Consider the following 230,686-nt stretch of genomic DNA (forward strand, 5'->3'; position numbering starts at 1 on the left):
TCAAAGTTGTTTCCTGCGGCGGTGAAGGAAAGCGTCGCCGATTGTGCATAGTTCGCACCCAGGCGCTTTCCCATCCAAAAGCTGATGAGGAACATGATGAGGAAGTAGACGACAAGCGGCACGGCGATTTTCACGACGTCGAGCGGCAAACGAACGATAAGGTCGCCCTTCAGTGAGAACATCACCATGATCGTGAAGAGCAAAGCAATCAGAGTGATGGGGCTGATGCGGGGGATGAAGCGCGTTCGATACCACTCCTCACCCTTGAGTCGGATGAGGGCAAACCTCGTCAGGAATCCAGCGACGAAAGGAACGCCGAGATAGAGTCCGACGCTCTTCGCGATCTGACCGATACCGATGTGTACGACGCTGCTTTCGAGACCGAACCACTTCGGTAGAACCGTCAGGAATGCCCACGCATAGAGACTGTAAAAGAGCACCTGAAAGACGCTGTTGATCGCGACCAGACCGGCCACGTAATCCGTGTCGCCTTCGGCGAGTTCATTCCACACCAGCACCATCGCGATGCACCGCGCAATGCCGATAAGGATCAGGCCCCGCATGTAGGCAGGCTCGCCGCGCAGGAAAATGATCGCGAGCAGAAACATCAGCACCGGCCCAATGATCCAGTTCTGAGCCAGAGAGAGACCCAGTACGCGCTTGTTGCGGAAGACCTCTCCCAACTTCTCATAGCGCACCTTCGCCAGAGGCGGGAACATCATGAGGATCAGCCCGATTGCGATGGGGATATTCGTAGTACCGCTCTGAAAGCGATTCACGAGGGTCGCAGTTGAAGGCACGAAGTGCCCGACTGCAACACCGATTGCCATTGCGAGGAAAATCCAGAGCGTAAGAAAGCGGTCAAGGAACGAAAGCTTCTTGCGGGCTGCCGGGGCGCAGACCTGACCTTGGGTGAAGGGAGCGGTAGACATCAGCAGGCCTCGCAGGAGTTTTCTTGAATCGTGGTGGGGACAGGAGCGCCGTCGAGGGACGCGTACTTCGACGGCGAGCAGCAAACTTTAGTGAGGTGCGCGCGATCCTTCTGCATCGCTTTCTCCTCTTTAAGCCAGTCCAGTGTCTGCTTCAGAATGTGCGCGGCCCCGATGTGTGGCGGCATGACGACCCGGTAGTGCATCCACTTTCCTTCCCGCCGAGCCGACACAATGCCGGCACTACGCAGATAGGCGAGATGCCTTGAGACTTTCGGCTGAGGCCCGCCAAGAATCTCCACGAAGTAACACACGCAGACCTCTTGGTCCCCCATGAGGTTCAAGAGGCGTAACCGCGTATTGTCCCCTAGAGCTTGAAAGAACCGCTCCATATTGAACGCTTGCTTTGCCATAAATTTATGTATACGCCTTGACGTATGCGAACGCAAGTCATATATTCACGAAAGCAGATATGAGGAGGAACTATGTCGGAGCAGATTCTGGATTCGGTCCGGTCGAAGTATGGCGCTGTTGCGGAAAGCAATCTTTCGAACGAACATGCGGGAGTGCAGGCGGTTGCCGAAGCCTTCGGCTATTCAGCGGAGGAACTCACTTCCATCCCTGCTGATGCAAACATGGGACTTTCCTGCGGAAACCCCACCGCCACAGCTCATTTGCGGTCGGGCGAAGTGGTGGTCGATCTCGGCTCTGGCGGCGGTCTGGACGTGTTCCTCGCGTCGAAGAAGGTAGGGCCGACCGGACGCGCCATAGGCATCGACATGACGCCTTCGATGATTGAACGCGCCCGTGCCAATGCTCTGAGCGGTGGCTACACCAACGTCGAATTCTATTTGGCTGAGATCGACAAAATTCCACTACCTGATGCTTCTGTTGACTGTGTCATCTCGAACTGTGTTCTCAACCTGGCACCCGATAAGCCTGCTGTGTTCCGAGAGATTGCCCGCATTCTGAAGCCTGGTGGGCGGCTCGCCGTCAGTGACATCGCTTTGAAGCACGAACTGCCTGAGGACATTGCCAAAAGCATGGCCGCTTATGTTGGTTGCATCGGCGGCGCCATCAAGATGGACGACTACCGGGACGGTCTTCTCGCGGCTGGATTTGAGCACGTCGGGATCGTGGACAGTGGCTCGGACCTGAACGCCTACGCAAAGGTCGAGAACCAGGCTGGGTGCTGCTCTCCTTCGATGGGAGAAAGCTCGTGCTGCACACCGACGGCGACCACGGAGCTAACGGTCCACGAGGAACTAACAGAACTCCTCTCGAAGTACGACGTGAACGCCGCCGCTGCAAGCGTCAAGGTCTACGCCCTCAAGCCCAGTGCCTCCGCAACTCAGGTCTGCTGCGGGCCTAATTGCTGCTCCTAATCCAACCGAATCGCTGCTTCCGTACGAGGTCGACCATGCCGCACTACAACGTTCTCTTCTTATGCACTGGCAACTCCGCGCGTTCCATCATGGCGGAAGCGATCATGAATCATAAGGGTGCACCAAACTTCACCGCGTACAGTGCCGGAAGCCATCCGTCCGGCACTGTTCGATCAGAGGCTCTGGACCAGATTGCCTCGGCCGGGCTCAGCACGGAGGGACTGCGGAGCAAGTCCTGGGAGGAGTTCGCGGTTGCTGGTGCTCCCCAACTGGACTTTGTGTTCACGGTCTGTGACAACGCAGCGCAGGAAACCTGCCCGCATTGGCCCGGACAACCAATCACGGCACATTGGGGCGTTCCAGATCCCGTCGCTGTGACAGGTTCACGAGCTGATTCCGAAAGGGCCTACAAGCAGGCTTTTTCCATGCTGCAACAGAGGATCTCGTTGATGCTTTACCTGCCTCTCGCAAGCCTTGATTCGATGGCGATAAAAAAAGAACTCGACAACATCGGGCAGCAGTGAGGAAGCAGATGAAGCTCCTAATTATCGGCGGCAGCGATGCGGGAATCAGTGCGGCCTTGCGCGCTCGCGAGCTTGCTCCTGAAACCGACATCACGGTGTTGCTCGACGATGATTTTCCCAACTACAGCATCTGCGGTCTACCGTTCTATATAAGCGGAGAAACACCCCATTGGCGGAGTCTTGCGCATAGGACGGAGTTTGACGGCATCGCGGTGCGGCGGGGCCATCGTGCGCATCAGATCGACCCCGAAGGCAAGACCGTAAGAGTGGTTGTGCAGGGTGAAGGCGAAGCGTCATTCCCATACGACAAGCTTGTGATTGGCACTGGAGCAGGCCCCGTCCAGCCGAAGATTCAAGGTGGCACTCTTCCCGGCGTCTTCCCATTACACACCATGAAGGACAGCTTCGCGGTTCATCAGTATCTGGATAGCGCGAAGCCGCAACGAGCGGTCATCGTCGGCGCTGGATACATAGGGCTGGAGATGGCCGATGCTCTCACGCATCGCGGTATAGAAGTGACGGTCTTGAGCCGCACACCGACCGTTCTCGCAACCGTCGATGCTGAGTTTGGAGAGATCGTCGCGGAAGAACTACGGAAGCACGGTGTTCGAGTCAATACGAGCATCGACGCGCACGCCATCTCTGAGACGGGTGCTGGCTTACATCTCTCAGGTAGCAGCGGCTTCGAGCAGGACTGTGACCTGGTGTTGGTCGCCGTTGGTGTCAAACCGCACAGCGAACTCGGTCTGGAAGCAGGCCTGAAGGTGGGCACTAAGGGAGCGTTCGTGACCAACCGACGCATGGAAAGCAGCGTCCCGGATATTTATGTTGCGGGAGACTGCGGCGAGACCTGGCACCGTCTTCTCAACCGCTACACCTATATGCCGCTTGGTACGACGGCACACAAGCAAGGCAGGGTCGCTGGCGAGAACGCCCTCGGCGGAAATCGAGAGTTTGCCGGTTCCCTCGGCACACAGGTCGTCAAGATATTCGATCTCGTGATCGCACGGACGGGCTTGCGCCAGGACGAAGCCGAACGTGAGGGCTTGCCAGCGGCAACCGTCATGAGTGCGGCGAATGACCACAAGGCCTACTATCCCGGCGCGTCACCGCTTCACTTGCGCGTTACGGGGGACAGCGACACCGGACGGCTTCTTGGAGCGCAAATTCTGGGCCGTTGGGGCGCGGAGATTTCTAAGCGAGTCGATATCTTTGCTGCCGCACTGTTTCAAGGAATGACGGTCGATCAGGTGTCCGACCTTGATCTCAGCTATACGCCCCCTCTCAGCAGCCCTTGGGACCCGGTCCAGATGGCTTCTCAAGCATGGAGCGCAAATCTTTCGAATGTTTCTAGGAGAGCCAATGTTTAAGGTGATATTCGCTTGCGTCCACAATGCAGGTCGTTCTCAGATGGCCGCTGCCTTTTTCAACCATCTAGCCGATCCATTAAAGGCTGAGGCCATTTCGGCAGGTACGGAGCCCGGTTTGCGTGTCCATCCAGAGGTTCTCGTCATGATGCAGGAAATTGGCATCGACCTGAGCGATGCCAAGCCGCAGAAGCTAACGGAAGAACTGGCGCGTGACGCACAACTCCTCATAACGATGGGATGCGGTGACAAATGCCCGTATGTCCCTGGCCTTCGCCGTGACGACTGGCCGCTTCGCGATCCGAAAGGGCTTCCCGTAGAGGAAGTGCGGGCGATCCGGGATGAGGTGAAGCAGAGGGTACAAGGCTTAATTGAGGCAGAGAATCTGGGCATATAGCGCTGAGCTAATCATCGGCCAACAGGTGAATGATGGGACAAGGCGCATTCTCCACAGAGGCATCGCAGGATCGTACGAGACGAGCTAACGATTTTTTCATCCTCGACAGGTCGGCAATCTTCTGCGCAATCAACTCCATCTTGTGGGCGGCAACTTCGCGTGTCTCCAGACAGGCTTTCCGTTGATCGAGAGCGAGTAGCCCCTGGATCTCTTCTAGGGTGAAACCCAGCGCCTGTGCTCTCTTGATGAAGAGAACGCGCTTCACCGATTCTTCTGAATAGTGTCGAAAACCTCCGTTGGGTTTCTGTGGCTCGTCTAAGAGAGTGCGTCGCTGATAGTAGCGAATGGTCTCGACGCTCACCCCACCGTGCTTTGCTAATGTTCCGATCGTCAGGCTATCGCTCATACGTCCTCTCTTGACCCCGTACCATGGTACGGGGTTTAGAGTGAAATGAGGAAGGATGGATTGGATGCAGTCCTCATCGAATGCGAACACGAAGCTGGCTCTTGCGGGCGGACTGCTCGCCGGAATCGGGGCGTCGGCGTGTTGCGTAGGGCCGCTTCTTCTTCTCAGTCTGGGAATCGGTGGCGCTTGGATCGGCCATCTGACGGCTCTGGAACCCTACCGCCCAATCTTTATCGCGCTTACCGTTATCTTTCTTGGCCTGGCCTTTCGCAAGCTTTATCTGGTTCCGCAGACCTGCAGCGTGGAAGATAATTGCGTTGCTGATCGCACAAGGCGTGTGCAGAGGATCTTGTTTTGGGTCTTCGTGCCACTATCGCTTGCCTCAGTGGCGAGTCCTTGGATTTTGCCTCTCTTCTATCGTTGAAAGGAATAAACCAATGCGTAAGCTCTTAGCTGCTCTGCTAATCTCCCTCCCGGCATCCGCGTTCGCTGGAACACCACAGACCGCCGTCCTCGACGTAAAGAACATGACCTGCTCCATGTGCTCGATCACCATCCACAAGGCGCTCGAAAAGGTGCCGGGAGTGATCGACACGAAAGTGGATTACGACCACAAGACTGCGACCGTAAAGTACGATTCGGGCACGACAAATCCGGCTGCACTCATGAAGGCAACGACGAACGCAGGCTTTCCTTCAACTCTGCACAGCGGGGAAAAAAGGTAGTGGGGACGACCACGACGGCCATCCTGGAATCGATGCTGAGCTGTCCCACGTGCGGCCACACGACGCTGGAGAAGATGCCTCTCGATTGTTGCCAGTTCTTTCATGAGTGCGATGAATGCCATACCCTGATTCGGCCGTTGGTTGGAGATTGCTGCGTCTTCTGCTCATATGGTTCTGTCAAATGCCCGCCGGTCCAACTCCAGGGCCGGTGCTGCCACTAGTTCGGTCCGCCTACCCCTTGAGCCAGTAACAGCGCTAAAGCGAAAGAGCCGATCTCGCGGCGTGTAGCGCTCTTACCGAACGGGTTGTGGGGACAGCTTCAGCAGCTGCAGAAATTACCTCGCCACGCTTCTCGTGCTTCCTTCAACAAGAGAGGCACGGCGATCAGAGCGGCTGTCGAATCAAACCATGGCACGTGGAAGACGGCGTTTACCCCGAGTCCCAGCAAAGTTAGCGCGGCGAGGTAGGCGCATGTGGCAGACTGAACCGCATCTGCAGCGAGAGCGCTGTTGCCAATAGACCTCGCTTCCCGGCGCTTCAGGTGGGCAAGCAGCGGCATCACAAGGAGTGCCGCTGCGGAAGCACCCATACCTAGAAAGCTAGTCTCAGGTCTTAAGTGTCCTGAGAGAGAAACGCCCGCGATGATGACGACGACTACAGCAAGTAGATAGAGCAGCACTGCTGCTACGCGTGTTGCAACCGCTTCGGAAATAGCGAAGGCTCCAATGAATTGGGCGAGGACGACGGTCGCTGATAACCATTCGATGAGGCTGTCCGATCCGAAGGTCAGCATCATTGGGCTATGAGCTTGTTTGGCGGCGTAGAGCGCGAGCCCGCATTCTGTGGTCATCCAAACAAGGGTTGCGACTTGCAACCAGACTGCTCGTCTCGACGGCGGAACATCCTGACCCTTGGAGCGGCACTCTGGTGATGACATTGGAAACTCTATCCTCAGAAAATAAGACGTGCGCCGCCGTTCACGACGCGTCCGTCCAAGGGTGCCCAGGCATCCACGGTCCAGCGTCCGTCTGACTCACGAACCGGCAAAAGCAGCGGATCATGCTTCGTCTGACGAACGTCGCCAAGGTTCTCGGCGTTGACGAACAGCTTCACATGGGAGGCGATCTTTTGTTCGAACAACGCGCCGAAGAGGACGTACGGTACCGAGGTATCCCGATACGGGTTGTACTCCAGACGTTGTGTCCCGGTGTAGTAGCACTCTAACCCGATCTTGGTCTTACCTTCCTTCTCCCACATCCCCACCACTCCAAGGTTGTGGCGAGGTGTTAGCGGAACTTCCACGCGACCGACTCCTGGCTCCGGTTCGCTGGTGCGGACGTACGTATAGGTAGTCGTGACTGTGAACGGGGCTTTGCGCCATGTCCCGAGCAACTCCGTCCCGTAGTTACGCGTTGGACCGGCGAGGTTGAAGATGGAATACGTGTCGCCTCGATCTACGTAGACCGGACGGTCGATTTCAGAGGCGAACAGCGTGCCGCTCAGACTGATCGATCCGAATGTTCTCGATAGATCAGTCGATGCGGTCCGGCCTCGCTCCGACTTGAGAGCAGTCGGCTGATGCAATTTCGCCAGCCCCGCCGCTTCTGTGTCTTCCGTCAGAGCGGTAGACGCGAAGAAGCCCTGTCCTATGGACAAGCGGCTCGTCCATCCTGCCTTACGGATCAAAGCCGAAATGCGTGGACTGAAGAAGGTTCCGTACACATTGTGGAAGTCCACACGTGCGCTCCCTGACAAGCTCAGCCAGGAAGTCAGCGTCAGGTCATCCTCTCCAAACAGCCCAGGAGCGCTAAAGGTATAAGCGAAGCGAGGAACGTCATGCGGACGGTACGCGTCGCGGACCTCGGCAAAGCCGGCGACCCATGTGTTCTTGCTAGAGCCTCCGCGGATGGAAACTTCTCCGAACAACAGGTCATGGCGATCATGTTCTACGTCATCCTGGCCGAACTCATGTCGATGCTCTTGATCCGAAGTGGTGAAGCGAGCCATCAGGATGTACTTGCCTGCGAGCAAACGCTGCATCTCGCCACCGAGGTCATAACGGCGAGAGAGGAGCGATTCAATGTAGCGTTGGCCAGTGGCGGCGAGAACGGAACCCGGCAATGTACCGCCAGCCCGGTTCTCATAGACGAAGCCGCCTGTCAGCATCGCAGAGTTGCCCTGCTTGTCGTCCCAGAACAATCGTGGACGCACGACTCCCCGCTGGTAAGAAGCGACGTCAGCCCATCCGTCAGCGTTCTGATCTCTCGCGTCCTGAGTGAAACCGCCTCCCAGCAGGGTCCCGCCGAGATGAGGAGTGAGCTTTTGTCCAAGAAACATCGATCCATCGGTGGCGCCCAGAGAAGATCGATTGATGAGGAACTCGCGTATCGGCTTTTCGGTAGGCCGACGGGAGATGAGATTGACTACCCCGGCCATTGCCGAGCTTCCGTACAACGCAGATGCGTTGCCCTTGATGATTTCCAACTGACCGAGGTCCATTGGTGGGATCTGCAAGAGTCCCAACCCGGCACCACTTTGTCCAAACAGCGGCAGTCCATCTGAGAGGAAGGCAGTGTACCGGCCTCGCATTCCTTGAACTCGCAGGCTGGAGGCTCCCAAGCCTGGCGAGGTGGTTTGCACGCGCATGCCGCCCATTTCATTGAGCATCATGCTGATATCGCCTGGCCGCATCGCCAACTCTTCGTTGATCTCGTCTTCAGACAGCACTTCAACGTGCAGGGGAGAATCCTGAAGGCGGACATTGGTACGGGTAGCGTAGACCGTGACCTCTTCCTGAGCTTCCAGTTTTGCCGCCAGCTCAACTTCGATCTCTGTCTGCTCGTTCTGCTCGATCCTGATGTGAGACTGGAAGGTTTGGTGGTCTTCCTTGTTGACGATGAGATCGGCGGCACTGCCAGGAACGAGTAGGGTTACGGTGCCATCCGCGCTCGTTGTGCCGGATACGCCCCCAAGCGAAATCGCTGCGCCCGCTACAGGACCTGCGGTATCCCCGACCGCGACATGAACGCTGTGCGCTTCAGTTTGTCCGAAAAGTGCGACATTCAGACAAAAGACCGCCGCCAGAGCAAGCTGTTTCATAGCGACAGGCTAAAGTCTATAGTTGCTATAGGGTCAACTATGCGAACAGCTTTGAGCATCGGAGAGTTATCAAAACAGTCTGGAGTGAAGGTCGTCACGATCCGCTACTACGAGCAAATCGGGCTTCTTCCGGCCTGCGACCGGACCGCCGGGAACTATCGGGTTTACTCGCCAGAGCACGTCCAACGCTTATGCTTTGTGCGGAGGTGCCGCGATCTGGGCTTCTCTCTCGAACAGGTGCGCGATCTACTTCACCTATCGTCCGTCGAGCATTCTTCCTGCAAGGACGTCTGCAATTTGGCAGAGGACCATCTGCGAGACGTTGAGGCGAAGATCGCCGATCTGAGCCGGCTTGCATCCGAACTCCGCCAGATCAGAATCTCGTGCGATGGCAAGCGGCCTATCGGAGACTGCAGGATCATTGCAGCCCTCTCGGCCCATTCAAATAAGAACAAAGAGTCAGAAGGATAAAGTTGATCTGGGCTACTCCGCTTAGCCTAACGATTAGGCGGAATCTACAAGAATCGGTCTGTCCGGGCACATAGGACAGACCGATTTGCATTGATATTCCACAGTCACGAGTTCGTCACAGTCTGTAACAGCCCTCAGAGGTGGGGAGGAGAGATGTGAAGAGATCCGTAAACAGGGAGGGAGCTCCTTCCTTCCACATCCTCACGTATTGGGCTGGAGAACAGTTCAGTGCCGAGTCCTACAGAAGATCGCAGTTCCGTGGCCAGGTTCAACGGCATGAGCAGGACGAGCTGTCAGCAACGCGCATTAGTCACGAGCAGCACTCGCAGACGAGACCGCGATCTCATTCATGACGCAGCCGGAGCGAATTCGCGATTACAGATACCGAGCTGAAACTCATTGCCGCCGCTGCGATCATCGGACTGAGAAGCACACCGAAGTAGGGATAGAGGATGCCTGCCGCCAGAGGAACACCAAGTCCGTTGTAGATAAAGGCAAAGAAAAGATTTTGTCGAATGTTTCGCATCGTCTCCTGACTGAGCTTGCGCGCACGGGCGAGCCCTCGCAAATCGCCTCGCACGAGAGTGATCCCACCAGCTTCAATAGCAACATCAGTACCTGTTCCCATGGCGATGCCGACCTGAGCCTGTGCAAGGGCGGGAGCGTCGTTCACACCGTCGCCAGCCATTGCGACGATCTGCCCTAGCTGTTGATGTCTCTTGACAACCTCAGCCTTCTGTTCAGGAAGGACATCTGCTTCGAAAGCAATGCCGAGCTTGTCCGCAACCGCCTTTGCCGTTCTGCTGTTGTCTCCCGTGACCATAATGATGGTCAGCCCGTCCGCTTTCAACTTGCGGATCGCCTCTGGAGTTGATTGCTTAATCGGATCAGAGACAGCCACGAGCCCCGCGGCTTTCCGGTCGATGGCAGCGAGCATCACTGTCATTCCCTGACTTCGCAGCGTGTCCGTTTCCACGCTGAACACCGTGGGATCGACCCCGATCTCGCGCAACAGTTCCGAATTTCCCACCGCCACATCTTTTCCTTCGATCACACCACGCACGCCCTTTCCGGTGATGGACGCAAACTCGCGAACGTCGCGTAAGGAAAGCTGGCGGGCCTCAGCCCCATGCACGATCGCAGCTGCCAGCGGATGTTCGCTGGAGCGTTCAAGACTGGCGACCAACATCAAGAGTTCACTTTCATCGAAGTCCGGCAGCGGTCTGACGGCTGTGAGTGTAGGCTTGCCTTCTGTCAGAGTTCCGGTCTTGTCGACGAGCAATGTGTTCACCTTGCCGAAGAGTTCCAGGGCCTCGGCATTCCGAACAAGGATGCCTGCGCCTGCGCCACGGCCTGTGCCAACCATGATCGCCATCGGTGTCGCGAGGCCCAGAGCGCAGGGACATGCCACGATCAGCACCGCGACGGCGCTTACCACGGCATGAGCGAGCTTCGGCTGAGGGCCCAGCACGTACCACAGTGCGAACGTCAGCACGGCCGAGGCGATGACTGCGGGAACGAAGTACGCAGAGATCCTATCCGCGACGCGTTGAATTGGGGCGCGAGTCCGTTGCGCGGCACTGACCATTTTCACGATCTGGGAGAGGAGGGTGTCCGCACCGACACGTTCAGCGCGCATGGTGAATCCGCCGGTTCCGTTGATGGTTCCACCGACGACTTTGGCTCCAGGTGCCTTCTCAACCGGGATAGACTCGCCTGAAACCATCGACTCATCGACCGAGCTATTACCGTCGATGACCTCACCGTCAACCGGTACCTTTTCGCCCGGACGGACTCGCAGTATGTTGCCGATAAAAACTTGATCGAGCGGGACGTCGGATTCCAGGCCGTCGGCTTCGATCCTGCGAGCAGTCTTCGGCGCCAAGCCGAGAAGCGACCGCAGGGCGCTGCTGGTTCGGCTGCGAGCACGCAGTTCCATGACTTGGCCGAGGAGTACCAGCGCGACGATCACTGCGGCCGGTTCATAGTAGAGGCCGATCTGTCCATCGGCATTCCGGGCTGTCACTGGAAAGACCTGCGGGGCTACCGTAGCGACAAGGCTGTAGAGGTAGGCAGCTCCGGTCCCGAGCCCAATCAGGGTGAACATATTGAGGCTGCGATGAACGACAGACTGCCATGCCCGCTCGAAAAACGGCCATCCGCACCACCACACCACAGGAGTAGCGATTGCAAGCTCAAGCCATCCCCAAGTGGTGCCGGAGAGGATGTGCTGCAATGGCTTGGATGGCAGCATGTCGGAAGCCATGAGCATGAGCAGTGGAATGGTGAGCACAATGCTGGTCCAAAAGCGCCGTATCATGTCGCGGAGTTCGGGGTTTACCTCCTCACTCGTAATTTCCTTTGGCTCCAAAGCCATTCCACAGATGGGGCAGGCTCCTGGTTTGAAACGAACAATCTGCGGATGCATCGGGCACGTGTACTCAGTCCGTAGGGACGGAGGGAGTACGGTGGCCGGTTCGAGCGCCATGCCGCACTTCGGGCAGGCTCCGGGCCCCGTCTGGCGAACCTCAGGGTCCATCGGGCACACATACTCACTCGCTCGATCGTCACGCGAAGCAGGTTTTCCTTTGGCACGGTTCGGCTTCAGGTATTTCTCGGGATCGGTGCGAAACTTGGTCGCGCAGTTCTGGCTGCAGAACCAGTACGTCGTACCCCCTTGCGCCACCGATGCGGCTGCTTTTGTCGGATCAACCCTCATTTCACAGACAGGGTCGATTGCCTGCTTCGTCGGTTCGGCCTCTGCGTTGTGCGCTTCTGATGAAGTTTCCTGCTCATAGGTGTGGACGTACTTGGTGGGGTCGGCGTCAAATTTCCGCTTGCATCCCGACGAGCAGAAGTAATATGTCACGCCCTGCAATTCGCTTTGCCCCCCGGCATTCGTCGGATCGACCGTCATGCCACATACCGGATCGGCCGTGTTAATTTCATCATTACCGCAGCAGCTCATAGGTGTCTCCATATTTGGCTGACGCTTGAGGCCGTAATACCTTACAGGTGCGAGCGCCATTTCGCCTTCTACGCCATCGCTTCTTTGAGGCCGGTTTTCACAAGGATGTAATTCATCGGATAGGAGGTTAGAAAGCCGACGATCATGGAGATCTGCATCATGAACCAGTACTGTGGCTTGTTTGGGTGCAGGTGGGGCCCCGGAAAGGAGACGAAGTACGTCAGAGCCATCCACGCGTACATCCCAATCTGCCATGCGGTAATGGAGAGGGTGTCGGCCTTAATAGCCGCCCAGACTCCTGGGAAGAACGAGAGCCCGCGCATCGGCGCGATGGTGAAGTACTGAAAGACGATTCCGAGCGTCCAGGCAAAGATGTAGTCGATTACGAAACTCGCCCAGAGATCTGACCCCCAGAACTTCAGGGCTAGAGCAAAGACGAGAAACTCCGCGCCGATGTCGCCCAGAGTGCATCCCGCCCCACAGTGGCTTGCAGCAACCGATATCTGTGGCGGTTTTGGATGGTCCTTCGCTTCCTTCATCATTCGTTTGTGTTGCTCTTCAGTCATGGGCTTCTGGAAGTCCTTCGCTTTAGGGCGCCCGAAGCGAAAATATGCCCACAGCGCGACCACGCTGCCATACAGAGCGGTCACAGGCCAAACGAAGTTCATGATGTTCATCTTCTGCGGATGGCGGCTCACGTCAACAATGATCGTGACGGAACAAAGGAATGAAATTCCGAGTGATATCCAGGCAATCGTTTCCAGCATGTTGCACCTCAATGGTCGTGATCCATATGGGAGTGGTCAGCCGCTTCGTGGCTCTGTTGCAGCACGATAATTTGCTCCGGGCTGAGCTTCGGCAACTGTCGAAGGAAGGCGACGATCTTCCATGCGTGCTGGTCGTTCTCACCCGGTTCACCGAACGCAGGCATGCCCGACCATCGCACGCCGTTCTTGATCGTCCAGTAGAGCTCGCCGTCTGACATCTCCTGTGTATCCGTAGATGTGAGGTCGGGTGGGCGCGGGTACATGGTGCCTTTGAATGCAGTTTCACCCTTGCCATTCATCCCATGACAGACGGCGCAATGTTCGGCATAGTGTGAGGCGGATTCGTTAAGGTCAAATGCTGCAGCGGAGATGGGATTCTTCATCTCTTCGTACCGCGTGGGGATGGAGCTCTCCCATGCATGCATAGAGACGTTTGCCTCCAGAGCAGAGGGTTCGGGACGAGCACCCAACCCTTTGCTCCAGAGGATCAAACCGGCGGCCACAGTGAGAACGAATCCTACAAGGCTCAATGTCGCCCAGACATTCACGATTGTCCTGACAACCGGTGTTCGTTTCGGTTCAGTGTCAGGCCCGCTCATTTCCACTCCTTGACCCAAGCATTCATCTTGTTCAGATCCTTCTCCTGCTCGGATTTCATTTTCTGGCAAAGCGCTTTCAACTCAGGATGAACGGCTTGGGTTACACACTTCTGGGTATCGGCGATACCCATTTGATGGTGTTGTCCCATATCGACGAGAAAGTCATGATCGAAGCTGTTCCCGCTGGCTGCGTGCAACTGGGTCATCATCTTTTCCTGCTGCACCTTGAGCTTGGCCTCCAGACTGACTGGAGCCTCGCCTTTGTCGCTATACCAAGACTGAAGCCACGAATCCATCTGCTGCTTCTCCTGCTGCTGGCTCGCGATCATCTGCTGACACCTTTGTTTCAAATCAGGATGGATCGCCTTTTCTGTGCAGAGCTGCGCCATGTTGATGGCACTCTGGTGATGTTGCGAAAAGCTCTGCAAAAACCTCTGTTCGAACTTCTCACCACTTGCACTGGTCTGAGCGGAGACCGTGACGACGCAGGTGAGAACAGCGAGACAGAAGATGGGAATGGGACGGGTGGGTTTCATGTGAATCCTCCTTGGCTAGTTGCTTCCACTTGAATCGGGAAGGTTGCGGGTTGTGTCATCAGAACCCATGCTCATCGGCAATTCGAGCGCACCATTGAGCGTGTAATTCTGCAGTTCGGTTGCGGAAATCCACTCCTCGTGCAGAGCACGTATGTACCCAAGCTGGAGTGTGAACAACATCTGTTGGGCAACCAACACGCGCGGGTAGGGTTGTGCCATCTGCTGATACTTGAGAACCTCAAGCTGATACGCCCGGCGGGCACGGGGCAGCATCTCTGTTCGATAGCGTTCTGCTTTGAAACGTGCCCGCTGGTAGTCCTGCGCAAATGGCTCCGCTCTGTTCTTCGTCCAGAGTTGGGTCCGAAGCACATCGTGATGTGCTCGCTCTACGAGAACTTTGGAAGCATCCACGTTGCCCTGATTGCGATTCCACAGCGGAATGACCAGACCTGCCTCAGCGAAACTCATCCATCCGGTCTTCTTGCCGCCTGTGCCTTCGAGCTCTTCACCCGAATACCACTCACCGCCACGAAGCTGGAGATTTGGCACCTTCTCGCGCTTGGCCGATTTCACCCGCGCCTCTTCCGTCGCAAGATTGGCTTGCGCCTGTTGAACAGCGGGGCTCTGCTCCATGTCTCTGCGGACGATGGCCTCGGCATCAAGTTGTGGCGGTTCAACAAGCGATCCCATCAACGGGTGGGGAGCCAGTGACGCCTGCCCGGCATATGTGGCCAATTTGTGGAAGGCTGCCAGGAATATTCGTTGCGCATCCACGAAGTCGATCTTTGCCTGCTCCGCAGCTACCTCAGCCTTGAGAACGTCCGCTGCGTCTGCTTGACCGACGCGTTCGAGTTCGTGTGAGTTGGTCTCCGTATCGAGCGCAGCCTTCAAGAGTCGATCATGGACAACCACTGAGGCCTGAGCCGCGAGAGTGTCGAAAAAGGCCTTGGTGACATCGTTGTGTACACGGGCGCGTTGAATTTCCACGCCCAACTCGTTGGAATGTCCTTCCGCTTTGTAGATATCCCGACGCAGGGCGAGTTTGCGACCAAGGATTACTTCCTGAGAAAAGAAAGCCCCTTCCTCTCCGCCGTGATAACTGCCGCCACGGATGTGGTCGCCGGAGTACCCGATGACCGGATCGGGCGGTAACCCCAACTGTCGGCCTTGTTGTCGCGAACGCTCGACGTTGCTTTGTGCCTGGCGGAGAGTGGGGTTCGTTTTTTCCGCGAGTTCGATAAAGGCGGCTAAGGTCATTGGCTCTCGCGGCACCACGTCGCGAAGCAACTCGGGCGCAGGTAGATCACCACCCGTCCGTAGCTCGATGGCTTCTGGCTCTTGCATATCCTGCACGGGAACGGTGATCGAGCTAAAATCGCTCTCTGGTCCGGGCTTGAAAGCGCTCTGGTTGGCTTGCTGGTTGATCGAGTTCTGTTCACTTGCGCCGGCGGCCTTGGCTCGTGGATATCCTTGATCGTGTTGCATCCCTCCCATGTCACCGGGCATCTGGTGCGGCTGCTGTTTCGTCCTGTTCGGGGCAGAAGGGGCGGACTGCTTTTGGGGTGAACCCATGTTCATGCCCGGCATATCCGGCATGGGTTGCTGGGCCATCAAGACCCACGGCGCCGCCGCCAAAGGCAGCAACATAAACGCATATCGAATCTTCATCATGTCTCTCCCGGCTTATTCGAGCCTGGTGGCGAGTTCTCGCCGTTTGCGCCATCTGTTCTGGCGGCTATCCGCGCGTCTGCTTCGTGGGTGTCGAGTAGAGCGAGATATAGGGATCGTTCGAGCGATTCGCACTCTTCATCGCCGAAACAACTTGCTCATACTGTTCCGGAGGAAGCACACGAACAAATGTCATCATGCCTTGCATGAACCGGCTCCAGTTGGGCCTGAGTCCCAGGTTCTCTGGCTTTTGGACCAACTTTTCCATGTTCATCATGGTTCCTTCCATATAGGCGTCCTGCGGAAAGTTAGGGACGTCATTCGCGTTCGGAGAGATTTCGGCCTTCTGCGCTTTCATGCTGTCAGCGTCCATGTCGAACGCATTCTGATTCCGATATTGCAAATCGCTCATGCGGGGTTGGCGCTTGCTCTGCTCCTGCATCATTCCCCTCATTCCGGCATCCATCTCCGTGTTCGCGAGCGGCCCTTCTCCGTTCGCCTGTGTACCGGCTGCGAGAGCGGCCGCTGGTACAGCAGAGTCGCTGGCTGTATTTGGGTTCGATTCGTGCTTCATCTGCATACCGGGCATATCATGCATCTCCATGCCCTGCATCTCGTCCTGCTGCTGACCGGGGTGGAGGAGCTGACCGTGGCTATCGTCTCCCCGCATGCCACGGCCACCGGGATAGCCAGCCGCTCGGGTCATCGGCCCCACATGAGAGGACATCTGGTTCATCATGTGGTGGGGCAGATGGCAGTGAAGCATCCAGTCTCCCGGGTTGTCGGCGACGAATTCAACGTCCCGTGCTTGTGCCACACCGACCAGCACGGTGTTCCCGGGCCACCACGCCGTCTCAGGAATGCGTCCGCCTTCAGTGCCTGTGGTGTAGAAAGTATGTCCATGAACGTGCATCGGATGGTGGTCCATGCCGAGATTGATGAACCGGATGCGTATGCGTTCTCCCTGACGCACGATCAGCGGCGTTGTCGCTGGACCAGCCTTGCCGTTCAGAAGGAGCCAGTTGAACTCCATGTTCATCGTGTTCGGTGTGGTCTGGTTTGCGAGAACCGCATACTCCTGAAGATGGATGACGTAGTCCTTGTCGCAGTGAGGCCGATACGGCACCCTGGGGTGCATGATGACCGCGCCTAACATGCCTGCCATCTCCTGCATGGCCATGTGAGAGTGATAGAAGAATGTGCCTTCCTGATGGATCGTGAAGTGATATTCGAACGTTTCGCCTGGCTTGACGGGTTCCTGACTTATCCCCGGCATACCGTCGAACCCGATGTGGTCTTCAAATCCGTGCCAGTGGATCGAACTCGGTTCGGGGAGCTCGTTCTTGAAGATCACCTTTACGCGATCACCTTGCGTGACCTGAATCGTGGGACCTGGCGACGAACCGTTGAAACCCCAGACATCGATCGTCTTGTCCGGCGCAATCTGCTGTTTAAGGACATGAGCTGTAAGGCGAAAAACCTTCACGTCTCCCTCCCACTCAAAGGGCAGGTCTCCGACATCGGTCGTGACCACCGGTACAGTGGGGAACGGTCCTGAATGGGTATTGACTTTGGATAACGACCCACTGGCTGTACCTAAGTAGCCGCCCTTTGGAGCAACCTGCGGTCCAGCGGCATGTGGATCGTGAGTGGAGGCACTGGCGGGTCGGTCAGCCGCGAAGAGGGCTGCGCCCAACGCCGCCGTACGCTGCAGAAAGGTTCTGCGGGTAGACATGAATCAATCTCCGTGTGAATTGTCGGTCTATGAAATGTGCCAACGACACGGAGACGAGCACGCTGATGTAGCGTGAATGAGTATTCCGTGCAGCGGCAGATTGTCCTGGTCAAGGACGGCCGACTACACGCGGAGAACGCTACCGCTTTCTAGAGGGGAGATACTTCGCAGCGGTGGAGTTTCGGAACGCGCCAGCAGCATCGGCTCCGCTACACGGCCATGGTCAAGTGAGAACACCGCTACGATCGCGACTGCCTGGAGCGAAGCAAGAGACACTTTGAATTGCTTTTCACTCTGGATGAGGGCTACGTCTTCTTTGCAGACCTGATGCGCGCATTGTGTGTGTATGGCATGCGCCTGATCGGGTACGGCAGCGGATCGCCGGCCCATTCCGCAGTCCTTCATGCTTGGCATTGACGACTGCGGCTCAGCCTTCGCCGCCGCCTGCTGTCCATGGCACGCCATTCCCATCGCTCTGAAGTCGCACACGACTTCGCACTTTGCGGAGATGCAGGAAATCACCAGCATCAGTGCCGCGAGAAAAGTGCTCGAAATGAGTTTGGCAGGTTTCATGGCGCAATCGGTGTACTACCCGAGGTAGGTAGTTTGATGGTCCTGGGCCTCAGAGTGTTGCTGCTGTCTGTTGATCTTGTGCACGGTATTACGACGCAGCTTTGATTTCTTTCACTGTGATCGTGGTGCCATTCACGTCTCCCCTGACGCGCACGTTGGAACCGGCGACCTTGTCGATCTGCGCCTTGTCACCCTTGAGCGTGTAGAGCTTGTCCCCAACCACCAGCGCAAATTCAGACCCAGATTTGACGCAGGCCCGGGTGCATTCGGCGGCCGAGGCGTTCTTCATCATGTGGTGCTTTCCACACATGGAGTCGGTGACGGTGCCCCGAATTTCCTGCGTCTGGGCGATAGCGGCGGAGGTGAGCACGAATGCGGCGGCGATTGCGATTTTCTTGAGCATGGTTCTCCTAAGTGCCCGAAGGCGGTTGAGGCGGCACGAGCGTGCCACGGTGGAACGAGCGGGTCTTCATCATGAGGAAGAAGACAGGAACAAGCAGAAGGACGTGGATGGTGGACGTAATCATGCCGCCTACGATCGGTGCAGCAATCGGCTTCATCACGTCGGAACCGATTCCCGACTCCCACAGAATCGGCACGAGGCTCGCTAGAACGGCGCAGACGGTCATGAGCTTCGGTCTTAGGCGCTGGACGGCGCCCTCGATCACAGCAGCTTCTATGTCCTCTTCGGAATGGATCTCACCGGACGCGATGTGCCGCGCGAGCGCTTCATGTAGGTAAACGACCATCACAACGCCGGTTTCAACGGCGATGCCGAAGAGAGCGATGTACCCCACCCAGACCGCCACGTTGAAGTTGTAGTGCAGAAGCCATTGCAGCAGCAGCCCTCCGGTGAGCGCATAGATTGTCGGAACGATTAGGACAACCGCCTCCGCTGCCGAATGGAAGACCATGTACAACAGCAGGAAAATCACAAAGAAGACAATCGGGAGGATGAGCTTGAGACGCTGACGAGCGCGCGTTTCAAATTCATATTCTCCAGACCATTTGTAGCTGTATCCACGCGACAACGAGACGCTGTTCTGCAGCCGTCGGGATGCATCGCGAACAAAGCCGCCATAGTCGGCGTTCTTCAAGTTGATATACACGTAGCCGGTGAGTTGGCCGTCTTCGTCGCGGATCATGGCCGGTCCTTGAGTGAAAGAGACCTTCGCGACTTGGGCCAGCGGAATCTGGGCACCGGACGGTGTAGCGATGAGCACATTGCGCATTTTCTGCACGCTGTCTCGGAAGTCCTGCGCGTAGCGCACACTGATCGGGTAGCGCTCGCGGCCTTCGATGTTCTCGGCGATGTTCCGGCCACCGATTCCGGAAGCCACCGCGGTCTGAACATCCGAAACACTCAGGCCGTAGCGCGCGGCCTCCGGTCGATTCACCTCGACATTCACGTAAAAGCCCTGGGATATTCGTTCCGCGAAGACGGACCTAGATTGGGGCATGGATGAGAGCACTCCCTGAATCCGGGACGCGAGCTGTTCGATGCCGTCAACGTTCGGCCCCTGCACCTTGAGCCCGAGTGGAGTCTTGATGCCGGTGAGTTCCATGTCGAGCCGGTTCTCCACCGGGCTGGTCCACGTATTCGATAAACCGGGAAACTGCAGCTTCGCGTCCATCTCCTGAATGAGCTTTTCGTAAGTGATTCCGGCCGGCCATTGGTCGCGCGGCTTCAGCATGACCGTGGTGTCGTACATGTCGAGCGGAGCGTTATCTGTCGCGCTGTCCGACCGTCCGACCGTCCCAAAGACGCTTGCGACTTCAGGAAAGGAACGAAGTATCGCGTCCTGCTTCCGCAGTAGCGTCCTGGCCTGCTCGATGTTGATTCCGGGCAAGGCCGTAGGCATGTAGAGCGCAGACCCTTCGAACAGAGGAGGCATGAACTGGCTGCCCAGATGCAAAGCGACAGGCAAGGTTGCAAGCAGAAAGAGCAGATTCAACGCGATGGTGAGTTTGCGATGTCGAAGACAGAAGCGCAATACCGGGAGGTAGAGCCTCTGCGACATCCGAGACAACGGGTTTGCCCTCTCCGGGCGAAGGCGGCCGCGGATCAGCATCACCATCAGGACAGGGACCAGCGTGATGGCGAGCACGGACGAGGATGCGACAGCCAGCGTCTTCGTCCACGCGAGCGGACGGAACATCCGGCCCTCCTGCGCCTCTAGCAGGAACACAGGAAGAAATGAAACGACGATGATTAGGAGCGAGAAGAAGAGGGCGGGGCCAACCTGTTTCGCAGAGCCGATCAAGATCTCCCTTCTTTCCACGCCGGAGATGGGAGCTTCTGAAGCAGCCTGTCGGTCTGCAAGATGCCTATAGCCGTTCTCCACCATGACAATAGAAGCGTCGACCAGCACTCCGATGGCGAGAGCAAGGCCGCCGAGCGACATGATGTTCGCGCTGACTCCAAGCAGGTAAATGGGAATGAAGGAGATGAGGACCGCAATTGGCAAGGTGAGGATCGGGATGAGCGCCGAGCGGAAGTGGAAGAGGAACACGATGATGACGAGGCTGACGATGATGGCTTCTTCGATCAAGTCGCGTTGCAGCGTGGAGATGGAGTCCTGGATCAGGCCGGATCGGTCATAGGCCGACACGATCTTCACCCCCGGCGGCAGAGATGGTGCGATCTCTCTGAGCCTCTGCTTCACTCCCTGGATAACCTTCAGAGCGTTCTCGCCTTGGCGCATGACGATGATGCCTCCGACCGTCTCGCCGTGGCCGTTCCAGTCCGCCGCTCCCTCTCGAATGTCGGGCCCAAACGCGACCGTTCCCACGTCACGCAAGAGCACGGGAGTGCCGTCCTTACTCGAAACCGCCACGTTTGCAAGGTCATCAAGTGAGCGTAGGTAGCCGAGACCGCGAATCATGTACTGCGCGCCGCTGAGGTCGAGCACGCGTCCACCGACCTCATTGGTGCTCGCCTTGACACGATCGATCACCGTGGACAGCGGGATGTTGTATGCCAGCAGCTTCGCCGGATCAAGCCGCACCTGATACTGGCGGACGAACCCGCCGATACTCGCGACGTCGGCTACGCCGGGAACGGTCTCGAGTGCATAGCGAAGATGCCAGTCCTGCAAACCTCGCAGATCGGCGAGACTGTTCCTCCCACTGGTGTCGACGATGGCGTACTCGAAGACCCAGCCTGCACCCGTCGCGTCCGGGCCGATGGCCGGATGAACCTCGGCTGGCAAGCGACCGCTGATCTGCTGCAGGTATTCCAGCACTCGCGAGCGCGCCCAGTAGAGATCGGTGCCGTCCTGAAAGACGACGTAGACGTAGGAGTCCCCAAACATGGTCTGCGCCCGTACTGCCTTGACGTGAGGCGCAGCGAGCAGACTTGTGACGATGGGATACGTCACCTGGTCTTCGATCACGTCGGGCGGTTGGCCCGTCCACGGCGTGTGCACAATCACCTGCACGTCCGAGATGTCCGGAAGTGCATCGAGGGGAACGTGTTTGAGCGACCACACTCCTGCGAGCGTCAGCAAGAGAACAGTCGTGAACACCAGGAAGCGGTTGCGTGCGCAGAGGTCGATCACTTGGGCGAGCATGGCTACATGCCTCCCTGAGCGTCGATCCGCATCTGCTTCACTGCGATGGTCCTACCATTCTGTTGTGCCGTAACGGTGACCTGCCAGCTTCCACCGGCACCGAGCTCACCGCTGCCTTCGTAGAGACCACCGCCCTTGGGAGTCAGGCTGCTCGTTGTCTTCATGGCTGCCATTCCCATGGCCGGCATCGACGGCATGAAGAACGTGACGGAGACCTGGGCTCCGTCGAGCGCCTTCCCATCGGCCCCGGTCAGCTTCACCCGAAAGACGTTCGCTCCTTTGTGGGGAGGATCGGGGTCTGTTGAGAACGCAACCGTTGCGCTGGTCTGCGGTGAATTGGTTGGAGAGGCTTGCGTCGATGGTGTGGCCACTGGCGGCCCGCCAGCTGCCTGGAGCTGGCTTTCAGAGTCGAGCAGGAAGTTTGCGGATGTCACCACACGCTGATGAGGCGCAAGCCCGCTGACGATTGCCACGTCAGTGCCATTTGTGCGCCCGAGCACCACCTCCCTAGGCGTATACGCGCCATTACCGTCGTCCACAAACACGAGTTGCCGCGTGCCAGTCTGGAAGACTGCGGATGCCGGAACCGTGAGCTGCTCTCCGGCAGCGGACTTCAAGACGACATTCACAAACATCCCCGGTTTCAGCCGGGTTCCCGGGTTCGGGACAGTGAGTCGAACCTGAACAGTTCGCGTCGCGATATCCACCTGCGGCAAAATCTGTTCGATGCGGGCATTCAGGGTTCGCCCTGGATAGGCGTCCACCGCGATGGCGGCAGAATCGCCGGGCTTCAACGATCCAACATCTTCCTGAAAGACCTGCGCGTTCACCCATACACGCGAAAGATCGGCAACGGTGTACAGACGGGTGGAGGGCTCCACGTAAAGACTCGGCAGCGCATTTCGTTCGGTAATGAATCCAATCACCTCCGAGTCGATGGTGATATCCGTCGCTGACTTGCCGCTCGCCTGAAGCCTCGACAATTCCGCCGCTGGAACATTCCATTGGCGAAGGCGCTGCTCCGCGGCCGTGGCAAGGCTGGCTGCTCCTTGCGCTACGCCCTCCACAGAGCTATGGGTCAAAGCGCGTTCGTTCTCACGCGCAAGCAGATACTCGCGCTCGGTCGCTGCCACATCGGGGCTGTAGATGGTGAATAGCGGCTGTCCCTTGCGCACGTACTGGTAGGTAGCGTCCGCAAGGACTTTGCGTATATATCCGGGAAAGCGTACCTGCACATACGACAGCAGCCTCTCGTCAACGGCCACAGTACCGGTGGCACGAATGTCCTCACTTATGCGCTTGTATTCGGCCGTCCCCGTTTGCACGCCTATAGCGCGCGCTTGGTCCGACGACAGTTGAACTGGAGCTAGTGGAGCTTCCGACGTTCGCATAGCCCGGGTCGTTTGCGTAGTTGCCAAAGAGGGCTCGGGGCCAGAGGCCAGGACATCTGTTTCCTTGGGAGTTCTGGGTGGTGGCCTTCGCGGATAGCGGAAGCTCATCACACCAACAACGAGGATCAGAATGGCCGCCCAAACGAGAGAAGTGCGCAAGACAGTTTTGTTCATCGCAGGGTCGCTCCTGTCAGCGTTTCCAGCCGGGCGACTGCCAGTTCATGATCTGCGAGCGTCTGCAACATTTCCATTCGAAGGTTGAGGAGTGCAAGGAAAGACGAAATCACATGGGCGAACTGCTCGCGGTTCGCGGCGTATGCATTCAGCGTGGCACGGTACGCCGCATCCGATTGCGGCAGCAAGCCGTCGCGGTAGTCGGTGAGAATCTCAGCATCACTAGCCGCCTTGGCATGTTGCTGCGTAGCGTCGGCCATCTGCTGCTGTAACTGAGCGTCTAGCAGGTCGCGAGATTGGGCCAAGGCCTCCGCGGCTCGGGTCACCTCAGCGTTGATGCGTTGTTTGCGAGGTAAACGCATCTGCACAGTGAGCATGTAATAGTCGCGATACTTGCGATCCGTGTTCTGGTACATGTAGCTCACTTCGAAGTCAGGCTTTCCTTCTCGCTTGGCGGATGCGAGCTTCGCCTGTTGCTCTGCAGAGGCTCGGGCGTCGGCCTGCACCTGCGGGTTCTGCGTTCGGATCTGGGCAAGGATGTCCGCATCGGAAACGGTCAGCGGAGTTTCCCGCAGTCCCTCGGTGACGACATCGGCTGACGCCTGGTCGCGATGCAGAACGCTTTTGAGATGTGCCTGCAACTCGGCAACGCGTTCGTGGTGCCTCGCGACTTCGCGCACAAGCTTGGTGCGCTCGATCTGGGCCTGTAGGACGTCCTGTTGCATGCCTTCGCCGACCTGATAGTGCAGTGTGGCGTCCTGAATGAGCTGGTCTAACTCCGCCTTGCTCGCCTCGAGAATCGGGAGTGTCTGCTGGAGATAGGCGAGCTGAATGTAGTCGGCCTTGATGGCGTCCGCGATCGAAGACGCCTTCAAAAACACCTCCGTGTGCACCGACTCTGCTTCGGCTGCTGCTACGTCACCGCGCAGGCGGAGCTTACCCGGAAACGGCAATTCCTGCGAAGCGCCGATGCCGATGTAGGCGAAGTCGCTATTCGTGTAACCCGCAAAAGGCTCTGGACTTCCGACGCTGAACTGCTGCACGGTCAGTTTCGGGTCAGGCAAGGTTCTCGCCCGCGCAACCCCTTGCTGCGAGGCCTTCCAGGCGTGATTGACGGCCGAAATTTCTGGATTGTTCGCCTTCGCCTCGCTTAGCAACTCTGCGAGCGGGGTTGGAGGGGCAGGTAAATGCTGTCCACATGCTGCAGAGTGAATGCTCAGCAACAGGGTGAGGGTGCCGTATAAAGCGGCTTTCATGGAGGAAACTCCTGTCTCGATGGCTATTCGGAGACGAGCGGGCGCGAACGCGGCTCGAACAAAGCGCGAGAAGGAGTGTGTCTATAAGCGAAGAATGGAGATGGTCGCCGGGGGCGATTCTGGCGGAGGTGATGCGTCTGGTCGCGAAACACCAAACGGCTGCAGCGCATCCGAGAGCGATAGGTGCCACGTTGCGAGGTATACTGCAGCGACGATCACCGGATGGAACGAGGGCACTTTCCACTGGACAGCATTGATCTGCGTGGTCTGTGGGACCTTCTGGCAGCAGTCATGCCCCGAAGACATCTGCATGTGCCCGCAATCGCCTTGCATCATCCGGCAACAGGCGCGCTCCTGCTCGCTCATCTGAGCATCGGGGAGCATGCATGCCATTGCGGGAGCTCCCGAAATGAACAGGAGCAACAACAATGTGGCGAATTGGCGAAAACTGCGCACTGTCAACAGTATAACTCCGCAGTGGAAGCCGAATTGCGAGTTGTACTCCTAGAAGTACAGAGCGAGGAACAACGATGGGCCCTGAGTTTCGGGTTTTATTTAAATGTGCGCAACCGATGAGCGGGACACGGTAACGCCTCGGCGGCTGTGCAGCGCGGAAGCGTTGGACGGCCGGAACAGCCCCGATCGCGCAAGCGGCCACGTTCTATTCCCTGAAGTGTGAAGCGAGAGCGCGTAGACCGAGCGGCCCGATCCGTTGCGTAATCGACCGCCCACTCAGGTGAGTGCGCCTTGCCCAATGTAGGGCATTTCAATCACAATGGAGGATGGGACGGGTACGCACCGTCCTGGGGTGTCGAAACCCCATAGAACGCAACACGCTCCCAAGCGTGTTTAAAGATTCCCTACGCCTTTTGCGTCGGGGAGCCTGTGACGTATGTCCAGGCCCCTAAAGCTAAAGGTCACAGGAGCCGCGTTCTATCGGCTTTCGAACTCCCCGACTAAGGGTTTATAGGGCATGTTTGCGGGGGCGTACCGCAAGCTCTTTATGCTCTGGACCTTTGTCGAGGAGCCGAGCGTGTCCCCTCAGAGAACAAACCGCCTGTCACCCCATGACGCCCATTGGATCAAACAGGCGCACGCGCATGATCCTGTTCTTCACCTCCACAGCCTTCTTGTGGCGCAACTGTGTGCCAGCTTCTCGGCGTTCCTGAACTACTCTGTCGAAGAACAACGCCTCTTAGTGCGGGCAGCCCTGCTACATGACATCGGCAAAATCAGAATCCCGATCGAGCTTCTACAGAAGCCGTCACCCCTCACCGCCGAAGAGTTTATAACCGTGCAGTCCCATGCTCAAATCGGCTATGAAATGCTGGTCGAAGCGGGTGAGACTGACAAAACACTGCTAACCGTGACGCGGGACCATCACGAGCGACTCGATGGGAGCGGATACCCCCGGAAGCTTACCGCAGGAGAGATTTCGGTGTCCGTAAGACTGGTGACACTCTGCGATGTGTTCGCCGCGATGACGGAACCGCGTCCCTATGCCGCACCGATGTTATGGGATGAAGCGCTTGAACGAATGGCTGCCAAGAGTACCCGCCTTGACCAAGAGCTTTTATCTGCTTTCGCGACAATGGTTGCGGCGATGAATGTTCCCAAGCAAGGTTTTAGCCTGTTCCACAATCTCGCAAGGAGGAAAAAGTCATGACAACAATTTCTCAACCTGTTCTTAGGCAAGAACAACCGATGCAGCGGCTCCTTCATGAGATTGTTCGGCATCTGGTTGATGACGAAACCGCTATCAGAGTAGATTGTTTGGACGGTAATGATGGTGTCACGACACTGAATGTCCACGTCGCGCCGACCGACACCGGTAAGCTCATTGGCAAGCAAGGCCGCACGGCGCGCTCGCTGCGCACGATTCTTTCGGCCGCCAGCATGAAACTGCACCACCGCTACGCGCTCAATATCGAAGAGGGCAGACGAGCCGTAGTTTCACACCCGGATCTAGGGAATGATCTTCAGCGCATCCGGAACTGACACGGAGCTTGATTGCGATGGAACCATGTTCTCGCCTTTCAACAACACCCGTTCAATTGAAGTTTTACGGCGACTTTGAGATTGCCACTAATCTCAAGTCAGTTGCGGGATTCTCACCGGAGCAACTTACTCTGCTTGAATCTATTCTTGGCTCTCCAGATGTCAAGCTGCACTTAGCAAGAATGGCTCTTGAAACCGATTTGAATTCTTTGACGGATTCACACTTTCGAGAAAGATACAGCGGCCCCAGCGACCGAGATTTGTTGGATACTGTGCTGCCATGCTTGCCACTAGCGGAGCAACCCTATTGGGAAGCGTTGCGGCATGGGCCGGGCGATTGCCTGCACAATGAAATCATGCCGGTCTTCTTTACATTCGAAGTGCGGCTCAAGCAGACAGGAATCGAAGAGATAGCAACGTGACTAGAGCGAAATGCCATATCCGTTATCGCTAGGTGTTTCCTTATTCCATCCTGCACTTTGTTCGTTGCCGCGTGAGACTGCTGCTGAAAGTCCAAATGGTTCGAGTGCGGCTTGTGCCGCGATGGGCTGCGCGTTGCGGTCGAAGAACTGCCCCTGCGCATCGATGTGTAGCCAACCGCGATTCTCGTCACTGCGATAGCTTTGAATCTCCGCGTGTTCTTTTCGCCACGCAAATGGCTCCGCATGTACCACACCGATAGATTGAACCAGCGGCTCCCAATGCCGCTTTTCCTCGGCAGTGGGCTCCAGTTGCGCGGCGTGCCGCTCCACCGGTGTCTCCGGGCCTTTGTAGGCTAGTTCCGCAACCCGCTCAGCATAGCGCTCCACGAGCGCACGCTGGTTTTGTTCCGGCTCAGAGCCTTGCTGATGGCGTTCCGTGATGGCGCGAACCGTGTCAGCAGGGTCAACTCCATTCTTCGCTTGCCCCTGCGTCCATCGAAGATCGGCAAGCACGGTGTCACGGTCGATGGACGTAGCGTAGATGGAGGGGGGCATATGGGAAGTCGGTTGGTAGGGCTGCATCCCCTCGGCATGTTCTTTGCGGTAAGTCATCGTTTCACCTCGTTGCTGTTCGGCCTTCGGTTGACTGAGTTCTAATGCCGCCGTCTTCGAGACATCCCGGCTAAGGTCTTTTGTCAGCCGTGCGGCATTGTCGGTATAGAGCTGCACGTCACGCGCGGCGCGAGACACCGCGACATACGCGAAGCGTTGGTTGATGAGGTCGCGGTGGGCGGAGACCTCCACATTGATAAGCACTCGGTCTGCCGTCAGCCCTTGCGAGCTATGCGAGGTCACCGCATAGCCGTGATCGAAGTGCCGCATCCGCTCTGGATCGAAGGTGAGGAAGCGCGGCGTTTGACCTTCAAGGCGCACGGCTATTTCGTGCGAACGGACACGTTCGATGGTCCCAAGCTGCCGATTGGCAATTTGTAAATCACGGTTGTTGGTCGTGAACTGAATCCGGTCGCCTTCCGCAAACTCGCGTGTGACTTCTCGAAATGCCGTGATACCTTGCAGACGCCTCGGGTCGTAGGACACCTGCTCGCCATCGGCACGCTCCACACTGATCTGATTGAGCTTTGTATCCACCGCGCGCACTGTCGCATAGCTGTACGGTTCTAATCCCAATTCCTTGCTACCGCGCGTGTACTGGAGGACATCGCCAGGCTGATACTGCGCTGCCCACTTCCGATCGGCGCTGCTCAAGTCAGATCGGGGCGTCAGAACCGCGAACTCACGGTCAATCCCACGCAGGCCGTCGACGCCGCGCAGCTCTGCACGGATGGCCTGATTCAGCTCTATCCGGCTGGCATTGTCAGGCGAGATGACAAGCGTGTTTTCCGGCTGGGCGACATAGGCACGTGCAATCGCGGCGATCCGTTCGGGACGTTCCGTAAACTCCTGGACTCGACCCTGTTCCTGTAATAAATGCACCCCATCCACGGTGCGATTCTGCGAGAGCAGTTCGACAGCACGGAGCAATTCTGGCTGCTCCTTCTGGCGCATGATCTGGTCAAGCTGCGATGTCCGCATCCCTTCCGCTTGCAGTTGCTCGAAAGGTTTTCCAGCGTCCACGCCCTGGTGCTGGCGAATGTCGCCAATCAGCAAAACCCGGTCTTGCGGCCCAAGCTTCTCCATAAACGCCTGCATCTGTTTGGTGCTGGCTAAGCTCGATTCATCGACCATGTACAAGTGACGGCTGGCGGGATCTCCCGCAGTCTCGCCGGTGGCACCGCGCGCAAGGAACCGCTGCAAAGTTTCCGCATTGATTCCGGCGTCGCGAAGCTGGTTCGCGGCCCGGTTGGTCGGAGCGAAACCCTCGACGGCGAATCCCTCGGCCTCTGCCCCGGCGCGAATGCTTCGTAAGCTCTCCGTTTTCCCTGAACCTGCGTAGCCCTGCAGTCCATGAATACGGTCGGTCGTGCTCAACACTTCCTCCACGACGCGGCGCTGGGCGGGATTTAAGTGTTCCTGCTGCTTGGCGTGAGCGTGGGCTTTTTCATTAGGCATGATCGGCGAAACAACTGCCTGCCCGCTCTTCATGAACTCGATATTGCTGCGCTCAGCCTGAAGCATGTCGCGGGTGGTGTACCGCTGTCCCGCGTAGTGACGTGGACTGTCCACCTTCAGGAACTCGCCCATCGCCTCTCGACGCCGGAAGTTCTCCCGAATCTCGGCATAGGTTACATCACCCATGCCGCGACGTAAGGCGTCCCGCATGATGCCTCTGTCGTCAGTGATGGCTTCCCGTTCGAAGTTGCGGGCCTTTGCAAAGCTCACGCTCTCCCGCACCCGCTGCTGTTGCTCGTCGGGCCTTTGTGTTTGTTCCTGGCCGCGCTGCTGCATTCGTTGGTGCGCGGCGGCGATGACTCTTTCGGGCTGATTGCCATATTCTTCGGCCAGCCTGCGATGTGCTGCTAAGGTCTCTTCCGGGCCTAGATGTTGTTTTCGGTCGCGGGTGGTGAACGCGGCAAACTGCGCGGCTTCCGGCCCACTCTGACCACGCTTCGCCATCTCTTCTTCGATCTTCTGGCGGCGCAAACTCGAACCGTCCAAGTATTCCTGCGTGTACCCTTTGATCTCCGGCGCTCCGCTCTTTCCGGCTTGGATTTCGTAGCCAAGATTGCGCAGGCGGTACATCAGTTCTGCCTGATAAACGGCAGTCGCAAATTGTTGTGACGCATAGTAGCTGTGTGACTGGAGAGCGCGGAAGGAACCATCATCCCGCGTCGTCATATTAAAGATGACAGTGTGCGTATGAAGCTGCGGCGCGGCGTAGCCGTCAACCGGCCTCGCAGTGTCATGCTCAAATTTCGCGACAAGAAAGCGGCCGGTGGTCTCGGCAGGGCGATTGCCGCCTAAGCGGGCCTGCGTATACCGCTCCAACTCTGTAAGCGCAATCGAAACGGCCTCACGGTGGGCTTCGCGAACGCGATTATCGCCGCCTACAAGAGCCGTCAGGGAGACGGATTTCGGCGCGGAGAACGTAGCGTCCCATGCAGCGCGATGTTCAAGCGGTTTTACCGTCTCGCCTTCTCCGTTCGTGTATTCCTTCCCGTCACGGTGCTGGATGAGCTGTTGGCCCGTTAGGGGATGCTGGCCTTCACTCAATAGGGAAAATTGGCTGGCGTGAACATCGCCCTTGAGACCAAAGGTGTCGACCAAGTTCCCCTGCCATGCCGTAGGAATCTGCTCGTGCTCCTTCCAGTAGTTCTTTCCGGCGGCGATGAACTCTTTGACGTGATAGTCCCGCGCTTTTCCAGCGGTGAGCGGTTCTGGAGCAACTTTGAACATGGCGTCTATTCGCGCTCAAAATCTCCCGCCGCCACTTCCTGCAATGCAGGCGTGGGATCGGGCTTTGGAGCGTCTTCTTCAGATGGTTTTGCGGTAGCGGACTCAGGCGTTGGGCGCGTGGCTAGGCTGAGTTTTGGTGCGGTCTCCGCTGGTTCAGAATCGGCGACATCCTCTTCTTCCAAGTCAATAGCGGAAGGCTGGACGACCACCTCTTTGGGCTTGCTCAAAGGGTCATATTCCAATTCGTCATCGGCCACGATGCGGCGCTCGAAGTCCTTTGCAATCGTTGGCAGATCGAGATAGTCGAAGGCAAACCGGGCCACATGATTTCCCAACTTCAGGTAGGCGCGACGCTCTTCCAAACCGCTAATCTCTGAGTCAAGCACCAGCGGCTCTACCTGCCTGTCGATGGTGAAGTTCTTGCCGTTGCGTGTGCCGTCGAAATGCGTCTCCTTCATCCGCTCGATTTCAACCTTGCCGATGGCGTTCGACACCCATTCGGCGGCTTTCGGCTCTGTGGTTTTGAGGAAGATTTTGGTAGCAGGCTGCGACAGCATCACCTCGGCAAGATGGCCGTAAATGGTTTCCAGCTGCGCCTTGCCTTGGAAGCCCAACACAAGCGGATTTTTCGATTTCCTGTTCTCCGTAATCGCAGTGTGCAACTGCGGAAGACGCTGCAAGGACGCCAATTCATCCAGCACAAACCAGACGGGGGTCTGGTGTTCCTTTGGTGCGCTCAAGAGACGCAAAACCAGCCAGTCGATCCAGAGGCTATGCAAGGGCTGCAATGCGTCGCGCTCCGTAGGACGCGACGTGATGAAGATCCATCCTTTGCGTTCCTCGGCCCACTCGGTGGCACACCATCTGCGCTTGTTTGCCTCCTCTAGAGTGGGGAGCATACGCAGGCTGTCGGCGACCAGGCCAAGGGACGAAAGCACACCGTTGCGCTGGGGCGGCGAGTCCTTCGCAATCATCGTTGCCATCTCCGTTCCGGCCACTTTCTTATCAATCTCCGCCGGGTTTGCCATCCATTCCGCAAGCTGGTGGGGAGTGGGGCCGGTGCGCAGGAGATGGGCGAAAATCTTCTGCGGCGTCTTGGTAAAGAACTCGTCCTTTTGCGTATCGGTCGGCTGGTACAGGGATTTTGCGAGCGTCTTTGCCTCGGCCTTGCTGCGCAGCTCCTCGGCTGGCCCCCAATACGGGCAGCGCTTATCGAGCGGATTCAGCACAATATCTCCACGGCTTTCGTCATAAAACCGCTGGATGAATTCGCAGGCCGGGTCGTACACGATTGCCGTATGGCTGCGTCCTTGAATCTGCCGAAGTATCTGCATGATGAGCGTCGTTTTTCCGGCCCCGGTGTCACCCATCAATTCGATATGTTGTGACTCGTAGCGGGCGGGAATCCGCATCAAATCTTTCGCCTCGGTCGTCTTGAAACCGACGCCTTCTCCGGCAATCGTCCCATTGAATTGTTTGGGCGTCAGCATTACCGGCCCTTTCAGGCGGCGCCCGTATTTCAGTTCGCGACGACGCTTCATGTCCTTCCGAATGGAGAACGGAAGCTGTGCCAGAAGAGCGAGCAAGCCGAAGGCAAGCGGCTGTTCATAGATGTCCCACAGCGTGCTGCCGCTGTAGACGCCCTGGCGAAGGTAATCTCGCAATGGGACATCGAAGTAGCTCGTATCCGCACCACGGTATAGAGCGGTGTAGCCCGCCCTTTGGGCGCTGGCAGTGAGGGTGAGCGGAATCGGCTTTGATCCTGGCTGCTCCGTGACGCCGGGGACGACATCAGACTCCACGGCGGGCTTCGCCGTGACGTTTTTCCCCGCCTCAAAGAGCATCCGGTATTTGTCTTTGCGAACTCTGCCAAGCTCGGCGGCAAGCGAGGTCCGCACGTAGACCGGCGTGTAGAACTGCTGCAAAGGCGTCATCGCAAATGTGAAGCGCATATAGACGAATGCGCCAGTCAGAACCACCATCAGGAACATCGCGCCGTAGGTGTAAATGGGCGAGTGCGGCGGCCATATGATGGTCTCTTTGCGACCCCATTGTGTGGGCATCAGCGGCCTCCTTCCGACTTCTTTACCAACTCCATTGCGATGTCTGATTTGCTGCGGCGGACCTCCATCATGATCGCGTCGAAACGCTCTTGTGTGATCGACTGAGCCTGCGAAAGCGGCCTAAGAAGGTTCGTCAGCATCAGCCGAAGACCGATGATCTCGACCAGTTCAGGCGATGCTGCCGGCGTCGACGACGGACGTTCCAATTCCCGCAAGATCAGAGAACGAATCAGTTCACCCTGGTTGGTTCCGCGTGTGCGGCAATGCTGTTCAAGCGCGTCGAACTCGACGCGATTGAGCTTCGTGCCAGCCGTAATGACGCGGAACCCGGAACGTTGCTCGGCACGTTCTGCAATCTGTTCGTCCTCTATGAGCGGCATGCTTCCTCCTTTAAATCGAGGGCGCTTCGGAGCGCCCCGGAGCGCCGTACGGCGCTCTCTAGCGACTAAGTGCTGTCGATTGTGCGACCAGTGCAGAGCGCCGTAAAGCGCTCTGACACGACCCTTTGAGGGGTGAAGTGTAAACTTTCACCCCATGCGCAGCATGGTTCCTATGCGACCGAAGGATTCCATGGAGGCTCATGCTTTTCGAACCGCCACAGAATCACTGGACTCAACCGATGCTGAAGCCTTCTTGGTGGAACCGCGAGATGCCTTCGAACCATTCGGACGACGCGCCTTCAGTAGCTCCGGCACATCCTTGCAACGGTCGGATGTACGGAACGAAGCGAACTCACGATCTTTGTCGAACAGGTACTCCAGTCCTTTGTTGATGACTTCGTCAGGCGTTGCACCGATGAACGCAGCGTATTGATTGATCTGCGCAACGATGGGCTCATTGAACCGAACATGAGCCGTTACACGGCGGGTTAGAGTGACTTCGATAAGTGGCATTGGAACCTCCTTTTAGTGGGTGGAAAGAGACGACTCTTGCAGGGTGGGAAAGACAGTCTCAAGCGCGAAGCATTTGGCATCGCGCGAGAAACCTTGGACATGGGCGATATCGGTGATGCGACGGCCCGTTTGCGTCCGCTTCGCCTGGATGACGTAATCAACGGAATCCGCAATCTCGGCAGCGATGTCATCGCGTAGGGATTGCTGGTGCGAGCGCATCGCAAGCTCGCAGAAACGCCGCAGCGCTTTCGTCGGCGAGTTCGCATGAATGGTGGCCAGCGAGCCACCGTGTCCGGTATTGAACGAATCGAGTAATGTCCGGGCTTCTTCCCCGCGAACTTCGCCGAGGATGATTCGGTCTGGACGCCAACGCAAAGCGCCCTTCAGGAGCGTCGCGAAGTCCACAGTTCCCGTCACGCATTCGACCTGGCATTCCGCCGCCAATACATTCGGCTTGGCGATCCGCAGCTCCGACGTATCTTCGATGATGACGATGCGCTCTTCTTCAGGGATGGCTTCCGCGAGCGCGTTCAGCAACGTAGTCTTTCCGCTCGATGTTCCACCACTAATGAGCAGCGTTTTGCCGTCCACGATTTGCGCAACTAGAAACTCTGCCATCTGCTCATTCAGCGTCCCGCGTTGAATGAGATCCCGGAGCGTATAGCGAACCTTCGCAAACTTGCGAATGGTGAGCGACGGGCCGGGGCGTACGACCGGAGGAAGCACAGCCGCCAGGCGGCTTCCGTCCGGAAGTTGCGCGTTCAGTAAGGGATGCGCTTCATCGAACTGTTTGCCGAGGTGATTGGCGATGATTTCGAGGCCAGTCCGAAGTGCCTTGGCATCGAAGCGAACCGACCCTGCGGAGGTGAGCTTGCCATCCCGCTCGAACCACCACGATCCATCGGGATTGCCCATGATCTCGCTCACGCCATCGTCCAGAAGTAGCGGCTCGATGGGGCGGAGGAATGGAAGGATCAATTCGAAGCTCATAGCGATACCTCACGGCGATGGAAGTCCGGCGTCAGCCGGACCTCCGGGAACGGAAATGAAGCGGCCTTAAGCGGCCACTTCCTCGGGGGCTGTGACTTCTTCGTCCTGCTCCTCTGCAGTGGCCTTGGCCGCCCGATCCAGTTTGAGAATCGACTCGACGCGAACCTCCCAGATGGTCTGTTCTGCGTTGTTCTTCGTGCTGGTATATTTCCGGCTGCGCAACTCGCCTTCGACCATCAGGTGAGCACCCTTCTTCAGGGTGCCGGCGAACTCTGCCAGCTTCTTTCCGAAGACGATGCAACGGTGCCATTCGGTGTGCTCAACGTACTTGCCGTCCTTCTTGTACGAAGACTTGGTTGCGAGTGAGAGTGTGGTGAAGCTGCGGTCGTCGTTGGTGCGAACTTCTGCGTCGCTGCCGAGGAAGCCGATGAGGGTGACTTTGTTGGTGTACATGGTGGTGATCTCCGTTTCGTTGAATTTCCCGTATCCTGCTCGGGTCACACTAGGCGAAGCCAAGCGAGAGGCCCCGCCTCCCAAGGCCGAAGCTCTGCATTTACGGAGGGTCCGCCGAAGGTGGAAACCGTAACCCATAGGGCGCCGCAGGCGAAGCAGAAGAGCGAGCTTGCCGCAGGGCGGCGGACAGGCCCGAAGCGTGACCCCGAGCAGAGGACGGGATACGGGACGGCAGTCCCTCCAATGGGCACAAGTCACTCGTCGTTTCCCGGTGAGGGAGAACCGGCCTGACCGTAGCTCTTCCACTGCCGCAAACGAGTCCACAAAAGGACGGCATAGAGCCACTTGCAGTGTGCTCTTCGCCAGGGCAGAGAGGCCGCTGAAGTGCTAACAGGGACGAGTTGGGCCGTGCAGCCGGATTGGCAGCCTGAAGGTGCATTGCAGTACCTCTGGATTACGCGAAAACTGGTTTGCGCCTGGCGCGGATGAGCTGGTCGAAGCGCGACTTATAGCCCAGGCTGTCCGGGTATTGATGCACTCGGGATATCAGGCCGGTGATGGTCACGACGTCGGCTGCAATCGCTGTGTCCAGCGCCCAGAGCTTTGTCAGATCAAAGCCGCCGCATTCCTCGGGATTCCACCATGCCAGAAGGACGTCCGCGACATACCCGGATTGCCCGCTGTTACCGTCTGCGATTTCCAACAACCGTTCGAGTGCAGCTTGTTCGTTTGCCTGCATGGGGATCTCCTGTCTACTTAGCTGAAAGCTTGGTCGGCACGGAACCGTACGATGGTCAGTCCGAGAGGATTGACGGCCAGTTCGTTGTTCTTTACGGCATCACGAAAGACGTAGGTAACGCTGGCGACCCAACGCTCCCGCTTCAGTTCCGAATGATCCGCCGGATTCGTGTAGACCTTCTCGAATTCAATTCGTGCGGAATAGGGCGATTGCCGCAGGTCGTCAAGGACTATGTTCTTCACTTCCACATCCACGTAAGGCAACGTGGCGTCGTTGCGATAGGTGGTGATGAAGTTGTCCTTTCGTTCCTGCTCGATGACGGCGTGCTGCACGTCGCCGTTGAGGAAGTACAGGGCGTTCGTCTGGTCGCGCTCGATGGTGAAGCGATTGCGACTGAAGTACAGCTCCGCCCAGCGTGTCAGGTAATACTTGTTCTCGGCTTCTTGAGGGCGGTATGCAAAGTTGCGGTAGTCAATCGCTTCAGCCCGTCCAACGTCGTTGATACGGACAATCATGGGGTGCATGGAAGCAAGCGCTCGCTGGCTCCTGTAGGTGAGCGCTCCGAGCAGGCCGCACACGGCAACAAGGGTGAGAATCACGATCCGCTGCCAGGTGTTCTCGACTAGTGGCGAAGCGTTCTCTTCGAGGTAGCGTTGCGCCGCTCGTGTGATCTCCGGGGAGTGAGTCATAGTCATCGACATAGTGAGCCTCCTACTTCATGAGCGCCGCGGCGCTGGTTGCGATCGAAAGACCGCCATCGTGCCCTCCGACGTGGCCGGAGAAGAGTGTCGCTGTCATCGCAGGAATCTTCAAAAGAATGAAACCCGTCACTAAGCACAGGATGAGCAAGCCAGGCATAACGGCCGCAAGACTCCGAGGGTCATTGAGATTGTTCGCGCCGCTGGTGAAATAGCTAATGAGCAGATGGCTCATAACGCTCATGGTGGCGGCGGCGACGACTTTGTAGAATTCGAAGCCGAGAAATGCTCGAAGCCATCCCCAGAAGAGGAACTCCGTTTTGTCGAAGACCATGAATGGAATGAACACAGGGCCAAGCAGGCCGATGATGGTGGCTCCGATGGCACCGTAAGCGATGATGACGCCGATAAGCCCGGAGAGGATACTAAGGATGACCTGCACCGTGTAGGTGCAGAGCAACGTATACGGCTCCGTTAGAGATGGCGACATTGTGCCCATTTTGCCGAGCGCCCCCTGAATCGTGGTCTGGACCTCTTGCGTGGAATCACTGCCTATATAGTCCACAAGACTGCTTGTGCCACCGCTGATGAATCCCTTCAGTGAATAGCCGATGCCGGGAATGCTTCCGTCGTAGAACTTCACGAAGCAGTAGGCGAAAGTGATAAGGAGGAAGAAATTCAGGAACTTCGCCATGCTAAAGCCGCCCCCGCCCTGCGAAGAGGCAAGGGCTTCCTGCACCCCGAACCAGACCAACATAATCGTAGCCAGCGACAAGACCATGTGTAGCCCCAACGAATCAACGGATGGGGATACGGTCGCGGTGAGATTGTCGCACCCGTTCTTGATGAGGATGAGGAAGTCCATTGCCGTCTCCTTAGCCTAATAATGGAAGGCCCACTGAGTACCAGCGGTCGTTTGCTGAGGGGTAGTGGTCTTGAACGTCTGTTGATAAGAATTGCCGGTCTGAAACAGAGACTTGAGATTGTCTTGTTGTACTTTCTGACCGACCATCGTCTGGAGCGCCTGGGCCTGCAAGATCTGGTTTGTCTCTTGCTGCGTTCGGAGTTCGATGAGCAACGCCTGGTTGATGCGTTGCAAGGTGGCCATCTCTGTGTGTTGCGCCGGATCGGCAGAGTGGGTTTGGGATTCCAGTTGGCTGATGTCCGTCTCACGCTGATTTGCGTTCGCACGGATTGTTCCGAGCGCCTGAAGGTTCGAGGCATTCACCGAGTCCGAGAGGTCTACCGTCGCTCCTCGGGCAGCGATTTCTTGCTGACCTTGAACTGACAACGAGCTGTACCCCTGAATCTGTGTGGTGCGCGGAACGCTGGCGGTCTGGTTTGCGGCGGAGGCTCCATATCCGTTGGAAGCCGAAGTCATCCACGGAGTGGAGTTGCCATAGGTATTCGCGGGCTGCTGCAATGTACTCCATTGCTGGCGTCCCATGTTGTTGTACGCGGTGTAGTAGTTCTGAGGCAGGTTTGCCATCTTCTGTGCAAGGTTGTACGCACCGATGACGTTGCGGCTCGTCTCTACCGTGGTTGTGTAGAGCTGGTTGGCCTGGAGAATCTGCTGTGCGGCATGTGCGGACTGAGTTGGGTCCAGCACTATGCCGGAGCCGAATTGCGCTCTAGCCCCTGTCGTAGAGACAGCAAGGGCTATGACGCTTATGAACATAGCGCCTTTCATCGTTCCTCCTTATTGGTTCTTTATTGCTTCGCGCGTTCCGCCTGTAGCCGGTTCCACGCATCTCCGACTTTCTTTTGTTCGTCAGAGCACTTTGGGCTCAGCACCGGCGGAACTTTTACCAATTCAGCCGAGCAGTCTCTCTGGTACTGAGAACCCAATTTGTCATATTCGTTTTGCAACTTGTCTACCTTGGCTTGGTGACTTTCGCAGCCCACGATGCCAAGGGCGAGGGTTAAGCAAAACAGAGTTAAGGTGCGACGCATAAACACTCCTTAAAACGATCCGGGGATCGTGTGGCGTTCGTAAGCAGGCAGAAGCATATCTTGCGTGATATAGACCTTCACGCGATGTCCTTCCCGAATGGTGATGGTGGGAGGGATCTGCATGAACCGGTCCAAGACAGTCGTCGCCGACTGTGAAACGGACGCCGCTGCTCCGTTTGTAAAGACTTGTGGCCCGGAGCCTGCGTAAACGCCGCCGCCCTGTGAAATCTCGGCGGCTCCCGCTATAACCCCCAGCGCAATGGATGTGCCGAAGATTTGCAGGTAATGGTTGTTCACCTTATCTTTTAGTCCTTCCTCCCCGATCTGGTCTAGGCCGTGGAACTGATCCAGGTCCACGGAATAACCGTCCGGCATAATGAGGCGATGGAAGGCAACTGTCATGCGACGCTGCTGCCCGAATCCTGAACCACCGATTTTTTTGGCCTCTCCGAGAACGATTGTGCCGTCAGGAATGAGGACATGCTGATGGTCGTGGGAGTAGATGGGATTAGAAACAAGGACTTTCACGGGGCCTACGGCATCGCCATCAAGGCGGTTCATCAAAACAGTGTCGATGGTCGTACCCTCATACAGGACATACGGCTGGCCGCTGGCCGAATCGATGTTGACTTCCGGTTTGCGATTGAACGTGCTCTGGCCTTGGGCAGGTGGTGGGTCACCCGCTGCACGTGCATTTACCAGACTCGATGCCTGCTGGCCGGATGCCATGCTGGCAGGCAGGTACGTTCCGTTATCTGTATTGGTGGCCTGAGTCTGCGGCGGAGCATCGGGCGGACGGCTGTATGCCAGATTCGAGGAGAAGCGCGACTCGTACGCGCGTTGGCGCTCCTTCGCTGCGAGTTCCTGCGAAGCCTGCTGTTCGGGGGATACATGTCCCGCACCGCCGCCGTTCTGCTGTGCGTATCCATAGCCTTGCATCTGCTGATTGCAGGGCTGGCCGGGGATGCAAGGCTGTGCCTGCCCGGTTGCGCTGTAGCCGAGGGCGGCCGCCCGTTGCTGCGGCGTCACATTCACCAGTGACGGGTCGTTCGCAGCCGCTTGGTCAAGGGTCTGTTGCTGGTGCGCCAACTGACTCTTGAGGTCAGCGACATTGTTCTCCGTGTTGTCCTGAACAAGCGGTTGAGGATTGTTCTGTTTCTGCTGCTGCTTGGCATTCACGGCAGTCTTTCCATGCGAACTGAAGATGAGGGCAATGATGACAAGCACGGAGAACCCGCCGTAAACGATCGGCTTGGAATGCTTCTGCATGACTCCTTTCGGGTCAAAGGGCTTCTTATTGAGCACCGGCTCGGTTGATGCTGCGGCCTGGGTCTGTTCCGTCATGGCATTGTTCTCCCTTCAGCTCGGTTGATTAGCCCTTACGCGTGAATTCCATCTTTTTCTTGCCCAGCTCCACGTAGCCGTTATCCATGACCTTCGGGATGATGTACGTCCCTTCGCGCAGGTCATAGGAGATGAGATTGGGCTTGCCGTCCTTCATCTCGTACACGGAGAACTTCTCCGGCGCAGTCGTTTTGATATAGGTGAACTTGTCATCGTGGTAGATCGATGTGATATCGAAGGGCGCTTCATTCGCTTTGAAGGCGTAGTCAAACTTCAGCTTCGATTGGTAATCGCTCTTGTACGAGTCCATCGCCTGATCGACGTGCGACTGTACCGAAGCAAGCTGCTGCTGCGCCTGCTGGAGCTGGGCAGCGGGAACGAACTGCGGTGGCCCACTGGCCGCGACGATGGAAGAACGGTCGGCAGGCTCTATCAACACCTTCAGGTCGGGCATCTGCGAGCTGCTGGACACATCCTGCAAGGTGAACGAATAGATGTTGCCTTTGTCGGTAATGAGGTTCAGGTTCGTGCTGATACCAGCCTTGGCCGGATGCACGAAGCAAAAGTTGCCGACGACATCCACGACCCAGAAATCTTTGTCGCCGGTCGCGGCCTCCATGATCTTTTCAGTCGGAGGCACCTGGATCAGAGTCGTGAATTTCATTTTGGCCCGTATCGGTACGATGTCCTGGGAGTGATACTGCACGGTACGAGCCGATGCATCCTGTGCGACGGCAGGAGCGGAGAACGCGACGGCCAGCAAGAAAGAGATGAGAATGCGCTGCATGGTGCCTCCTTGGACTACCGGGTTGGGGTGACGGCCAGAGTGCGGGGCCGGAACGGATGGTCTTGTGCGAGTCTGCGCAAGCCTTCGGCGATGCCGAAGCGGGCGAAGTAATCGCGCTTCACGATGTTGTCGCGGGCGTTGTTGGTGGCCGTCCAATGCGAGACGGAATCGACATTCAAATGAACCTTCTTGCTCGACTGCGCTTTGCGGATCAGCATCTGCCCCGGCGGGACAAGCCCGGCGATTAACTCCAATTCGGTGTCATTCAAGTGGAAGGCGTCACGGTACAGGTCCCGATTCATTTCCGGGTTGGCGAGAAAGATCTTCGTCGGGCAACTCTCGGAGACAATTTGGAGCATTCCCGATTCCTTAAGCTCCTTGAGCGATTGGGTAGCGAGCACCATGGCCGCGTTATGTTTGCGCCACGTTTTCTGCGCCTGCACGATGTAATTGCGGATCGTTTCGTTCTTGATGAACAGCCATGCCTCGTCCAAAAGAAAGAGCTTGAACGTCGCGAGCTTCTTTGGGTCGCTAATCTCATTCGACGCACGATGGAGAACGTAGAACAGCAAAGGCTCCAAAGCCTCCGGCGCATCGCCCCATCCGGCGAAGTTGAATGTCTGGAAGCGGGAAAAGGTCAGCGTGTCCCCGGGGTTGTCGAAGAGAAAGCCGTATTGACCAGCCTTCGTCCAGCGGTGCAGACGATCCTTCAATTCGCCTACGATGTTGGCGAAGTTAGAGAGCGTGCGCTGTTCCGGCTCCAGGACGTAAGTGCGCTCGACGGCCTCCCACAGCTTGCGCTCCTCTTTGAAGTCCAGCCGATAATGGCCGTCAGAACCTTCAATCAATACGCGGAAGAGCGAGAAGAGAAATTGCAGGTTCTCTTTCGTCTGCGGCAGAGAGAACGGATTAATGGTGAAATCGCGCGACTCCTGACCAACGTTCAGGTAAGTGCCGCCGAAGATGTCTGTCAGCGACTCGAAGCTGCCGCCGATGTCGAATATGTACGTCTGCGGCTGGTACTTCTGTGCGTTCTGAAGTATGAAATTTGCCAGGTAGGACTTGCCCGATCCCGTTTGCCCCAGGATGAGCGTGTGCGCAACTTCGCCGTTATGGAGGTTCAGGAAGTAAGGTGTGCTGTTGTCGGTCTCAAGCACAGCCAGGTATTCCGCGTTCAGGTGGGGATTGCGCTTCTCGCCCGGCAGGATCGTAAACAGAAAGCTGAGGTCTGCATAATTTGAAGTGAGCACGTAGAGCCGACGGAGATTGACGGCATAGTTGCCGGGAACCGTGGCGAAGTAGGCGTTGAGCTGATTGTAGGTTTCACTGAACAGCGAGCCATCGGCAGCGGTGAACAAACGCTGGAACTCGCCTGCGACCCGATCCAACTCCGCGAGCGACTGTGCATGGAGCACAATCGACAAGGAAAAGTCTCCGAGAGACTGGCCCTCACCGAGCACACGCAGACAGTCTCCAAGATTCTCAATATCAGCCTGCTTCGACTCATCGACCAAGACATCGCGCGGATTTGTCTGCGTCGCATCGTTTCCGAGCTGCGATACAAACCCGGTCTTTGAGATGTTGAAGTGGCGACGGCGCTTGGCCACTTCCTTGCGGGCCTTGTCCTGCGGGAGTGGGACCCACTCCGTGCAGACCGTAAAGCTCGCCGGGATCTTCAACAGCGAATCCAGCACCAACGGTTTCGTCTCGATGATGCACTCCTTCATGGTGAGAACGCGCACGAGATGCTCGCCGACGCGGAGGTGGTCGCGCTCCGCGTCGATGTTGGAGTTCACCACCTGGTAGTCGAGGAACTGTGTGCTCTGCGGACGACCCTCGATGCGCGGTGCGTCATAGTTGACCAATCTGCGGAAGAATATGAATTGGTCTTCCTTTCCTAATACCGCAATCTGCACGAAGTCCGCCAGTTGGCGGCTGAACGCTTCGGCGCGCTGCTCTAGACGGCCAAGGCACGACTCAATCTGAAAGCGGAGCAAGGTCTTCATCTTCGATTTGCTGAACTGGCCGCCGAGTTCGTTCCATGCTCCGGCAGGATCGGAAAAGAACATCGCGAGCGCGGACCCGATGCCTCGCTTCGAACGTGAGCCTTCGAGCAATACGACATAGAAGATCTCGATCTGATAGAGAGAATCCTGCTTGGCTGCAAAGAATGTGCGGCGCTGGTCGATGGCTGCTTCCACCACGGCATCGTCATAGTGGGCAAACGGGATATCCGGCCTGCTGGTCTTGATGAGGTACTGGTAGATATGGAAGCCGGGGCCGAAGGATTTGAGAGCCGCTTCTAAACGCTTGACCGCGTATTCCTGTTCGTCGCGGTCAAGGCTCTCGTAGTCCACACCCTCCACACGGAGCACCATGCCAAGATCGCCGGACTTAGTGAGGAATGTCCGTTCGTTCCAGAAGCCATACAGGTTGATGTGGTCATTCAACGCTGCGGCATCTTTCCACGGCTTTAGCACTCGGTCAATACGAAACATCAGCGGACCTCCACGCGGGGAACACTCTGCTTATGCGCGTCGTACCGGAGCTTGTAGCGCTCCGAACGTGCGAGGATGCGAAGAAACGCTGGGTCAGCATTGGTGACCCAGGAGCCGAGGGCGTACCCGACAGCGAAGACGAGCCCGCCTGCAAGCAAAGAATTGAAGAGATTGAAGACGCCAACGGCGGCGACACAAATGAAGAAGAAGAGGGTGCGTTCAACGCCCAGGTAGGTGAGAGGCTTATGCAGGCTTTTGAAGACGCGATTGCGGCGCTGGTTACTCCGATTTAATTCCTGCATAAGCCCCTCCTTGTGAAATGAATGCGTTGCGACATGAACCGGTCTAACCGCCCCACAGCCACGAGAGGACGTTGGTTGCGAGCACCGCAATCCCGGTGCCGGCTGCGACACCAGCGAGGGCCTTCTTCGCTCCCGGCTCGCCATGGGCAAACTGGTAGCCGCCGATCACGATTGCGATAAGGCTTGCGACCTTGGCAATCGTGCCGGTGAAGAGGTTTTGAAGCGAGGTAAAGCCGCTGTCAAACGGTGATCCCGATTGAGCGTGTGCGGCGACGGGAAGGACAAGAATCAGTCCAAGCAACACTGCGGACGGGCGAAACCATCTCTGCAATGTGAGGACTGTTCGCTGGGGAACGACGACACGAGTACGGAACATCGGCACCTCCTACGACTGGAATCAGTCGGGATATGCCGTGACACTAGGCGCGTCGTTGCTTCTCGTCCAATGGTTTATAGAGATGGCACAGCCATCTCTCAGAGTGATAGCTCACCACTTCAGGCATTCTTCAGCGCGTCCTCGTGCTGGAACAAACTGGTCTCTTCCTTCACGGATTGGGGCGGCTTGCGTCGGTCGTTTGCGTCGGCGTTCGGGTAGCGGCGAGCAAGATCGCGAAGGAGGAGAGAAATGGCGCCGTGGTTGTCTTTCTGCCTGTAGATGATGGCAGAATCAATCGTCCATTGAACGCCCCTAATCGGGCGTGTTGTGAGGGATTCGTGCAACACTTCGTGTTCGCGAATGAGGGCCAGGCACATACGCTGTCCTACCATCCACTGGATCTGCTCCAAGCTGAACGCTGGACTGAATGTGCGTGGAGTAATCCGTTGTTCGTTGAGCATTTCCAACAAACGAGCGTGGGCGGCCGGATGATGATGGGCATCACTGAAAATACCCAACCTGCCATTCAGGTCAGGCGCTTCCAATTCTCCCATCTGCGCTAAAGGATCGTCTTTGCACAGACAGACCACCATACGTTCGTGGAAGAGGGCTTGAGAACAAAGCCTATCAATGCTGAATGGAAGTGTGATCAGTGCAGCGTCGAGCTCTCCGCTTTCAAGGCGTTTTAGAAGGACATCCGTATCGTCACCTTCGAGATCGACGACGCCTTTTGGGAACATCTCTCGATAGGCTTGCGAGACGGTTTGAAGAACAGCATGCTCGACGAATTGCGAGAAGCCAAGACGGAAGGGCTTCGTTTCGGCGTCCTGCACTGCTTGCAACGAGTTGATCGTCTCTTCACGAAGTTCAAGCAGTTGCTTCGCTCGAATGTAGAGGGATTGTCCTGCGGAAGTGAGTTGCACGCCGTTACGAACCCTATTGAAGAGCTTCACGTGAAAGAGTTCTTCGATATCGCTGATCTGCTTGCTGAGGTTGGATTGAACTACGTTCAATCGTTCAGCTGCTCTCGTCATATTGAGTTCTTCAGCGACGGCCACAATGAATCTCAAATGGCGGAATTCCAAATAGTCATAAATGCTCAACTGCACACCTCCAGCTCAAGCGATTGAAGTGTGATACCACGCGGTTTTGAGCGCCCCTCATGGGGCTCGCAGCCCGGCACTTAAATGGAATCAAGAAAGGCATCTTAAGGTTGCCTTAAGCCAGGCAACCCTTTCCCGTCTTGTGGAATTCTGCCATCACTCTGAGTGATACCTCAGCCATCTCTAGAAACCATTGGACGAGAAAATTTTGCTGGGGCACTCTGAGGGCAAGTAGCCGAGATGTAAAAGGTGCCTATGGAGAAGAAGCCTGTTCAGAGATCAACGATGCCGACGGAAGAGCGCCTTCTAGTGGATCGGCGGAACGCAGCCCAATACCTTTCCATCAGTCAACGTAGCCTCGACTACCTGTTGGCCCATGGAGAGTTGAACACGCGGCGCATAGGAACTCGAACGCTCATCCCTCTCGCAGAGTTGAAGCGTTATGCGTCGGCTGACCATCGAAGGGTCGCAAGCTAAGTAGCGGCCTGGCGTATCGCAAATCCTCGCTTGCATTAGCTTCAGCGTGATACAGAATCCTTGGCGGAAACCATCATGTTGCGCCACAGTGCAGCGGTTTGCAGTGGGGTGCAGCAATAAAGTGAGGGTGTATCACTTTTGTATCACACGGGCAATTTCTGGACTTTATCGCGTTAAGCGGCTAAACAACGAATCGCCAGTATTGATAAGGAGTTTGATGTGGTGGCCCGGGCAGGAGTCCAACCTGCGACCTTCGCCTTAGGAGGGACTCCAAATAGACCTTGCACAGTATCGCATGCGAACGCGGTAGGTCGCATAAGTTGTTGATGGCGAGCATGTTAAAGGTGCATCGGTTTCGCATGGGATCGCACCGAATTGCAGGAAATACGGCGAAAAAGTATCACCAAAGTATCACCAGAATTCGCTAGTCTGGCTCAAAGGATGGCTGGTGATTATGGTGAGAGGACCGAAGCCAAAACAAGTATCGGGCGTCTACTGGCGAGAAGATCGTGAGGGGTGGGCTGCTCGTTTTCGTACGAGGCATGGGCTGATACGCAAATCGTTTGGCCCACTTCCTGCAGACAGGCAAGAGGCTATCGCTTGGCTCGAAGACGTCCGCTCCCTTCGACGCAAAGAAGGCGTAGAGTCGCTCCCGAGCAAAGCCACTGAGCCCGTTCTCTCTCTTGCGGAGAAGAAGGAACTCCAGGAGGAACGATCGAGCAACATCACGATCCGAGAGCTCTGTGACGATCTTCTCGCGTACATCATTGCTCATCCGACGCAGTACAAAGATCAAGTGAACCCTCCTAGGCGTCTCAACCGCATCAAGGCTGAGATCGGCGACAGGCCAGCGGCGCGTATGCGGCCTAAGCACGTCGAGGACTGGCTAGACAGCATGGTGAACCTCCATGTTCAGAGGGGCAAAGGGAAACCTCTCGCAGACGCTTCGATCAACCGCTATCGCGTCACGCTTAGTGCAGTCTTCCAGCGTGCGATCAAAAACGAAAAGCTCTCCGACAACCCTGTTAGAGGTACATCTCAAAGGAAGGTTCGCAACAGCGTGATTCGCTGGTTGCGTGCAGAGGAAGAGCAAGCAATCCGCTCCGCAATCCAAAATCGCATCGATCAGTTCACTGAACAAGGGATGCTGCTAACGGCGAATCACTGGCGTCATCATCTTTGCGAGTTCATCATCTCTCTCAAAACAGGAATGCGAAAGGGTGAGCAATACGGCTTGACCTGGCCGGATGTTGACTTTCGACTGAAGCAGATCCACGTTCGTGAATCGAAGAATGGAATGGAAAGATACATACCCATGCTCGATGAAGTTGTATGGGCGTTCAAGACCATCAAGGCATTGCAGATGACACGCAAGGATAGAGCGGTGGATAAGCCGAACGAAGCTCCTGACGACTCGTGCTTCGCTCTAGGGGATCCGAAGAAGTGGTGGGCGGCCACTCTCAAGGAAGCTAAGGTAAAGAAGTATCGGTGGCACGACAATAGGCACTCATTCTGCTCACGGCTGGTCCAAGCAGGGAAGAGCCTTAAGGTGGTGCAAGAGTTAGCTGGCCATCGCGATATCAAGATGACCGCGCGATACGCGCACCTCGATCACCAATCGAAACGTCACGCTCTCGAGGACGCCTTCAAGGCCGCATAGACCTTATGAAGCTAAATAGGTCTGGCGAGCGGGATGTCTTTCGCTCGGAGTGAGGTTCATCAGCTTCAGCAACCCATGGGCGGACCTTGTAAGAGCGAATCAGAACTATTGACCGAACAAGGTCACTCATCATTGAGGCAAGGGGAGAACTCGCGATCAACTTGCTAGAGGCTTAGGATGATCTTCGGCGCTGAACTCCCGCAACGACGACACTAATACGAGCACTCGTGCCCCGATTCGACGGGATACAAGTTGCTTGCTCGCGATCAGATAGTCAATCGCACGAGGGCTGATCGACAACAGGCTGGCTGCCTCATCCCTGCTAACTAGGATTCGGTTCTCCGGTGCAGCCACAGCTTTGGCGGGTGGCTTTCGGGGCATTTGCCGCATCTCGCTCATGATTCCTCCGGGCAGGTGATTTGCTACGCCATCAGCGCATGTAATCGCATCCGATGTTGTAAGCCTGCCCAAGCTTGCACTCGGCGTCCAATATCTTCCAGATATCACCCGATAAATCGCACCTATCACCCCTCTAGGGACTACGAATCAGGTGAGCCACTTCCGCGAACAAGGTTGGCACATTGTCACGATCTTGACTCTTTTGTTTTCGGAAGCGGAGTAAATTTGGCCACTGCACAACTCGTGGTGCGATTGCTGATTCCTAAAGCCAAACGATTCATATGAAGCCGCAAATTACTCGCGAGCTTCGCCTATCGCGATTGGGTGAGCTGAGCTATGTACGATTGGGCTGAGTTTCGTCACTTCTTGTACTTGCTGAGGATTCTTGAGCGAGGCGGATTTCGCTCGGCTGCTGAGCTACTGCATACTTCGCAGCCGAACCTCACTGTGCAGGCCAGACAATTTCAGGAAAACGCCTCCGTCACGCTTTACCGAAAAGCCAAGGACGGGAGGATTCAACCCACTGAGACAGGGCTTGCCTTCATCGCGCTTGCAAAGCACGTCTTGGAGACGAGAGATGAGGCGATTGAGGCACTGATTGCTATCGATCGAGGCGAGCTCGAAAGCATCCGCTTTGGAGGCAGTCCCTTGGTCGATCCAGAGCTCCTGCGAACTCTATGCTCGCTTCACAAGGAACTGCTCCCAAATTGCGCGATCCGCTCGTCGCATGGAGATACCGTCCATCTTGCTTCAGAAGTTCTGGAAGGCAGATTGGACGCAGCGATCATCTCTCTTCCTTTCGAACATCCAGAACTTCGATTGGAGCGACTGCGCAAGGACAGGCTTGTTGTCTGCATGAGAAAGGACAACGTTTTGGCCGAACGTGCTGCGCTTCACGTGAGAGACCTTCAAGGAAGACTGAGTGTTCTCTACCATCCTGATCGTCATCCCCAGGCCCATGCGCGTTTGCTGGAGCTCCTAGCCCAAGCGGGAGTGGGAATCGAGGATTATTCCAGTGCTTCCCATCCCGTCGAGATGCAGATGCTTGTTCGCGAGGGATACGGCCTTGCGCTTGTCCGCGAGGGAACTGTCCTTGATTCCGATCTGACTACTAGACGTTTATTGGAGGTGGAATGGACGGTCGATAGCGCGGTGATCTGCCGACGTGAGAACTATCCCAAAACACTTCCCGTTGTGATCCGAAGACTCCAGAAGATGATCATCCGTAGTGCAACGCCCGCTGAGCAGAAACGTCTGGCCAGTTATTTGCAGGTTCGAGAAGAAGCTGAACAACCCAAGAATATGGCTCCCATTCAGCTTCGATTGATCCGCTAGTAGGCGCCACGAAGCCCCTGCTAGAGGTGTCAATTACGGTCGCTTATCGCGGCCTGATATTTCGTAGCTATCGCATGCTGGTCACCCGATAAATAAGAAGTATTAGACGCAGCTTCGGCAATTCCCAATGATGACGACATACGACGACTAGTTGCAGTCGCCAGGAGGTGCCGATGTGGTCAAGCCGTAACTCCGCAATTGCCGAAACGATCTCTCGCAAGAGAGGTCATCGCATTCAGCGATTCAGCGAAGTGATTCAGCGTTCACTCCGCAAGCTGATTCCCGTTCTTCTTCCACTCAGTTTTGCTGCCGTTGCACATGCACAAGGAACGATGGATTTCTCTGGGGCGCAGACCCTCATGGGAACCTTCAAGACTTTTGCCATGTACGCGGGTGCAGTGATCTGTCTTGGCGGCCTGATCTTCGCCGGCATCCGCATGATGTCGGGGCGATTTCAGGACGCGATTCCCGGACTCTTCGGTGCGCTGTTTGGTGCCGGAGTTCTCGGTTGGGGGGCTGGTTGGATCGGCGTCGATCATGGGTATGCCGTCACGTCACACAGCTCCCAAGGACTCACTGCGAATCGGGTATTGGTGAACGTTGACACCACATCGCATCCTGATTTGTTGAACTCACGATTCGCATACGTTTCGGTCTCTCGTGCTGCGCAAGACGCACAAATATTCACGAATGATGCTGCCTCGCTCAGTTCGAAACTAACGTTAGACGTGAGCAAAACATCAGCGCTTGATCGTGAAATCAGTCAATCGGTCTAGCGTTCTGGCACATCTGCGGCAGACCCGAGTATCGGGAGCTGAAGGTAACTGGCGATTCTGAAGATAATATCTTGTCATGCGATTTCAGGTGCTTGATCGAACTTCAGACGCGCAGCTCAACAAACTGCCTACCGCCGTCCTAGTTACGGATAGCTGGGACGATTGGTTCCGATATAGCACAATGTACACGCTCTTTGTCTTTGATGAGAAGGCAGTCCGACACCGTATCGGAAGCGTCAAAATTGGTCAGTTCGACATGAAACTGGATCAGCGACGCCCCGCCGTCCCCGCCGAATTTGAAAACCTTGGGGATCGATTCTTTTCTCTAGGACAGGACGACACGTATTACGAATCTCTTAATCAGCTTGGAGCAGAAATTCGCGATCAGGTGTTGACCGCCCTCGTCGATTTAGCCCTCGCCGATCCTGAACTCCTTCGTCGTGCTCGGAAAGAAAGTGTCACCAATGGGTCTCTCTTCCGATCAGTGTCAGAGGGGACGCTTGATGAGCAATTTCGCCGCATTGCTCGTGGTGGCGCACGACTCACCAAATACAGTTTTGTCTACGATGCGCCACCTTTAGGTCGAGGTCGGAGACCAGCTGTTAGTTTCTCATTCGAAGTGGAGCCTGAATCTCAGCCTCCAACGAATGTGCATGTGATCATCGGACGAAATGGCGTAGGCAAGACACACCTCCTAAACGGAATGGCGCGTGCTCTTGTTACTCCACACGAAGACGCCGCCGGAACATTTCGAGATCTAGCGAGTTCTGATCCCAACACATCCTTTGCAAATTTAGTATCTGTGACATTTAGCGCGTTTGATCCATTTGAGCCGCTCACCAGCGACCAGAACAGAAAGAGTCCAGTGAGGTTCGCTTACATCGGGTTGAAACGCGCTCCTGGCGGCGATGAGGACAAGGTCTCGCTGCCCAAAACGCCGCAGATGCTTGGCGCGGAATTCAGCAGAAGTGCCAAGCTATGTCGAAAGGGCGAACGTGCTGTACGTTGGGCTCGCGCACTGCGGATGCTGGAGTCGGATCCTATCTTCAAAGATGCTCGGGTAGCGACCATGGCGCCGCTGAACGACGAGGATGACTCGACGGATAGCAATCCTGTCGCAGGAGTGTTCTCTCGTTTAAGTTCTGGACACAAAATTGTTCTACTCACGATCACACGCCTCGTCGAGACAGTTGCGGAGCGCACACTCGTGTTGCTCGATGAGCCAGAAGCTCACCTACATCCTCCTCTATTATCGGCCTTCGTCCGCGCCCTTTCGGAGCTTCTGGTTGATCGCAATGGCGTGGCTATCATCGCAACGCATTCGCCCGTCGTAGTGCAGGAAGTTCCCAAACGCTGCGTTTGGAAGGTTCGTAGAAGTGGCATCGTTTCGATCGCGGAACGCCCGGAGATTGAAACATTCGGCGAGAGCGTCGGGATCCTAACACGTGAGATTTTCGGCCTGGAGGTAGCCGAGTCTGGATTTCACAGGCTACTCACAGAAAGTGTCGAAAGCGGTCGATCCTATGAACAGATCGTCTCGGGATTCGGTGGAGAACTCGGCGGAGAAGCGAAAGGAATTATCCGCGGTCTCATCGCTGATCGTGATCAGGAGGACGACTTAGATGTGGAGAATTAGCGCGCCCGTAATCCCGGTTCAATCTGTTCTTGATGCTTGTGTGGTGAATGTAGCGGATGCCGGCAGGAAAGCCGCGTTTGAAGCATTGGGAACTCCTCTATCCGATGCTGCCGAAGCATTCTGGACGGCACTCCAGTCGACGACTCTACATGAGCTACCAGAGGTTGACACGGTTGGGGGCATGACGACTGCCGACATGATATGGCTCTATGAGCAGAAGCTGGTTCCAGCTAAGGCGCCGGGAAGAGCTATATACGACACGCTGAAGATGGCGGCGCCTAATGGGAAGTGCCCGCTGTGTGGTCGGGGGACTGTGTACTCGCTTGATCACCATCTCCCGAAGACGCGATATGCGGATCTCACCATAACGCCGACGAATCTCATCCCTTCCTGTCAGGACTGCAATAAGACAAAGACGCAATCCATCCCGTTGCTGGCGGCTGAGGAAACTATTCATCCTTATATTGATGACATTGATGTCGACATCTGGCTGCGTGCCCGTGTTGTTGAGGTTACCCCAGCTGCGCTTTTCTTTTATGCGGATCCACCACCTTCGTGGCCTCTCACACTTCAACGACGAGTAAAACATCACTTCCGCGTTTTCAAGTTACGCAAGGCCTATGCCTCAGAAGCAGGGTATCTAATTGGCAATATTAGAGGGCACTTGATCCGTAATGTCTCTAAGCAGGGTGCTACAGGCATTCGTGCTTACTTAGCGGATCAAGCCGAGAGTTGCCGGGATGTTCGGCGTAATTCTTGGGAGGCAGCAGCCTACTCCGCACTGTCTGAAAGCGACTGGTTTTGTAACGGTGGATACTCATTGCTTGGTTAACGTGGGCAGTCTTCATCTGTTGCCACGTACCAGGGAACTTGTTTGGATGTGAATAGGTCTGGATAGCGTGTCGTCAAAAAAGTGAGAACGCGCCTCGCGACTCGCACGCTGTGTTCGACTTCTTTTTCCCACTCCTCACTCGCGAGACCATCACTATGGGTTGCATCCCAGCGATTCGTCCTCATCCCGAGGATCACGCCAGCGGTAATGAGCAGCGCGGGCCCGAGCTTCTGCTGATCGACTTCGGCGCGATAGCCGCCAATGCGTGTCCCAGCCTTAGTGGAAGTCATGAGATGTCACCTTCAAAGGTCCGGCGCTGCTTTCTGTTGAGAGTTCCTCCAACGACTTCGCCATCACATGGATGATTGGCCCTTCTTTCTGTAGTGGGCCTTCCACTGCTATGAATCGAGCTCGCGTGATGGTGCGCCGATGTTGCTCGAAAAACTCAGGGGCAATGAATACGTTGAAAGTTCCGGTCTCGTCGGAAACAGTAAGAAAGACAACGCCTGACGCGGTTCCCGGGCGTTGTTTGACGATCGCAAGTCCTGCCGTCTTGACGTAGGCTCCATGAGGATGTGCTGCGAGGTCAGATGCTCGGAGGTAGCCTTTGCGCTTTAGGCCGCTTCTCCGGAAAGACATAGGGTGAGGGCCAGTCGTCACGCTGCTGACCGCGTAATCTGCGACCAAGCGTTCTTCTGCAGTCATCGGGGCTAGGGGTGACACCTCGTTATCACGCAGCCATTGACTCTGCTGCTTCAAGAGCGGACCTTCCGTTTTTCCTGCGCGACTCACTTGCCAGAGAGCATCTCGCCGATGTCTCACCCCATCGAGCGTATTGAGCGCACCTACATTCGCCAAGAGCGCCAGTTCCTTTTGATTGAGCTGCGGGTTGCGCAACACGAGGTCATCTACAGAAGTGAAATCTTGCAGAGTACGCGAAGCCACAATCGCTTCGGCACAAGAACTACGCAGCCCGCGAACATATCCAAGGCCGAGGCGTAGGGACAGTGAACCGTCATCCTCATGCTCGATTTTGCATGGCCAATCTGATACTTGGACGTCAATCGGTTTCACGCGTAGTCCATGACGTCTGGCATCTTCGATAAGAACGGAGGGGCTGTAGAAGCCCATAGGCTGGTTATTGAGAATGGCACAAGTGAACGCGGCTAAGTACTTCACCTTTAGGAAGGCTGATGCGTATGCGATCAGCGCAAAGCTCGCGGCATGGCTTTCGGGGAATCCATACAAGGCAAACGAACTGATGTTCTGAATGATCGTCTCTTGCGTTGCCTCGTCAAGGCCGTTTGCCGTCATACCAGAACGTAGCCTCCCTTCGAGATTCTTCATGCGCTCCCAGGATCGCCGCATCCCAACTGCTCGTCGTAGCTCCTCCGCTTCAGAGCCGGTGAAGCCGGCGACTACCATCGCCATACGTAGTAGTTGTTCCTGAAACAGCGGAACGCCAAGTGTGCGCTTCAAGACTGGTTCAAGCGAAGGGTGCGGATAAGAGACGTCTTCCTGCGCTTGGCGGCGCCTCATATAGGGGTGCATCATTTTTCCAACGATGGGGCCGGGGCGAATGATTGCGACCTGCACAACGAGGTCATAGAACTTCTCAGGTCGATTACGGGGTAAGGATGACATCTGAGCACGGCTCTCGACTTGAAACATGCCGATAGTATCGGCTCGTTGCAGGGTTCGATAGACCTCTTCATCTTCCGGAAGTTGAGCAAGATCGATCGGCTCGCCGTAATGCTGAGGGACGAGCGTAAGACAGTCCTTCAGTACAGCCATCATGCCGAGGCCGAGGAGATCGACTTTGATGATGCCGAGGTCAGCGCAGTCTTCTTTGTCCCACTGGACTACGGTTCGACCTGCCATCGATGCGCGCTCGAGTGGCACCACTCTGTTGAGTTGCCCTTGGCAGATCACCATGCCGCCAGAATGCTGCCCGAGGTGACGTGGCAAATCTTGGATGCGCATACAAAGTTCCAAATACTTGCCGATACGGGGGTGCGCCACGTCGAAGCCTGCACTCTGGAACGAGCGCGCCATCGTATCGTTGGCACCCTTCCATTCGTAATTAGCCACGAGTGAGGAAAGCCGTTGCAGGGAATCAGGATCGAAACCGAGCGCTTTGCCAACTTCGCGAGCTGCCGATTTACCTCGATACGTGATCACGTTCGCTGTCATTGCAGCGCCTAGTTCTCCGTAACGTTGATACACATACTGAATCGCCTGTTCACGTTTGTGTTCGGACGGAAGATCGAGATCAATGTCGGGCCACTCGCCACGGCTCTCTGAAAGAAAGCGTTCAAATAGCAACTCCATTCCCACCGGATCGATGGCTGTGATTTCCAGCGCATAGCAGACTGCGGAGTTGGCCGCACTCCCTCGGCCTTGGATGAGTATGTCGCGTTCCTTACAGAACATTACGATGTCCCAGACGATGAGGAAGTAACCCGCGAAGCCGAGCTTTGCGATGAGGTTCAACTCATGAGCAACTTGCTTTTTTGCTCGTTCCAGCAACCTAGCGTTCCGCTTGGGTCCGTAACGACGTTGGATCCCTTCGGTCACACGCTTCGCTAGGAAGCTGTCCATCGTTTCGTTTTCGGGAACTGGATAGCGTGGAAACTCGTAGCCGAGATCAGAGAGTCGAAATTGAAGTCGGGAAGACAGCTCCAATGTGTTCTCAACGGCGCCGGGAACATCGCGGAAGAGTGATGCCATCGCAGACGCTGATTTCAGATGACGCTGGTTATTGAGGGCCAACAACCTTCCTGCGTGATCGAGCTGCGTATGATTTCGGATAGACGCAAACAGGTCAGCGATTTCGCGGTCATATTTCGTTGCGTAGCGGACACCATTGGTTGCGATAACAGGAAGCCCTAGCGATCGCGCTATGCGAAGCGCAGCTTGATTGCGCCATTCTTCCTCCTGCTCTCGGTGGCGCTGCAATTCGACATATACATTCTGGTGTCCGAAGATTCGCACTAGATGTTCCACGGTTTCTCGGCCGGCTGCTTCCCCGCCACGCATGAGCGCCGCCGCGAGAGGCCCTTCGTCTCCGCCGGTGAGGCAAACAAGCCCCTGTCCAAACTCTTCTATATCAGCTAGGCGAGCGGCGCCTTCTTGCTTCGAGGTCTCCCGCATCTTGTACCGCGTAATCATCTGGCATAGATTTTGATAGCCCGCGCGGGTTTCACACAGCAAGGAGAGACGCGTAGGTTCTACCAGATGTTGGTGAGGCAGCCAGCGGGGCGGTGTGAGACGGCTACCAAGTCCAGTGATGGCAACCTCGGCACCGACATGCGCTACGATCTTGTTTTCGGTCGCAATCTTGTGAAAGCGGGCTGAGCCGTAGAAACCGTTCCTGTCCATCAAAGCAAGCGCTGGCATCTCCAGCGCGAAGGCTCTTTCCGCCAAAGATTCTGGTTGTGATCCTCCTTCGAGGAAAGAGAAAGCACTATTTGCGTGCAACTCAACATACTTGTCAGTCATAAAGACCTGCTATGGACCATTCGTTCTGGATGAAGTCCCGCATGAGGCGACACGCTAGAAAGCTACTATCATTTGCTCGCGCAATCATGTCCCATTGCTCATTGCCCCAAATGCCGTCGTTCCACCACTCACCTCCTTGGAGCCAAGGGCCATATACGCGATCTGCGATGTAGCGTCGTGATCGAAAATGCACTTCTTTAGGCTTTCCATGCAGAACCTCCACGTGGGCTTTTTCTGCGGGGCGGAGAAGACGCAAGTAGAGATATGGCTCTTCACGCTTTTGTGGGGATTCCGAGTGCGTAAGAGAGAAGGTTTCGATGTGAAAGTTGTTAATTCGGTGCGTGTCGTCCAACACCGGTTTACCGACATTACCGTCGCCGACAATCGCCGAGAGACGAGCCAGCGTGATGTCTAATTTCCCCGACTCTGGAAGTTGTGGCGAAAAGAGACCGAGCTGCACTTTGTTCGTCATCCCAGGTATACCGTGAAGCTGTACAGCAACGATGGAATGCCGTGGTGGATGATTCTCGAGATCAAGGTGTAGCAGTTTCAACCATAGGGACTTCTCATTTGTTGCAACTCGCGGGGCCACGATTCGCGAGTGAGAGGTTCCTCCTTCCAACTCCAAGGTGACCGTGATCTTCGCTAATGCGTACATCCGCGATTGAGCTCGCAAGATTAGCTGTTCGAGCATTGGGGACAGGCCGAACAGCAGTGCTTCGAGGTCATCAAGAGGGAAGTCCAGCTCCACCTGCTCCTCAAGGATAAAAGGTAAATCGGCGGGCTCAAGAAGGTGAGGGCGCTTTCCCTGAGCGAGTTGCAGGAGGCGCTTACCATCCTGGCCGAGACGTGAAATCAGAGCGTCCTCAGGTAGAGCTGCTAAAGCGCCAATGCTTCGAATGCCCCAATTTTCAAATGTCTGCGCTTGAGCTTCGGTCATGCCGAGCACGGAGAGCGATAGGGGGGCTAGTGCCTGTGCTTCTTGCCCCCTAGGTATCACTAAAATTGGAACGTTTCCGGTGAGCCCTTTCGCCATGCAGAGGGCTGCTTGGATGTTGGCGCTAATCGTGACGATTCCAGAGATCCCCGCAGAGCGAACGCGCTGCCTTAACTTCCTTGCGAGACTTAGGGGGGAGCCAAACAGGCTCTCTGTGCCAGCAACATCGATCACGCAGATGAAGTGACCGCCCTTGCTTTGGTCTTCAACACGTGGTGAGAAATCTCCTGCACATTCCAGCAGAATCCGTTTTAAGGCTTCCTCGATGCGGAATGAACGGGACAGTGACGTTATGTTTTCGAAAGTGTCGACCTCGATCTTTGTCATACCGTGCCTAAGACCAAGAAGCCTTGCTTTTGTATTTAGGGAGGAGACGAATTGGTTCGGTGCTTCACCTTCAAGCACGATGCAAGCTTTGTCGTGGAGTTCTGGCTTTAGGCGCAATAACGCTTGTGCCGGCAACTCACGCACATAAAGGCAAGCATAGAGTTCCAGTGGTTTGCTCATCGTGGACCTACCCAACTTGTACGCTGGTGCCAGCCGGCAACCTTAGCTCTTTGCGGAGGTTTGCGCATGGGGATGAGGTTGGTGGGCGCCTCGGTGAAGCGTTGACGCACGATCTCTACATGAGCATTCAGGCCTGCAAAGACGGTGCGTTCTTCTTGTGTGTCCTGCATTGGAAGCAGCTTTAGCTGAAGCTCGGAGCTACTCTTCGCGCACGGATATTGGGTGAGCAAGAGTATGCTTGATCGATTCTGTTCTGCCGCGACTCGATAGCGATGCCAGGTCGACAATTCGATTCGAGAAACGAATTCCGGCTTGAAAGCACCAAAATCCAGAATGATCGCTCCGAAACCGCCAGCTTGAATGACAAGGTCGGCACAGCGGAGCGCCTGTTCGATCGACTCAAAGGCGGGAGCTCTGCGCGACTTCTTTACTGTGCTTCTCTCGGAAACTCGTGAAGGCTCGAAATGGACGGGAGTGGGCCGAGGTTTCGATATTTGTTCGGCACAGCGAGGCGCCAAGTATTCCTCATTTAAGAAACGATCTACCGCCGAGGAAAGCCCCCTTGCCTCTGTCCGCGGATGCGTGCCATGGCCGCCTCCGTGGAGTCCTTTTAGGATCGGCCTCGGAGTGAAGCACTCTGTAGGCAAGACGAAACGCGGACTCTCCTGTGTCGCTGGTAGTTCTTGAACACCACAGCGAACCCATAAGACGCGGTTGAGATCGACTCCACTGGATGCTGCTGCGGCTGGATTGAACGTGTTGGATGCATCGATCCACGCGCATACCTTTCCACTGCTTGTGACAGTGGAGAGGAAAGATACAGCGACTGATGTGCGCCCAGAGCACTCGTCTCCCACGAGTTCCGTCATAGCTCCCACAGGGAAGCCTCCAGCTAGAACTTCGTCGAGTACAGAAATTCCACTCGGCACAACCGGACGAATTACACGTGTCGGTGGCGTCAGAGCGGAAGGGAACTTTCGCGCAAGAGCGGCTTCTACTTCAGCTCGTATTTGGGCACTGGCATGCATAAGCAATCTTCGCCTTATATTCGCCCATTGGGTGGGCTGTGCGTCAAGCATTGGTTGCAGCGAGAATTGTGCGATTCAGCGTAACTTGCTGAGGATAAAGAGGTTGGAATTTTGATCGCCTACGCCTTAAATCGCAAATTGGGGCGTTCCCGGTTGCCGTTCAGAACTCTCTTCGCACTCACCCGAATAGGGGCCCTCTTGATGAATGAACTTTCATAGGAGTGCTTCTTGCAATGCGTGATAGGCGACACTGTGGAGCTCGAACCATGCAAATGGATGGGTACTATACTCACGCAATGCCAACGCCATGCATTTTTTGCGACAACAATTCTGGAAGCCGCGAACACTTTTGGCCGAAGTGGATTCACCGGCGTCACCAGTTCGGTCCGCTCAAGATGGAGCGAAGGGGGCGAGATCGTGTTGTGATTCCTGATCCCGAACTGACCGTGAAAACCGTTTGTACAGGTTGCAATAACGGGTGGATGAGTTCACTAGAAACAGAGTCGATTCCGGTGCTTGGTGCAATGGTCGACGATCGCCCCGTAGATCTGTCTGTGGCCCAGCAAACCCTGATTGCAGCATGGTCGGTCAAAACTGCCATGATGAGCGATTCGATGAAAGGGAGAAGTGCCGTAAACGTGTTCTACACGCGAGGTGATTGCAGCGGAATGCGTGTTGGCAGATCCATTCCTGAGCGAACACTCGTTTGGATCGGGCGAATCGATGGTATGCATCTGGCCAATGCTGGAACGGACTTTATGCTCAACGACCAGATGGGGAAGCCTCTCGCATCCTGCATAGCGACGACAATCGTTGCAGGCCATTTCGTAACGCAGGTCGTCACAGTACATCTCGAACAACCAGAGGGGCGGCTTGATGCGATTCCATGTAAGGTCGGCGACTGGGATCTAAACCTGGAACAGATTTGGCCGATCCAAAAGCCTGTTGCTGCTTGGCCGCCACCAGTAAGCTTTACGAATGGTGGCCCCGAGGCCATCGCTTATTTGTTAGATCGCTGGAGAATCGGCGCCGAGACAGACATCATCGCTAATCCCCATTCGACCGGGGGCTAGATACTTTCCGCTCCAGCTAAAGATTCACATGGTGAATTCTGAAGAGACGTTCGAAAAAATCTGCGACCGCGGTACTTCCTGTAGTGGAGTTCAATTCTGCTGCCCCAAATCGATAAACGTCATATCCAGCGAGCCGGAGGTCCCGATCAGCGCCGGTCATAGCGGCGTACTTTAGTGAATTAGCGGCCCCATCGTCGTTGGCATAGTGGTGCATCCCATCCACTTCGATGACGACGCGGACGCCATTCGGAAGAAGCATTAGAAAATCCATGCGAAATCTTAGTAACGCTTGCTTGCCGCGTTCTCGAACAGTCTTCGGATCCCAATGCAACCAGACTTCAGGCAGTAGCGCCGGCAGTCGAGGGACTGAGTGCTTGAAGTGTTTGAAGTAGCTCTTAAACAAGAGCCGTTGCGGTGGAGAGCTCTCCGGCAGACAGGCGATGAGACGACGGTAAAGTGATTCCTTTGCTTTCTCGTTATCCATCTCATTCAGGTCGGCCCACCACGTTTGAAGGGCATTCCACGTTAATCCTTCAGATCCTACTGTCCTGTCATACACGAGGACGTCGTCAATTCCATTCAAGACTTCGATGTCATTGTTGATCGCGTCGCTGAATCGCAGATCGGGCTTCACGCTGGAGGCAAAGATGAGATTCTTGGGGGCGGTTCGCACCCCTCTTCCTGTTGGGATGGCTTCAAATACTGGATAGCCGCCAGAGGTACGAACTTCCTGTAGTTGAATCTGACATGCCGTGAGTGCTTGATTGAGTGTCGCCGCAAAACCCCTCTGCTCCTCGACCTCGGGCCGAACCTCTGAGGAGCAAAGTCCCTCGATCAATAGCAGGAAACGTCGATCAGAGCAGGTGTAAGCGCCAAGATTTTCGAAGAGTGCATCTGCCTTCCAGTCGTTATTTTCTACAACCCATTGCTTGATCTGCCATTTCAGATTGCGAGGATGGCTGATCAGAAAATCGTGTGGCTCTTCAAGGACAAAAAGGCTCTCCAGCAGTTCCAGAAACCCTTGTGAGCGGAGGTAAATGGGCTGATCCTCGATTGCCTTAGCGGTTTCCCGTCGAAAGCGAATTGGAACCTCAGGGCCCGGATTGAAGGCCCAAATGAGTTCCTGCAGTTCGTTTCGGGTCTCTGCATTGGGAGGGAAGTTCGAGAGATACTTATCTGCAACCCTAACAAGGTCTGAATCTGGAACGACGTCGAAAGCGGCGTACATCCTGTCTCTCTTGGAGAGTCCTTCCTCTGGAGTAGGTAGGCCGAGTAGAGTGCATAGATCTGGGAGACGATCGTGCGTCGCAAGATCTTTCACGCCACCGATCAAACCTCGTAATTTGTTTCGAAGAGGTGAGTAATCCATCATCACAGGCAGTAAGCGCCGATCGCTAGATATCTCGACGCTATTTTCCTATCCGCTTCCAGTATTCGTATTCGATTGCTAGTGAGCAGGCATGCACGGCCAGGAGATACCACTCCTTAAGATCGCTCAGCGCACGCTCCATTTCTTGTCGGCGCTCGATTTCAAGTGCCTTCGTTGATTCTTCCCAACTCTTCCACTCTGCAGCGCTATTAGAAATCTTCCGCGATTGATAAGGCTTTTGAAGGGAGACTTCTCCCTGTCGTCTCAAAGATAGGAGAGCGTGTCTTCCTCGGCGTGATGTTGCCTCGTGCACAACTTTATTCCGCTCACCGCGGCGTTTTTCCAATTCTTTGGCGTCACTGCGCAGCGCATCTGCTGCGTGCTTGGCGTTCGGTGTCTCGTTCTGATCTGGTACTTTGAACGGCTTCATGAAGCCGTTCCGCTTCGCTGTCGCCTCATACTCCTTTGGCGTCATCCCGAAGCGTGCCATGACGTAATACTCACGAACCCGATCAGCCGCGATATTCAGCCACACCGCAGCGCCACCAGCGTGTTCCCAGAACGGTTCGACATCGTCGAGTATGTTGTCCGGTTTTCTATGCTCGAAGCTGTAGAGAACTAGACCGATCGCGTTCCTGGCCAAATTCATTGTGCCGAGGAAATCTTCCGCCGCCTTGTAATATGTCTCTTCTTGTTTCGTCGGTGTAGGAGGAGGCGATGGCCGACTCCATATAAACAAGTCAAGTTTGAATGGGGCATCTGTATCCCATATTGCGAGTCCGGTGTAAACGTCTGAGGGAATGTTGTCTCCAACCCAAGCGTAATCAGAGACCGACAGAATCCCTGCGCGAGTCAGGAGCTCGCCCGCCTCTTCAGACAACTTAGCAAGTAGGTTTGCTGATTCTGGCCTCTTCCCACGCATCACTCAATACCAGCAGCGGTTCGGCTCAGATACGTTGCAACCGTAGCTGCCACTCCGACGACAAGCTCGACTTCTTTATAGGTCGGTTCGCTGCCCTCGAGAATGTGCCGCCCCCTATTGTTGGTAAAGCCCCAAAGCTTTTGAATTGCCTCATTGAGTGGAGGGCGAAAAAGATCCGGCCTCGCCTTGGTGACATCGTCAAGCGTTGCCTTGGAAGTTATCTTCGCAACGCTCTTCGCTGCGCACTCTAACGCTGCCATTCCGTGTTGCACGGCGCCGGTCAGGTCGGCAGTAGGCCTTCGTGAAAGGTCTTCGATCGCTTTATGAAGCTCGTCCGAAGAGGTCTGCAGCCCAGCTGCTTCAAGCGCGGGTGATGCTTGCCTCATAAGGACCTCGAAGGCTTCAGTGCCACGCGAGAGAATCTGACCGTTCTCGATTTTCCATCCGATTCCGTTTTCCTCAAAGAGTGCATTGAGCTCTTCCACGAAATCTGCGAGCGAGAGTTGCGCGGGAAAAGCATGATGCATCATGAGAGAGTGGTAAATTGCCTCGGCGAGATCGTATACCCTAAACCAATCGCACTCTTGGATGCGCCAGGTTACCTCATCCCAGATATTTCCATCACTCCAGTTATCTCTGTCCGGAAGGCAATTGAGGGTCGAGCAAACGAGCTGCCTCGCTCCAGCTGCGTTTTGATATCGCCGCAACGTGCCGAGGATGTATGCACGGAACACTTCGGGAGCGCCCTCGCGAACTGTGATTTCTTGAGCTGGACCTCTATAGCCGTTTCGCCTTGAAAAAGAATCCATTCTATTCACCGTAGGAACACATGATAGCGAACGCCTGCGATCAAATCTTCTGCGTGTTCGCTTAGTCTCGTCGGACAATCATCTCATCGAAGGGGATTGTTCAGGAACGTATAAGAGCATTCTCAACGGGATCATCGAGCAGTAATTGATCGCTGTTTTGAAGAGTTCCTTCATGCATTTGGAAGTTCGACAGACCTACGCCTACGAGGCGGTAAAGCTGGCTTGGCGAAAGCTCCACGCGCGCACAGAGGCTCAGCGCAATACCAATCAATGTCTCGCAATCCGTGATCGGCTGTGCAGGGGTTGAGCTCCTCGTTAGCGCATCGAATTCCTTTGTTCTCAGCTTGAGAACAACCGTCTTTGCCTGGCGCAGATTTTCTTTTGAAGCGATCCAAACCTTCTCGGCCAACCGGCGTATATGTGGCTCGCACTCTGTCAACGGAATGTCTTCGGGGAAAGTGTCTTCGGCGGAGACTTGCTTGCGAACGCGGTTTGCGACGACCGGATTGTGGTCGATGCCACGGGCCAGCTCGAAGAGGCGTTGGGCATAGTTTCCGAAGTGAGCCTCTAGAGTCACAAGATCCATTGCGTGGATGTCACCCACAAGCTTGATTCCACTCTTCGCCATGCGAGCTTCGGTGACCTTGCCTACACCGGGAATGCGGCCTACTGGCAGTGTCAGCAGGAAGTCTTGTACTTCATGGGGTTGCAGAACAAACTGACCATTTGGCTTGCGCCAATCAGACGCGATCTTCGCCAGGAACTTGTTGGGTGCCACGCCCGCTGAGGCTGTGAGGTTCAGTTCGTCGTAGATCTGTTTGCGGATGGTCTTTGCTACAAGAGTCGCTGTAGGAATTCCCAGCTTGTTCATCGTGACGTCGAGATACGCCTCATCCAGTGAGAGAGGCTCAATCAGGTCTGTGTGTCGCTGGAAGATCTCTCGGATCGCAGAGGAGGCCGCTTTATAGCGTGTGAAGTCTGGGGGCACGAATATTGCTTCAGGGCAAAGCCGTTCGGCCGTTATTGCGGGCATCGCGGAGCGGACACCGAAGCGGCGCGCCTCATAAGACGCTGCACAAACAACTGACCGCTTGCCCTTCCAAGCCACCACCACCGGGCGCCCGCAGAGGTCGGGGTTGTCGCGCTGTTCGACGGAGGCATAGAAGGCGTCCATGTCAATGTGAACGATCTTGCGTTTGCCGATGGCCGCGATGTCATCATTCATGGCAGCGCTCGCAGACGCTGTAATGGTGTACGAACTCGTCCCACTCGGGAATTCCTGCAAAGCCCGACCCGCTGAGACTGTTGATGTCACCGGGTTCGAGAAACCCCAGATCATCTGGCCTACGCGCGATGAAGGTTTGAAGCAACTCCGCTCCAGTGGCACAGGGGACGCCCGTGCCATCAGGGAAAAGGTAGTTCATCGTTGCATCGGATATGCCCGTTCGCATACGTCCACTGGCCTCTGTCCCGATTGTTTCACATTCGCCATGTGTTCGCCTCGGCGGGTGTCTCTGGGATGCGAAAAAACGCTAACTAGTCTTCCTCATTTTCGGCTCGCAGTTTAGCAACAACCTCTTCGAGAGCTTCGATCGACGGGACTTTTTCCTTGATCTCATCGGGAAGCTGCCGCGTTACGCGGTACTCAGCAACGCCGATCGGCTTTGCCGTATCTCGTAGCGTGTACTCAACGATCGTCTGGTTCTTGCCTTGGCATAGGATCAAACCGATGCTCTGGGCATCGCCGGGGTGTCTAAGAGTGTCGTCGACAGCGGACAGGTAGAAGTTCATCTTTCCTGCGAACTCGGGCTGGAAGTCATCCATCTTCAGGTCAATCACCACCCAACAACGAAGCTGGACATGGTAGAAGAGCAGGTCGACAAAGAAGTCTTGGCCGCCCACTTCCAAGTGGTATTGGCTACCGACGAACGCAAAGCCTTTGCCCAGCTCCAGAAGAAGATCGCGGAGATGGTGGAGGAGCCCTTGTTCGAGTTCTCGCTCATGGGCGGCCTCTCGCAGAGTCAGGAAGTCGAAGATGTACGGATCCTTCGTGATCTTCTGCGCGAGTTCAGATTGGAGTTCCGGGAGAGTCCTCTGAAAGTTCGTGAGGGCATTGCCTTGGCGCGAGTGGAGGCCGCTCTCAATCTGGTGCGTGAGAATGGCGCGGCTCCAGCCGTGTTCAAGGTTCGCTCGGAGGTACCACTCACGCGTGGCAGGGTCCTTTACCTTGTCGAGCAGCACCGTTTGGTGACCCCACGGCAATTTTGCAACAAGCTGTTGCAAAATTGCAGGGCTTGGCCACGCCTCAGCGAAACTCCTCATATAACGCAGGTTACGGGGGCTAAATCCCTCCATCCCAGGGAACTCACTGCGAAGATCCTGCGCCAACCGTTCGACGATCTTGCCACCCCAGCCTTCGGATTGAAAGCGTGAAGACAGCTCCTGGCCTATCGACCAATACAGCTCAATGAGCTCACTGTTGACCGCGACGGTAGCCCGCAACTGGGACGAACGGATTCGTGCCTTCAGGCGAACAAGAAGCTCGCTATAGTCAGCCGGCAATGCCTGGAGATCACTCGTCATATCCGCTCCAGAATATCGGATTCGCGCCGGAGAACGCGGTAGCTGTTGGATCGATGTTTAGAATTGCCGCATGGACGTTACAGCTCTCCTTGTTCAAATCGACGCTGAAATCGCGCGCTTGCAGAAGGCCCGAACAGCACTGGCTTCGTTAAGCTCTTCAACGCCGGTCCGCCGCGGTCCCGGGCGTCCCCCGAAGGCGAATGCAGGCACTCCCAACGTTGCGAAGAAGCGAGTGATGAGCGAAGAGGCGCGTGCCAAGATTGCGGCGGCACAAAAGAAGCGTTGGGCCGCTCAGAAGAAGGCAAAATAGACCTAACGTTGTTGTGGCCGTTGAACTGCGCTGTTGCGACGTTCTTTGCGATTCAGGAGTCGCTCTGCCTGGCTCAGGAGTTCGCTCAGATTCAGTTCCAGAAGGGTCGCTAGATCATTCATCGTTCGGAGAGTGGGGCTCTTCGAGCCTCGTTCTATATCTCCGATATAACGAAGGCTGTAACCACTCGCTACAGCCAGATCCATTTGAGAAAGACCCTTGTGATCGCGGGTATTCGCAATGATCTGACCACACGCTTGTTCAAGCGTCGTAGGTCGAACATTTGCGGCTTTCCTCATTGGTTAATCTTTTCCGACTAGCCAATTCGGGTAAGGCACTATAGTGCCAGTTTGATTTTCAGTTTGATTCTGGTGCATCACTGCTCGGCGGACCGTTCCGAAGCGCTTTCGCCCTAACAATGATCTCTTCGATGGGTAGCTTGTAAAACATCGAGACAGCATCGAGAGATCGGATTGTCGTGCTTTTCTTACCACTCTCCATATTGCGGATGGTCGTGTCGGCAAAGCCTGTCTCGACTGCGACTTGCAGCTGAGTCATCTTCCGATCAGCTCTCAACGCTCTAAGGACGCGGCCGATCGCCTGTTCCAATGTCAAATCATTCGACTCAGGATTCGCGGCCATGCCTAATGGTTGGCCTTGACCCGTCGATCATGCAGGCACTATAGTGCCTGCATGGATGTAGCACTATAGTGCTTATTCGTTGCGCGGTGCCTACTCGTGGCCACTGCCAACTAGCCGCTGCTGACTGAAAAGCCTATGAACTCCGAAGCAGCAATTTCATTCCCGAGCAATCTCAGCGAAGCCAGCGAGAATGTGCTGGAACCTTCTCCTGTCTGCGTGGCCTCACCGCGATTCGAGGACGACTCCGTGGAGATGACGGATGAAAGGCTTCTTGAGGTTGCCGGGCGAGGTGAAAAGCGAGCGCTAGCAGTCCTTTTTCGTAGACATGGCAGATCGGTGTTCAACGTCGCATATCGGATTTTGAAGGACGAAGGGGAAGCAGACGATCTTCGCCAAGACACGTTTCTCTATTTGTTCCAGAAGGCCCATCTGTACGACCCGAGCAAATCGACTGCTTCGTCGTGGATCATTCAGATTGCGTATCACCGAGCTATCGATCGGAAGCGCTTTCTGAGTTCGAGAAACCACTACAAAACGGAAGACCTGGAGGAGCAGCGATTTGGTTCTGTGCGTTCTCGCCCCTCAACGGATCACATCGACGGGAAAGCGATCTTAGAACGTTTGCGAAATGAGCTTTCTTCCGATCAGCAACAGACGTTGGATATGCACTTCTTTGAGGGATATACCTTCAAGGAGATAGCAGACAAGAGCGGTCAGAGCGTCGGGAACGTTCGCCATCACTATTACCGGGCTCTAGATCGTCTAAGGTCGAGTCTTTTCACCAAAAAACGGGGATAGAGTGAGAGAATGGGCTGACATTTTTTCCGCGAGGCAGTCGAGACTGTGAACCCGCGACTTCATGACGAGTTCGTCGAACTTTGCGCGCTCTTCTACTCTGGAGAACTCTCCGAGGAGGAATGGTCGCTGTTGCAGGTTCACATGGCGTATTGCGACTCCTGCCGCGCCACTTTTGAAGAGTTTGCACACGCTTCGCAAGATGTCATTCCTGTCATGGCGCAGGCTGCGGCTGCACAAGTGCCTCTGGAATCTGACGAGCAGTTCGACGCGGCTGCGCGCCTATTCGCGGCGCGCCTTGAAGGAACCCCCTCACATCCAGCTAAGCCGCAGGCAAAGCGTAGCTGGACCATTTATGGCGCGATAGCGGCGTGCGGACTTGCTGCATCAACCTACGGCGTGTGGGCGTATCTGCACGGTCAAGCGGGGCACGCTGTCCTTACGCAATCAGCGACTGCAATCGAAAGGCCTGCCCCGTCTGCCCCCACCCCGGTTTCCTCTGGGACAGAGGCACTGTCTCGGAGCGAGAACGAAAATATCCAGCTGCATAGGCAGGTTGATGAGCTTGAGAGGGAATCAACCCAGGCGAAGGCCTCGTTGGTTGACTTGCAGAAGCAGATTGAGGCGGATCGCCTTCAATTCGACCAGGCGACGGCCGACAAGCAGTCCTTGGCTGCGCAGCTAAACTCTGCTCAGGGCAGCGTCCAATCTCTTCACGAGCAACTCACCGCAGCGCACACGGTATCGGGTCAACACGACGATCAGGTTGCCGCGTTGACAACCAGAATCCACAACTTGGACGCGGCGCTTGCCGATGCCAACACAGCACTCGAGACCAAGGATCGAATGCTGGCGCTCGATAAGGACTTCCTGTCCCATGACAAGGACATCCGGGATCTCATCGGCTCGCGCAATCTCTATATCGCTGACATCTACGACACGACCGAGAAAGGGAAGACTGCCAAGCCCTTCGGTAGGATCTTTTATACCCAAGACCGATCTCTGGTGTTCTATGGGTTTGATCTCGACAAGCAGCCCACGATTTCACGCACTGTTTCCTATCAGGTGTGGGGAAGTGGAAGCGATCGTGACCCCGTGAGCCTGGGGCTGTTCTATCAGGACGATGGGCACAAACGTTGGGTCCTTCGCTGCAACGATTCCAAGAGCCTGTCGCGTTTGAACATGGTCTTTGTTACTGTGGAACCACCGGGTGGCAGTCACAAGCCGACCGGGAAGCAGCTTCTTCGGGCCTACTTGCAGATCGAACCGAACCACCCCTAAGAAACACTGGTACAACTTTCCCAGGCCGTCCGTAGACGGAGTGCATTCAAAACACTCCCAACCCCCGGAGCGACCTTTCGTGAAACTTCTTGTTTTGCTGTTGTGTTTAATCTTCCCCGGCCTGGCATATAGCCAATCAATCAATGCAACAATCAGCGGTGGCGTGACGGACCCCGCTGGGAACCTGATCATCGGCGCCGATGTTCTGATCAAGAACGACGCCACAGGCCTTGTCTACGCGGCGAAGACGAACCGCGTCGGTATGTACTTAGTGCCCGTCCTGCCTCCTGGCCGCTATCACGTCCAAGTCTCCAAAGAAGGTTTCAAGTCAGTCATCAAGGCTGAGGTCGTTCTGAACGTCGAGAGCGCCGTAGCTCTAAACTTTGAGCTTCAGGTCGGTGCTGCCTCTGAAAGCGTCACGGTCGATTCGGCTACGCCAGCGATGAACACGACCGATGCATCAGTGTCGACTGTGATCGACAAGAAGTTTATCGAGAACGTTCCACTGAATGGGCGGAGCTTCCAAGACCTCATCTCGATGACGCCGGGTGTTGTTACGGTGAGCCCTCAGGCGCAGCCTGGTACCGGTGTACAGCGCACAGGTGATTTCAGCGTGAACGGGCAGCGTTCAGAATCCAATTACTATACCGTCGATGGTGTGTCGGCCAACATCGGGGCAGGCAATACGGCCGGTAGCTTTTCGAACGGAACGAGCGGTTCACTTCCAGGTTCAACCGCGTTGGGCACGACACAAAGCATCATTCCCCTCGATGCACTGCAGGAGTTTCGTGTCTTGAGCTCGACCTATTCTGCCGAGTTCGGGAGGAGTCCCGGAGGGCAGTTCACGTTTGCTACGCGGAGTGGCGCTAATCAATTTCATGGAAGTGCCTATGACTATCTGCGCAATAACTTCTTCGATGCAAACGACTGGTTCAACGACCACAACCATGTCGCAATCGCTGCGCTGAGGCAAAACGATTTTGGGGGCACTCTCGGTGGCCGACTGTTCGTTCCGCACCTCTATCAAGGTCGTGATCGCTCGTTCTTCTTCGTTGCCTACGAAGGTCTTCGGCTTACACAACCGCAGGCGGCCACTGTCCAGTATGTGCCCGACACCTTCATGAGGACACAGGCCGCGGCACAGATGCAGCCAATACTCAATGCGTTCCCGCTGCCAACTGCCGGGGCAATTGACTACGGTTCCGCATCTGCGCCCAGCTTAGCGCAATTCATCGGCACATACGCAGTTCCAAGCAGGATTGACTCGACCAGCGTTCGCCTTGATCACACCTTCAATAAGCATCTCTCCGCATTCTTCCGTTTTGGCAACACACCAAGCTCCACAAAGAGCAGAGTTCTCTCTGCATTGACCACGACAAGCATCAACACACGCACCTACACGTTTGGCCTAACGACCCAATGGAACAGCGCGATGACGAATGACCTGCGTGTGGGGTACGCTCAATCGGACTCGTTCAGCACAGAACAACTAGATGGCTTTGGTGGTGCGACTGCGATCAATCTCGGATCGCAGATGGCTCAAGGGACGTATCCATCTATTGAGCCCATCCTATTCATCTCGATAAGCGGAATAGGAACGAGCACTCTCGCAGCGTATGATCGCGCAGCGAATCAGAGCCGTCAGTGGAATATCGTTGACACTTTCAGCGTCGTTCATGGGCGTCACTTTCTTCGATTTGGCGTCGACTATCGGAGGATTGAGTCTCCCACAAGCCCCGTTTCCCCGGCGATTCAAGCCGAATATCTATCCACGAAGGGTTTGATCAACAACTCGTCTGAACTGACGTTCCTTATCAAACGCAATTCCAGTGTGTTGCTGTTTCACGAGATGGCAGCATTCGCGGAAGACGAATGGCGACTCTCCCCGAAGTTCAGTCTGTCGGCGGGCCTGCGTTGGGAAGTCGATCCGCCTCCTACATCCACTGACGGCAATCCTCTCTACACGGTACTGGGCAACGTCTCCCAGCCTTCAACTCTCTCGCTTGCCCCGGCTGGTACTTCCCTCTGGAAGACCTCTTGGTACAACTTTGCTCCTCGACTTGGCTTTGCATGGACACCGCGTGGCTCGGAAGGGAAGGACGTCACCGTTGTCCGTGCAGGTGGAGGCGTATTCTTCGACACCGATGATCAGATCGCGGCGATGGGCGTCACTGGACTGGGGTTCCTTGCCCAGTCCACTCTATCGAGCGTCGCCCTGCCCATCACGAGCGCCCAACTTGCTTTCCCTATCTCCACCGCAGCTCCATATACCAGTGCTAGCTTGTACGCCTATCCGCAGCATCTCCAGTTGCCATACACATTGCAGTGGAACGCAAGCATCCAGCAAGCGCTTGGAAAGCAACAGTCCTTCACACTCACCTATGTGGGTGCCAATGGGCGTCGTCTGCTGCAGAGCAAGCTTCTGAGCGTGAAAGCCTTGAACCCACTATTCAGTTCCATCTACTACACTCCGAGTGGCATCACGTCGAACTACCACTCCTTGCAAGCTCAATTTCAGCGGACCGTGGCTCGTGGATTGCACGCTCTCGTTTCCTACACCTGGTCCCATTCCATCGATTACGGCTCGAATAGCACAACGTATCCAGCAGTAAGAGGGAACTCTGACTTCGACGTGCGGAACAATTTTGTTGCTGGATTGAGCTGGGACATTCCTCCAGTTGGAAGCGAACTCGCGCGAGTGCTTAGCGGTGGATGGGGAGTTGATGGCAGGTTCATGAGTCGAACGGCCTTTCCGATCACGCTGAATGGAAGTACGCAAACCGATTCGGTGGGGGGCGTCTACTACACCGGAGTCAACTACGACCCCTCGAAACCTCTCTACCTCTATAGCTCTTCGTACGCCGGGGGAAAGACGCTCAACGCAGCAGCATTTAGTCTTCCAACTGGAACATCCATGGGCAACGCCCCCCGCAATTTCGTCCGAGGCTTCGGGATGGAGCAGGTGAACTTGGCGATTCGCCGCGATTTCCCCCTTGTCGGAGATCTCCATCTCCAGTTTCGGGCAGAGACCTTCAATCTTCTGAATCACCCAAACTTTGGCTACGTCGTCCCTACACTCTCCAACGCTCAGTTCGGGCAGGCGACCAAGATGCTGAATCAAAGCCTCGGTACGCTCAGCTCTCAATACCAGTCGGGCGGCCCGCGATCGATGCAGTTTGCGCTTCGATTGACGTTCTAAGGCCACATCTAACCGGTTCCCAACAAGTAGGGAGGTAGCATGACACTGCGCTTACTCAAGCGTGGAACGGCGGCGTGCGTGCTCTACGCCGCGAGCGCGATCTGCGGTTACGGCCAGAACCATCGTTTCGATGTCCGCGATTCCATCGAGATGACGACATTCAGTGATCCGGCGCAGATTGAAAACTCGCCGCGGGTGAACTTTTCCCCCGACGGGAAGCACTTCTTCGTCGTGACTTCTCGTGGAGAACTCCAAACCAATCAGGTTCGATCAAATCTGCTCCTCTATGACTTGGATACCGTCAGACGATATCTGTCGTCTGGATCTGCCGTTCCTCCGCCCAGACCGCGGCTCTTGGCAAGCGTTGCTGCCGTGCCGCGAGGCTACGCCAGCCGGCCCTATGCGGCGGTGATTACCGAAGGTCGCTGGTCCTCAGATAGTCGTGCGGTGTACTTCCTTGCGGAACAGACCAGCGGCTCCCATCGGCTCTATGAAGCACGAATCGCGCGGAAGGCTTTGATACCGATCAGTCCAGCTCATGTAGATGTTCGTGCCTTCGTGGTGTCCCGACTCGATGCGGTATTTTTCCTGGCGGAGAGAGAAGGCGGCTCGCGTTCTGTACTTGAAGGCAAGCCACTCTACGGATCAGCTCGCTCTGTGACCGGCGTGCCTCTGCAGCAGATCCTCTTCTCATCGCTCGACAATGGCGTGAGGCCCCGTGTCGACGGCTTGTGGGTAGCACGAGGACAGAGGCCCCCGACCGTCCTTGCAGACAATCAATCGCTAGGAGGCCCCGTGATTGATACGGCAAGCACTCGCTGGATCAGCATTTCACCAGATGGGAACTATGCAATTTGCATCTTGCCAGTTCAGAACATCCCCGCAACTTGGCGAGACTACGACCCTCTACCAGCCTTTGAGCAAAGACGCATCGATCCAGCGAACGAGGCTGAGATGTCCCCCTTCAACTTCAATCGGGTGAAAGCATACTTCCTGATCGATTTGCGCACAGGTCATAGCAAGCCACTTGTAAACGCCCCTTTCGCGAGCAGTTTTGGGTTTACGGACAAAGGCATGGCCAGTTGGGCACCAAGTGGGAACGCGTTAATGGTGACAAACACCTATCTGCCCACAACGGTGACCGCTGGTGGAAAGCAGCATCGGCAACCGTGCAGTGCGCTCTACATAAGCCTCTCCTCCAATGCACAGCAGTGTCTCGTTTCCTCGCGGGATGAATATCACAATGAAAAGGGGGACTCGATGCATCTCGTCGATGCCCACTTCGACTTGGAAGATACCGATGGCGTCTTCTTGAAGTTCCTTCATAACAACAGCGGGAAGACGGTAGAAGAGCGCTACCTCCACAGCAGCGGTACGTGGCGGAAGGTCTCAGAGAATTCGATTGGGGCCGTTGCGCCTCCTCTTGCGATATCAATTCATCAGAGCATGCAAGAACCACCAACTCTTTGGGCGAGAGATCAAAAGCCAAATGGAACAAATCCTGAAAAGCTGCTGCTCGATCCCAACCCCCAATTGCACGGTGCTGTGCTCGGAAAGACCCAAACCTACCGCTGGCTGGATAGCACAGGGAAGAGATGGGAAGGTGGACTCGTCCTGCCTCCCGACTTTGATCCGAAAAAACGCTATCCCTTGGTGATTCAGACGCACGGATTTCGTGCTGTCGACTTCATGGCCGACGGTCGTTATCCAACCGCGATGGCCGCGTTCCCTTTGGCTAGCGCCGGGATCGCTGTGCTACAGATGGGTTACTCCTATGACCACGTGCTGACACCGCAGGAAGTAGACGATCAACTTCTGGGATATCAGGGCGCCATTACTCAGCTGACCAAAGATGGGTTCATCGACCCTCACCGAGTTGGGATCATCGGTTTTAGCAGACCTGCTTGGCATGTTGAAGGAGCTTTGGTGAAGCTCCCCCATCTATTCGCCGCTGCGACTCTTGCCGACGGCGTCGACGTCGGCTACATGCAATACATGATCTTTGGGGAAGGGAATCTGGGCATGTCAAGTGAATCGGACCGGATCAATGGCGGCCCACCCTTTCATGGAGGAATGCCGCGCTGGCTGGACCGTGTCGTCGATTTCCATCTGGATCAGGTATCTACGCCAATTCGTATCGAAGCGATTGGGCCAATGTCGCTTCTCTCAGAGTGGGAAATCTATTCGTCGTTGCGACAGCAGGGCAAGCCCGTTGAGCTTGTCTACATTCCTGACGGGCAACATATACTTCAACGTCCGCTTGATCGCTTGGCTTCCCAGGAGGGCAACGTCGCATGGTTCTGCTTCTGGCTCTCGCATGATAGCGTCTCTCCCTATTGCCCAACACTCACGCTGTCGCAGAAGGATGATTGGGAGCGATTGCGGAAGAAGGAGGCACCATTGCGCAGCGAAGAAACGTACAGCGGAGCCCCGTAAGGAGCTCCGCTGTAGTGGTACGCGTACGGAGCCATTACTCATCGGCTTCGTATGCGGGTGACGTGCCAACGATGTTGTCCTGCAGCGCTTCGTTCTTTTCCGAATCGCTCTTGACGGCCATCGTTGCCGGTACTGTCGCGAGGACACACGGCTTGGAATAGTTCATCATGGTTCATTCCTCCTTTCTTTAGATTTCCTGCCTGCCGGTCACCTTCTAGACCGATCAAGCGGGAGAGCTCAATAGAAGTTGTTCGGGCGCTGATGACGAGAAGCGAGCCACAGAGGCAGGGAACAACGACTGAAGCCAAATCTCGTACATCGCAGTCCTTGTCAGTGACGGCCACCAGATCGTGTTCCTTCCGCTGATCACTTCTTCCATGCAACTGAGAAGTGTCTTTCGATCAATCAACCCGAGCTCCTCGAGAAGTGGCCGAGCAAACAACTCCCGTAATGTGTCTGCTGAATCTTGAAGAGACCGAAGTGGTCCACGAATCGCATACGCCTTTCGTCGCCGCTCCAAGATCTCCACCGGAACGATCTCCTTCAACGCGCGCCGCATCAATGACCGGCGTCGCCCTGGACGCACGAGCTGTTCGCGGGGCAGACTCAGGAGGAATGTCACCAAGTCTTTGTCGAGATAGGGATAGGCATAGTCGAACTCCTGAGAGCTTCTCCCCGCGTTTGTTCCAACCGTCTCGACCACCGTCTGCCACGTGAAGCAGTTTGCAATCGCACTCGGTCGGGTGCATATGCGTTGCGATAGGGATGGGGTTACCCACTGCTTTGCTTGCGTCGCCCCTGGTGAATGCCCAACGAGCCACGGCGGGACGGCGTAGGTGCTGCCACCGCTGCCGGAATATGTCTTCACCACGAATCGAATCGTTTCTTGTAATGAGAAGAGCATGGGGCGCCGGCCATGGAGGCACCACTGCACGCTCTGCGAAAAGAGAGTTGAGAACTGGCCGTTGGCTAAGTAATCGGCTAACTCGGGCGTCTCATAGGGGACACCGCCCAAGAGCTCGTCACCGCCGATCCCGGAAAGAACGCAGCGTATACCGGCTTCTCTCAAAGCCCGTTCGATTTGTTGTCGTTGCTGAAACGCCGCGAACGTTGTTCCGGGCCAAGTTGGAGTCGCGAAATCTTTCGGGCAGGCCTCGAACTTTTCAGCGTCCATCGCGACAGCAACGTGGATACCTTCAATCTTCCGCTCATTCTCCACGACGCGGACGTACGGACGCTCATCCCAATTGGGTTCTGCATCATCGAAATATGAGATCGTTTTGACGGGTGGGGCCTGCTTTGGATACAAAGCAGTGATGCGATCGGCGATGCACACGATGGAGCTGGAGTCCATACCTCCACTGAGCTCTGCCGCTATCGGATAAGAACTGGAAACGGTGCGCCGCCGCACGGCCTGCGTCAAGAGAGATAAGAAACGTTCTTCGTAAGCCGCTTCGGATCCAAGTGCGAGCGCTTGTTCCGCGAGTGGCCGCCAATGAGTCGCGAAGCTATGCCGGCCTCGACCTACACGCAAGTAGTGTCCAGGGGGAACGGCTTTGATGTTCTTGTACGGAGTGTGATTTCCCAGCCGCGTTCCTGCGAGATAGGCTCGCGCAAAGTTTAGACAGATGCGGTTGGTCGACTGGATATCTGGGCCGGAAGGGATACAGCTCGACCACAAGAGGGTCCCGTGGTCTTCCCAGAAATACAGTGGACGTATCCCTGCATGATCGCGCGCCAGATAGAGTGTCTGCGTTGCATACGACCAAAGGGCCAAGGCCCAGTCGCCGGTCAGCTTTGAAAAGCATTCCTCCCCGAGGCGGCGATAGGTTGCGGCTACGATCTCTGCATCCGAGACGTCCTCGTCGATAAGCCCAAGCCATTCTGAAAGCTCTGCGTGATTGTCGAGCCTTCCTTCGAAGGCCACGAGATTGTGTTGCGCATCCGAGAAGACTGCGTTGATCAGCCAGGATCGTTGATGGGTACGACGAAGCTCGTGCCCCATGCCGATCCTTCCGCCTAAACCGAAGAAGTGAGCATCATGATGAGTTGCTCGTGACGCGTTGCCGAGCTCAGTTAGGCGGGTACGATTGGCTGTACCGCCTTCCGCTTCGAGGATGCCGTAAATCAAGCTCATGCAATACCTCTTTCAGTACTCTTCAAGCACCGCATACTTTTCGCGCATATATGGCTTGTCGTTTATGACGCGGTTCTCGAGCTCACACCAAGCGTGCGACTTGAACGGCACAATTTGTGCACCGATCACCATCGTTGCCGACCATCCATAGCGCCTCAGCAAAACCGCCGTAGCCGCCGAGCGCTGCAGGCAAAGCACCGGTTTGAAATAGCAGACGCAAGCAAGATCGATGGCGTGGCAGAGCTCCTCAGCGGACTTCTGCGTCAATGGATCCGCCGCGCAAAGATCCTGGTTCCGAATCAAGCTGTCCAACGCACCGAAGGACCGGAACCTCATCGCGAAGTCGATATAGGCCAACTGCAGCCAGCTTTCAATCAGAAGTCGCAACATCACCACTCCTCTCCGGAACGCAAATCCCCAGTTCATGGCAAAGGAAGGTCAACCGCTTTCCTAGAGCAGCGATCTTAGCGGTTCGGGAACGAGTCGCAGAGTGCCCTCGCTCAGCACCGTAGTCCACCACAATCGGCCGGTTTGATCGCGAACGCTCCTGAAGGATGGCTGCCATCTTCCGCGTATGCGCCGGATCACAGCGGTCATCCTTTTCTCCAGTAACGAACATCACCGCTGGGTAGTGGGCGAGATCGCTGACATGGTGGTAAGGAGAAAAGGCGTAGAGGGAAGTGAAATCATCCCTGTTCTCGACCGAACCATATTCGCTACGCCAGCGCGTTGCACGAGGGAACTGCTCGTAGCGCACCATGTCGGTGAGAGGTGCAATGCACAGCACCGCGCGGAACAGATCTGGGCGCTGTGTCATAACCGCGGCTACGAGTAGCCCTGAATTCGAGCCTCCGAAGATAGCGAGGCGATGCCCATCACATATTCCTTCCTTCCCGAGCCATTCAGCTACAGCAAGGAAGTCATCAAAGCTATTCTGGCGCTTTCTCCCGCGTCCGTCCTCATGCCACTCTTTTCCCTTCTCGCCGCCTCCACGTATATGGGCGATGGCGAAGACCACGCCCAACTCCACCATCGTGTGAACCAAGACTGAGTATTTCGGCGTTGTCGCGCGGCCAAAGCCCCCGTAGCTCGTCAGGATTGCTGGGCGCGTGTGCAGCGGCTCTCCAGAACCGCAATACACAATCGTCATGGGGATGACGGTGCCGTCTTTTGACCGACAACTTTCTTCGCGCACAATCCATGACAGAGAGCTCTTCGTCAGATCCCCCGTATCGTCCAGCGGTTGCTTGCTCTCACCGTGCAAGCGCTCGAAGAGCACTGGCGGATGACTAAACGATTGCACGCTGTAGAAGACGCTGTTCGATTTGCATCCGTATTTTGAAAGGAGCTGTAGTCCGGTGGCCTTGGAGAAGGGGAGAGAGGTACGGATTCTGTCCTCAAGTGTCCAGCTGTGAATACAAGGCTCGCCATCAAAAGTGCCATCAACGAAAACCTCATCATCGGTGAAACCTAGCTGTCGGATGGGAAAAGGAACAGGGGGCACTACCTCGCGAAGTGGCTCGCCGTCGGCAGATAACTCAAGCAAGCTTGTGCTTTGGAGCGTCGTTTTTACGACGGCGAAGATCCGTCCGTTTGAGAGGACCGGAGCAAAGCCCTTCGCTCCGAGGACAACATCTTTCCAAAGCGGTGTAGGGCTGAGCGTTGACATGAGGAAGTCAATCCGAGGATCAAGCTCGCTCCCTCTGATAACCACAATTCCTACACGCTGGTCGTCTGACAGAAGCACCAATCGCAGGCACTCTGAACTCGAGATGCGGTAGACCAATTGGTCTTCGCCATGAGTTCCGTAAGGGCGATAGCAGATGTCGAATGTGCCGCCCATTGTCGGCTTCTCGACGCTGTAAAAGAATCCCTCAGCACCAAACGCGATGCCTCGGCAATAGCCAGCGCCGAGGTGCTCGGCGAGGACACTTCCGTCTTCTACATTGATGAAATGAATCTCTCGTAGATCGCTTCCATCTCGACTCACCTCGTATGCAAGCTTGGTACCGTCGCTGGACAAGGCGTGGATCGCTACCGTCGCGGATGGGCCATGACGGTCGGATGAAACCAATACACGATCTTCTCGGGCCGATACCGATCTCGAGCAGATGGAGGGATGTTCCTCATAGGCGAAACGCTTTCGGTAGATATACCTCTCTCTGGTCCGCACGATCTGGTCAACCGAGTCGATGCTCAAAAGGCGTTCCACGCGTTGCGTGAGGATGGCTAGTGATGGCTTACCGTCGAAATACTCCTCGAACCGCGTTCTTTGTGCTTCGATCCAAGCGGTCGTCTCGGGTTGCAGGCTGTCTTCAAGCCACCGATACGGGTCGCTCACCCTAACTCCATGGATCGCGTCATCAAGAGATTCGGTCAGCATTGGATTGCTCCTGGCGCAAACGCTTCGCGAACGGAACGGTGCATCTCTCTTGCCAAGGTGCGGGCATAGCTCTGGAACCACGGCTTCATTTCGGTATCGGTGCCTAGCCAGTCGCCGCGTCCATGGAGCTTGCAGAAAATACTCAACAAGGGCGCCAACGCTAAAGCGCGCTTCGTCTGCTTTGACGAAAGGTAATCTTGCCAGAGTCGCGAATAGATTTCGCGCATCTCAAGGCTGCACTCTGAGTTCATGCGGCAGAGGTCGTGAAAGGATACAAACGGCATGCCGACTCCTGCCTCACACCAGTCCGTAATCACGCAGCGATCATCAGTGACGAGGAGATTTCCGGAGTTGAGATCGTTGTTCAACAACGTGTCCGGTATCTGAAGTTCCTCTACTTCTTCACAGGCTCTGCGCACCCCGATGCCGATCTCCATGACCTCCGTCTCTGAGAGAGGTTGCGATCTGGTCGATACCTGACGACGCATCGCGTCGATGAGGAAAGCTGTGACGGGAGCGATCGCAGGAAGAAGGCGGTTACAGCGATAGTCTGTCGCACCGGCGTCGATGAGGCGCTCTACCAACGTTCTCGTTGCTAACTGAATAGCCGCCAAGCACGAGGTGGCGGCTGCTAACGCCGTGGGCTCGTTACACTCGCGCATTGTCTTACCCGCGTCATCCATCAACCATCCATTCCACTCAGGGCGCTCGCCGATAATCGCTGGCAGCTGGGCGGGACTGCTCACTGCAAGCAAGCGAGTGACCGACAGCTCTCGCAGATTGGACGGTCCGACCGCCTTCAGCCACACCTGACGTCTGCTGTCGGTGACGAAACGAACAAGTGCAAACCCTCTCCCCGCATTGTGTTGTTCAGCGCACTGAAGCGTGCTGATCGTATCGCGCGTCTGTTCTTCCACCCAGCGCTTTGCAAGAGCCATCCATCCTATACACGACACGGAATCGTGCGTCCGATTCTCAAGTAGGTCGGATATGGCGTCCGACTCCTTCCCGGATAGAGCACCGCAAGCCGATCGTGTGTAGTTCGTGAAACGCCAATCATCTGATTGGTGGTCAATGTACGATTCAACGACGAAGCAAGGAATAGTGTTTGGCTCATAGGGGAGAAGATCCACTACAAAGGCTTCTCCATACAGATCGCGCATCCCTTGGCAGATCTTTCGCACTGGCCGGCTTCCTCGTGGGATACGAAGGAGAAATATCTCGAGATTGCCACGCTTTCGAGAGACGAGAATCTGTCTCGAAAACGCGCTGACCACAACAACACGAAACTCGACCAACTCTTGCATCGCGTTCTCCGTGAACTTGCTGTTGCTTTCTAGCCGGGGATAAGGCTTTGTTCTCTCAGCTGTCGCACGAATGCGCGAACATCCGTACGGATGTCCTCTGTCGACAGTTGAGTGTCTTGAGCAAGCAACGCGACCAGCTTGTCCTCGTCATCTCCGCGTTCGAGACCCTGCCACAGAAGTGCCCCTGTAGGATTCAATGTCGTGAGAGTCCCGCGCTTCAGATCGAAGAGAGCTGCGCCGTCGCTATTGATCACACTGCGGATATGCGTGTATCGGTTCGACATCTTGCTCATACTCCCAGATGGACCAGAGAGGCTGGTGTGAGGAGAGAATCGAACAACGAACGCAGAGTAGCAACCTCAAACTATCGAGGTGGCCAAACTTACTCTCGCTTGGAGTTTGAAAGGGAATTCTGGCAGATCTGGATGCGTTCGGATCGTAAGGGCTCTGTAGTTCTGCAGCGAGGCAAAGTCGCCAGAGGCTACACAGGAATAATCGCGCCCCTCACTCGTCGTACGCTACGAAGTCCAAGCTCATCGAGTTGAATACGGGAATCTTCCTGCCTGGATCCGCGGAAGACAAACGAGTTTTGCCCGATTGCCTCAACGTGACCGCAGATCAATTCCACACCGCGCTGGAGTACGTACAGAGGTCGCGCCCAGCCATATCTCTTCGATTCGCTCGATTGGGGTATATGAGCTTCCGCCGCATCCAGTAGGAGCCATGAGCCAGGCGCAATTCGTAGATCTTTGTCTGCGAATCCCTCAAGGTCTCCCACCCGCATTACGCTCGAACCGAGCGCACTAGGTTGCTCGAATGAGGCAGCAAACAAGGAACCATATTCGACGATCTCTCGACGTCTTGCCTGCCATATCTCCAGAGGCTCGGGGATGCGAGCTCGAGGTCCAATAGGGGAGAGGTCGGAAACTGACGCCGCCTCAAGATAGGTCTCTAGCGATAAGCGACCTGCATCATGTAATCCGCGCCCGCCAAGACGAAGTAGATCACTGAATCGCACGAGATTCTCTAGAGACATCTGGATGAGGGCATCGGCGTGCGGCTGCGAGGCGCTCGGATGGCGATACCGCCGTCGGCTTCGCCCACTGAGCGATCCACGAAATTGTCCCCTGAGAAACTCATGAACATGTCGTTCCGCATCGGGAGCGCGCACGAATCGGTGATGTTTGGTGGACAGAAGTTTCCAGCGGGATTCATGTTCCCAGGGGAGAATCAATTCTCCCGTGCCGCGGAAGCTCCATACTCCCTCCCTCGTTGAAGACTCCAAAACGGGCAGGTCGGTTGCGAAGGCGCGCACACGCCCTGCGATACGGACCCCGCTCGGATAAGAGAACAATTCCGGCCCATGATACGTACGGCTGTCACTCAAGATCTGCAAGCGTCCATGTGCCAATACGCATCGCCCAAACCGGTATCCATTCGGAAACTGGAGGAGGTAGGTCGCTCGAGGGTTTGGGCGAACTAGCTCGGCATCGAGCGGTGGTTCGACCAGGACAGTCGCTCCCGAAGGCAAACTCGATCCTAAGCTGTCATCGGTGCCTACGCGAACGTAAAAAGCGCCGGGGGTGCGCCAGCCTGGTCGATCAAGCATGCGAATCGGAATATCTCGCTGCCACTGCCGCACAAGCGTGCTCAACAGGGCATTTACGCGAAAAGCCTCTGAGCTTGCAAACTCGAGAGGCAATTCGACTCGTCTATCCCGATCAAACACGTAGGATTCGATAATGTGGGTTCGTCCACCGTTGATCTTCTGATCTGCTTCGCGTAAGGCATCCAGGTCATATCCAAAGAGCTGGTAGACGCCACCCTTCGTCAAGGAGCAGATTTCCTCCACATCATCGAGCATCTCCACCATGGCACGTCCTTCAGTGCGCCTAAGGTTGGTGATCAAGTCCTTGAGCTTTCGGTCTCTGCGAGCATGCTGTTCGGCATTCGATCCGAGCGGAATCTCGCGGAGAAGCGAACGAATATGTTCGAGACGGCGAATGATCTCTTCGTGCCCGATATGCATATACACTTCGAAGGCTTCTCCTTGATTGCTCAGCGTGGAAGCGACTTCAGGACTGATGAAGCGACGAGCGAACGAACTGATCTGATGCCAACTGCTACAAACGGAGGAGACGTCCGCTGCAATGAGGCGGCAATCGTACTGAACTTATGTGGCTACGACGAAAGTGCCCCGCAACGTGAAATCTCAATGAGCGAACAGGGCGATCCTCGCCCCGGTAGGAGTGCCTAAAATTTAGGCAAACGTTCAATGCTGCTAGAACGAGAGCCGATGCCATTCAGCTTACCGTAGAAATTCGTCATCACACGCAATGTGAATGCAAGGCGATTCCCGCTCGTACTTTGCTGTAGCCATACAGTACTGAGCAACCGTCCAAGGCATGAGACCCTTCGGTGCGAAGAGGTCTTCCCACAAGAAAAGGCCGGAAGATATCTCGCGATACCTCCCGGCCAGGTGTTCCGTCCTACAACTCGAAGAGCCTTTTATGCGTTGGCGATCGACTGCAACGCCCGTTCTCGCTTGGCGAGCCATATCTTGTAGGCTCTTGGCCAGCCGTCGAATTCACTATTGCCGCCCTCGTTGAGAGCTGAAAGCGCATTCAAAGCCCAATTGGGATTCGCCAACGCTTCACGTGCAACAGCGATCATGTCCGCCTTACCCTCAGTGATGATCTGTTCTGCCAGCTGAGGATCGGTGATTAGCCCGACTGCCGAAGTCGGAATGTTTGCTTCGCGTTTTACACTCTCGGCAAAAGGAACTTGAAAGCCGAATGAGAGAGGAACCTGTGCGCGCGGAGTGAGGCCGCCTGTTGAGCAGTCCATGAGGTCGATGCCGATTTCACGGAGCGCCTTTGCGAACTCTACGGTGTCGTCCACTTGGATGCCGCCATCTACCCAGTCGGTCGCGGAGACACGCACGAACATCGGGAGGTCTGAAGGCCACAGATTACGCATCGCCGCTGCAACCTCAAGAGGGAATCGGAAACGGTCGTCGCGGTCGCCACCGTATTTGTCCTCTCGCTTGTTGGTGAGAGGCGACAGGAAGCTATGGAGCAGATAGCCATGCGCGGCATGGAGTTCAATCACGTCGAAGCCCGCTGCCTGAGCGCGCAGCACGGCGTCACAGAAGCTCTGCTTGATGTCCTGAAGCTCGCTCACTGCGAGGGCGTGGGGCGTGATCCATCCCTCATCGAAAGGTGTTGTTCCAGGGCCGACAACTTCCCAAGGTAACTCGCCCTTCGCAAGCTGCGCGGAACCCAGCGGGCCATCTCCCTCGTAGGGACGCTGCACGCTAGCCTTCCTGCCCGCATGCCCCAATTGAATGCCTGCTACGGCTCCTTGCGCTTTGAGAAAGCTGGCTATTCGTCGGAGTGGTTCAATATGGTCATCCGACCAGATGCCGACGTCGCCGTGGGTGATACGGCCGCGTTGTTCCACTGCCGAGGCCTCCATCATCACCAGGCCCCAGCCACCGAGGGCGTAACGGCCAAGATGAACCAAATGGAAGTCATTTGCGAGACCGTCCTTGGCCTCATACATGCACATAGGGGCGACCATGGTGCGATTACGAATTGTGACCCCTCGCAGGGTAAGCGGTTCGAATAGTTTTGACATAGTTTCCTTAGTCAGGGATCCCGGAGCCCTCGGATGCTTTGGTCATCTCCAGGGTCACGCTGAAATGAAGCAGGGTTAGTAGGCGCTTGCGTCGGAGAGAAGCTGTAACTCGGAGGAGGTTAAAGTCGTATCCACTGAGGCGAACAGGTCCTGAAGTTGGTCCACAGACGTTGCGCTAGCAATCGGGCCGGCGATGTTGGGTTGAGCCTGTAGCCATGAGAGGGCGACTACGGTCGGCGTGCGGCCACTTTGCTCGGCAACTTGACGAAGCGCAGTGAGAATACGTTCTCCGCGTTCATCAAAGTAGGGAGAGAGCATCTGCTCTCGTTTGGTTCCTTTGATGTCCTCGATCGACTTGTACTTGCCGGTGAGGAAGCCCGCCGCAAGCGAGAAATAGGGAATCACGCCAAGCCCGTATTCATCAACGACACCAGCAAGATCCAATTCGTAGTTCTCACGGGTGTACAAGTTGTAATTCGGTTGCAGTGTGACGTACTCAGCAATGCCTAACCGCTTGCTTGTCTCAAGTGCTTCCTGAAGGCGCAACCCCGTGTAATTTGATGCCCCGATGGCCTTCACTTTTCCGCTCTGGATAAGCTGATGGAACGCGACGAGTGTCTCTTCGAGGGGCGTATCTAGATCATCGACATGTGCTTGATAGAGGTCGATGTAATCAGTCTTTAGTCTCCGTAGAGAGTTATCGACCGAGGCCTGGATATAGGCAGGTTTAAGTCCTTTGCCGCCATCTCCCATGGCCATGCCCACCTTCGTCGCCAAAACGACACTCTGTCGCTTGCCACTTTCTGCGAGCCAATTGCCAATGATGGTTTCGCTTTCTCCTCCCTGATGTCCCGGAACCCAGGTCGAGTACATATCAGCGGTATCGATGAAATCTAGACCGTGATCGACGAAAGCATCCAGAACGCGGACGGAAGCTGTTGCATCCGCGGTCCACCCGAAGACGTTGCCCCCAAGAACGAGGGGCGCGACACGAATCGAACTCTTTCCAAGTTGTTTCTTCTGCATGTTGTTCTCCTGTGCGCCTTGAAGCACGTACTCCTCGTGCCGTAGAGCCGCTGATGGCAAGCTCCTAGGACGCGCGTTAGCTGTTGACAGAAGTTTGCCGGATCGTTCGGTCCGAAAACAGTAAGCAGTACTCGTAGGAGTGGCGCTACCAGCCTTGGAGAGCAAATTAGCTGATAGTCCCAGTCCTAGGATCATTGCCTCCTTGTTCCAGAATTTCCTCTTGGCCAAACTGGCAGAACTGCTTTGTAAGAGAAGGGAAGTATTGCTGACATGTGGATCGTCCAGTTGGCTCTGAAGAAGCCCTACACGTTTGTTGTCACCGCTATTCTGATCTTGATTTTGGGCGCTTCTTCAATTGCGACGATGCCCACGGATATCCTGCCGAACATCGATATACCGGTCGTAACTGTCGTCTACGACTACCGCGGTCTTCGAGCAGAAGAGCTCGAGCAGCGCATCACGACGTTCAATGAGTTCATCATGACAACGGTGAACGACGTGAAGTCGGTCGATTCTCAAACGGTACGCGGCTACGCGGTGTTGATGATCTACTTCAACCCTCAAGTCCACATTGACGCAGCTCTTGCGCAGATCGGAGCAGCGGTTCAGTCGATTCGCTTTCGATTCCCGCAGGGCGTAAACCCGCCGTGGATTCTCCGCTTTAACGCCTCTACCGTTCCGATTTATCAACTCGCGCTCTCAAGCGACCACTTGTCGCAATCTGACCTCTATGACTACGGCATCTTCAAGGTTCGCCAACGAATCTCGACCGTGCCCGGAACCATGCTTGAAGCGCCTCACGGAGGTGTGGTCCGTCAGATCATGGTGGATCTAAACCAGCAGGCGCTGCTCGGCAAGAGCCTGACGCCGATGGATGTGCAGACCGCACTGGTTGCTCAAGATGTGAGTATGCCGACAGGCACCATCAAGATTGGTGGACGAGAGTATGGCTCTGTACTCAACAACAGTCCAATCAATGCGTTGGATCTGGGCAACATCCCAGTGAAGACAGTCGGTGACTCGGTCATCTACATGCGTGATGTTGCCCACGTGCGCGATGGCTGGATGGTGCAGCAAAATGTTGTGCGTGCCGACGGCAAGCCGTCCGTCCTGAGCCCGATCTACCGAAGCGGAACGGTCTCGACTCTGTCGATCATTGATGAGATCAAGAACAAGATTCTGCCGTCGGTACAAGCTGCTGCACCGAAAGGCATGTCCATCAGAGGACTCTTCGATCAGTCGGTCTTTATTCGTGCGTCGATTCAAGGCGTGCTTCGCGAGACTGTCATCGCCGGTTGCCTCACAGCACTCATGATTCTGATGTTTCTGGGGAGCTGGCGAAGCACGCTCATCATTGCCATCTCGATTCCTCTGTCAATCCTGACTTCGATCATCTTGCTGAATGCCATCGGGGAGAGCCTGAACACCATGACACTTGGTGGCCTGGCGCTGGCAGTGGGCATTCTCGTCGACGACGCGACGGTCACAATTGAAAACATTCATCGGCACATGGATGGCAACAATCTCTATGACGCGGTGCTCATTGGTGCTTCGGAAATCGCAACGCCAACATTCGTCTCGACGCTCACGATCTGCATTGTGTTCGTTTCGGTCATCTTTCTGACTGGGCCTGCAAAGTATCTTTTCACTCCCATGGCACTTGCTGTCGTCTTCGCGATGATGGCGTCCTACATCCTCTCGCGTACACTCGTGCCGACGATGGTTAACTATCTCCTCGCAGGGGAAGTTCATTACTCCGCGGAGGGTTCCGATCACACGGCTGAGGACCCACGTCCATCTTGGTTTGCACGCTTCAATGATGGCTTCAATCAGAAATTTCTACGCTTCCAAGCGGTCTACTCTGGACTGCTCCACAAGTTCATCGAGCATCGCAAAAGTGCTCTCATCGGTTGCGGTTGCTTCATGGCAACGGCGTTCCTTCTGCTGCCCTTCATCGGACGAGACTTCTTCCCGGACGTTGACACGGGGCAAATCCGTCTTGACGTTCGTGCGCTTCCCGGCACGCGTATCGAAGAATCGAGTGTTCAGTTCAGCAAGGTAGAAGAGAAGATTCGGCAGATCGTTCCCGCAGATCAACTCGATCTAGTCCTCGATGACATCGGTCTCCCCCAAGATCCGATTAGCTTCACCTTCGGATTCACCCCCAACCTCGGAGCCTTTGACGGAGAGATCCTTCTCTCACTCAAAGAGAAGCACAGCCCCACCGCCGAATACGTCAAAGCCCTGCGCAGAGAGTTGCCGAAGGCTTTCCCTTCGATCACTTTCTACTTTGAGCCGGCCGACATCGTCACCCGCATTCTCGACTTCGGTGTCACTGCTCCAATCGATGTCCAGGTCCAAGGCTCGGACGATGGGAACTACGAGGTGGCTCGCCGAATTCGTCAGAGAATTGCGGCCATCCCTGGCGCGGTGGATGTCCACCTACAGCAGGTTATGGGTGCCCCGACCTATCAAATCAACGTGGATCGCACTCGGGCGGCTCAGTTTGGCCTCACGCAGCAAGACGTCTCCAATAGCTTGTTCGTCTCGATGGCATCGGGCTATGCCGTGGCGCCCAACTTCTGGGTAGATCCCAAAATGCGCCTGTCCTACACCGTCACAGCGCAGACTCCGCAGTATCGTCTGAATTCGCTCGATATGTTGAGGAATACACCGATTCCGATCAAGACGATCCCTAACCGTACTGAGCTGCTTGGCAATCTGGCGACGTTCGTACCGTCGTCGGAGCCGATGGTCGTTTCTCACCACAACACTCAAGTGGCTTATGACGTGCTCTTGAACACCCAAGCCACGGACCTCGGTTCAATTGCGAAGCAGGTACAGAAGATCGTGTCTGAGGAACAGAAAACACTCCCCGCGGGTAACGCGATCGAGATTCGTGGGCAAGTTCAGAGCATGAACGAAGCTTTTGCAAGACTTGGTCTCGGACTGTTATTTGCAGCCGTACTGGTCTACCTGCTCATGGTCGTCAACTATCAGAGCTGGCTTGATCCGTTCATCATCATCTGCGCGCTTCCCGGAGCATTCTGCGGAATCGTGTGGGCTCTTTTCCTTACGCAAACCACCTTCAGCGTCCCGAGCTTGATGGGGGCAATCATGTCGATTGGAGTTGCTACAGCGAACTCCATTCTGCTCGTCACGTTTGCACGAGAACAGAGCGAGCGAGGATATGAAGCTCTCGAGGCAGCTGTCTCTGCCGGTTCGACTCGCCTACGCCCCATCATCATGACCGCGATGGCAATGATCGTCGGCATGATCCCGATGGCGTTAGGTCTCGGCGAGGGCGGCGAACAGAATGCTCCGCTCGCTCGCGCGGTGATCGGCGGACTCTCTGTCGCCACATTCGCCACGCTGTTCTTCGTCCCGCTTATGTACAGCCTCATCCACGGAAAAAATGAAGTTCACAAGGAGATTGCATGATGAATCCAACAGCGACAGATCAGACCCCTTCCCACTCTCGCGCTGCACGCTGGGGTATGGGAACTGTAGCTGGGCTCGTCCTCGTTGCGCTGGGCGTAGCTCCTCGCATATTCCGCAATCGCGAAGCTGAGGGCGTTGTGCGGGCCAGTACCGTCTTGGTTCCGGAAGTCACGGTGGTCAAGCCTCGGCTTGGTCCTGCCGAAAACTCAGTGACCTTACCGGGGAACCTCCAACCCCTTTATAGTGCCGCGATCTACGCTAGGACCAACGGCTATGTTCAGAAGCGACTGGTCGACATTGGTGCTCAAGTCAAGCGTGGGCAACTGCTTGCAATTATCGCGTCCCCGGAAATAGACCAACAGCTAAATCAGGCAAAAGCTGACACGGTGCAGGCTGTTGCCGCCGTAGAGCAGAGCAAGGCTGCCCGTCAGCAAGCGCTCGCTAACCTTCAAATCGCAAAGATCACGCGTGATCGCTATGCTCCGTTGATCTCCAAGCGTGCTGTGACACAGCAGGCGCTGGATGAGGCTGATCAAGCGCTTGCCGCTCGCACTGCCGATGTCGCGGCGGCTCAAGCGAACTTCGACGCAGCGGAGGCAAATGTCAAATCAAAGCAGGCAAATGTAGGACGTCTCTCCGAGCTACAGGGTTTTGAGCGAATCGTTGCGCCCTTTGATGGGGTGATCTCTCAGCGCAACGTAGAGCAGGGTGATCTTGTGAGCGATAGCAGCAATGCGGGTGGCAAGCCGCTATTCACCGTCATGCAGGGCCGGACGCTGCGCGTTCAGGTCGAGATCCCGCAATCCTCAGCGCTGGATATTAAAGAAGGTTCGCTTGTTACTCTTCGCATCCAGGAACGCCCCAGCGCGATGTTCACCGCAAAGGTCACGCGTACTGCAGGTTCCGTTGATGTGGCGGCGCGCACGATGCTGACAGAGGTGCAGGTCAACAACGAGGACGGCTCACTGCTACCAGGCATGTATGGAGAGCTTACCTTCACTACCCAATCGCCACAGCGTTCGTTGCTCATTCCAGCCTCAGCTCTGGTTGTCGACAAGAAGGGGATGCACGTCGTGACGGTTTCCTCGGACAGTCATGTTCATGTGATTCCTGTCGACATCGGTCATGACAACGGATCTGAAGTCGAAATCTCTCAAGGCCTTCGAGGTGGTGAGGTTCTCGTGAGCAATCCGAGCGACTTGCTCAACGACGGAGAGAAGGTGTCGATTGCGCAATAAGAAACGCTCACAACACCGCACGACGCGATGGAATCGATATTCGATTGCTCTAGGTCAGGTTGGATTAGTCCTTCTGACGGGATGCACAGTCGGGCCGAAATATAAGACACCGACTGCAGCGCTCGCTCCATCGTTCAGCGAAGCAGCGCCATCGACCAAAGACTGGAAGGCTGGTCAGCCAAGGGACACAGACCATAAAGGAGAATGGTGGCGCGTATTTGAAGATCAGCCTCTGAATGATCTCGAGGCACAGATCGCCGGGGCGAATCAAGACCTTAAGACCGCAGAAGCTCATTTCAACATTGCGCGAGGCGTAGTTCGTGGTGCACGGGCAAGCTACCTTCCAAGCGCGGATGCAGGGGTTTCCGCAGGCACCGTCAGAACTTCGGCCAATGCTCCGTACTTCCTTACTGACTTGGCCAACAATGGAAGCCCTAACTTCAGCTTGCCCATTGATCTCAACTATGAGCTCGACCTGTGGGGACGTGTTCGACACGAGGTGGCCGATGCAAGGGCGCAGGCGCAAGCAAGTGCTGCGGACCTCGAAAATGTGCGGCTCAGCCTCCACGCTGAACTCGCCTTAGATTACTTTGCCCTGCGTGGGGCAGACGCTCAGGCGCAGCTCTTTGATCGCACGATCAAAGCATACGAAGACGCCCTCCAATTGACCAAGGATCGATTCCAGGGAGGGCTTGCGATTTCATCCGATGTAGCCCAAGCGGAAACCCAGCTCGAGCAGGCTCATGTCCAACGGATTGATGTCGATGTGAAGAGGAGGCAATTGGAGCATGCCCTCGCTGTCCTGGTAGGACAGCCTCCCGAGGCAGTGCATATTCCTGTACAACCTCTCAGCGTCAACCCTCCAGCCATCCCGGTACTGCAGGCTGGCGTCCCGTCTGAGTTGCTCGAAAGACGGCCTGATATCGCTGCCGCTGAGCGTCGCGTCGCCTCTGCCAACGAGCAGATCGGCATCGCGAAGGCCGCATATTTCCCAACCCTATCGCTCAGCGCCCTAATGGGGATCCAATCAACGAGCGCATCCAACTGGTTTTCATGGCCAAGTCGGATGTGGGCTGTCGGGCCATCAGTATCGCAATCGGTCTTCGATGGCGGTCGTCGTCGAGCCGCTTCGGAGCAAGCTCGCGCCAACTATGATGCGACGATTTCAACATATCGGCAGACCACGCTTCAGGCGTTTCAGCAGGTCGAGGACAATTTAGCCGCTCAAAAATTGCTCGGCGAGGAAGCAACACGCCAACACCGGGCGACCATGGCGTCCTTGGAGGCCCTCGATACCTTTCAAAGTCGGTACCAAGGTGGGCTTGGACTCTACCTTGAGGTCGTCACTTCTCAGACGACGGCGCTCATCAATCAGCGTACCGAAATTGAATTGACCACCCGAAGGCTCGATGCCAGCGTGTTGCTGATCAAAGCATTGGGCGGGTCATGGGATAAGAACCAACTTCCGCGTAAGCCCTGAGACAACGTGAATTGTAGATAGGTCGGTTCGATACGCCAAAGAAGTTAGGAGAGTGTAGGAGATGAATCTCAACAAACCTGAAGTCCTGTCACGACATCATGCAGAGCGTGCTTACGCGCTGCTTCGCGTGATTCTCGGTATCAATATCGCTATCCACGGAATAAGCCGCATCGTCGGCGGACCGGCAGCCTTTGCATCTGCTCTTGTTCCGCTATTTGCAAAGACTCCTCTTCCCAGCGGCATGGTGTATGGCTACGCTCTAGCGCTTCCTTGGATGGAGGCGCTAGTCGGATTGATTGTTCTAGGGGGCGTCTTTTCGGTCAGCGCCTATACGGCCGGGATGATCCTGATGGCGACTTTGACGTTCGGCTCGGCTCTTCGACAGGATTGGGAGTCCGCAGGGCTACAGCTGATCTACGCCGTGATCTACGCGGGACTGTTGTCGTTCATCCCATTGAACCGAGTGTCCTTCGACGGAATTCTGAGAGCGCGCAGCTTGCGTGCTCAAAGCGAGATCATTTGAGGCAATCACGTTGAAGAGCGGGATCAGGTGGGAGGCAGATCTTTTGCCTCCCGCCTGTCGTACCGCATCTTTAGGATCGCGATGCAGGTGGATAACAGCAGGGTCAGAGCATTCGCGAGCAACACGGGCATCGAGTGAGCATGGACGCCATAGATCACCCAGCAGAGCGACCCGAAGCTGTACATGGCGAATGTGCTGAATGAAACTCCCTGCGCCGACTTCAGACGATAGACCCGGAGCAATTGCGGGACGAAAGAAACCGCATTACAAATGGCGGCTGTATAGCCGAAAAGATCATAGATAGATAGGTTCATGGCAACCTCAGAAGTTTTATGTCGGTAGGGTCCACGCCGACTAGTTCGAAGTGATCGATGTCTGCTTTCGAACAGCCACGCCCAGAGTGAGCAGCGCTGCGAGACACAGGCCGGCACCCACAATGCCGCTAGAACCCCAGCCGAAGCCTGCGGTGATCGCCAGACCCGCCAGGAACGGACCCAAAGCATTTGCGATATTGAACGCACAGTGGTTGAGAGCCGAGGCTACTGACTTCGACTCGTCGGCGATCTCTATGAGACGCGTCTGTAGCAATGCCGCCAGAGCCCCGAGGTTCCCGAGCAAGAACAAGAGAACGGAAAGGCTCCACAGATGCGTGTCGGCGAGCGGGAACAGCGCAAAGAGTACTGTCTCGCAACCGAGCAGCCAGCCGATCGTCTTGGAAAGAGCTTTGCTCGCAACCAGGGGGAGAACAAGCGTGCCCGTCGTCATGCCAACTCCAACGATCGCGAGCTCGACCGGAACCGTCGCAACCGACGCATGTGTGACGTGGAGTAGCGTCGGCCCGAGGTAGGTGTACACCGCGAACAAGCCTCCGTAGCCCAGAGCACCGACAAGCAAATTCAACAGCACTTGCGAATTCTTGAGTGTCTGAAGTTCCTTCCTCCAGCTAGATGCTTCAGTGGGTGCTTGGTTCGGCACGAAGATCCATGTCAGCAGCAACGCGAGTCCGCTCACAAGGGCAACGACTCCAAAGCTCCATCGCCAGCCAAATTCCTGTCCGATCCACTGCGCTACAGGCACGCCGACTACCGTTGCCACGCTGAGTCCGAGCATAACCAGGCCGATAGCGCGCGAAAGCTGCTCAGGCTCGACAACTTCGGCTGCGATGAGAGCTGCGATACCAAGGAGTGCCGCATGGGGCAGAGCAGCGACGAAGCGGCTGATCAAGAGAGTGGAATAACTGTGCACTATGACAGTTGATGCATTGCCCAACGCAAACAAAGCCAGGAGAAGAAGGGCCGTCTTCTTTCGAGAGTATGAGGCTGCCAGGGCGGTGAGCAAAGGGCCGCCGATGACGACGCCAAGGGCGTAGACACTCACAGCTTGACCCGCTTGAGGCACAGAGATTCGAAGCTCCTCCGCCACAGCTGGGACCACTGTCATGGCTGTAAATTCGGTCGTGCCGATCGCAAATGCTGTCACGGATAATGCGAAGATTACCCAGCCGTGTCGGCTCATTGCCGTTCTGCCCGTGGATTCGATCGCCGACGATGACACGCATTCCTCCTGTCATGGCGAGTCTCTAAAGACTCCCAAAACTCGATGCTAGTTCGAAGCGTGAGGCTGATCCTGAAGCTGGCGATCCTAGGAGCAGGACTCCTTGCATAGCGCTCGCCAATGCCCTCATGGGGAGCCGCGGTCCTAGGAGTATCAATCTCAGGACACAGACCGAACGAAATCCTATGCTCAACCCGTGGTTGAGTTCGTTCGTGAAGGGGAAAGTCATTGTCTGATCAGAAAACAAAAAGCAAGGTAGCCAAGTGCCTACTGGCAGGAGGGCTCATCGTCGCCGGAATGAATCCGGCCGTGAGCCTCGGACAAGAGGCGGTCACGCCGTCGCCCGAGAAGGTATCAGAACCGCCTGTGGTAATGTTCAATACCTTCCACCTGAAGCGTGGCGAGGAGACGTCATTCCTCACGACCATGAGGACGAATGCGCGTCACGCAAGAAAAGAGAAGGGAAACATCATCTTCGATGTGTATCAGCCAGAGGATGGGGCGTCGGATCTCTATCTGGTGGAACGCTGGAGCAGCCAGCGGATTTTGGATAAGCACATGCAAACTGCGCCATTGAAGGCTGTCATGGAGCATGTGAAGACGGCTACAACAGAGGCTCCGAATCTCGAGTATCTGAAAGAGGTCTCAAGCCCCTTGTTGCCGAAAGCGATCTCGTCTCCAGCAGCGACGAGAAATGTTGTCGTGACTCTATTCGCCAAGCCGGAACGCCAAAGCGATCTCATCTTGGCATTACAAACGGTCACGGAGCATTCCCGCAGCGCGCCTGGAAACCTAAGCTTCAACGTTTTTCAAGACGTCTCGGATGCCAACCGCTTCGTCATCGTTGAGCGTTGGGTGAGCGTCGAGGCACATGAGAAACATCTCACCCAGCCGTACATCCAGCCATTGCAGGCAGCATTTGAACAAGACTTGAGAGAACCAGCTGTCAATGGCCGGCTGCTGCTCAAGGATGTCTTTGCTTCTGAATCGGTCGCCACAACGCGATAAGAGACACGACACGGTCCCGCTCGCACGCGTGATCGTGTCGCACACCAAACTCTAAAGAAGGCTGGAATGAGTACAAATCAGCACAATGAAGGGGTGAAGCTTTGCGCTTCGTACTGGACTCTCGCAGGAGACGTTTTCCCCGGTGGTCCATCAGAAATCAGTCCGTTCCCCATTGAGGACCGTATCGTGGCGGCGGGCGCCGCCGGTTGGCAGGCAATGGGCTTCATTCTGCCCGACATCGTCGAATCGATACGTAGACTCGGTATCAATGAGATCAGAAACCTCCTGTATACGAATCGAATCGTTGCGGTGGAACTGGAACTCCTCGAAAACTGGTATTTGGCCGACGGTCGACGTTCTGCAGATCAAGCGGCGCTTGAGACCATGCTCGCTATAGCAGATTCGCTTCCAGTGGCGAAGATCAAGATCGCAACCGGAGCTAGGGGGGAAGCGTTGCCACCGCGCTCAACGATGCGAGACGCCCTCGGATACCTCAGTGAGCGTGCAGCCGTGCAAGGCGTGGATATCGTTCTCGAATACATGCCATTCAAGAGCGTTGGGTCCATTGAGACTGCGGTCGAACTGGTGCGCGATCTGCCGTCCGGGAACGTGGGCATCTTGCTCGATACATGGCACACAGTGCGCGGCGGGATGACACCGGCATCGATAGAATCCATTCCGACCGGACTGCTCAAGGCCGTAGAGCTTAATGACGCAGCGCCTCTGCCGGAAGCAGATCTCTTCGAGGAATCGACGCATTCGCGACGTCTCTGCGGCGAAGGATCAATCGATCTTCCAGCGTATGTGCAAGCGATTCTCGACGCAGGATACGGAGGATACTGGGGAGTCGAGATTCTCTCGCGTGAGTTCCGGAAACTCCCTCTCCATCTCGCGGCGCAAAAAGCTTTTGCGAGCGCTTCTGCTCAGTTTTCCCGTGCAGGTGCGCAAGCTGACAGTCGGTGATGATCACCGACTGTTACGCCCATTCCATCTACTCATTTTTCGGAATGTATGTGATGATCCTCAGCTTGGCAGGACGATGAAGCTCAAGATCAAGACTGTTGTATGCGAGCCTCCCCAGCTTCGGATGCTGCATTTCCTTATGCCAGCTTGGCGGCCAAGCTACATTGTGCCGTGGCCAAAGCTGCTGGAACTCGGGACTCTGCGCATTCATGTCGTCGATCAACCGGAGATAGTGCGGATCCGCCACATGACCAACCGAATCCGTTCTAAAGTGAGCGATGGTGCAATGGGCTAGTTCTTCCCAGTTCAAATACTTCTTGCGTATGGCGCTGCTGGTGAACACGAGACGCACAAAGTTGCGCTCGTCCGCGGGAAGCTTGGCGAAATCGAAGATGACCTTTGCAGCTGCCTGATTCCAAGCAACAACGTCCCAAGTCGCGTTCATGGCATACGTAGGATTGGGATCCATGCTGTCGATCATGCCCTGCACGGAACTCAGTACCTTTTCCGATTGCGTGGCGACCGGCAGGGGAGCCGTGTATCCCGCCAACTGAAACAGATGGGCTCTCTCGTCACCGTTGAGATGAAGCGCAGAGCTCAGTCTATCGAGGGTGAGTTCTGAGATCTGCAGTTCCCGCGCTTGTTCGATCCACGTGTACCAGGCCACGCTGATGCTGGCTGCTTCAGCAACCTCTTCTCGACGGAGCCCCTTCACGCGGCGACGTGCGGTATTTGGTAAGCCGATTTCCGTCGGCATCAAGCTATCGCGCTTTGCCTTCAGGAACGAGGCGAGTTCAAGACGATGCGACTTTTTCAGATCCTCGGCGCGGAAGGACTGTGCCAAGGTGGTAGTGCTGATCCTAGGATAAATCGTTGCTTGTTCCATGTTATCTATTCTCTACCATAAAGAAGTACTCGTGCTAGTCCGAGTGATCGGAATTTGAAGGGAAGGCAAAATGTCAGCAAAAAATGTGGTCGTGGTGGCCGGTGTCCATGGAGTGAGTGGGCGTGCATCGGCGATTGAGTGGAGCAAGGTTCCCAATACTGTCGTCTATGGGCTCTCGCGTCGCAGTGGGGATGTCCCTGAGGGGGTGAAACCAGTCATCCTCGATCTTCTGGATCCTGCTGGGACAAAGCTGGCCCTATCGAAAATAGAGCCTGTGACGCATGTCGTTTTTGGAGCCTATATCGAGAAGGCGACTGCAGCAGAGAAGTCATCCTTCAACACGGCCATACTTGCCAACCTGCTCGATGCTGTGGACGCGAACGGTTCCAGCCAGCTGCGTCACGTCACGTTCTATCAGGGGGGCAAGGCCTACGGTGCAGACCTCGGGCCGTTCAAAACTCCCGCGCGAGAAGACGATCCCCGTCTCATGCCTCCCAATTTCTACTACGACCAGGAAGACCTGTTGCGGCAGCGTCAGGTAGGGAGGTCATGGAGTTGGAGTGCTCTTCGGCCCGAAGCGATCTGTGGTTTTGGCTTGTCCAATCCAATGAACCTCGCCATGTCGATTGCCATCTACGCGACGATCTCGAAGGAACTCGGTCTCCCTCTTCGATTCCCTGGCACGGAGGCAGCGTACAACGCTCTCTATCAGGTGACTTCTGCTGACATTCTTGCTAAGGCGACGGTTTGGGCAGGCACAACCGCAAGCGCTGAGAACGAGATTTTCAACATTACCAATGGCGACTATTTCCGATGGAAGCATTTGTGGCCGCGTATCGCGAAGTGCTTCGACCTCGAGGTTGCTGATCCGATCCCCACGCCACTCGCTTCGTACATGACGGACAAGGTGCCTGTGTGGGAGCGGATCATCGAGAAGCATGGTCTCCAACCCATACCTTATGCGGCGGTTTCCGCATGGCCTTTTGCAGACTTTATCTTCAACAGCGGTTTCGACAACATCACGAGCACGATCAAAGCGCGGCGCGCCGGCTTCCACGAATGCATCGATAGCGAAGACATGTTCCGCGAGTTTTTCGATGAGCTGAGGCTCAACAAGATCATTCCGACACTCGCATAAAGCGCTCACGACTTGGTTTCCGTTCCAGTCGCACTCCAGTTGAACTGGAGTGCGACTTCAACCAACACCCGAAGCACTCTTGCTGTGCTCTCTGATCGAAGAAGAGGTGGATATGAGCAAATGGGTTTCTAGGCCTTTCCTGATAACGCTGCTTGGTAGTGCCTTGGCGAGCTCTGCTCTTGGCCAAGTTGGCGTTAGGATGACAACCGCAGTCGCATCGCCTTACCAAGCAAATGGTGTTGCTGTCGCTGCAGATGGACGAATTTTCTTGTCTCTGCCTCGATTGATACAGCAGGACAGTTTCTCGGTTGGACTCGTAGAGAATGGCAAGGTCAAAGCCTATCCCGGTGACGCGTGGAATACGACGACCGGCGAAACGAGCAATCGATTCAGTAATGTCAACGCTGTACGGATCGAACCACAACGACCGGATTCACTCTGGGTAGTCGATTGTGGCTCGGGGAAGGCTGGCGAAACGAAGTTGGTGCAGATCACTCTGCGCGAGAACCGCGTGCATCGGGTCTATCGCCTCTCACCAGCCGAGGCCCCCGCGCATAGCTGCCTGAACGATGTTCGGGTGTCAGACGGACGTGCTTTCCTTACGGAGTCTGGTACCGGAGCGATCGTGATCATCGATCTCACAACCGGTGAAGTCCTGCGCCGATTGGCAACAAGCGCGACGACTAAGGCTCCCAACAAGCCAGCTCTCGTCGTAGACGGGCGTCCTCTTGTTGATCCGCATGGCCAACCAATCACCGTCCATGCCGATGACATCGAGCTCAGCCCCGATAGGGAATGGCTCTACTTCAGTGTGCCGTTTGGCGGAACGCTATGGCGAGTCCGAACAGCAGATCTCCTCGATCGAACCATGAGCGAGTCTGCGCTGAGTAAACGCGTAGAGAGCCTCGGTCCAATGATGCCAGTCGGCGGTATCTTGATGCTTGCCGACGGAAGTTTGCTGATGGGAGATCTCGTCAACCATGCGCTGGTGAGACGATTCCCGGATGGAAAGATCGCCAAGCTATTTTCTTCGCCCGAGCTGCGTTGGCCCGATGCGATGGCGGTCGGGCCAGACGGGGACGTCTATGAGGCCGCACCGCAAGGCAATGCGAGTCCTGCAAATAACAAGGGCAAGGATGATACGGTGCGACCGTTCAAGGTCTTCCGATTCACTTTACCTTCCATCGATTCGTCTGCTTTGGCACCTCTACGCCCACGATAGATATCGCATTGAGCGACGAGCATGAATGAAATGGGCTGCGGAATTCCGCAGCCCACTTCATTAGCCATTGCCTCTTCGATTTCAACTCGCAAGCTCAGAGAGTCGCTTGCTCAGTAGCTCCTCCAACTCCTCAAGTGCTTTTGAGAATCCATCGATACCTTCCGAGAGCTTATCGCGAGCCATCTCGTCTGCCGCGTGCATTTTCTCGAACGTTGTTCTATCCATGGGAATCTTCTCTATCTCCGCTGAGTTGGCACGCTCCGGATCGAGCATTCGATCCAGCTGTCCCTCGGTCGAGCGCAACTCTTCGAGCAATTTCGGTGAGATCGTCAATAGATCCAGACCCGCCAATTGCTTGATCTCTTCCGCGTTGCGAAAGCTGGCGCCCATTACCTGAACGGGATAACCGAACTTCTTGTAGTACGAGAAAATCTCGGTCACAGACTTCACGCCTGGATCGTCCTTTCCCTCGTACGTCCGCTCCGGGTGGTTCTTCTTGTACCAATCGAGGATCCTACCAACGAAAGGCGAGATAAGCGTGACACCCGCATCGGCACACGCAACCGCCTGATGGAGGCCGAAAAGGAGTGTGAGGTTGCAATGAATCCCTTCCTTCTCCAACTCTCCTGCTGCTTGTATGCCCTCCCAGGTTGAGGCGATCTTGATCAACACGCGATCGCGCCCAATGCCGGCCTTGTCATACTGTGCAATGATCTCTCGCGCTTGCTCTTTAGTTTTCTCTCGGTCATAACTCAACCGCGCATCGACCTCTGTTGAAACGCGTCCAGGAACAATCTCAAGAATCTTGAGCCCAAACGCGACTGCCAACGCCTTGAAGGCATATCCTGCGACCGCTTTGCTATCCGCACCTTCGCCGGCATCCTTCTTCGCCTGACGCAGAACGTCATTGATGATCTCTTGATACTCGGGCATCGCAGCGGCGGCCGCAATCAGCGATGGATTGGTGGTCGCGTCCGTAGGCTTATATTTCTCGATGGAATTGATGTCCCCTGTGTCAGCTACAACCGTGGTCATCGTCTTCAACTGGTCGAGTAACGTTGGCATGCAAGTGTTCTCCTCTCAGCTCGTTGCCAATTCATCCGCGAGCGACGGATGTTCGGTTCATGCGCGAGCGTTTGCATGGACAATCCGTCGCAGGTATTCAACTTCAACTCGTGAACCAATGGCCAGGCCTGTGCGTTCGTGAATTCCGCTCGCAGATTTATCGAGGATGCGATTCCCTCCGTCGGTTGCGGCTCCATCTGCTTGTTCGATGATGAAGGCTAGAGGGAACGCTTCGTAGAGCAATCGCAGCTTTCCCTGAGGCGATTTTGCAGTTGGGGGATAGACGAAGATGCCGCCCTTTAGCAGCGTGCGATGGAAATCTGCAACAAGTGAGCCGACGTATCGGGCAGCATAGCTCTTGTTGTTCACGAGTCCTGCTGCGACATCCTGATGGAAAGCTTGAAACGCATCAGGCCAGGACGGCGCACTCAACTCATTGCCTGAGAAATATGGTCCTTGTTGAGGGACCTGTATCTCGGATTGCACCAAGACAAAGCGTCCGTCATTGTTTAGGACAAACGATGCGACCCCATCGCCGGTGGTCAGCACCATCATCGTGGATGGACCATATAGCACGTAGCACGCGGCAACCTGATTTGCTCCCGCTGAGAGCAGCGTGCCCTCGACACTCGCCGACGTCTTCTTCACAACAGAGACAATGGTTCCGATGTTCACATTGACATCGATATTCGAGGAGCCGTCGAGAGGATCGAATACCAGAAGATACGCTCCGTCTATATGGCTGAGGAGGATCGGGAATTCGTTCTCCTCGCTCACCAGGGCTGCGATGAACTTGTTCAGTGAAAGGCGTTCGATGAGGACGTCATTCGCAACAACGTCTAGCTTCTGTTGCACCTCACCCTGAACATTGATCGACTCGATGGCGCCATAGCCGTCTCTCAGTCCGGCGACACGGATATGTGCCGCAATCACAGCGCACGCACTGGCAAGCGACGCGAAGATCGACCCAAGCGAAGAGCCTCCTCTCTCCGCTACATATTCAGAAACTTCCTGCCCCTTCGACATACTTTGGTCCTTTCCTAGAGATCGCGGAACGCGTCGATGGATCCAACGTTAAGTCGCGCGGACGGCGCGTGAGTCATGCTCAGGCGTTGTAGGTCGAAGAGGCGACGCGGCCACCTTTACCCGTCCAGTTGGTATGGAAGAACTCTCCTCGCGGTTTGTCGATCCGCTCGTAGGTGTGGGCACCAAAGAAGTCTCTCTGAGCCTGCAATAGGTTCGCAGGCAGACGTTCGGTACGATAGCCATCGAAGAACGCGAGCGCACTCGAGAATGCTGGTGTTGGGATACCTAACGCAATCGCATGAATGAGAGCCCTTCGCCAGCTGTCCGCATAGTGGGTCAATGCCGAAGAAAAGAAGTCATCCATCAGGAGATTCTCGAGTTCCGCATTCTCATCGAACGCGTTCTTGATGTCACCGAGGAACACCGAGCGAATGATGCACCCCCCACGCCACATCAGGGCCACACCACCCATGTTCAGCTTCCAGCCCTGAGATACCTCCGAGGCACGAAGCAGCATGTACCCCTGCGCATAGCTGATGATCTTCGAGCAATAAAGCGCCCGCCTGACATCTTCAATGAATTCGTCGCGCTTCGTAGGAGGAATGGAGGCTTGTACCGGCGCTTGAAAGACCTTTGAGGCCTTTACGCGCTGTTCCTTGAGCGAGGAAAGGCAGCGAGCGAACACGCTCTCTCCAATCAGAGTCACAGGTTGCCCGTTGTCTAGCGCATCGATAGCAGTCCACTTTCCGGTGCCCTTCTGTCCCGCCGTATCAAGGATTTTGTCGACCAGCGCACTGCCGTCTTCGTCCTTCTTGTTTAGGATCTGCGCCGTAATGTCGATCAGAAAACTATCGAGTTCCCCCTCGTTCCATTCCTTGAAGATGTCTGCGAGCTCCTCTGCAGACGCGCCGAGGCCCTGTTTGAGAAGGTGGTATGCCTCACCGATGAGCTGCATGTCGCCATACTCAATCCCGTTGTGCACCATTTTGACGTAGTGGCCGGCACCTCCTTCTCCTACCCAATCGCAGCACGGCGTGCCGTCGCTGACTTTCGCCGCAATCGACTGGAAGATATCTTTGACCGCAGGCCATGCCGCGGGATCTCCTCCTGGCATGATGGATGGACCAAAGCGCGCTCCCTCTTCGCCCCCAGAGACACCCGTACCGATATAGTGCAAGCCTCGCTCCGCGAGAGCTTTCGTACGGCGATTCGAGTCCGTGAACAAGGAGTTGCCGCCGTCGATGACAATATCGCCTGGCTCGAGATAGGGAAGCAGTGAGTCGATGGTCTTGTCCACGACATCGCCAGCTTTGACCATGATCATGACGCGCCGCGGTGTCTTCAGTGAAGCGCAGAGCTCTTCGACGGAGTGGCAGCCGACCACCTCCGTACCTTTTGCTTCCTCGGCAAGAAACTCATCGACTTTTGCTGTCGTTCGATTGAAGACCGCAACTTTGAAACCGTGGTCATTCATATTGAGGACCAGATTCTGTCCCATGACTGCCAGCCCGATCAGGCCGATATCACAACTCTTGTTCATTCGTTCTCCAGTGTTTGAGGCAAAAGCTTGCAAGTATGCGGGGGAGACCCTCGGAGCTTCAGCTCGGGAAGTGCTTGTTCAACTCAGCAATTGCCTGCAGCGTCAGAGGGGAAGTGGGGCGGTCTTTCAGCAGGAAGTAGATCTTCGCGGTTTCCTCTAACTCCTCATAGGCATACACCGCCTCTTCAATGCTCTTACCGGCAATGATGGGACCATGATTTGCGAGCAGCATTGACGAGTGATCTTTTGCGACTGTACGGACAGCGTCCGCGAGAGCGCGGTCGCCAGGACGAAAGTAGGGGACGATCGGCAGCTTGCCGACGCGCATAATCTGATAGGCCGTAAGCGGCGGCAGTATGTCCGTGACATCCTCATGTCGTAAGCAAGATGCTGCGACCGAATACGTGGAATGAAGATGCACAATCGCCCTCGCTCCAGGACGAGATTCGTAGACCGCAAGATGAAAGAAGGCTTCCTTCGAGGGAGGATCACCCGAGATCAGTGAACCGCTCAGTGAGACCTTCGATATCTGTTCGGATCGAAGGTCTCCCAAACACGAATTCGTTGGTGTGACGAGGATTTCGCCGCTCTCCAATCGAACCGATAGATTCCCCGCGCTTCCGTGAGCGAGTTGCCGCGTGTAGAGAAGCGCTCCGATGCGTACCAGCTTGTCGCGAAGTTCTTGTTCTGTACTCAAGCCCGTGCTCCTTCCAGTTCCGATAGCGCATGTGTGAAGAACTCTGGCCGTCCGAAGTTCCCAGATTTGAAGGCCAGCACGAGGTTCCGCTTTGCGCTGATGACGATAGGGACGCCAGGATCGATTTCCGGACCGATCAAGAGATCACCAAGATCAAGAGCCTGTGCCACCGCCCCCGATGTCTCTCCACCCGCGACAACGAGCCGTTTGACACCACCGCTAACGAGTTGGCGAGCGGTCTCTGCAAACAAGGCATCGAGTCGCGTTGACACCGCTTCACGGCCGAACTTCGCCTGTGCCGCCATGACCTGCTCCGGTGTTGAGGACGAGTAAACGAGAGGCGCCTTGCCCGTATTCCTCCGCACGAACTCAACAAGCGATGCTGGCTGAATGTCGCCCGCCATTACTTTGTCGACGGGGATGTTCAGCACAGGATGCTCCTGAGCATGAATAGAGATCTGAGTCCGTGTCGCTCCAGAGCAGCTTCCGGCAAGAATCGCTTCTGGTCCTGACGCACCGTCGAACCTCACATGAGAACCCTTCGCAAGGCCACGGCGAATCAGATCCCCTGGGATGTGGAGGGCAATGCCAGAGCCGCCAGTGATAAGTGGCGCATCAGCGCATGCTTCGCCGAGAGTGAACAGGTCTTCGTCGCAAGTCGCGTCCACAATGACAAGTGTTTCGCCGCGTTCTGCGGCCTCGTTCAGAGCACGACGCACATGATGAGCTCCGCTACGAACCATCCTCTCTGAGACCAGGCCAACCTCTGATGTTGATTGGTAGGAAAGCCAGCGACGGATGTTGGAATCTGACATCGGAGTCAGCGGGTGCTTTTCCATGCCAGATTCGCTGAGGAGGCGATCATGCACAAAGAGGTGTCCCTGATACACCGTTCTCCCTGCAGCAGGGAAAGCAGGACAAGCTGCAACACCTTTGACTCCTAAGGCCTGTGCCAGGGCTTCGGCTACGGGGCCAATGTTCCCCTCGCGTGTGGAATCGAACGTCGAGCAATATTTGAAAAGAATCTGTCGGCACCCTTGAGCTCGGAGCCAGGTGAGGGCTTCCAACGACATCGCGACCGCTTCGGCAACTGGCGCTGACCTTGTCTTGAGCGAGATGACCCCAGCTTCAACATCATGTACTGCGGGCTTGTCCGGAATGCCCATGTATTGAGCGACGGTCAACCCGCCCTCTTGACCACAACCCTTGGCGAGCGCGTTAGCAATATCGCCCGCTCCTGTGAAATCATCTGCAATGACTCCAACCAACATGACTAACTCCTCTCCACGAGCGAGCGAATCCGCTTGACGGCAGCGTCCGGAGCCGAGAGCACGGGAATCGCTAGACGCTCTTGGACTGCCGCCCGCGCACGTGAGGTCGAGAAATGCGCGAGCATGATTGCGTCGAATCCGGTTAGTTCTTGCGAGCGCTCGGCGACCAGCCGATTGTGCGTTTCGGCATCTCCATTGCGAAGCGCATCAATCGCTCCCGCTGCGACGATCGTGGTGAGGCTCGCGGAAGAGTGCGAAGTTCTCACGAAATCCTCGAACTCCTGGGTCATAGTGCTTACGGCAGGCGCAAACGTCGCGAGCATGCCGATCCTTCCCCCGGCCGAGATTGCGTCTTCGAACATTGCTTCATTCGGCTTCACAACCGGTATAGAAAGCTCATTCGATAGACGGTCGATCGCAGGGCCAAATGCGGAACAGGTGATCAAGATTCCGTCCGCCTTCACACTCTGCTGCGCATATCTTCCGAGGTCGACAAAACGCTCAATCAGCTCTTGCGACAGAACCGATCCATCCTTGGCTCGGTCGATCGTGAGCCCATCATCGAGCAGATTGATCGGTTCAGCATCAGCCCAAAGGCGCTTCATCGAATCCTGTACCGGATCCATGGCTACGGGAGTCGCGTGGAGCAAAACGATACGTGGCTTAGACGAGTTCATGCTGACACCTTCCGTAGGCCGACCGCGGCGGGAGTTGCCGTCCCCTGAATTCCGATTGCCTTTCCCGCCAAGCGTGACCGCAGTCCGCCATTCTCGTAAGCTGCGGAGGCCTCTGCGGACGAAAGATGTGCGATGAAAGCTTGTGCGCCTTCAGGATCGGCAGCATCGGAGAAGATGCCGATGGAGAAGTCAGTCGGGACTTGATAAAGCTCCGGGAACGGGCCGACTACATCGACGCCATCGATCGACATCAACTCGCTGACCTGCTGTACTGCGAGGTCACATTCCTCACTCACAACATGCTTCGCGGTGAAACCGCTCGGTATGACCAGGGCGCGTGCATTGATCTCATCCGCAATCCCGAGACGTTCGATCAGTTCTGCGAAATAGATCCCACTCGCACCCGTGCGGGAGTAGGCGATAGAACGAGCCTTGAGCAGTGTTTGTTTGAAGGCCTCAGGAGTGGAGATGTCGGGTCGCGCTGCTCCTTTGCGAACTCCCAGTCCGAAAAGTGCCTGGGCGATTGGTGTGACCGATTTCTGTACGATGAGGCCTTCACGCACCAGCTGATCCATAGACTCGTCGATGAGAATCACGGCATCCGCTCGTTCACCTGCCAGGATCTTCTGCTTCAAGACCGCCGTCGGATTCCAGTCGATCGAGGCATCGAGTCCCTTTGAACGCCAGGACGGAAGCAGGGAACGATTCAGCGCTACTTCGACAGCGAGGGTACTCATAACTTTCACGGTGTCGGGCTCCTTCACTTGCTTGAAAAACAGGTTAGGATCCGTCACTGGCGGTCCGTTCTCAAGCTCGGCTAGCGCAACGTCCATATCCAGAGCACCAGCCCAGCGTCCCACAACGACCGTGGCCACGACATTGCTGAAAAGATTTGTGACAGCTCGAATTTCCGCCATGAAGCGGTCTACGCCTATGAGCAGTGAGAGTCCCGCGACGGGAAGTACACCCAAAGTCGGCAGCGTTGCAGCTAGCGCAACGAAGCCGCCACCGCTCACGCCCGCTGCACCCTTGGAGGTAAGCAGCATGATCAGAAACATGCTGAGCTGCTGTGCCAAAGAGAGATGGGTGTTGGTCGCGTGCGCTATGAAGAGCACTCCCATCGTCATGTAGATCGCAGTGCCAGACATATTGAAAGAGAAACCAGTGGGCATCACGAGACCCACTACCTCGCGCTTCACCCCGAGTCGGTCCAGCTTCTCCATGCTCCGCGGAATCATTGTCTCGCCGGAAGTAGAGGCGAACACAATGAGGAGCTCATCCTTGAAGTAGGCAATCAGCTTGAAGATATTGATACCGGCGAGCTTCGTAGAGATTCCGAGCACGATCACGACGAAGAGGATGCTCACGACGTAGACAGAAGCGACCAGCTCTCCCAGACTCTTCAACGTCCCTATGCCGTACTTACCGATCGAGAAGGCGAGTGCTCCGAATGCGCCAACGGGGGCAAGGCGCATGATGAGGCCGACCATAACGAATAGCCCGGAGCTGACCTGATCCAAAATCTTCACCAACATCTTTGTCCGCTCGCCCAACTTAGCCAGGCCGATGCCGAAGAGCACCGCCACGAACAAGACTGGCAGAATCTCTCCGGTAGCAAAGGGCTCCATAAATGTGTTCGGAACAAGGTCCAGAAAGAAATTGGCAAACGTCATTGGCTTCGCTTTTTGAACGACGCTCGCCACCGCGCCAGCATCAAGGGTCGATACCTTCGCGTTGATCCCGTTGCCAACCTTCCACAGATTGCCGACGACCATACCCAAGAAGAGGGCTATGGTCGAAGCGATCTCAAAGTAGATGAGAGCTTTCAAGCCGACCTTAGCTACCTTCTTCATGTCGCCGATGGTTGCAATACCCACCACGATCGTGATGAAGATGACTGGTGTCACCACCACCTTGATCGCCTTGATGAAGAGATCGCCAAGCGGCTTTGCTTGAACTGCTAGTTGTGGATCGAAGTAACCAAGCAGACTGCCAAGAACTACGCCAATGAGGACCTGAACATAGAGCTTTCTGAGCCAACGTTTTGCTTGCATCGTTTTGCACCCATCCTTCACGTCTGTGCTCCGCTCTCCGAATCGAGCGATCGCTTTTCCTTCGAAAGCAGTCGTTTTAGACGCCTTCGTCACTTCTCAACCACGCTGGCCCTACATCCAATTGAGCCCGTCGATGGTATTTGAACGAGGTATGTATTCGCATCCGAGATACCCGCGATATTGGGTTTCCAAGAGCGTTTGCTTCAATTGCTTGAAGTCGATGGTTCCCGTACCCGGCTCGTGTCGCCCAGGGACGTCGGAAATGTGCACATGTTTGATCTGTTCCCGGTACCGTCGGATTTGGCCGTCCAAGTCGAGACCTGCGGTTATCACGTGGAACACGTCCAAGAGCAAACCGATGTTCCGCTTGCCGGCTGCTGCTATCGCTCGTGCTGCTACCTCTGGTGTCTCCACGTAGTAATCCGGGACCGCTTGATGACACATGGGTTCCACGATGATCGTGATGCCGTACTCCTCTGCACGTTCTGCGGCATAACGTAGGCTCTGGATGTACTGCTCCCAGTTTTCGTCTGTTCTCGCCGAAGAGGGAACGACGCCGGCCATCGCATGGAGAAGCTTCACGCCGATCTTCCTGGCGTAGAGTATCCCTTCCTCGACGCTCTCCGTGAACTCGGTCCAACGCTCCGGAAAGATGGCGATACCCTTTTCACCTTTGCTTGCATCCCCGGAACGAAGGCCGAACTGAATATAAGAAGCGCCTGTTTCTGACAGGCAGTCCGCTAGGTCGCTCGCCGGCGTGGCGTAAGGGGACGGGTGCTCCACGGCGGCGAAGCCGTGAAGCTTCGCCGCGCGTACACGATCCAGAAACGGTAGCTCCTGAAAGAGGTAGCCAATGTGGGCGCTGTAAGGGAGAGTATTCGTCATGTCTCGCTCCTACGCGCCCTTGGTGCCGCAGAGGTTCCAACCGCGACCACCATCTCCGTACGACTCCCAACCGTCCGCCGTGATGGCGATGGTGTCCTCGAGCTTGATGAAGCCGCGCGTCTTATGGTGAAGCTCTGTTTCGACGGAGATCACCATGCCTTGTTCGAGGGGACGAGTGGCGTGATATGCCTCATACTTCGGCATCGCAGTCGCCGTCAGCCACGGCGCTTCATGGCTGACGATGCCCATACCATGCGCCCAGAAGGACATTGCGTCTTTGGCCGAAGATCGACTTAGGGCCTCGTTGGCTCTCACGAAGAGATCGCCGCCAATCGCGCCCGCCTTGAGGCCTTTGCGCGCAGTCTGCTGCACATCTTCCACTTGCCCCAGCAGGTCGATCAACTCCTGATCGGGATGTCCGCTGTAGCCCATGCGGGTCACGTCGCCGATGTAGCCCTTGTAGTTGCCGCCCGAGTCGAGCGCGAGCACTTCATTCTCGTGCCATACCTGATCGTATGGAGCTCGATTCATCGATGTCCCCATGTTCGTCAACGCATACTCAAACTTGAGCCCGCGCTTCGTCTCTTCCTCGCGGAGTGCTTCGACAATCTGTCTCTTCGTGACTCCAGGCCCGTACGTTCCAAAGACTGCCAGCATCGATTCGACGACCTTCTCTGAGCCAAGGCGTAGAAGAGTCAGCTCTTCGGGACTCTTTCGCGCGCGAAGGATCTCTAGGGTGAACGTCGCATCAATCAACTTCGCGTCAGGAAGGTTCTCCTGCAGAACGCCATAGGCGTCGATCGGCATAAAGCCCACCTCGATGCCAATGCGGCCATTCTGGACGTTGAGGCGCTTGATCTGCTCCACGGCCGATGCGGCGTAGCCGGTGCTGGTGAACTTCGTCAGGTCGAAATGCGAAACCCAGAAACTTCCCAACTGCTTTTCATACCGTTCCCACGGTGCGCCTACGTAACCTGAGTCAAGCGGCTGTCCCTTCTTGTAGACGAAGAAGGGGAGATAGCGGCTGAGTCCATGAGCATCCATGAAGTCGTAAAAGAAGAAGCGATAGTTTCCAAGCAAATACTGAATGCTGTGCTTTGAGGTGACGAGCAGGGCATCAAGCCCTGCTTCGTCCATCAACTGATCGAGCCGGTTGGTATCAAACGGCGGTTTGAGATACTTCGACCGATCTTCGACCGGGTTTCCTTCCGAATACGCAAAAGCCATTTCTTTCTCCTCGTTTCCGCGTTCCTGATTCCTAAGCCGTGACTGCTTCTTCTTCCTTGGCTGCGGCTGTCTTCGAAGAGAAATCGTTGCGTACAACAACCTTGATCGCGTCCTCCACACGATCACGCGCATAACGAAGCGCTTCTGGCAGTTCGCTGAGCGGGAAGGTGTGCGTGCACACCACGGTGGCATCGAAGCGCTTCTGGCGCATGAATGCCTCTGCGCGATGCGTTGCGCTCTTACCTTCGCCGCGGATCCCGTAGAGGTAAATGTTGTTTCGCACGATGTAGGCGACATCCACAGGTGCGGCTTCGCCCGGGAACGCTGCCAGGCAGATCTTGCCGCCACGGTTGAGCATCTGGGCCGCTTCGTTCACGGCATTAGGAGCGCCGGAGCACTCGACAACATAGTCGGCACCCTTGCCATCAGTGAGCTCGCGCACGCGCTTCACGGGGTCTTCGTTCTTCACGTTGATGACGTAATCTGCTCCGAGCTGCTTGCCAATCTCGAGGCGATTGTCGCGGGTTCCGGTAAGGATGACGGGTTGAGCACCAAGAGCCTTTGCTACAGCTGCGCCAAGCAAGCCGATAGGCCCAGGACCGGTAACAACGACGCTCTCTCCAGCGACCAGACCGCCGAGCTCGGTGAGCCCGTAGACGGCAGTGCCTGCAGTAACGACGAGCGTGGCTTCTTCATCGCTCATCGTGTCCGCGATGGGCACCAACGTGTTGATGTTGTTGATCTGGTATTCGCAGAAGCCGCCATCGGTCGTAAAGCCATTCGCGCGATGACCTTTGTCGACATCTCCGTAGTTCTTGCCGTAGTTGTGGCAGGACGTATACATGCCCTGGCGGCAACGGATGCACTGGCCGCAGCCTGCATGAATCTCCACGGTCACTCGTTGGCCGATCTCGTATTCGTCAACACCGGGGCCAAGGGCAACGACCGTGCCCATGTACTCATGACCGGGAGTGAAATTCTTGTTGAAGGGAAGTCCGCCTTGAATCATTGAGGGGGGACCATGTTTGATGATTTCGAGATCGGTCGCGCAAATCGCAACGGCATCGATGCGAACCAACACCTCAGCCCTCTTCGGCGATGGAACAGGCTTGTCTACAAGAGTCAATTGGCCGGGGTCGCCCAACACCCACGCCTTCATGGTTTCGGGAATTGGGAAGTTGCTGTCAGTCTTTACGCCAGGATTCTGCATGATAGTTTTCCTTTCAACTTGGGTTATTGCCGAGTGCAGCGTGGTTAAGAGAGAGGTGGAAGTCTCCTAAAACGAGACCTTCATCGAAATCTGTATTTGGCGGCTGCTGTTTGCGGTCGCAGTGATGAGTCCACCCGGACCGGGTTCGGGAGAGAGTGTCTGGTTCGCGGTGGTACCTTGTGCTGGACCATTCGCGATCACAATAGGGTTGGGTATCTGTAGGTTCGTGTGGTTGAGCACGTTGGCGAAGTCGACTCGGAACTGAGCACCGACCCGCTTGTTGATCTGCCCTGAATGAACCAGCGAGAGGTCCCAATCAGCGTGCCCGGGACCGCGCAAGCTGTCACGGCCCGCATTCCCTACCGTTCCATACGCTGGAGCCGAGAACGCCGTTGGGTTGAAGTACTGTGCCACGCGTTGCGCGGTTGTGCCCCGGGTGTACAGTCGTCCGCTGAAGTTCGGATTGACATCCGGGCGAATCGGATTCCGTGGATCGCCGTTGCCCGTGGGGTTATAGCCAAGCTGAGGAGAGAAGGGAAACCCCGTCTGCAGGTTGGCGATGCTTCCTACGGACCAACCCGAAATAAGGCGGGACACAATCGGACTGGTCTTTGCGAAGAACGGCTGTTTGCTTCCGAACGGAAGCTGATACGTGAGGTTGATCGTTGCTATCGAGCTGATGTCCGTCGCAGAGGGGCCATAATCGAGGTCAGGACGGCTGGGAACGGCGACGAACGCCGGAGTGTTCGCCGACACGGAGGTTGTCCAGGCCGCGCCATTGTCCAGGTTCTTCGACCAAATGTAGGAACCATTGATCTGCAATCCCCGCGATAGATCGTGCCGATAGAGAACCGACAGAGCGTTGTAATTGCTTACGCCACCGGACCACCAGGAGAGTGTGCTCGAAAGCTTAGGGTTTGCTTTGGCGGTGGTGGGGTAATAGATCGTCCCGTTCGGTAGAACGGTATAAGCCGGTTCGTTCAGATCGCCCGCGAGGATCTGGTTGTATCCATAGGACCCCAGATAGCCGATGCTGAGTGAACTCTTCCACGGCATCTGCTGTTCGATCCGAATCGTGTACGTAACCAGTGATGGTGTCGCGATATCAAGGGCAACCGTTGAGGGCAACACGGTTGGCGTCGCGCCCGTTGCGTTCGACACATTTGTCGCCGTATATGCGTTCGAGGTGTTGAAAGGAGCTGCCTGGTCAAGTCGGTAGTTCAAGCCCGATAGCGGCACATGATGCAGTCCGGCTCCGGCCCGCAACACCGTCGATCCCTTGGCGTTGAGGTTCCACATGATGCCGATATGAGGTTCAGGTAGAAAGAGTGCGCGGTTCTGATTGACGGCGTTTGACTGGACGGTCGGCGCGGAATCCATGACCCCATTCACGATGTGGTAAACCCCGGCTCGACCTTGAGACTCTGACCATCCGGTCGAAGATTCGAACCGAAAGCCTGCTCGGACGAGGAAGCGCGGCGTGGGGCGATAGCTGTCTTCGACATAGGCGTCACCCATGAAGTTGCGCCACCCGAGCCCCGTCGTATTGGGGGTGTACCGGAACAGACGTATGGAACCAGCCAGAAAGAGTGAAAGCGAATTGAACGCTGCTTGGCCACCTAGGTCGCGCGCCACATCGTCGTTGGACTGCAGCCGTTGAATCCAACCACCGAACTCCAACTGATGCTTCCCATGCGTCCAGATCACATGGTCGTCAACAGTAAACGTGTTTCTAGCAATCGTGTTATCCCCAGCAGGGTTGGCGCCTGCGTTTGTCACCGCCGAAGCACCACCGGAAGCGACTGTTCCCGACACGATGATCGAAGAGGTCGGTTTTCCAGGAACCAGCGTTGGCGTGATGGCTTGGATGTCGGGACGCACAGAACTGACCAAGTGTGAACCGGCGCGGTTGAAAGAAAACCGAAACGTGTTCACAAGCTTCGCGCTGAAGTTGTGTTGCTCCTGGAGAGTCCCATTTTGCTGGCGCAGAGCCTCGTTCACGATCGAGTAGGGATTTTGGCTTGGTGTGCTCGCCGACGAATCGTCGATGGTGTATGTCGCGAACGCACTGTCATGCCGTCCCATCACGATGTCTAAGCGGGACGAGCCCGCATCGATGCGCACACGCTGGGTGGGATTGTTGAACGCAAGCGCGATACCGGTGATCCGGCCGTTGCTCGTTACTTCTGGCCCATTCGCGACAGGCCAAAGATTCAAGAGTTGCGCCGAGACGGGGCTCACTGTGACAGGAACTCGTACGCCGCTTGCGTTGGGCAGTAAGCCCTGCCTTGCTTCGTTGTCTGGCACTAAGGCCACATTGCTCAGGCCAAGGTTCTGGCGGAATCCTTCGTAGTTTCCGAAGGCATACAGCACCTTGGGAATAATAGGACCGCCGAGTGTGGCTCCGAACACATTGCGCTGACTGTTCGGCTTTCTGGACGGATCGAAGTAATTGCGCGCATTGAGGAAGCTATTCCGGAAATACTCATAGCCGCTTCCATGCAGGGTGTCTGTCCCCGCAGTCGATGTGACGACCGTCACTTGCGCACCATCTCGTTTGCTATAGAACGATGAAAAGGTGCTCGTCACGAGCGAATAATCGCGCCACGTGTCGATATCGAGGACTTGCCCTGTGTAGTTCAGGTTGTCCGGATTCAGAATGATGAACTGGTCGTAGAGTCGGCCATTCAGAGGGAGCTTCTTGATGACGCGTGGATCGTTCAACTCCGTTCCCGGTTTCACTGCTGAACTTTGTTGCGCCGCGTTCGGATTGCGTGTGTTGGCAGCTCCCGAAATCGTTCCGCCCACCGTTTGCGCCGACGCCATGCAACTCCCTGCGAGACAGGTCACCGTGAGCGTGGCGATACAGCTTGCAACCGCAAAGGGACGCGATGAGCTCGCGGAGCAGAGGGAGGGGAGGGGCGTAGATTCGAGAACCAGCGTGCCTATAGCGTCTTGGTAATACCGCCCGATCTCTCTTCGGCGAGGACACGCTATGTGAGAGATTCGAGTTTTTGCAAACGAGCTGAACATGCAGTCAACCTCGTGGAGGTGGCGCCGGTCAACTCAAAAGGCATAACTGCTTTCTGCGTACCGTCCACTTCAACGGAGCAAACTCTACGCCCGCAGAAATAAGTTCGTCCAACAATATATAGAGATTACATTTATCTTCAAAGTAGATGAATCAAGTTACCGATGAGGGCGGTGATCTTCTACATTCTGAAGTGCGAATTGCCCTTACATCGGCTTCCCTGGGATCCCCACTACCAGCTTCGATATGTCAGCAAGATCGTCTGGAAGCCGCTCACACCCGTAATCTCCGCTTCACCGGGAGTTTCGACGCCTTCCTCATCGCTTCCAGAAAAAGATTCACCGTGCTCAGAGGTTCTTTCCCTTTCGTCCTGGCCTTCGCCACGATTGCCAGACCCCATCGAGTCAACGCAGGTTGACGATCAGCAATCGCCAAGACCTTCAGGTCTGAAGACTCGGGGAACGCCCGTGCGAGCACACTAGGAACAATGGCGACGCCCAAACCGCGCGAAACAAATTGCACCACAGTATGGACCTCTCCTACTTCGATCACCGTTCGCCGGTGAAGATTTCGCACGGCGAATTCGCGGTCGATCATTCTTCGTGTGGCCCGGCCTGGTGTGAGGTCAACGAAGTTCTCCTGGCTGATCGAGTCCATCGAAACTTTGTCTTTTGCCGCGAGCGGATGATCAACGCCGCAGATTCCTACCAAGGTGTCCTCGATGAAGGGCAGCACGACCAGTCCCGGTATCGTTGGACTTCCGTGTAACGCATGGAAGCTCAGATCTAACTCTCCGGAGCGGACCATCTCCGGCACTGCGTCCGCAGTAACGGAACGCACTTCGATCTCAAGCAGCGGATAGTCCGTTCGAATGTTCTTGAGCACGAGTGGCATATCAAGGTAGGGGATCAAACTTTGAAGAACTCCGATGCGCAGACGTCCCCGGACGATACCGTCAAATTCGCGGACCGATTGCAAACCTTCTTCAATGGCCGCCAGACTTGCACGAGCGTGTTGGAGGAATACCTTTCCTGCGTCCGTGAGAGCGACGCTCCTCGTCGTTCTTTCAATAAGACGGACGCCAACCTCTTCCTCCAACTCCTTGATTGAAGACGAGACACCCGACTGCACGATGTGAACCTTGCGTGCGGCCTTCGTAAAGCTCCCTTCGTCGGCTACTGCAATGAGATGTTGCAAATGTCTGATGTCCATGACTTCATTCCTGTTTTATTTATCGTCTGAAAAGATGAGTGATATTCAAAAAAGTTGTTTTTCAGAAGAGTGTTCACGAGCATAAGCTTCTTAGGCAATTGGGGCAAGCGCTGTTCAAGTGACTCGTACGTTTGTGCGGGCTTGCTGGACTAGCGGGCGTCTGAGAGCGGGGTGGGCAACTCTGCGGACACCAGCTCTTGAAACTAAGGCTTTCTTGAAGCCGGTACAGAAAGACCTTCGCAAGAAGGACAAACAAGATTGGACTAAGGAACAAGCTCAATGAAACTCACGCCTGGAAAGCTGGCCGGTCTCAAAGCGGTCTCGAACACAAACGGTGTCATCGCTGCGGCAGCCATGGATCAAAGAGGCTCACTTCAAAAGACTCTCTCCAACGAGCGGGGAAGCGCGGCGACAAGTCACGATCTCGAAGTGTTCAAAACACTTGTGACGGAAACTCTTACGCAACATGCTTCAGCGATCTTGCTCGATCCTGAATTCGGGCTGCCAGCGTCTCACAAGCGCAACGAAAAGGGCCTACTCCTTGCCTACGAGAAGACGGGATACGATGCCACACTCCGGGGACGTCTCCCTGACTTGCTCGAACTCTGGAGCGTACGCCGTCTCAAGGAGGCGGGCGCGGACTGTTTGAAAATCCTTCTCTACTACACTCCGTTTGAAGACTCCAAGATCAATGATCTGAAGCATGCGTGGATCGAAAGAATCGGCGACGAGTGCAGGGCGAATGACCTTCCGTTCTTCCTCGAGTTTGTCGGATATGACGCAGAGGGCGGCGATGTGAAGTCGCTCGCCTACGCGAAAAAGAAGCCCTCGATCGTCGCCGGTGCCATGCAAGAGTTTTCCAAACCACGTTATGGCGTGGATGTTCTCAAGGTGGAAGTTCCCGTAGAGATGAACTATGTGTCGGGAACACGTGCGTTCAACGGAGAGGAGGCCTACACGAAAGCCGAGGCGATGCGTCTCTTCCGGGACACTGCCGAAGCTACCGAGCTGCCTTTCATCTATCTCTCCGCTGGCGTTTCGAATCCGGTCTTCATCGAAACCTTGGAGTTGGCCAACGAATCGGGAGTGAAGTACAACGGTGTTCTTTGCGGCCGCGCGACCTGGCAGGATGGGATCGCCATCTATGCCAAGCAAGGAGCGGAAGCGTTTCGGGATTGGTTGGAGACTGTCGGTGTTCGCAACATCCAGAACGTGAATCAGGCTTTGAATGGCGCAACGAGCTGGTTTGCAAAGGTGGAGGACAGCCAGTGAGCCACGATGTTCCTCGCGGAATCGAACACATCGGCATCTGCGTTCCAGATCATGATGCGGCGGTACGCTTCTTTGAAAGCGCGTTCGGGGCTACGGTGCTTCAGTCTCACGTGACAAGGGACCAGCCCCTCTCGAGTCGTCAGCTCAATCAGTCCCACGGAATGGCCGCACGGAGCGAGATATGTGCGGCCAGTCTGCTACGTTTCGGAAACGCGGCCAACATCGAAATCATGCAACTGACGCGGTATACGCGGCTGGATCCTGCGGATTTCAGCGATATGGGGCTGCAACATTTTTCCGTATACGTCGACGATCTCGACGCCTGCACCCGTCGCTTCGTTCGCGCCGGGGGGCTGCTCCTCGATGGCCCTTTCGACCTGATTGGTTACGAAGCAGGTGCCGGCAATCGCGGTCGATTCGGCCGCATGCCATGGGGTTCGATGGTCGAGTTCATCACTCTTCCTGCCGCTGCAACGAAGACCGAAGTGTCGATGCAGACCCGTTGGTTTCCGCAACTTCAAGAATGACAGCGTCGACCAACCTTTGACGAGCATTCAGTTCTCGCACGGCCATCAGGCAGGTTGGCCGTAATGGACAATCCTCGAGAACGACTCTGGAGTGAGCGAAGCGCCACCGACCAAAGCTCCATCGATCTCGGGCTCCGCCATCAGCTGCTCGATGTTGTGCGGTGTTACCGATCCCCCGTAAAGAATGCGAATCGCAGATGCCGTCGTTTGCCCAAACAATAAAGCAAGCTCGGAACGTATGAGTGAGTGGGTCCAGCCGGCCAAATCAGGCGCCGCAGTATGCCCGGTTCCAATCGCCCAAATCGGTTCATAGGCGATCACCATCGTTTCGGCTTGCGAGGATGTAAGCCCCGCCACAGCTCCACGTAGTTGCTTCCGCAGGACGGCCTCCGTCTCTCCATTCTCACGCTGAGCCAAGGTCTCTCCAAGGCAGAGGAGAGGAACGAATCCGTGTGCGAGGGCTGCTTGCAATTTCAGATTGATGGAGCCGTCGGTTTCCCCCAGAAAGCTCCGCTGCTCGCTATGCCCTAACAACACAAACCGACACCCAATCTTGCTTAGCATCATGACCGAGGTCTGTCCCGTGTAAGGGCCTTCGGCAAGCCAATGCATCGTTTGTGTTCCGGCAGCGACGCGCGTATTGCGTAAGGCAGAGACCACCTCGGAGAGCGCCGTCAGCGTGGGAAACAGGACAATCTCGTCTCGTTCATGGTCCGCAACTAGAGGAAGGAACGCGGCCAGATAGTCGATCGACTCTTCTGGCGTCTTGAACATCTTCCAGTTGCCAGCCATCAAAGGTTTACGCATGAACCACTCCGTCCTTCCTGGACCCACAGGCCGCATAGGAGACAGCTATATCCCGCCATCAGCGTCCATGCGTTTTACATCGCTGCGAAGTACGCTCAGGCTCCGTGAAACTGTCATCGAAAATGTAGCGGTCGCACGGATCAGCCGTCCAACGATAAGTTCAGATGGCAGTCATTGCCTGGTCAGATAAATCTGGAGGACTCGCTATAGAGCGTGCGTGATCCGAAGTACAGGGACTCCGCTTCCTATCGCGCAGGGCGGCGAACCCTTACAAGGCAGCTCGCCGCCACAATCGACTCGCTCAATCCGTAACCGGCTTAGGCGACTTTCCTCGTATCCAAGATCTTCACGGTAGGCAGCCGAGCCTTGAGCCACGGGTAGGCGTTTTCGGCGTGTCGAATCGGGAGCATGGCGGTACGGATGCGGATGGTTGCACCCCAGACATAGGTGATTTCGATTTTGGTTTGATACATCTCGGTTCAATTCTTACGGCGTACCGGCCGTAGCGGGTTTACGGTGGAAGGGGAGAGGCTCACAGGCCCCCGACGCTGGGGCGAAACGCCCCTCTGTATACGGAAGCGATAGTCGTTTTCCTCATTCACTTGTTTTTCTGTGACCGTTCGGGTCTGCCCGTCGCTCCCGGAAGGGAGGAGCGCCGCTCCTCCCTGTCTGCAGCCGCGAACGCGTCTTCCGCCACCCTCCTCAGCGGGACGTTCCTTCCCGCAACGCCCTCCCTTACAGATTGGCGCGCTGTCGCGCGCGAATGTCGAAACCAGACCTCCCTAAGGGGCGCTGCCCCTCGCGCTCTGCAAGGCCATTCGCCCTCCGGGTTTTGGCTCCCCCACGCTACGCGCGGTCCCCCCAAAAAGCTCCGCTCCAAGGCCTTTCCGTTTGCTACCCCCGCGTTCGCCACGTGGCGTCCGGCATGTGCCCATGCCGCCGCTTCGCAAGCGGACAAGCAACGGCAACAGCCAAGGAGGAAGCACCCATGACCACCACCGCCATCCACGAAGCCAACGCCACCCTCAACAGCAAGAAACCTCTCAGCAAGCAGGAACTCATCGCCGCCAACATCAAGCTCCTCGTCGAGCAGTTGAACGCTGGCAAGTCGGAAGCCCTCACGAACTACCTCACGGCCATGAGCCGTTTCCACAATTACAGCTTCGGCAACGTCTTAGAGATCGCTCGCCAGATGCCCACGGCTACTCGCGTTGCGGGCTTCTGGACATGGAAGAATCTGGGACGTTCCGTCAATGCAGGAGCTAAGGGCATTCGCATCCTTGCTCCTATCGTCGGTGTTCGCCGCAAGAAGGACAGCGAAGCTGAGAAGGACATCACCAAGCAGAACGAGCGTGCTTTGCTTGGTTTCCGCAATACCTTCGTCTTCGACATCTCCCAGACCAACGGCATCGAGCTGCCTGAGATCGAGCAGACGTCAGGCGACCCCGGCGACAACCTCACGCGCTTGAAAACCTTCCTGCACGGGCAGGGCATTCAGGTCGTCTACAACGAGAAGATCGCCCCCGCTCTCGGCATGAGTTACGGCGGTCGCATTGCTCTATTGCCCGGGCAGACCGAGGCCGAGGAGTTCTCCACGCTTGTGCATGAAGCCGCGCACGAGATGCTTCACAAGTCCGAACGCCGTACTGCCACCACCAAGACTGTGCGCGAGACAGAAGCAGAAGCCGTGGCCTTCGTTGTCGGCAAGGCTATTGGATTGATGAACATCAACGCCTCCGCCGATTACATCCAGCTCTATCACGGCAACGCGTCCATGCTCGCCGAGAGTTTGGAGGTGATCCAGCAGGCCTCGGGTGTCATCCTCGCGGCGGTAGAAGCTCCCGCGCTCAACGAAGAAGCAGAGCAGGCTGCCTCCGCACTCGAGGAGGCAGCCTAATGCGAATCCTTCTCGACATCCTTGAAGCTGTCGGAGGCTGGAACCACGGCCTGCATCTGCACATCGACAATCAGCCCTATCTTCCCTTGGTGATCGAGGCGATGGATGAGTCCGGCCCTTGTGGCCTTCCCGCCATCTCCGTAACCCACTACGGCAAGCAGAACGGCGATGCCATGCGTGACCCCGAGATGTGTTTTGAACTCGGCTTCGCTGGTGGCGCTCATCTCAACCCCTTTTATTGGCGCAACGACTATCTAGGCATCGAGCAGTGGAGCCGCTTTATTCGTGACAGCAATTACTGCTATCACACGCAGCTTCACGAACAGCACGAGGTCTTCGCCAAGCTGTGGGACAAGAACCTGCGACAGCAACGCTTCTTCGAGGCCTTCCAGCAGCAAGCCAAGAGCGCCTAGACCTTCCTCCATCCACCGGAGCGAAGACAAGGCAGCGCGTTCGCTCCGTCGTCGTCCACCGCCAACAGCCCAAGGAGGGCACCATGCAAGACAGCAGCCCGTTCCAGTTCATCGCCATCGATCTCATCGACGAATCCACCACCAACCCGCGCCAGACCTTTGACCCGGACAAGCTCAATGAGCTTGCCACGTCGATCATCATGAACGGTGTCATTCAGCCGATTGTTCTTCGTCCGAAGAGCAGCCGCTTCGAAGTCGTCGCGGGTGCGCGTCGCTTCCGCGCCTCTGTGATCGCGGAACAGTTTTCCATCCCGGCGCGTGTCGTGGAACTCAACGACGCGCAAGCCGTTGAATGGCAGCTTGTCGAAAACTCGCAGCGCGAAGACGTTCATCCCTACGAAGAAGCGCAGGGCTTCCAGCGTCTTCTCGATATGCCCGGCTATGACGTAGCTGCGATTGCCTTGAAGTCCGGCAAGAGTGCGAGCCACATCTACGCGCGGTTGTCTCTCTTGCAACTCATCCCCGAGGTAGCGAAGGCCTTTGTGGAAGAGCGCATCACCGCCAGCCATGCCAACCTCATCGCTCGTTTGCCGCAGGAGCATCAGGCGACTGCGTTCTCCAACTGCTGGCGTAAGGACTGGAAGGACGACGAAGCCCATCTGCTTCCTGCCAAGCATCTGAGCGCGTGGATTCAGAGCAACCTGTATTTGGATTTGGACACGGCTCCATTCGACAAGGACGACCCCAACCTCAATCCCTCCGCTGGCTCGTGTCTCGCTTGCCCTCGGCGTAGCGGCTACAACACCAGCCTCTTCGCCGATGTGCAGGGCGATCAGTGCCTCGATGCCGCCTGCTTCCAAGGCAAGATCACCGCGCATCTCGACCGTGAGCTCGCCGCACGTCCTGAGCTGGTGCAGATCGAAACCGCATGGCGTAACCCCAAAGAGCAGCGCCCCGGCGCTCTCAATCGCAACCACTACCGCGAGCTGCCCGACGCCGATAACCCCGACGCCGAGCCACCTTGCGCTCACGCCAAACCCGCTCTCATCGTCTTCGGCAAAGGACTCGGGCGCACCGTCATGGTCTGCCTCGAACCCGATTGCTCCGTTCACAGCAACCAACCGGAGGACGACGAAGAGGAGGAGATCGCGGCTGCGCCCTCGATGCCACCCGCACCCGAGGAGGAAACAGAAGAAGAGGCTGCACAACGCATCGCCGAACATGAGCAGCGTGTTGCAGAGTATGAAGCCGAAGAGACACGGAAGCGCGAAGAGCGCAAAGCCGCTGCGGAGCGGTTGGAGCAGGAAAGGGAAGCCGAACGCGTCCAACGCGAGAAGCAGGCCAAGGCGCGAGCGGCCACCTTCGAGCGCATCCTCGCCAAGGCTCCCGAGGCGTTCAACCCGGCGCAGCTACGAACTGTGCTGAGCCTTCTGATCCATCTCGATCCCTACGACTACTTGGACGAGGTCGTGGCCTTTTACACCAAGGAAGACGAGAATACCGAACAGTCCGCCGAGCAGATCGTCTCGTCGGCTTTGGGAGCAACGCCTGACGAGAAGCTAACCAGCTTCGCTCTGCGTCTCCTGCTCTCCGACCATGTGGCCATCCCGCAGGAAGATCAACCTGACCTGTTGGTCGAAGCCGAGGCCGTTTTTACACCCAAACAGCTGAAGGCCGCCAAGCCTAAGAAAGCGCCCTCTTCTAAGCCTGCCTTGGTCAAGGCCGCAGCCAAAGGAAAGAAGCCCTCCACGCCTAAGAAAGCCGCATAGCCTCGAGACAGAGCGGCCTCGGATTCTTCCGAGGCCGCTTTGTGTTCGTTCGAAAAATGGTGCTGGGAGACACCTCTTCGGTTTCTCCCAGACCCTCTTCCCGCTGGCTCCGGCCCCCGCTCGCCGGCTGCGCGGGAGGAACCTTCTATTGGCACTGTGAGGGCGCGAGCCATCCGAGGAGGGTAGCGCGGAGATCTGGAGAAGATAGAAGCGCGTGCTCGAACGCAGCTTTCTCGACTAAGGCAAACTCTCTCGTCGTTCGAGCACGGGCCAGACATTGGCAAGTTCGAGGATGAGTTCAACCGAATCCGGCTGCCAGTACCCCCCGTGACCAGCGACGACACCGGGCGGTACATTGATCATCCAGTCCGCAGAACGGTTCCACGGGAGGTGATCGTAGTCGGTCGCCAGACTGGATTGTGGCGTGCTGCAGGCGGGGCGATTCTCTCCTTTGTATGTTGGCTCTTTCGAACCTCTGCAGTTGTACTCGATGCGGCGATAGAGACGAGCTAGTTGAGGGAACGCTGCCTTAACGGGGAAAAGCCGCAACCTATCGGCTTGCGCTGGATCGGCGACGAGGGCCTTCGCGACATCGTCGCAGCCGGGGCGATCACCCGTAATGAAAGCGGCGTTGGTCCGTGCTGCCTCGATCTCGTCCTGGCCGATATAGCAGCCATTGTCGAAGTAAAGCAGGTTCGATGGATTGGAACGACGGACCTTACCAAGACTTGGTTTGTCTCCAGCCTGTATGTAACCAGGGTCAGCAAATGCCTTGTCGTTCTCGGGAGGCGTGGCCCTTGGTACTGGAGGTGGGCCCGCTATGAAGCGTCCGCCTGTTGCGAATGACCCGGTCAATGGATCGGATTTTGAGTGCACAGTGATGAGCAGGGGACGTGCTGGTTTGCCCTTAGACCCTGGCGTCAAGCTCACGATAGAGTACCCATTCGTCTTCTCGATCAATCGTTTGGGTATCAGTCCGCCCGTCGCTTCGTTAAAAGTTAAAGCCACATCAGCAAATGACCGTACCGCATCGCTTCCGGCAGGCTGCGGTTGATACATGTGGTAAATCGCACGCTCGAGAATTAAACCGCCAAATGAGTGTCCAATCAGGACGAGGCGAGAGGCGTCGCCGGCATTCGGTTTTGCAGCGTCTCGAAGCGTGCGCAGAATACTCAGGATGTCGTCATGGTCCGCTACTCGCCTTGCTGCTCGCTGCTGGAAATCGAGTCGCCAGGTGTTCAACGACCCGCGCCAACCGATATACACGCCGACATAACGCGTCTCACCCGACGGTGGAGGCTGCTTGCAGTCGAACTGGTCAGAACCTTTGAACTTGTCAAAACGGCTCTTAACGTCTCCTGGCGACAGCGAACTCATGTGTCGCTTGAATTCCAGCTCGCCAGAGTTTAGGCAGTCCATTAGCTGTAAGAAGTGAGGATAGTTGTTGGAGTCTAGGCGTGCATTGTTCTGGTTTCCATGAATGAAGACCAGAACCACCACCTTGCCTTTATCTGTAACCCCATCACGCGCAGATTCGATGAGCTTCCTTGCGAACACGAGCTGATCGTGACCGCAACAACTGTGCAAGCTACCTGAGCCATCCAGTTCGATCGTCGCGACGTTCTCGCGGAACGATGGTAGGGCCCCAGTGACCGGCGCTGTGTATTGAGGCGAGCGGTTGCCGACCCGTTGGTACGCCTGGTCAGGAATGCATCCGGTCAGAGCAACGGTGCCTAACAGAATAACTGTGAAGCGAAGGAAAGTAAGCAGTCGCATAGGTTCCTCAGCAAGTGATGGATTTTGAGGTAACTATACCTTTCCTTCCTCTCCATGCAAGCTTTTCTTTAGTGATACATAGCGATGGAGCCCATGAGCTTTACCCGGACGGTTTCTATCTCCGGCATCAAAGAACGCCAACGATCAGCAGCGCCGGCAAGATATCTCTCAAAGCTCACGAAAAGAGGAGAAACATAAGTGGCGTCAGGATGCCAAGTGCGAATTCGACACCGCGTATGCTCGCGAAACCTCGGCTCCCTTTATTCATGACGAGACCCGTGATGCAGATAACGATCAGGCTGATCGCAAACGTGTCCGAGAACCACCGCCACCACCTACCGGGGTTGTAGTGAAGATAGGAGAGCTGAAAGAAAAGAGGCCGCCTCTTCAAGCCTTGGTAGTCGACTGATCCTGTCTGTGTGTTGATCGCGAACGTAGAACCGCTGGAGAGGAAGACCTTCAACGTGTCAGGATTCGGCAGGAAGTGCTTCTTGTAATTCGCTTGTTCTGCCACCGGGTTGAGAAGCGCAAGGACCTCCTCTTTCGTGAAGGCTCCAGGATGCGGGAACACTCCCTTCGCTTGGTAGTGCTTCTCGACAACTTCGTATTGCGGATCGAACCGATTGAGATGATTCATCGTCAGCCCGGAGATGGCGTAGATGAGGATCATCCCCGTGAAGAAGAACGAGAGATGACCATGCAGATCGCGGCTGTACTTTCGGACCAGGTTCATCCGACTTTGCGCATACTTTACTTCTTTAGCCATATGTTTGTGATTTCCGAAATGAACATCTGGTGATGGGAAGGATTGCCCTGGTACGCGGCTCCGATATCGTCGCGATAGCCTCCGAGCGCCTTGTTATAGTCGAGGTCCTGAACCATCATGGTCTTGCACTCGATGATCAAACGAGCCTCCTTGTAACTCATCTGCCCGGAGGGCGTCTGCATCAGCGTCAAGCCGGATTCACGGATCTTGTCGGACGCGCGTCCAGTCTTCGTTCCCAAAATATGTTCGGCACCGCGAAATTGCTCAGGGAAGACGCTGAGAGTGAACCTCCCCTCTCGCTCCAGAAACTGATAGGTGTACCGGCTATTCCGCACGAAGATGAATGCCGCTGGATGGTCCCAGATATAGCCGATTGCACCCCAGTTGATGACCATGCTGTTCACCGAATCAGGCTTGCCCGCCGTGACCACCATCCACTGCTTACTGATCATGTCCACGACATTGTCGGGCAAGTCCGCGGGATCGATTCGATCGTACTGAGACTCCCAGGTCGTGTGCGTCAAGGCGGCAGTCTGCACTCTATCTACCGCTTGTTGCTTAGTGCAGGCCGTCAAGGGCGCAAGTAGGGCGAAGAGGCCAAGGAGCGGCGCGCAATACAAAGCTCGATGAATCGAGCGTCCACTCATCACTGGTCCTCCTTGAGATAACGCTTTGATTGGAAGCACCGTGCTCTTCGCTGCTCGCGTCTCCGTAGAAGAACTCGAACAGACTCTGTTGATACGTGACCGTCCATGAATGAATGAATCGTCCCCACACAGTTGTGATCAAGACAGGAAAACGAAGCCCCGTCTGTCTTGGCCTAAGGCTGACATGTCTTGTCTCGCAGATGAAGGAACTCGCAAACATAGGAGCACAGCTCCCACCTCCGGCGTGCGCAAAGAGCGAAGCGCGCCGTGGCGTCGTTTGCATCAAAGGAAAAAGTATAGATAATCGAAACATCGCAACCCGAGAGACGCTTGCTCCAGATTGCTCTTCAGGTTCGTGTGGTTAGGGAATGGAGTTGAACGCCGAATGTGGATTGTCCGAATTGCCCTGAATAGGCCCTATACATTCGTGGTCCTATCGATCCTGCTCTTGATCGCAGGGCCGTTAGCCGTGACCCACATGGCTGTCGATATTTTCCCGAACATCAACATTCCCGTGGTCTCCGTTGTTTGGACCTACACAGGACTTTCACCGGAGCAGCTTACAGATCGCATCGTCTCGCCTTTCGAGCGGGTGCTGCCGACTCTCGTCAACGATGTTGACCACACCGAGTCGCAGACGCTGAATGGTGTTGCGGTCACCAAGGTCTACTTCCGCCCTTCCGTGCAGATATCGCAGGGATTGGCTCAGATTACGGCAGCAGCGCAGCAAATTCTCAAGCAGGACCCTCCAGGAACAACACCGCCGCTGATCATTCAGTACAGCGCATCCAGCGTTCCGATCGTGCAGCTGGGACTGTCAGGCAAGGGACTCACGGAGCAGCAGCTCAATGACTTTGCTCTCAACTCGGTTCGTACACAGTTGTCGACCGTGCAGGGAGCTTCCATCCCGTACCCCTACGGCGGCCAACAGCGACAGGTGCAGGTCGATATCGACACTTCCAAGCTTCAGGCCTATGGGCTGTCTGCATCGGATGTTGTTAACGCAGTCAATGCGCAGAACGTAATTCTGCCGTCGGGCGATGCCAAGGTGGGTGACTTCGACTACCAGGTCGAAACCAACAGCACACCGAAGACGATTGCAGCGTTGAACGCCATTCCCGTGAAAACAGTCAATGGCGCGACCGTCTACATGCGCGACATCGGCAACGTACGTGACGGTTTTCCGCCCCAGACCAATATTGTTCGCGTAGATGGGCAGCGAGCAACATTGCTCACCGTTCAAAAGACGGGCGACTCCTCAACGCTCGATATCATCTCGAACATCCGCAAGCAGCTTCCTAATGTGCTTTCGGAGCTCCCGTCCTCGCTCAAGATCAACCTGATCTCAGATCAGTCCATCTTCGTGCGCGGCGCGATCTCGGGTGTCGTTCGCGAAGCCATCATTGCCGCTTGTCTCACGGCCCTGATGATCCTCGTCTTCCTCGGAAGCTGGCGCTCTAGCCTCATCATCGCCGTCTCGATTCCGCTCTCCGTGATTTGCTCCCTGCTTGCCCTGGCGGCCTTAGGTGAGACGATCAACATCATGACTTTGGGTGGCCTTGCCCTGGCCGTTGGCATCCTTGTCGACGATGCGACGGTGGCCATCGAGAACATTGACCGCAACCTCGAAGAAGGCAAGGAGCTCGAACAGGCCATTCTTGATGGCTCGGCCCAGATCGCTGTCCCAGCATTGGTTTCGACGCTGGCCATCTGCATCGTGTTCGTACCGATGTTCTTTCTTGCAGGTGTTGCCCGCTACCTCTTCGTCCCTCTCGCCGAATCCGTGGTGTTCGCGATGCTGGCGTCGTACTTCCTGTCCCGCACGATCGTGCCAACCATGGCCAAGTATCTGCTGAAAGGGCATTCGGAACTACACGGTCACGAGACAAAGGCGGCACCGAGCATCTTTGCGCGTTTCCAAAACGCCTTTGAGCGTGGGTTTGAGCGGCTCCGTACTTGGTACAAGGGCATACTGGAATCTTGCTTGGCGAATCGGCGTTCCTTCCTTGTCGCTGTGGTTCTCTTCTGGGTGGTTTCGATCGGCGCGTTGATCCCGTGGCTCGGCCAGGACTTCTTTCCCACGGTCGATGGCGGACAATTCAAACTCCACGTGCGTGCTCACACCGGCGTCCGTATTGAAAACACGGCTCGCCTTTGTGATGACGTGGAGAAGGTCATCCGCGAAGAGATTCCACCGAACGAACTCGAAGGCATTCTCGACAATCTCGGCGTTCCTTACTCCGGTCTGAATCTCTCCTATTCGAACTCCGCGACCGTTGGCACTGCCGATGCGGACATTACCGTCTCTCTCAAAGAGAAGCATCGACCAACGGCTCAATACATGACGGCCCTTCGCGAAAAGTTGAATCGACAGTTTCCGGGCGTCGTCTTTTATTACCTGCCCACAGATATGGTGAGTCAGATCCTCAACTTCGGCCTCCCCGCTCAGATCGATGTGCAGCTAGTCGGCTTGAAGGTGCAGGAGAACCGCGACTTCGCAGCCAACCTGATGCAGCAGTTTGCACGCATCCCGGGCACCACCGATCTTCGTATCCAGCAGCCGTTCAACTTGCCGACATGGAACGTAAATGTCGACCGGACTCGTGCCGAGCAGCTGGGGTATACCCAGCGTGATGTGGCCTCGAACCTGCTGGTTGCGCTTAGCGGTAGCTTCCAAACGTCACCGAACTTCTTCATCGACCAGCGGAATCATGTGGCCTACAACATCGCGGTGCAGACACCACAGCGTTTCGTAAAGAGCCTGCAGGAACTGCAAAACTTCCCGCTCGCTCCCAGGGGCGATAATCCCCAAACGCAGATTTTGAGCAATGTCGCGACGCTTGAGCGCGCCGCAGAGCAGGGCACCGTCAGCCATTACAACGCACGCCCCGTGATCGACATCTACGGCTCCGTTGAGGGGGCAGATCTTGGCAGCGTGGCGACTAGGCTGGAGAAGATCGTCGAAGACAGCAAGGCCAAGCTTCCGCGCGGCACCCAAATCTTTGTCCGCGGTCAGATGCAGACGATGCACAGCTCCTTTACGGGACTCGCATTCGGCCTTCTCTTCTCAATCGTTCTGGTCTACGCACTCATCGTCGTTAACTTCCAGAGTTGGCTTGATCCCTTCATCATCATTGCTGCGCTGCCCGGAGCGCTCGCGGGCATCGTTTGGATGCTGTTCCTAACCGGGACTCATATCAGCGTGCCTGCTCTGACCGGTTCCATCATGTGCGTCGGTGTGGCTACTGCAAACTCCATTCTGGTGGTTAGCTTTGCGAAAGAGCAGTTGGAGTCGGGTATGAGTGCGATGGAAGCAGCCCTCAGTGCTGGCTTCACCCGCTTCCGCCCCGTTCTCATGACAGCTCTCGCCATGATCATCGGCATGGTCCCGATGGCGCTCGGTCTCGGAGAAGGTGGTGAGCAGAACGCGCCACTCGGACGAGCCGTGATCGGTGGCCTCCTGCTCGCGACGGTAGGAACGCTCACCTTCGTGCCCACGTTCTTTTTACTCATGCATCGGAATGACCGCGTGACGCCACCCTCCACCGAAGGCGAGACAGAAGCGCATGCAGGCTAACGAACACGAGCAAGATTTCGGATAACAGCGACAAATAGATTCGAGGACAAAGATGGCGATTGAAGAGACGAACCACCAGAGAGCTGAAGAGAAGCCGTCTTCTGAGGGCAGCGGCGCAGCTGGCGGGAACGCGAGGAAGATAATCCTGTTTGTTCTCGTGCTTGCAGCTGTCGTGATCGTTGCTTGGGGCATCCTGAAACGTCGGCATAGTGCCAGCGAGCTGGAGAGTTACACCGATGCCAATGCGGCTCCCACGGTATCGATGGCGACGCCTGCTTTGGAGAAGAGCAGCGATGAAATCGTCCTGCCTGGCAACATGCAGGCTTTCTCAATGGCGCCTATCTACGCCCGCACCACGGGCTACGTGAAATCGTGGTCGCGTGACATTGGGGCCCGCGTACGGCAGGGGGAAGTTCTTGCCATCATCGAGACGCCGGAGCTCGACAAACAGCTCGCTCAAGCACGAGCGGAACTGGAAGCGGCCAAGACCAATGCGGGCCTCGCTCGCACTACAGCTACCCGCTATCAGGATCTCGTAGGCGAGAATGCGGTCTCACAGCAAGATACCGATACCGCCGTCAATCAATTGAAGGCGAGCTCCGCACAGGTCGCCTCCGCCGAAGCGAATGTGCAACGTCTCGAAGAACTGCAGTCCTTCGAGAAGATCATCGCGCCGTTTGATGGCGTCATCACCGCGCGTAACATCGACATCGGTCAGCTCATTGGCGCGAATGGAAGCACCGTGACAACCGGAGCAGGGCTTGTCGCGGGCAACCGTCAAGTGTTCGATATTTCGAAGGTCGACAGGCTGCGTGTCTACATCAACATTCCTCAGCAGTATGCGCCCGCTGCAAAGAACGGTTCGACGGCGACTCTGACTTTGCCGCAGTACCCAGGAAAGACGTTCCAAGGCACGCTCGTTCGGTCGTCCAATGCCGTGGATCCGGTAAGCCGAACATTGCTTGCCGAAGTCGATGTCGACAACCGCTCCGGGGAGTTGTTGCCCGGAAGCTATGCGGAGGTCCATCTTCACGCTTCGAATCCTGTGGCGATCCGTGTCGTGCCTGTGAGCGCTCTCGTTCTCCTTCCTCAGGGCACACGTCTCGTCACCGTAGATGCCAACCATCATGCCAGGTTCATTCCCGTTGTCGTGGGGCGAGACCTCGGAGCCACCACGGAGATTGTGAGCGGACTGGAGGACGGGCAGCAGATCATCGCGAACCCGCCAGACTCACTCACGGATGGAGAGGAAGTCCGTGTGGTCTCTACCAAGGGCAATAGCTTAGGACAAGCCCGATGAACCTTCAAAAATCACTGCCAGCGCTTGGGCTGTTTGCCCCTCTACTCTGTGCCGGTTGCAGAGTCGGTCCCAACTACATTCGCCCTGTGGCACCAACTCCGCCTTCGTTTAGTGAGAATGGGCGCAACGGCAATTGGGCCGACGCCGCTCCGGCTGACGATAAGGACCGCGGGGCATGGTGGACTCTCTACCACGACGCCGAGCTTACGCAGCTTGAAGAACGCTGTGTTGCGTCCAACCAAACTCTGAATGCCGCATTGCACGCCTACGATCAAGCGCACCAATTGGTACTGGCAAATAAGTCCTCGCTTTACCCGACGGTTTCGCTTGGGGGGAGCGCGAACCGCAATCGAATCTCTAATACACGCCCTCTCCGTCCAGCGAACGCGTCGCAATACTACTGGGACTTCCTCATCCCTCTGAACGTCTCATGGGAGCCAGACTTTTGGGGCCGCATTCGGCGGCAGATTGAATCAAGCTCCGCGAATGCTCAGGCATCTGCTGCAGATCTAGCGAACGTGCGTCTGAGTTTGCAAGGCACACTGGCTCTCACGTACTTCCAGATCCGTGGCATCGACCTTCAAGCTCAACTCTTGCAGAAGACCATTGATGCTTACACGAGCATGCTGAAGCTCACTCAGGATCGCCTGAAACGAGGACTCTCAAACGAAAGCGATGTCCAGCAGGCGACCGCCCAGCTCGAAGCTGCGCGCGCCGAATTGGTCGGTTTGGGCGTACAGAGGGCGCAGAACGAGCACGCTATCGCGGTACTGGTTGGTGTGCCTGCGACTGGATTCAGGATTGCAGACAAAGCCCTCGTCGGCGATCCCCCTGCCATCCCCACAGGGATTCCGTCAGAGCTTCTCGAGCGCCGTCCTGATATCGCGTCCACGGAACGCCGCGTAGCATCAGCCAATGCTTTGATCGGGGTGGCCAAGGGTGCGTACTACCCGCGAATCGTCCTCGGGGCTGGAGGTGGAGTCGAGAGCAGCATCATTGGTGACGTCTTCAATGCGGGAAGTGCGACTTGGTATGCCGGTCCATCCGCAAGCGAAGTCCTCTTCGATGCGGGAAAACGTCGCGCGCAAGTTGAGTTTGCGGTCGCGCAGCGTGATCAGGCAGCCGCGCTCTATCGAGAACAGGTTCTCTCTGCGTTCCGTGACGTGGAAGACCAGCTTTCTGCGTTGCGGGTGCTCGCAGAGCAGGCTGAGGTGCAGCAGCGTGCCGTGGCCGCAGCGCAACGTAGCACGCAACTCTCGATCTCACGTTACAAGGGTGGTTTGGCCGCCTATCTAGAAGTTCTGACCAATCAGACCATTCAACTCAACGACGAGCGGATTGCCGCTTCATTGGTAACCGGCCGCATTCTTGCGAGTGCGCAACTTCAGGTAGCACTGGGCGGGGGATGGAACGCTTCCCAACTCCCGCAAAATTAGAGCGCCTTGCTCTCTCGCTGCCGTATCGCGCTGTTGCTCAGAGGAGACGGGGCAGCAGCGCACCCAGCTCCAAAATGCCAAACGTAAAGCGATAGGTTTCCTATGAGCCGCGCTGCAAGACCGAACCCGTCGCGTGCTCCAGAAGCGAAGGTTGTCATCGATAATGGTGCGGTGAAGAAACCGAGCATTCCATTGACGCGGGAATCGATGGCCGACACGATCACGCGTTACTTGCATGAGCAGATCGTCACCGGGGAGCTCTCCCCAGGTGATCGTCTTACCGAGCTCCACATCGCGAGGCAGTTCCAGACGAGCCAAGGGCCCGTTCGCGAGGCAATCCGCCGACTGGAAGGCATGGGACTGCTCTCGACAGAGCGATTCAAGCGCAGCACGGTACGGATCATCACGGAAGCTGAGATACAGGAGGTGTACTCGGTGCGTGCCGTGCTTGAGCAACTCGCAGGCGAGCAATGTGCTCGGTCTGAGACTCTCAATCTTGAAGCTCTTCGAGATCTTGCCGAGCAGGCACGGCGTTGGGCGGCAAGAGGCGATCTTGCTCGCTACCTCAAAGCGAATATGGCATTCCATCGTCGGCTTGTACAGGAGGCCGGCAATAAGGCACTCCTCCAGTCGTGGGACGCGTTGAACTTCGAGTTGAGCAGCCGAGCTCGTATCAAGGGAGCGCCAGAAGAAAACTTGCTGGAGAATCAGGAACTCCACTGGAAGATCCTTGAAGCTCTCGAGTCTGGAAACGCAGCCACCGCAGGGAAGCTCTTGCGCCGTCATGCTCTTCAGTTCGTCGAGAAGAAACGTTGAGACTTCTCAAGCCATCTCTAAATTGAGAGCTTTGTTGTCGCTTACTCAAATGCGATCGCAGTGATACAGTCGTCGTCCGTATACCCGCCGTTGTCATCAGTGAAACCGAATACTGATCAAGGCAATTCCAGCTCCGGTGGGCTTGGATCAACCGCGTCACTGTCCTGCCGAACACCGCTTTTGGCGAAGATTCTCAATAGCATCGTGTTCCACGGGGCGAAGCACGTTTTATCCGCTCGCGCTCTTACGTGCCCTTGGGAGTCGATTTCCCAAGCTGGGATGTCGCATTAGGTAAGAGTCGGGAACTTATGCAGAGCCATGCTCTTTCTTGCCATCCTGAGCCCTGGACGTGAGAATATGTTGCAAACAACGAATCCCATTTGCATCAGTCCCTTCAGCCAGTATCTGTATCACTCTATCCATCATTAAAGTATGAGCGACCGACAACCCCATAGAGACGCGCTTCGCGTGTTGTTCCTAATTCGCGCCGGAGGATCTACTCCGGACCCAGCGATAGACGGTATAGTTTCGATTTTCCGCTCCGAGGCTAGGCTCCATGCCATGGACTTCTGGGTGAGAAATCCAGACTATCTGGCGGAGGAATTGCTCGACGCCTATCAAGCGACAGGCTATGGAAGTTACCTGGAAATGGCCGAAGCGATCTTTCAAAACGAAGAGCCCGACCTGCGCCGGATTCCAATGATCCGTTACTTCTTCGGGGCCTATGAGCGATTGGACGACACGTTGTCGTTATTGCGTTCCCGCGAACTCATTCGCATTTCAGGAGCGAAGAAGGGCTTGAAGGTAACGGAGACCGACTTCCTGCTGACCGAAAAGGGTGGGCAGTTCTGCCTACGTTGCTTGAAGGAGGCTCCAGTCTTGAGTTGGTACTCCGAACGAGCTGAGCTTGTGGCTTCACTTGCCGGAGATCGAAGCGGTTCGGCCCTCAAGCAAAAGCAGTACGAGCATGCCTCCTACGCTCAGACCGAATACGGTGGAATCATCCCGTCGATAGCTTCGGAGACAAGCGAACGTATTAAGCAGCTGAAGATCTTGGCTCAAGGGAGCAATGGATGAAGAATGTGAATGCAAGCTGGGTTGAGGCCATTGCCGCAAAGGCTGGTGTCGGCGTCACCGAAGTTCAAGCGGTGCTGGACAAGCACCGCATTACGGCTTCGCCCGTGCTCCCCAGCCCGCGTCGACTAAAGCTTCAGCGGATCGCGTTTTCTGGCGTGAAAGACGGAACTGAAGTCGACGGCCCATTCGAGTTTGCTTGGGACGATCTTGAGCACGGTCTTTGGGCGCTGCTTTCGGATCGAAATCTCCGTGGTAAGTCTTCAGTTTTGGAAGTTGTCCACTGGTTGCTGCGAGGTAGACCAACAAGTAATCTCCAGCAAGACATCAGACGCTGGATACACAAAGCCTCCGTGCGCTTTTCGTTGGATGACATCGTTCATGAAGTGGACGTTGATGCCCGTGGTGAAACACGGGGAACACTGATCCGAATGGGCCGCAGCGGAGCGAAACCCTCGAAGTTGGCAGAGTTCGGTAGTGACGTCGATTTTGAATCGGTGATGTCAGATTTCTTTATGAAGGCGTTCTCAATGGACGCTCTCGCTGCTTGGCAATCGAGCTCGACGAAGGAGGATGAGCTGGGCCATGCCGTCTCTCATGGTTGGGCGGCTTTCTCTGGCGCAATGTTCATTGGCACGAACTACGAAGCGCTGCTCGGCGATCTGCCAGTTGCGATTGGCCTCAACCCACGCCTAATTCAGATGTATTTGGGAGTTCCTTGGGTTACGACATTTGCAGCTTCGTCAGCAGCCTACAAGGCAGCGCAAAGTGCGATCGACGCTGCTGCGCGTAAAGCTTCTCGCGACGCGGAATCGAAGAACGAGAGGAAGTCAGACCTCCTTGCTCAACTCGAGGCCAAGGAGGATGAGCTCCGTTCGATCCCCAGCGATGAGGAAGTGCGAAACAATCTCGGCGTGTTAAACGCGGAATATGCACAAGTGAAGCGCCGTGAACAAACTGCTACGCGAAGATTGGAGAACGACAGCCAGGCCATCAGTCAGGCACGCGCTCTTTACAATTCGGATCGGCAAGAGTTGCAGACGCATCACGAATCAGTCGCCGCAGGAGCAGTATTCCGTCTCCTTGATCCCACCTTCTGTCCTCGTTGTGACACGGCGATCAGTGAACAGAAGAAGAAGCGTGAGAACTCAACCCATTCCTGCTCAGTTTGTGGGGAACACACACACACGGACGAAGACGCGCTCGCGGTGCAAGCGGAACTCGACAAACGCGTCAAGGCCTCAAAGGCTGCGCTTGATGCTGCCGAGACTGCATTAGGTGCCGCGAAAGACGTCAGCGAGCAACTGCGTTCTTCAGCGTTAGACCTGCAAACGAGAATTGAGCACGAGACGACGAAGCTCGGATCGTACGAACGCCAGCAGGAACTGAAGCGCGACATTGCTGTCCTGCAGGGCAGAATTGACGAGGTAGGGTTCTCCTCTAATTCTGCTCCGGAGGGTGTTGTCTCCGAAGATTTGAAGATCCTCGCTGCGATCGTGTCTGAGACCGAAAACCGCGTCAAGGCTGTGCGAGGAAACTTGCTCAATGACGTTTCGGAACGCATCGTTCATTATGCTCAGCAGTTTGGGATGCGGAATTTGACGAATGCGACACTAGGAGCCAACGCAACTCTCGCGCTTGTGAAAGGTAGAACGAACACAAGCTATAGCAAGGTCACGCCAGGCGAAAAGCTACGGCTCAAGGTGGCTACAATCCTCGCCATGGTCGAGGTTGGCGAGTCGAACGGTGTTGGAAGGCATCCAGGCTTGCTCATGATCGATTCTCCTGCAGCACAGGAGGTCTACCAAGGAGATCTTGATGCTCTTGTATCGGGTCTTCAGAAGGTGTCAAGCGATATCGTGCACTTTCAAGTGTTCGTCGCTGGTCGCACTTCGGATGCGATCACGCAGCATGTTCCGAACTCTCATAGGCGGGAGGCCCTCGACGGCGGTTTCCTATGGTGACCCACGGGCTGCCAGAGGGTCTGCATTCGATGGAGTACAAAATCTCCGATCTGCTGCACTCGGGTGCTTCGATTACGGTCGAGGTACTCGGTGGTTTGCCGGATGTTGCGTCTGCATCAGAGAAGCTCAGCGTGTCACCACTGGCACCAGTCCTTATCTCGGCTCTCGTGGTCTATGGGCGAACACTCGCGGCAGAGGAAGCAGGCCTATATAGCAGGACCTTCGCAACTCTGATCTCGGGCGTTTCTGATGAATTTGCACTCATCGAATTGATTGACCAACTGGATAGCCATCGACCTCTTCCAGCTGATGGAGATGAGAGTAGCTTCGCCGCAATGCTCGAGAAAGCGCAGGATGCCAGTCTCCCCGGTATCGCGCGAAGCACTGCCATCGAAGCGTGCTTGCGATGGGCTCTGAATAACCGTCGATGGCAGTTGCGTCTTCTGGATGTCTTGCTCGGTTTGTCGATGTCTGACGATGTCGAGTTTTTGCGGCACGCTGCGAAGATATGCGGCGTCGCCTACGCCCACTTCCAAGAGAATGCACTTCTCGAAAGCCTTCGTAACCTGGTTGCGATCGAAGGCTGCGTCGCGGACGCAGCCTTCGAGCTCGGACTAGCGGAATTGCTGAAAGGTATTGATGCTGGCCTCCGCCAAGAGGCTCAGCCATTGCTAAGAAGCGCGAAGATCTGGTTCGAGAGATCGGCAGGGGCTGCGGAAGTCAACCCCGAAGCGCATCTGTATTGTGACTGCCTTAGACTCCTTGACGCCTTTGAGGCCGATGACCGGCGGAGTATTTCTGTAATCACAAGCCGGATATCTCAAAGCATCTTCGAGCTGAACGCGTGGCTGGAAACATCTGTTTCCCCGTCTTGGCTCGGGGCCCGAAGGTTGGAGGCTGCCTCCTGGAATCAACTCGCTCTATCCCTAGAAGGGCTTGTGGCACACCTAGATGAGGCTAGCTGGTGGGAACCCGCATCTGTGATCGAGCGCTATGTTCTTGCTGTCTATTCTGCGAGCAGGAGCATCCTACGTCGCTCAGATAGTGGAGTCCTCAAGGAAATTCTTCGCCCAAGAATTGTGGCCACCATTGCGAGCCAGCACGGCCAAGCGTTCTTGATTAAGACATGGCTGCGTATGAACGGCGAGCATGAGTGGGCCGATGCGGCAAAAGACCTTTTGTCTGCTGTCGATCACTACCTCAGTCACCAAGAGCACAGCCTACACCCTTCTGAAGCGGCGACAGTTCGGACCCCAATCGTCGCTTTGATCCACGAGTCCGAGCTCCCCGACCAAATCAAACAGACGCTCTCGCACGTGCTGAAGAACGCGATGTCTCTTCAACTAGAGAATCTGACGGGTGCCGAGATGCAACTCATCACCAACGTTCATGAGATTGTGAAGCTCCATCCCGACTACATCGACAATGCTCATGCACGACGGCTATTCGACTGCCTACTGCTCTGGGTGATTCGTTTTCTTTATACGCGCTTGGAGGTGATGCAGGCAGACGACGCAACGGTCAGCTACCTATTCCAGCAGGCAGACGGAATAGCGGTGAAAGAGGAACGCCTACAAGAAGACTTCTATCGCTGGCTTTCAGCCAACGCACCTGGATCAGATATCGAAGCCACAAATGTGAGTGGTGGGCGCGCCGATGTTAGGTTGCGCTCCGGCAATGAGAGGATCGTCGTGGAAGTGAAGCGAGAACTTGACGATTCGAGTTTCGACTCTCTTGCCGCTTCCTATCAGGCGCAGACGACGGACTATCAGAACGTGAGTGTCCGTCTTGGATTTCTACTGGTCTTGGATCTAACCGGTGACAATACGGCCGGGACCCCGCATATAACGAACCTCTTGCAGGTGCGTACCGTGCGTCGCCCGAATGAAGACGTTTCGCGCATCGTGGTCATCACTAAAGTTCCGGGGAATCGCTTGAGGCCTAGCGACCTCACGAAAGCGGCGAAGAGGAATCGCACGCGGAAGGTGCCCGTGCGAACGACTCGGAAATGAACTGTTGAGAGATGTTGCGAAGAGCCAGTTCACTATCAGAGAGACGCTCGTTGATGTCGGGCTGCAAGTGAGGGAAAAACGCGACGCTTAGTGAGGCCAAGACATCTTGGCTAAAGACGTCTGAGAGCGCTAAGAAAGCCATCCAATCGCACCGGATTGCAGAGAAATGCACAGCTTTTTTCTGAAAAGTATCACCAAAGTATCACCAAGCCGAAAATGCCCTCAGCGCGCGCTGAGGGCATTTTCGTAAATCATTGATTTTGCTCTGGATATGTGGTGGCCCGGGCAGGAGTCCAACCTGCGACCTTCGCGTTAGGAGTGCGCTGCTCTATGCAACTGAGCTACCGGGCCACTTGCTGCTAGTTTAGCCTATGCGTTACTTCAACAGGCCGGGCTTCCAGTCCATGCGTTTGCCTGTGAGGCTCTGGTAGACCATGGCCGCGAAGTCTGCAGGGGTGATGCGGTTCGAAGCCCATTCCTTGTCGAACTCCTGAGAGGGATGGCTGGCGATGATCTGTTCCAAGGTTGCGCCCTTGGCAACTTCTGCTGCGATGCGGTCGCGTACTGTCTTCAACATGTCGCGGTAGAACCGCAGGCGCGCTTTGTCTGTGACGTCGCCGTGGCCGGGGATGACCTTCGTCTGCGCGTTGCAGCGGGCGAGTACGGCGTCGATGACAGGGAAGTAGCCATCGATGTTGCCGCCGCCGTTTACGTCGATATAGGGGAACATGCCGTTGATGAAGACGTCGCCCAGATGCACGACGTTGGCGTGCTCGAGATAGACGATGGAGTCACCGTCTGTGTGCGCGGGGACTAGATGCTGTAACTCGATGACCTCACCGTCAAAGTACAGGTGCATGTCATGGGAGTAGGTCAGGTCTGGGATGCGGTCGGCGGGAGCGGCTGCCTGGGTACGCTGCGGATTCTTCTGCGGATTTGCGAGGCGAGCGCGGGCGTTGTCCTGCGCGATGAGAGTGGCTCCGGCGAGATGGAAGGGACCTGCTGCTCCGGAGTGATCGCCGTGGTAATGCGTGTCTATCACATACTTCACGGGCGTGACGCCCATCTCTTTCAGCTTGGCCTGGAGTACGGGGGCGACTTGCGGAAAGGATGTGTCAACGAGCAGGGTGCCGTCGGTGCCGGTGAGCACCAACGTATTGCCACCGGAGGCGTGGAGGAGGCTTACGCCGGGGGCCAAGGGGGTGACTGTCTCGGTAAGGTGCTGCCAGTCGGTAGAGAATCCGGTGGAGACTTTCCAGGGCGAAGGCTGTGGCGCCGTTTGCGCGCTGGCGAGGGCTACAGGCAGGAACAGAAGAGCGGCGTAGAGCTTCGACGCAACAGCCACGGAGGCACCATCCTTGAAGGTTTGTCCTCACAGTACCATCGTTTTGCCCTGTTGCTGGAGGGCAAAACAAAACGCTCCTGATCCGATCAGGAGCGTTGATTGTCGATTCGAAAATGCTTATGCGTTGCCGCAACCATGGGTGTAAACGAGAGGCTTGGCCCACTCATCCATCGTGGCAAAGGCGACGCACATGGAGCCGCTCTTGGTGTTGATGCGCCATGTGAGGTTGCCCTGGCGATACCACTGGAAGATGCCCGAGCCGCCAAAGGCCATGCCGTTGGGAGCGTTCGTGTTCAGGGTGTCTTCGGTGGGCAGGTTGTTCGCAGGGGCGGCTGCCGGTGTAGAGATTGGAGTCGCAATGGGGGCGGGCTGTGCTGCGGGAGCTTTCGGTGCGGAGCTGTAACCGGAGTCGCTGTAGCCGCTGCTCGACGGGCGTCCATCAAGGTTCACCGCGCCGGAGTCCATCTTCGACTTTGCGCTGGAGGACAGGTCGCCGTCAGAGGAGGTGACTTCGCCGCTACCGAGAGCCGTCGACTGGCTGGTTGTGCGCCAGTAGTAATAGCCAATGATCACGAGCAGGACAATGACGACTAATCCGATGATCCGTTTGTTCGTCATGCTTCCTGTCCCTTTCTCGCGTGAGAGCGTTCTTGTCCGTTCGATGCAGGCTGCTTGTGCAAAACAGAATGAGCAGCGTACGCGGAGAAACACCCCAGAACATGATGTGATGAATCAGCTTCCGTTGGCGGTAAAAAGCGCCATGTGGAACCGAGGTAGGTACCCGAATGTGCGCGTGGGCGTATCATCGAAAGCGTGCCAAAGTACTCCATCGTCGTTCCGTTTCATAACGAAGAAGAGAACGTTACGCGTCTCTATGACCGTGTCAAAGATGTGCTTGAGCACCTTGGCGCAAGCTTTGAGATGGTCTTTGTCGACGATGGCTCACGCGATCGTACGTATCGGCTGCTGGAAGAGATTGCTGCGGTTGATTCGCGCGTTCTACTGGTAAAACTGCGTCGAAACTTTGGGCAAACGTCGGCCCTTGCAGCGGGGTTTGACCATGCTACGGGTGAGTTTGTTCTGGCGATGGATGGCGACCTGCAGCATGACCCCAGCGAGATTCCTTTGTTCCTGGCGAAGCTGGAAGAAGGCTACGACGTTGTGAGCGGATGGCGCGCGCAGCGGCGCGACAATGCGGTGATGCGGCGCTTGCCTTCGCGTATCGCCAACTGGCTGATGGCGCGACTGTCGGGCGTGAACATTCATGACTTTGGTACGACCTTCAAGGCGTATCGCCGCGAGGTGATCCACAACATTCCGCTCTATGGCGAGATGCACCGCTTCATCCCGGCGCTGGCAAGCTGGTACGGCGCGAGCATCTGCGAAGTGCCGATCTCGAACCCTTCGCGAACGGCAGGGAAGAGCCACTACGGCATCAGCCGCACCTTCCGCGTCTTCTTTGACCTGCTGACGATTCGCTTCCTGCTGAAGTACATGACGAGGCCTTTGCATCTTTTCGGCGGCGTCGGTTCATTGGGCGTGCTTGCGGGGGGCGGTATTTCGATCTGGCTGCTGGCCGATAAGCTCATCACACGTGGTGACGCGCTGAGTGAGCATGGCCCGTGGTTCCTGATTGCTGCAGTGCTGATTCTTGCAGGCATTCAACTTATCGGCATTGGCCTGTTGGGTGAGTTGCAGGTGCGCCACTTCTTCACGCAGTCGCAGCGTCTGCCCTATGCGGTGGACCGTGTGGTGCGGATGCGATCGAGCGAAGAAAGTATGCTCCGCTAACTGCATCGAACGCATCCATCTGTGCAGACAGGTTAAGGAGCGAGACGCAGTATGCGAGCAATTCAGATTACCCAGACAGGTGGCCCCGAGGTTCTTCAGCTTGCGGAGCTTCCGCAACCTTCACCGGCGAACGGCCAGGTGCTGGTGCGCGTGCAGGCTGCGGGCATCAACTTCATTGATGTGTATCTGCGCGAAGGGCGTTATCCGCAGCCTCTGCCTGCTGTGCCCGGTTTGGAAGGTGCAGGCGTAGTTGCAGAGGTTGGCTCCGGGGTGGACGGCTTTAAGCGGGGCGATCGCGTCGCCTGGGCTTCGGCGCGTGGGTCGTATGCAGAGTACGTGCTGGTTGCTGCGAGTGATTTAATTCCTGTGCCTGAGGCGGTCACTCTCGATGATGCGGCTGCGGTGATGCTGCAGGGAATGACCGCGCATTATCTTGCGAACGACACGTACAAAATTCGCACGGGTGACAGCGTTCTGATTCATGCCGGAGCAGGCGGCGTGGGGCTGCTGTTGACGCAGATGGCAAAGGCCGCCGGGGCGCATGTCTTCACAACGGTTTCGACGGAGCAGAAGGCGGAGCTTTCGCGGCAGGCAGGAGCGGATCGCGTTATCAACTACGTAGTCGAGAACTTTGCGGAAGTGATTGCCCGTGAGACTGCGGGAGAAAAGCTGCCTGTGGTGTATGACTCTGTGGGGCGGACGACTTTTGAAGACTCGTTGAAGTGCCTGCAGCCGCGTGGGCTGATGGTTTTGTTCGGTGCTTCGAGTGGAGCTGTTCCACCGTTCGACCTGATTCGTCTCTCGCAGATGGGTTCGCTCTTTGTTACGCGGCCGACGATGAAGGACTACCTGCGCACGCCAGCCGAGTTGCAGTTGCGGTCGCAGGCCATCTTCCGCGATATCGCTGCGGGGACGCTGAAGGTTCGCATCGGCCAACGTTACAAGCTGGAGGACGCGTTGCAGGCGCATCGCGATCTGGAAGCGCGTAAGACGACCGGCAAGGTACTACTCGAACTGTAACGATTTCCGCGCAAACAAAGGCTTTTGGGCGATACACTGGAGTCTCGCCTTTTTCTTCGCGCTGGTGTGGCTTTTTGTGGCCGAACTGCGCGTCAACTTAGTTTGTTACGGCAAAGGAATGTTCGGGAAGCGCGGTGAGAATCCGCCACTGCCCCGCAACTGTGATGCGCGCACCTTGCTTCTGGCAAGGTGAATCTGGCCTGAAGCTGCCACTGCTGCTCGTAATGAGCGGCGGGAAGGGAAGACTTCTGAAGCTCTACAGGGCCAGCTTTGAAATCGCGCCAGTCAGGAGACCGGTTCTGTTTGCGTTTCATCCCGCCACGCTTCCGAAGGGGAAGCGGAGGAGATTGTATGTTTCGTTCCAAGGGCCGGTTCTCGGCCCAGTTGCGCTCCGGACGCCGCTCGTCGCGTCTTCAGACTCTTGCTCAAACAACACTGGCCGCTGCTGCGGTGATGGCCGTGCTGCCGTCCAACGCCGGTGCCGTAGTCGTTCGCGGACGCCTGACCGATGCACTCGGCAAGCCTGTGAATCGCGGACAGGTGAAGCTGTTTCAAAACGGCAAGGTAGAGGCCTTTGCGTTCTCGGACGCGGAGGGCAACTATGAGATCCGCTCCGCGGCTTCCGGCCGTTTCTCGCTGATGGGAATTGGTGCGGGTTATCTGCCCGCAGTTGGTATCGAGTTTTACGGCAGCACGATGGAGGTGCTGCAGCGCGATGTCGTTCTCTCTACTTCGACTGTGCGTCAGGATGTTTCCGTAACAGCCACTGGCTTGCCTACGCCGTTGCCGCAGTTGACGGCACCAGTGAGTGTGATTGACCAACGGGAGCTTACGACCCGCGTTGGCCTGATTGACGAAATGCGGCAGACTCCTGGTGTCTTCCTCGTACAGCAAGGGCAGACTGGTGGCGTAGGCTCCTTGTTTGTGCGTGGTGGTCCGTCGGATGGCAACAAGGTTCTTATCGATGGTGTAACGGCTGAGGACGTCGGCGGCAGTTTTGACTGGGGCACGGTTTCTTCTACTGGCGTGTCTCAGATCGAGATGTACCGTGGACCGAACAGCGCTTTGTTTGGAACCGATTCCCAGGCCAGCGTAGTGAGCATTACGACTCCAAGAGGAAGGACTGCTCACCCGTTATTGACGTACTCCGGGGACGCTGGAAACCTCCATACCTGGCGCGATGAGGTGGGCGTTGGAGGAACGTACAAGAAGCTTGACTACTTCGGTGCAGGGTCTTGGTTCAACACGTCGAATGCGCTTCCTAATTCGGAGTATCGTTCGCAGACCTCGGTCGCAAACTTTGGATACTCCTTCAAGGGCGACACGCAGTTGCGCGGAACCTTCCGTCAGGCGAGTTCACATGAAGGACTGCCGGGAGCGTACGATTTCACGCACCGTGCACAGTGGGGGAAGCAACTCGATCAGGATATTTACGCGAGTGGAACGCTAGAGAACCGCACCACTTTCGACTGGCATAACCTCGTTCGATACGGCATTGCTCGCAAGCGCGAACAGGCAGAGGCTTTCGGTACAAACGGAACGTTGCTTTCGTATCCTGACCCATACTCCACCACAGGTGGAACGTACACGGGCTACTTTGGCGATGTTGTCACGGTTCGTGGGGCCAATGGGTATAGCGCAACGAGCCGCGCACAGATCTATGCCGCAACGCCTTACCAACAGGACTCAAATCGCGACGAGCTTTACTATCAATCCGACTACGTCTTCCCGAAACACATTGCGGTGTTGTTCGGATTCCGTTATCAGAATGAGCGTGGCAGCTTTAATGAGTCTGCTTATGACCTCTACGAGAGCACGTCTCGCCGTAACTTCGAGTACAACCTGCAGATCCAGGGCGACATCAAGAGCCGACTGTTCTACTCCTTCGGTGGATCGTTGCAGAAGAACCACCTTTATGGTCTCGCTGGTGAACCGCGTCTCGGTTTGGCCTATGTTCCGGTACGCCCTGGCAGCGGCTGGTTCCACGGAACGAAGCTGCGCATCAACGTTTCCACTGGTGTGCAGGAACCGGCACTTGCTTTGGAGTACTACTCGCTGAAGGCCACTCTGCTGCGCGATGGTGATGCCACAGATGCTGCGAACTTCGCTCAAATTGGGCCAGAGCGCTCCCGTACTTTGGATGTCGGCATTGACCAGAACATTTTGAGCAACAAGCTGGTGCTGAAGGCCGGATTCTTCCATAACCAGTTTTCGCATCAGATCGAATATGTCGACAATGTCACGATCGGCTACTTCCTGAAGCAGACACCTCCCGAGAACGATCCGAACTTCTTCGGGGCAGAGGTGAACTCGCAGGCCTATCGTGCGGTTGGAGCGGAGACGGAGCTGGAGTGGAATCCGCTGAACCATTGGTTCGTTCGCGGGGGGTACACCTTCCTGGCGACCACTGTGGAGCAGTCCTTGTCCAGCGACATGGTGGCACTTTACGGCGGCTATCCGAATGAAAACTCGAAGTATCCTGGCATCCCGATTGGCAGCACATCGCCGCTGGTTGGGGGACGAGTTTTCCGTCGTCCGCCTCATACCGGATTCTTCTCGGTGTCTTACACAAGCAAACGTTTTTCAGCAAATCTGAAGGGCGCGTTGGCAAGTCGTGCGGACGATTCGACGTACCTCGGTGGTTATTCGCCAAGTTATGGCAACGATCTTCTGCTGCCGAACCGCAATCTTGACTTCGGCTATGTGAAGCTCGACCTTGGCGGAACGTACCAGCTCGCTCGCCGTGTCAGCGTCTTCACGCAGCTGGACAACCTGCTCAACAACCAGCACATTGGCCCGATCGGCTACCCTGGGCTGCCTTTGAGCTTCCGCGCTGGAATGAAATTCCGCCTCGGTGGCCAATAACCGCCCCTGCTGCGCGATTTACGCAACGTATGCTACTCCTGTCTCGTCTAACGAGACAGGAGTTCTTTTATGCGTATCGTTGGGACGTTCGCCCTGTTCGCAGCCCTTTTCGCTGCTCCTTTGGCCGTTGCACAGCAGGAAGGCGCTGTGCCGACCTCTGCCCTCATCAGCATTCAAACCAAGCATGAAATGCCCGTCGATACGAAGGCTTTGTCGCTCGAGGTAAACGGCCGCAAGACCGCGATCGAGTCGATCCAGCAGGTGCAGCCGCAGCAGCTTGAAATCGCGATCTTGATCGACGACGGTCTGCGTCGCAGCATCGCTCTCCAGATGCCGGACATCGCCACGTTCCTGAAGGATCTGCCGCCGTCCGTGAAGGTGCTGGTGGGCTACATGCAGAACGGCACGGTACGTACGAGCGGCTTTTCGACCGACCATGAGGCCGTAGCGAGCCAGCTTCGCATGACGCTTTCGCTGCCAGGTATCAGCGCCAGCCCGTACTTCTGCCTTTCGGACTTTGTGAAGAACTGGCCGTCGCAGACACGCGCTGCGCGTGTTGTGCTGATGCTGACCAACGGCGTCGATCTTTACAACGGCAGCACGTCGCTGATGAACCAGAACAGCCCGTACGTGCAGCAGGCGCAGGAAGACGCGCAGCGTGCTGGTGCGGCGGTGTACTCGATCTACTACGGAGACAGCGCGATTCGTGGCTTCCGTTCGGCGTTTAGTGGCAGCAGCTATCTGCAGCAGGTGGCTGATGCTACGGGTGGCGAGTCGCTCTACCAGGGAACGCTGACGCCGCCGTCGATTCTGCCGTACCTAAAGAGCTTTGAGAAGTACATGCGCGAAACGTACGTGCTCTCCTTCCCCGTGGAAGCCTCGCGCGTACGTCCGAACACGCTGGTTTACCTGAAGGTGCGTACGAGCCAGTCCGGCACGAAGGTTCGCGCTCCTGATGGAGTACATCCGGGCAGCGAATAACGCTGCTCGGCGGTATGATGGCTCTTATGTGCACGAAGGCTCGAGAAGAGACCCATGTATGGCTGGTGATGATGAAGGCCTTTCAGGCCATCATGAAGTACTCACTGGCCGATATGACTCGCTCGGGCCTTTGTGATTCGGATTTCCGCGTGCTTGAGCTGCTGCTGCACAAAGGCTCGATGCCGGTGAACACGCTGGGGCCGAAGGTTGGGCTGACGCCCGGAGCCATTTCGATTGCGGTGGACAGGCTCTTTGAGCGCGAGTTGGTGACCAGGGAAGAAGGCGCTACGGACAGGCGCGTTCGCATGGTCTCGCTCACGGCTTCAGGACGAGCGTTGATCGAGCCCATGTTTGAACGCCATGCCGAAGCGATGGCCCGCGTTTTTGAAGAGCTTGGCGCAGAAGAGCTTGAAGGCCTTGAGGCGATGCTTAAGCGCGTAGGCCGTCGCGCAGAGTCCTTGACGAAAGAAAAGGCTTAGAGCTTCTTCACCTCGAACTACGGAACATTTCTGCAGAGTCCGATTGTTCCCCCTGTTCGTTTTGCGGGATGGGACTTCAGGAAGGCAACTGTCTCTTTCACGCTGTCCGTTGTGGCAATGCCGGGCTGACTCTTGTAAGGCGTTTCGATGTCAAGGATCAGCGGGTAAAGCCCACCACGCTCAAACTCCTTCTTTCCGAGGAACACTAGCGGTGAGGTGTAGCAAGTCGTGTCGAAGTCGTTCATCGTCAGCTTTTGGAAGATCTCCTGCCGCAGGCCAGCACGACCTTCCGTGAAGATGACTCCGCCGTTGGCATAGGCGAGCAGCGCGTCTTCGCGGATCGCGTTTGAGAAGAACTTGGCGACGTGTGTAGCGAAGGCGTTCGATGGTTCGTGGCCGTAAAACCACGTTGGTACGCCAAGATTGTCTGATCCGTTGGGAAAGCTCTTCAACACGGCGATGGCTGCGTCTTCGTACTCCGCGTGTGAGGCGTAAGAGCACATTGTTGGGTCTGCAGAGCGCACAGCATACTTGCGGAAGATCTCGATAGCCGCATCGAGGCTGGAGGGCTCGTAGTGAGCGAGATAGGCGCCGAGGTTCGCCGCTTCCATCTCGCCGGGGCCACCGCCGGTGGAGACGATGTAGCCTGCACGGGTCAGTTCATAGCCGAGTTCAGCCGTCTGCCGATACGCAACGGAACAGCGCTCGTCTTCCAGCGCGTTCCCCATGATGCCAACGATCTGCTTGTGCTGTGCTGCGATGGCCGCAGCGTACTGACGCAAAGCGTAGGCGATGCTGTCGTCGTGCAGGCTCTCGCGGCGTGCGATTCCGCGGTCCGCGTAGGCTCCCCCGTGTTCGACGTAGAGGTGATAGACCTCTACGTCCCAGCCCATTTTGCCTTTTGCGCTATCGCGCCCGTGCATCAGTTCTTCCTGCGTGTAGAGTTTCGTGCGGGCCGGGTCGAAGTTGACTGTGTTCTGCTTCGTCGAGGGTTTTTGGGCTGAGGCTATGAGAGCGCTGCAAAGGGTAAGAGCGCAGGGAAGAATCAGGCGGGCAGGGACGTTCGCAAAGCTAGCCATGGATAAATCTTGCCACGAACGCACGAAAGCCCCGGATTTCTCCGGGGCTTTCGTGTTGCTTGAGGAAGCAGACAGCTTAGTACATGCCGTCCATGCCGCCGCCGTGCGAGTGACCGGCAGGCTCTGCCTTCTTCTCGGGGATGTCGGCGATCATAGCTTCGGTCGTCAGCATCAGGCCGGAGATCGAAGCTGCGTTCTGCAGGGCAGTGCGCGTTACCTTGGTCGGGTCGATGACACCGGCCTTGACCAGGTCTTCGTACTCGCCGGTTCCGGCGTTGTAGCCGAAGTTGGCGTCGTTGTTCTCGTTGATCTTGTTGATCACGACAGCGCCTTCTTCTCCTGCGTTGTGAGCGATCATGCGAAGCGGCTCTTCGATCGCGCGACGGATGATCTGTGCACCGATCTTCTCATCGCCCTCGAGGGTCTTGATCAGTTCGTCCACAGCCTTCGAAGCGCGGATCAGAGCAACACCGCCGCCCGGGACGATGCCTTCTTCAACGGCAGCGCGCGTTGCGTGCATCGCGTCTTCGACACGAGCCTTCTTTTCCTTCATCTCGGTTTCGGTAGCAGCACCGACCTTGATGACGGCAACGCCGCCGACGAGCTTCGCCAGGCGCTCCTGGAGCTTCTCGCGGTCGTAGTCCGAGGTGGTCTTCTCGATCTGCGCACGAATCTCCTTCACGCGACCTTCGATGTCGGTGTCCTTGCCGCCGCCATCAACGATCGTCGTGTTGTCCTTGTCGATGGTCACGCGCTTGGCGGTACCGAGGTCTTCGAGCGTTACGCCTTCGAGCTTGATGCCGAGGTCTTCGGTGATGGCCTTGCCGCCGGTCAGCACTGCGATGTCCTGCAGCATGGCCTTGCGACGGTCGCCGAATCCGGGCGCCTTGACGGCTGCGACGTTCAGCGTGCCACGAAGCTTGTTCACCACGAGGGTTGCCAGCGCTTCACCGTCAACGTCCTCTGCGATGATCACGAGCGGCTTCGCCGTGCGGGCGATCTGCTCGAGCATGGGCAGGAGGTCCTTCATCGTCGAGATCTTCTTCTCGTAGATGAGGATGTAGGGGTTCTCAAGCGCTGCTTCCATGCGCTCTGCGTCGGTCACGAAGTAAGGCGAGAGGTAGCCGCGATCGAACTGCATGCCTTCGACGACGTCGAGCTGCGTTTCCATTGTGCGCGACTCTTCCACGGTGATAACACCGTCCTTGCCGACCTTCTTCATCGCTTCTGCGATGATGGTGCCGATCTGCGAGTCCGAGTTGGCCGAGATGGTGCCGACCTGAGCGATCATGTCGCCGGAAACCGGCTTCGAGAACTCGCTCAACGCGCCGCCCACAACCTGGCCGTTCTCATCGCGCTTGCCGACGATGGCCACAACAGCCTTGTCGATGCCGCGCTTCAACTGCATCGGGTTTGCACCCGCAGCAACTGTCTTCACGCCCTCGCGATAGATGGCCTGGGCCAGAACCGTTGCAGTCGTGGTGCCGTCGCCGGCGATGTCAGAGGTCTTCGAAGCAACTTCCTTCACCATCTGCGCGCCCATGTTCTCGAGCGAATCAGCGAGCTCGATTTCCTTGGCAACGGTCACGCCGTCCTTGGTGATGGTCGGCGAACCGAACTTCTTTTCGATGACGACGTTGCGGCCCTTCGGACCGAGCGTCACCTTAACGGCGTTCGCGAGGTGGTTCACACCGCGCAGAATCGCCTGACGCGAATCTTCTCCGTGCAGAATCTGCTTTGCCATGTTTCTTTCTCCGTTGCGGCCTTCGTAGCCGCGGAAGTTCTTTGGGGTGGTGCTGGAGAGCCGGGAATGCCAGGCTCTGAACTCTTACTTGGCTACTTGCCGAGGATGCCGAGGACTTCTTCTTCGCGCATGATCAGGTAATCCTGGCCGTCGAGCTTGATCTCGGTGCCCGAGTACTTGCCGAAGAGGATCTGGTCGCCAGGCTTCACGTCGAGCGGGAAGACCTTACCTTCGTCGTTGCTCTTGCCCTTGCCGACCGAGACGACGGTACCCTGCTGGGGCTTTTCCTTGGCAGAGTCGGGGATGATGATGCCGAAGGAGGTCTTGCTTTCGCCCTCCTCAAGGCGCTGCACCAGAATGCGATCGTGCAGAGGCGTAAACGTCGATGCCATATGTAATGTTCCTCTCTTGGATGGACCAGGCCGAGGGCGTGCGCTGCAGTTTGCAGGGCTTTGGCACTCTCAGCCGCCGAGTGCTAATGTACGCCTCGGCCGAGTGGGGAGTCAACCTGGCTACGTGAAATGTGAGTGAATTGCGCTCATGTTTGTCGTGGCCGCGAATTTGGGCGGTGCCGGAGAAATGCCGACGAGCCATATCTATGCGCAAAGACGTACAATATGGGTCATGATTCGGGCAGGTTTTCTTTCCGCAACGCTGACAGCCGGGCTTCTGCTCGGTGGGTTTTCCACTACCGCGCACGCACAGAACGAAAAGGAAGTGCACGGTCGCAAATGGAAGCCGCTGCCCGAGCTTTCGCACATCGTCGTCACCGTAGAAAAGGGCTATAACGGCCATCCGCTGGCGAACGCTGCGGTCATCTTCCATGCTGTTCGTGATGGATCGAACGACGGCAATTTGGAGCTGAAGACTGATCCCGATGGTCGCGCGGTGCTCGATCTGATCGAGGTGGGCAGCCATGTGACGGTGCAGGTGCTGGCTCCGGGTTTTGCGACGTATGCTCAGGACTTCGACGTGGACTCCGCGAATAAGGAGTTGCTGGTGAAGTTGCTGCGTCCGCGCGCACAGGTGTCTACCTATGTTGACAACGACGGAAAAGCTTCTCAGGTACAACCTGGCATCCAGGAACACGTCGTTCCGAAGAAGCCGAAGGCCGCACCCGCAACGACGCCCGCTGCGACGACCACGACCCCTGACGGAAGCGGCAAGTGAGTCTTGCGGCACGTCCTCTTGCCGGCAAGCGGGCTCTGGTGACAGGAGCGGCGAAGCGCATTGGTCGCACGATAGCGTTGACGCTGGCTGAGGCTGGTGCCGACGTTGCGATCACCTATCGCGGCTCTGAGCGTGATGCGGCAGAGACCGTCGCCTCGCTTGAGAAGCTTGGTGTCCGTGCGCTGGCGGCCAACTGTGATGTGCGCTCTGAAGCCAGTGTGCAGGCGGCGCTGGTGAAGGTCGAAGACGTGTTCGGCGGCCTGGATATTCTCGTCAATAACGCGGGAGCGTTTGAGACGGCGGCTCTGGAAAGTCTCTCCGTCGAGCAGTGGGATGCGATCTTCGAAACGAACACGCGTGGTCCGTTTCTGGTCGCGAAAGCTGCTCATTCGTTGCTGAAGGCGTCTAGCGGCCGCATCGTCAACATCGGCTCGCTGGGTGGGCTGCATCCGTGGGCGACGCACGGGCATTACTGCACGTCGAAGGCCGCGCTGCACATGCTTTCGCAGACAATGGCCAAGGCATGGGCTCCGGAGATCAGCGTGAACTGCGTGGCTCCGGGGATGATCGTCAACGGCGAGGTTGATCCGGCGTACGAGCACTTCGCGCAGAAGACCCCGATGCTGCGCAACGGCCGTGCAGAAGACGTTGCAGCGGCAGTGCTCTTCTTCGCCACCGGTCCACACTTCATCACCGGCCAGTTGCTGGCGGTGGATGGTGGTCTGGGACTTTAGTTGAGTCTTTCGAACAGCCGTTTCCACCAGGGCTGAGCGGATTCATCCACAAACTCTTCTTCCAGATCCTGCATCTCTTCCTGCTCGGGCAGAGGGGCGGAGTGGAACGCCGCAGCTGGGTTGGTAGTTGTCAGAAGCTCGGCGTAGTGACTTCCACAGCGCCGGTCTACCCAGGCCTTTGCCGCGGTAAGACCTGGCGGTCTGGTGGACGTATTGTGTGCATCGCTGGCGAGAAAGTGAACCCAGTGCTTGCTGAGTAGCTCATGGGCCATCTTCTGCGCGGTCTTGCCCATGCCTCCGGTGACGGAGTTGGCGGTGACCTGCACCAGCAGGCCACCTTCTAACCAGGAACGCAACCGGCTGGAGTCGCGCTGTAGTGCGGGGTTGCGCTCCGGATGCGTGAGGATCGGGGTCATTCCGGCAAGGCGCAGATCGTAGAGCAACTGGTCCATGGCGGGCGGGATGTTCAGATCGGGCAGCTCGATCAGCAGATACTCGCCGCCGTTCAGGGTGTACTTTTTCGGGTTCGCGAGGGCATCGCGTACGTTGTCGTAGCTGATGTGAAAGTCGCAACCGCGCCCAAGAGTCAGCGGAATATCTGCGGTGCGCAACGCGCTGCGCAACTCTTCAAGACGTTGCTCGATCTTTTCCGGGGCGAACGTAAAGGCAGAGGACGCATGGGGTGTGCAGACCATGTGCGTGATCCCGTCCGCTACTGCGAGGCGCGCCATGGCGACCGAGGTCTCGAGGTCCGGAGAGCCGTCGTCGAGCGCGTGCAGCAAATGATTGTGAATGTCGATCATTCTTTCAGCAGCGTAGCATACATTTGTCATTTTTTCAGGCAGCCTAATCTTTGGCAGGCGGCGTCTCATAGCAAGTACACAGACCACGAGAACCATTTCGTAGCCATACATCGTATGATGGAACGTACGGCTGTGGTGGTCATCACGTTCCAAACCAGCCGCAGGGAAGGACCTACCAGAGCATCCATGACTGATTCCAGCACGACCAAACCGCGCGTTCTTGTTGCCGATGATGAGCAGGTGATTGCCAACACGCTGGCAATTATCCTCAACCAGGCCGGATTTGAAGCACGCGCAGTCTATAGCGGCGAAAAGGCGCTTGAAGCACTCGATTCCTTCCAGCCGGACATGCTCATTTCGGATGTCATTATGACTGGCATGACCGGTATCGAGGCAGCTATCCAAACGCGCAACAAGCTGCCGGCCTGCAAGATTTTGCTGTTCTCAGGACAGGCCGCTACGGCGGATCTGCTGGAGCGTGCTCGCGCCCAGGGCCACGAGTTCGAGATTCTCGCAAAGCCCGTGCACCCCACCGACCTGCTCGCGAAGCTTCGCGCGTAGATACTTTACAAGACGATTTGCTCAGGCCCGGAGATATCTCCGGGCCTGAGCTTTTTGTCTGTATTCCGCAGGTGCGGGGCGAAATCATTCTCCAGCCGGGATACACTCAGGGCGATGCGTCCTTCGGTCCTTATCCTTACCTTCAACTCTGAAGATTCCCTCCCGGCCACGCTGGCCGCTATTGATGGTCTGACGGACGATATCATCATCGTCGATTCAGGCTCTACGGATGGCACGCTGGCGGTAGCCGCAAGCTACAACGCGCGCGTTCTGCAGCATCCGTTTCAAAGCTATGGCGCACAGCGAAACTGGGCGATCGACAACGGAGCGCCGCGCTACGCCTGGCAGCTTCATCTCGATGCGGACGAACGTCTGACGCCAGAGTTGAACGCGGAGATTGCGGCGCTCTCTGAAGAGGCACCGCTGGACGGCTATTATCTGCCGCGCATGATGATGTTTCTCGGCCGAATGCTCAAGTACGGAGGCATGTCGCCAACATGGCACATGCGCCTCTTCCGCGGGGGCATGGGGCGTTGCGAAGACCGCGAGTACGACCAGCACTTCATGTGCACGGGCCGCTCGGCGCAGCTCAAGGGCCGCATGATCGACGATGTGAAGATGTCCATCTCGGAGTGGACGGCACGTCACAATCGCTGGGCGGACGCCGAGGTGCGCGAGCATCTTTCCGGCAGCGATCAGGGCAGGGTACAGGGCAACATGGGGGGTACGGTCGTTGAGCGTAAGCGAGCGTTGCGAGCGATCTATGACAACTCGCTGCCGTTCGTGCGTCCGTTCCTGCTCTTCTTCTATCGCTACTTTGTGCGACTGGGCTTCCTCGATGGCAAGGAAGGCTTCATCTATTACGTGCTGCAGACGTTCTGGTTCCGCTTCCTGGTAGACGCCAAGCTCTGGGAAGCCCGTAACGCAAAGCGTTAGGGCTGCTCGCTGAGCACAGCTGCGCGGTCGCGCTGGCGAACGGCTTGCGCCGGGTTGCCGGAGTAAACCGTCCACGGCTCGAGATCGCGTCCAGCGATGCCTCCGAGGCCAAGCACTGCACCTTCGCCAACCTTGACCCCAGGCAGTACGGAGGAGCGTGCGCAGATCCACGCATACGCTCCGATCTCCATCTGGAACGATTGCAGCGGAAAGCGTGCATGGTTGTAATTATGCGTTGCACCGCAGATGTAGGCGTTCTGCGAGATGATGGCATGCGATCTCAACGTCATCAGCGACGGGTTATATAGCTCAACGCCATCGGCAGCCGCTACATGGTCTTCGCAAACCAGATTCCACGGCGCCCACACTTTGCTGCCGGGATAGAAGTGGCAGTCCGGGCCGAGTGTCGCTCCGAAGAGTCGAAGCAGCATGGCACGCCATACGTGAGCTGGCCGTGGTGACGGCCTATAGAGCAGAAGCCAGATGATGTTCCACACGAGTCGCTTGAGCCGGTTCGAAAGCGGAAATGCGGCCTGCGTATAGGCATCGGCGGCTTGTGGCATTTGGTCGGCGGCGTTGTAATCGCTCTGGCGTGGCATCAGGCCTCAGTGTAGCGGTTAGGGTGTCTTGTTGCGGAGGGTTTCTACAAGGCGAAGGATTGGTGCAGTGTTGCGGCGCATATCGTAGCGCTCGGCGTAGGTCGCCAGCGCCTGTTGGCCCATAGTTGCTCGCTTTTCAGGGCTTAGAGCAAGCCATGCAGACAGCATTTTCTGAATACCTTGCGGCGTGTCTTGCGCGACAAGGCCAGCTCCATCGGCTTCGATCTCCGGCGAAATATTGACCGGGTGCGTGATCAGCACGGGCTTGGCGGAGGCTAGTGCTTCGACGACGGCGATGCCAAAGTTTTCCTGATGCGACGGAAGAGCAAAGGCCTCCGAAGCTGCGAAGGCACCCCACTTCAGCTCGCCTTCAAGCATTCCCGGCCAGTGAATTCTGCTGGCGACTTCAGGCGTCAACGTAGCGCGCAGACTGCTTGCCCACTCTTCATCGGCTCCTGGCCCGGCCATGACAAGATGAATCTCCGGATGCTGCGGCGCCAGCTTCGTGAACGCGTCGAGCAGCAGGTCGGCACCCTTCTTCGGGTGAATCCGGCCGAGGTAGAGCAGGAAGCGCTTGCCCGCAAGTTCCGGGAAGGCAGCGTGAAAGACTCCACGCAGATGTTCTGCTTCGGCTGGCGGAGGTGTCGTTCCCAACGCAGTCACTTCCGGGATCCAGCGATGCATCCAGGGGAAGCTCTCTGCTGCTAAATCACGTTCGAGGGCGGTAGTAAACAGCACGCGGTCGGCTCGGCGCAGGTTCCAGTACTCTGCAATCATCCAGAAGGGTAGCTTCTTCACGTGCTTCAGCGGGAAGGCGCGCTTGAAGTACGGGTCGAGCATGCCGTGCGGGAAGACCATGAACGGGATACGTCCGGCAAAGGCTTTGCGAGCAGCGATGCCGGGATAGCTCCAAAGCCCATGCATGATGGCCCCGTCGAAGCGATGACGGTTTGCCTTCAGCCAGGGCAGCAGCTCAGCCTCCGCCGGCTTCGCCCATGCCGTGCGCTGGTGCAGGGTAGATGGCGAGAAATGGGGCGTCCGCGGGGTCAGCTGTCACGACCTCGCTGGTGTAGCCCTCGGGCTGATGCTCAACCATCATACGAACGGCCGTTTGCGGCCCGCCGCCTTTGGGGTCTAGCGTGCCGACGATGTGAAGGATCCGCATCGTCGCCTACGCCTTGAGCTTGCGTGTGGTGTGGGCCAATGCTTTTCGCAGGCCTTGCACGTCCTGCTCAAAACTCCAGCCGTCCATTCGTAGACGCGAGGCTTCGCCCATCTGCATCGGCGTTTCAGGTGTCGCGAAGACGCGTCCCAGAGCCTGGGCCAGGGCATTGACGTCACCCACTGGATAAACACAGCCTTCGACGCCGTCAGTCACGAGATCGAGTGCTGAGCCTACGTCGGTGGAAACAATGACCGGGCAGCCCGCTGCCATGGACTCGTTCACAATGAGGCCCCAGGGCTCATGCCGCGAGGGGAGAACGAATACCGAGGAGATGGCGAAGAACGCAGGCAATTCGGATTGATTTCGGAAGCCAGCGAAGCGAACATCGGCGTCCAGGCCAAGTAACTTGACCTGAGTTTCCAGATTGGTGCGCTCTTCGCCGTCGCCCACGATTACCAGATAGGGCTTTGGCTGTGCATCGGACAATGTCTGACGCCACTGGGCAAAGGCTGCAACGAGCTGGTCGGCGAGCTTGCGAGTTTGCAGCTTGGAGGCGAAGAGTACGACCGGGCGTCCAAACTCAAGCTGTAGCTCTTTCCGCAACGTGTCGCGCTTTGGAAGCGACGCTGCCGCGAGACGCGCGAAGTAAGCGTTGTCTACCGCGTATGGAAAAAGGAACTGTGGGACTTTGTCTCCCCAGTAATAATGCCAATAGGCCGCGTTATGAGATCCGATGGGCATGACCGCATCGATCCCTCGGCCCAGCAGGTTGAAGAATAGAGATTTGATCGCAAGTTTCAAACCGGAGCGTTCACGGTCGGCCAGCCAGCTTTCCGCACGCAACAGCACTGGGATGCCCAGCGCGTTGGCTGCGAGGATAGCCTGCAATGTGTTCACAGAAGCGTAGCCGTGCACCCAGAGTGCGTCAAAGCGTGGTGTTCCGTCAGCGTTCTGCAGCGCCCGTAGCATGCCACGGGAGATAGGCGTCGTCGGGGAAACGCCGCCCTTGTCATGGAGAGGTTTGAGGAACTCGGAGCGATAGCCTTCGAGCAAGGGCACGTCCCATGCCACCTCAACGCCAAAGCCTTCATCCTTGTACGAACGGACAGAGAAGTCTGAGCCGAAGAGTACGGTCAGATCGATCTCTGGTTCTTGCGTGATGCGTCGTAACAGGGGGGCCTGGTACTGAATGGGATGGGAGACGTAATACCCCAGCCGCACGGCTGGGGTATTGCCCTGAGTGATTTCTGGAATCGAAGCAGTCGTCATTATTCGCTACCTATCGAGCGATAGTCATGGCGGAGATTGCGATAGAAACCGCCGAGAGGAGCACACCTAGACCACCGCTCGTTATGGCTACCTTCAATGCGCTACTTGGCAGGAAGACGATATCGTCGGCTTGCAGAATGGGGTCGGGAACGCGGCCGTAAAGTACATCCTTGATGTTCAGGTTGACAACCGTGCGCTGGCCGTTGACGGTACGAATGAGGCGGAGCCCATCGTACTTTGCGGTAGCCGCATCCGCCCCGCCAGAAAGCGCAGTTGCCTGCATGAGGGTGAGCTTATGATCACCGCTCAAAGGCAGGATGCCTTGCGCCTTGAAGGAACCCACCATGTAAACGATGCCCGCACGGTTGATGAAGACACTGTCACCTGGTAGCACCGGAACATTGGCGGCCGGGCTGGTGTAGGGGTTGTTCCCCATATCCAGGACGATTGCCTTGTCTACCCCCGGGCGGTTGATCGTGACAATGTGGCTGGCGGTAGTAGGCAGGCCACCGGCGGCGATGATGACATCGATGAGGCGACGGCGGCTCAGGACTGGAATAACGGCGTTGGTTTCGCCATAAACCGTCGCGTTGGAGTTCGGGCTTTCGAGCAGATTGATCGTAACGATCGGGTGACGGTAGATACCCGCCTCGACCAGTCGTTCCGCTAGCAGTTGCTGTGCGTCATCAATGCTTTTGCCCTTCAGCGAAACCTCTCCGACTAAAGGGAAGCGCGCGGTAGCGGCTTCGTCCAACCGAAGGGTGACAGGGTACTCCTGCCCAAAGATGGTCACACTGATCAGATCGCCGGGTGTGAGGTGGTAGTCCGTGGGAGAGGGGTAGAGCAGGGCTCGATCCGTGGTGATGACATTCAGGTTCGAGCGCTGTTGCTGTTGTTGCAGTCCCAGAGCCGCGCGCGAGTTATTGTTTAGCGTGCCCGCGGGCAGAGTGCCGGGAGTCGTCAAGCCTGATTGCGCTACCGCAATGGAGCAGGCGGAGAGCAGTAGCATCGCGTGCAGAATGTTGGTTTTCTTCATCGCGAGCGCCCTTCCTTGGATGCCTTTTCAGCGGTCTCGTTTTGGGTGTCCCAGGCGGCCTTCTCGACGCCTCCTGAGCCATAAGCGGAGTAGCCGGAGTAGCCATAGTAGGCATAATACTCAGGCGAGTTGAGGTCGACGGCATTTAGAGCCAGACCTGCCATTCTCGCACCGACACGTTCGAGCAAGTCGCGGCTACGGCGGATGGCCTGTCGCGTGCTCTTGCCATGGCGAACGATCAGAATCACGGCATCGGCATCGCGAGCCAGAATAACGGAGTCGGTAACGGAAAGCAGTGGCGGGGAGTCGAGCACAATGTGCGTGTACTGCCCGCGAACTTTCTTGAGCAACTCATGCATGGCGTTGGAGCCGAGCATTTCTGTTGGGAAGGGAGGGACCGGTCCAGAAACGAGGATATCCAGGGATGGCATATCCGAACTGGTTTGTATAGCTTCTTCTAAGGTAGAAGCGCCAGCCAGGACAGTTGTAAGGCCAATCTTGGCGTTGAGGCCTAGGCGATGGTGAACGCTCGGGCGGCGCAGATCCGCATCGATGAGAAGCACGCGTACCTCGCGTTGCGCCATGACAAAGGCAAGATTCAACGCTGCAGTCGTTTTACCTTCGCTTGGAGTGGAGCTGGTCAAAAGGACTAGCTTTGGTTCTCCACCCAGGGTCGAAAGTAACAGGCTTGTACGCAGTGCGCGGAATGCTTCCGCAAACTGGCTTCTAGGTGAGTTCAGAACCCCAAGATTGCGGTAGGCCGGTGACGCCGAGGCTGCTTCATTCGCGCGTCTGGCTCGTGGGATAAGAGCCAGCGAGGGCAGCCCCGAGATGCTTTCCAACTCAGAAACGGTCTGAATTCCAGTGTCGAGCGAATCCACGATGAAGACCACAATTAAGCCGACGATCGTCAATACCAGAAAGTTGATCAGCATGACCGTTGAGGCCCGTTCCATCGACGGATTGACGGGAGCGTGTGCGTAATCGACGATATCGATTTCTGTAGCTTCCAGGCCAGCCTGGATACCTGCGGAGCGAAGCCGATCGTTCAGGCTTTCATACAGGGTACGGCTGGACTCAAAGTCACGCTGCAGGAGCGTGTATTGGAGGAGATCGTCGCGCAGGCGATAAGCATCAGCTTTTTCCGACTCAAGGGCAGAGCGAGTTCCATTCTCATCGGCACGGGCAGCGGAGTATTCTTCGTGCGCCTGGATCAGCAACCGCTTTTGTTCGTTATCTATCTGAACAGTTAGTTCGTTAATCTCTGCCTGCACCGCCTCGACACGGGGATTCTTCGGGCCGAGGTCTGTCGAGATCTGTGCCAGCTGTACGCGAGCTTCCTCCCGCTGGGTGCGAAGTTGAGTCAGAGGTGTCGCCGCTGTGGTTCCCCTGGTCGCAACATCGATAGTGGTATCGAGTGCACCGGGATCCATTTTGTTCAAAATCTGGTAGCGCGATCCTGAAAGGATGCGGTGGATTTCAGCCTCACCAACCGCGTGGGTCAGCATGTCGAGGTTGCTGGCGATCTGGTTTTTGGTTGGATCAAAGCCCAGAACGCCGATTTTCTTGCCAAGCTCAATCACTCGAGCCTGTGAATCTTCGACCTTGTCCTTCAAATCTCCGAGTTGTCCCGAGAGGAAATCTGAAGCACGCTTGGTCGCATCGAAACGCGTTTGCATGCTCCGACGGATGTACTCCGTCATCAAATGATTGACGATATCTGCCGACAGTTTGGCGTTCAGCGTCTGACCGCTAATGCTGATAATGTCTGTTTTCGGCACACTTGTGACATTGATGGACGAATCGAGCATTCCGACAATCGATTCGCGTGTCGCCGGATCGTCCAGGCTCGCATGTTTCATCGGCCCTTTGGCGTTCAGAAACTCGCGGTTATTTGCCAAATCAAGGTCGCGGGCAACGCTCAGCAGCAAAGTCTGGCTTTTCAGAATAGCTATCTGCGTGGCCGTGCTGTAGCTCGTATCGCCACCACCCATGCCTGCGGCCGCATGTGCTGCTCCCGACCGCAGAGCACTGGAGGAACCACCGCCGATTTCCAATGTGCCCGAGGCCTCGTAAACGCGAGGTCGTTGCTTCACCCTGTATCCGCCGAGCAAAAGGCCTACAGTGCAAAAAGCTGCGAGTATCCACTTACGCTTGCGAAGCGTCGCGATGGCTTCTACCAAGCCGCTATCGTTTGGGGCGGGGTGCAGACTTGCAGCTCCAGAGCGAGGGGCGACGGAGGCTGGCGTCTGAGGTTGGTGTGGCTCGGGGCTCATTGTGATCAGTTTACGCGATATTTCTCACGGCAGACGGCGCGCTAACAGCCGTAGAGTTTAGGCTAGTGAAAAGTCTTGTGGAGAGATGCCCTAGCCAATGAGTACTCCGATTCAAATTGCCGTTGTCGGTTCTGGTTACGTCGGTCTTGTCGCCGCCGTTTGTTTTGCTGAAATGGGTCACAACGTCGTTTGTGTCGATAACGACCAGCGCAAGGTGGATGCATTGCGCGGTGGCGATACGTTGATTCATGAGGAGCACCTTCCTGGGTTGCTTCGTCGTCACGGCAACAAAGGCGTGACATTTACAACTGATCTGGCGGAAGCGACGCAGAATGCCGCAGCTATCTTTATCGCTGTGGGTACCCCGCAGTCGGAGACCGGCGATGCAGATCTGTCGTATGTCGAGGCTGTTGCCAGCGAAATTGCTCGTCACATGAACAGCTATAAGGTGATCGTAGAAAAGAGCACCGTGCCTGTTTACACCAACGAGTGGATTCGTCGCGTCATCGAGCGCAATGGTGTTCCGCGCGAGATGTTCGATGTGGTGTCCAACCCTGAGTTCCTGCGTGAAGGCACGGCTGTCGAAGACTTTCTGCATCCCGATCGCATTGTTGTGGGCGCAGACTCGGAACGCGCTGCCGCTGTTCTGGGAAGCATCTATGCTCCTCTTACAGATGGCAGCTACTACAAGGCCGCTGAGCCGATTCCCGGTGTTTGTAGCCAGGAGTCACCGGCGCCGATCCTCTTCACGTCGACGAAGAGTGCAGAGATCATCAAGCATGCTTCGAATGCGTTCCTTGCACTGAAGATTTCGTTCATCAATGCTGTCTCCAACCTTTGCGAAGCAGCTGACGCCAACGTGGAGCAGGTCGCTCATGGCATTGGCCTCGACTCCCGCATTGGTCCGAAGTTCCTGCGCCCGGGCATTGGCTACGGTGGCTCCTGCTTCCCGAAGGATGTGGCCGCGTTCCGCTCGGTGGCTGATCAGATGGGCGTGGATTTCAGCCTTCTTACGGAGGTTGAGCGTATTAACGTCTCGCAGAAGAAGCGCTTCCTCGCGAAGGTTCGCTCTGCGTTGTGGACGCTTCGTGGCAAGCGCCTCGGCGTGCTCGGACTCGCGTTCAAGGGCGAGACGGACGACATTCGTGAGAGCCCGGCTATCGATCTCTGCGAGATGCTGCTGAGCGAAGGCTGCCAGATTGTGGCCTATGACCCTGCGGCGATGGATCGTGCCAAGGAAGAGTTGAAGCCGAGCGCGCAGATGTCTTATGTAGGCAGCATCCAAGAAGCGGCCACCGATGCGGATGCTCTGCTGATCCTTACGGACTGGTCAGAGTTCAAGACTGTCGACCTGGATATGCTGCAGAAGTCGTTGCGTTACCCGATCGTCATTGACGGGCGCAATCTTTTTGAACCGCGGACGATGGCTGAGGCCGGTTTCACGTATTTGAGCGTGGGGCGTCCCGCCGCAAATCCTTTCCGTGAACGCACGAAGGCCTAGGCCTTCGTGCCTTGGTCTCTTGGGAGAATTCATTTGAGTCAACCGCTGATTCTGGTTACGGGAGCCGCAGGCTTCCTGGGATCGCATCTGTGCGATGTACTGCTGGCCGAAGGGAACGATGTTCTCGGAGTGGACAACCTTGCCACAGGTAGCCTCGCCAATCTGGAGCACGTGAAGAACGAGGCACGTTTTCGTTTTGAGCAGGCTGACATCTGTCAGCCGTTCGACTACGGTCACGTGGATTATGTCTTCAACCTGGCTTCGCCGGCCAGCCCTGTCGACTACATGCGTCTCGGGATCGAGACGTTGCAGGTCGGCTCGGCGGGTACGATCAACACGCTCGAAGTCGCAAAGAAGTACGGCGCAGGCTATCTGCATGCGTCGACTTCGGAGTGCTATGGCGACCCGGAAGTTCATCCGCAGGTAGAGAGCTACTGGGGCAATGTGAATCCGATCGGACCGCGGTCGGTGTATGACGAAGCGAAGCGCTTCTCTGAAGCTGCTGTGACGGCGTACAACCGCTATCACAACGTCAACACGCACCTCGTACGTATCTTCAATACGTACGGCCCGCGTTTGCAGGCTAACGATGGCCGTGTCATCTCGAACTTCATGATGCAGGCTCTTCGTGGCGTGCCGTTGACGATTTACGGCGATGGTAAACAGACTCGTTCGTTCTGCTACGTCTCGGATCTTGTTGCGGGCATTGTGGCTCTGTCGAAGAGTGCGGAGCACCTGCCGACGAACATCGGCAACCCCGGTGAGTTCACCATGATCGAGTGCGCGCAGGAAGTCCTTGCGCTTACCGGATCGAAGAGCGAGCTGACCTTCCAGCCGCTGCCTCAGGATGACCCCAAGCAGCGCAAGCCGGATATTACTAAAGCGAAGAGCCTGCTTGGTTGGGAGCCTAAGGTTCCTCTGCGTGAGGGCCTTGCGAAGAGCCTGGATTACTTCAAGGCATGTGTTGCTCGCGAAGCTGACGCAAAGTAAGCTTCACCTCCAACGACAAGGGCCGCAGAGATTTCTCTGTGGCCCTTGTCGTTGGAGGCTGTTCGGAGTGCTTATCGCAGCTTTCCGTCCATCCCCGTCTTTCTTAGTTTCGGGTACCAGGTGAACTGTGCTGCCACAATGAAGTTGTTCTGTTGATTCGGCTTGTAGAGCGCGGTGCCGGTATAAGGAATGGCCGCGCCAGGATTGGTGGATTGATACACCGGTGCCTTCCAGCGTTCGTATTGCACCCATCCATCCAGCTCGAGATTGTGGCCCAGGCGCTTTACGACTTCGCCTTTTATCTGGCTCTGCGTTACGCCGCCAGAGATAAAGTCTTTCGGCGCCTGCTTGGTCATATACATCATCTGGACCCACTCATTGCCGCTCAGATGGTAGGTCAGCCATGCCTGGCCGCCCTTCGCTTCACGGCCAACCCAGTCACCCATGATGAAGCCTTTGTTCGTGTATCCCTGCAGTTGGACAATCTCGTAGTAGTTGAACTGTCCACCTTGCGACCGCAGTGTCGAGGTGTCGGTTGATGTTGCTTCCACGCGCAGATCAAGCCTTGGAATGCCTGGTACATGCGAGAGGTAGATGCCTGGCCGATAGGCCGCACGCCGCGGCGCGGAGATGGGGGTCACGTCATCATGCGCGATCGTATCGACGTACAACGTCATGGAGTGGCGCAGAAACGGCAACCGATAGCTGAAGTTGAACGTCGAGTAACGAGCACCCGGATCGTTCCGTGAGTACTTCTCTGCGGATGTTGTGTCATTGATATCGAAGAAGCTCTTCAGGAACGTGTGAATCGTAATGGGGGAATGGCCTTTGCCGCCCCAGATCACCGTACGTTCAAAGCCGAACTGAAAGTTGGACGAGGGTTGGAACTCAAACATCTCTGCATGGACCCACGGATCATTTGGTGAGGTGTGTCCCTTGAGCGATCCGACAAAAAAGTCATAGCGCAGTGGCCCCAGCACATGCTTGATCAACGGGATGTACATTGGCTCGACGCGGTTAATGCGGAAAGAATAGATGTTTTCTGCATTGTTAGACCACGCCATGGCTCCGCCGTAACCCGGCCCCATCCATGCATCCGTTTTGCCAAACGAAATTTCATGCCCTGCTGCATGGAATGAAATAGCTGCTTCCTGCAGACGGAAATTATTCTGAGAGCCGGTATTGCCGTAGGGAATCGTGTCCTGAACATAGGTTGCCGGCATAGGGCAGCCCGTCACATAGTCGTTGCAGGAGAGTTGGCTCGCGACAGCGTAGGAGTATCCGGGAATGGACGGTGCGTGCTGATACTCACCGCGCACATGCAGCGAGAAGCGCCACCACTCGTTGGTCGTAGAAAATCCGGTAACGTTGTTGAAGCCTTCGCCATAGGGGCGACCGTAGTCGTTGTACTGTGATTGCCCAAGGTGATAGCTGTCGCGAAGAGTCAGGCCGTTGATGCCGGAGAGTCGCGTGTAGAACTTATCGACGCCATAAGTCGCGCCCCAGTTCTCTTGTCGATCGGCTTCGTCGGCTAGATACTCTTTGAGCTTTGCCAGGATTTCGATCGCTTGCTCATTCTGTTCGCTCATCACCTTTGGTTCGGTGAGCTGCAGCATGTGTAGCAGGGAACGCCGCGTCCACGGGCGCATGGCAAGAAACGCTGTGTCCAGGTAGCCCAGGGAGTAGAGGCGCATGGCCATCGGGTACACGGGCGAGTCGACAGGGATGTACGCGCTACCGAGGTGATCCTCGGTCGTTGGAGGAAGTGGCGCGTACGGCGCGACGGAAGGCACTGTGGAAGCCGGGATCGGTTGCGGAACCGCTGCCTGTGCAGGTGCCTGCTGCACGTCGTTCTGCACTGGCTGGCCTTTCGGGGAGGCATAGCCGGGCAGATAGGGCGCAGGGACTTCCTTCGTTGTGGACGAGGTGGGAACGCTCGCAACAGGAGGGGCTGGCGGGGTAGCGGGAGCCTGAGCCGCGGCGAGCGTCGCGGCGACAAAAGGAAGCCCAGAAAATGCACAGAGGCGCGCATACCGGCGGAGAGAATGCCCAAAGGCTGACATGCTCTCAGTGTACCTGCGCGAAGTTACTGAGGCCGTGAGATGTTGCGTGCCGCAAGGTACCGCTTCAAACGTCCCAAAGGTGTTTGCGATGGCGTCAACTTTGTGGCTGCTGGCGTGACCACGGCCCAGATTACGCAAGGACCGAGCGTTGTGCGGCCGCGCAGTGTAGCTTCCTGCATGGCTCGATACATCGCCACGGCATCGTCGCCGTCCACCGTGAGAATCGGCATCTGCAGCTTGCGGCAGAGCGTTTCCAGCGCGGGCCACGTCAACGCCTTGCTGGCTGCTTTGCCTCGGCCTGCGGTGGCGTCAACGACGCAAAGCACGAACGGCAGGCGTTCCGTCTGCGCGATCGTCAGCGCATCCTCCCAGCCTTGCGCCTTCTCGCCTGCGGTCGTGTAGGCGAGCGCAATGCGGTCGCCAGTCAGTTGCAGGCCGCGCGCTGTAGCGGCTGCCAATGGCAGTCGCGTGGCCTCGTCGGCATAGCTTGCGGGGCTTTTGCGTGCAGGTCCAAGCAGCTCTGCCGGCTTGTCGCTCAGCGGCGACGAAAGATAGTCGCCTGCTTCCAGATGAATGGTCGTCGCGGCCAGTACGGCTTCGCGGCCAAACGGTGTGCGCTGCTTTTTCTCAAGCACGCGTGCGCGGGACAGAATGGTGAAAAGCTCCTGGAGCTTGCGGTGGGGAAGCAGCGGATTTTCAGCCAAGCGAAGCGACTCCTGCGACGTACGAGATGATGTGCCTAGAGTACACGTTCCCGGGCAAAGGAAAAGCCGCTTGCGAAGAAGCGGCTTTTCCTGCGGGCAATGAATCAGGCTAGGCTTTGGCTGCGCCGGACCATTCCGTGTTGATGTTCAGTTCGGCAAACGCTTTCTCGGCAACCTTGGGCTTCACGACGCCTTCGCGAACCAGCTTCGAGAGCGAAGCGGCCACGATCGACGGAGCATCCACCTCAAAGTGGCGGCGGAGGTTTTCGCGGTTGTCCGAGCGGCCGAAGCCGTCCGTGCCCAGCGTAACCAGGCGCGAGCCAAGCCACGGAGCAAGCCCGTCGGGCATCGACTTCATGTAGTCGCTCGCGGCCACGATCGGCCCCTTGGCTTCGCCAAGAGCTTCGACGATGTACGGCTTCTTCTCCGCAGCCGCCGGGTGCAGGCGGTTCCAGCGCTCGGTGTCGAGCGCATTGCGGCGAAGCTCGTTGTAGCTTGTCACCGACCATACGTCGGCCGCGATGCCGTACTTCTCCGCAAGAATTTCCTGCGCCTTCAGCACCTCGTTCAGGATCGGGCCTGCACCGAAGAGCTGCATCTGCGCGGGCTTGTCCGCAGCCTTGAACTTGTAGATGCCGCGCAGAATGCCTTCGCGGAGCTTGCCGTCAGCGTCCTCGGGCATTGCCGGGTTGATGTAATCCTCGTTGTACATCGTGATGTAGAAGAAGCAGTTTTCGCTGTTCTCATACATCCGCTTCATGCCGTCCTGCACGATGACGGCGAGTTCGTAGACATATGCCGGATCGTAGGTGACGCAGGTAGGAATCGTGCCTGCGAGCACATGCGAGTGGCCGTCCTGATGCTGCAGGCCTTCGCCGAGCATCGTCGTACGGCCCGCGGTGCCACCCATCAGGAAGCCCTTGCCGCGCGAGTCTGCAAACGCCCAGGCCATGTCGCCGATGCGCTGGAAGCCGAACATCGAGTAGTACAGGTAGAACGGCACCATCGGAATCTTGTAGTTGGTGTACGCCGTTCCGGCAGCGGTGAAGCTCGCCATCGAACCAGCTTCCGTGATGCCTTCTTCCAGAATCTGGCCGTTCTTTTTCTCGTTGTAGCCGAGCAGCATGTCCGCGTCGTGCGGCACGTACTTCTGGCCTTCCGGGGCGTAGATGCCGACAGCCTTCATCACCGATTCAAAGCCAAACGTACGGCCTTCGTCCGGGATGATCGGCACGATCAGCTTGCCGATCTCAGGGTTCTTCAACATGCCGTTCAGCATGTTCACAAAGCCCATCGTTGTTGAGATCGCGCGGCCGTTCGATCCAGCCAGCCAGGTCTTGAAGAAATCAAGCTGTGGGGCCTTGAACGTCGACTCCGGCACTTCGCGCTTGGGCAGGTAGCCGCCTAGTGCTACGCGGCGCTCATGCAGGTACTGAAGAGCCGCGTCGTCAGCAGCAGGACGGTAGAAGTCTGCGTTCTCGGCTGCACCAGCTGGCAAGGGGATGTTGAAACGCTCGACGAAGAGCGCCATGTCCTTGTCGGAAAGCTTCTTCTCGGAGTGGGTGGCGTTGCGGGCCTGTGCGGAGGGCATACCGTAGCCCTTGACCGTGTGCGCCAGGATGACCGTGGGGCCGCCCTTGTGCTCCATCGCACGCTTGTAGGCGTTGTAGATCTTCGAGGGGTCGTGGCCGCCACGGTGCAGGTTTGCCAGTTGCTCGTCGGTCTTATCTTCGACCAGCTTCAGCAACTCCGGGTACTTGCCGAAGAACTCGGCGCGCAGGTACGCACCGTCCTTGGCCTTGAAGCGCTGGAAGTCGCCGTCGACGCACTCTTCCATGCGCTTGAGCAGCAGACCCTGGTGGTCGCGGGCGAAGAGTTCGTCCCAGTCCGATCCCCAGATCACCTTGATGACGTTCCAGTTTGCGCCACGGAAGGTGGCTTCGAGCTCATCAATGATGCGAGCGTTGCCGCGTACCGGGCCGTCGAGGCGCTGCAGGTTGCAGTTGACCACGAAGATCAGGTTGTCGAGCTTCTCGCGAGAACCCAGAGAGATTGCGCCGAGCGTGTCGACCTCGTCGGTCTCGCCGTCGCCCAGATAAGCCCAGATCTTGCGGTCGGTCTTCTCGATCAGGCTGCGGTTCTCAAGGTACTTCATGAAGCGTGCCTGGTAGATCGCGTTCAGCGGGCCGATGCCCATGGAGACGGTGGGGAACTGCCAGAAGTCCTGCATCAGCCACGGGTGCGGGTAGGAGCTAAGGCCCGGCGTGTCGCGCAGTTCGTGGCGGAAGTTCTTCAGACGCTGCTCGTCTAGGCGGCCTTCCAGGAAGGCGCGGGAGTAAACACCCGGCGACGCGTGGCCCTGGAAGTAGACGAAGTCGCCCGGCTGATCGCCGTAGGAGGCGCGGAAGAAGTGGTTGAAGCCAACTTCCAGCAGCGTGCACTGCGACGAGTACGTCGAAATATGGCCGCCAATGCCTGCGTCGTACTTGTTCTGCTTGTGCACCATGGCCATGGCGTTCCAGCGCAGCAGGGCCTCGATACGGTTTTCCTTCTCGCGATCACCCGGGTAGGGCACCTCGTCGTGCTTCGGAATTGTGTTCAGGTACGGTGTGACCACGTCGCCTGTAGCGGGGACACCGGCTTCGCGGGCGCGCGAACGCAGCGTCAGCAGCAGGTCGGCCGCGTGTTCCCAGTCATGTGCCACGACCTCGTCAAACGCTTCAATCCATTCGTGAACTTCGGCGATCAGGTCGTTCTTTACGGCTTCGTCGAGTGCTGCCATGTGTCGGGTGCTCCAATGGGGAGGGTTATGCAAATTCGCACTGCAAGGATAAATGCCGCTTATGACAGTGCGCCAGTCTGGACATCCGATACTCGGTCCCAGGCGTCTTCTTACATAGTATGGACGTACTTTCGCGCACGCCACCAGCTTCGGACCACCGTCTTGTGTATTCCAGCGGCGATCCTCACTTCGGAGACCTCTGGTTACCTGCAAATTTGAAGACAGGGCAGCGTGTTCCTGTCGTCGCGTTTTTCCACGGGGGATGGTGGAAAGCTCAGTACGATCTTGCCTACGCAGGCTTTCTTGCCGATGATTTGCGTCGTCAGGGCATCGCCGTCTGGTCGATCGAATATCGTCGGGTGGGCAATGCTGGTGGTGGTTGGCCGGGAACGTTTCAGGACTGCGCCGCTGGTTTCGACTACCTGAAAACTCTTGCCCAGGCGTACCCGCTCGATCTGGAGCGGGTCGTCGTCAGCGGACACTCCGCGGGAGGGCACCTTGCCTTCTGGATAGCTGGCCGCCATCATCTACCGGAAGGTTCCCCGGTCTATCTGCCACGACCGGCGGTTGGCGTTCACGCTGCTGTTTCGCTTGCCGGGGCCGTCGATCTTCGCCTCACCTGCGACCTCGCCAGCGGGGAGTTTGCGCACGACAAGCGGATGGTCGCCGACCTGATGGGCGGTTTGCCTGCGGAGTATCCTGAACGCTTTGCAGCCGGAAACCCGGGCGATCTTCTTCCCCTCAGCGTGCCGCAGTGGCTTCTGCAGGGCACGCTCGATGACCAGATTCCGCCTGACCTGCCGCGTCGCTGGGCGGAGAACGCTCATCGTGCCCACGACGCTCCGGTCAGCGTTCAGATGCTCGAAGGGGCCGACCACTTTGACGTGGTCGACCCCGAGAGCAAACATTGGCCAGTCGTAGCGGCCACGTTTCGTAAAGCTTGTTTTTCGTAGTTCCGCGAAGGCCTAGGTGGAGTAATCCGCGTTGATCGAGACGTAATCGTGCGTCAGATCGCAGGTCAGGAAGTCGGATGCGCCCTCGCCCTCACCAAAGTCGATGCGGATGGTGAACTCGCGTGCGCTCATCGCCTCGTGGCAACGGGCCTCGTCGTAGCTTGTCGATCGTGTGCCGTACTCAAAGACGGGCAGATCACCGATATGCACGGTCACCTTCGCTGGATCGAACGCCACGCCAGCCTTGCCCGCTGCGGCCAGAATGCGGCCCCAGTTGGGATCGGCCGAACTCCACGCCGTTTTGCAGAGAGGCGAGTTTCCGACAGACTTCGCCAGCGTGCGTGCTTCTTCGTTGCTGCGCATTCCTGTCACGGCGAGGCGCACGACGTGGGTTACGCCTTCGCCGTCGTCCACGATCTGGAACGCTAATGACTTAGTCACCTGCTGCAGCGCCGCGGCAAACTTCTTCGCAACGTCCTCGTCAGCCTCTACGCCACTCTTGCCGCTGGCCAGCAGCAGTACTGTGTCGTTGGTGGAGGTGTCGCCGTCGATGGAGATGGCGTTGTAGCTGTCTTCGACAGCCGGTTCCAGCATCGCCTGAAGGTCCTCCGCACGCACGGCGAGGTCGGTAAAGAGGTAGCTGAGCATGGTCGCGTGCGGCGGCCCCAGCTGCGGGCCGATCATACCCGCGCCCTTCGCGCAGCCCCACAGCCGTACGGTCTTGCCGTCGTGCTCAAAGCTTGCTTCGGCGGTCTTCAGCTTCGTGTCGGTGGTCAGAATCGCTGTTCCGAACGCCTCGGCGTGCTGCTGTGAGCTGCCCAGCGCAGCCTTTGCTGCGGGAACCGCGGCGACCAGCTTTTCCACTGGCAACGGAACGCCGATGATGCCTGTTGAGGAAGGGAAAACCTCATCGAAGACGCAGTCAAAGGCGTTGGCGACGGCGATACAGGTCTTCTGCGCGGCTTCGAGACCGTGGTCGCCGGTGCAGCAGTTCGCGTTGCCTGCGTTCACGATCACGGCGCGAACCTTGCTGCCATTGGCGGCGAGATGCTGGCGTCCAACGATGACAGGCGCGGCGACGACCTGGTTTTTCGTAAACATGACTGCGGCTACGGCCGGTTCATCGGCCACAGCCAGCGCAACATCGGGCTTGCCGGAAGCCTTGATGCCGGCGGTAACGGAGGCCCAGCGGAAGCCGAGCGGAAGTTGTGCGGGGGAAGAAGTGCTCACACGAAGATTTTACTGGTCGCGGCGCCGAATGCGAATCCAGAGCCGTTTCATCTGATATGCAATATCCACCAAAACAAGAAAGGCCAAAAGGGCCGCGCCAATGGCGCCCAGGTTGCTCACCCAGGTTGCTCACCCAGGTTGGCGTAAATCCGCAGCATAGCCAGCCCGGTGGGCAGTTTTGTTGCGCCCGATAGGTCACGGCAAGCTTCCAGAGGAAGGCCTGGCCCAGCAGCAGTCCCGTCAGGATCCAGAGGATGGTGAGCCAGCGACGCATGCCGTAGCGTACACCTGCCATCAAATCCTCTGCTTCTGAGCGGTATACTCACCAGATAACAGCGACGCGGTGAGGGTGGCGGCTGTGGAGGATTCTGACGCATGAGCACAAATGGCAATGGGCACGTACACGTGAACGGAAACGACTACGTCGTTCCGCAGCCGCGTAAGGAATGGATCGTCAACCGCAAGGCCGAAGCGGCTCGGACCGGCGATTGGAACATGAGCCAGATGCACTTCGCGCGCAAGGGCCTGATCACCGAAGAAATGAACTACGTCGCTCACAAGGAGAAGATCTCCGCGGAGCTGATTCGTTCGGAGATCGCCAAGGGCACGATGATCATCCCGGCGAACATCAACCACGTTGAGCTGGAGCCGATGGCGATTGGTGTCGAGTCGCTCTGCAAGATCAATGCGAACATCGGCAACTCGGCGCTGGTGTCGAACGTGGACGAAGAGCTGCGCAAGCTGCACACTGCGGTCCACTTCGGCGCTGATACCGTCATGGATCTCTCCACCGGCGGCGACATCCCGATGATCCGCGAAGCGATCCTGCGCCACTCGCCTGTGCCGATCGGCACGGTGCCGTTGTATGAGGCGCTCTCGCGTGTGAAGCGCGTGGAAGACCTCAACATCGACCTGTACCTCGAAGTGATCGAGGAGCAGGCGCAGCAGGGTGTGGACTACTTCACCATCCACGCTGGCGTGCTGATTCAGTACGTGCCGTTGGTGTCCAAGCGCATCACCGGTATCGTCAGCCGTGGCGGCGCCATCCTGGCGCAGTGGATGACTTCGAACCACAAGCAGAACTTCCTGTACGAGAACTTCGACCGCATTACGAAGATCATGGCGAAGTACGACGTCAGCTACTCGCTCGGCGACGGCCTCCGTCCCGGCTCTGTGGCCGATGCTTCTGACGAAGCGCAGTTTGCTGAGCTGAAGACGCTCGGCGAACTCACCCGCCAGGCGTGGAAGGACGATGTGCAGGTCATGATCGAAGGCCCCGGCCACGTGCCGATGGACAAGATCAAGGAGCAGGTCGACAAGGAAGTCGAGCTCTGCGACGGTGCACCGTTCTACGTTCTTGGCCCGCTGGTCACGGACATCGCTCCGGGCTACGACCACATCACCTCGGCGATCGGCGCGGCGATGATCGGCTGGCACGGCGCGGCGATGCTCTGCTACGTCACTCCGAAGGAGCACCTCGGCCTGCCGAACGAGAAGGACGTGAAGGACGGCATCATCGCGTACAAGATCGCTGCGCACGCGGCGGACATTGCACGCCATCGTCCTGGCGCTCGCGACCGCGACGACGCCATCTCGCACGCACGTTATACCTTCGATTGGGACGCACAGTTTGCGCTCTCGCTCGATCCGGATACGGCGCGCGGTATGCACGATGAGACGCTGCCGGATGACTACTACAAGGAAGCGGCGTTCTGCTCCATGTGTGGCCCGAAGTTCTGCTCGATGAACTGGTCGTCGAAGGTCGACAAGTACAACGAAGAAGTTCATGGTTTGAAGAAGCCGGAGCTTACGCAGATCATGAACGCGCAGTTGGCCGCTCGCTAACTCGCTACAAGTACAAAAGAAGGCCCGCGATCATCGCGGGCCTTCTTTTGCGTTCGAGGGAGAGTTGCTTCCTATAAGGCGACAGCCGCTGTGGCCGCTCATGGTGAACTTTGCGTCGAAGCTTTCTGCCAACTGGGTAGAGATGTGCCTGGGCAAAGGAGCGCCTCGACGCAACGAGCGCGAAGGCCGCCACGGGAGCGCAAAGGGATTGGAGGCTGCTGTGGGTAGTGATGAAAACAAAGAGGCGTGGCCGGAGCCACACCTTTTTGCTTTGTAGTTCAGGCTTACTTTGCCGCAGCTTCGAGGATCCCCGCTGACTTGTTCAGCGCAGCCGCCAGCTCGTCCATCTGAGCTTGCGTCCGTGCTGCGTCGTCGGCGTCGATGCCTTCGGTCACGCCCGGGATCACCACCGCTGCGTAGCCGGTGAACTCACCCGGTGCGTAGATCAGGTGGCGATAGAACGAACGTCTCGGCAGACCGGTATCGCTCAGCAGGGCACTCTCCGCATCGCGCAGATCAGCATTCAGCTTCGGTGTTGTCTTTGCCGAGTCCGTCTGCACCGTGTAGACCGTCTCTCCAGCCCTGGCGAAACGTTCTGCGGCTTCGTCCAGGGCGGTCCAGTTCAGCTTCATGCCGGTCTTGTCTGCTCGGTGCTTCTGCGCGTTCACGTAACCCTTTACGTCCTTGCCGTAGAGGCGATAGTCGTAGGGCAGTACGTCGGCGTCTGCCATGTGCAGCAGTTCGAGCCCGAAGACCCGGGCCATCTGCTGCTCATACACAAACGTCGGATCAGCGTTCTTGATGAACCAGTTGTAGTTGTCGAAGACGGAGTGATACACGCCGTAGGGCCCAGCCGATCCAATGTCGGTAGAAGGCACGCCAAGATGCTGAATGAACGGTGTGTAGTCCGAGCCTGAGCCCAGCACGCCGACATGCGCTTCTTCAGCCGCTGCCGGGGCGTTCGACTCCACAGCGTGAGCCTCGGCCATGTCGCGCCGACGCGAGCGGTTTGCTGCATCCGCAATCTTCCACTGGTCGTAGACGCTTCCGCCCTTCGGCGAAGGCACCTGCCGCGCCACATCGCGCACGAAGTCCATCAGCGAAGGTACTGCCGAAGCATCGAAGTTCGGCCCGGAAACACCGACGTCCATGTTGAAGTACGCGACAGCCTTCGACAGCTCCTGCGCGTGGCCTTCCGCCCACTCTGTGGAGCCGATCAGGCCTTCTTCTTCTGCGTCCCAGCTTGCGACGAGGATGGTGCGCTTCGGCTTCCAGCCCTGCTTCAGCAACGCTCCGAGGCCGTGCACGCTTTCAAGCATGGCCGCCGTGCCGGAGTTCGGATCAACCGCGCCGTAGACCCATGCATCGCGATGATTGCCCGCGATGACGAGCGCGTTCTTCTGCGTCGGGTCCGTGCCTTCGATCGTTCCGATGACGTCCCAGATCGTGCGCAGCTTGTAATCCTGCTCAAGGTGCATGTGCACCTTTACCGCGTCGGTGCCCCCAACGTGATACGCGAAGGGAAGACCGCCCTGCCATTCTCGCGGAACGTTCTTGCCGTCGAGTGCCTGCAGAATCGGAGCGGCGTCGTGATACGAGAGCGGATTCACCGGGATCGACGGCTGGTTCATCTTCGCCGGATCCATCGTGCGCTTGGAGTCAGGCAGATCGACGGTGGCGGACTCACCCGGTGACGACGGATCGCCCGGATAGATGGGCAGGAACTGCACCGAGCCTCGCTGCACAGCGGTCGCCGGGTGGTACGGCCCGCGCGGGTAGGCGTCGCCACGCACGTAGCCATCATCAGCCGGGTCAGAGTAGATGAGCACGCCCGCTGCGCCGTACTGTTGCGCGATGTAGCTCTTGATGCCACGGAAGTTCGCGCCATAGCGAACCAGGACGATCTTGCCCTTGATATTGACACCCAGGTCGGCGAGTCGCTTGAAGTCTTCGCGCGTGCCGTAGTTTGGCATATACGGCGTCGGCGGTTACATCGCCCGAAGGAGAAGAGCCATTGAAGGCGGGCAGAACGCGAGGGTCATCCTGGAACGGATCGCCGCCGTAGAGCTTAGGATCAACGTGCTCTGGCGTTGGACCCTGCATCAGCAGTTTGCCGCTGGCGTCCCTGGCGCTGATCTCGATCTTTACCGGCTTGTTCAGCCATACGCGGTAGGGAACGATCTCGGTCTTCAAGCCTGCGGCGCGGAACTTGGCGGCCACGTACTCGGCGGTCACCTTGTCCTCGGGGGAGGACGCCCAGTGAGGAGCTTTGGTCAGCTCCTTCAGTTCTTCCCCTGCGAGCTTGGCATCGGGAATCTTCATGAAGGCCGAATCCCACTTGGCCTGCTGAGTGAAGTCCTTGTAGCCAAATACCGGAGCGGTTTGGCTGTAGGCAGAGGGAGCGGCCAGAGCCGCAAGCAGAAACGCCACGCGCAGTCGTTGCATACTTCAAGATCCTCGCTATTGCTGGAGTGATCCTAGTATGTCAGGTGCGCGTGGCGTTCGTATTCGCTTATCGAAGCGTTGTGATGTCTAGACGGGCTGCGTGCAGAACTTGCAGCGCGTTGCTGCCAGCGGGATATCGCCCAGGCACTGCGGGCAGGCCTTGGTCGAAGGAACTTCAGCCGCAGGCGGGTTGAAGCGCTTCAGCAGGTACTGCGTCGGGACGACGAGGAAAAAGTAAACCACCGCAGCGATGAGCAGGAAGTTGATGATCGCGGTGATGAAAACGCCGTACTTGATCTCGCCGCCGTGGATGTGCGCGATGAGATAGTCGAAGTTCGGTTTGCCGACAACTGCACCCAGCAGCGGGTTAATAATGTTCGCCGTCAGTGCCGTGACGATGGACGTGAACGCCGCACCGATGATGACGGCCACGGCCAGGTCCATAACGTTGCCGCGCAGGATAAAGTCGCGAAAGCCTTTGAGCATGTTGTTCATTCTCCGTAGAAAGCTTGGAATACTCCGCTGTATGTCCGGCGAGTATACAGTTGCGTCTGACGTTTTGTTGAGAGCAACTTGCCTGGAGATTGATGCGGCTGGAAAAAGGCAGATTGAGGATGTTCGCCTGAATGCTCGCCGCTGTGTCGTTCGCGTATCTTGAAACACATGCCGGTTGCCTCTATCCGCGTGCGCGTTGTTTCGTTCGGTCCGCTCAAATCTGTCTTTGGTGCGGACGGCAGTCCGCGCGATCTTCCTGAAGGTTCCACCGTCGGAGACCTGCTGCAGAAGCTGCGCGGGGAGAGCCTAATCGCAGAGCAGGCGCTTTGTTCAGCTGCCGTTGCGGTCAACCGGGAGTACGTGAAGCCCGCGCATCTGCTGGTCGATGGCGATGAAGTGGCTGTGCTTCCGCCAGTAAGCGGGGGAACTCCTGAGCGCATCGTCCTGACCCGCGAGCCGATTGTGATCGCCACCTTTGTAGACACGCTGCGCGATGGAGCCGACGGCGCGATGGTGACCTTCGATGGCGTGGTTCGTAACAACACTCGCGGCCGCCAGACGTTGCACCTCGACTACGAAGCTTACGAAGAGATGGCCGTAACGGAGATGGGGAAGCTTCGCATCGAGGCCATCGAGCGCTTTGGCGTGCGGGATGTCACCATCGTGCATCGTCTCGGCCGTCTTCTGATTGGTGAAACCAGCGTGTTGATCGTGGTTGCCAGCGCGCACCGCGGCGCGGCGTTTGATGCCTGCCGCTTTGTCATCGATACGCTCAAGAAAACCGTCCCTATCTGGAAGAAGGAGCAGTTTGTCGATGGCGCGGTGTGGGCCGATGGTGAACCGTTTCCCGAAGAGATTGTGGGAGCTTCAAGGTGAGTTGGACGCCAGGCCGGACGTTGCGTGTGGGGGCTGCTGCGCTGTGTCTCAGCGTAGCTGGCGCGAACGCGCAGCAATCCGCGCCTATTGAGCGTCAGGGCCCGAGCAGCGATGTGGGGACGATCCGCGTCGAGAGCCGCCTGGTTCCTGTTGTGGTGAACGTCGTGGATGCGGACGGCGCCCCTGTTGCCGGGCTTACGCAGGATGACTTCGACGTTCTGGAAGACGGCAAGCCGCAGCGCATCGCTGTCTTTGACAAGCAGTCGACAACACCGCTCTCCATGGCGATTGCAGTGGACGCGAGCGAAAGCACGGCTGGTCTCAGCCACCTGGAGCGGGACGCTCTGCGCGATTTCCTGCGCAAGCTGATGCGTCCGCAGGACAAGGCTGCACTCTTTTCTTTTGCTGACCGCGTGGACGAGGTCGTTCCGTTCACCAACGATGCGCACCGGCTGGAGAGCGGCTTCGGCCGTATCGTTCGTGGGGACGCGACCGCGCTGTATGACGCGATCTACCTTGGTGCACAGGAGTTATCTACGACGTCTGACCCGAAGGCGCGGCGAATTCTTGTGCTCATCACCGACGGTGAGAACACGACGCACCACGGCAGCTACGACGCCGCGCTGGAGCAGGCGCAGCGAGCGGGGGCGATGATCTACTCACTGATCGTGATTCCCGTGGTGGCCGATGCTGGTCGCAATACCGGCGGCGAACATGCGCTGATCCAGATGAGCAGAGACACGGGTGGGCACTTCTATGAGGTGATCGACAAGCATGACCTTGCTCCCGCGTTCGATCATCTCTCCGACGACCTGCGGACGCAGTACACCGTGGGCTACTATGCGCCGTCGCACCCGCTTTCCCGGGTTGCGTTACGCCATATCGAGCTACGCCTGAAAGACCCTGCGCTGCGGGCGAAGTACACGCTGCGCTACCGCACCTCGTACTACGGCCGTTAGACGATTTGCACGCACAACGTACAATTTAGCTATGAGGATCTGGAAGCGGCGGCAAAAGATGCCTACGGGCGATACCGGTCAGGAAGCGCTCTATCTGAAGTCGCTCTCTGACAGGCAGGTGCAGGTACAGGTGAAGCTGCGTGACGGCGAGGTCGTCTCCGGCTGGATCGAGTACTTCGACGACTTGATGCTGCGCCTGACACGTGAAGGCAAGCCCAACCTCTTCATCTACAAAGCGCAGGTCCGCACTATCTCTGAGAACGTGCTTCCCGGTTTGAAGCGCAATGGCAATCGCGAAGAAACCGCCTCAGCGCACTAACGGGAAGGAAGCATCGTGAGCGAGTTCATCGAGAAGGCTGCACTGATCGCGCAGGAAGCGGGAGCGCTGCTGCGTGAGTATTACAAGCGCGGTGTGCGTACCGAGTACAAGGGCGATGTCGACCTGGTGACCGAGGCCGACCGCGCGAGCGAGAAGCTAATCGTCTCGCGTCTGATCGAGGCGTTTCCAACGCATGGTGTTTATGGCGAGGAGGGCACGCGTTCGGCGCTCGATAGCGAGTTCCGCTGGTACGTCGATCCGCTGGATGGGACGACGAACTTCGCGCATAGTTTTCCGGCGTTCTGCGTGGTGCTGGGGTGTGAACGTCGTACGCCTGAGCTGAAGCCCGAAGAAGACGGCGAGATGGTTGCAGGCATCATCTACGATCCGCTACGCGATGAGCTGTTCACGGCAGCGAAGGGTGAGGGTGCGTTTCTGAACGGCGAACGCATTCACGTTTCGTCGGCGAAGTTGCTGCAGGAGTCGCTGATTGCGACAGGCTTTCCGAGCCACAAGCGTCATCGCTCGCCGAACGTTCACTTCTACCAGGAGTTCACGTTGCGCTCGCATGGCGTTCGCCGTGCAGGCTCTGCGGCGCTGGATCTGGCATACGTTGCTGCTGGTCGCCTCGATGGGTACTGGGAGTTCAAGCTGAACCCGTGGGACACGAGTGCGGGCTACCTGCTGGTGGAAGAAGCTGGCGGCATGGTGACGCATCTGGATGGCGCGAAGTTCACGCTGGACAGCCGCGAGGTGCTGGCGACGAATGGGTTGATCCACGGCGAGATGCAGGCGCTCTTTGAGCAGATGCTCGCAGGGAAAGACCTTGAGCCGATTCCTACGCCTGCGGAGTTTGCTGCGCGCAGGGCTGCTGGCGAGGTGTAGTGCGACTTCGTCGTTCTGCGCGCGTGTTGTTGTTCTCTCCTGAAAATGAGATTTTTCTGATCCGCTTTGAGGCGGAGTTGGAAGGGAAGCCGTTTGTCTTCTGGGTGACTCCGGGAGGTGAGGTCGAGGCTGGCGAGGACGACCGAAGCGCGGCGGCGCGGGAGCTGTTGGAAGAGGTCGGGCTGGCGCTGCCGCTGGTCGGGCCAGTGCTGGAGAATACCGGCGGGACATACACGCATCTCGGTGAAACGGTCGAGAACTACGATGTGTACTTCGCCGCGTGGTGTGAGCGTGAGGCTCCGAAGCTGACAGGTGTGACCCCGGAGGAGATTCGGCTGATGCAGGAAGCGCGCTGGTGGACGATCGATGAGCTTCGCGAGATCGGCGAGCGAGTGTTTCCGGAGCAGCTTGCAGAGCTTGCCGCCCGGGTGCTCAGAGAGCTGAAACCCGCGTAAATAGGGCTGATTTAGTCCTATTTGTGAAAAACTTCTCGCTTGGGATTGGCCGATTTTCTTGCTACTATCGACTGGTCTAAGCGAGCAGGGGTTGAGGGACTCAGAAGCTCACGCTTCGCATCAAGGAGAGATCGAACAATGGCATATGTAATCGCAGAACCCTGCATCGACACAAAGGATCGCGCCTGCACGGACGCTTGCCCGGTGGACTGCATCCACCCGAAGACTGGCGAGGCCGGCTCTGAAGAAGTGAACCAGCTCTTCATCGACCCGGTTGAGTGCATCGACTGCGGCGCCTGTGTTCCGGTTTGCCCGGTTTCGGCGATTTACGCCAGCGATGATCTGCCCGACAACTGGGTACACTTCCGCGATCTGAACTCGGCTCACTTCGGTCGCTAAATCAGATTTTTGCAGTACGAAAGGTGCGTGGCTTCGGCGACGCACCTTTTGCTTTGGGCGCTGAATGTTGCTCTCGCACCGTTGCTCCTCCCCATTGATTGACTTCCTGTCTGGCAAGTAAAGTTGCCCGTCTAAAGGGGTTGGAAGGCACATGCCTGCGGATGGCAGTTGTTTCTTTCTGATTTGTGCGGATGTTCTTAGTATAGAAATTGGGCCAGGAAAACTACGCAAGCTCTATTTCGTTTGGATAGAGAGATACAGGTGTCTGGGGCTTAACAGGGTTGTGTTGGAAGAAACGAGGCAGGTGTTTTGGCTCAGGGACGGCAGATTCCGCATCACGGCGAAGCGATTGTGCTGCGTACGTGGCCGTTCCATGAAGCTGATCTGCTGGTAAGCCTGCTGACGCGGGAGCAGGGCAAAGTGAAGGGTGTGGCGCGTCATGCGATGAAGTCGCGCAAGCGTTTTGGTGGGGCGCTGGAGCCTGCGACGTATGTGCGGGCGCATTACACGGAGCGACCGCGGGTGGAGTTGGTACGGCTGGATAGCTTTGAGATTCTTTGGTCGCCCATGACGGCGGTAATCTCTCTGGAGCGGCTGGCGGGCGTGCAGCTTGTGACCGAGGTGCTGGAAGAGGCGATGCCCGAGGGGGCCCCCGAAGACCATGTTTTCCGGTTGGCGATGACGTGCCTGACGGCGATGGACGCCAATGCGGTGTGGCTGCCGGTGACGTACTTCTGCGTGTGGATGAACCGGTTGATGGGCTGGTGGCCGGAACTTGGGCATTGCGTGGCGTGTGGGCTGGACCTGCGCGGGGGCGATGTGTGGTGGTCTCCTGTGGCGGACGGAGTGACGTGCCGGGATGATCGCAGGCCACAGAGCCGGCGTTTGTCGGCAGCTTCGGTGGCGGAGAGCCACGGCATCATGCGGACAGGGCTGGAGGCTTTACTGGCGGAGGCCTGGGATGCGGAGCGTTCGCGTGATCTGCGGGAGTTTGCGGTGGGCGTGCTGGAACGGCATCTGGAGCGAAGACTGAGAAGCGCGGCGCGTTTGATCCGAACGGACGCACTGGTTCCTTAAGTAACACTCAAGAGCAATAGATCATGCCAATTTGCGGTGATAGGGTTACATCCAAACCCCTCTCTGTGCTCGCGTACGGATCGTTGGAGAGATCCGCGCTGTCACGTTAAACCTCTTTTTATCAAGGACTTTACTTATGAGTTTTGCATCACGTGCGTTTGCAGGCCTGGCTTTGGCGGCTGCATTGATCGTTTCGCCTGCCTGCGTTCAGGCGCAGAGCTCTTCGAGCGTCGTTGAGGTTACTTCTGGTGTGCGCTACGAGCTGATCGGGCAGTGGGACGCGGCAAAGCTCAACCATGTGCTGACGGAACAGGCTCCGAAGTTCTTTGGTGTGGATGTGAAGTACACGCCCGCACGCAATGGCGTGAAGCTCTACCGCATCACGTACAACTCGGTAATCCCGGAGCAGGGCAATCAGCCCACGGTCGCGAGCGGACTGCTTGCGGTTCCCGAGGTGGCAGGAGCGAGCTTCCCGATGGTTTCGTACCAGCACGGGACGGTTTATGGAAAAGAGCAGGTACCCTCGTTTCCGGACCAGTCGCCTGAGACGGCGTTGATGCTGGCTCAGTTTGGCGGGCAGGGCTACATCGTGATCGGCGCGGATTACTTCGGCATGGGGACTTCGACAGGTAAAGAAGGCTACATGGTGAAGGGAAGCCATCAGCAGGCGACCTATGACATGTTGATGGCAAGCCGGGCGGTATTGGCGCAGATGAAGATTGCGGCGCCGCAACTGTTCCTGGCGGGGTGGTCGCAGGGCGGGTTTGTGACGATGGCCTTTCTGGAGAAGCTGGAGAGCGCGCATGTGCCGGTGGCTGCTGCTGCTACGGCAAGCGCCCCGCTGGATGTGTTTGCGACGCTGAGCGGGTTCCTTGACTACCCGCGCAAGAACGATGCCGACTGGTTGTCGACGCTGTTTATCCTCTCTTCCTTCTCGTTTGAGAACTACTACGGTGTTCCGGGACTGGCGCGTTCTGTCCTCAACGATGAGTACTACGAGGTTTCGCGCAAGGCGTACGAGAAGCAGCCGTTCAACATTCACGATATTCCGGTGGACCTGCATAAGCTGGTTCGCAAGGAGTACTTCGATCCGCAGTACTTTGCGAACTCTGCGTATGGCCGCCTGGTGGCCGAACATGCGCAGGCGTACCGCTGGGTGACGCAGAGCCCGACGCGGAACTACTACGGCGAGACGGATGAAGCGATTACGCCGGGCATTGGGCGGATCGCCATGACGTACCAGCAGGCTATGGGGAGCGGCAACCCGATGGTGGAAGCTGTGTCTACAGGGAAGACCTCGCATCGTGGAACGTATGCGACGGCTGTTCCTCAGTGGAAGATCTGGTTCGACAGCAAACTTGCTGCCGGGAAGTAAGCAGGCAAACCTCACGTTCCAGGTGAGCGTGGGGTTTGCCTGCAGAAAGCACAACTCTAGAACGTGAAATCACTCCAGTACCTTCTGCCTGCCGTTCTGCTGATGGCGACAACGATTGCGTGCGCGCAGACGGTCGTCGCATCTGAGCCTGTGTCTGTGGCGCAGGAGCCGGCGCTTTCGAAGAACCCGACGTTTTTGTTTCGCACACTCTCTGCCAGCGAGGAGTTTGATCGCCTTGCCGCGAATGGTACGCAATGGACGACGACGGTGGGGTATACAGAGACCTTCCATAATTCGTCGATGAGCGTTGGAGGCTCACTGCCGTTTGGGGCTGCGGCGAGCACGGCCGGGAGCCCTGCGGGCGACAGGCCCGTAGTGCTGGGAGAGGGGAGCTTCAAGGCGCAGTGGATCCCGTATGTGACATCGCAGCATGGTGTTTTGCTGACGACGTCTATGACAGTGCCCAGCGCGGGAGACGATCGCATCGGCGATGGAAAGTGGCTACTGACGCCGAGCGTCGCCTACGCGCGGTTCTGGGGGCCGCGGCTGCTTGTGGCGCAGTTCTTTCAGCAGCAGGTTTCCTTCGCAGGACCGGCAGGCCGGTCGAAGGTGAACCGCAGCGATCTTGATCTGTACTCGGTCTACAGCAGCCGAACGCTCCGCTGGTGGTTGACGGGAGACCTGAACCTGCGGGTGGACGAAGCGAATCATGACCATGTGCGATCGGCCGCGACGGTGGGGTATGGGCGAGGTCTGCGCAAGGTTTTTGGCGGGACACTGAATGGTTCCGTGCAGGCGGCAGCTGGTGTGGGAAGGTATCGGCCGTACGACTACATGATTTCCGGTGGGCTTTCGATGGTCGGGTTCCAGTGGAAGCGCTGACGGCGAAGCTATGGAGCGACTATCGTTAGAGAGTGATTATCAGGAATTTCGAGTATCTGCTTGCGCTGCATGGGGAACGCCATTTTTCGCGAGCGGCGAGTGTCTGTTCTGTCTCTCAACCAACGCTCTCGGCTGGAATTAAGCAGCTTGAAGAAGATATGGGTGTGCAGATTGTGAAGCGTGGACGGCGCTTTGAGGGGCTGACGCCGGAGGGCGAGCGCGTGTTGGCGTGGGCTCAGCAGATGCTCGATGATTGCCAGCGTCTAAAGCAGGAGCTCTATACGTTTCGTGAGCAGTCGCTGGGAGGCCCGTTCAAGGTGGGCGTGCTGCCCGCGACGGTTGCTCTGGCGTCGGTAATGAGCGTTCCATTTGCGGAGAAGGTGCCAGCAGCACAGTTGTCGATTGAGACGATGGAGAGCGACCTGCTGCTGAAGAAGCTTCGCGCCGGGCAACTGGATATTGCTTTGAGCTATCTGGATGAGACCCCGGAAGAGGGTCTGGCGCAGCACATGCTCTACCGAGAGCAGATGATCCTGTTTTCGCCGAAGATGGCGTTGAGCGCGACGCGGATTAGCTGGGAGCAGGCGGTCTCGCAGCCTCTTTGCCTGGTGCGTTCTTCTCTGCCGAATGATGTGGAGGCCCGGTTGCAGTCTGCGCCGAGCATCTTGTGGACGGACTCGACTTCAATTCTGGAGGCGACACTGAAGACGGGGCGGTACGCTACTGTGATTCCGCAGTCGCTGGCGAGCCACCTTTCGTCGACGCTCCCTGTACGGTCGTATGCGTTCCAGGACCAGACGGCGCAGGCGAACGTCGGATTTCTGACCGCGCGGGCAGAGCCTATCCCCGTTTTGCTGCGAACGTGGCTTGAACTGGCGCACTCGCCGGAGATGGTAAAGTCTATCCGCTTGATTCTGAACTCGCATAAGGCATTCGCGCGGAAGCCGCCGCAGGAGCGACGATAGATTCTTTCTATGACTGATCTGTATTTCCTGTTGGATTCGGCGTGAAGCGATGGCCGATGATGGGAAGGTAATGCAGAACACACAGACGGAGTTTACGGCCACGAGCACCCTTCTTCTTGAAGAGGTGCAGAAGACCCTTTTGCAGGTAAATGCGGAAGAGGCTGGCCGGGCCGCCACGATGCTGCAGCAGGCCAACCGGGTCTTTTTTCTGGGGGCGGGGCGCAGCGGGCTGGCGCTGAAGATGGCCGCCATGCGGATGATGCACCTCGGCCTGATGGTGTATGTCGCGGGCGAGGTTGTCACACCTGCGATTGCGAGTGGTGATCTGCTGGTGGTGGCTTCGGGCTCGGGGACGACTGCGGGGCCGGTCCATGCGGCGGAAATCGCGCGGAAAGCCGGAGCGAGTGTGCTGGCGCTTACTGCCTCGGCAGAGTCCGCGCTTGGCTTGCTGGCGAACTCCGTGGTGGTGATTCCTGCGGCAACCAAGCAAGGGAATGATGGAACGATCTCGCAACAGTATGCTGGCGCCCTCTTTGAGCAGACTCTTCTGCTCGTGATGGATGCCCTGTTCCAGAACCTGTGGCATCAGCGCGGTGAGACCGCTGAAGAGTTGTGGAAACGCCACGCCAACCTCGAATAACCAACTACGGAGTCAACATGAAACTGCAAGTCGCTATCGATCTTCTCTCTACCGCTGATGCTCTCAAGCTGCTCCACCAGGTTGCGCCGTATGTCGATGTGATCGAGCTGGGCACGCCGCTGATCAAGCAGCAGGGTCTGAGCGTTGTGACCAATGTGAAGGCGGCTTATCCCGATAAGCTCGTGTTCGCCGATATGAAGACGATGGATGCGGGCGAGCTGGAAGCGAACCTTGCGTTTGAAGCTGGCGCAGACATCATGACGGTGCTGGCATCGGCTGCGGATAGCACGATTGCAGGCGCTGTAAAGTCTGGCAAGGCACATGGCAAGTCTGTTGTGGCCGACATGATCGGTGTGGCGGACAAGGCTGCGCGTTTGCAGGAGCTGAAGGCGCTTGGTGTGAGCTGGGTTGAGCTTCATGCTGGTCTGGATGAGCAGGCGCAGAGCGGATACAGCATCGAAACACTGCTGGCCGCAGGCAAGAACGCAAGCGTGCCGTTCTCGGTTGCTGGCGGTATCAATGCAGAGCGCATTGGCGCAGTAGAAGCCGCCGGTGCGACGATTGCGGTTGCAGGCGCTGCTATCTATGGAGCGAAGGACCCGGCTGCGGCCGCGAAGGCGCTGCGCGAGAAGATCCAGACGCTCGGATAGTTCGTGGAGTGGATGATGCAAAGGGCAGGCTGGATTTCCAGCCTGCCCTTTTTCATTTCGAGAAGAAGGGCAGGCGTTAGAGCTCTTCCTTGCTGTGTTTTCTTAGGATGTCCAGAAAGCCTGAACGAAGTCGGCTTTCATTCTTGGGGTTCCAAGCCGCAGCGATGCCAACGTCGGTCATCTCCGGGACCAGAGGCTGAATGGCAACGCCGGGCGAGGCTACGCGTTTGATGCCACCAGGAGCAAGAGCGACGCCTACGCCAGCTTCTACGAGAGACGCTACGCCATTCCAGGTTCTGGCTGTGCTCACCACTTCGGGTTGGAAACCGGCGTCCAGGCAGGCCTTCAGAAGAATGTCGTAGCGATTATCTATGCCATTGCGGTCGCGCATGACGAAGCGTTCGGAGGCCAGTTTCGAGAGATCGACGGGGCCATCCGCCAGCGGATGCTCTGCGGGAAGCACTGCGACGATGCGTTCGGAGTAAAGCAGTTCGCTGGAAAGAATGCGGTCGAATGGAGCAACGACAGGACGTCCAAGCCCAATGTCGATCTTGCCGGTGCCGAGGCTCTCCATCTGTTCGCGCGAAAGCATCTCGTGAAGTTCAAGATGAACGCCTGGGTGCAGCTGGCGAAACTCACGAATGCTTTTGGTGAAGTATGGACCAATACCCCAGGCGAAGAAGCCGATGGTAAGAGTCCCGATATCGCTGGCCATGCCACGCTTGAAAACGGAGACGGCCTCTGTGCTGGCGCTCAAAACTTTTCGAGCTTCGTCTAGAAACAGCTTTCCCTGCGGGGTCAAAGAAGGGCGGCGGCTCTTGCGAGAGAAGAGCGCGCCGCCAAGTTCAGCTTCAAGGTCGGCAATTTGTTCACTGATGGCCGACTGTGAGACGTAGAGCCGCTTGCTGGCCTCAACAAAAGAGCCGCGTTCAGCTACTGCGACAAAGTAACGTAAATGGCGAAGCTCCATAGTGTTTTGCCAGAGGTAACTCAGGTGCCTTGTTGTTAGTGCTCGTTTGGGAGAAGGGGAGCTGCAACGAGGGCAGTGCGCGTTGCTCCAGAGTGTTGTACGGCTCGCATAAAGGCAAGGAAGTGCGCGGTGTGGCTGTGCGACTCGCTGGCTGACTGATTTTTATACTCCTCCAGAAGAAGAACCGTGTCTGGGGAGTCGATCGGTTGGAGTACCTGAAAGTTTAATGTCCCGGCCTCTTTGCGAGTAGCTTCGGCGTTGAGGCTGCATTGCGTAAGAAACGCGGCGAGGTTCTGGTGGGGAACTTTGTACGTGACGATCTTGTAGATCGGTACGTTTGCTGGTGTTTGCGCGTGCAGTAAGGTGCCGCACGCGCAAACGGCAACAATACTGACGGCACAGAGCCTTTTGCGAAGACGTCCAAGCCCTCGCAAAAGGGCAGTGTCCTTGGGATTGCTGCTAATGACAGAGGACATAAGGTCTCCAAGGTTTCTGGTTTACTGCCGGTTGAAGAAACGAACGAGCACCTTTTTGACCCCGAGGCGTTCGACGCCCCCGGCAAAGACGGCGTAGTGCGGCGTAGCCAGGTGAGTGTTGAACGCGGCGCGGTCGTTGTAAACCTCGTAGAGAACTACGCTTGTGGACGCTTCTTCGGCTGTGATGCAGTCGAACTGCTGGCAGCCGGGTTCGTCCGCGACGGAGTGCTGGCTATCGTAGGCGCAAAGCTCAAGGAACTCGCTGCGATGTTCGGCGGAGACTTCAAACTCGGCGATGACGATGAAGGTGGTTTTGGGGTTTTCCATGAGTGCGCTCCTGCTTGTCGATGTTATTTGGGGCCGACGGCCGCGAGAGGGTCGTCGACCCAGAATAAAAGTGATTGCGAAGGGGGCTTAGTACTCGGGCTTTTCGCCCTTGGCGGGGATGGAGGTGGGGACGCCTGCAACGCCGGAGTAGGTGATGATCAGGACGGTAGGAGTGTCGCCGGATTCGCCGCGGTGCTGGTCGTCGACGGATTCGGCGAAGGCCTCTCCCTGATGGACGACGTGGGTCTTCCCGCTGGCGCGATCATGCAGCGTAAGTGTGCCGGAGAGAACGTAGCCCGCGTTGGGGAACGGATGCGTGTGCCAGGGAAGCAGCGTGTGCGGCGCGAGGGTGAGCTTGATGAGAGTGAGCTCGGGCTGGCCCTTGGGGTAGGCGGTATAAGGCTTGCCGTTCCAGGATTGCTGTTGCTGGAGAAGAATCTCGCGGTGGCCGGTGGCGACGGCTCCGGTGTTTTGCTGCGCGTGCAGTGCCGGGGTAAGCACGGCTCCCGTGCCTACGAGTGAAACCAATGCTGCGAGAGTCTTGTTCTTCATCGTCGAGCCTCCTAAGGCTGTGCCAGTCTATGGCGTCCGTTTGCTTATTGGACGACAAGAGGATGCCGGGGAAACACAGTTATTTCCCGCTTGAACTATCGGAAAAAGGCTTGGACAGGGAGGCGATCTTTAGCTGACTGTTAGGCGCGGTCGTGTTGAATAGCGGAGATCAGAAACAGCAAAGCCTCGAGCAGAGAGTGCTTGTCTGCTCGAGGCTTTGCTGGATGAGGCGCTAGTTTGACGGGGTGCGACGTGCGCGGACGGAGGCTGCGAGTTCGCGGAGGAGCGTGGCGGTCTCGGGCCAGTCGATGCAGGCGTCGGTGATGCTTTGCCCGTAGGTAAGGGCTTTGCCGTCGACGAGTGACTGCGCACCGGCGACGAGATTGCTCTCGATCATGACGCCCATGATGTGGCGATCGCCTGCGGCGACCTGTCCTGCGACGTTTGCGGAGACTGTTCCTTGCTTGCGGTGGTCTTTGCCGCTGTTGGCGTGGGAGCAGTCGATCATGATGCGCGGAGCAACGCCGGACTTCTGCATCTGCGCGACGGTGGCAGCGACGGCGGTGGCGTCGAAGTTGGTCGTCTGGCGTCCGCCGCGGAGGATCATGTGGCAGTCAGGGTTACCGGAGGTGAGCAGGATAGCGCTCTGGCCGGACTCTGTGCTGCCGAGGAAGGTGTGCGAGTGCGTGGCCGAGAGGATCGCTTCGGCCGCGATCTGGGTGTTGCCGGAGGTCCCGTTCTTGAAGCCGACGGGGCAGGAGAGTCCCGAAGCAAGCTGACGGTGAACCTGGCTCTCGGTGGTGCGTGCGCCGATGGCTCCCCAACTGACGAGGTCGGAGACGTACTGCGGCGAGATCATGTCGAGGAACTCGGTGCCTGCGGGCACGCCTTGCTCGGCGAGGTCGAGCAGAAGGCGGCGTGCGATGCGGAGACCGTCGGAGATGCGGAAGGAGTCGTCGAAGTACGGGTCGTTGATGAGGCCCTTCCAGCCGATGGTAGTGCGCGGCTTTTCGAAGTAGACGCGCATGACGATCATGAGGTCGTCGGAGAGCTCGGCGATAGCGCCTTTGAGCAGCGCGGCGTACTCACGCGCGGCGGCGGTGTCGTGGATGGAGCAGGGGCCGACGACGACGACGAGACGGTCGTCCGTGCCGTTCAGTATCTCGGTGATCTGGCGGCGGGCTTCGAAGACGGTATTGGAGGCGGCTTCGGTGACCGGCATTTCCTCTTCGAGGAAGATCGGCGGGAGAACGACTTTGGTGGAACGGATGCGGAGGTTGTTTGTGAGATGTGCCATTTGCTGTCTTGAACAGGATATAGGGCGGAACGGAAAGGCGTCAGGAACATGTATTGCTAATCGTGAGAGCCGGGGTTTGGCTACACTATAAGGGATGAAATCCGAAAGCCAGAAGAAGGCCCTGACGTTCCAGGAGATTCTGTTTACGCTGCAGAAGTTCTGGGCTGAGCATGGGTGCGTATTGCAGCAGCCGTATGACCTTGAGGTCGGTGCGGGAACGATGAGCCCGGACACGTTTTTGCGTGTGTTGGGGCCGAAGCCGATCAGCATTGCGTACGCGCAGCCGTCGCGCCGTCCGGCCGATGGACGCTATGGCGAGAACCCGAACCGGTTGTTCCGCCATACGCAGCTCCAGGTGATTTTGAAACCACCACCAGAGCGTGTGCAGGAGCTTTACCTGGCGTCGCTGGTGGCGATCGGGATCGATCTCGCCGAGCACGACATCAAGTTCGAAGAAGACAACTGGGAGTGGCCGGTGGGCGGCGCGTGGGGTGTCGGCTGGCAGGTCATGCTGGACGGGCAGGAGATCACGCAGTTCACCTACTTCCAGCAGTGCGGCGGTATGGACCTCGACCCGATCTCGGGCGAGATTACCTATGGCCTGGAGCGGCTGGCGCAGTTCGTGCAGGACCTCGACTCGGTGTATGACATCGTGTGGTCGCGCGATGCGGTGACAGGCAAGGAGCTTACCTACGGACAGGTTCGCCTGCATGAAGAGCAACAGTTCTCGGCGTACTCGTTTGACTACGCCGATGTGGACAAGCTGTGGCAGCACCTGAATCTGTATGAGGCGGAGTGCAAGGCTTTGCTCGATAAGGCATGGACGTTGTTTGGAGATGAGAACGCTGAGGCGTTGACGGTGCTGCGTTTCCCGACGATGGGCGCGTACGAGCTTGCGCTGAAGTGCTCGCATACGTTCAACCTGCTGGATGCTCGCGGCGCAATTTCAGTGACCGAACGCGTGGGTGTCATGGCTCGCATTCGCAACCTGATTGTGGGTGTGGCGAAGGTGTATGCGGAGCAGGAGCGGTTGAAGGCCGCCCGCAACGAAGAAACATTGGTGGGTGCGTAGTGGCAGAGTTCCTGTTTGAGATCGGTTTAGAAGAAGTTCCGGCGCGGATGATTCCCGGCGCAGAAGCGGAGCTGTTGCGCCGCGTTGTGGCGATGCTCGGCAAAGAGCGGTTGCTGCCGGAAGGTTTCGGAGAGCTGGACGGAGCGAAGAGCTTTTCGACGCCTCGTCGTTTGGCGGTGTGGGTGAAGGACGTGCTCGCCGAGCAGCCGGATGTGACCGAAGAGGTGATGGGCCCGGCGTCGAAGATTGCGTTCAAGGACGGCGTGCCGACGCCTGCGGCGGAAGCGTTTGCGAAGAAGAACGGCGTGAGCGTGGGCGATTTGAAGCGGGTGGAGACGCCGAAGGGCGAGTACATCGCGGTGTCGTCGACGAAGACGGGCCGTACGGCTGCTGAAGTCATCGCGAGCGAACTGCCGAAGGAGTTGGCGGCAATCTACTGGGCGAAGAATATGCGCTGGATTCCGGGTGCAACCCAGACGTTTGTGCGTCCGGTGCAGTGGATGGTTTGCCTGCTGGGCGAGGCGGTCGTGCCGGTGGAGTTTGCGGGCAAGGTGGCGGAGCGTGTGAGCTTTGGGCATCGCGTGCTTTCGAGTGGCGAGGCGTTTGAGATGCAGACGCCGTCGAGCTATGCCGCGCAGCTTGAGGGCGAGTATGCGATCGCCGATGTGGAAGCGCGGCGGCATAAAATTCGCAAGGCCCTGGATCATGTTTGCCGCACTGTAGATGGTGCTCGCTGGCGCGAGGATGAGGCGCTGGTGGAGAAGATGACGCACCTGACGGAGTGGCCGGATGTTCTGCTCGGCAGCTTTGAGGCAGAGTATCTGGAGTTGCCCGAAGAGGTCCTGGTGACGGTGATGCGTGATCACCAGAACTACTTCGCGTTGGAGGGTGCGGACGGCAAGCTGTTGCCGTACTTCCTGGCTGTGCTGAATATCTCGCTGACGGAGACGAACGCGCCGATCATCAAGCAGGGCAATGAACGCGTGCTGCGGGCGCGTTTCAACGATGCTCGGTTCTTCTGGGAGTTCGATCAGCGGACGCCGCTCGCAGAGCGCGTGAAGCTGCTGGAGAATGTGACGTTCCAGAAGGAGCTTGGATCGTACGCGGCGAAGAGCGAGCGTGTTGCTGCGTTGGCGGCGAAGTTGGCGACGGATGTGGCTGGGGTCGATGTGGCGGCGCTGGGCGAGGCTTGCCTGTTGGCGAAGGCTGATCTGACGACGGAACTGGTGAAAGAGTTTACAGAGCTGCAGGGCGTGATCGGCGGCTTGTACGCGGCATCGCAGGGCGTTTCGGCTGTTGCGGCGGAAGCGATCTATGACCAGTACACTCCGGCGAGCATGGATGACGGTGTTCCGCGTTCGACGGAAGGTGCGCTGCTGGGCATCGCTGATCGTGCGGACACGATTGCCGGCATGTTCGGCCTGGGGATGGAGCCGACGGGCTCGAAGGACCCGTTTGCGCTGCGCCGTGCGGCAAATAGCGTGGTGAAGATTCTTGCGGAGACGGGCTTGCCGCTAACGTTGCAGGTGATCGTCGATGCCTCGGCGAAGGATGAGGCGACAGCGGCGAAGATGCTGGGCTTCTTCCGCGATCGTGTGGAGTTCTATCTGCGCGAGGTAAAGGGTACGGCGTATGACGTGGTCGCTGCTGTGCTGGCGGCTGGCTTCCTCGATGTGCGGGACGCTATCGCTCGCGCCGAAGCCGTGACGGCGGCTCGTGGCGGCGAGGACTTCCTGGCCGTGAGTGCGGCGTTCAAGCGCATGAAGAACATCCTGGCGCAGGCGAAGTTTGAGCTGCCTGCGGAAGCTTCGTTTGCTTCTGGCGGCGTGGCTGTTGAGGACGCGCTGGCAGCAAAGTTTGACGAAGTGAGCGAGGCGGTGAACGCTGCTGCGGCTTTGCATGACTACGCGGCGGCGTTGTCGGCGATTGCGACGTTGCGCAAGGAAGTGGACGCGTTCTTCGAAGGGGTAATGGTGAATGATCTGGATGCTGCGGTGCGTGAGCGGCGGTTGACGCTGCTGGCGTTGATTGCGACGAGCGTTTCGGGGATCGCCGACTTTGCGGAGATCGTGGTCGCTGGCTAGAGCGTTCGAGAGTAGAGAGAGGCCCCGCAGATGATGCGGGGCTTTTCTTTTTGGATTGCCAGGCGTACCTCAGCGGCTGAAGCCGCCTTGCGCCGATGGGTGTCATGGCAGGGCTGAAGCCCTACCCTTCAGTTGATAGCTACAAGGTGATTTGCGGGTGTAGCTGGGTTGTTTTGGTGGTGGTCGAATCGTTTTGTGGCGGGCGCTCATCTTTACAGGTGGGCGCTTTCGCCATTCAGGAGAAACTATTGCCGGGACTTTTTGATTCGCTTGTTGTGGGTGAGATTACGCTGCCGAACCGTGTGGTGATGGCTCCTTTGACGCGGTTGCGGGGAACGAAAGATCATCGGCCGACGCCGATCATGGTGGAGTACTACACGCAGCGGGCTGCTGCGGGGCTGATCGTGAGCGAAGGGATTCCGATCGATCCGATGGGCGTAGGGTACCCTCAGGTTCCAGGGCTTTGGGCGGAGGATCAGGTAGAGCTTTGGAAGCCTGTGACGGATGCGGTGCACAAGGCTGGCGGGCGCATCTTTGCGCAGATCTGGCATGTGGGACGAGTGAGCGATCCGGCGTATTTGAACGGTCAGTTGCCGATTGGGCCAAGCGCAGTGGCGCAGCATGGGCATGTCTCTCTGGTGCGTCCGCAGAAGCAGTATGAGACGCCGCGAGCGGTGGACATCTCGGAGATTCCGGGGATTGTAGCCGCGTATAAGAACGGTGCGGCGAATGCGAAGGCCGCGGGCTTTGACGGCGTGGAGTTGCATGGCGCGAACGGTTACCTGTTGGACCAGTTTCTGGAGTCGAACTCGAACCACCGCACGGACAAGTACGGCGGTTCGTTGGAGAACCGGGCGCGGTTAATGCTGGAAGCTACGGACGCGGTCTGCGATGTCTTCGGGCCGGGGCGTGTGGGGATGCATCTATCGCCGCGTGCGGACGGGCAGTGCCCGGGCGATGCGAACCGAGCGGAGACGTTTGGTTACGTGGCGGAAGAGCTGGGCAAGCGCAAGCTTGCGTTCATCATGGCGCGTGAGTATCAGGGGCCGGATTGGTTGACGCCGGAGCTGAAGCAGAAGTTCGGTGGCGTGTTTATCGCCAACGAGCAGTTCACGCTGGAGAGCGCCGAGGCGGCGATTGCTCGCGGCGATGCGGATGCTGTGGCGTGGGGCAAGATGTGGATCTCAAACCCGGATCTGGTGGAACGCTTTGCGAAGAAAGCTCCGCTGAATGCGCTGGTGATGGAGACGCTGTACTCGCATACGGAGTCCGGGTATACGGATTATCCAGCGCTTGCTTAGAACGTAGAGGAATAGTGTTCAGAGCGTTAAAAGAGGCTCGCGGATGCGGGCCTCTTTCTATTTGTGGCGATGAGTTAGTTGATGCGTTGGAGCTTCGCGACCAGCTTTTCGGCCAGGGGCTCGCCGGACTCGGTCCAGAGAAGGCGGCTGCTGATGCCGCAGTGTTTTTCGACCAGGAGCGTGAAGGCGAGCAGCTTTTCGACGTTTTGCTGGATGTATTTGGCAGCGTCTTCGTCGAGTTCGTCTTCGGTTTCGAAGGTCCAGGGGGTGTCGAGGCCAAAGTCGACGCGGATGTGGCCGTTTTGCTCATAGCTGCCAGAGTCGAACTCGGGGCCGAAGCCCATGATGCGGACGCGAGCGGATTCGAGCTTCCAGGCGGTGTCGAAGCCAAGGTCGGCGGCACCGGCGTCTTCGGGCTGCCAGAGGTTCCAGCGCATTTCGAACTCGTAGGCGGTATCGTCGTGGAGCTGTTCGGTGGCCTCGCGTACGGCGTTTTCGATGATGGACTCTTCGCCTGTATCGGAGCGGTCATCGTTGACGTAGAGGCGCTGATAGATGGGGGCTTCGGTCCAGTTGATGGGAATGGCGCTGGCGGCGGCGACGCGGCCGAGGGGCGAGCTGGCCTGGCCGTCTTTGGCGACGGTGGCGAACTGGCGCAGGACGCCGGCGAGCGCGTCGGGGAGCCCGGCGAGGCGGAAGTTTGGGAACCACAAGCTGAGATAAAGCTGATCGGCCATCGTTCTTCATTGTAAGGGGCGGATGGGTGAGATGATGAATGCTCAGGCGTTTTGTGCGGATGCGATTGTCAGTAGACAGACTTCGGTGGGTGTTGATCGCAGGCGCGGCCCTGTTGCTGGCGGTGGTGGCTGGCTTTGTGGGCTATGGGCGTTGGAAGGCGCTGAAGACGTTCCACGAACTGGTGAAGCATTCGGGCGTGACGATTACGCATGAGACGAATGGGTTCACGTATTCGCAGACGCTGAAGGGGCGAACGATTTTTACGCTCCACGCAGCGAAGGCTTTGCAGCGAAGCGATGGCAAATGGACGCTGCGGGATGCGGAGCTGACGCTGTTTGGCAAGAGTGGCGAGCGGACCGATCACATCTACGGCGCAGAGTTTGAGTACGACCCGGAGGCAGGCATTGCGAAGGCGATGGGGCAGGTCCACATGGACCTGGAAGCGCCGCAGGGGATGAATGCTTCTACGTCGCAGCCTCTGAAGATCAGGGGCAAAGAGGGCCGGTCGCCGAGCGCGTTGCGCGGCGCGAACGAGAACATGCATACGATCCATGTGTTGACGAGCGGGCTTGTGTATCTGCGCAAGCTGGGCGTGGCGGCAACGCAGGAGGATGTAGCGTTCAGCTTTGCAGGCATGGAAGCCCATGCTCGTGGAGCAGAGTTTGATGAGGCCGACAGCGTGGTGCATCTGCTGGCGAATGTGCGGCTGGATGGCGATTTGCGCGGACAGCCGGTCCACCTGACGGCGACGAAGGCGGACCTTGATCGCGGGCACCAACTGGCGACGTTGCAGCAGCCGACGCTGGAGTCAGACGGCAAGCATTTGAAGTCGGCGCTGGCTGTGATTCGGATGCGGAAGAACGGTTCGGTGGATACGGCGACCGCGACGGGCGATGTGGTGCTGACTTCGGGCATGCAGGTGCTGCGTGGTTCGGAGCTTACGCTGACGATGAATGAAGAGGCCGAACCGAAGCTGGCAGTGATGACCGGTGGGGTGACGCTGGTGGATATTTCGGCAACCAGACCGATGCAGGGAGCGTCGCAGCGCGCGGAGTTGGCGTTCAACGCTGCGGGGCAGGCGCGTGAGCTGACGGCGACGGGGGCTGCGAGGTTGACGGCGAAGGAGAGCGGGCTGGACCGTTCGATCGCAGGCAATCGCGTGGTGGTGGAGCTGACGGCAGAGCGGAGCGGATCGAAGCAGACGCAGGTGTCGGGTGTTCATGCTGTCGGCGACGCGATGGCAGAAGCCGAATCGTTGGCGGCGAAGACCGGAGTGCGGCGGCGGTCGACGCTGCGCGCGGACGATCTGCAGGCGGCGTTTGCAACGGGCGCAAAGACGTTAGCCAGGCAGGTCGTGGGCACGGGCCATGCGCGGCTGGAGCAGATGGCTTCGAACGGTGAGGTGCAGAACAGCTCGGCAGAGAGCGTGACAATGCTGTTTACGCCGAACGGGCAGATGTCGAGCGCGGTGGAGACGGGGCATGTGCTGTTGCGGTCCCAGGGCGTGGCGAAGAAGGGCAAGGCGACCGTGTCTACGGCGAGCGCCGAGCACGCGGTGTATGACGCGTTGGCGCAGACGCTGCATCTGACCGGCAACGCGAACGTGGCGCAGAACGAGACGCAGCTTACAGCGCGCGAGATTGTGATGCGTGGGCAGGACGATGACGCCGAGGCGACAGGCGATGTGCTGGCGACGATTTCTCCGGAGAAGGCGGCTTCGGGTACTACGCGCGAAAGTTCGCATGTGACGGCGGACCATGCCACGATGTCGCGAGGCGGCGAGTTTGCGGTGTTTACCGGAAGCGATGCGAAGCCTGCGCGGTTGTGGCAGGGCGGATCGCAGTTGCAGGCTGCCGTGCTGACGATGGATGGCAAGGAGCACATGCTGATGGCGCGTCCGGCGAGCAAGAGCGGGCATGTACTGGCGGTGTTTGCGAATACGGCTGTCTCGTCGGGTGCGGGCAAAGGCAAGTCTGCAGGTGGTCTGCAGGCGACGCGGATTACGAGCGCGGCGTTAGACTACTCGGATCTTCGGGGTGAGGCTGTTTTCACCGGCGGAGTGCGAATGCTGGCCAGTGGAGGCGATGTTCGTTCGGACCGCGCGACGGTGTTTTTCTCTTCACGGGAGAAGGGCAAGGCGAGCGCTCTGGCGGCTGCTGACCCGGCAGGCCGTGCGCTGGACCGTGCAGTGATGTCTAGCAATGTGCGGCTGACGCAGCCGGGGCGGACGGGAACGGCGGATCAGTTGCTCTATACGGCGGCCACAGAGACGTTTGTGCTGACGGGAACGGCGGCGAAACGACCGCATGTAGTGGACACGCAGCAGGGCAATGTGACTGGAACGACGCTGCTTTTCAGCGCGGCGGATAGTACCATCGTGGTGGCAGGCGAAGGCAAAGGGCGCAACCGTGTTCGCACGGAGATTGGCGTGCAGCCCGAGCCCGGCGAAGGACGGCAGTAAGCAAAGCCATGAGAACGCTTCGTACGGAAGAGATCGCGAAGAACTACGGTGGGCGCCAGGTGGTCGATGGTGTTTCTCTCGAGATCAACCAGGGCGAAGTCGTGGGTCTGCTGGGGCCGAACGGTGCGGGCAAGACGACGAGTTTCTACATGATCGTAGGTCTGGTGCGACCGGATGCGGGGCGCATTCTGACCGATGATGTGGACATTACGCGGACGCCGATGTACCTGCGGGCGCGCGAGCATCGGATCTCCTATCTGCCACAGGAGCCTTCGGTCTTTCGCAAGCTGACGGTGGAAGAGAACATTATGGCCGTGCTGGAAACGCAGCATGGCACCTGGGAAGCGCGTCGCAAGCGGACGGAGCAGTTGCTCTCTCAGTTGAGTCTGACGCATGTACGCAAGACGCGCGGCTATGCGCTTTCGGGCGGTGAGCGACGACGTGTAGAGATCGGCCGCTGCCTGGCGATCAATCCGGCGTTCATCCTGTTGGACGAGCCGTTCTCGGGCATCGATCCGATTGCTGTGCTGGAGTTGCAGCAGATCATCTTCGAGCTAAAAGCTGCGGGGATCGGGATTCTGATTACGGACCACAATGTGGCGGAAACGTTGGCGGTGGTGGACCGCGCGTACATCATCAGCCAGGGAAAAATCTTCCGCACCGGAACTCCCGGCGAACTGGGGCGCGATGCCGAGGTGCGGCGCGTGTACCTGGGGGAAAGCTTCAGGCTGAAGGAACGGCCTCGTGTGTCGGCTGGCGACGAGTAGTGGACCGATTTGGGTCTGACGTTTTGCACGGCGGCAACGGTTTTTCCTTCCAGGGGCGAAGCAGAGTATAGTGACCACACGCGCTTGCAGATGTTGTCTGCAAACGAGTTGCCGGAGGGTTTTCCGGTTGAGAAGTGAGGTTCGACAACGTTGCTGCAGACGCGCCTAAACACCAAGCTTTCGCAACGCCAGGTGCTGACGCCGGGTCTGGTGCAGATGGTCAGTGTGCTTGCGCTCAATAAGCTTGAGCTGAAGGACATGATCAACGGCGAACTGGTGGAGAACCCCGTACTCGAGGAGATCGAGGAGGGCGGGGAGACTTTCGACGAGCGTGTGGCGCGCGAGGGAGACCGCGAGCGTTCGGTGGCCGATGAGCGCGCCGATGCAGAGCGCGGGCAGGAGAAAGATCCGTTCGACGAGATCGACTTCGGATCGTACTTTCAGGACTATCTTGACCCCGGTTTTCGTACAGGCGGAACGTCGTTTGATGACTTCGATCCTGATCGGCCGTCGTTTGAGCATTTTCTGTCTGCACCGACAACGCTGAGCGATCACCTGATGTGGCAGCTTGGATCGCTGTCGCTGAGTGAAGAGTTGCGGCAGGCGGTCGAGGTCGTGATCGGCAACCTGAATGAGGATGGATATCTTTCCGCTACGGATGAAGAGATCGCGGCCTCGTTTGCGTTTGAGCTTGGTTCTGAAGATGATCTGACGACGTTGATTGCGGACGCACGCAGAGTGATGCGGCAGCTTGATCCTCCGGGCGTCGGGGCGCACTCGCTGCAGGAGTGCCTGCTGTTGCAGTTGGAGAGCGCAGAGATGGTGGCGGCTCCCGAACGCGTGGCGCTGGCGAAGGAGATTGTCGAGCACCACCTGTTACTGCTGCAGCGTAAGGACATGCGCGAGCTCATACGGCTGGTGAAGAGGCCCGCGGAGTTGGTGACGGAGGCGGTCGATCTGATTCGAAAGCTCGACCCGCGACCAGGGCAGCGGTATAACCAGGTGACGACGCGTTTGATCGAGCCGGACGTGGCGTTTGTGAAGCGGGATGACGAGTGGACCGTCGTCATGAATGAAGAAGATTTGCCTGCTCTGCGGTTGAGTGCGAGCTATCGCCGCATGATGCGCGAGAAGGGCACGGAGCGCGATGTTCGCGAGTATGTGAAGGAGCGCTACAAGTCGGCGATCCAGTTACTGCGCAATATTGAGCAGCGAAAGAATACGATTGTGCGCACGTGCGAAGCGATTGTGCGCAGGCAACAGGATTTTCTCGAGCAAGGCGTGGAAGGCTTGCGCCCGATGATGATCAAGGAGGTGGCCGAAGAGATTGGCGTGCATCCGTCGACCGTAAGCCGTGCGGTAGCGAACAAGTATGTTCATACGACGCAGGGTGTGTACGAGTTGCGTTTCTTCTTTTCGGAGGGAGGCAACGGGAGCGAGGGAGCTGATCTTCCGCTGGTGTTGTTGAAGCGAAGGGTTAAGAAGCTGATCGAAGAAGAGGATCCACGAAAGCCGTGGACAGACGAATATTTAGCCGAAGAGTTACAGCGTCAAGGCATTAAGGTAACGCGACGCACGGTGGCGAAGTATCGCGAGGATATGCAAATTCCAAGCACCCACCAACGCCGTATGAGATGAACGCATCATACTGATACGTTGCGAGCACTAGTGGCTCGCAATCGCTGGAGGATATGCAGATGATCATTGAATACACCGGCCGGCATACGACCATAACCAGCAAGCAGAAGGAACAGGCTGAAGCAGGCCTGGAACGCATTAGCAAAGTTGCAAATCGCTGCACACATGCGCACGTCATGTTGAGTGAAGACAAGTACCGCAAGATGGCGGAAATTACGATGCAGTGTAGTTGCGGAAGCCTGGTGGCACGCTGCGAATCGAAGGACTTCGAGCAGGCGTTGCACGACGCGCTGATGAAGCTCGAAACGCAGGCGGTGCGCAATAAGGAAAAATCTGCGACCGTTCGTGATCACGGATTAAAAGCAGGCCTGGCGGCCCCGGATGTGGCTGCAGCCTAGGAGAGATTGAAGCAAGAGAAGGGCGGCGGTTGGAGCGAGGCTCCAGCCGCCGTTCTGCGTTTGTGCGCGCGTCGCGCGGGAGTGCTACGATGACTCGCATATATGGCGAAGGCAGAGAAGCTCGCAAAGACGTCTGAAGCGAAGGTCCGCAAGGCTGCAAGCACGAAGGTGCCTGCGCCGCAGCATAAAGAGCAGCCGCGGCATCGAGAGCATGAGCGCGAACTTGTGATCCTGACAGGAATGTCGGGGGCGGGGAAGGCATCTGCTCTGAAGGCGCTGGAGGACCTGGGGTATTACTCGGTCGACAACCTGCCGCTGGAGCTGATCCCGCGTTTTGCGGAACTGGTGGCAAAGTCCGCGGACATTACTCATGCGGCGCTGGTGATCGATGTGCGCGAAGGCGCAAAGCTGGATCGTTTTCCGTCGATTCTGAAGCAGGTTCGCAAGGTGCTTGCGGTGCGGGTGCTGTTCCTGGAGGCTGAGGACAACTCGCTGGTGCGGCGCTATTCGGAGACGCGCAGACCGCATCCGCTGGGCCGTGGCGATACGGTGGTTTCGCAGATCAAGGCGGAGCGCAAGCGACTCGATCCCGTGCGCAATGTAGCCGACATTCTGCTGGATACAACGAAGTTCAACGTGCATGAGTTGCGCGCGCACATCAACACGCAGTTTGCGGGAGGCAAGGACGCTGAGGACGATCGCAACCTGACGATTTCGGTCATGAGCTTCGGGTTCAAGAACGGTGTGCCCAGCGATGCGGACCTGGTTTTCGATGTACGCTTTCTGCCGAACCCGCACTTTGTACCGGAGTTTCGCAAGCTGACGGGCAAGCACCCGAAGGTCGCGAAGTATGTGCGTGGCTTCCCACAGACTCAGGAGTTTCTGGACAAGGCCACCGACATGCTGACGTTTCTTTTGCCGCACTACATCAAGGAAGGCAAGAGCTATCTGACGATCGGCATCGGGTGCACGGGAGGGCAGCATCGGTCGGTGATGATTACCGAAGAGCTGAAGAAGCGGCTGGGGGCGGCGGGGTATCGCGCGAAGGCTTCGCATCGGGACATGCCGCGCTAAGGTCGCGGCTTGCCAAGCTGATCCTCAGGAGCTAAAGCCCCTTCGTTGTGGTGGATGTGATTGGCACGACGGAAGTCGTGCCCCTTCGCGGTATGCCTGCGTCGCTGCGTACAATGAGCGATGTGATCTGGCTTGGTAAGAACGAGGCGTGGCGATGAAGCGGATACTGCGGTTGTTGGCCTATATGAGGCCGTATTCGCTCTACTTGTCCGTGTCGGTGGGGTTGATGGCGGTGGTGGGAGCGCTGGCGGCGTTCCGCATTTTGCTGATCAAGCCAATTGTGGACAACGTGCTGAGCGCAGCGTCGTCCTCAAAGGTGCTGGTGTTTACGATCCCGCGCACGACGCATGTGGTGAACCTGCAGCACTTTGTGCCGTCGTACTTCCACAACGCATGGACCGTGGTGGCGATTGCTCTGGTGGGTTCGGCGATCATCAAGTCCGCGTGCGATTACCTGGGAACGTTGCTGGCGAACAAGGCCGGGTTCGGGATGATTACAGACCTCCGCAATGACCTGTATGACTCGGTGCTGCGACGCTCGACGGCGTTCTTTCAGCGGCACACGACGGGCACGCTGATCTCCACGCTGATCAATGATGTGGAGCGCGTGCAGTCGGCGATGTCGACGGTGATGAGCGACTTTTTGCAGCAGTTGTTCACGCTGATCTTCATGATCGGAACGGTGGTTCTGGTTGGCGGCAAGATGGCGTGGATTCTGCTGCTGTTTGTGCCGGTGATCGTCTCGTCTGCGCGGCGGATTGGCCGCAGCGTGCGGCGCACGACGCGACGTGGGCAGGATAAGCTGGCAGAGATTCAGAACATCATGCAGGAGACGATCACAGGCAACGGCATCGTGAAGGCGTTTGGCATGGAGTTGTGGGAGATGGCGCGTTTTCGTGCGGCGGCGGATCGTCTGCTGAACGCGAACATGCGCGCGATCGCGGTGCAGTCGATCTCTTCGCCGCTGATGGATGCTTTGGGTGCGGTGGCGATTGCGCTGCTGTTGCTCTTTGGCCGCGACCGCATTGTGCACGGAAACTGGACGACGGGTATCTTCATCACGTTTCTGGCCTCGGTGATTGTGCTCTATGACCCGGTGCGCAAGATGCCGGTGTACTACAACGCGTTTCAGCAGGCGGTGGGCGCAAGCGACGAGATCTTCCGTTTTATCGATGCGCAGGATGAAGTGGTGGAGCGCAAGAAGGCGAAAAAGCTGGATGGTTTCCACGATAGCGTTCTCTTCGATCACGTGAGCTTTGGGTATACCGGTGACGGCGGCGACACGAAAGAAGTGCTGCATGATGTTTCGCTGACGGTGAGGCGTGGCGAGGTGATTGCCTTGGTCGGGCCGAGCGGAGCGGGCAAGTCGACGCTGGTGAACCTGCTGCCGCGCTTCTTCGATGTAACCGCGGGAAAGATCCTGATCGATGGCCATGATGTGCGCGATACGACGCTGGTGTCGCTGCGCAAACAGATTGGCAAGGTGACGCAGGAGACCGTGCTCTTCAACGATTCGGTGCGCAACAACATCGCGTACGGACAGCCGGATGTGCCGATGGAGCGCATTGAGGCTGCGGCGAAAGCGGCGTTAGCTCATGACTTTATCCTGCGGCTGTCGGAGGGCTACGACACGGTGATCGGCGAACGTGGAGCTCGGCTGTCAGGTGGGGAACGGCAGCGGCTGGCAATCGCTCGCGCGTTGCTGAAGAATGCGCCGATTCTGATTCTGGACGAAGCCACTTCAGCTCTGGACACGGAGAGCGAAGCCGCGGTGCAGGCGGCGCTGGCGAACCTGATGCAGGGGCGCACCGTGCTGGTGATTGCTCATCGGCTTTCGACCGTGCGGCGCGCGGACAGAATCGCCGTGATGGAGCAGGGGCGGATTACCGAGTTGGGCAATCACGAAGAACTGATTGAACGCGGCGGAACGTATAACCGGCTGTATCAGTTGCAGTTCGGCGACGAACCGCAGACGGGGCTGGAAGGCGTCGCCTAGGTCTTCGCAAAATATTCTCTCCCGGTGCGATTCTTCCGCAGGGGCTTCGCGATACACTCGTGTTAACTTTTCTGCACACAGACGGAAGTGATGGCGGGCATTCTATTCATCATCTCGGCGCCAAGCGGATCGGGCAAGTCAACGCTCGTGAACGAAACGCGTCGTCTTGTGCAGGGGCTTGAGTTTTCGGTTTCGTATACGACGCGTGAACCGCGCGGCTCTGAGCAGGATGGAGTGGAGTACCACTTTATTACCAAGGAAAAGTTTAAGGCGATGATCGAGGCCGATGAGTTCCTCGAACACGCCGTAGTCTTCGGCGACAACTACTACGGTACGGCGTTTGCAGCGCTGGAACAGGCGCGCGAGAACGGGCACGACCTGCTGCTCGATATCGACGTGCAGGGTGCGCTGCAGGTGATGAAGCGGGTGCCGGAGGCGGTATCGCTCTTCATTCTGCCGCCTAGCCCGAAGGTGCTGGAGATGCGTCTGCGGCATCGTTCACAGGCCGAAGGTGTGACCGACGAAGAGGTCATTACGAAGCGTCTCAAGCAGGCCCGCCAGGAGCTGGAGACGATTGAAAGCTACAAGTACGCGCTGGTGAACGATGTGCTGGAAGAGGCCGTAAGCGAGATGCGCGCGATGGTGTTGCGCGAGCGCGGCGACCGCACAGAGACGGTTCGTGCGGAGGCTGAGCGATGCCTGACGGCAAAGCACTCTGCGCGGCTGGACAGCGCGTTGAAGAGTTTCGATGTAGGTTTGTCGAAAGTGTAAGGCAAGCGACGACACGCCTCGGCTGGCGTGCGGCGACTTGGTTGTTGTAGTCCTGCTTTTACCTAAATGCTGTAGGGAAGTGCGGAGGGCAACATGATTCCTGGTGATCTTTTGCAAAACAAGTACAGCCTTGTGCGCGGTGCGGCTCGTCGCGCCCGTCAACTGCAGTCGGGTGCGCCGCCTTTGGGCGTTTCGAAGTCTTTGAAGGCCTGCCGTGTGGCGCAGGATGAGATTCGGCATGGCAAGGTGACGTTTTCGGTCATGCCGAAGAAAGACGCCTCGTCGCCTGCGCTGTAACGCACAAGCGGTCGCGATAAGCTGAAAGGGATGGAAGCGTCCCCCAATCAACGGCTGCGCGCCTATGTCGATTACCTGCGCGACATGGGCGTGTACGACCTCTACGCTCGCGAAGCGTCGGGTACGGTGTTGAGCGCAGAAGCTCGTGCGCAGTTGCTGGAAGCGGCTGCGAAGGTGAGTTTGCCTGCGCCAGCCGCTGCCGGACAGGCACCGCGCGCGGCGAGTGCTACGCCCTCGTCGAGAGTTTCCTCGCCTGTTGCACGTCCGCAGCCGCCCAATGCTGCTGCGCCGCGTGCTGCTATGCCTTCGGTACGTCCTGTGCCGCAGGCTGCAAACGAGCCGGTGTTCTTTGGTGACGATGCTCCGCCACCGCTCCCTGAGAATCTTGCTGCCCCTATGCCCAGACCGAAAAGTTTTGAAGAGTTGGCCCCGCTGCCGACGAAACGAGTTACGCCTGCAGAGAAGCCTGTTGCTTTGCAGGCACTACGTGCGGAAATTGGTGACTGTACGCGTTGCCCGCTGGCCTATGCCGGACGCCACAACATTGTTCTTGCCGACGGTGATCCAAACGCCTCGCTGATGTTTATCGGCGAAGGCCCCGGGGCCGACGAGGATGCGACTGGCCTGCCATTTGTGGGGAAGGCAGGGCAGTTGTTGAACAACATGATCACGGCGATGGGTGTGAAGCGCGAAGAGGTCTATATCGCGAACATCGTAAAGTGTCGTCCGCCGGAGAACCGTGCGCCGGAGTACGCGGAGGCAACGACGTGTTCGCCGTTCCTGCTCAAGCAGATCGATATTGTTCAGCCCAAGGTGATTGTGGCGCTGGGCAAGACGGCTGCGAATTACCTGCGCGGCAACCTGGATTCGCTGACCTCGCAGCGTGGGCAATGGTTCAACCTGCGCGGCTCAAAGCTGGTGGTGACCTTCCATCCGGCGTATCTGCTGCGCGACCCGCGGCAGAAGGCTGAGGCGTGGAAAGACCTGCAGATGGTGATGGCGGAGCTTGGGCTGAAGGCTCCGGCGAAGAAGGCCTAGAGGCACAACACAAACGAACGGCGCGAGCATCCTCTGCTTGCGCCGCTTGCTTTGCTGGTAAGGCTAGAAACCGCTGTCGTCGTCGTTACCGCCGTCGTCGAAGCTATTGCTGTCATCGTCGTAGCTGCTGTCGCCTCCATCACTGAAGTCGCTGGTGGAGTCGTCGTTGTAGCCGCTGTTATCGGCGAAGTTATTGCTGCTGCTGGAGTCGCGTGAGGCGTCTTGCGATGGATTGTAGAAGGACGAGTCCGTGCTGGAGCTTTCGTGATGCTCGCGGCTACCGTTGTCGTCGTAGTAGTTGTTGTTGATGATCTCGGTCGGGTGCTCGCTGCCGACGCCGCTGCCAAAGCCGTGGAACATGGACTCCATCCCTTCGAAGACCATGGCACCTGCAGCTACGCCTGCTGCGGTCTGCAACGCGCCGCGCAGGAAGCCACCACCGCCGCTCGGCCCACCGTACGCTGGCTGTCCGTAGCCGGGCTGAGCGTAGGTGGGCTGCCCGTAGCCAGGTTGTCCGTACGCCGGAGGCGGTGGCGGATAGCCAGTGTTCACGGGCTGATACTGCGGTTGTCCGTAGCCAGGTTGGGGTGGCAACGGAGCAGGTTGTTGCTCCTCGCTGCCGAAGATTTTTCCGAGGAAGCTGCCGGGCTTCTTTGCCTGCTGGGCCTGCTCAAGCTGTTGCTGTAGATCGTCGAGTTGCTCCTGCAGGTCCTGAATCTGCCCCTGCGCGTTTTCAAGACCGTATTGCTGCACGAGAACTGTTTGGGTAAGCACGTACATGGCGTCGGGGACGGCGTCGAGCCTGGAGTGGATGTAGCGGTCGGCGGTATCGTCCTTGTCGGCGGCGGGTGTGGCGCGGATGCGGTCGACGAGTCCGTCGATGAGTTGTTGCTCTTGCGGGGTCATGCGGGGATTCCTCCGAAAACTACCAGACCATGAGATGCCGTTTGGAAGGGCAGGCACTCTGCTGATAGACTGTACATCGTCGCAGGATGTGAGCGTCCCTGTAGTTTTGGGTTGAAGCGCACAGACTGTGCTCTCGTGGGGCTGTAGCTCAGCTGGGAGAGCGCCTCGTTCGCAACGAGGAGGTCAGCGGTTCGATCCCGCTCAGCTCCACCAAAGAATCAATAACATGCGGTAAGGGTATAGACGGCAGCGACACTTTTGTGTCGCTGTTTGTGTCGTAACCCTTCGATGTGCGCTCCGCTTGGCCCGCTTTTCCCCTTCCCATCGTGAGCGCGTCGAGCGCGTTTCGCTTCGCGTCCAGCCGGACGTGCGAGTAGTGAGCGAGCATCTTGCGCGAGACGTGGCCCGCAATCGACATGATGGTTTGATCGCTCGCCTTGGACTCCGCAAGCTCCGTGATGGCTTGGTGGCGGAGGTCGTGGAACCGGAAGCCGTCAAACGGACTCTTCAGCTTGGCGATGCTCACTCCGCAGCCCGTACACGTCGCGCCGGGATTCTGTAGCAGGCCGCAGCCCGCGCACTGAATCGCCCGCGTCAGCCGGCGCCAAGCCGTCCGCCAGCTCTTGATTCCCCGCGTAGGGTCGAAATGCGCCGTCTCACAGGCCGGGAAGAGGAAATGGCTCGGCTCGGTCGCTCCGAGGGCCTGTGAGCGCCTGTAGAGCTCCAGAACCACCGCCCAGGCATCCGCGTTCAGGGGGATAACGCGCTCCCCCGCTTCCGTCTTGCTCTTCCGGACCGTGAGCGCCCGACCGATCATGTCGACGTCGCGCCAGCGCATTTCCTTAATCTCACACCCGCGCATCGTCGTGTTGAGTGCCAGCCGTGCGGCACAGGCGACGGTCTGCCACTCCGGGCGGGTGGCCGCACGATGGAGCAGCTTCACTTTCTCCTCGTAGGTGAGTGCGCGCCCGATGTTCTGGCGAACGGGCAACGGGTGAATGTCCTCTGAGAAGTGATGCCACCGCTTCGCCCGCTTCAGCACTCCGCGGAGAATGTCCAGCTCCCGATTGATCGTCGCGTTTGAACGTCCACCCGTCTTGCGGTCGCGGATGTAGGCTGTCACCTGTCCAGCCGTCATCCGCCACACCGCAACGTCGCCGAGGGCCTTGTTGATCGGCTTCACGCGCTCGCGCTCCGTTTGGATGCTGCGAGGCGCGAGGTGCGGTATGCGATCCGCAAGGAACCGCTCGGCCGCATCCGAGAACGGAAGCCGGGAGAAATCGTCTTTGCTCGCAGCCAGCTTGCCCGCCTTGGCTTCACCGATCAGCACCCGTTCTTTGCGCTGCGCTTCGCGCCAGTCGCTTGTGTCGAGAGAGAAGCGGAACCGCTCCCCGTCAACGAAGAAATGAGTGTGCCAGGTGCTACCGCGCTTTTTGAGTGCCATATTCTCCCCTTTCTCCTTTCCGCTTCCGCTTCTGCCATTCCCTGCCCGTCTTGCGATGAGCGCATTCTGGCGTACAGAACTTCTTTGCGTGTTTCCAGTCCGGTTGAAATAGGACTCGACACTCCTCGCAAAACTGGAACGGATGTCTATGAAATACGTCCTGCCACATCATCCAGTGAAGTGCTTCTTCCAACGAAGTGACGCCGATGGAAGCCCGAACGACGTTGCTCCTACCAGCCGAGGCCACCTCCAGTTTGTGAGTGAATTGCTCGAGCGGCAGGCTCGAAACCAACGTGATACATGCCGCTTCAATGTCCTTCGCTGAAGCTGTTTCCACCCAACCCTGAAGATTTGCATCGAAGCCCCAACGCAGTTCGCCGGCAATGGAAAACCTCGCGCGTAATAGTCCAAGAAACGCATGGAATGCCGTGTCATCGGCATCGCCTAGCTGTACCAAATCTTGCAAGGCCTCGCGCTGCATCGCGGGTTCCTCGATGGAAGCCAAGAGCCGGACACTCGCAGTCAATACGTCGCGAGTCCTGCGATACCGCTCGATTGGATCGCACCCGCTCCAACTATCGAGACGAGCCCTGAGTGGCCCCCAGGCCTTCACAAAGTCTCGTAGCGCACCGTCATCGGAAGCCTTGATTAGCTGAATGTGCGGACGTTTCTGATATGCCTCGAAGAGGTCATAACGTCCTGTCTGGCTCAATTCCCATGTCGATAGATCGCCAGCGAACAGCAGGCGCTTGCACCGATACCATTGGGCTCCGACCACGTTGATATGCTTATGTATTTGCATGTCTACGCAAGTCTCTGCGATTCTGCGCATGAAGTCAACGGAAAAGGAGCAAACAAAATGCCAGTTAGTTTTTCGGTAAAGGTAGCGGCGGAAGAATGCGGCTTGTCCGAGCGCACCATCCACTCTGCGATCAAGCGGGGAGACCTAAAGGTGATGCGTGTCGGACGGCGTGTGCTCGTCACTCCAACGGCCTTAGAAGACTTTCTGAATGGCCGGACGGGGAAGAATACGGGAGGTGTGCGGTGAGCACTCAGCGCCTTTTGACCTTGCTCGAAGTCGCAGACCTGCTCCGGCTCTCTCCGCACACGATCCGTGCAATGGTGCGAAGGGAAACTTTGCAACCCGTTCGCATCTGTCGCAGGCTCTTGTTTTCACCAGACGCAGTTCAACAACTGATTTCGGATAGATCACTGCGCGAGCCTCCGAAGTGAGGCTCACATAAATTCGCGCTTGGATAGCCTTGCGCAAAAACAGAAACCCAGCGGTTGCAGCCGCTGGGCGCATTACTCAGGAGTTCATCTATGAAGACGCTAGCACCGACCCGCGATGCGGGCAAGCGCGAAGCCGCGGAGAATTCCCTGCTGCAAGAGGCGTTGCGATACGCCGCGCGGGGATGGCGTGTCCTGCCGCTCCACAGCCCCATTGCTCAAGGGTGCTCATGCGGGATGAAGTGCGACAACATCGGGAAGCACCCGCGAATAGTGCGCGGCCTGAAGGGGGCAACCACAAATGCTGCGATCGTTCGCGGCTGGTGGGAGCAATGGCCGAATGCAAACGTTGGCATTGCCACTGGACTTGCAAGCGGAATTATCGTCCTGGACATAGACGGTGAGGACGGCCAAAACTCTCTCAAGCTGCTGGAGGCATCGGAACAGCTACCACGAACGCTCCGTGCTCACAGTGGACGTGTAGGGCCAGACGGAGAGCGCAACGGCCATCACTTCTACTTCACTCTCCCCAATCGAGTAGACCTTCGCAACAGCGCCGGACGCTTAGGCAAGGGGCTTGATGTTCGCGCCTCAGGTGGATACATTGTGGCTCCCCCGTCTCTTCACTCCTCTCGCCTACGTTACGAGTGGCATTGCGACGGAAGCACGATTGTAGAAGCTCCGCAGTGGCTAATCGCCAGAGCATCCAAGCCCGCTCTTGCCTCCGTAGCCGTCTCTCAAGAAGGCATCCCGAAAGGCCAACGCAATCCAACCCTAACCTCGCTTGCTGGAACCATGCACAAGCGAAGGATGTCCCGCAGTTCGATTCAAGCGGCATTGCTTGAAGAGAACCGCCGGCAATGCCACCCACCACTACCGGAGGAAGAGGTTATGTCCGTTATCGCAAGCGTTACCCGTTACCCGCAAGGCGCAGCGGCTCAGAGCAAGTTACGCCGCGCAGAGGTGCTCTGCCTTGCAGACGTGCAAGCGGAAGAGGTGGATTGGCTTTGGGAGCCATACATCCCGCTCAAGATGATTACGCTGCTCTCCGGCGATCCGGGCGTCGGCAAGACGTTTCTTTCGCTCGACCTCGCAGCATCGCTTACGCAAGGCAGAGCGATGCTCAATGGTGCTGAGACTGCACCGGGGAATGTGCTCTATCTCACGCAGGAAAACTCTCCTGCTCATGTCTTACGACCGCGCTTCGATGCCCTGGGGGGAGACGCCACACGCTTCTTCATCGTTCGAGGGACCCTCTGCGACGATGGCACCCCCGGCAATATCACTTTGGGGGATACAGAACAGCTCGAAGAGGTCATCAAGAAGCACAACGTCCGGCTGGTTGTGATCGACCCATTGCAATCCTTCTTGGGTGGCGATGTAGACGCTCACCGTGCCAACCAGACCCGCCCGATCATGGATGGAGTCGGCAACCTTGCGGAGAGAACTGGGTGTGCCGTTCTCATCACTCGGCATCTTTCGAAAGGGACGGGCGGGAGTGCCATCTATCGAGGCATGGGGTCAATCGATTTCACCGGAACGGCACGGAGCGAATTGCTAGTGGCAAGGGAGCCGGAGCAGGAGGGCCGTGTCGTAATGGCTCACTCTAAAACGAACCTTGGGAAGTTCGGCCCCTCACTCGCCTACTCGATTGATTCAGCAGGTAAGCTCCAGTGGCACGGAGAGAGCAGCTTCAGGGCGGATGACCTGCTCACCGCTCCGTCGACGGCAGATGAGCGTAGCGCCCTGGAAGAGGCCGTAGATTTCCTCAAGGAGGAATTGGCCGATGGTTCCAAGCCCGCGATAGACGTTCGCGCCAAGGCGCAGGCGAATGGTATCTCACCGGCGACTCTTCGCCGCGCTCAAACAGCATTGAAGGTGACGAAGCGGCCGCAAGGATTCAAGGGGCCGTGGATGCTCTCTCTGCCCACAGTTGCTCAGGATTCCTCAGAGTTGCTCACCCCTGCACCTTGAGCAACTGTGACTTGCGCTGAGCAACTGTGGACGAAGTTGAATGGTTTCCACGCGCGGAAGCAACCGGGAACCGTGTGGAACATGCTCGGTTCCAAGTCAGTGCATCTCTCACCGTGTCGTTGCGGTACACTCAAGCGACAAAATCCAAGCATGGACTGGCGCTTTGCGGCCCTTCTCCGGATTTCGTTCCGGCGGCAGCCACCGAACCTTTCTATCCCCAGAGGCAGAACGCACATGGCCGAGTTTGATTCCTCCGCAATCTCCATCGACCTTGACCGCATCGCTGCCGTGTGCGAGGAAGAGTGGCTGGCACTCCTCGCGGATATGGACATCGAACCGGTACCGGAGCGGCAGGACCTCCGCGGATTTCTCCTGAATTGGGTCGCGGTGTTCGCGCCGGAGGCGTTCCCTTCCGCTCTGTCCGACAAAATGGCCGAGTGGATGGACGACGACTTGGCAGTAAAGCGATCCGAGTGGCGCATGGTGAAGCGGCCCTACATCGGAGCGACACTCTTCGCCCTCACCGGTAGCCCACGCTGGCTGCGGATTCAGCTCAACAACTTCGATAACGGCGGGTCGCAGTTGCGTTCCTTCTACCATCAAACGCTCGCCCTCGTAGCGCCGCGACTGAACTTCGATGAAGACTTGATCGCCCGGCTAGAGGCGGGTTTGAGAAACCGCTACTTCGTGATGTCGCCGCCGCTGGTGCTCTATGCCGTTTCGCAAGGTGACGCGGAAGAGAAGCTCGCGAACCTTCGGGCATGGCAGGCCACCTACCCCATGAACACCGCCGAGGAAGAGACCGTGGCGCGGTTCCTGAGCGACGAGCCAGCACGCAACCCTTTGCAAGCCTGGCTGCTCAGGAACTCCGCCTATGTTGCGCTCCGTTTCGGATCTCAGGCCGGCAGCTCGATGCAGAGCGTGCGACTGCCCATTGGCCTCGGCTTCTCTGAGGTCTTCGAGCGGATACAGAGGCACCCGCTGATGGCGGGTCACGTCCGTCTCGAACGCACCGGCACCCCCCAATCTGCCGCCTAAAGTCGGCGTTCGGCTGAGCTCTGTTAGTGGTTTTCCCTCGCGCGCGCGTTCCTATTAAGGCGAACTCAAAAAAAGGCTTAAAAGGGGTCATTCCAGTACTGGACTACTCAACGTGTTTGAGCAGGTCGGCCGTCTTTACATCCAAACTGAGCGCCATCAGTTGCAGGTTCCGCAGCCCGATTTCCTTCTTGCCCAGCTCCACATCCGAGATGTAGTTGCGCCCCACTCCGGCATGAACGGAGAGGTACGTCTGCGTCCAGCCTTTCGCAAGTCTCAACTCGCGTATCCGGCGCCCCACAAGGATGCAGATGTCGGTTGCCATCCTGCAAGCATGGCTGTACTCTATCGAGGACATACCCTCTATAGAAGACAGACCCACTTTTGGGGCGGGGCCAACACTCGCAAGGAAGGAATGACCCGATGCGCAAGCGATTCCTCGTTAAGCATGGTGCGGTTGGCTTGATCTGCTCGCTTGCGATTGGCTGTTCTTCCGGGACCAACACATCTCCCTCATCATCGTCCCCTACAACAACAAGCGACTATGTTGCTCTCGGCCAAACGATCTTTATGGGCGACAACATCACGCAGAACTGGCCCCTGGCCTCCACCCTGCCCCAGGAGAACACAACGATTACCATCGCCGGCGGGACGGCTTCCAACTTCACCCGATATGCAGAGAAATGTGTTTCTGGCTGCTCTCCATCCGAGTTGCAACAGGCAGCCCCGAGCAACAAGCGGCTCGTTGTCTTGATCGGCGAGTTTGACGCGCTCAATCTATGTGGCGGCGCCACAGACCCCGACTTCTCCTCTAATCTGAGCGATTTAATCAGTGGCGTGCGATCCCTCTTTGGTTTGGAAGTTTGGGTGGGGACCATCCCGCCAATCTATGGTTCCAGCGGCACGCAAATCTGCGCAACAGAAGCGGCCAGCATCAATCAACAGATCAAGGCAGTGGCCCTTGCTGACGGAGCGCATGTGGTGGACTTCGCAAGTGTCCTTACCTCTTCCGCCGATGTCAATTTGGCAGCAAAGTACGACTCCCCCAGTGGAGATAGCTATTTACCGAGCGCAACGGGCTATACAGCAATGACAAATCTCTACAACCAAGAGAACCAGTGAAAGCACCATCACAATGAGGCTCAAGCCCGCAATTCTTTTCTTATATCTCGGTTCATTGGTCGCGTGCGAATCCCCCAAGAAGAGGGCGCCTATTTCGGAATTCTTTAGCAACGAACGGCTTAAGCGCGAGGTAATCGCTGACGATCCGATCGAGCCGCACGACTACGACGCATTTGCTGATGGTCTATGGCTACCAGAAGCAGACCAACCAGAAAGAACGCTAGTGATGCCGGAACAAGTGCATGTCGTTTGCGTTCTCGGAGACCAGACCTGCCGGGCGTATACAGTGACTCTTGGCACGATGAAGGACATCGTTCGAGTCGAAGATATCAGCGCTGTCGAATACCACGTCGATTCGTGGGATGAACATTCGCTCCGGGCCTCTTACGGCCCAACCAAGTACGACAAAGTTGGCTCATCTGATCGCTGTCACAACCATGTGCTCGCCATGAATTTCGGTTCGGGATACGTTTCGCTTTCAGACATACCGACGCACGAAAAAGGTTGCGAAATGTTTACAGAGACAAACGCCTACCACTTGGCGCGAGGCCACTACTATGTTGATACATCGCCGGGGAACGACCTCGACAAGCCGAAAAGGGAAGAGGCGGTACAGCAAAAAAAATGAAAACCCAAAGCGCTCTGAGCCTCGTGGCGTCTGTACTGTTATTGCCGTTGATTGGGTGCGAGTCCGCAAGCACTCCAGTCGCAACACCGCCCCCCGTTCCGCATCCCCAAGCACTCGCGCATCCGAATTCGCAATTGAGCCTCTTTGAGGCTTCGATGGTTCGCTCAACTTCCCGTATGTTGAGTGGCGATCTGCGGCCTATCTGGGTTGTTTCTGGACGGATCGAAAATCACACGCAATACTTCGTTGAGGAGGTTTGGGTTGAGGTCACGCTATACAACACCCAAACAGGCAAGCAGGCCGATTCTTCGGTTATCAAGTTGGAACATTTGCGATTACCTCCGAACGATTCGGTAGTCGCGTTCTCTCGCAGCATTCAAATTCTTCCCCCATCGACTGGATGGGGCTGGCGCTATGAAATTATCTCTGCCATGACAGAGCCGGAAAGCGGCGACATTCAGCAGTAGACATTCTTTCAAACGTGGGGTAGGCCAGCCGTTAGATCCATTTTGTCGCTGAAACTTTGAAATTTGAGAATTGGAAAAATCGCTCGTGAGGGATCAGACTCGAAATAGCGCCGCCAACCCCGCCCCCTACCCCCTTGATCGCTTACCCCGCCGAGGCAAGCGTCGCTGGGAAGCGGCGTAGCCGGCCCGGAAACGCCCGTATGCCAGCTCGGACCGACGCGATGGCCGTTCGCTACCTGGCCAGTCTCCGACGCGGCTACGCCCGCGCATCGAGCGCGGACGTAGCGCAGAATCGCGCCGCGTGTGAATTGCCCGAAAGCAGCCTCCCGGTTTGTGTCGTTGTTTGTGTCGTAACTGTGTCGTCCCTATCGGGATTCCTGCAAATTGCTCCATGTCACTCAGTACCGCTCAGGTGAGCGGAAACCCCTGTAAAGACAGGGGCCTTCGCTCACTCTGTGTCGTCCGGCATCTCACCGTCTAAGGTCACTCCCTGAATTCGCAACGAGGAGGTCAGCGGTTCGATCCCGCTCAGCTCCACCAATGATTACGAGGCTTTCGCCTCATAATCTGGGTCACGAAACTCCTCCAATCTCCATCTGGGTCACAAACGGGTCACTTCCCGGAACTGTGAAGATCGAAGATGCTACACGTTCTGATGCCGAACGGTTATCTCTGCCAACACTCTGAGCATACGTTCCCAACGTCATCTCTGCAGTTGAATGCCGCATAAGCTCCATGCTGGTTCTCAGATTGGCCCCCTCGGACAGTAGCAGGGAAGCAAAAGAACGTCGCAGGGTGTGCCACCCGAGATTTGGCTTCGTGATCCCAGCTCGTGCCAATGCTGGGATCACATTTCTGCGCCAGAGCGTACCCGGCCACAGCGGCTTCTTTCCAAAGTGGAAGTCTGATGCGAAGACCCAGTCGTCATCCGCAGCATACTTCGAGGACGCCTTCAACGTGTTCAACGCTTCGAGCACTTGAGATGGGACCGGAAGAGGACGCTTAGACCCATCATTCTTGCCGTTGCCTTCAACTCCATCGACGTATGAGCGCCGGATGTGAAGGATTGAGCGGTCGAAGTCAACGTCACGCCACTTGAGGCCGAAGATTTCGCTTCGCCTTAGTCCCATCAATGAACCGATGAGGAAGGCAGTGTGTACCGGTCTCACTTCTTCCAGCTGACGGAGCGTGGCGAGAATCTCACTGCCTTCAAGGATTTCAGGTTGGTTGTCCTTCTTCCTCTTTTGGCGAACTAACGCGATGGGATTCTCTTTATAGATTTGGTTGTACATCGCGTGCCGAAAGATTTTGCTGAAGACTTCACGCAACTTAGCCTTTGATCCGTTGGCTAACGGAAGGCTCTTGAGCCAGTCTGCTACTTCCTTCGTTTTGATCGACGTGACATCGTAGCTCCCCCATTTGGGCAGTATGTAGTTCTCCAGAATAGAGAGATAGGCCTTGCGTGGCTTCTCTGCACGGCCGGAGTTGGGGCCGAGCTCCTCTTCTCGGAGTTGAGCTGCAAAGTCAGCAACGGTCGGCGCAGGGGGTGTTTGTACTGCTACGACAGTCACCGAGTCCCCGTGTTCGACCTTTTCACTGAAGGCGAGATGAAGAAACTCTCTCGCTTGCTTCTGTGCTCCGGCCTTAGTCAGTTCCTTCACTGAGCCGAGAATCTTCTTCGGGCGGAACCTTCCGTTTTGCCATCGAAGGACCCATACGTCGGATCCCCTCTTCCTGGATTCAATTGTCAAAGAGCCGTTCTGATATCGCTCGCGTCGCTTCACTACGTTCATGCTGCCTCACTTTCTACGGTTGAGGCGGCACGAGTGTCTGCCGTAGTGTAGCCCGAAGCGATCAACCAGCTCTGGATTTTCGACGGGAAGAAGAGAACCTTCCGCTTGCTAACGCGCATATGTGGGATGCGGCTTTCGCGTGCCATGCGAAGAAGGGAACCCGGATGGAAGGGGATGAGCAGTGCCAAATCCTGTGCAGAGATCGGCTTCTCAAAGGTAAGGGGGGAAGGGTTGATAGGCGTATCGAATACGCCCGAGTCATGACAATGAACTGCCATTCGGTAGTTTCCTGGTCGCGAGCATCACGGACCTCTGCTGCCACAGGGACAACACCCTGTGGTCTTCGAGCTCTCGTTAGCGTGGCGGTCCAAGTGATCGCCATCGCCAGAGCGACAGGTCGGTGCCGTGTTCGAGCCTGAACATCGGCATTTAGAACACAAGGTGCTGACTTCTCACCTGGGTTCTAGGGGCTCTTCTGAGTGGACTTCTCCAAACACAAACCCCACAGGATTAAGCTGATCTCGCCGCATCGCGGCACACAGTGCAAGGACGCATACGGCCAATGCAGCGAGCCAAGCTCAGGACTTATATGGGCGTGCTCAGGGACGAGGGCGCTACGGCTCGAATACCTTCGCAAGTCATGGGACCACCTACCATTCGGAAGGTGATTCCTCGCTTTCCGACAGGGGCCAGAAGAGTTCCCCCTCCTTCTCCCATTCGCGGATTGTCCTGAGAGGTACGCCGATCATCTTGCTGAGTTCGGCGGCGTCAATACGCTCGCAGGGGAGATACTGCTCATCAATTTCGTCGAGGATTTCCTCGACACTGCCTAATGCAAATTGCTTCAAAATCAAACGTTGGTTCCTTAACCGCTCTAGGCGGGACAGGCTCGCCAAATGGCGACCTGCACAGCGACCGGGAGAGGCACTGCCAAAGTCCGGGTCGCTGGTCGGTCTTCACTCCAACTCGCGTTACATGCTTATATCCTCCTCCTCGTTGTAGTTGCCGTTACTGGACCGGCCGGTAGTTGAGTCCCAAGAAGAACGCGTACAGAAACCAGAAGATTGCGAACACCCACCACAGATCGTGCCGGTCCATGTAGCTGCTCAGGGCACCAAACCGATGCTTGAACCAGGTCATTGTGCCACCTCGCTCTGCTGCAGTTCGTCGTAAACCATAAAGTCACGAGCCAGGAAGAGCTTGCTCTCGTCGAGGCGCAGGGTTTGCGGGTTCGTCGGCGAGCCCTTGACTCCACTCTCGATGAGGACCCCGTTCGAGATCATCGATTCAAGCGTCTTGATCTTCTTCTGGTTCTGCCCCTTTACAGCCGCCAAGACATCTGCACGAAGATCGGTAAGGTTGGGCTGAGAACGCATGTGTTCGACTATGCGATCGATCATCCCTGTATGGTTCTTGCGTACGACGTTCGCCTTCATCTGTTCGCGGCGCTCGTCGAGAGTGTCGCCGAGACTATAGCTGGTCACAACGTCTACGCCCTCGTACTCTTCGACATCGGAGAGCAGCAGCGTAGAAGACAACGACCTGCCGATGCGAGTTTCGGCCGCGATGTACCGGTCGCCGTCATCCTTATGGAGGACGATGTTGCAGTCGGTCTGACCACGCAGTGCGGTGCTTCCGAGGATGCCTTCGTGCACGTCGTCGGTCTTCGTCTTCTTCGTGTGCGCCGTCGCCTGGACGTGTACGTGCGGGAACCTCTCGCGCAGCAGCTGGGTGATATTCTGCGTTGCCTTGATCGTCTCCATGTACTCGTTCACATCACGGATGTGCGTGAACTTCGGGAGAGTGTCGATGATGACGAGCCCCACGTCGGGCAGGCCACTAAGCAAATCGCCAAGGCATGCGACATTGTCTTCGACGTTGCTGTACACCTGATTCACAACGTGGATGCGCGCATCGTTCGCGCCGTCCCAGCCAAGTGCCGACAGGCAATTGTCAACATGCTGCGGGGCATCCTCAAGATTGATGAGGACGACCTCCGACTGTTTCGTAGCGCGGCCGAGGAAGGGCAATCCACGGCTGACGGCGACCGCCTCGTAGCGGGTGAGCTGGCTCTTGCCCATCTTGGGCGGACCAGCAAGGACGGAGAAGCCTCCCTCAACGAGAAGGCCATCAATGATGAACGGAATGGGCGTGGGCTTGCCGTTCGTGAAAGTGGAATAGGGTTGTACCACGTTGAACTTCAACGGGGCGTCAGTTTCTTTCTGCCTATGCATGTCATCTTTCTGGCGGGCGTCTGTCTTCTAGACGTTCCCGACCGTGAGCACCTACTGGGTCCGATCGCAGGTGTAGGCACACGCAAGTCCACTGCCGCTGTTGCCGGAACGCAGGAGTGCGAAAGCATCCATGCAAAGGAACGCGGAAGGAAGAACGAAGGAGTGCATGTGCAGAAAGAGAGAGAGGTTCCTTCTCTTTCTTTTTTTTATGAATGCGGTCGTTCTTCCTTCCGCGTTCCTTTGCACGAGGCAGTGGAAGCGCAGGGAGGCAAACCCCGGATAGAGACCCACGGGGCGGAACGACTAGGATGATTGTCTAAGTGGGACTAAAGCGTGGTCAGCGAGGAAGACTGACTCAAATCCGCAATCCACTATTACAGAATACAACCAGTGTCAATGATTTATTGCGTATTTCCTGTGTGAAAGCTGTGGATGGGTATCCCAGCTGGTGAGCTAAATGGCTGTCGTTATTGAGGAAGCTATCAATTGCCAAAAACTTGCCAGAAAGTGAAACTAACCGAGAATATCTGGATCCCTGATGCCGGTCATCAGTTCTGAAATCTTGATTTCAAAGGCCTCGGCAATCTTTGCAATCGTCTTCAAGCCAGCTTCCCTCGTACCGCGTTCGAGGTCGGACAGATGCACCTCATGGACTTTCGAGTGCTGGGCCAGATCGACTTGCCGCCACCCTCGCTTTTTCCGCAGCTCACGAATGCGGTCTCCAAGCTGCTCACAGACGTCCGCCATGCGTCTAGCTTGTGCTCGTCACATGCAGTAGATTTAGTGGATGCACTCTCTGAGAAGATTTCTTGCAGCTAGATTCATCTGCCTCGCTATGCCGCTGTGCCTGCTCGTCCCGCAAGCAAAAGCGCAGACCTTAGCCGACTACCTCAAGCGTATGACCTTCGTCATCGCCCCGTTCGGCCAGGTGACAGGCACAGACTGCCGCAGAGTGCAGTTCGAGCGTTCGGGTCCGTGGCAGAACCTCGCGATCCCTGACGGCGTTGATGAGCGCAATCACGACTACACGTGGAGCATCGTGCGCTCAGACCTGCTGCGTGTGACGCTTGACCTCACGACTCTCGACGAAGACAAGGTGACAGCCCAGAACTTCTTCGACCTTGATGACATCAAGAGGAGCAGGGAGCGGGGAACGACTCCCCAGGCGAACGCGGCGACCGTAGTGTTCACCACTGCCCGACCCGTCCCTGCTGAGATTGTCGATCTCGCCAAAGTCGCGAGCTTCACCAATGCGGCTGGTGTGCCCGAGAGCGAACTCGGTGTCTCTACGGAGGAGCGGCGCTATGTGCTGCTCGTGTTCACCCACAAAGAGCAAGCTGACATGTTCGCCAATACTCTGAAGAAAGCTATCGTCGCTTGCAAAGCCATTTCAGCACAGGGAGGACGGCAGCCATAGCTGATCGAACTTGCCACGGCACCACCGGTATACCGTCCTCAACCCACGCACGAATGACGAGCGTGTGATGACACAGGCTGCTCACGACAAACGGCAGTAACCACTCATGGAGGCTATCTTGACATCTGCTACACCACCTACCGCACGAAAGCTCACGCGCCGCGAAAAGGCGGAGGCCGCGCGTAAACCTCTTGACATCGAAGAATATGCCAATGCCTCAGCGATGGGAGGTATAAAGGAAGCTATCGAGTTCTTCACCGCGCCGGACTGCATGGAGGAGATCCGGAAGTGGGGAGAAGAGAACAGCCTCAATTCCAAAAAGAATGTAGAAGCTCGGCTTCGGCTGCGCGAAGAGGCCATCCGGCGGCGGGCCAAAACTGAATAGCAATGCTCTGTATTTCACAAATCACCTTGCTTTGCGAAATATTATGGGCATAGAATCCTCCTTAGCGAAATGCCGTGGAGGCTTCGATGGATCAACCGGTACGAGAAACAATCCCCGAACTGCTGCGCCGCAACGTATCGCGAGAGCTTATTCTCGCTGTAGAAGAAGCTCTTCTCGTAGGCGCTGAGCGCGCATTTGCTGCCGCTAGAGGTATGGCACAAGGGCATCTTGCTCACGTCGTTGGCACCATGCGCCATTACCACATGAATGAGGCGTTCCATCAGGCTCTGGCGGTGAACGGCGCAAATCCAAGCCCGATTCGCGGTAGCAATATCGTGACCGGCACCGCAGGCCTGTTCACTGTAGGCCGCTTCAATGCGAAGGACAAGCTCTGGAACAACGCTCGGCGCAGCCAAATCCGCAAGCAGCTTTCACTGGCGAACGCAAACATCGTTCCGCTGGTTCAGACCGATCTGTTCGGCGAGTACACCCCTCCGGCTGAAGGTGTCTTCTTCTTCGTAACCTGCTTCGCAAACTCGCTACGTATACAGCCGGAAGCACCCATCAGCATCCAGATTGCGGTTCCCGACCCAGCGATGCGGTAGTGGCTTCACCGTGAATCGCTAGACACGTTCTTACAGGGTTACAACCAGACACCTTCCGTACAGGAGGACTTGGTTCGACCGCAGCTCCGCAAGGACATTCACAAGAAGATCGAAGCAGATGGAACGGGCCAATGAGTCGCAATGGAGTACAAGGTTTTCTCGCGGAAAGACTGGTGCAGATACTCGCTGCGCGGCGTCTCTCACAAGTGCAGTTGGCGGCCATGGTTGGTGTATCAACAGCAACCATAAGCAAATGGAAGTCCGGATATCAGGCACCTGAACATGAGGCTCTTGAACGTCTGGCTTCTGTTGTCAATGTCTTGCCGGAATGGTTCACTCGCCCGTCGTCGCTACAGCTCTCCGTTCCGCATTTCAGAAGCAACGCATCTGCTCACGATGCGGCTCGCGAGATGCTCGCAGCCCGTTTGAATTGGGCGCAGGACATCGCGATTGCACTGGCCGACTTTGTCGATTATCCCGTCGTAAATGTACCCCTTCGTCCTTATACAGATCCCGAGCAGATCACGAACGCCGATATTGAGCAGGCTGCGAGTGAGTGCCGGGAAGCGTGGCGCTTAGGCTCTTCCGTCATTCAGGATCTTGCGCTTGCAGCCGAAGGCGCAGGCATTATCTTGGTTCGGGAAGAGACCGGTATAGCTCAGATTGAAGGCCTGTCTGCGTGGAGCGAAGCCTTAGCTCGACCGTTCGTACTACTTTCTTCTGACAAGGACAATGGATACCGTAGCCGCTTTGATCTCGCACACGAGATAGGACACATCGTCTTGCATAGGCACATCAGCAGGCCCGACGAGCCACATCGCTACAAATTGCTGGAGCAGCAGGCACATAGTTTCGCGGGTGCCCTCCTGTTGCCAGGGGAGACTTTTGCCAGAGATGTGCGCGTACCACCGTCTCTCGATGACTTGCTGGTTCTGAAAAGAAGGTGGCGTGTTTCCGTCGGCGCAATGGTCATGCGTCTACATGCGCTTGGCTTGGTTGATGATGACCAGAAGCTCGCTCTATTCAAGAGGAGGTCAGCTCGCTGGGGGGCGAAATCGGAGCCTGGTGACAATGACCTGGCTCCAGAGCAACCGAGGCTGCTGCGCCGTACAATCGACCTTCTTGTAGATGAAAAGGTTATGCCATTAGAGGCTGTGCCTTACCACTTCGGTCTTTCGGCATTGGACGTAGAGATGATAGCCGGACTACCAAGAGGGTACTTCTCTGGGCGCTCCAACCTCGTGCACTTCTCGACTCTGAAGGGAACCGTATCGACGACGGCTGCTTCTCCAAGCACGAGACACAGGACCGTACTTCCGTTCAAAGCGCAATCTTCACGATGAGTGCGATGCGTTAGTCATGAGCGTACGTAACGGCCGCCGACAAGCGCTCCGACTCGCTTTCGCACCTTAACTCGAATCCGCCTCACCTCTTCAATCGGCAGACCCTTAGAGTCTTGCAACGGCCAGTCATCGCGCCCCAGGCCGGGAACGAAGGGGCAAGCCTCGCCACAGCCCATAGTCACGAGCAGATTGGATTCCTGCGCGAGCTGATCGGTGAGCTTCTGAGGGACAGCACGGCTTAGCTCGATATCGACTTCCTTCTTGACCTCGGCGACGACTGGATGGACCTGCGAGCCGGGGTTCGTACCGGCAGAGACCGACATCGCCTTCGTGAGGTCGGTCATCGCATTGAAGAACGCAGCGGCCGCGCTGCAGTCATCACCGTGGCGTGGGGCCGTTCCTGGCCAGCGATGTCCGCAGCACTGTGAAGCTCAGAACGCCTGGTGTAGATCGAACATCGAAAGTGTCCGCTCCAGCTTTTCTCTCGAGCTCGGAGTGTGTATCGCAATCGTCTTAGGTCTGCCAGGGAGAAGATCGAAGCTGTTGTCCGAGAGCTGAACATTTGCGTCACCGAAGGTTACCCAGACATTGCGGGCGAGCTTTGAGGACGAGAGGACGAGGGACAACTCCCCGTTCTTTTCTATCCAGCGATGAGTGATGACGGGCTCGGGGAGCTTCAGGTCCTTGACGTGCGTGAAGTAGACGTTGCGTTCAGAGACCACTTTGCCGTCGACGGAGAGCTCGACGGACACGAGTGTATTGTCGGCGGAGTGATGGTTGAGTAGGGCCGTCTCGTTCAAACGCGAGACCTCCTTCGCAGAGGCGGCGGGGATGGTGTAGGAGCGGGTCGTCGCGTTCTGCACGTTCCCGGCAAAGTCCATCACTGTCATTTTCAGAGAGGCCTCAATCGCGTGGTCGAGGTCATTCACAACGGATGTATCGAGGGAACCGTCGTGGAAATAGGGAACCACCTCGACGTCGGCATAGAAGCGCTTCGCATAGAACTGCAACGCCTTCCACCGACCGAAATAGTCGATCGAGCTCCAGCTTGCAACGGGCCAGCAGTCGTTGAGCTGCCAGTAAAGCGAGCCCATCGTTCGGGGGCGCGATGTGCGCAAGTGATCTGCGGCAACCTGGATCGCCTCAGCCTGCTGAACCTGACTCAAATAGACGAAGCTCGCAAAGTCTTTCGGCTTTGGATATTCGGCGTCCATGTACTTCTTGATCCGCTCATTGCCTCCGTCATTTTTCTGGTGCGCGAGCATTACCGGCGAGGTGAGCTGCATGTCCGCCGGTTGAGCGAATGCGCGAATCGTAGCCATCTCCGGGAAGCTCTGAAAGCCGTATTCGCTCATGAAGCGCGGCGTGATCTTGTTGTACTCAGAGATGGGAGCGTTCACACCCCAGACCTGCCAGTAGTGCATGTCGCCAGCGGTCTGAATATCTGGCAACTGATCGTAGGAGGAGTGCGGAGAACTCGGCGTGTAGGGGATGTCGGGCGTATGCGTGGCAACCACGGACTGCAAGACGTTGTCCATCACGAGCAGATAGTCCTGCCACACTTTGATCGCGGCATCCTTCTCCAGGTTCTTCCTGAAGTTGACGCGGTCGCCCCAGTGATACCAGCCTGTCTCTACTTCGTTGTTGCCGCACCAGAGCACGATAGAAGGATGATCGCGAAGTCGGTCCACTTGCTGCTCAGCTTCGCGCTGCACGTTCTCGCGGAAGCCCGGGACCTGATCGTCGCCGGGGATCTGGGCTCCTCCAAACATGAACTCCTGCCAGACCATGAGGCCGAGTTCATCGGCGATGTCGTAGAAGTCGTCTGACTCGTAGTAGCCGCCTCCCCATTCGCGGACCATGTTCATGTGGGCGTCCACCGCAGACTGCAGGATCTGCCTATGCTGCGCCTCGGTGACACGCGGAGCGAAGCTATCGAAGGGAATCACGTCCGCCCCCTTGGCAAAGACCGGCTTGCCGTTGAGGACGAAGGTAAAAGACTCTCCGATCGCGTCAGGGGTGCGTTGCAGTTCGACATGGCGCAGGCCGGTTCGCGTCGTCGTGTGCACACTGAATCCTTTCCCTATGAGCGACGCGGTGAACTCATAGCGCGATGGTTTGCCGTAACCGACGGGGAACCAGAGTGCCGGGTGTGGGAGGTCGAAGGGCAGCTTCACCTGGTTCAAACCTGCCGTGAGGTGAACGGTACGATGCAGTGTCGTTGTCGCCGCTCCGCTACCGCTGATGAGGTGTGCTACGACGGTCATCTCCGCCACTTCGTCGTGGTCAGCTATGGCCGCGAGGTCTGCCTCAAGAGCCGCATTGTCAGCGGTGATCTTGTTCTGAGCGATGTGCAGGCGCTCGATGCGGAGGTTGTCCCAGGTATCGAGATGAACGGCCTTCCAGATGCCCTCGTTCACGAAACGAGGACCCCAGTCCCAGCCGTAGCTGTATGGCGCCTTTCGCACGTAGGGGTCTGTGGCGATGCCTTCTTCGGAGATCGCCTGCACTTGACCTACGGTCGGAATCTTCACCGCCATCGCCTTCACCTTGGGCATCATCTCGGTGATCGCGGAGTGAAAGACAACGCGAAGTTCGTTCTTGCCTGTGCGCAGAGCGGGTGCGGCGTCGATGCGCCAGGCGCGGAACATATTGTTTGCCGACAAGAGCGGCTTGCCGTTCACGTAGACGTCTGCAAAGGTGTCCAACCCCTCGAAGACGAGTTCCTGATGCTTCCTGGAATGCTCGCTGGCCGACACCGTGAAGGTGGTGCGATACTCCCAGTCGCTAAGCCCAATCCATTGCAGTGACTTTTCGTTGTCACGGAAAAAGGGGTCTTGGATGAGACCGGCGTGCAGCAGGTCGAGTGTCACGACACCGGGCACTGTCGCGGGATGCCACGCTTGCGTCTCCTGGTGTCCCGCTGCGTTGAGGGAACGTACTTCCCACCCAGCGTTCAGTGCGCGGCTATGCAGGTCCGTAGGTTGCACAGACTGAGCTGCGGCAGTAACAGTGAGGAATAGGATTCCGACACCAGCGAGGATCGATCTAAGCGGCATGACGTGATACTACGGCGAAAAAGAGAGCCGAGGGCGTCAAGATGCGATTGGATCGAGGAGACTACCAGCTCTGGGTCGCTACGATCTGCGGGACGCTGTTGTGGCCGTTGATCACGTTTGTGCGAACGACGATCTGGATGTTGCGGTTCGCTTTCAACACGCCGTCGGGAAGCAGTTGTGAAAGCTCCTTATCGGTGACCAGGTCCGCAGCAGCTTCAGTGCCGTGGTTTCCGAGGCCGCCGATGGCGATCAGCCATTTCCCCGTATCGGGCTGGAGGACTTTGGTGATGATGGCGTAGTCGACCGATGACGCGGTGTAGCCGACGTCGCCGGGGCTCTTCCACTTCAAATCTCCGGGAGCTTGACTGTCTTCAATCCACTGCACGTCCGTCTTCGGGTCCACGGCGACATGGAAGCGGAGCTTCGACAGCAAGACGAGGCTCCAATCGTTGTCGAAGGCGCCGATGAGGATGGCAGGACCACGACGGAGCTCGTCGATGGTCAGTTGTGAGCTCCTCTGGAGGACAAATGCGCTTCCATGCGAGCCCATCCAGTACGTCAGCTTGTTCATCGCGATCGTATCGACGTAGGGAACGAGCGGGATATCGGACTCAGAGATGTGGTGACTCGCGGTTGCCGTGCCCGCGATGACCGCTGAGACGCGGCTTGGCCAGTCCTTCTCGTTCAAACTCTGTGGCGTATCGTCGGAAACGCAGAGGATGATGGGCGTGCGGTCGGCTACGAGGGGCGTCCAGAAAGCGGTCTGCTTTGCACTCTCTTTCACTAGTTCCTTGGGGCGAACCAGCCAGGCGGTGAAAAGACAGGTGATCGCGCAGGCCGCAAGCAGCAGCAAAAGAAAGCCCCACTTTGCAGAACGGCTGGTTTCGGCCGATTGGGCAATTGGCCCACTCTTATTCGAGCCTAGAGGCGCTTGTTCGAGAGGGGAAAGGGGGACAGCGAGAACCTCTGCTGCAGCCTCACCCGGCTTCTGTCCTTGTTCGTGGACTACGGGCGGGATCGTCGACTTTGAGACAAACGAAGCCCGATAACTCCCCGGAGGGATGCTGATCCGAAGGTTCGACTCTGTTCCTTCAGCCTGGTAGAACTGCGCAAGCCTCTTACGTACCTCGGACGCGCGAAGGCGCACCACCGGGTCGTCGCCCGGTTCGTAGTCTGCTTTGCGCCCGAAGACCTCGGATCCGATGACGCGCTCGCGGAGAAGATTCTCCTCGCCGGAGAGCGTGTGTTCGACGACATAACGGAGGAGAGTGCTGCATTGCGCTGAGGTCTTGAATGGTCGACTGGCCAGAATCTCATCGAGTGCTCCGAGCACGCGGGCATCCTCAACCTGCTGGTTCAGCGGCTTGGGTGGCGTGTTTGCGGGGGATAGCTCGAGATCGTTCAACGTTTCAGCCCGAAAAACAATGTACAGTACCTCTCCGGGGTTGTCACCTAGTTTCCTTGTTTTGTGATAGTTAACTGGAGTCGCTAAGAACAGAACAGTACTGTGCCTTGCTACCTGTTCTTTCCGCGATGTTTCCTTGCTCCCGGCTCAGAAAACACCCAGCTTGCACTACCGAACGACGAACAGATCATGTTCGCGTTCCTGGCCCAAGGGATGTTTCGCGTTAGCCGAGAGGCAGGGAAGCAATGAAGGACGTCGTATCAGAGATTGTTTCGCACAGAGAGAAAGAGGGGCAGGTATGCCTCTACAGTCCGTGTGCGAATACGGAAATCTACGCCGTGCAGCATAGCCGATCCCAGTCGAGCAGTTTTGGAGGCTTCATGAATCAAGCACTCACGCGCCGGTCGAAGATGACGGTGCTTTGGATTCTCTTTCTGGGAATCGCATCGGTGATCCTTCCCCGGACCCTATTCGCGCAGGTTGACACCGCCACTGTGAGCGGTCTGGTCGTAGATGCGGATAAGGCCCTCGTTCCGGGCGCCACCGTCGTCATTCAGAACAAGAACAACAAGTTCACGCGCAAAGGCCTGACGAATGGCTCGGGCAACTTCACCTTTCCGAGTATCGCCTGGGGTGACTACGACCTGACGATCACGGCGAACGGTTTCCAGACCACGACCGTACACGGCGTTCACCTGAACCCCGGCGACAGCCGTACGCTTTCGGAGATCACGCTCCGCGTCGGATCGCAATCTGAGGTGATCACGGTCTCCGGCCAGTCGCTCACACAGATCGACGACACAGGCGAGCGCAGTTCGCTGATCACATCGGACGAAATCAGCAAATTGACGCTGCAGGGACGCGATGTCACCGAGTTGCTGAAGACGCTTCCGGGCGCGGCGATCAATACGGGTAATGCTTCCTTCAACCAAGCGGTGAGCAATACCACCTACGACAACAGCAACACGCAGATCGGCGGCGCGTCGGGCGGCTACTCCATGAGCGGCTCGCCGGTGAACGGCGTGAGCATCCGGACAGACGGCGCGAACATCACCGATCCAGGCACGTATTCCGGTGGTCTTCAGAATGTGAACACCGAGGCTGTGGCCGAGGTGAAGGTGTCGCAGCAGAACTTTGGCGCTGACACTGCCAATGGCCCGATCGTTATCAATGCGGTGACGAAGTCGGGTGGAACCTCTTTCCACGGATCGCTTTATGTAAACGGCCGCAGCAGCCAGTTCAACTCCACGGACGCGTTTGCGAAGGTGCTCGGCTACCAGAAGCCCCCCGATCGCTACATCTATACCGGTGCAACCTTCGGTGGTCCGGTCATGATCCCGGGGACGGATATCAACCACAATAAGCGCCTCACCTTCTTCATTCAGGGTGAGAACCTGGCGCAGCGCAATACGTACGCGTACGGTAGCGCGAGCAGCGCTATCCAGACGGCGCTCGTTCCCACGGCAGCGATGCGTCTCGGAGATTTCAGCGCGACACAGATCGCCAAGTATCTTCCTCCGGGTGAAACCGTCTGCACGGGCACGAACACCTGCCCCACCGCCTACGACCTTTTCTCTGGCGTTCGTTCCGTTCCGGTAAGCAATGCTTACGGCGCACCGATCACCTGCAATGGCAATACCGGCAATGATTGCCTTTCTGGAACCAACGGCATTGATCCGGGTGCGAAGGCGATCGTGAACTCGATGCCGCTGCCGAACACGCCGAATGGCCAAACGACGGCAGGCTACTTCAACTATCAGCACCAGAACCTCGTACCGAACAATCTCTGGACGACGCACGGCAAGCTCGATTACAAGCCGAACGAGCGCCACAGCTTCTCGCTGAGCTACACCCAGGAGTTCGGAAATACCATCGTGCCGCAAGCGACCGACTACTTTGCTGCAGGTAACTCGGGTGGCTTGCTTGCGCCTGGTTATGGTGCGTCGCGCAACGCTCATACGCACAGCGGCTCATTCAACTGGACGAGCACGTGGTCGGCAACGCTGACCAATGAGTTCTTCATCAACGCTGCTTATAACGACCACTACGATAGCCCGCTGCATCCGAGCCAGCTCTTCAGCTCCGCGATCGGCTACCCCTACCAAGGCGCATACGCCAACAAGACGAACGAACCGCCCAACTTTGTGGACTACGGTTACGATGGTCTGCCTCTCTCCATCGTGCCTGATTACTCGCATGGTCCGATGTTCTCGAAGACCTTCGTCCCGGGTATCGGCGATAACCTCACGAAGGTGATCGGCCGCCACACACTCAAGGCTGGTTTTGACTTCGAGCGTCCTACGGTCAACAACATCCAGGTCAACGGAAGCGTCTTCGCACCGCAAGGTTCGATTACGAATTACTATCTGCCGTCGACCTTCGCTTTGCCCACGGTAGCAACGAACCCGGCGGGCGCGCAGACCAAGTGGTACAGCACCTGCTACGCCAGCTTTGATCAGCAGTGCACCCGGTTCAACGGCAATAGCAACAGCCTGGCGAACTTCATGACAGGCAGCTTCTCTGGCTACTACCAGGCGAACACCAATCCGCAGCTTGATCTCTACAACTGGTCGAACTCGTTCTATGTGACAGACGACTTTAAACTGACCAAGCGTCTGACGGTGACTGCCGGTCTTCGTTTCGAGCATTTGGGCCGCTGGATCGACAAGCACGGTTACGGTGTTCCAGTATGGCGTCCTGATCTTTATCGCAACGATCCGATCGGCTCGTCGCAGGTTCCGTTGCCTGGCTTCCGTTGGCACTCGATTGACCAGAACACACCGCTGAGCGGTTTCCCGACGCGTGCTCTGTTCTACTCACCGCGCTTCGGCATGAAGTGGGATGTCTACGGAAACGGCACGACGATCGTCAGCGGTGGATGGGGTATGTTCCGATTCCACGAAGGCCAGCTCGACTTTGAAAACATGCTGGCTGTAACGAACGGTCAGCGCACGTTGACGGTTTCCAATCCCTATCAGACGGGTGGTTTGCGCTTCAACTACATCAATGGTCTCGGCGTAAGCCCTGACCCCAGCAACGTGAGTTCGACGTTCGATGCTTCGGCGACCGGCTTCGCGACGACGACGACCACGGTCTATGGTGTGGCGGCAAACGACAACCAGTCTCCGTTGACACAAAGCTACAGCTTCACGGTGACGCAGGCCATGCCGAAGGACGTGATCTTCTCTCTCGGCTACGCGGGCAACCTCAGTTCGAACCTTCTGAATGATGGATCGAACCAGCAGATCGTGGCCGATAACGTCAATGCAATTCCGGTAGGGGGTCTCTTCAAGGCGAATCCGAATCCGCAGAGCAACTACTACGGCATTACGTATACGCCCGCGAATACCAATAGCATTTCGGCGGCGGAGCTGAATGACTATCGACCGTATCCGCGCTATTCACAGTTGCAGGTCGTGCAGCACACGCTGTACTCCAACTACAACTCGCTGCAGTTGGTGGTGAGCCGCTACAAGCCGCACTTCAGCTTCAATGCGAACTATACGTTCTCGAAGACGATGGGCGTGCGTGGATCGTTCAACACCGGTATCCCGGGCGACTCGTTCAACATGCGGAACAACTATGGTCCTCTGTCGTACGATCGCTCACAGATTCTGAATAGCTGGTACGACTTCAACATCGGCGATCCGTACAAGGGCGCACGCATCCTGCGCGCGTTGCTGAATGGTTGGGAGGTCTCTGGCAACACGCAACTGCAGAGCGGACAGAACCTGCAGTCGACCGGCTTCACGTCGAACTTCTCTGCACAGGGACAGGTGAATGCGACGACGAGTCAGCAAGCCTATCAGGTGAACAATCTGTCGTTCCTGGGTACGCCGGATGTGTCGTTGCAGCCAACGCTCATCTGCAACCCTGGCTCGAACCTGGCGAAGAACCAGTACATCAACGGAGCCTGCTTCGCACTGCCGACGCAGGGAGGAGCAAACGGCCCCTTCATCTACCCGTATGTTCACGGACCGGCAAACTTCGATACGGACTTGAGTGCGATCAAGAACTTCAAGATGGCGAATGAAAGGAACCTGCAGGTGCGTCTTGCTGGCTTCAACTTCATCAACCATCCGCTTCCGACGTACACCAACAAGTCCCCCAATCAAACGAACCTTGTCTTCCCGACGGCGAACAACACCGACTTCGGCAAGATCACGTACCGCTCAGGTCGAAGGATCGTGGAGATTGCGATCAAGTACAGCTTCTAGTCGAACGGCGAAAGCCACATTCGAGCAGCAGATTTCGGGGCCGCGAAGCCCCAGGAGAAGAGCATGATCAGGGTCAAAGAAGTTTTCAAACGAATCAAGGTCGTCGGTTGTGCAGTCCTTGCGGGCGCGACCGCTTTCGCAGCGGAAGGCGCGGCGCAGGCGCAGTCGACGCCGTTGTATCTCATATCTCAAACCACCGCCGTCAACGCAGCTGCGACGGCAGGGTACGGTACTCCGATCGGCAACATGGTTGCGGACAAGTTCGGCAACGTCTACGCGCCGGACCTCTACGCGTCGCGGGTGCTGGAGTTTCCGGCCAATGGCGGGGCTGCCATCGTCGTGTTCTCGGAAAAGAACCCGAGTACGCTTGTGGGCGGTGTCGGCATGGACGCCTCAGGCGCGCTATACGTCACGCTCGTCTATGGTCCTGCAGGCGCCACAGACTCGGGTGTCTATCGTCTTCCTCTGACCACATCCGGCATTCAGCCGTATGTCTACACGGGTGCTGCGCCACCCATCTGCACCGCAGGCGCTACGACCGCATGCACGTATGGCAATTTCGTGCAGACCGCGGGCTACTATTACTTCGGCCAGGCCATCGCGTTCGACGGCACGGGTAATGGCTACTTTGCGATGTCCGGCGGCGGTATCGGCGCGAACGTCATCCTCCAGTGCAATGCTGCATGCGCCTCAGACACCGGGAACGCATCGGTCTACCTCAATTCGCTTCCTTCTGCTCCGACTTCGATCGCTGCGTCTGCCGGTGGCGATCTCTACTGGGTGGATGGACATAGCGTCTACTACTCGAAGTCTGCCTCGGGCACGTACTCGGTCTTCGACGGCACTCTGGGTGCGGCGACGGGCGTCAGCTTCGACCGCGCCGGAAACCTGTACGTCTCCGGCGGCGCGGGGACATACGAGTACCCGTTGATCAGTGGCGTGCTTGTCTCATCCTCGAAGTTCCTGGTTTCCAACCAGACGTCTACCGCTGGCCCTGCCATCGACAACAACGGAAACATCTTCACCGCGCCCTACTACGGTGCGGTCATGGAAACCTCGCTCTTCAACGCAAATCTTGGCTCTTCGCCGGTGGGCACAGCGGCTGCACCGACAACGCTCACGGTCAACTTCATCTCGCCGGGAACAATTGCCTCGATCACCGCCTCCGGTAACACCGGCTCTTCCGCTGAGTATGTCGTGAGCGCCAACACCTGCAACGGTGCAGCGCAACCGATCAACGGAAGCTGCACCTTCGCTGTGACCTTCACGCCGAGTGCCGTTGGTATTCGCCGTGGCGGGGTTGTCATCACAGACACCGCAGGTAACACCACGACGGCATATCTCACGGGCGTCGGCACGGGCACAGGTTTTGCCGTTGACCCGGGCACTCCCTCCACCGTGACGAGCGCGCTCAAAGCGCCTTCGGGCATGACTGTCGACGCGTCGAAGTCGCTCTACGTGGCGGACGCCACTGCGGGCACTGTCACTCGCTATCCCACGGGTTCTTCCACGGGCACCGTTGTCGCTTCGAGCCTGAACAAGCCGACAGGCGTTGCGCTCGATGCTTCGGGCAATCTGCTGGTGGTGGAACAGGGCGCGAACGACGTTCGAGTATTCGCTCGTTCGGCAACCAGCTCCACGGGATTTGCCACGACGTCCACCGTCTTCGCCTCAGGCCTGAATGCGCCGACCGATGTCGTTGCCTCAGGGCTCGGAGTGGTCTTCGTGTCGAATACAGGCGCGCATGAGGTGCGTCAGTATCCGAACCCCTCGCGTCTTCCTTCCATGTCGCAGTATGCAAGCTACGGCATTTCGTTGAACGCTCCTGCGGGCCTCGCAGTGGATTCGCAGGGTGACTTGTTCATCGCGGACACTGCAGGCAATCAGGTCGTTGAAATCTCTTCGACTGGCGTGCAGACCTCACTCGGAAGCGGACTCAGTGCGCCGACCGGCGTTGCTGCAGAGGCTTCCGGCAGCATCATCATCGCGGACCAGGGCAACGGTCGTCTGGTGCGCATCCCTTACGAGGCCGCAGGTCTCACAACTACGGATGAGGTTGTTCTTCCTCAGCCTGTCGTCAATCCATATGCGGTTCGTCTGGCCTCTGACGGAACGCTGTTTGTCTCCGACAATCAGGGTGCTGTGGTGGACAGCCTCAGCCGCACTGCGGGCACGGTGAACTTCGGCATCAGCAACGTCAACACGCTCTCGGCCTCGCAGGCGATCATCGTATCGAGCACAGGTACGAATCCTTTGACGCTGGGAACGCCGTTCTACGCTGCGGTTCCTGCTAACACTGGCTTTACGCTCACGGCAGGTGTCGTAGGAACACCTTGCACCAGCGGCACGCTTGCCTCGGGTGCGGACTGCAGCCTTAGCTCCACCTTCGATCCGACAACCACCGGCGCCAAGACATACGCTGTTCCTTTCAACACCACCGCTATCAACACCTCTTCGCCTTCGGTCACGCTGACGGGGCAGGGCGTGCAACTCGTGGCGGTGAACATCACGGTGGCTCAGACCCCTGCCGGTGCTGTCTCGTATGGCACCAGCGTGAAGCTCACGGCGACCGTGGCTTCGGCGGGTACTTCTACCGGGACGCCAACGGGCAACCTCATCTTCACCATCGACGGTACGGCGTATAAGGCGATTGTGCTGGCTAACGGACAGGCTTCTTTGACTCTGTCCTCGTTGTCGACGGGAACCCACACAGTTGTGGCAAGCTATGGCGGCGATGCGACGTTTGCGTCGGGAAGCGTGACCGCCGCTTCGATCGTGGTGAACCCGGCGACGACCACGGGTACCTTGACGATTGCTGCCAGCGGCCTTACGCCGCTGTCGGCAGCCACCACGGATACCGTCACACTCACCACGACGATTATGCCGTCGATCGCTGGAACGCTGAACGGAACGGTGACCTACTACACCGGCACCACAGTGCTCGGCACGGCGACGGTCAACCAGACCAACCCTGTGAGTGCCACGTATCCCGCAGGGCAGTATGCGGCGATTCTGACGCTTTCAGGACTCAACCCCGGCGCGTACCCGATCTACGCGGTCTTCACACCGGCAGCGAACTACACCGGCTTTACGACACCGGCGCAGACGTTGACCATCGTCTCCGCTCCGACGTACGGCATTACAGAGGACACGACGACTCTCACTGCAAGTGCAACACAGTACGGTATCGCGAACCTGACCGTGAGTTCTTACGCGGGCTTCCAGGCAGGCGTTTCTCTTAGCTGCTCTGGTCTGCCGGTGAACTCTTACTGCATCTTCCGCCCTGCGTCCGTGTCGCTCACCTCGAGCGGAACGAGCATTCCTCAGCAGCTCACCCAGATGCAGGTTCGAGTCGATCAGAACCCGACCAACATCAACAGTGCTGCGGGTTTCGGGCTCATCGGAGGCGCACTTGCCTTCACGTTGCTGCTCGCGCTGCGCAGGAATCACTCGGCTAAGAAGTTGGTGAGCTGCTCGCTGGTCTTCGCCGCTGTCTCGATGACTGCGGCCATGGTTACGGCCTGCGGCTCCAGCAACACGCCCTATCCCACGCCTGCGGGTACGTACACGATCAAGCTGCAGTCCACGGCAACTCCGTTGGTGAACGGTGCAGCTCCGGTCGTGTACAACATCGCTCGTATCAAGGTCGCCACGGTGAATGGCGTGAACGTTGCGCACATCATCACAACAGCCACCAACTCGTTTACCACTGGCAACGTCATCCAGATATCCGGGAACTCGAACGCCGCCTTCAATGGCTCGTTCACCGTTCTCGGAACCTCGGTGGATAACGATCCGAACGACGCACCATACACAGGTGTGGCGCAAGTCGATATCTCCGCGGGCAGCGTTGCGGTCGGTACGACTTCCACCGGTGGTGCGCTGCGTCAATCCAACGTCAGCATCCCCGATCAAACCTTCACGCTGATCGTGAAGTAACCAAGCAAACCACGTGTCGAGGGTTGCCAGGTGTACCTCTGCGATCCTCGACAACCTGCAAAGAGGAAGTATGTCTGTCGATATGAGTCAACGGGCCATGCGTTGGGCGGTGTTGTCTCTGGGCATCTGCGGTTCTGCTGCGGCTCAGAGTACAGTGACGATTGATCTGTCTAAGTCGATCAACACTTTGACGCAGCAGTCTGTCGGCGTCGTCCCACAGATGGGCGATGCAGAACTGTTCACGGGCAAGAATCTTGCAACGTTAAAGAGTGCTGGGATCACGAGCATCATGTATCCGGCCGGTTGGGCGAGCACCTCGCAGCTTTATCACTGGTCAACCAACTCAACGATGAAGAATGCCGGTGCAGCACCGGAGTCTCAGAACGTGTTTACGCTGCCTGCGAACAACATGGGAGCTCTCGTCGAAGCGGTGAAAGCTGGCGTGGCTCCGATCATCGTCGTCAACTACGGCAGCAATCTAAAGGGGCAGGGCCCTGGCGAGCCGAAGGAAGCCGCCGCGTGGGTGGCTTACGTCAACGGCGATCCCAGCGACGCCAAGGTCATCGGGGAAGACTCCAGCGGGAATGATTGGAAGACCGTTGGGTTCTGGGCTTCGCTCCGAGCCTCTGCACCGCTTGCCGCTGATGATGGCTATAACTTCCTTCGTGTGCAACAAGCGAAACCGCTTGAGATCCGACTCTGGCAGATCGGTGAGAGCGAGGACGAGAACGGGTATTACGGAGGAGATCATAAGGGCACGGCTGATTTCCACGCGCCCTACCCGGCGTCATCGAAGGACTCCGACCATCGTGCGAAGGACTCTCATCTATCGCCTGCGTTTTATGGTCAACGCCTTCTGGAGTTCGCGGCCGCGATGAAGAACGTCGATTCGAAGATTTGGATTGGCG

196 protein-coding genes, 2 tRNA genes, 3 pseudogenes and 1 riboswitch (2 of these 202 only partly in view) are annotated in these 230,686 nt (G+C 57.2%); of the genes and pseudogenes, 92 read left to right on the plus strand and 109 right to left on the minus strand.

The window, feature by feature from the left end; translation table 11 throughout:
* Nucleotides 1–932, minus strand: partial view of an ACR3 family arsenite efflux transporter gene (gene arsB / locus PW792_04220; GenBank protein ID MDE1161137.1) — the 5' portion only. 190 nt of this gene lie to the left of the window's left edge; 932 of the gene's 1,122 nt are visible here — the first part of the coding sequence; it begins with the start codon at nt 930–932; the stop codon falls past the left edge of the window.
* Nucleotides 932–1,342: a metalloregulator ArsR/SmtB family transcription factor gene (locus PW792_04225; protein ID MDE1161138.1), complete on the minus strand. Its 411-nt coding sequence runs from the start codon at nt 1,340–1,342 to the stop codon at nt 932–934. Before PW792_04225 ends, arsB begins: the two co-directional genes overlap by 1 nt.
* A gap of 72 nt (nt 1,343–1,414) precedes the next feature.
* Between PW792_04225 and arsM the strand changes: the two genes are divergently transcribed.
* From arsM to PW792_04245, 4 genes are read left to right on the plus strand one after another with little or no spacing between them, the layout of a single operon-like run.
* Complete coding sequence (arsM, locus tag PW792_04230) at nt 1,415–2,314, plus strand: arsenite methyltransferase (protein MDE1161139.1); 900 nt, start codon at nt 1,415–1,417, stop codon at nt 2,312–2,314.
* A 35-nt stretch (nt 2,315–2,349) separates the two neighbouring features.
* The gene (locus PW792_04235) at nt 2,350–2,838 is read left to right on the plus strand and encodes an arsenate reductase ArsC (GenBank protein ID MDE1161140.1); all 489 of its coding nucleotides are present in this window, start codon (nt 2,350–2,352) and stop codon (nt 2,836–2,838) included.
* Nucleotides 2,839–2,846: 8 nt separating this feature from the next.
* Nucleotides 2,847–4,208, plus strand: a complete 1,362-nt coding sequence (locus PW792_04240) for an FAD-dependent oxidoreductase (protein MDE1161141.1) — start codon at nt 2,847–2,849, stop codon at nt 4,206–4,208.
* Entirely contained in the window at nt 4,201–4,602 is a 402-nt protein-coding gene (locus PW792_04245; protein ID MDE1161142.1) for an arsenate reductase ArsC, read from the plus strand. The genes PW792_04240 and PW792_04245 overlap by 8 nt, the downstream gene beginning before the upstream one ends.
* A 7-nt stretch (nt 4,603–4,609) precedes the next feature.
* Here the strand turns inward: PW792_04245 and merR are convergent, their stop codons facing one another.
* Nucleotides 4,610–5,008 carry an Hg(II)-responsive transcriptional regulator gene (gene merR, locus PW792_04250; GenBank protein ID MDE1161143.1) on the minus strand — a complete coding sequence of 133 codons (399 nt, stop codon included), beginning with the start codon at nt 5,006–5,008 and terminating at the stop codon, nt 4,610–4,612.
* A 64-nt stretch (nt 5,009–5,072) separates the two neighbouring features.
* On the opposite strand from merR, the gene PW792_04255 reads away from it, so the two are divergent.
* Both PW792_04255 and PW792_04260 read left to right on the plus strand, forming a co-directional pair.
* The gene (locus PW792_04255) at nt 5,073–5,432 is read left to right on the plus strand and encodes a mercuric transporter MerT family protein (GenBank protein ID MDE1161144.1); all 360 of its coding nucleotides are present in this window, start codon (nt 5,073–5,075) and stop codon (nt 5,430–5,432) included.
* A gap of 13 nt (nt 5,433–5,445) precedes the next feature.
* Nucleotides 5,446–5,733, plus strand: a complete 288-nt coding sequence (locus PW792_04260; protein MDE1161145.1) for a cation transporter — start codon at nt 5,446–5,448, stop codon at nt 5,731–5,733.
* A 319-nt stretch (nt 5,734–6,052) separates the two neighbouring features.
* Here PW792_04260 and PW792_04265 read toward each other — a convergent pair whose 3' ends face one another.
* The 13 genes and pseudogenes from PW792_04265 to PW792_04325 all read right to left on the minus strand — a co-directional run bounded on the left by PW792_04265 (nt 6,053) and on the right by PW792_04325 (nt 24,542).
* Entirely contained in the window at nt 6,053–6,607 is a 555-nt protein-coding gene (locus PW792_04265; GenBank protein MDE1161146.1) for a cation transporter, read from the minus strand.
* A gap of 77 nt (nt 6,608–6,684) precedes the next feature.
* Entirely contained in the window at nt 6,685–8,832 is a 2,148-nt protein-coding gene (locus PW792_04270) for a TonB-dependent receptor (GenBank protein MDE1161147.1), read from the minus strand.
* Nucleotides 8,833–9,646: 814 nt separating this feature from the next.
* Nucleotides 9,647–12,505, minus strand: coding sequence for a heavy metal translocating P-type ATPase (locus PW792_04275; GenBank protein ID MDE1161148.1), 2,859 nt, complete (start codon nt 12,503–12,505; stop codon nt 9,647–9,649).
* Nucleotides 12,415–12,810 (minus strand): annotated as a pseudogene (locus tag PW792_04280) (DUF4396 domain-containing protein). Before PW792_04280 ends, PW792_04275 begins: the two are co-directional and overlap by 91 nt.
* Nucleotides 12,811–13,046: 236 nt before the next feature.
* Nucleotides 13,047–13,637 (minus strand): c-type cytochrome, encoded by a 591-nt coding sequence (locus PW792_04285; GenBank protein MDE1161149.1) that lies wholly within the window; start codon nt 13,635–13,637, stop codon nt 13,047–13,049.
* A complete protein-coding gene (locus tag PW792_04290) occupies nt 13,634–14,173 on the minus strand; it encodes a DUF305 domain-containing protein (protein ID MDE1161150.1) in 540 nt (179 codons plus the stop codon). Before PW792_04290 ends, PW792_04285 begins: the two co-directional genes overlap by 4 nt.
* A gap of 15 nt (nt 14,174–14,188) precedes the next feature.
* Entirely contained in the window at nt 14,189–15,844 is a 1,656-nt protein-coding gene (locus PW792_04295; GenBank protein MDE1161151.1) for a TolC family protein, read from the minus strand.
* 64 nt (nt 15,845–15,908) lie between these two features.
* The gene (locus tag PW792_04300; GenBank protein MDE1161152.1) at nt 15,909–17,576 is read right to left on the minus strand and encodes a copper oxidase; all 1,668 of its coding nucleotides are present in this window, start codon (nt 17,574–17,576) and stop codon (nt 15,909–15,911) included.
* Between the two features lie 123 nt (nt 17,577–17,699).
* Nucleotides 17,700–18,149 (minus strand): hypothetical protein, encoded by a 450-nt coding sequence (locus PW792_04305; GenBank protein MDE1161153.1) that lies wholly within the window; start codon nt 18,147–18,149, stop codon nt 17,700–17,702.
* Between the two features lie 88 nt (nt 18,150–18,237).
* Nucleotides 18,238–18,552, minus strand: coding sequence for a hypothetical protein (locus PW792_04310; GenBank protein MDE1161154.1), 315 nt, complete (start codon nt 18,550–18,552; stop codon nt 18,238–18,240).
* Nucleotides 18,553–18,559: 7 nt separating this feature from the next.
* Nucleotides 18,560–21,721 (minus strand): CusA/CzcA family heavy metal efflux RND transporter, encoded by a 3,162-nt coding sequence (locus PW792_04315; GenBank protein ID MDE1161155.1) that lies wholly within the window; start codon nt 21,719–21,721, stop codon nt 18,560–18,562.
* Nucleotides 21,722–21,723: 2 nt separating this feature from the next.
* A complete protein-coding gene (locus PW792_04320; protein ID MDE1161156.1) occupies nt 21,724–23,046 on the minus strand; it encodes an efflux RND transporter periplasmic adaptor subunit in 1,323 nt (440 codons plus the stop codon).
* Between the two features lie 236 nt (nt 23,047–23,282).
* Nucleotides 23,283–24,542, minus strand: a complete 1,260-nt coding sequence (locus tag PW792_04325) for a TolC family protein (GenBank protein MDE1161157.1) — start codon at nt 24,540–24,542, stop codon at nt 23,283–23,285.
* 973 nt (nt 24,543–25,515) lie between these two features.
* Here PW792_04325 and PW792_04330 point away from each other — a divergent pair.
* Genes PW792_04330 through PW792_04340 form a run of 3 tightly spaced genes read left to right on the plus strand, consistent with a single transcriptional unit; the run spans nt 25,516 to nt 26,962 of the window.
* On the plus strand, nt 25,516–26,208 hold the full coding sequence (locus tag PW792_04330; GenBank protein MDE1161158.1) for an HD domain-containing protein: 693 nt from the start codon (nt 25,516–25,518) through the stop codon (nt 26,206–26,208).
* Nucleotides 26,205–26,540, plus strand: coding sequence for a KH domain-containing protein (locus tag PW792_04335; GenBank protein ID MDE1161159.1), 336 nt, complete (start codon nt 26,205–26,207; stop codon nt 26,538–26,540). Before PW792_04330 ends, PW792_04335 begins: the two co-directional genes overlap by 4 nt.
* Nucleotides 26,541–26,548: 8 nt before the next feature.
* Nucleotides 26,549–26,962 carry a hypothetical protein gene (locus PW792_04340; protein ID MDE1161160.1) on the plus strand — a complete coding sequence of 138 codons (414 nt, stop codon included), beginning with the start codon at nt 26,549–26,551 and terminating at the stop codon, nt 26,960–26,962.
* Here the strand turns inward: PW792_04340 and mobF are convergent, their stop codons facing one another.
* The 17 genes from mobF to PW792_04425 form a co-directional block, all read right to left on the minus strand.
* Complete coding sequence (gene mobF / locus PW792_04345) at nt 26,963–30,316, minus strand: MobF family relaxase (GenBank protein ID MDE1161161.1); 3,354 nt, start codon at nt 30,314–30,316, stop codon at nt 26,963–26,965.
* 5 nt (nt 30,317–30,321) lie between these two features.
* The gene (locus tag PW792_04350) at nt 30,322–32,307 is read right to left on the minus strand and encodes a type IV secretion system DNA-binding domain-containing protein (protein MDE1161162.1); all 1,986 of its coding nucleotides are present in this window, start codon (nt 32,305–32,307) and stop codon (nt 30,322–30,324) included.
* Between the two features lie 71 nt (nt 32,308–32,378).
* Nucleotides 32,379–32,759 carry a hypothetical protein gene (locus PW792_04355; GenBank protein MDE1161163.1) on the minus strand — a complete coding sequence of 127 codons (381 nt, stop codon included), beginning with the start codon at nt 32,757–32,759 and terminating at the stop codon, nt 32,379–32,381.
* Nucleotides 32,760–32,957: 198 nt separating this feature from the next.
* Nucleotides 32,958–33,272 (minus strand): hypothetical protein, encoded by a 315-nt coding sequence (locus tag PW792_04360; protein ID MDE1161164.1) that lies wholly within the window; start codon nt 33,270–33,272, stop codon nt 32,958–32,960.
* Between the two features lie 12 nt (nt 33,273–33,284).
* Nucleotides 33,285–34,262: an ATPase, T2SS/T4P/T4SS family gene (locus tag PW792_04365; protein ID MDE1161165.1), complete on the minus strand. Its 978-nt coding sequence runs from the start codon at nt 34,260–34,262 to the stop codon at nt 33,285–33,287.
* A 66-nt stretch (nt 34,263–34,328) separates the two neighbouring features.
* Nucleotides 34,329–34,715, minus strand: a complete 387-nt coding sequence (locus PW792_04370; GenBank protein ID MDE1161166.1) for a single-stranded DNA-binding protein — start codon at nt 34,713–34,715, stop codon at nt 34,329–34,331.
* Nucleotides 34,716–35,169: 454 nt separating this feature from the next.
* The gene (locus PW792_04375) at nt 35,170–35,454 is read right to left on the minus strand and encodes a hypothetical protein (protein MDE1161167.1); all 285 of its coding nucleotides are present in this window, start codon (nt 35,452–35,454) and stop codon (nt 35,170–35,172) included.
* 17 nt (nt 35,455–35,471) lie between these two features.
* Nucleotides 35,472–36,155: a VirB8/TrbF family protein gene (locus tag PW792_04380; protein ID MDE1161168.1), complete on the minus strand. Its 684-nt coding sequence runs from the start codon at nt 36,153–36,155 to the stop codon at nt 35,472–35,474.
* Between the two features lie 10 nt (nt 36,156–36,165).
* A complete protein-coding gene (locus tag PW792_04385; GenBank protein MDE1161169.1) occupies nt 36,166–37,017 on the minus strand; it encodes a type IV secretion system protein in 852 nt (283 codons plus the stop codon).
* 15 nt (nt 37,018–37,032) lie between these two features.
* Nucleotides 37,033–37,842, minus strand: coding sequence for a hypothetical protein (locus tag PW792_04390; protein MDE1161170.1), 810 nt, complete (start codon nt 37,840–37,842; stop codon nt 37,033–37,035).
* Between the two features lie 20 nt (nt 37,843–37,862).
* Entirely contained in the window at nt 37,863–38,105 is a 243-nt protein-coding gene (locus PW792_04395; protein MDE1161171.1) for a hypothetical protein, read from the minus strand.
* 9 nt (nt 38,106–38,114) lie between these two features.
* Entirely contained in the window at nt 38,115–39,449 is a 1,335-nt protein-coding gene (locus PW792_04400) for a TrbI/VirB10 family protein (protein ID MDE1161172.1), read from the minus strand.
* A 28-nt stretch (nt 39,450–39,477) separates the two neighbouring features.
* The gene (locus PW792_04405) at nt 39,478–40,236 is read right to left on the minus strand and encodes a TrbG/VirB9 family P-type conjugative transfer protein (GenBank protein MDE1161173.1); all 759 of its coding nucleotides are present in this window, start codon (nt 40,234–40,236) and stop codon (nt 39,478–39,480) included.
* A gap of 14 nt (nt 40,237–40,250) precedes the next feature.
* Nucleotides 40,251–42,734 (minus strand): DUF87 domain-containing protein, encoded by a 2,484-nt coding sequence (locus PW792_04410; GenBank protein MDE1161174.1) that lies wholly within the window; start codon nt 42,732–42,734, stop codon nt 40,251–40,253.
* Entirely contained in the window at nt 42,734–43,036 is a 303-nt protein-coding gene (locus tag PW792_04415; protein MDE1161175.1) for a VirB3 family type IV secretion system protein, read from the minus strand. Before PW792_04415 ends, PW792_04410 begins: the two co-directional genes overlap by 1 nt.
* Nucleotides 43,037–43,079: 43 nt before the next feature.
* The gene (locus PW792_04420) at nt 43,080–43,412 is read right to left on the minus strand and encodes a TrbC/VirB2 family protein (protein ID MDE1161176.1); all 333 of its coding nucleotides are present in this window, start codon (nt 43,410–43,412) and stop codon (nt 43,080–43,082) included.
* A gap of 119 nt (nt 43,413–43,531) precedes the next feature.
* Nucleotides 43,532–44,515 (minus strand): LysR family transcriptional regulator, encoded by a 984-nt coding sequence (locus tag PW792_04425; GenBank protein ID MDE1161177.1) that lies wholly within the window; start codon nt 44,513–44,515, stop codon nt 43,532–43,534.
* A gap of 1,372 nt (nt 44,516–45,887) precedes the next feature.
* Here PW792_04425 and PW792_04430 point away from each other — a divergent pair.
* The 6 genes and pseudogenes from PW792_04430 (at nt 45,888) to PW792_04455 (ending at nt 51,630) form a co-directional block, all read left to right on the plus strand.
* Nucleotides 45,888–46,652, plus strand: a complete 765-nt coding sequence (locus PW792_04430; GenBank protein MDE1161178.1) for a site-specific integrase — start codon at nt 45,888–45,890, stop codon at nt 46,650–46,652.
* Nucleotides 46,653–47,387: 735 nt separating this feature from the next.
* Nucleotides 47,388–48,386, plus strand: a complete 999-nt coding sequence (locus PW792_04435; protein ID MDE1161179.1) for a LysR family transcriptional regulator — start codon at nt 47,388–47,390, stop codon at nt 48,384–48,386.
* A 173-nt stretch (nt 48,387–48,559) separates the two neighbouring features.
* A pseudogene (locus PW792_04440) lies at nt 48,560–48,916 on the plus strand (hypothetical protein).
* A complete protein-coding gene (locus tag PW792_04445) occupies nt 48,911–49,162 on the plus strand; it encodes a helicase C-terminal domain-containing protein (protein ID MDE1161180.1) in 252 nt (83 codons plus the stop codon). Before PW792_04440 ends, PW792_04445 begins: the two are co-directional and overlap by 6 nt.
* Before the next feature lie 76 nt (nt 49,163–49,238).
* On the plus strand, nt 49,239–50,798 hold the full coding sequence (locus PW792_04450) for an AAA family ATPase (protein ID MDE1161181.1): 1,560 nt from the start codon (nt 49,239–49,241) through the stop codon (nt 50,796–50,798).
* The gene (locus PW792_04455; protein ID MDE1161182.1) at nt 50,785–51,630 is read left to right on the plus strand and encodes an HNH endonuclease; all 846 of its coding nucleotides are present in this window, start codon (nt 50,785–50,787) and stop codon (nt 51,628–51,630) included. Before PW792_04450 ends, PW792_04455 begins: the two co-directional genes overlap by 14 nt.
* On the opposite strand, the gene PW792_04460 is transcribed toward PW792_04455, so the two are convergent.
* From PW792_04460 to PW792_04475, 4 genes are read right to left on the minus strand one after another with little or no spacing between them, the layout of a single operon-like run.
* Nucleotides 51,627–51,920: a hypothetical protein gene (locus PW792_04460; protein ID MDE1161183.1), complete on the minus strand. Its 294-nt coding sequence runs from the start codon at nt 51,918–51,920 to the stop codon at nt 51,627–51,629. The genes PW792_04455 and PW792_04460 overlap by 4 nt on opposite strands.
* A complete protein-coding gene (locus PW792_04465) occupies nt 51,907–55,131 on the minus strand; it encodes an error-prone DNA polymerase (GenBank protein ID MDE1161184.1) in 3,225 nt (1,074 codons plus the stop codon). The genes PW792_04460 and PW792_04465 overlap by 14 nt, the downstream gene beginning before the upstream one ends.
* The gene (locus PW792_04470) at nt 55,124–56,635 is read right to left on the minus strand and encodes a DNA polymerase Y family protein (protein MDE1161185.1); all 1,512 of its coding nucleotides are present in this window, start codon (nt 56,633–56,635) and stop codon (nt 55,124–55,126) included. The genes PW792_04465 and PW792_04470 overlap by 8 nt, the downstream gene beginning before the upstream one ends.
* A complete protein-coding gene (locus PW792_04475) occupies nt 56,632–57,663 on the minus strand; it encodes a recombinase RecA (GenBank protein ID MDE1161186.1) in 1,032 nt (343 codons plus the stop codon). Before PW792_04475 ends, PW792_04470 begins: the two co-directional genes overlap by 4 nt.
* A gap of 266 nt (nt 57,664–57,929) precedes the next feature.
* On the opposite strand from PW792_04475, the gene PW792_04480 reads away from it, so the two are divergent.
* Entirely contained in the window at nt 57,930–58,736 is an 807-nt protein-coding gene (locus PW792_04480; GenBank protein MDE1161187.1) for a hypothetical protein, read from the plus strand.
* Nucleotides 58,737–58,752: 16 nt separating this feature from the next.
* Here the strand turns inward: PW792_04480 and PW792_04485 are convergent, their stop codons facing one another.
* The 6 genes from PW792_04485 to PW792_04510 form a co-directional block, all read right to left on the minus strand.
* Entirely contained in the window at nt 58,753–59,964 is a 1,212-nt protein-coding gene (locus PW792_04485) for a hypothetical protein (GenBank protein ID MDE1161188.1), read from the minus strand.
* Nucleotides 59,965–60,145: 181 nt separating this feature from the next.
* Nucleotides 60,146–60,985: a hypothetical protein gene (locus PW792_04490; GenBank protein MDE1161189.1), complete on the minus strand. Its 840-nt coding sequence runs from the start codon at nt 60,983–60,985 to the stop codon at nt 60,146–60,148.
* 41 nt (nt 60,986–61,026) lie between these two features.
* Nucleotides 61,027–61,836, minus strand: a complete 810-nt coding sequence (locus PW792_04495; protein MDE1161190.1) for a hypothetical protein — start codon at nt 61,834–61,836, stop codon at nt 61,027–61,029.
* A 100-nt stretch (nt 61,837–61,936) separates the two neighbouring features.
* Complete coding sequence (gene dinB / locus PW792_04500; GenBank protein ID MDE1161191.1) at nt 61,937–63,061, minus strand: DNA polymerase IV; 1,125 nt, start codon at nt 63,059–63,061, stop codon at nt 61,937–61,939.
* On the minus strand, nt 63,054–63,287 hold the full coding sequence (locus tag PW792_04505; GenBank protein ID MDE1161192.1) for a hypothetical protein: 234 nt from the start codon (nt 63,285–63,287) through the stop codon (nt 63,054–63,056). Before PW792_04505 ends, dinB begins: the two co-directional genes overlap by 8 nt.
* A gap of 85 nt (nt 63,288–63,372) precedes the next feature.
* Entirely contained in the window at nt 63,373–64,419 is a 1,047-nt protein-coding gene (locus PW792_04510; GenBank protein ID MDE1161193.1) for a PDDEXK nuclease domain-containing protein, read from the minus strand.
* A 70-nt stretch (nt 64,420–64,489) separates the two neighbouring features.
* On the opposite strand from PW792_04510, the gene PW792_04515 reads away from it, so the two are divergent.
* Nucleotides 64,490–64,729, plus strand: coding sequence for a hypothetical protein (locus tag PW792_04515; protein ID MDE1161194.1), 240 nt, complete (start codon nt 64,490–64,492; stop codon nt 64,727–64,729).
* Nucleotides 64,730–65,086: 357 nt separating this feature from the next.
* Here the strand turns inward: PW792_04515 and PW792_04520 are convergent, their stop codons facing one another.
* On the minus strand, nt 65,087–65,371 hold the full coding sequence (locus tag PW792_04520) for a helix-turn-helix transcriptional regulator (protein MDE1161195.1): 285 nt from the start codon (nt 65,369–65,371) through the stop codon (nt 65,087–65,089).
* Between the two features lie 135 nt (nt 65,372–65,506).
* Between PW792_04520 and PW792_04525 the strand changes: the two genes are divergently transcribed.
* The 4 genes from PW792_04525 (at nt 65,507) to PW792_04540 (ending at nt 73,082) form a co-directional block, all read left to right on the plus strand.
* Nucleotides 65,507–66,169 (plus strand): RNA polymerase sigma factor, encoded by a 663-nt coding sequence (locus PW792_04525; protein MDE1161196.1) that lies wholly within the window; start codon nt 65,507–65,509, stop codon nt 66,167–66,169.
* 45 nt (nt 66,170–66,214) lie between these two features.
* Complete coding sequence (locus PW792_04530) at nt 66,215–67,447, plus strand: hypothetical protein (protein ID MDE1161197.1); 1,233 nt, start codon at nt 66,215–66,217, stop codon at nt 67,445–67,447.
* 79 nt (nt 67,448–67,526) lie between these two features.
* Nucleotides 67,527–70,646 carry a carboxypeptidase regulatory-like domain-containing protein gene (locus PW792_04535; GenBank protein ID MDE1161198.1) on the plus strand — a complete coding sequence of 1,040 codons (3,120 nt, stop codon included), beginning with the start codon at nt 67,527–67,529 and terminating at the stop codon, nt 70,644–70,646.
* A gap of 39 nt (nt 70,647–70,685) precedes the next feature.
* A complete protein-coding gene (locus PW792_04540; GenBank protein ID MDE1161199.1) occupies nt 70,686–73,082 on the plus strand; it encodes a hypothetical protein in 2,397 nt (798 codons plus the stop codon).
* A 34-nt stretch (nt 73,083–73,116) separates the two neighbouring features.
* Here the strand turns inward: PW792_04540 and PW792_04545 are convergent, their stop codons facing one another.
* The 9 genes from PW792_04545 to PW792_04585 all read right to left on the minus strand — a co-directional run bounded on the left by PW792_04545 (nt 73,117) and on the right by PW792_04585 (nt 83,574).
* Nucleotides 73,117–73,251 (minus strand): hypothetical protein, encoded by a 135-nt coding sequence (locus PW792_04545; protein ID MDE1161200.1) that lies wholly within the window; start codon nt 73,249–73,251, stop codon nt 73,117–73,119.
* Nucleotides 73,252–73,305: 54 nt separating this feature from the next.
* Entirely contained in the window at nt 73,306–75,219 is a 1,914-nt protein-coding gene (locus tag PW792_04550; GenBank protein ID MDE1161201.1) for an asparagine synthase-related protein, read from the minus strand.
* A gap of 12 nt (nt 75,220–75,231) precedes the next feature.
* On the minus strand, nt 75,232–75,609 hold the full coding sequence (locus PW792_04555; protein MDE1161202.1) for a lasso peptide biosynthesis B2 protein: 378 nt from the start codon (nt 75,607–75,609) through the stop codon (nt 75,232–75,234).
* Nucleotides 75,590–77,602 carry a prolyl oligopeptidase family serine peptidase gene (locus tag PW792_04560; GenBank protein ID MDE1161203.1) on the minus strand — a complete coding sequence of 671 codons (2,013 nt, stop codon included), beginning with the start codon at nt 77,600–77,602 and terminating at the stop codon, nt 75,590–75,592. The genes PW792_04555 and PW792_04560 overlap by 20 nt, the downstream gene beginning before the upstream one ends.
* Nucleotides 77,596–78,540, minus strand: a complete 945-nt coding sequence (locus PW792_04565; protein ID MDE1161204.1) for a hypothetical protein — start codon at nt 78,538–78,540, stop codon at nt 77,596–77,598. Before PW792_04565 ends, PW792_04560 begins: the two co-directional genes overlap by 7 nt.
* Nucleotides 78,541–78,938: 398 nt before the next feature.
* Complete coding sequence (locus tag PW792_04570) at nt 78,939–79,193, minus strand: PqqD family protein (protein MDE1161205.1); 255 nt, start codon at nt 79,191–79,193, stop codon at nt 78,939–78,941.
* Between the two features lie 197 nt (nt 79,194–79,390).
* Nucleotides 79,391–80,944, minus strand: coding sequence for a hypothetical protein (locus tag PW792_04575; protein MDE1161206.1), 1,554 nt, complete (start codon nt 80,942–80,944; stop codon nt 79,391–79,393).
* A gap of 473 nt (nt 80,945–81,417) precedes the next feature.
* Nucleotides 81,418–82,548: an NADH:flavin oxidoreductase/NADH oxidase gene (locus tag PW792_04580; protein ID MDE1161207.1), complete on the minus strand. Its 1,131-nt coding sequence runs from the start codon at nt 82,546–82,548 to the stop codon at nt 81,418–81,420.
* Between the two features lie 75 nt (nt 82,549–82,623).
* On the minus strand, nt 82,624–83,574 hold the full coding sequence (locus tag PW792_04585; GenBank protein MDE1161208.1) for an aldo/keto reductase: 951 nt from the start codon (nt 83,572–83,574) through the stop codon (nt 82,624–82,626).
* Nucleotides 83,575–83,844: 270 nt separating this feature from the next.
* On the opposite strand from PW792_04585, the gene PW792_04590 reads away from it, so the two are divergent.
* From PW792_04590 to PW792_04605, 4 genes are all read left to right on the plus strand, one after another.
* A complete protein-coding gene (locus PW792_04590; GenBank protein ID MDE1161209.1) occupies nt 83,845–87,015 on the plus strand; it encodes an efflux RND transporter permease subunit in 3,171 nt (1,056 codons plus the stop codon).
* A 137-nt stretch (nt 87,016–87,152) separates the two neighbouring features.
* Complete coding sequence (locus PW792_04595; GenBank protein MDE1161210.1) at nt 87,153–88,253, plus strand: efflux RND transporter periplasmic adaptor subunit; 1,101 nt, start codon at nt 87,153–87,155, stop codon at nt 88,251–88,253.
* Nucleotides 88,243–89,733, plus strand: a complete 1,491-nt coding sequence (locus PW792_04600; protein MDE1161211.1) for an efflux transporter outer membrane subunit — start codon at nt 88,243–88,245, stop codon at nt 89,731–89,733. The genes PW792_04595 and PW792_04600 overlap by 11 nt, the downstream gene beginning before the upstream one ends.
* Before the next feature lie 61 nt (nt 89,734–89,794).
* Nucleotides 89,795–90,256 carry a DoxX family protein gene (locus tag PW792_04605; GenBank protein MDE1161212.1) on the plus strand — a complete coding sequence of 154 codons (462 nt, stop codon included), beginning with the start codon at nt 89,795–89,797 and terminating at the stop codon, nt 90,254–90,256.
* A 23-nt stretch (nt 90,257–90,279) separates the two neighbouring features.
* On the opposite strand, the gene PW792_04610 is transcribed toward PW792_04605, so the two are convergent.
* Both PW792_04610 and PW792_04615 read right to left on the minus strand, forming a co-directional pair.
* Entirely contained in the window at nt 90,280–90,570 is a 291-nt protein-coding gene (locus PW792_04610; protein MDE1161213.1) for a SemiSWEET transporter, read from the minus strand.
* 40 nt (nt 90,571–90,610) lie between these two features.
* Complete coding sequence (locus PW792_04615) at nt 90,611–91,771, minus strand: MFS transporter (GenBank protein ID MDE1161214.1); 1,161 nt, start codon at nt 91,769–91,771, stop codon at nt 90,611–90,613.
* A gap of 267 nt (nt 91,772–92,038) precedes the next feature.
* Between PW792_04615 and PW792_04620 the strand changes: the two genes are divergently transcribed.
* Nucleotides 92,039–92,818 carry a putative quinol monooxygenase gene (locus tag PW792_04620; protein ID MDE1161215.1) on the plus strand — a complete coding sequence of 260 codons (780 nt, stop codon included), beginning with the start codon at nt 92,039–92,041 and terminating at the stop codon, nt 92,816–92,818.
* A 66-nt stretch (nt 92,819–92,884) separates the two neighbouring features.
* A complete protein-coding gene (locus tag PW792_04625; GenBank protein MDE1161216.1) occupies nt 92,885–93,781 on the plus strand; it encodes a sugar phosphate isomerase/epimerase in 897 nt (298 codons plus the stop codon).
* A gap of 28 nt (nt 93,782–93,809) precedes the next feature.
* Here PW792_04625 and PW792_04630 read toward each other — a convergent pair whose 3' ends face one another.
* Nucleotides 93,810–94,667, minus strand: a complete 858-nt coding sequence (locus PW792_04630) for a helix-turn-helix transcriptional regulator (protein MDE1161217.1) — start codon at nt 94,665–94,667, stop codon at nt 93,810–93,812.
* 70 nt (nt 94,668–94,737) lie between these two features.
* On the opposite strand from PW792_04630, the gene PW792_04635 reads away from it, so the two are divergent.
* Both PW792_04635 and PW792_04640 read left to right on the plus strand, forming a co-directional pair.
* Nucleotides 94,738–95,805, plus strand: coding sequence for an SDR family oxidoreductase (locus PW792_04635; GenBank protein ID MDE1161218.1), 1,068 nt, complete (start codon nt 94,738–94,740; stop codon nt 95,803–95,805).
* 112 nt (nt 95,806–95,917) lie between these two features.
* Nucleotides 95,918–97,027 carry an L-dopachrome tautomerase-related protein gene (locus PW792_04640; protein MDE1161219.1) on the plus strand — a complete coding sequence of 370 codons (1,110 nt, stop codon included), beginning with the start codon at nt 95,918–95,920 and terminating at the stop codon, nt 97,025–97,027.
* Nucleotides 97,028–97,108: 81 nt separating this feature from the next.
* On the opposite strand, the gene PW792_04645 is transcribed toward PW792_04640, so the two are convergent.
* From PW792_04645 to PW792_04700, 12 genes are all read right to left on the minus strand, one after another.
* A complete protein-coding gene (locus PW792_04645; GenBank protein ID MDE1161220.1) occupies nt 97,109–98,092 on the minus strand; it encodes a transaldolase in 984 nt (327 codons plus the stop codon).
* A 57-nt stretch (nt 98,093–98,149) separates the two neighbouring features.
* Nucleotides 98,150–99,118: a fructose-1,6-bisphosphatase gene (locus PW792_04650; GenBank protein MDE1161221.1), complete on the minus strand. Its 969-nt coding sequence runs from the start codon at nt 99,116–99,118 to the stop codon at nt 98,150–98,152.
* Between the two features lie 79 nt (nt 99,119–99,197).
* Nucleotides 99,198–100,658: a decarboxylating NADP(+)-dependent phosphogluconate dehydrogenase gene (gene gnd / locus PW792_04655; GenBank protein ID MDE1161222.1), complete on the minus strand. Its 1,461-nt coding sequence runs from the start codon at nt 100,656–100,658 to the stop codon at nt 99,198–99,200.
* 58 nt (nt 100,659–100,716) lie between these two features.
* A complete protein-coding gene (locus tag PW792_04660) occupies nt 100,717–101,355 on the minus strand; it encodes an aldolase (GenBank protein MDE1161223.1) in 639 nt (212 codons plus the stop codon).
* Entirely contained in the window at nt 101,352–102,626 is a 1,275-nt protein-coding gene (locus PW792_04665; protein MDE1161224.1) for a four-carbon acid sugar kinase family protein, read from the minus strand. Before PW792_04665 ends, PW792_04660 begins: the two co-directional genes overlap by 4 nt.
* A 2-nt stretch (nt 102,627–102,628) precedes the next feature.
* Nucleotides 102,629–103,303 carry an aspartate/glutamate racemase family protein gene (locus tag PW792_04670; GenBank protein ID MDE1161225.1) on the minus strand — a complete coding sequence of 225 codons (675 nt, stop codon included), beginning with the start codon at nt 103,301–103,303 and terminating at the stop codon, nt 102,629–102,631.
* Nucleotides 103,300–105,357 carry a C4-dicarboxylate transporter DctA gene (gene dctA / locus PW792_04675; GenBank protein ID MDE1161226.1) on the minus strand — a complete coding sequence of 686 codons (2,058 nt, stop codon included), beginning with the start codon at nt 105,355–105,357 and terminating at the stop codon, nt 103,300–103,302. The genes PW792_04670 and dctA overlap by 4 nt, the downstream gene beginning before the upstream one ends.
* A gap of 111 nt (nt 105,358–105,468) precedes the next feature.
* Complete coding sequence (locus PW792_04680) at nt 105,469–106,242, minus strand: TIM barrel protein (protein ID MDE1161227.1); 774 nt, start codon at nt 106,240–106,242, stop codon at nt 105,469–105,471.
* 9 nt (nt 106,243–106,251) lie between these two features.
* Entirely contained in the window at nt 106,252–107,469 is a 1,218-nt protein-coding gene (locus tag PW792_04685) for a Xaa-Pro peptidase family protein (GenBank protein ID MDE1161228.1), read from the minus strand.
* Nucleotides 107,470–107,500: 31 nt separating this feature from the next.
* Nucleotides 107,501–108,679, minus strand: coding sequence for a zinc-binding dehydrogenase (locus PW792_04690; GenBank protein MDE1161229.1), 1,179 nt, complete (start codon nt 108,677–108,679; stop codon nt 107,501–107,503).
* A gap of 66 nt (nt 108,680–108,745) precedes the next feature.
* Nucleotides 108,746–111,505, minus strand: a complete 2,760-nt coding sequence (locus tag PW792_04695; GenBank protein ID MDE1161230.1) for a carboxypeptidase regulatory-like domain-containing protein — start codon at nt 111,503–111,505, stop codon at nt 108,746–108,748.
* Nucleotides 111,506–111,983: 478 nt separating this feature from the next.
* Nucleotides 111,984–112,922 (minus strand): LysR family transcriptional regulator, encoded by a 939-nt coding sequence (locus tag PW792_04700; protein ID MDE1161231.1) that lies wholly within the window; start codon nt 112,920–112,922, stop codon nt 111,984–111,986.
* Nucleotides 112,923–113,201: 279 nt separating this feature from the next.
* On the opposite strand from PW792_04700, the gene PW792_04705 reads away from it, so the two are divergent.
* Nucleotides 113,202–114,194, plus strand: coding sequence for a tagatose 1,6-diphosphate aldolase (locus tag PW792_04705; protein ID MDE1161232.1), 993 nt, complete (start codon nt 113,202–113,204; stop codon nt 114,192–114,194).
* Nucleotides 114,191–114,721, plus strand: a complete 531-nt coding sequence (locus PW792_04710) for a VOC family protein (GenBank protein ID MDE1161233.1) — start codon at nt 114,191–114,193, stop codon at nt 114,719–114,721. The genes PW792_04705 and PW792_04710 overlap by 4 nt, the downstream gene beginning before the upstream one ends.
* A 45-nt stretch (nt 114,722–114,766) precedes the next feature.
* On the opposite strand, the gene tpiA is transcribed toward PW792_04710, so the two are convergent.
* Both tpiA and PW792_04720 read right to left on the minus strand, forming a co-directional pair.
* Entirely contained in the window at nt 114,767–115,528 is a 762-nt protein-coding gene (tpiA, locus tag PW792_04715; protein ID MDE1161234.1) for a triose-phosphate isomerase, read from the minus strand.
* A gap of 317 nt (nt 115,529–115,845) precedes the next feature.
* Nucleotides 115,846–116,001: a hypothetical protein gene (locus PW792_04720; protein ID MDE1161235.1), complete on the minus strand. Its 156-nt coding sequence runs from the start codon at nt 115,999–116,001 to the stop codon at nt 115,846–115,848.
* Between the two features lie 515 nt (nt 116,002–116,516).
* Here PW792_04720 and PW792_04725 point away from each other — a divergent pair.
* The 3 genes from PW792_04725 to PW792_04735 all read left to right on the plus strand — a co-directional run bounded on the left by PW792_04725 (nt 116,517) and on the right by PW792_04735 (nt 119,607).
* Nucleotides 116,517–117,425 (plus strand): ArdC family protein, encoded by a 909-nt coding sequence (locus PW792_04725; protein ID MDE1161236.1) that lies wholly within the window; start codon nt 116,517–116,519, stop codon nt 117,423–117,425.
* The gene (locus PW792_04730; protein ID MDE1161237.1) at nt 117,425–117,838 is read left to right on the plus strand and encodes a hypothetical protein; all 414 of its coding nucleotides are present in this window, start codon (nt 117,425–117,427) and stop codon (nt 117,836–117,838) included. The genes PW792_04725 and PW792_04730 overlap by 1 nt, the downstream gene beginning before the upstream one ends.
* Nucleotides 117,839–117,921: 83 nt before the next feature.
* Nucleotides 117,922–119,607 (plus strand): ParB/RepB/Spo0J family partition protein, encoded by a 1,686-nt coding sequence (locus PW792_04735; protein MDE1161238.1) that lies wholly within the window; start codon nt 117,922–117,924, stop codon nt 119,605–119,607.
* A gap of 237 nt (nt 119,608–119,844) precedes the next feature.
* Here the strand turns inward: PW792_04735 and PW792_04740 are convergent, their stop codons facing one another.
* The 3 genes from PW792_04740 to PW792_04750 form a co-directional block, all read right to left on the minus strand.
* Nucleotides 119,845–121,383, minus strand: a complete 1,539-nt coding sequence (locus PW792_04740; GenBank protein ID MDE1161239.1) for a hypothetical protein — start codon at nt 121,381–121,383, stop codon at nt 119,845–119,847.
* A gap of 175 nt (nt 121,384–121,558) precedes the next feature.
* Nucleotides 121,559–122,116 (minus strand): PepSY-associated TM helix domain-containing protein, encoded by a 558-nt coding sequence (locus PW792_04745; protein ID MDE1161240.1) that lies wholly within the window; start codon nt 122,114–122,116, stop codon nt 121,559–121,561.
* A 17-nt stretch (nt 122,117–122,133) separates the two neighbouring features.
* Entirely contained in the window at nt 122,134–122,796 is a 663-nt protein-coding gene (locus PW792_04750) for a flavin reductase (GenBank protein ID MDE1161241.1), read from the minus strand.
* 385 nt (nt 122,797–123,181) lie between these two features.
* Between PW792_04750 and PW792_04755 the strand changes: the two genes are divergently transcribed.
* The 7 genes from PW792_04755 to PW792_04785 all read left to right on the plus strand — a co-directional run bounded on the left by PW792_04755 (nt 123,182) and on the right by PW792_04785 (nt 134,975).
* On the plus strand, nt 123,182–126,373 hold the full coding sequence (locus PW792_04755; protein ID MDE1161242.1) for an efflux RND transporter permease subunit: 3,192 nt from the start codon (nt 123,182–123,184) through the stop codon (nt 126,371–126,373).
* A 52-nt stretch (nt 126,374–126,425) separates the two neighbouring features.
* Nucleotides 126,426–127,673, plus strand: a complete 1,248-nt coding sequence (locus PW792_04760) for an efflux RND transporter periplasmic adaptor subunit (protein MDE1161243.1) — start codon at nt 126,426–126,428, stop codon at nt 127,671–127,673.
* Nucleotides 127,670–129,109 (plus strand): efflux transporter outer membrane subunit, encoded by a 1,440-nt coding sequence (locus tag PW792_04765; protein MDE1161244.1) that lies wholly within the window; start codon nt 127,670–127,672, stop codon nt 129,107–129,109. The genes PW792_04760 and PW792_04765 overlap by 4 nt, the downstream gene beginning before the upstream one ends.
* 102 nt (nt 129,110–129,211) lie before the next feature.
* On the plus strand, nt 129,212–129,925 hold the full coding sequence (locus tag PW792_04770) for a GntR family transcriptional regulator (protein ID MDE1161245.1): 714 nt from the start codon (nt 129,212–129,214) through the stop codon (nt 129,923–129,925).
* A 561-nt stretch (nt 129,926–130,486) separates the two neighbouring features.
* The gene (locus tag PW792_04775) at nt 130,487–131,002 is read left to right on the plus strand and encodes a hypothetical protein (GenBank protein MDE1161246.1); all 516 of its coding nucleotides are present in this window, start codon (nt 130,487–130,489) and stop codon (nt 131,000–131,002) included.
* Nucleotides 130,999–132,963: a hypothetical protein gene (locus PW792_04780; protein ID MDE1161247.1), complete on the plus strand. Its 1,965-nt coding sequence runs from the start codon at nt 130,999–131,001 to the stop codon at nt 132,961–132,963. The genes PW792_04775 and PW792_04780 overlap by 4 nt, the downstream gene beginning before the upstream one ends.
* Complete coding sequence (locus PW792_04785) at nt 132,957–134,975, plus strand: hypothetical protein (GenBank protein MDE1161248.1); 2,019 nt, start codon at nt 132,957–132,959, stop codon at nt 134,973–134,975. The genes PW792_04780 and PW792_04785 overlap by 7 nt, the downstream gene beginning before the upstream one ends.
* Nucleotides 134,976–135,249: 274 nt before the next feature.
* Here the strand turns inward: PW792_04785 and PW792_04790 are convergent.
* From PW792_04790 to PW792_04800, 3 genes are all read right to left on the minus strand, one after another.
* Nucleotides 135,250–135,326 (minus strand) — tRNA-Arg (locus PW792_04790).
* Between the two features lie 25 nt (nt 135,327–135,351).
* Nucleotides 135,352–136,320 (minus strand): MBL fold metallo-hydrolase, encoded by a 969-nt coding sequence (locus PW792_04795; GenBank protein MDE1161249.1) that lies wholly within the window; start codon nt 136,318–136,320, stop codon nt 135,352–135,354.
* A gap of 117 nt (nt 136,321–136,437) precedes the next feature.
* Nucleotides 136,438–136,938: a hypothetical protein gene (locus PW792_04800; GenBank protein ID MDE1161250.1), complete on the minus strand. Its 501-nt coding sequence runs from the start codon at nt 136,936–136,938 to the stop codon at nt 136,438–136,440.
* 195 nt (nt 136,939–137,133) lie between these two features.
* Here PW792_04800 and PW792_04805 point away from each other — a divergent pair, with 195 nt between their 5' ends.
* From PW792_04805 to PW792_04825, 5 genes are all read left to right on the plus strand, one after another.
* Nucleotides 137,134–138,111 (plus strand): glycosyltransferase family 2 protein, encoded by a 978-nt coding sequence (locus PW792_04805; protein ID MDE1161251.1) that lies wholly within the window; start codon nt 137,134–137,136, stop codon nt 138,109–138,111.
* A 51-nt stretch (nt 138,112–138,162) separates the two neighbouring features.
* Nucleotides 138,163–139,131, plus strand: a complete 969-nt coding sequence (locus tag PW792_04810) for a quinone oxidoreductase (GenBank protein MDE1161252.1) — start codon at nt 138,163–138,165, stop codon at nt 139,129–139,131.
* An 81-nt stretch (nt 139,132–139,212) separates the two neighbouring features.
* A riboswitch (cobalamin riboswitch) is annotated at nt 139,213–139,448 on the plus strand.
* 34 nt (nt 139,449–139,482) lie between these two features.
* Nucleotides 139,483–141,996, plus strand: a complete 2,514-nt coding sequence (locus PW792_04815) for a TonB-dependent receptor (protein ID MDE1161253.1) — start codon at nt 139,483–139,485, stop codon at nt 141,994–141,996.
* Nucleotides 141,997–142,065: 69 nt separating this feature from the next.
* The gene (locus PW792_04820; GenBank protein MDE1161254.1) at nt 142,066–142,977 is read left to right on the plus strand and encodes a hypothetical protein; all 912 of its coding nucleotides are present in this window, start codon (nt 142,066–142,068) and stop codon (nt 142,975–142,977) included.
* 26 nt (nt 142,978–143,003) lie between these two features.
* Nucleotides 143,004–143,456: a MarR family transcriptional regulator gene (locus tag PW792_04825; GenBank protein MDE1161255.1), complete on the plus strand. Its 453-nt coding sequence runs from the start codon at nt 143,004–143,006 to the stop codon at nt 143,454–143,456.
* 17 nt (nt 143,457–143,473) lie between these two features.
* Here PW792_04825 and PW792_04830 read toward each other — a convergent pair whose 3' ends face one another.
* The 3 genes from PW792_04830 to PW792_04840 form a co-directional block, all read right to left on the minus strand.
* Complete coding sequence (locus tag PW792_04830; GenBank protein MDE1161256.1) at nt 143,474–144,535, minus strand: hypothetical protein; 1,062 nt, start codon at nt 144,533–144,535, stop codon at nt 143,474–143,476.
* A 76-nt stretch (nt 144,536–144,611) separates the two neighbouring features.
* Complete coding sequence (groL, locus tag PW792_04835) at nt 144,612–146,279, minus strand: chaperonin GroEL (GenBank protein ID MDE1161257.1); 1,668 nt, start codon at nt 146,277–146,279, stop codon at nt 144,612–144,614.
* A 92-nt stretch (nt 146,280–146,371) separates the two neighbouring features.
* Nucleotides 146,372–146,671, minus strand: coding sequence for a co-chaperone GroES (locus tag PW792_04840; protein ID MDE1161258.1), 300 nt, complete (start codon nt 146,669–146,671; stop codon nt 146,372–146,374).
* Nucleotides 146,672–146,903: 232 nt separating this feature from the next.
* Here PW792_04840 and PW792_04845 point away from each other — a divergent pair, with 232 nt between their 5' ends.
* Both PW792_04845 and PW792_04850 read left to right on the plus strand, forming a co-directional pair.
* Nucleotides 146,904–147,449: a carboxypeptidase-like regulatory domain-containing protein gene (locus PW792_04845; protein MDE1161259.1), complete on the plus strand. Its 546-nt coding sequence runs from the start codon at nt 146,904–146,906 to the stop codon at nt 147,447–147,449.
* Nucleotides 147,446–148,183, plus strand: coding sequence for an SDR family NAD(P)-dependent oxidoreductase (locus tag PW792_04850; GenBank protein MDE1161260.1), 738 nt, complete (start codon nt 147,446–147,448; stop codon nt 148,181–148,183). The genes PW792_04845 and PW792_04850 overlap by 4 nt, the downstream gene beginning before the upstream one ends.
* Here PW792_04850 and PW792_04855 read toward each other — a convergent pair.
* On the minus strand, nt 148,180–148,986 hold the full coding sequence (locus PW792_04855; GenBank protein ID MDE1161261.1) for an exopolysaccharide biosynthesis protein: 807 nt from the start codon (nt 148,984–148,986) through the stop codon (nt 148,180–148,182). The two genes, PW792_04850 and PW792_04855, sit on opposite strands and share 4 nt — an antisense overlap.
* Before the next feature lie 186 nt (nt 148,987–149,172).
* On the opposite strand from PW792_04855, the gene PW792_04860 reads away from it, so the two are divergent.
* Entirely contained in the window at nt 149,173–149,547 is a 375-nt protein-coding gene (locus PW792_04860) for a response regulator (protein ID MDE1161262.1), read from the plus strand.
* Nucleotides 149,548–149,661: 114 nt separating this feature from the next.
* Nucleotides 149,662–150,483 carry a glycosyltransferase family 2 protein gene (locus tag PW792_04865; GenBank protein ID MDE1161263.1) on the plus strand — a complete coding sequence of 274 codons (822 nt, stop codon included), beginning with the start codon at nt 149,662–149,664 and terminating at the stop codon, nt 150,481–150,483.
* On the opposite strand, the gene PW792_04870 is transcribed toward PW792_04865, so the two are convergent.
* Genes PW792_04870 through PW792_04895 form a run of 6 tightly spaced genes read right to left on the minus strand, consistent with a single transcriptional unit; the run spans nt 150,480 to nt 156,546 of the window.
* Nucleotides 150,480–151,082, minus strand: coding sequence for a putative colanic acid biosynthesis acetyltransferase (locus PW792_04870; protein MDE1161264.1), 603 nt, complete (start codon nt 151,080–151,082; stop codon nt 150,480–150,482). The two genes, PW792_04865 and PW792_04870, sit on opposite strands and share 4 nt — an antisense overlap.
* Before the next feature lie 18 nt (nt 151,083–151,100).
* Entirely contained in the window at nt 151,101–152,006 is a 906-nt protein-coding gene (locus PW792_04875) for a glycosyltransferase (GenBank protein ID MDE1161265.1), read from the minus strand.
* A 49-nt stretch (nt 152,007–152,055) separates the two neighbouring features.
* A complete protein-coding gene (locus PW792_04880) occupies nt 152,056–152,247 on the minus strand; it encodes a hypothetical protein (GenBank protein MDE1161266.1) in 192 nt (63 codons plus the stop codon).
* Nucleotides 152,248–152,253: 6 nt separating this feature from the next.
* Nucleotides 152,254–153,516 (minus strand): glycosyltransferase family 4 protein, encoded by a 1,263-nt coding sequence (locus PW792_04885; GenBank protein ID MDE1161267.1) that lies wholly within the window; start codon nt 153,514–153,516, stop codon nt 152,254–152,256.
* A gap of 10 nt (nt 153,517–153,526) precedes the next feature.
* The gene (locus PW792_04890; protein ID MDE1161268.1) at nt 153,527–154,552 is read right to left on the minus strand and encodes a polysaccharide biosynthesis/export family protein; all 1,026 of its coding nucleotides are present in this window, start codon (nt 154,550–154,552) and stop codon (nt 153,527–153,529) included.
* A complete protein-coding gene (locus PW792_04895; GenBank protein MDE1161269.1) occupies nt 154,549–156,546 on the minus strand; it encodes a polysaccharide biosynthesis tyrosine autokinase in 1,998 nt (665 codons plus the stop codon). Before PW792_04895 ends, PW792_04890 begins: the two co-directional genes overlap by 4 nt.
* A 379-nt stretch (nt 156,547–156,925) precedes the next feature.
* Here PW792_04895 and PW792_04900 point away from each other — a divergent pair, with 379 nt between their 5' ends.
* Together PW792_04900 and PW792_04905 are read left to right on the plus strand one after the other, a co-directional pair.
* On the plus strand, nt 156,926–158,329 hold the full coding sequence (locus PW792_04900; protein MDE1161270.1) for a UDP-glucose/GDP-mannose dehydrogenase family protein: 1,404 nt from the start codon (nt 156,926–156,928) through the stop codon (nt 158,327–158,329).
* A gap of 33 nt (nt 158,330–158,362) precedes the next feature.
* On the plus strand, nt 158,363–159,319 hold the full coding sequence (locus PW792_04905) for an SDR family oxidoreductase (GenBank protein MDE1161271.1): 957 nt from the start codon (nt 158,363–158,365) through the stop codon (nt 159,317–159,319).
* 71 nt (nt 159,320–159,390) lie between these two features.
* Here PW792_04905 and PW792_04910 read toward each other — a convergent pair whose 3' ends face one another.
* The 3 genes from PW792_04910 to aceE all read right to left on the minus strand — a co-directional run bounded on the left by PW792_04910 (nt 159,391) and on the right by aceE (nt 164,868).
* Nucleotides 159,391–161,382 (minus strand): capsule assembly Wzi family protein, encoded by a 1,992-nt coding sequence (locus tag PW792_04910; GenBank protein MDE1161272.1) that lies wholly within the window; start codon nt 161,380–161,382, stop codon nt 159,391–159,393.
* A gap of 23 nt (nt 161,383–161,405) precedes the next feature.
* Nucleotides 161,406–162,086, minus strand: coding sequence for a thiamine pyrophosphate-dependent enzyme (locus PW792_04915; GenBank protein ID MDE1161273.1), 681 nt, complete (start codon nt 162,084–162,086; stop codon nt 161,406–161,408).
* A gap of 109 nt (nt 162,087–162,195) precedes the next feature.
* On the minus strand, nt 162,196–164,868 hold the full coding sequence (aceE, locus tag PW792_04920; protein MDE1161274.1) for a pyruvate dehydrogenase (acetyl-transferring), homodimeric type: 2,673 nt from the start codon (nt 164,866–164,868) through the stop codon (nt 162,196–162,198).
* Between the two features lie 119 nt (nt 164,869–164,987).
* Between aceE and PW792_04925 the strand changes: the two genes are divergently transcribed.
* A complete protein-coding gene (locus tag PW792_04925; GenBank protein MDE1161275.1) occupies nt 164,988–165,821 on the plus strand; it encodes an alpha/beta hydrolase in 834 nt (277 codons plus the stop codon).
* A gap of 12 nt (nt 165,822–165,833) precedes the next feature.
* Here the strand turns inward: PW792_04925 and argJ are convergent, their stop codons facing one another.
* The gene (argJ, locus tag PW792_04930; GenBank protein ID MDE1161276.1) at nt 165,834–167,051 is read right to left on the minus strand and encodes a bifunctional glutamate N-acetyltransferase/amino-acid acetyltransferase ArgJ; all 1,218 of its coding nucleotides are present in this window, start codon (nt 167,049–167,051) and stop codon (nt 165,834–165,836) included.
* A 375-nt stretch (nt 167,052–167,426) separates the two neighbouring features.
* Between argJ and thiC the strand changes: the two genes are divergently transcribed.
* Nucleotides 167,427–168,896 (plus strand): phosphomethylpyrimidine synthase ThiC, encoded by a 1,470-nt coding sequence (gene thiC, locus PW792_04935; protein ID MDE1161277.1) that lies wholly within the window; start codon nt 167,427–167,429, stop codon nt 168,894–168,896.
* A gap of 284 nt (nt 168,897–169,180) precedes the next feature.
* Here thiC and PW792_04940 read toward each other — a convergent pair whose 3' ends face one another.
* From PW792_04940 to mscL, 3 genes are all read right to left on the minus strand, one after another.
* A complete protein-coding gene (locus PW792_04940) occupies nt 169,181–170,824 on the minus strand; it encodes a M28 family peptidase (protein ID MDE1161278.1) in 1,644 nt (547 codons plus the stop codon).
* Nucleotides 170,709–171,341, minus strand: coding sequence for a hypothetical protein (locus PW792_04945; protein ID MDE1161279.1), 633 nt, complete (start codon nt 171,339–171,341; stop codon nt 170,709–170,711). Before PW792_04945 ends, PW792_04940 begins: the two co-directional genes overlap by 116 nt.
* Nucleotides 171,342–171,428: 87 nt before the next feature.
* Nucleotides 171,429–171,827, minus strand: coding sequence for a large conductance mechanosensitive channel protein MscL (gene mscL / locus PW792_04950; protein MDE1161280.1), 399 nt, complete (start codon nt 171,825–171,827; stop codon nt 171,429–171,431).
* A 177-nt stretch (nt 171,828–172,004) separates the two neighbouring features.
* Between mscL and PW792_04955 the strand changes: the two genes are divergently transcribed.
* The 12 genes from PW792_04955 to PW792_05010 all read left to right on the plus strand — a co-directional run bounded on the left by PW792_04955 (nt 172,005) and on the right by PW792_05010 (nt 181,318).
* Entirely contained in the window at nt 172,005–172,712 is a 708-nt protein-coding gene (locus PW792_04955) for a molybdenum cofactor biosynthesis protein MoaE (protein ID MDE1161281.1), read from the plus strand.
* Nucleotides 172,709–173,671 carry a VWA domain-containing protein gene (locus PW792_04960; protein MDE1161282.1) on the plus strand — a complete coding sequence of 321 codons (963 nt, stop codon included), beginning with the start codon at nt 172,709–172,711 and terminating at the stop codon, nt 173,669–173,671. The genes PW792_04955 and PW792_04960 overlap by 4 nt, the downstream gene beginning before the upstream one ends.
* 58 nt (nt 173,672–173,729) lie before the next feature.
* Nucleotides 173,730–173,990 (plus strand): RNA chaperone Hfq, encoded by a 261-nt coding sequence (locus PW792_04965; protein MDE1161283.1) that lies wholly within the window; start codon nt 173,730–173,732, stop codon nt 173,988–173,990.
* Between the two features lie 15 nt (nt 173,991–174,005).
* Entirely contained in the window at nt 174,006–174,875 is an 870-nt protein-coding gene (locus tag PW792_04970) for an inositol monophosphatase family protein (protein ID MDE1161284.1), read from the plus strand.
* Nucleotides 174,875–175,330 (plus strand): NUDIX domain-containing protein, encoded by a 456-nt coding sequence (locus PW792_04975; protein MDE1161285.1) that lies wholly within the window; start codon nt 174,875–174,877, stop codon nt 175,328–175,330. Before PW792_04970 ends, PW792_04975 begins: the two co-directional genes overlap by 1 nt.
* Before the next feature lie 138 nt (nt 175,331–175,468).
* Complete coding sequence (locus PW792_04980; protein ID MDE1161286.1) at nt 175,469–175,729, plus strand: ferredoxin family protein; 261 nt, start codon at nt 175,469–175,471, stop codon at nt 175,727–175,729.
* Between the two features lie 309 nt (nt 175,730–176,038).
* Entirely contained in the window at nt 176,039–176,806 is a 768-nt protein-coding gene (gene recO, locus PW792_04985; protein ID MDE1161287.1) for a DNA repair protein RecO, read from the plus strand.
* 136 nt (nt 176,807–176,942) lie between these two features.
* On the plus strand, nt 176,943–178,181 hold the full coding sequence (locus tag PW792_04990) for an alpha/beta hydrolase (protein ID MDE1161288.1): 1,239 nt from the start codon (nt 176,943–176,945) through the stop codon (nt 178,179–178,181).
* A gap of 63 nt (nt 178,182–178,244) precedes the next feature.
* Nucleotides 178,245–179,063, plus strand: coding sequence for a hypothetical protein (locus tag PW792_04995; GenBank protein MDE1161289.1), 819 nt, complete (start codon nt 178,245–178,247; stop codon nt 179,061–179,063).
* Nucleotides 179,064–179,095: 32 nt separating this feature from the next.
* Nucleotides 179,096–180,028 carry a LysR family transcriptional regulator gene (locus tag PW792_05000; GenBank protein ID MDE1161290.1) on the plus strand — a complete coding sequence of 311 codons (933 nt, stop codon included), beginning with the start codon at nt 179,096–179,098 and terminating at the stop codon, nt 180,026–180,028.
* A 70-nt stretch (nt 180,029–180,098) separates the two neighbouring features.
* Complete coding sequence (hxlB, locus tag PW792_05005) at nt 180,099–180,668, plus strand: 6-phospho-3-hexuloisomerase (protein ID MDE1161291.1); 570 nt, start codon at nt 180,099–180,101, stop codon at nt 180,666–180,668.
* A 17-nt stretch (nt 180,669–180,685) separates the two neighbouring features.
* Nucleotides 180,686–181,318 (plus strand): orotidine 5'-phosphate decarboxylase, encoded by a 633-nt coding sequence (locus tag PW792_05010; GenBank protein MDE1161292.1) that lies wholly within the window; start codon nt 180,686–180,688, stop codon nt 181,316–181,318.
* A gap of 76 nt (nt 181,319–181,394) precedes the next feature.
* On the opposite strand, the gene PW792_05015 is transcribed toward PW792_05010, so the two are convergent.
* From PW792_05015 to PW792_05030, 4 genes are all read right to left on the minus strand, one after another.
* Complete coding sequence (locus PW792_05015; GenBank protein MDE1161293.1) at nt 181,395–182,288, minus strand: LysR family transcriptional regulator; 894 nt, start codon at nt 182,286–182,288, stop codon at nt 181,395–181,397.
* A gap of 497 nt (nt 182,289–182,785) precedes the next feature.
* Entirely contained in the window at nt 182,786–183,091 is a 306-nt protein-coding gene (locus PW792_05020) for a putative quinol monooxygenase (GenBank protein MDE1161294.1), read from the minus strand.
* Between the two features lie 87 nt (nt 183,092–183,178).
* Nucleotides 183,179–183,643 carry a cupin domain-containing protein gene (locus PW792_05025; protein MDE1161295.1) on the minus strand — a complete coding sequence of 155 codons (465 nt, stop codon included), beginning with the start codon at nt 183,641–183,643 and terminating at the stop codon, nt 183,179–183,181.
* A 232-nt stretch (nt 183,644–183,875) separates the two neighbouring features.
* Nucleotides 183,876–184,940 carry a 3-deoxy-7-phosphoheptulonate synthase gene (locus PW792_05030; protein MDE1161296.1) on the minus strand — a complete coding sequence of 355 codons (1,065 nt, stop codon included), beginning with the start codon at nt 184,938–184,940 and terminating at the stop codon, nt 183,876–183,878.
* Between the two features lie 94 nt (nt 184,941–185,034).
* Here PW792_05030 and PW792_05035 point away from each other — a divergent pair, with 94 nt between their 5' ends.
* The 3 genes from PW792_05035 (at nt 185,035) to PW792_05045 (ending at nt 189,397) form a co-directional block, all read left to right on the plus strand.
* Nucleotides 185,035–186,012: a glycine--tRNA ligase subunit alpha gene (locus PW792_05035; GenBank protein ID MDE1161297.1), complete on the plus strand. Its 978-nt coding sequence runs from the start codon at nt 185,035–185,037 to the stop codon at nt 186,010–186,012.
* Nucleotides 186,012–188,096, plus strand: coding sequence for a glycine--tRNA ligase subunit beta (glyS, locus tag PW792_05040; GenBank protein MDE1161298.1), 2,085 nt, complete (start codon nt 186,012–186,014; stop codon nt 188,094–188,096). The genes PW792_05035 and glyS overlap by 1 nt, the downstream gene beginning before the upstream one ends.
* Nucleotides 188,097–188,344: 248 nt before the next feature.
* Nucleotides 188,345–189,397: an alkene reductase gene (locus PW792_05045; GenBank protein ID MDE1161299.1), complete on the plus strand. Its 1,053-nt coding sequence runs from the start codon at nt 188,345–188,347 to the stop codon at nt 189,395–189,397.
* 74 nt (nt 189,398–189,471) lie between these two features.
* Here the strand turns inward: PW792_05045 and PW792_05050 are convergent, their stop codons facing one another.
* On the minus strand, nt 189,472–190,134 hold the full coding sequence (locus PW792_05050) for a hypothetical protein (protein ID MDE1161300.1): 663 nt from the start codon (nt 190,132–190,134) through the stop codon (nt 189,472–189,474).
* A 59-nt stretch (nt 190,135–190,193) separates the two neighbouring features.
* Between PW792_05050 and PW792_05055 the strand changes: the two genes are divergently transcribed.
* The 9 genes from PW792_05055 (at nt 190,194) to PW792_05095 (ending at nt 200,575) form a co-directional block, all read left to right on the plus strand.
* Entirely contained in the window at nt 190,194–192,596 is a 2,403-nt protein-coding gene (locus tag PW792_05055; GenBank protein MDE1161301.1) for an LptA/OstA family protein, read from the plus strand.
* Nucleotides 192,597–192,604: 8 nt separating this feature from the next.
* On the plus strand, nt 192,605–193,363 hold the full coding sequence (gene lptB, locus PW792_05060; GenBank protein MDE1161302.1) for an LPS export ABC transporter ATP-binding protein: 759 nt from the start codon (nt 192,605–192,607) through the stop codon (nt 193,361–193,363).
* A 150-nt stretch (nt 193,364–193,513) separates the two neighbouring features.
* Entirely contained in the window at nt 193,514–195,001 is a 1,488-nt protein-coding gene (gene rpoN / locus PW792_05065) for an RNA polymerase factor sigma-54 (GenBank protein ID MDE1161303.1), read from the plus strand.
* A gap of 53 nt (nt 195,002–195,054) precedes the next feature.
* Nucleotides 195,055–195,399, plus strand: a complete 345-nt coding sequence (gene raiA / locus PW792_05070) for a ribosome-associated translation inhibitor RaiA (GenBank protein ID MDE1161304.1) — start codon at nt 195,055–195,057, stop codon at nt 195,397–195,399.
* A gap of 102 nt (nt 195,400–195,501) precedes the next feature.
* Entirely contained in the window at nt 195,502–196,473 is a 972-nt protein-coding gene (gene rapZ, locus PW792_05075) for an RNase adapter RapZ (GenBank protein ID MDE1161305.1), read from the plus strand.
* Between the two features lie 154 nt (nt 196,474–196,627).
* Complete coding sequence (locus PW792_05080) at nt 196,628–198,469, plus strand: ABC transporter ATP-binding protein (GenBank protein ID MDE1161306.1); 1,842 nt, start codon at nt 196,628–196,630, stop codon at nt 198,467–198,469.
* Between the two features lie 90 nt (nt 198,470–198,559).
* Nucleotides 198,560–199,240, plus strand: a complete 681-nt coding sequence (gene gmk, locus PW792_05085; GenBank protein ID MDE1161307.1) for a guanylate kinase — start codon at nt 198,560–198,562, stop codon at nt 199,238–199,240.
* 93 nt (nt 199,241–199,333) lie between these two features.
* Nucleotides 199,334–199,537 carry a DNA-directed RNA polymerase subunit omega gene (gene rpoZ, locus PW792_05090; GenBank protein MDE1161308.1) on the plus strand — a complete coding sequence of 68 codons (204 nt, stop codon included), beginning with the start codon at nt 199,334–199,336 and terminating at the stop codon, nt 199,535–199,537.
* A 30-nt stretch (nt 199,538–199,567) separates the two neighbouring features.
* A complete protein-coding gene (locus PW792_05095; GenBank protein ID MDE1161309.1) occupies nt 199,568–200,575 on the plus strand; it encodes a uracil-DNA glycosylase in 1,008 nt (335 codons plus the stop codon).
* 63 nt (nt 200,576–200,638) lie between these two features.
* Here the strand turns inward: PW792_05095 and PW792_05100 are convergent, their stop codons facing one another.
* Complete coding sequence (locus tag PW792_05100; GenBank protein ID MDE1161310.1) at nt 200,639–201,481, minus strand: DUF2076 domain-containing protein; 843 nt, start codon at nt 201,479–201,481, stop codon at nt 200,639–200,641.
* Nucleotides 201,482–201,618: 137 nt separating this feature from the next.
* On the opposite strand from PW792_05100, the gene PW792_05105 reads away from it, so the two are divergent.
* A tRNA-Ala gene (locus tag PW792_05105) sits at nt 201,619–201,694 on the plus strand.
* A gap of 88 nt (nt 201,695–201,782) precedes the next feature.
* Nucleotides 201,783–202,043, plus strand: coding sequence for a hypothetical protein (locus PW792_05110; protein ID MDE1161311.1), 261 nt, complete (start codon nt 201,783–201,785; stop codon nt 202,041–202,043).
* Between the two features lie 859 nt (nt 202,044–202,902).
* Here PW792_05110 and PW792_05115 read toward each other — a convergent pair.
* A complete protein-coding gene (locus tag PW792_05115; protein MDE1161312.1) occupies nt 202,903–203,850 on the minus strand; it encodes a hypothetical protein in 948 nt (315 codons plus the stop codon).
* Nucleotides 203,851–204,392: 542 nt separating this feature from the next.
* On the opposite strand from PW792_05115, the gene PW792_05120 reads away from it, so the two are divergent.
* Complete coding sequence (locus PW792_05120) at nt 204,393–206,129, plus strand: bifunctional DNA primase/polymerase (GenBank protein MDE1161313.1); 1,737 nt, start codon at nt 204,393–204,395, stop codon at nt 206,127–206,129.
* Between the two features lie 234 nt (nt 206,130–206,363).
* The gene (locus PW792_05125; protein MDE1161314.1) at nt 206,364–207,167 is read left to right on the plus strand and encodes a hypothetical protein; all 804 of its coding nucleotides are present in this window, start codon (nt 206,364–206,366) and stop codon (nt 207,165–207,167) included.
* A 103-nt stretch (nt 207,168–207,270) separates the two neighbouring features.
* Here the strand turns inward: PW792_05125 and PW792_05130 are convergent, their stop codons facing one another.
* Nucleotides 207,271–207,489 (minus strand): helix-turn-helix transcriptional regulator, encoded by a 219-nt coding sequence (locus PW792_05130; protein MDE1161315.1) that lies wholly within the window; start codon nt 207,487–207,489, stop codon nt 207,271–207,273.
* Between the two features lie 98 nt (nt 207,490–207,587).
* On the opposite strand from PW792_05130, the gene PW792_05135 reads away from it, so the two are divergent.
* The 3 genes from PW792_05135 to PW792_05145 are packed head-to-tail and all read left to right on the plus strand — an operon-like array spanning nt 207,588 to nt 209,381.
* Complete coding sequence (locus PW792_05135) at nt 207,588–208,286, plus strand: hypothetical protein (GenBank protein ID MDE1161316.1); 699 nt, start codon at nt 207,588–207,590, stop codon at nt 208,284–208,286.
* Between the two features lie 13 nt (nt 208,287–208,299).
* The gene (locus PW792_05140) at nt 208,300–208,914 is read left to right on the plus strand and encodes a hypothetical protein (protein MDE1161317.1); all 615 of its coding nucleotides are present in this window, start codon (nt 208,300–208,302) and stop codon (nt 208,912–208,914) included.
* Nucleotides 208,911–209,381, plus strand: a complete 471-nt coding sequence (locus PW792_05145; GenBank protein MDE1161318.1) for a hypothetical protein — start codon at nt 208,911–208,913, stop codon at nt 209,379–209,381. The genes PW792_05140 and PW792_05145 overlap by 4 nt, the downstream gene beginning before the upstream one ends.
* 572 nt (nt 209,382–209,953) lie before the next feature.
* Here the strand turns inward: PW792_05145 and PW792_05150 are convergent.
* The 5 genes from PW792_05150 to PW792_05170 all read right to left on the minus strand — a co-directional run bounded on the left by PW792_05150 (nt 209,954) and on the right by PW792_05170 (nt 214,155).
* Nucleotides 209,954–211,174, minus strand: coding sequence for a site-specific integrase (locus tag PW792_05150; protein MDE1161319.1), 1,221 nt, complete (start codon nt 211,172–211,174; stop codon nt 209,954–209,956).
* A complete protein-coding gene (locus tag PW792_05155) occupies nt 211,171–211,452 on the minus strand; it encodes a hypothetical protein (protein MDE1161320.1) in 282 nt (93 codons plus the stop codon). The genes PW792_05150 and PW792_05155 overlap by 4 nt, the downstream gene beginning before the upstream one ends.
* A 372-nt stretch (nt 211,453–211,824) precedes the next feature.
* Entirely contained in the window at nt 211,825–212,028 is a 204-nt protein-coding gene (locus tag PW792_05160) for a MerR family transcriptional regulator (protein ID MDE1161321.1), read from the minus strand.
* Nucleotides 212,029–212,310: 282 nt separating this feature from the next.
* Nucleotides 212,311–213,378 (minus strand): AAA family ATPase, encoded by a 1,068-nt coding sequence (locus tag PW792_05165; protein ID MDE1161322.1) that lies wholly within the window; start codon nt 213,376–213,378, stop codon nt 212,311–212,313.
* Between the two features lie 543 nt (nt 213,379–213,921).
* The gene (locus tag PW792_05170; GenBank protein MDE1161323.1) at nt 213,922–214,155 is read right to left on the minus strand and encodes a helix-turn-helix transcriptional regulator; all 234 of its coding nucleotides are present in this window, start codon (nt 214,153–214,155) and stop codon (nt 213,922–213,924) included.
* An 88-nt stretch (nt 214,156–214,243) separates the two neighbouring features.
* Between PW792_05170 and PW792_05175 the strand changes: the two genes are divergently transcribed.
* From PW792_05175 to PW792_05190, 4 genes are all read left to right on the plus strand, one after another.
* Complete coding sequence (locus PW792_05175; protein ID MDE1161324.1) at nt 214,244–214,825, plus strand: hypothetical protein; 582 nt, start codon at nt 214,244–214,246, stop codon at nt 214,823–214,825.
* A 118-nt stretch (nt 214,826–214,943) separates the two neighbouring features.
* A complete protein-coding gene (locus tag PW792_05180) occupies nt 214,944–215,210 on the plus strand; it encodes a hypothetical protein (protein ID MDE1161325.1) in 267 nt (88 codons plus the stop codon).
* 86 nt (nt 215,211–215,296) lie between these two features.
* Nucleotides 215,297–215,815, plus strand: a complete 519-nt coding sequence (locus PW792_05185; protein ID MDE1161326.1) for a hypothetical protein — start codon at nt 215,297–215,299, stop codon at nt 215,813–215,815.
* Between the two features lie 131 nt (nt 215,816–215,946).
* Nucleotides 215,947–217,158, plus strand: a complete 1,212-nt coding sequence (locus PW792_05190; GenBank protein MDE1161327.1) for an XRE family transcriptional regulator — start codon at nt 215,947–215,949, stop codon at nt 217,156–217,158.
* A gap of 14 nt (nt 217,159–217,172) precedes the next feature.
* Here PW792_05190 and PW792_05195 read toward each other — a convergent pair.
* The 3 genes and pseudogenes from PW792_05195 to PW792_05205 all read right to left on the minus strand — a co-directional run bounded on the left by PW792_05195 (nt 217,173) and on the right by PW792_05205 (nt 221,622).
* Nucleotides 217,173–217,511, minus strand: a pseudogene (locus tag PW792_05195) (arsenate reductase ArsC).
* Nucleotides 217,512–217,589: 78 nt separating this feature from the next.
* Complete coding sequence (locus PW792_05200; GenBank protein MDE1161328.1) at nt 217,590–220,217, minus strand: glycoside hydrolase family 2 TIM barrel-domain containing protein; 2,628 nt, start codon at nt 220,215–220,217, stop codon at nt 217,590–217,592.
* A 61-nt stretch (nt 220,218–220,278) separates the two neighbouring features.
* Nucleotides 220,279–221,622: a hypothetical protein gene (locus PW792_05205; protein ID MDE1161329.1), complete on the minus strand. Its 1,344-nt coding sequence runs from the start codon at nt 221,620–221,622 to the stop codon at nt 220,279–220,281.
* A gap of 380 nt (nt 221,623–222,002) precedes the next feature.
* Here PW792_05205 and PW792_05210 point away from each other — a divergent pair, with 380 nt between their 5' ends.
* The 3 genes from PW792_05210 to PW792_05220 all read left to right on the plus strand — a co-directional run.
* Entirely contained in the window at nt 222,003–225,839 is a 3,837-nt protein-coding gene (locus tag PW792_05210; protein MDE1161330.1) for a carboxypeptidase regulatory-like domain-containing protein, read from the plus strand.
* 63 nt (nt 225,840–225,902) lie between these two features.
* On the plus strand, nt 225,903–229,778 hold the full coding sequence (locus PW792_05215; protein MDE1161331.1) for an Ig-like domain repeat protein: 3,876 nt from the start codon (nt 225,903–225,905) through the stop codon (nt 229,776–229,778).
* 82 nt (nt 229,779–229,860) lie between these two features.
* On the plus strand, nt 229,861–230,686 hold the 5' portion of the coding sequence (locus tag PW792_05220) for a hypothetical protein (GenBank protein ID MDE1161332.1). The gene runs 764 nt beyond the window's last position; only the first 826 of its 1,590 coding nucleotides appear in the window; the start codon lies at nt 229,861–229,863; the stop codon falls past the right edge of the window.

It is taken from the genome of Acidobacteriaceae bacterium, from assembly GCA_028283655.1.
Lineage (GTDB): Bacteria > Acidobacteriota > Terriglobia > Terriglobales > Acidobacteriaceae > Granulicella.

Coding starts and splice junctions, on each gene's coding strand:
- PW792_04925 (MDE1161275.1), top strand. CDS start 164,988: ATGGACGTACTTTCGCGCACGCCACCAGCTTCGGACCACCGTCTTGTG.
- PW792_05130 (MDE1161315.1), bottom strand. CDS start 207,489: ATGGCAACCGACATCTGCATCCTTGTGGGGCGCCGGATACGCGAGTTG.
- PW792_04610 (MDE1161213.1), bottom strand. CDS start 90,570: ATGAACCTATCTATCTATGATCTTTTCGGCTATACAGCCGCCATTTGT.
- PW792_05020 (MDE1161294.1), bottom strand. CDS start 183,091: ATGGAAAACCCCAAAACCACCTTCATCGTCATCGCCGAGTTTGAAGTC.
- PW792_05100 (MDE1161310.1), bottom strand. CDS start 201,481: ATGACCCCGCAAGAGCAACAACTCATCGACGGACTCGTCGACCGCATC.
- PW792_04820 (MDE1161254.1), top strand. CDS start 142,066: ATGCGTATCGTTGGGACGTTCGCCCTGTTCGCAGCCCTTTTCGCTGCT.
- PW792_04310 (MDE1161154.1), bottom strand. CDS start 18,552: ATGCTCAAGAAAATCGCAATCGCCGCCGCATTCGTGCTCACCTCCGCC.
- PW792_04300 (MDE1161152.1), bottom strand. CDS start 17,576: ATGTCTACCCGCAGAACCTTTCTGCAGCGTACGGCGGCGTTGGGCGCA.
- PW792_04255 (MDE1161144.1), top strand. CDS start 5,073: ATGCAGTCCTCATCGAATGCGAACACGAAGCTGGCTCTTGCGGGCGGA.
- tpiA (MDE1161234.1), bottom strand. CDS start 115,528: ATGCGTAAACCTTTGATGGCTGGCAACTGGAAGATGTTCAAGACGCCA.
- PW792_04955 (MDE1161281.1), top strand. CDS start 172,005: ATGCCGGTTGCCTCTATCCGCGTGCGCGTTGTTTCGTTCGGTCCGCTC.
- PW792_04730 (MDE1161237.1), top strand. CDS start 117,425: ATGCGAATCCTTCTCGACATCCTTGAAGCTGTCGGAGGCTGGAACCAC.
- PW792_04325 (MDE1161157.1), bottom strand. CDS start 24,542: ATGAAAGCCGCTTTATACGGCACCCTCACCCTGTTGCTGAGCATTCAC.
- PW792_04245 (MDE1161142.1), top strand. CDS start 4,201: ATGTTTAAGGTGATATTCGCTTGCGTCCACAATGCAGGTCGTTCTCAG.
- PW792_04260 (MDE1161145.1), top strand. CDS start 5,446: ATGCGTAAGCTCTTAGCTGCTCTGCTAATCTCCCTCCCGGCATCCGCG.
- PW792_05025 (MDE1161295.1), bottom strand. CDS start 183,643: ATGAAGAACAAGACTCTCGCAGCATTGGTTTCACTCGTAGGCACGGGA.
- PW792_04410 (MDE1161174.1), bottom strand. CDS start 42,734: ATGTTTCGTATTGACCGAGTGCTAAAGCCGTGGAAAGATGCCGCAGCG.
- PW792_04780 (MDE1161247.1), top strand. CDS start 130,999: ATGAAGAATGTGAATGCAAGCTGGGTTGAGGCCATTGCCGCAAAGGCT.
- PW792_04875 (MDE1161265.1), bottom strand. CDS start 152,006: ATGCATGGGCTTTGGAGCTATCCCGGCATCGCTGCTCGCAAAGCCTTT.
- PW792_04750 (MDE1161241.1), bottom strand. CDS start 122,796: ATGAGTGGACGCTCGATTCATCGAGCTTTGTATTGCGCGCCGCTCCTT.
- PW792_04585 (MDE1161208.1), bottom strand. CDS start 83,574: ATGCAGAAGAAACAACTTGGAAAGAGTTCGATTCGTGTCGCGCCCCTC.
- PW792_04840 (MDE1161258.1), bottom strand. CDS start 146,671: ATGGCATCGACGTTTACGCCTCTGCACGATCGCATTCTGGTGCAGCGC.
- merR (MDE1161143.1), bottom strand. CDS start 5,008: ATGAGCGATAGCCTGACGATCGGAACATTAGCAAAGCACGGTGGGGTG.
- PW792_04775 (MDE1161246.1), top strand. CDS start 130,487: ATGGACTTCTGGGTGAGAAATCCAGACTATCTGGCGGAGGAATTGCTC.
- PW792_05050 (MDE1161300.1), bottom strand. CDS start 190,134: ATGGCCGATCAGCTTTATCTCAGCTTGTGGTTCCCAAACTTCCGCCTC.
- mscL (MDE1161280.1), bottom strand. CDS start 171,827: ATGCTCAAAGGCTTTCGCGACTTTATCCTGCGCGGCAACGTTATGGAC.
- PW792_04785 (MDE1161248.1), top strand. CDS start 132,957: ATGGTGACCCACGGGCTGCCAGAGGGTCTGCATTCGATGGAGTACAAA.
- PW792_05210 (MDE1161330.1), top strand. CDS start 222,003: ATGAATCAAGCACTCACGCGCCGGTCGAAGATGACGGTGCTTTGGATT.
- PW792_04450 (MDE1161181.1), top strand. CDS start 49,239: ATGCGATTTCAGGTGCTTGATCGAACTTCAGACGCGCAGCTCAACAAA.
- PW792_04980 (MDE1161286.1), top strand. CDS start 175,469: ATGGCATATGTAATCGCAGAACCCTGCATCGACACAAAGGATCGCGCC.
- PW792_04415 (MDE1161175.1), bottom strand. CDS start 43,036: ATGCAGGAATTAAATCGGAGTAACCAGCGCCGCAATCGCGTCTTCAAA.
- PW792_04355 (MDE1161163.1), bottom strand. CDS start 32,759: ATGCCGCTCATAGAGGACGAACAGATTGCAGAACGTGCCGAGCAACGT.
- PW792_04615 (MDE1161214.1), bottom strand. CDS start 91,771: ATGAGCCGACACGGCTGGGTAATCTTCGCATTATCCGTGACAGCATTT.
- PW792_04625 (MDE1161216.1), top strand. CDS start 92,885: ATGAGTACAAATCAGCACAATGAAGGGGTGAAGCTTTGCGCTTCGTAC.
- PW792_04670 (MDE1161225.1), bottom strand. CDS start 103,303: ATGAACTCGTCTAAGCCACGTATCGTTTTGCTCCACGCGACTCCCGTA.
- PW792_04825 (MDE1161255.1), top strand. CDS start 143,004: ATGTGCACGAAGGCTCGAGAAGAGACCCATGTATGGCTGGTGATGATG.
- PW792_04375 (MDE1161167.1), bottom strand. CDS start 35,454: ATGCAGGCAAACGAACAAGCTGCACTCGAACGGTTGTTGGAAATCGCA.
- groL (MDE1161257.1), bottom strand. CDS start 146,279: ATGGCAAAGCAGATTCTGCACGGAGAAGATTCGCGTCAGGCGATTCTG.
- PW792_04370 (MDE1161166.1), bottom strand. CDS start 34,715: ATGTACACCAACAAAGTCACCCTCATCGGCTTCCTCGGCAGCGACGCA.
- PW792_05185 (MDE1161326.1), top strand. CDS start 215,297: ATGGATCAACCGGTACGAGAAACAATCCCCGAACTGCTGCGCCGCAAC.
- PW792_04770 (MDE1161245.1), top strand. CDS start 129,212: ATGAGCCGCGCTGCAAGACCGAACCCGTCGCGTGCTCCAGAAGCGAAG.
- PW792_05135 (MDE1161316.1), top strand. CDS start 207,588: ATGCGCAAGCGATTCCTCGTTAAGCATGGTGCGGTTGGCTTGATCTGC.
- PW792_04395 (MDE1161171.1), bottom strand. CDS start 38,105: ATGCGTCGCACCTTAACTCTGTTTTGCTTAACCCTCGCCCTTGGCATC.
- PW792_04650 (MDE1161221.1), bottom strand. CDS start 99,118: ATGTCGAAGGGGCAGGAAGTTTCTGAATATGTAGCGGAGAGAGGAGGC.
- PW792_04525 (MDE1161196.1), top strand. CDS start 65,507: ATGAACTCCGAAGCAGCAATTTCATTCCCGAGCAATCTCAGCGAAGCC.
- PW792_04680 (MDE1161227.1), bottom strand. CDS start 106,242: ATGACGAATACTCTCCCTTACAGCGCCCACATTGGCTACCTCTTTCAG.
- PW792_04815 (MDE1161253.1), top strand. CDS start 139,483: ATGTTTCGTTCCAAGGGCCGGTTCTCGGCCCAGTTGCGCTCCGGACGC.
- PW792_04870 (MDE1161264.1), bottom strand. CDS start 151,082: ATGCCACGCCAGAGCGATTACAACGCCGCCGACCAAATGCCACAAGCC.
- PW792_04735 (MDE1161238.1), top strand. CDS start 117,922: ATGCAAGACAGCAGCCCGTTCCAGTTCATCGCCATCGATCTCATCGAC.
- PW792_04240 (MDE1161141.1), top strand. CDS start 2,847: ATGAAGCTCCTAATTATCGGCGGCAGCGATGCGGGAATCAGTGCGGCC.
- PW792_05155 (MDE1161320.1), bottom strand. CDS start 211,452: ATGGCAGTTCATTGTCATGACTCGGGCGTATTCGATACGCCTATCAAC.
- PW792_04690 (MDE1161229.1), bottom strand. CDS start 108,679: ATGCAGAATCCTGGCGTAAAGACTGACAGCAACTTCCCAATTCCCGAA.
- PW792_04645 (MDE1161220.1), bottom strand. CDS start 98,092: ATGCCAACGTTACTCGACCAGTTGAAGACGATGACCACGGTTGTAGCT.
- PW792_04385 (MDE1161169.1), bottom strand. CDS start 37,017: ATGGACTTCCTCATCCTCATCAAGAACGGGTGCGACAATCTCACCGCG.
- PW792_04390 (MDE1161170.1), bottom strand. CDS start 37,842: ATGAAAGGCGCTATGTTCATAAGCGTCATAGCCCTTGCTGTCTCTACG.
- PW792_04630 (MDE1161217.1), bottom strand. CDS start 94,667: ATGGAACAAGCAACGATTTATCCTAGGATCAGCACTACCACCTTGGCA.
- PW792_04430 (MDE1161178.1), top strand. CDS start 45,888: ATGGTGAACCTCCATGTTCAGAGGGGCAAAGGGAAACCTCTCGCAGAC.
- PW792_04765 (MDE1161244.1), top strand. CDS start 127,670: ATGAACCTTCAAAAATCACTGCCAGCGCTTGGGCTGTTTGCCCCTCTA.
- PW792_04880 (MDE1161266.1), bottom strand. CDS start 152,247: ATGCGGATCCTTCACATCGTCGGCACGCTAGACCCCAAAGGCGGCGGG.
- PW792_04465 (MDE1161184.1), bottom strand. CDS start 55,131: ATGACTGACAAGTATGTTGAGTTGCACGCAAATAGTGCTTTCTCTTTC.
- PW792_04885 (MDE1161267.1), bottom strand. CDS start 153,516: ATGACGACTGCTTCGATTCCAGAAATCACTCAGGGCAATACCCCAGCC.
- PW792_04685 (MDE1161228.1), bottom strand. CDS start 107,469: ATGGCTTTTGCGTATTCGGAAGGAAACCCGGTCGAAGATCGGTCGAAG.
- PW792_04350 (MDE1161162.1), bottom strand. CDS start 32,307: ATGTTCCTGATGGTGGTTCTGACTGGCGCATTCGTCTATATGCGCTTC.
- PW792_04725 (MDE1161236.1), top strand. CDS start 116,517: ATGACCACCACCGCCATCCACGAAGCCAACGCCACCCTCAACAGCAAG.
- PW792_04945 (MDE1161279.1), bottom strand. CDS start 171,341: ATGCAACGACTGCGCGTGGCGTTTCTGCTTGCGGCTCTGGCCGCTCCC.
- aceE (MDE1161274.1), bottom strand. CDS start 164,868: ATGGCAGCACTCGACGAAGCCGTAAAGAACGACCTGATCGCCGAAGTT.
- PW792_04895 (MDE1161269.1), bottom strand. CDS start 156,546: ATGGGTGGTGGCGATACGAGCTACAGCACGGCCACGCAGATAGCTATT.
- PW792_04810 (MDE1161252.1), top strand. CDS start 138,163: ATGCGAGCAATTCAGATTACCCAGACAGGTGGCCCCGAGGTTCTTCAG.
- PW792_05120 (MDE1161313.1), top strand. CDS start 204,393: ATGAAGTGCGACAACATCGGGAAGCACCCGCGAATAGTGCGCGGCCTG.
- PW792_04860 (MDE1161262.1), top strand. CDS start 149,173: ATGACTGATTCCAGCACGACCAAACCGCGCGTTCTTGTTGCCGATGAT.
- PW792_04570 (MDE1161205.1), bottom strand. CDS start 79,193: ATGTCGAACCGATACACGCATATCCGCAGTGTGATCAATAGCGACGGC.
- PW792_04855 (MDE1161261.1), bottom strand. CDS start 148,986: ATGATCGACATTCACAATCATTTGCTGCACGCGCTCGACGACGGCTCT.
- PW792_04235 (MDE1161140.1), top strand. CDS start 2,350: ATGCCGCACTACAACGTTCTCTTCTTATGCACTGGCAACTCCGCGCGT.
- PW792_04330 (MDE1161158.1), top strand. CDS start 25,516: ATGTTTGCGGGGGCGTACCGCAAGCTCTTTATGCTCTGGACCTTTGTC.
- PW792_05015 (MDE1161293.1), bottom strand. CDS start 182,288: ATGGAGCTTCGCCATTTACGTTACTTTGTCGCAGTAGCTGAACGCGGC.
- PW792_05125 (MDE1161314.1), top strand. CDS start 206,364: ATGGCCGAGTTTGATTCCTCCGCAATCTCCATCGACCTTGACCGCATC.
- PW792_04290 (MDE1161150.1), bottom strand. CDS start 14,173: ATGAAACCCACCCGTCCCATTCCCATCTTCTGTCTCGCTGTTCTCACC.
- PW792_04605 (MDE1161212.1), top strand. CDS start 89,795: ATGAATCTCAACAAACCTGAAGTCCTGTCACGACATCATGCAGAGCGT.
- PW792_05215 (MDE1161331.1), top strand. CDS start 225,903: ATGATCAGGGTCAAAGAAGTTTTCAAACGAATCAAGGTCGTCGGTTGT.
- mobF (MDE1161161.1), bottom strand. CDS start 30,316: ATGTTCAAAGTTGCTCCAGAACCGCTCACCGCTGGAAAAGCGCGGGAC.
- PW792_04865 (MDE1161263.1), top strand. CDS start 149,662: ATGCGTCCTTCGGTCCTTATCCTTACCTTCAACTCTGAAGATTCCCTC.
- PW792_04460 (MDE1161183.1), bottom strand. CDS start 51,920: ATGACTTCCACTAAGGCTGGGACACGCATTGGCGGCTATCGCGCCGAA.
- PW792_04580 (MDE1161207.1), bottom strand. CDS start 82,548: ATGTCAAAACTATTCGAACCGCTTACCCTGCGAGGGGTCACAATTCGT.
- hxlB (MDE1161291.1), top strand. CDS start 180,099: ATGCAGAACACACAGACGGAGTTTACGGCCACGAGCACCCTTCTTCTT.
- PW792_04455 (MDE1161182.1), top strand. CDS start 50,785: ATGTGGAGAATTAGCGCGCCCGTAATCCCGGTTCAATCTGTTCTTGAT.
- PW792_04550 (MDE1161201.1), bottom strand. CDS start 75,219: ATGAGCTTGATTTACGGCATCCTCGAAGCGGAAGGCGGTACAGCCAAT.
- PW792_05175 (MDE1161324.1), top strand. CDS start 214,244: ATGCCGCTGTGCCTGCTCGTCCCGCAAGCAAAAGCGCAGACCTTAGCC.
- PW792_04800 (MDE1161250.1), bottom strand. CDS start 136,938: ATGACGAACAAACGGATCATCGGATTAGTCGTCATTGTCCTGCTCGTG.
- gmk (MDE1161307.1), top strand. CDS start 198,560: ATGGCGGGCATTCTATTCATCATCTCGGCGCCAAGCGGATCGGGCAAG.
- PW792_04695 (MDE1161230.1), bottom strand. CDS start 111,505: ATGGCGTCGGCGCAAACGGTGGGCGGAACGATTTCGGGAGCTGCCAAC.
- PW792_04420 (MDE1161176.1), bottom strand. CDS start 43,412: ATGTTCCGTACTCGTGTCGTCGTTCCCCAGCGAACAGTCCTCACATTG.
- PW792_04830 (MDE1161256.1), bottom strand. CDS start 144,535: ATGGCTAGCTTTGCGAACGTCCCTGCCCGCCTGATTCTTCCCTGCGCT.
- PW792_04400 (MDE1161172.1), bottom strand. CDS start 39,449: ATGACGGAACAGACCCAGGCCGCAGCATCAACCGAGCCGGTGCTCAAT.
- raiA (MDE1161304.1), top strand. CDS start 195,055: ATGCAGATGATCATTGAATACACCGGCCGGCATACGACCATAACCAGC.
- PW792_05080 (MDE1161306.1), top strand. CDS start 196,628: ATGAAGCGGATACTGCGGTTGTTGGCCTATATGAGGCCGTATTCGCTC.
- dctA (MDE1161226.1), bottom strand. CDS start 105,357: ATGCAAGCAAAACGTTGGCTCAGAAAGCTCTATGTTCAGGTCCTCATT.
- PW792_04495 (MDE1161190.1), bottom strand. CDS start 61,836: ATGGATTCTTTTTCAAGGCGAAACGGCTATAGAGGTCCAGCTCAAGAA.
- PW792_04635 (MDE1161218.1), top strand. CDS start 94,738: ATGTCAGCAAAAAATGTGGTCGTGGTGGCCGGTGTCCATGGAGTGAGT.
- PW792_04380 (MDE1161168.1), bottom strand. CDS start 36,155: ATGTCGATGACTATGACTCACTCCCCGGAGATCACACGAGCGGCGCAA.
- PW792_04315 (MDE1161155.1), bottom strand. CDS start 21,721: ATGCTCGCCCAAGTGATCGACCTCTGCGCACGCAACCGCTTCCTGGTG.
- PW792_04890 (MDE1161268.1), bottom strand. CDS start 154,552: ATGAAGAAAACCAACATTCTGCACGCGATGCTACTGCTCTCCGCCTGC.
- PW792_04760 (MDE1161243.1), top strand. CDS start 126,426: ATGGCGATTGAAGAGACGAACCACCAGAGAGCTGAAGAGAAGCCGTCT.
- PW792_04485 (MDE1161188.1), bottom strand. CDS start 59,964: ATGTACGCCGCTTTCGACGTCGTTCCAGATTCAGACCTTGTTAGGGTT.
- PW792_04360 (MDE1161164.1), bottom strand. CDS start 33,272: ATGCCACTTATCGAAGTCACTCTAACCCGCCGTGTAACGGCTCATGTT.
- PW792_04900 (MDE1161270.1), top strand. CDS start 156,926: ATGAGTACTCCGATTCAAATTGCCGTTGTCGGTTCTGGTTACGTCGGT.
- PW792_04515 (MDE1161194.1), top strand. CDS start 64,490: ATGGACGTTACAGCTCTCCTTGTTCAAATCGACGCTGAAATCGCGCGC.
- PW792_04470 (MDE1161185.1), bottom strand. CDS start 56,635: ATGAGCAAACCACTGGAACTCTATGCTTGCCTTTATGTGCGTGAGTTG.
- PW792_05170 (MDE1161323.1), bottom strand. CDS start 214,155: ATGGCGGACGTCTGTGAGCAGCTTGGAGACCGCATTCGTGAGCTGCGG.
- PW792_04520 (MDE1161195.1), bottom strand. CDS start 65,371: ATGGCCGCGAATCCTGAGTCGAATGATTTGACATTGGAACAGGCGATC.
- PW792_05095 (MDE1161309.1), top strand. CDS start 199,568: ATGGAAGCGTCCCCCAATCAACGGCTGCGCGCCTATGTCGATTACCTG.
- lptB (MDE1161302.1), top strand. CDS start 192,605: ATGAGAACGCTTCGTACGGAAGAGATCGCGAAGAACTACGGTGGGCGC.
- PW792_04335 (MDE1161159.1), top strand. CDS start 26,205: ATGACAACAATTTCTCAACCTGTTCTTAGGCAAGAACAACCGATGCAG.
- PW792_04505 (MDE1161192.1), bottom strand. CDS start 63,287: ATGCGAACGGGCATATCCGATGCAACGATGAACTACCTTTTCCCTGAT.
- PW792_04560 (MDE1161203.1), bottom strand. CDS start 77,602: ATGCTGACCGAATCTCTTGATGACGCGATCCATGGAGTTAGGGTGAGC.
- PW792_04910 (MDE1161272.1), bottom strand. CDS start 161,382: ATGTCAGCCTTTGGGCATTCTCTCCGCCGGTATGCGCGCCTCTGTGCA.
- PW792_04540 (MDE1161199.1), top strand. CDS start 70,686: ATGACACTGCGCTTACTCAAGCGTGGAACGGCGGCGTGCGTGCTCTAC.
- PW792_04745 (MDE1161240.1), bottom strand. CDS start 122,116: ATGAACCTGGTCCGAAAGTACAGCCGCGATCTGCATGGTCATCTCTCG.
- PW792_05055 (MDE1161301.1), top strand. CDS start 190,194: ATGCGATTGTCAGTAGACAGACTTCGGTGGGTGTTGATCGCAGGCGCG.
- gnd (MDE1161222.1), bottom strand. CDS start 100,658: ATGAACAAGAGTTGTGATATCGGCCTGATCGGGCTGGCAGTCATGGGA.
- PW792_05200 (MDE1161328.1), bottom strand. CDS start 220,217: ATGCCGCTTAGATCGATCCTCGCTGGTGTCGGAATCCTATTCCTCACT.
- PW792_04510 (MDE1161193.1), bottom strand. CDS start 64,419: ATGACGAGTGATCTCCAGGCATTGCCGGCTGACTATAGCGAGCTTCTT.
- PW792_05150 (MDE1161319.1), bottom strand. CDS start 211,174: ATGAACGTAGTGAAGCGACGCGAGCGATATCAGAACGGCTCTTTGACA.
- PW792_04590 (MDE1161209.1), top strand. CDS start 83,845: ATGTGGATCGTCCAGTTGGCTCTGAAGAAGCCCTACACGTTTGTTGTC.
- PW792_04365 (MDE1161165.1), bottom strand. CDS start 34,262: ATGAGCTTCGAATTGATCCTTCCATTCCTCCGCCCCATCGAGCCGCTA.
- rapZ (MDE1161305.1), top strand. CDS start 195,502: ATGGCGAAGGCAGAGAAGCTCGCAAAGACGTCTGAAGCGAAGGTCCGC.
- PW792_04640 (MDE1161219.1), top strand. CDS start 95,918: ATGAGCAAATGGGTTTCTAGGCCTTTCCTGATAACGCTGCTTGGTAGT.
- dinB (MDE1161191.1), bottom strand. CDS start 63,061: ATGAATGATGACATCGCGGCCATCGGCAAACGCAAGATCGTTCACATT.
- PW792_04705 (MDE1161232.1), top strand. CDS start 113,202: ATGAAACTCACGCCTGGAAAGCTGGCCGGTCTCAAAGCGGTCTCGAAC.
- PW792_04845 (MDE1161259.1), top strand. CDS start 146,904: ATGATTCGGGCAGGTTTTCTTTCCGCAACGCTGACAGCCGGGCTTCTG.
- PW792_04965 (MDE1161283.1), top strand. CDS start 173,730: ATGCCTACGGGCGATACCGGTCAGGAAGCGCTCTATCTGAAGTCGCTC.
- PW792_04990 (MDE1161288.1), top strand. CDS start 176,943: ATGAGTTTTGCATCACGTGCGTTTGCAGGCCTGGCTTTGGCGGCTGCA.
- PW792_04225 (MDE1161138.1), bottom strand. CDS start 1,342: ATGGCAAAGCAAGCGTTCAATATGGAGCGGTTCTTTCAAGCTCTAGGG.
- PW792_04295 (MDE1161151.1), bottom strand. CDS start 15,844: ATGATGAAGATTCGATATGCGTTTATGTTGCTGCCTTTGGCGGCGGCG.
- PW792_04565 (MDE1161204.1), bottom strand. CDS start 78,540: ATGGCTCTTGCAAAGCGCTGGGTGGAAGAACAGACGCGCGATACGATC.
- PW792_04755 (MDE1161242.1), top strand. CDS start 123,182: ATGTGGATTGTCCGAATTGCCCTGAATAGGCCCTATACATTCGTGGTC.
- PW792_04435 (MDE1161179.1), top strand. CDS start 47,388: ATGTACGATTGGGCTGAGTTTCGTCACTTCTTGTACTTGCTGAGGATT.
- PW792_04405 (MDE1161173.1), bottom strand. CDS start 40,236: ATGCAGCGCATTCTCATCTCTTTCTTGCTGGCCGTCGCGTTCTCCGCT.
- PW792_05035 (MDE1161297.1), top strand. CDS start 185,035: ATGAAATCCGAAAGCCAGAAGAAGGCCCTGACGTTCCAGGAGATTCTG.
- rpoZ (MDE1161308.1), top strand. CDS start 199,334: ATGATTCCTGGTGATCTTTTGCAAAACAAGTACAGCCTTGTGCGCGGT.
- PW792_04555 (MDE1161202.1), bottom strand. CDS start 75,609: ATGTTGCGACTTCTGATTGAAAGCTGGCTGCAGTTGGCCTATATCGAC.
- thiC (MDE1161277.1), top strand. CDS start 167,427: ATGAGCACAAATGGCAATGGGCACGTACACGTGAACGGAAACGACTAC.
- PW792_04545 (MDE1161200.1), bottom strand. CDS start 73,251: ATGATGAACTATTCCAAGCCGTGTGTCCTCGCGACAGTACCGGCAACG.
- PW792_05145 (MDE1161318.1), top strand. CDS start 208,911: ATGAAAACCCAAAGCGCTCTGAGCCTCGTGGCGTCTGTACTGTTATTG.
- PW792_04700 (MDE1161231.1), bottom strand. CDS start 112,922: ATGGACATCAGACATTTGCAACATCTCATTGCAGTAGCCGACGAAGGG.
- arsM (MDE1161139.1), top strand. CDS start 1,415: ATGTCGGAGCAGATTCTGGATTCGGTCCGGTCGAAGTATGGCGCTGTT.
- PW792_05030 (MDE1161296.1), bottom strand. CDS start 184,940: ATGGCACATCTCACAAACAACCTCCGCATCCGTTCCACCAAAGTCGTT.
- PW792_04305 (MDE1161153.1), bottom strand. CDS start 18,149: ATGAAACCTGCCAAACTCATTTCGAGCACTTTTCTCGCGGCACTGATG.
- PW792_04475 (MDE1161186.1), bottom strand. CDS start 57,663: ATGCATGCCAGTGCCCAAATACGAGCTGAAGTAGAAGCCGCTCTTGCG.
- PW792_04285 (MDE1161149.1), bottom strand. CDS start 13,637: ATGAGCGGGCCTGACACTGAACCGAAACGAACACCGGTTGTCAGGACA.
- PW792_05010 (MDE1161292.1), top strand. CDS start 180,686: ATGAAACTGCAAGTCGCTATCGATCTTCTCTCTACCGCTGATGCTCTC.
- PW792_04720 (MDE1161235.1), bottom strand. CDS start 116,001: ATGTATCAAACCAAAATCGAAATCACCTATGTCTGGGGTGCAACCATC.
- PW792_05190 (MDE1161327.1), top strand. CDS start 215,947: ATGAGTCGCAATGGAGTACAAGGTTTTCTCGCGGAAAGACTGGTGCAG.
- PW792_05140 (MDE1161317.1), top strand. CDS start 208,300: ATGAGGCTCAAGCCCGCAATTCTTTTCTTATATCTCGGTTCATTGGTC.
- PW792_04665 (MDE1161224.1), bottom strand. CDS start 102,626: ATGTTGGTTGGAGTCATTGCAGATGATTTCACAGGAGCGGGCGATATT.
- PW792_04270 (MDE1161147.1), bottom strand. CDS start 8,832: ATGAAACAGCTTGCTCTGGCGGCGGTCTTTTGTCTGAATGTCGCACTT.
- PW792_04740 (MDE1161239.1), bottom strand. CDS start 121,383: ATGCGACTGCTTACTTTCCTTCGCTTCACAGTTATTCTGTTAGGCACC.
- PW792_04480 (MDE1161187.1), top strand. CDS start 57,930: ATGCAAATGGATGGGTACTATACTCACGCAATGCCAACGCCATGCATT.